Here is a 230,686-nt window from a genome sequence, read left to right as displayed (position 1 = left end):
CGTGGGATGACAATCGAAGTGAAATTAATAACTATGGATAAAGTAATGTCCTTCACCAGTTTTAGATCTGGCGAAGGACATTTTTAGGTTCTACAATATCTGTTCGCAATTAAATTCTAACCGTAACGTTTTCGGTCATTTGGCGAATAGATAGCGTTCTAAAAAAATTCTTTGAGAACGCCTGAAATAGTTTGGATGATCGTTGTCGGGACCTGCCCAACTATTTTGCCATTAGATCGTTTCTCGGGATCAATGGCCCGAACATGTTGGAGAAGTGCTGTCCCATGAACTTACTCTAAGTCAATCTTTTGAAAAAACGGTGAACGAATAAATCTTTCTTGTGTCCGGTACTTATCAGATGAACTGATAGGTATGACTAGGACGGTGTTGAGATGCCGATTATACTCATCGTTACTAACAACCATACATGGCCGCTCTTTCTTTGTTTCAGTCCCCTTGGCAGGATTAAGATTGATAAACAGTATATCTCCTTGATGTAACTCCATTAATCAAAATCCTCCGAACCGGCATCTTCTCCCCAATCCACTTCTGGGGTGACAATACTCCCATATTTTTTTTCTTGCTCATCAACCATTTTCCAGAAATCATCCTTTTCGGGAGCTGTCCGTTTTACAGTAATTTGGCCATCAGCACCTAATTCCCATTCAATCTTATCTGATGATTTTACATTTAAGGCCTCACGAATGGTTTTGGGAATGGTGACTTGGTTTTTGGCGGTGATTTTAGAAATGACCGCAATGTTATGATCATGTTTTGCCATAACACTCCCTCCTTACTTATCCTTACATATATTATAATTCAAAGAAGTTGGTAAGGCAAATGTAAGGTACACCATGTGTTGTGGTATCAGATTGTAATCAGTTTTTGAAATATATTTTAAGATGTTTGACCAAGAACCCATTTGAATTACTTGCCATTTAATTCACGAACTTGATCAATTAAGCCAAGAAAATCATTAGCCGCCTGGCGATAATCTTCAATCTGATCACCGTATTTTTCGTTAAAGCCTTCCAAGCCACCGGCAACAAAGGCATATTCATAATCATATACCTTGTCATAAGCAGCGGTGAACTTCGTCAACAGGTCGTGGTGCTTGCCATCCAGCTGCAGTGCCATTTGGACAACTCGCACATCCGTGTAGCCAAGCTCGAATTGAATCGCCCAAGCTCGGATGAAGTCGTGCTGCGCCTCGATGTGAGCAAAGTGGTGCTGGGTATTCCAAGTTAATCGATCTAATGATTTGATAACGTCTAACATGTCATTACCTCCCCTAATCAGTAATCATCATATTTAGTTCATGTTCATTGAACCGCGTTTGGCGGGGGAGGGCAAGTGATTCGACTTGGAAATATCAAAGAGAAAAACGCCTTAAAGTATGTTATAACAGATATGTGATAAAAATCACAAAATTGTTTCTTTGGGGAGATCTTATGATGCAATGCATTCGTATTTCGGCAGTCTTTCTTAGCTTTGGACTGCTAACAACTTTCTTATTACAGATTATCCAATTGGTATCGAATTTTTATACGGTGGACAGTGCAACCGATGAGCCAATCAACTATTGGGCAAGCAGCATGATTCTTGTTCCGTTAGCCTTTGGAGCTCTTTTTATTATCACGTTCGCATTGGGCTTGTACCAGATTTATCAAGAGAAAAAACAAAGTAAAAAAAGTAAAAAGTGAAGAAACACAAATAAGCACCCTTAGAGCATTGAGCCTCCGAGGGTGCTTGTTATTTTTTAAGAGATTTTATTTAATCAATTGTGGCTGAAACACACCCATAACGGTATCCTGGGCAGTGAACACAGGAACCTGGTGACTAAGGGCTTTGGCAACCAGCTGCTTTTGATCAGTGGTTTCATCCTCTGAACTCAGAGCAAAGGCGAGGTTGCTTGGCCATTGCATTCCTTCGTGGTAGGTTTGAATGCCAAAGCCGCTGCCCTTTAGTTGCTCGACTAAGCTGGCGTTGTTGGCATCAAATGCTGACAGGAGCACATCACCAGTTAGGTGATTGGTATCAATGTGGTAGCTGTCAAACAGGGCATTGTGCAAGGCTTCCTGCAGGTTGCCGCCGGCGCCGATGTCTTCGCCGGTTGACTTCATTTCTGGACTCAATGCGGTTGGGGCACCTGGTAACTTCGCGAAGGAGAAGACTGGTGCTTTGACATAAACCTTGGTTGGTTCTGGGTGTAACCCCGGCTTCAAACCAATTTCAGCCAGTGATTTGCCTAAAATAAGCTGAGTTGCCAATTGTGCCAAATGTAGTTTGACAATCTTACTCATGAACGGCACGGTTCTGGATGCACGTGGGTTGACTTCGATGATGTACACTTCGTCAGCGACGATGAATTGAATGTTCATCATGCCAACCGCATGAACCTGCTTACCAATCTTGGTAGCGATAGCAACGATCTTTTCTTTCTGATCGTCAGTCAACGTCTGTGGTGGATACATGGCAATCGAGTCGCCTGAATGAATACCGGCACCTTCAAGATGCTCCATGATCCCAGGGACAAAGACGTCATTGCCGTCGCTTAGGATATCAACTTCACACTCAGTTCCAGGGATGTACTGGTCGATTAAGATTGGTTCACCATGACTGTTCTTGAGCGCCGGGATGAGATATTCGTTTAGTTCGTCATCATTATGGACAACGGCCATCCCTTTGCCACCAAGAACGAAGCTTGGACGTACCAATACCGGGTAACCCAGGTGGTTGGCAATTTCTAATGCTTCAGGGGCATCGGTAGCGGTAGCACCCTTTGGATGAGCAATGTTTTGGTCAATTAAGAGGTCTTCAAATTGATGACGATCTTCAGTTTGCTCAATGCCGTGAAGGGAAGTGCCAAGGATGGAAACCCCATGCTTGGTCAAGCCTTCGGTCAAGTTGATGGCAGTTTGACCACCAAAATCAACGATGACCCCAATCGGCTGTTCCAAATTGATGATATTCATGACGCTGTCAATGGTTAGCGGTTCAAAGTAGAGCTTATCAGAAATGGAGAAATCAGTTGAAACTGTTTCTGGATTATTGTTAATAATAATGGCATTGTAACCCGCTGCTTGAATCGCTTTGACACAGTGGACAGTGGCGTAGTCAAATTCAACCCCTTGACCAATTCGGATTGGGCCGGCACCGATAACGACGATACTATTCCCCAGTGGCTTGCTTTCGTTTTCGTTACCAACTGTACTATAGTAGTAAGGCGTTGTGCTTTCGAATTCTGCGGCACAGGTATCAACCATCTTATAAACCAGATGTTGATCTGACATTTTGTCTAATTTGGTCAACTCATCGTCGGTTGCGTGATGAATGGCTTGAATCATGGTGTTGTTGAAGCTTAATTTACGGGCTTTTAAGACTTCATCAGCACTCAAGAGGCCATCGGTCATCTGTTGCTGCATCTTGATGATGTTTTCCAGTTTCGATAAGAAGTACATATCGATTTGAGTTGAACGATTAATCTGTTGAATGGTAGCACCCTTACCAATGGCGGCAAAGATTTCAAATAATCGATAATCGGTTGGCGTCTTAATCTTTTCCAGCAAGTCGCCCATTGACATGTTTCGGGTATAAGCCGGAATCAGGTCAGTTTGCGCTTGTTGGTCGAGTTCCAATGATTGAACGGCCTTTAACAGTGATTCTTCAATGGTACTGCCGATTGCCATGACTTCTCCGGTGGCTTTCATTTGGGTTCCCAGTTTGCGGTCTGCGTTTGTGAATTTGTCAAACGCAAAGCGTGGAATCTTAGCAACGACGTAATCGAGCGCCGGTTCGAACATCGCGAACGTGGTTTGCGTTATTGGGTTCATGATTTCGTCCAGGTTCAAACCAACTGCGATTTTGGCCGCAATTTTGGCGATTGGGTAGCCAGTTGCTTTTGAGGCCAAAGCTGAGGAACGGCTGACCCGTGGGTTGACTTCGATGACGTAGTAAGCTTCACTGTTTGGATCTTGGGCCAATTGAACATTGCAGCCGCCTTCGATCTTGAGGGCGTTCACGATGGTCAATGATGCGTCACGCAGACGTTGATATTCTTTGTCGGTCAATGTCTGAGTTGGGGCAAAGACAATTGAATCACCGGTGTGGATGCCGACTGGATCGAAGTTTTCCATTCCAGTCACGATGATTGAACTGCCGTGGTGATCGCGCATTACTTCAAATTCGATTTCTTTGAAGCCGGCGATACTCTTTTCAACTAAACATTCAGTTGAGGGTGACATGGTGAGGCCACGGTTCAAAATGGTGGTCATTTCATCGTCGTTATGGGCAATTCCGCCGCCTGTTCCACCCAAAGTATAGGCAGGACGAATAATGACGGGGTAGTCGATCTTGTGAGCGAAGTCCAATCCATCTTGGAGGTCGTAAACTGTTTTGGAATCAGGAATTGGCTGGTAAAGCTCTTCCATCAAGTCTTTGAATTTCTCACGATCTTCAGCTTCGTTGATGGTTTGCAAACTGGTTCCTAATAATTCGATTCCCAGTTCATCTAAGATACCGTCCTTGCTGAGTTCAACGGCCAGGTTCAGACCGGTTTGGCCGCCCAAAGTCGGCAAGATAGCGTCTGGATGTTCTTTGTTGATAATCTTCTTCAGGCTTGGAACGGTTAATGGTTCCAAGTAGACCTTGTCAGCAATTTCATCATCAGTCATGATCGTGGCAGGGTTGGAGTTAACCAAAATCACTGAGTAGCCTTCTTCACGGAGGCTGAGGCAAGCTTGGCTGCCGGCATAGTCAAATTCTGCGGCTTGGCCAATCACGATTGGACCTGAGCCGATAATTAATACTTTTTTAATATCTTCTCTTTTTGGCATTAATGAACCCCTCCGTTTACGTGCATTATTTCGATAAAGTCGTCAAATAATTTGGTGGCATCGTGTGGACCTGGTGCGGCTTCTGGATGGTATTGAACTGAGAATACCGGGCGGCCGGGATAGCGCAGGCCCTCACACGTTTTGTCGTTGACTTCAAGCGCAGTTACTTCCAGTGGGGTGTCTTTAACGGAGTCGACGTCCACTGCGTAACCATGGTTTTGTGAGGTGATGTAAATGTCACCAGTGATCAGGTTCTTAACCGGATGATTAATCCCACGATGACCAAACGTCATTTTGTAAGTGGTGGCGCCGTTGGCCAGTGCCAGAAGTTGATGGCCGAGACAGATTCCAAACAGCGGGAAGTTGTCCTGGAGCTTTTGAATCACCGGCACAAAGTCTGAGTAATCGGTTGGATCTCCAGGACCATTGGATAATAGGATGCCGGTTGGATGTAAGTTGGCAATATCTTCAAACGTTGATTCAGGCGTAACGACGGTCACATCAACGCCTGGGCGCTGGAGTGACTTGACGATGTTATCTTTGACACCAAAGTCAACAACGACAACATGTTCAACATCTTTGGTGTCGCCTGCGGACAATGTGGCTGATTTGATAATGGATGCCGAGCGGTCAGCTTTTGGTTGATCAACGATTGGGTGATTGGTAAGGCTGGCCTTCATTGTGCCATAGCGGCGAATAATCTTGGTTAACTGTCGGGTATCAATCCCGCTGATTGCTGGAACCTTCGACTGCTTTAGGAAAGCATCGAGGCTGATAACGCTTTGGTAATGAAATACTTGATCGGTCATTTCTTTGACAACGACTGCTGCTGCTTGAACGGTGTCCGATTGGTTGGTGCCCAGTGAGATGCCATAGTTACCAATCAACGGATAGGTGAAACTGATGATTTGATGTTTGTACGATGGATCGGTCAATGTTTCCTGGTAGCCGGTCATGCTGGTGGTAAAGACGAGTTCACCATCAATTTCGGCGCCCAAGTCACCACACGCTTCCCCGACGAAGACATCGCCGTTTTCTAGAGTTAGATACTTTTTCATGTCCGAACCTCCTCAATTTGTTCCTAACAATGCTGCGGTATTTACAGTTAACGCTTTTGAATATTTAAGATAGAAGTATTTAGGGCAAATGTCAAGTGAAAATATGCAATATTTGCCGATATTCGGATAAATATGTACAAATAAAAAACACTATGTATATTTATTAAATATGCCCCAATGCCTCGAAATCGCGTCCTTATAGATAAGTTAGTCGTCACTTTTTAATATATTCGAATTGTTGGATAAATAAACATTTTCAAAATTAATTTCACAAATAGACTTGTTTTTTCTCTCAAAATAGAATATGATTCTAAGTAATCAAACAGAACCTTTAACATTAACCCCGTGAGGTTAAGAAGGTATGGCGAATCTTGAGGAGACTCAGGGCTAACTCAAACCTCTTTACCGAACGCGGTAAAGAGGTTTTTTGTTACATATCTACTAATTCTTATTGACGATTTAACTGTTCCCGTGAGAGCAAAACGTCCTGGAATGTGGTTCCCGACACATAAGGAGCGCTTTGCGAACACGGCAAGGCGCTTTTAATTTTAGGAGGAAATCACAATGATGCAGATTACTAAACCGGTAAGTTTTGAAAATGTTGTAAGTATGGAAGATCTTTCAGCCGAAGATGTTTTATCATTTATCCATGAAGCACAGGATTTCAAAGCCGGCAAGCAGATTGAGCTAAAACGGCCGGTATACGCCGCTAACCTTTTCTTTGAAAGCAGCACAAGAACCCACACCAGTTTTGAAATGGCAGAACGCAAATTGGGCCTTCAAGTTGTCAACTTTGATCCTTCAAACAGTTCTTTGAGCAAGGGTGAATCAATGAGTGACACTGTTAAGACTTTCCAAGCAATCGGCGTAGACTTGGTTGCCATCCGTGATAAGAAGAATGAATACTACAAAGATTTAATCGCTGATCCAAATGTCCACGTTGGCATTGCCAACGGTGGTGACGGTTCAGGTCAACATCCATCACAATCATTGCTTGACATGATGACTATATATGAAGAGTTTGGTCATTTTGAAGGTTTGAAAGTTGCCATTGTTGGTGACTTAACCCACTCGCGAGTTGCCCGCTCCAATATGGAAGTCTTAACCATGCTTGGCGCCCACGTCTACTTTGGCGGACCAAAGAAGTGGTACACCGAAGAATTTGCCAAGTACGGCGAATGGATGCCAATTGATGATTTGGTTGAAGAAATGGACGTTATGATGTTCCTCCGTGTTCAACACGAACGAATCGCTGACGACGAAAATGGCGCCTTCTCCGCTGAAAAGTACCATGCCCAATATGGTTTGACTGCAGAACGTGAATCAAGAATGCCACAACATTCAATCATCATGCATCCAGCTCCCGTTAACCGCGGAGTTGAAATTGCCGACGAATTGGTTGAATGCGACAAATCCCGCATCTTTGAACAAATGCACAATGGTGTGTTTGTCAGAATGGCAATCATGACCAGCATGCTTCGCAACCGTGACCTCATTAAGGAAGAATATTAATAGCGAGGAGAATTTCGACTGATGAAACGCATCATTGCAAACGGACAAATACTGGATCGTGGCCAATTAGTTAAACGCGATATTTTAATTGAGAATGGTAGGGTAGCTAAGATTGCTGAAGACATTTCAACTGATGGAGTGGATGAAGTGATCGATGCCAAGGGGAACTTTGTCTCGGCCGGCTTAATCGACGTCCACGTCCATTATCGCCAGCCGGGTCAGGAACAAAAAGAGACCATTAAAACTGGTAGTCTGGCAGCTGCTCATGGTGGGTTCACCACTGTTTGTGCGATGCCCAATGTCACCCCGGCACCTGACTCAGTTAGTAATATGGAAGCTTTAATTAAATTGAACCACACTGACGGTGCCGTTCACATCAAGCAATATGCGACGATTACCACCAACCGTGGTGGTGATGAGTTGGTTGATTTCAAGGCGTTAAAGGATGCCGGAGCCTTTGCTTTTAGCAACGACGGCAATGGCATTCAAAAGAGCAGTACCATGTATGAAGCGATGCAGCAGGCTGCCAAGCTGGACATGGCCATTGTTGAACACGTTCAAGATGATGCCTTGACATACGGCGGTGTTTTGAACGGCGGGGCCGCTAAACGTCTGGGAATGAAAGAAATGCCTTGGGTCAGTGAGACGGCCCAAGTTGCCCGAGACGTCATTCTTGCCGAAGCAACCGGCGTTCATTACCATGTCTGCCACGCATCATCCAAACATACTGTCAACGTTATCCGGGCTGCCAAACAAGCCGGGATTAACGTTACCGCGGAAGTTTCACCGCACCATCTGCTTTTGTCGGACGCCAACATTAAAGAAGACAACGCGATGTACAAAATGAATCCACCTTTGCGAGGAGAGGATGATCGTCAGGCATTGATCGAAGGCCTGCTTGATGGCACCATTGATATGATTGCTACCGACCACGCCCCTCACACCAAGGCGGATAAGGATCAATCAATCGCCACAGCTGCCTTTGGCATTACCGGCAGTGAAACAGCATTCAGTATGCTATACACCAGATTTGTGAAGACCGGTCGGTTCACGTTGGCCCAATTGGTTAATTGGCTGACCAAGCAGCCGGCATCCGTCTTCAAAATGAGAGGCGCCGGCTCACTGGCAGTCGGCCAGCCTGCTGACATTGCCATCTTTGATTTGGAACACGAACACGAAATCAAAGAAAGCGACTATTTGTCAAAAGGCAAGAATTCACCATTTACTGGCGAAACGGTCTATGGCGATACGGTCATGACCTTGGTTGATGGTGACATTGCCTACAAGAGATCGTAAATTAATCACATAAAAACATATTGGTATCAATAAGAATAAAAAGCTGCAGTTCACCGAGACTCCTAACTCGATGAACTGCAGCTTTTGTATTATTTGAGAAACATCGTGTAATAGCCGATTGCTGAAACCGCTTGGGCGGTGTTGACTTTACCTTCGCGGATCCAATCGACGACTTGTTGAAGTGGCACTAATTGACTGTTGACGAACTCATCTTGATCAAAGTGGCGTTCCACGCGTTCGCTAGGATCAAATTTAATCAACATTAGGTCGGCAAATTGGTCCATGAAGCCTTCCGAAGAAGTGATTCGAGTCATCTTAGTGACTGATTGGGCAACGTAGCCGGTTTCTTCCCGCAATTCGCGGGCAGCAGCCTGTTCACTGGTTTCACCTGGATTCACTATGCCAGCTGGTAAGGAAACCGAATCGCTGTTAACGCCAGCCCGGTATTCGCTGCTCATCACAACTTGATCAGCCGGTGAAATTGCCAGGATGGTGATGGTCGGGTCGGTTTTAATCAGATCGCGCTCAATTTTGAGACCGTCCGGTGTCTGGATGTGTAGTTGATCGACGGCAAAGACGCGACCAGTGTAGACGTTTTTCTGGTCGAGGATCTTGCCGGGGTGGTGCCATGTTTTGAACAAACAATTATCTCCTTTTGATGACTTTTCTTTCATATCGGTCAGGAAGGCTGATGTGAAAAGCCGATTCATTACAGCAATTATTTTATCATCATTTAGACGCCCATCAAGGCTGAAGGAGCACTCAACTTGTCATCTTAATCCCAACAATGCTTACCAGCAGCAGAATCACAAAACCCCAAGTAATCGGAGAAATCTTGTCGCCAAACAGAATAATGCCGGCGATCACTGTTCCAACGGCTCCAATCCCTGTCCATACTGGATAGGCAATGCTCAGCGGTAATGTTTTCGTGGCATGTGCTAACAGGAAGAAACTGATCAGCATGCCGACAATGGTGACAATCGATGGCATCAAGTTGGTAAACCCGTGGCTATATTTCATCGCCGTTGCCCAAACCACCTCAAAGATGCCTGCTATAATCAAAAATACCCAATTCATAAAAATCCTCCTAAAGAAAAAGGGTACCCCTCACAATTCCTTCTATGACCTAACGGAATTGTAAAAAGTACCTAAAGTTGCTGCCCGGTGGCAGTCGAATATCAAGTTGTTATTAGTGTAGCACATTTGAAATCGAAAGGGAATTTACTTCTTTATGCCAAACTTCTCTTCCAATGCTTTCGTTAGTAACTGGGAAAAGTTTAGGTTTGATTCAATTCCTTTTTCATTCAAATAATTTGGAATGTTGACGGTTTTCTTGACAGGATGGGAATCATGTTGGCGACGATAAGCACTGATATTCACATCTACCAAAGTGGCCAATTCATTTGGCTTAGTGTCTGGAAGACTATAAACTGATTTTGGCACAGAACCTCCGTCTTCAATCAGATCTAATACTTTTAGACCAATAAAATCTCGGCCCATTTCAATGGAGTTTTCAATGGATGTACCTTGTGTATATCCGCCTAAATTTGGAATACTAACAATATACGGAACCGATTTATCGTTGGGATCTTTTATAATAATGATTGGATAGACTACTTTGACATCTTTCATAATGACCTCCAAATATTGATTTAACGTAATTGATGTTTCCTTATTAGATCTCGAGCAAGCCATTCATTAATATTTGGATGCCGTGGAATAACTTCCTTTTCTTTACCGTTTGTCCAAATATCATGATTTCCACCATGGCGATATAAATACCAACCATGCCGTTCGAAGAGCTGCAACAAACGCTTCCGCTTCATCGAAGATAATCCTCAACTTTCTGTATATTTTATACGTGCATTGTACGTAGATCAAGTAATTTGTATTTCCTCAAAGCACTTTTTTGAAGGTGACAAATTCGATGACTTACATAATTAATTACGTATAAATACAAGAAAGGATTTTAAAACAAAAAATGGATGACATCCGCCATCCACAAAATTCAACAATTCAACTACTTTTGCAGCACCCGGACCCTAAACACCGCGTCAATTTTCGAAAGACGGTCAACCAATTGGTGTTCTTCCTCGTTGTTCAAGTTATCCAGGTCAACAATCGTGTAGGCGACGTCTTTTCTGGCCGCGTTGCTCATACTTTCAATGTTGATGCCCGCATCTGCCAACAGGGTGGCGATTTGGCCGACCATGTTGGGGATGTTTTTATGGATCAACGTTAAGCGGTAAGGGGTGTTAAACGGCACTTGGAGGTTGGGGAGATTCACGGAATTTTCAATGTTTCCAGTCTCCAAATATGTCATGATCGTATTAGCTCCCTGAGTGGCGCCGTTGGCTTCAGCTTCGAGTGTCGATCCGCCGATATGTGGAGTGACCACCACATCGTCTCGGTTCAACAGGATATTTTCACCAAAGTCGGTATAGTATGTCCGAATTTTGCGCGCGTCCAGATAGTCCACGGCCGCCTCGTTGTCGACGATCCCGTCGCGAGAATAGTTAAATAGTTTGACGCCATCCTTCATAATGGCCATTTGTTCAGGGCCGATCAGTCCGGTCGTCTCTTCATTCTTCGGGACATGGACGGTGACATAATCGGCTTGCTGAAGGGCTTCTCCCAGCGTGGTTGCCCGAGTGATGGTTGTCGAAATGTGCCAAGCGGCATCGGCTGACAGATATGGATCGTAACCAATCACTTTCATCCCCAAAGCGCTGGCGGCATTGGCAACCAGGGAGCCGACGTGGCCAACCCCGATCACTGCCAAGGTTCGGCCGGTCAATTCGGTTCCTTTGAACTTGGTCTTGTCTTTTTCAGTTCGCAGCGAAATGTCCGCGCCACTATTGTGGGCAGCGTAATCGGCTGCAGCAAACAAGTTTCGAGATGAGGCCACCAGTAACGCGATGATCAGTTCTTTAACGGCGTTGGCGTTGCTGCCGGGGGTGTTGAAGACTGCGGTTCCGTTGGCAGTTGCCTTGTCCAATGGAATGTTGTTAAACCCAGCGCCGGCTCTGGCGATCACCTTTAATTTCTTGGGAAAGTCCTGATCATGAAGGTTAACCGATCGAATCAGATAGGCATCCGCATCATCAGTTTTGTTAATTTGGTAGTTGTCGGAGAAGCGGTCTAATCCAGCTTGTGCAATTGCATTGTAAGTTTTTACTTGATACATATGAGTTCCCCCTAATGTTGTTTTTCAAAGTTGTGTAAGAAATCAACCAGTGCCTGGACGCCTGCCAGCGGCATCGCGTTATACAGACTTGCTCGCAGACCACCAACACTTCGGTGACCCTTGAGATTCATCAAACCGGCTTCCGTGGCTGCTGTAATCGCCTGGGTATCTAGATCGGCATCACCAGTGGTAAATGGAATGTTGGTCAACGAACGGTCAGAGGCCTTGATGTGGTTGGCAAATAATTTTGAGTCGTCTAAGAAGTCGTAGAGCAGGGATGCCTTTTGCCGGTTTACCTTCTCAATTTCAGCAATTCCACCTTGATCCTTCAGCCATTTCAATACCAATCCGGTGGCATAAATGTTGAAAACCGGTGGGGTATTATACATCGAGTTCTTTTTGACGAATAAATTGTAATTGAGAATGCTTGGAATATGGTCGACTGTCTGAACCAGATCATCTCGGACGATGACCAAGGTCACCCCGGCTGGGCCGAGATTCTTTTGGACGCCGCCGAAGATTAAGCCAAAGTCATTGACGTTGTATTGTTCTGCCATGAAATTGGAAGATAAATCACCAACCAAGGTCACATCGCCGTGTTCGGGCAGCTGATGATAAGCGGTGCCTTCAATGGTGTTATTCGTCGTGATGTGTAAATAATCATAATCATTGGCGGAGATTCGCTGGTTCAGTTGTGGCAGTGCTTGATAATGCTGATCTTTGGTTGAAGCCAACACATTAACTTGGTAGCCGAGGTTAGCTGCTTCATCACCAGCCCGGGTAGCCCAATGACCACTGTCCAGTAAGGCAATCTTCTTGTGCTTGGTTGCCAGGTTCATCGGAACGGCGGCAAATTGACCCGTGCCACCTCCTTGAAAGAAGAGGATGTGATAGTTATCGGGAACGTCCATCAAGTCTCTGACATCCTGTTCTGCTGCATTGATAATGTCGTCAAACATTTTGGAACGATGGGAAATTTCCATAATACTCATTCCACTGCCGTTGATTGATGGCAGTTCAGCTTGAATCTGTTTGATAACCGGATCAGGAAGCGTTGCCGGACCCGCCGCAAAATTGTATACCGTCATGACCAAAAACTCCTTTATATGAAATTAAAAAGCTCCCACAGGTTTGCTGTGAGAGCTTCTAACTGACGTTTTTAGCGGTCTCACAGTGATGAAAAAGATTTCATCTATGCAAGGCCTTTTGTTGAATCGCACGTATCAAAAGATGGCCTACATAGATGTGACTGTAGACCAGGAGGATGATGTAGTTGTCGTTAAATCAGCTAATTGCATGTTCATGTGAACAACCTCCATTTCTTATAACTAAAATCTAACAGAACTCACAGATAAAAGCAACACCCATTTTGAAGAAAGTGTCACGGAACTGTTTGCATGTGCTTGAAGATCATGGTAAATTCAATGGATAATTAATTTATTGGGAGGAACGCGCATGACTGATTTTTACTTTGTTCGCCATGGCCAGACGGCTGCCAACGCCGCCGGATTAAAGCAGGGCACCATTAACTCTGAAATTACCTACCTATCAGAAACCGGAAAGCAACAGGTGGAAAGTTTGCGGAAAGGTTTCGATATTTCGTTTGCGGATAGAATCATTGTCAGCCAACTGCAGCGGACAAAAGACACGGCGGCCATTTTAAATCAGAGCGCGAACTTACCGGTAACCTATGACAAACGACTCCTCGAAATTTCATATGGCGACTGGGATGGTGAGAAGAACGCTGATTTGATGAGCAAATATCCCAAACTTTTTGACTTCACTCTAAATGACGTTCTTCCTGCCTACGCAGATGTGGCACATGGTGAAACTTTCGATCACGTCATCGATCGCGTCGCTGAATTGATGCAGGAAACTGCAACTAATTATCCTAATGACAAGATTATCCTGGTCACTCACGGGTTTACGATCAAAGCGGCTGTGTTGGCAGCCATCGGTCGTCCCAAGGACATGATGGTGATTGAGGAGCCGGATAACACCAGTGTGACCCGGATCACTTTACAGACCACAACCCACTCGTATTATCTGCGGTATTACAACCGGGTTGTCAATTCTCAGTTTTAAAGTGATTGACAAATGAAAGTCAATTGGTTATATTAAATGGCATCAAGTAACGAAAGAGGAGGAAGCCATTCATGCAAATGTCAGCTGCTAATATGATGTGTTGTTCAATGTGTCAAGCTCAACTTAGCGCTGATCGTGGCTTCTTTGGTAAACGATTGGATTTTTGGGACAAGCTGTGAGCTGATAGTTGACGGCCCATTTTCTCAAGAATTACCAATGCCAAGAGTGTCTCATTTCAGCGTCAAAGCTGGAGTGGGGCACTCTTTTTGTATACCAGAGGATCTCTTTTGTTGAATAAATAATCTTAAAGGTGGCGGTTGCAGTGTGTAGTCAGATGTTGATTGAAGTGAAAAGGACAAACTAAATTCTTTGGAGGAATCATTCATGCGAAAACTCAGATCACTTTTATTATTAGCCTTGAGCGCCATTCTGGTAGTGACTTTGGCGGCTTGTGGCAAAACCGCAACCAAATCCAACAGTCAAAAACAGACATTGAATCTCAGCACGACGGCCCCGTTGGATACGATCGACATTTCAAAATCCACCGGGTATGGCCAGACCGGGAACGTGTTTGAAAGCTTTTATCGCTTGGGGAAAGACGGCAAACCAACTGCTGGCTTGGCTAAGAGCGGTAAGGTTTCCAAAGATGGTAAGACGTGGACCTTTACCTTGCGCAACGCTAAATGGAGCAATGGCGACCCAATCACTGCCCAGGATTTTGTCTACTCGTGGCGCCGAACCCTGAAACCAAGCACCAAATCGACTTACGCCTATTTATTCAGCGGAATTAAAAACGCCGATCAGGTTAACGCCGGCAAGCTCTCACCAAACAAAATCGGTATCAAAGCACTGAATAACAAGACGGTTCAAATCCAACTTGAGAAACCGATTGCTTACTTCAAGGTCCTGATGGCCTATCCATTATTTGGACCGCAAAACCAGAAAATTGTTGATAAATACGGCAAAAAATATGGTACCAACTCCAAGTACATGGTGTACTCCGGACCATTCAAAATTCAAAACTGGAACGGCACCGGCAATAAGTGGCAGTTCGTTAAGAATAACCGTTACTGGGATAAACAGGCCGTTAAGCTCCACAAGATTAACTATACCGTGGTCAGCAGCCCGACGACTGGCCTTGAGTTGTATCAGCAAAACAAGCTGGATTTGACGCCGCTTTCTAATGAACAAGTGAAACATTACAAAGGCAACAAGGAATTTCAGCAGTATCCATATTCATTCATCGGTTACTTGAAGTACAACTTCAAAGACGCCAACCAAACCAAACGCAAAGCCATGAGCAACAAGGACATTCGTCTCGCAATTTCACTAGCCATTGATCGCCAACAGCTGACCAAAAAGGTTCTTGGTGATGGGTCAGACACACCAACTGGCTTTGTGGCCTCCGGATTGGCTAAGAATCCGAAGACTGGCGAAGACTTTGCCAAAGAACAGACTGTTCCAAATACGGTGGATTACAACGTCAAGTTAGCCAAGCAGCATTGGCAGAAAGGTTTGAAAGCCCTTGGTACCAAGAAGGTTACCCTGACAATCACTGCTTCCAACGATGATCCAACCAGCAACCCGATTACACAGTACATGAAGTCTGAATTGCAGCGGGACTTGCCTGGATTTAAGCTCGATATTCGAAATGTGCCGAGCCAAGTTGCCAATCAAGAAGTCTTAAAGGGTGACTTTGACCTGTCATTATCGGGTTGGGGTGCAGATTTCAACGATCCAATTTCCTTCCTGCAGATCCCGGAAACCGGCACCGCATACAACAGCGGCAAGTACAGCAACCCGGCATATGATAAGCTGATTAAACAAGCTCAAAATCAGGATGCCAATAACGCTGACAAACGCTGGGATGATTTGGTTAAGGCAGCTAAATTGTTTAATGCTGATCAGGGGATGACGCCACTGTACCAGCAAGTCACCTCGTATCTGCAAAAGCCCGACTTAAAGGGTGTTATTCATAACACTGCCGGTACTCAGTGGAGTTACAAGTACGCCTATATGAAGTAAACAGCCAAGGTCTAATGCCTGCGGCCACTCGTTGTCATCTCATTAACTTAAATTAAAATGAGAATCCATTGACCATTGAGAGCGATATCATGGTACACTTTTCTCAACTAAAACTTTTGAGGTGATTAAGGATGACAAGAAAAGTTGGTGTTATCGGAATGGGACACGTTGGCTCAACAGCAGCGCATTACATTGTCGCAAACGGCTTCGCGGATGATTTGGTATTGATCGATATCAATGAAGATAAAGTGAAGGCTGACGCAATTGATTTTGAAGATGCAATGTCCAACCTGCCCGTCCACACCAACATTACTGTAAATGATTATTCTGCACTGAAGGATGCCGATGTCATTATTTCTGCATTGGGAAATATCAAACTTCAGGACAATCCGAATGACGATCGGTTTGCCGAGCTGCCATTCACCAGCAAGGCAGTCAAATCGGTGGCACAAAAGATTAAAGACTCCGGCTTCAATGGGATCATTGTCGCCATTACCAATCCGGTGGATGTCATCACTTCGATTTACCAGCAAATTACCGGTCTACCGAAGAAACACGTGATTGGCACTGGGACTTTGCTGGATTCCTCACGAATGAAGCGGGCGGTGGCTGACGAACTTAATTTGGATCCACGGTCAGTTACCGGATTTAATTTGGGTGAACATGGGAACTCCCAATTCACTGCCTGGTCAACCGTTCGGGTACTGAGTCATCCAATTACCGAGATTGCTAAAGAACGCGGCTTGGACCTTGATGCGCTGGACAAAGCTGCCAGAGAAGGCGGGTTCAACGTCTTCCACGGTAAAAAGTACACCAACTATGGTGTCGCCACCGCGGCTGTTCGTTTAGCCAACACGGTGATGAGCGATGCCCACACTGAACTGGCAGTTTCCAACTACCGTGAAGAACTCGGCACCTACTTGTCATACCCAGCGGTTGTCGGTCGTGATGGCATCATTGAACAGGTTCAACTGAAGTTGACTGACGACGAAAAGAAGAAGCTGCAGATTTCAGCTGATTATATTAAGACGAAGTTTAAGGAATCAATGGAAAACTAGAACAGATTGGGACTAAAGGCGCTTTGATCCCGGCCATATAACGCAATCGGGCCGTCATTCCGGAATTTGGAATGACGGCCCGATTGCGTTATATGGCCGGGATCAGCCGTTTGTACCAAGTTTTATCATTATAAAATTGGTGATTGTAGTTGCAATGAAAATCACCGTAACGATTAGTGGTCCAACCTCTGTTTTGGGACAAAAAAATAACCTCCAGCAATTAAGAACTGAAGGCTTTAAGCAATTTATCTAACTCGAATTGTTAATATACTTATATTATAACGCGACGAATTCGATCTGTCAACGTTGCCTGCAAAAGATATTCGAGTTTGACTGGCTGGCAGATTCAGCCTAAAATTAAGCCAATAAATCACGATTGGAGCAATCAATTTTGGCAAACTACGAAGCAGTGTTTCATCCAGACGGTTACAATTCTCCTGAGTACCGCAGCTTAAATTATTCCTATCAGAATAAAATGGCCGAATTATTCTCCCACCGACGGATTGATTATCCGGCCAAAGAACTTCAATTTGAAATTGAAACCGTCAAAATCTCCAGTACCATGACTCAGCGGCAATACCTCAAACTTCAGAGCTTGGTGGAATCATTTCCTGAAACTCAACGCAGTGGAGCTGCCCCCGTCATTGGCAAGGACGATTACCAGAGTATTATTTTGTATCATGACTACCGATTATTTGATTCGACCCAGTATGTTGTCCGCAGTCCGGTGGGATTTGGCTATACCGTCAGCAAGTTGATCACGATTACGAGTGAGCCAGCGGGAGGTCCTCATCACCAGGTGAAGGTGACGTTGGCAATTAACCCGAATCGTTTCGTTGACGTTCCCGAAGAACCTTTGCTTCGCCTGGTCATCGAAGAGGTGTTGCCGCTGATGGTAACCCCACAGATTTCTGAAATGGATTTAACGTTAGATATGCCGCTAATCATGAACAACTTTCATGTTCAGATGGGTGGCCAAGCTGGGACAAAACAGCAGATTACCCAACGGCTTAATGATCATCAAGAATATGAATTGAGCCGAATTGCCTATGTGGATCCTCAGCAGACCCGAAAACTGATCGTGGCAGACAAGTTTCAATCCCTGTTGGACAATCAATTGCTGGTGGCGGATACTGACTACATTTCTGCGCGGGAGGCCGAATACTATCGGGACCAAGTTGGAGAACGGCAGTTTTTAACCCGGATTGAATTGGCGGTCACCACCCCTAATGCCGTCATGCGGTACATGAAGAATCACGAGTGGCTGATGCGGGACATTTCCATCGAGTATCGTGATAATAGCGGCATCTCAAGATTTGCGGGTACCGATTACGCGACCAACGGGAAGGACTTCCGCCGCTCATTTAACCGGATGCTGACGTATCGGCTGAAGGAAGTTCAGCGACGAGCACGCAAACTGCCATATCTGACTGATGCGATTTGGCGGAATACCCTGAAATAGAATTTGAATAAATCTCATTAAATGAAAATTCGCTGTTGAACTGACATCTCAAAGTGGTATGCTGTTACCATTAAAAATTTTTGAGGTGATTGAATGACAAGAAAAATTGGTGTTATTGGAATGGGAAGTGTGGGCTCTACGGTCGCTCACTATATCGTGTCCGGCGGCTTTGCAGACGACTTGGTACTGATCGATATAAATGAGAAAAAGGTTAAAGCCGACGCCTTAGACTTCGGAGATGCCATGGCCAACTTACCGAATCATACGAACATCGCCGTGAACGATTATGATGAATTGGCCGACGCCGATATCGTGATTTCTGCGATTGGCAAACTCCAGCTGCAACGCGACAATCCCAGCAATGATCGCTTCATTGAGTATCCATATACTCAAAAAGCAGCCGCATCAGTTGCCGGTAAGATCAAGGATTCAGGCTTTAATGGGATTTTAATTGTGATTACCAACCCGGTTGACGCGATCACGTCAATTTATCAGGCGGTCACTGGTTTGCCCAAGAAGCATGTCATTGGAACCGGGACGTTGTTGGATTCGTCACGGATGAAACGGGCTGTTGCCAAGAAATTACATATCGATCCGCGTTCCGTTGCCGGTTATAATTTGGGGGAACACGGGAATTCTCAGTTCACCGCTTGGTCAACCGTGCGGGTCTTAGGCAAACCAATTACTGAATTGGCTGACAAAGAAGGCCTTGACCTTGATAAAATTGATGAAGATGCCCGAATGGGTGGCTTCGTCGTTTTCCGTGGTAAAGGATACACCAACTACGCGATTGCCAGTGCTGCCGTTCGCCTGGCCAACGTTGTGTTAAATGATGCGCGAACTGAACTGCCGGTATCCAATTATCGTGAAGAACTCGGTTCATATTTGTCATACCCAGCCATTGTTGGTCGGGATGGCATTATCCAACAACTCCAACTTGACTTAACAGATGAAGAATTAGCGAAACTGCAAAATTGTGCCAATATCATTAAAGAGAAGTTCGAAGAATCAAGAGCCAAGGACTTTGCGGCTGAATAGGGACTTTTCACATAGAACAATTTTCATCCACATTCATATTTGAGGATCGTCACGCCTCATAGTAATGGCCAGGTCAAAATCAGCAACTTTTGACCTGGCTTTTTGTATCCCAGGAGGTCACTGGATTACCAATTCATGATTTTTAGCGCTCTTTTACATGTTTCTCCCACTTTTGGTATATATTAAGATTAATCGAGGGGGAAAAATGATGAAAAAAGAACGGGTGGAAGCTTTTACGGATGCCGTTTTGGCAATTATTTTGACGATTATGATTTTGGAGTTCAAGACCCCGGAATCGTTTGCGATTAGTGACATTTTAGATCAAGTGCCATACCTGATTTCCTACGCAATTGGGTATTTGTTCATCGGCGTTGCCTGGTACAATCACCATTACATGTTCGCCAAGACCAATTGGATCACGCAAAATGTGTATTGGGCGAACAACTTGTGGATGTTTACCACGTCCTTTGTCCCTGTGGCGACGGCTTGGGTCGGGCGCGGGTTAAATGAACAGGGGCCGGAAATCTTTTACTTCGTTGTCTTTTTAGCATGGTCGAGTGCTTATTATTATCTGTCCAACCGATTAATCAAGGCCAACGAAAAAGACCACCGACCGAAGGCGGCGGAGGCGATTCGATCGATGGTGATTTATCGATATATGAGTAATTGGAAACTGGTGGGCGGGCAACTCATTTTGTCAGTTATTGTTTTAAAATTCATGCCGGCGCTTCAAATGGTCATTGTCACGTTAATGATTATTTTTATCGGTGCCCGGTTTAACGCGGACAGCGATCGGCTCTTTCGCTAGTGGGCAATCAGGGTGTAGATGAAGTAGCCGAGAAAGCCGACGCACAAGCTGAGTGAGCCAAAAATCATGATCTGAACAGAACAGACAAAAGTCTTGGTTTTAATTTGTTCATGGTTGAAAATCAGGGACTGCTTGATGATCAGTGGAACTGCCAGTAGAATCGAGAACAGTGCCAATGGGAAGACGCCAACGTACATGGCGTAAAACACCAGCAGAACCGCTAAAACGTTGGCGGTATTGAACATTAGCAGGGAATTCTTCTTGCCGATGTAGTGGACGATGGTCCAACGGTGGTTGACCTCGTCTTCTTGATCATCGCAAATGTTATTGGCTAACATAATGTTGGCAATCCAGAAGAACAACGGTGACGAAGCCAGCAGAATCTGGCCAAGCAGCGAGGCATTCCAAGTGAAGAGCTGATAGGAATTAACGTAGACCGAGATCAGGGTAATCATGATCCCCATAGCGAAGCCGGATGCCACTTCACCATACGGCGTGCTGGAGATGGGATGTGGACCGGATGAATACATAATTCCGATGGCAAAACAGATCAATCCCATCCACAACAGCGGCAGGCCGACTTTGAATACCAGGAAAATACCAATCAAAGCTGATGGCACAACCATAATGACGATCATAAAACGAATGAGGTTTAAAGAGATGTGGTCCCGACCGATGATGTTGGTACCGGTTTTCCATTCCTCAGCGGTTGAATGCATGTAGTCGTTATAGTTGTCCAAGGTGTCCACGGTCATATTGAACAGAATCATGGCAATGAAAAAAAGCGTAGCGTAAAGCCCATTCACCGAGTCGAGCAGGTACCAGCTGAAAAACAGTCCGGTAAAAAACGGAAAGATGCTGGCAGCTTTGGCTCGCAACTCGACGAGCTGGGAAAAAGTTGATAAACTCATGATGACCTCCAAGATAAATTTAAAATAATTTCAAAAACATAGTCTAATTATACCAAAGGAGCGGGAAAATGACGCTGACGAACAAGACGCCGGAAACAAAAGTTGAATCATTATTTGATCAAATTGCGGACAACTATGATGGGATGAACTCGCTGATTAGTTTGGGGAATCATAAGCACTGGCGAAAGTTGGTCATGCAGCAGCTCAACGTTGAACCGGGGAGCTTTGCGATTGATGTTTGCTGCGGGACCGGGGATTGGACAATTGCTTTGGCCAAGGCAGTCGGGCCCTCCGGACAAGTTGTTGGCCTCGACTTTAGTGAAGAGATGCTGAAACTTGCTGACAAGAAGGTTCGTGCAGCCGGCCTGCAGGATCGGGTAACCTTGGTTAAAGGGGATGCGATGCAGCTGCCATATGATGACAACCACTTTGACATCGCCACGATTGGCTTCGGTCTCAGAAATGTTCCGGATGCTGACCAGGTGCTCCATGAAATGAGCCGGGTGGTGCACGCCCGGGGGCAGGTTGCCTGCCTGGAAACGTCCAAGCCAACCAATCCGGTTATCAAATTCGGCTGGCGGGTTTACTTTGATTTGGTCCCATTAATGGCAAAAGTGGCCGTCAATAAATATCAGGAGTACGCCTATTTACAAAAAACCACTGCCGAATTTGTCTCGGCGCAACAGTTGGTGGAAATGTTTCAAAACGCCGGCCTGGTTGACGTTCACTATCGTCCATTCACTTTTGGGGCCGCTGCTTTTCACTGGGGAATGAAGCCCTGACAAAATTTCCCTTGATTCACAAGATTAAAAACGTTATCATGTGTTTAACATATTCTAAGGAGTTTTTAATTATGACAGATAATTTAAACATCCAAATGAATAGTTGCCGATATTACTTTTGGTTTTTCCGAGTGTGATCTGTGGATAAGCCAAAAGCATTTCGTAATGCATACTAAAGGCCGCACAGATCACTGAGTTGACTGTGCGGGATTATACCATTGGTGGGTCCTCACAGTCAGTTCGTTGACTTTGAGGACCCACTTTTTAGGAGGAGAACACAATGAGTAAATTATCAGATAAGATGAACAAACGAGTAGCTGCGTTAACGCCTGCCGCAATTTTGACTTTCAACCAGAAGATTTCAGCGATTCCAGACATCGTCAAATTAACCTTGGGTGAGCCTGATTTCAACACTCCGGAACACGTTAAGCAGGCCGCTATTAAGGCAATTGACGATAACGAAAGTCACTACACCAACTCCCGGGGGACAGAAGGACTCCGTCAGGCAGCTGCGAACTTCTTGAACACGAAATACGGTCTGAATTACGATCCTGACAAACAAGTTATCATGACTGAAGGGGCAACTGGCGCCATCTACTCGGCATTGACTGCCATGATCAACCCTGGCGACACCGTGATCGTCCCAACACCAATTTTCCCACTCTACGTGCCGATCTTAATGCTGGCCGGTGCCAAACCAATTTTTGTGGACACCTCGGATAATGGCTTTGTGCTGTCACCGGAAAAATTGTCTGCAGCGATTGAGGCTAATAAAGATACTGTTAAAGCGGTGATCCTCAATTTCCCTAACAACCCGACCGGGGTTACCTACCACAAAGACGATTTACAGAAGTTGGCGGACGTCATTTCCAAGCACGACATTATTTGTTTAAGTGATGAAATTTACAGTGAGTTGACCTATGACGGCACCCACGTTTCGATGGGGTCGATCCTGCCGGAACAAACCCTTGTCATGAACGGTGTTTCCAAGTCTCACGCCATGACTGGCTGGAGAGTCGGGATGATCTGTGGGCCCGAAGATATCATCAATGAAATCGCCAAGGTCAGTGAATTTACGATCACGTCACTGACCACCAACGCCCAGGCTGCCGCCGAAGAAGCATTCAAGAACGGTATGGACGATGCCCTGCCAATGAAGAAGGAGTACATGAAGCGCCGCGACTTGCTAGTTGCTGGTTTGGAAAAAGCCGGCTTCAGCTGTCCTAATCCAAATGGCGCCTTCTATGTTTTCGCCAAAATTCCAGCTGGTTTAAACCAGAATAGTGAAGCATTCTGTTATGACTTGGCCAAGGAAGCCAAAGTTGCCTTAATTCCAGGTTCGTACTTCCTGCCAGGCGGCGAAGGCTACGTCCGAATCAGTTACGCAGTCAGCGAGGAAAATATTCAAGAGGCCGTTAGCCGCATTCAAAAATACGTTGAAAAACAGTCAGTCAAATAAAGGGAGCTTGAGTTATTTTGAAAATTTTAATGTACAATGTTCGACCAGACGAACAAAAACCACTGGATGGCTGGGTTAAGCAAAACGGTGTCCAGGTAGATACCAACTCGGTACCGTTAAACGCTGAAACAGTTGACCTTGCCAAAGGTTACGACGGCATTGTGATTCAGCAGCACGGACCAGTCTCAGATCCGACAATTTACGAGAAACTCCATTTATTTGGGATCAAGCAGATTACCTTGCGGATCACCGGGTATGAAATCATTGATTTGGACCAGGCTAAGCAAAACGACTTGGTCGTTACCAACGTGCCGGCCTACTCACCACGGTCTGTCAGCGAACTGGTCTTGGCCGATGTCATGAGCCTGCTTCGACACATCGGTGAAGTGGGTGAACGCGAAAAGCACGGCGACTTCAGCTGGAAGGGTGTCGAAGCACGTGAAATTCATACTTTAACGGTTGGCATTATTGGTGCCGGCAAAATCGGCAGCGCGGTTGCCCGAATTTTTAGAGCGCTGGGTGCCACGGTGATTGCCGCTGATCCGATTCATCGACCAGAACTCAACGACACGTTGACATACGTTGATCACGAAACGGTCTTCAAAACAGCTGATATCGTGACCATGCATACCCCATTGACTGACGAGACCAACCAGATGATTAACGCCGACGTCTTCAAGAAGATGAAGCCCTCCGCAATTTTTATCAATGCTTCCCGGGGCCAAGTGGTGGATACCGGCGCTTTGGTGAACGCCTTGGAGGACCAGGAAATTTCCGCCGCCGCAATTGATACCTTTGAAGGCGAGAATACGATTGTCGGCCAAGATTTAACCGGCAAACCAATTGATAACGATAATTTAAAGAAGTTACTGGCAATGCCCAACGTCAACGTGACGCCACACATTGGTTTCTATACCGAAGTGGCCGTCCAAAATATGGTTGAGATTGCTTTGAATGACGTTATGATGATTTTGAATGGGCAAAAGAGCCCTCATGAGGTAGGCGAATAGATGAATTTAACAGCAGAACCATCAGCACGGCTGAACGGTCGTGAGCTCATTATGAATACGTTAAACGGGCTGTCGGTTGGGATCATTGTTGCACTGGTCCCCGGCGCCTTGCTTAATCAATTGTTGAAGGCTTTGCTGCCAGTATTTCCACAAGCTGCTTTCTTCTTGACTTTGACTGGAATGGCGGCCGTTTTAATGGCACCGATTAGTGCGGTCTGTGTCGGGATGATGGCGGGCTTTGGCTTTGCCGGCTTGATCGGACCAATCGCTGCAGTTAATGGTTATGGCAATGCCAATCTGATGAATATTGTCTTGGTTAGCTTACTTTTCTTGGTGATTCCGGTTACGCTTGGATATGTTAGCAATTACTTATTCAACTCCAAGCTGAGTTATTTTGACGCCCAAGATTTTGAGTTGGATTATTCATAAGGAGTCGAGAATTTGGGAACTGAATTTGCCGTGCTAGTCCTATTAATCTTTGTTGGCGGTGCGATTTACTACTATTACTTCAGTAAACAAGAGCCTTCAATGATTGTGGGGTATCGGACAAAACAAAGTCGCAGCACAACGGCAAAGTGGCGGGCCTCACAGAAGTGGTTCTACCAAGGGGCAATCACTTGTGCCGCGGTTGTTGTGGTGGTTAATCTGGTAACGCCATTTTCGATTGGTGTGAATTTGGTTGTTTTGTTAGTTTATTTATTTGTGATTAGTTATTTCATCGAGCGTCGCTTGCGTGAGATGGGAGATTAGAATGAAAAAGGCCCGCTGAGTTGGCGGGCTTTTTTGTGTTTTAGTTATTTGTTTGTTGGGGTTAGTGGTTTTAGTTGGGGGGATTTGTTGTTTTGGTGATTCCCTTTTATCTAGCGGAAACGTGCTCCGATGACCCTGACCCCTAAAATGTAAAACAAGGATTGTATCGATGAACAAAGGCTCTACAATATCTGTTGTTGGTAATAGATTTTTATCTATTACTGATGACAGATTTTTTGTTTTTCATTAGAATAAAAAAAGCGGACATTTCCTGTCCGTTCATCAAAACCAACAACCACGAAGATTTTAGAGAAAGAAGGAAATGCCCTATGTCAAATGATACTACGAAAATGTTGTTAGGAATAGATGATGAACACTTAAAAATTGAGAATGGCAAAATAGGTGATGATGGGGTAATCAGATTAAATGGATCACTGAACTATTCTCCCAAGGCCTGCCGCAATTGTGGGGTTATTAATGATCACCAGATCATTGGCTATGGTTGGCGGAAGACCACCATTAGATTCGCTAAAACATTGGGCAGCACGGTTATCCTATGCCTCAATCGGCGAAACTTTCACTGTAAGGCTTGTCATACCAACTTCCTGGCGCAGACGAGTGCAGTGCCGAAGCACTGCACGATTTCAAATACAACCCGGAAACAATGTTTAGAGAAGTTAACGGAACCAGTGAGCCTCAAACACATTGCCAATGAATTGTCCACTTCGGATTCATTCGTTGGTCGGCAGCTCTTGCGCGCTGAACACGACTTTCAAACCAACTGGCACTACTTACCCAAAGTTCTCCTCATGGACGAAGTTAAAAGTACTAAGAGCGCCACCGACGCGATGAGCTTTGAATTTATGGACGCGGAAACCCACGAATTGATTGACCTGTTGCCCTTTAGAACCATCTATCAGCTTCAAAAGTACTTCCAACATTATGACCAAGCCGCGCGAGAAAATGTGAAAATTATCGTTACCGATATGAACTATACCTATCCCAAATTGGTTGGGCAGATCTTCCCGAACGCCATCGTTGTCATCGATCCCTTCCACCTGGTTAACGCTTTAAACCGGGCTTTTAATAAGACGCGAGTGCGTCTCATGAAAACCCTGGCCACTTCCTCACGCCAGTATCACGCCTTGAAACGCTATTGGAAACTATTATTAACGCCGGCCAATCACCTTAACTACGAGGCTTTCCGTAAGTGGACAAACTTCCCTTATCCGGCAACTGCCACGGATGTGGTTGATGCTTTACTGGACATTGATCCCGAGCTCAAGCAAACTTACGACGTGATGAATCGGTTACGTGAAACCATCAAAAACCGCGACTGGCCCAACTATAATCAAGCCTTTCACCACCTGCAGGGGTGCTCGGAAGAGATGTTGGCAGCCCTCCAAACCTTGGCGGCTCATCATGATGAAATTGGCAACACTTTCACCCACCACTACACCAACGGGCCATTAGAAGGTTCAAACAACAAGATTAAAGTCATTAAGCGCACTGGATTTGGTTACCGAAACTTCTTCAGATTCCGGCTAAGAGTGCTGTTCGCTTTTCGAGTTCATACAAAAAGAGCCCTAATCACCAAGTGATTAGAACTCCAATATTTTGTTCACCAACAACAGTTGACGAAGAACCTGAACAAATGCGTTCATCAATACAATCCTTGTTTTACATACCGGGGTCAACCCGGGTCTCGTCGCACTCTAAATTTGGCCCCAAGCATCCGCCGCAATCGTTGGGAACAATGTGACCAAACGTTCCAGCTGTGCCGGTTCGAACTTGAACACAATTGCTGGCAATAATGCGTTAATAGCATCTTCTGCTTGGTCGCTGATTTCAGTGGCACCAACCAAATGGTTCTGCTTGTCATAAACCAGTGTGTTATCGCCAATTTCTTCCTTGGTCACTTGACGGTACCAGTCGTCTGGTAAATGGTTCTCCTTTGTTGTGAAGCCTTCTTTTTTGGCATCCTCAACTGATACGCCGACTTTAGCAATTCTTGGTGAGGTAAAGACGACTGATGGAATTGCCGGGTAATTGATGGGATCCGTCGTGTCGCCAGCGAAAGTATGCATCAAGTAGGTCGACTCAAAGATCGCCGTTGGGGTGAGCTTTGGTTGATCCTTGTCGATGACATCGCCTGAAGCGTAGATGTTATCAACGTTGGTCTGGAGATGGTCGTTGACCTTAATACCTTTTTCGCTATAGTCAACACCAACTTTATCCAGTCCAATGTCGTCCACATTAGGCATCCGGCCAGTCGCGTCCAAGATCCAGTTGGTCTTTATTTGACCGCCCTTATAGTTGACGATGAAGTTATGGTCGTCCTGCTCGAAGTTGGCAACTTCAGTATTATTGACAAAATCGACGCCACGAGATTTCAAATCGGCAACAATTTGCTTAACGTATGGTTGATAGAATTTCCGCAAAACTTTGTCGCCGTGGGTAATCACAGTTACCTTGGCACCAGCCGCGTTGGCAATCGTTGCGAATTCCAGACTGATGTAGCCGGCACCGATAATTGTGATGTTGGCTGGCAGGTGAGTGAGGTTCATGAAGTCAGCACTATCGTGAGCCAATTCCGTTCCGGGAATGTCCAAACGATGTGGATGTTGGCCGGTTGAGATGACGATGTTTTCAGCGGTTTTGGCTTCACCGTCGACCATTACCGTATGAGCATCTTGGAATGTGCCGTGGCCCTTGATAATGTCGATGTTAACGGATTTCATCAAGCCGCCGATCATGTCCGGCAAGCCTTCGATGACTTCTTGCTTATGTTTTTCATTGGCGGTCCAGTTAATTGCCAAACTGCCATTGAGAATCCCCTGGAGTCTCTCAGTTTGACGTGTCAAAGCTACTGGTGCATCCAACGTAATCTTGGCGTTACAGCCACGATTGGGACAGGTGCCGCCAATTAAGCCGGATTCGATGACGCCGACTTTCTTGCCGCGGGCGGCCAGCGGAATCGCACCGTCAAAGGTTCCATGTCCACTACCGATGTATAAGACGTCATAATCATAATTTGCCATAAAAAATGCCTCCCATATAGTCTGCTCGGAAACGATTACATCTTGAACTACTAAAAGCGTAACCTGTAAACAAATTGCGTGCAACGAATTGGTTTAAAAATTTACGGACAGTCAAAAATGTCTATATACGACGTTGCCCAAAATGGCTATACTTGAAGCAAATAAAGGGAGCTGATGGTATGCGCAGAAAAGATCGGGAAGTTACAGATATTGACGAAATTAAGCAAATTTTGCAGGATTCCCATGTGATTCACAGCGGTTTTCGGACGGCTGATTATCCGTATGTGGTCCCCACTAATTTTGGCTACGAATTTGACGATGATGACCATTTGACGTTATATATTCACGGCGCACCGGTAGGCCGCAAACGTGAGTTGATTAAGGAAGATGGCCGGATGGGCTTTGAGATTGATGATGGCGGCCAATTAATGGTGCCCAAAGATCCCAAGCAAAACACCCCGAGCTTCGCTTATCGCAGCGTGATGGGCTATGGGGATGCCGAATTGGTTGATGATCCAGCAGTCAAAAGGCACGCCCTGCAAGTTGTCTTGGCGCATGAGACTGGGCAGCAGTTGAGTGAATTTACGGTTCCAGATAAGACGATCGCCTACGTTGGTATTATCAAGATCACTGTTAAAGAATTCACCGCCAAAGCCCACGGTGGCGATGATCCGGATTTTGAATAGGCGTGCGACGAGGCTGGTAGCAGCGGAAATAAAATAATAGCAGAACACTAAAAAGCCGGAGCACAACTAACAAGTAGTTGTGTTCCGGTCATTTATTTTTCACGGTGATCGTGTTTTTGAGCCTCATGTTTCCAAAACCATCCGGGAATCGAAATCAATATTCCCATCCCAAATGGAATCAAGCTGTAAATCAATGCCCCAGTAGAATGATCGCCACTCCACCACATGAAGTAGCATATCCCAAGGATAGAGACGATCAAACCCGCCAATGGCACTGTGACTATGAGGTATTGAATCATTCGGTCGCGAAGCTGCTGCATACTCATTTGGATTACCTCCTTTTAATTTTAGATTAACACTAACCAGTCACAAAACGGGTTACGAAGTCCGAGTCAAATAATGATTCCGGGTGACGATGTAATCAATTACGCCTGCGATCAAAAGCGTGACCAGACAACAGCCAACAAATCCCATCAGTGTAAAATCGCCGTTAATTTGAATTGGTGTAAAGGGGCTGTTTTCATGAAACAGTTTGGAATAGAGCAGCACCGCGTTTTGTTTGAAGTCAAATGATCCTAATACAGGGATGCCGGAAAAGTACCCAAACATCAAAATACCTGCCAGCCAAGGTCGCTTGAGCAATAAGGTGAGGTAGTAGCTGACGATCACGGCGATCAATGATAAGCCAAATACCGATAAGAACTGCAACGGGGCTTGTGCCAAATAAGATTGGCCGTCCGCGAGATACCTGATCAACGCCAGTTTATTTGGGATGTGGATAAAATTGTTAAAGCCTAATTGAAAGATGAAAGAGGTCAGACAAATGAAGATCAGGCTCAAAAAAGTGAGCATGCTCAAACTAATCAGTTTGGAGAGGACGACATTTTGAATGCTGTTCATGCTGGCCTTGATTCTGACCTGATTATTTTTGAGTTCCCGATAGGCAAAAGAAATTGTGTAGATCACCATGGTAATTGGAAAGACAATGAACATTGACGATCCCAGAATATGATCAAAGCTGTTTCTGGGGGCCATCTCGACCAGATCCTGCTTGACCTTTTCTCCAGCATCCTGGAGACTAGTGACCACTTCGGCTTTTTCCCCGTTGCTAAACGTGATTGGGCCACCGGCTAATATTTGATCAACGTCAACCCCAGCGCGTTTATCACGCTGCTGGATCCGAATCAGACTACTGGCGTCATTTTTGTAAGCAGTGTATTGCGCCCAAGATATGGAGAAACAGAGAATTGTCAAAACAAATAACACTAAATAGATCGCATCAGAATGGAGCTGTTGATCCAGTTCTTTTTGGGTTAGGGATCTGAGCTTTTTCAATTGCGCACGTCAATTCCCTTCGGTGAATGATGAATGTGGTAAACAATAATTTCAGCATAGGCATTTTGGCTAGTGAAGACAACGGCAAACCGGGAATGTTCAGACTTATTTCACACAAAATTCACAAAAAATTCAATAATTTACCAATGGCATATACATTCAGCAACTTTCGTTCTATCATAATGGTAACGGTTCCAGAACTAGCAATTATGAAAGAAGGATCTTGTATGTTCTTTATTGATACGTCTAGAAATGGCAAACCTGTCTATGATCCGATTGTGAACCAATCTTTGGATAACTACTTAGTAAATGATTTGAAGTTGCCGGGCCACGGCCTGATTATGTACGTTAACCAACCCGCTGTGATTGTCGGGGTTAACCAAAATGCCTATGCCGAAGTCAACATGCCCTATTTGAAAGAAAAGGGCATTAAGTTGGTTCGCCGGACATCCGGTGGTGGCGCCGTGTATCACGATTACGGCAACATTATTTTTGAAAATATTGTGATTAATGATGACCAACATTTTGGTGATTTTAAATACTTCGCCCAACCAATCATCGATGCCCTGCACGACATGGGCGCTACCGATGCTGAAATGCGTGGGAGAAATGATATGGTGATCGGAAATCAAAAGTTCTCCGGGATGACGATGTTCAAAGTTGGCAAGTCCTACGCTGCCGGCGGCACCCTGATGTTTGATTTGGATATGGATGTGGCCACTGAAGTTTTGACCCCGGAAAAGGATAAATTGGAATCCAAGGGCGTTAAGTCGGTTGAAAGCCGGGTAACCAACGTTAAGCCATTCTTGAAGCCGGAATTTCAAAAGTTGGATATTGAAGGCTTCAAGAAGGCCCTGCTGCTGAGATTGTTTAATGCCAAGTCATTGGACGATATTGAAACCTATCATTTGAACGATCACGATTGGTCAATTATTGATGAGCGTTTGAAAGGGAAATACGATACCGACGAGTGGAACTACGGGAAGAATCCCGGCTTTGATTACTATGTTTCCAAACATTATGATATCGGCACGGTCAGCTTCAACTATTCATTGAACGGCAACCAAATTTCCGATATCAAGATCTATGGTGACTTTATTACCGGCGGCGATATTTCCGTGATTGAAAAGGCACTGAAAGGCGTTGATCTCAACAAGGATGCGTTAGTCGATGCTTTGGGTCAAGTGGATATTAAGGCTAATTTGGGTGACATTTCTGCCGCGGAGTTGGCGGACTTGCTGCTGGAGAAGACGCGGATTAATTAGATATCTGCTTTGTTTTGGAGTTCTAGTTTTGAGCTAGGGCTCTTTTTTATTGATTTGATCGTTGTCGGAACGACTTGTTACCGGCATATGTCAGCTTGCAAGCTAATCCGTTGACCTTACCCGACCATTCGTGGAATAATATAACGTCATAAGTAATGCGACAAGTTACCGGGGGGTGAACACATGAATCAAGCACCAAATCAGCATGACGACAGCGGGGAACAGAACGGTGTGAGCATGATGGGGATGTTCAGATTTGTTTTTGGTACGGTTCTCAAACGGCCATGGATTTTGATTGTCAACGTTGTCGTTTTGACCATTCTGTCATTGATGGACTTTTTATTGCCACAATTCAATCAGTACATCATTGACCACGTCATTCCAAATAAGAGCACGGCACAGCTGGCCGTGGTCGTCGGTCTGCTACTGTTGACCGTTACGATTTCAGGGATTTTTACCTACGTTTCTACCTATTACATGGGCGTCATGAGCCAAGGGGCCATCACCAACCTGCGAAATCAGCTGTATCAATATTTGATCAGGTTGGATACCCACTTTTTTGAATCCAGTAAAACAGGTGATTTGATGGTGCGATTAACGTCCGATATTAACAACCTGCAAAACCTGATTTCACCAAACATGCTGTCCCTGATTGGCAGCCTGTTCACGTTTGTTGGGGTGCTAGGCTTCATTTTCTTCGTTAACTGGGAAATGGCTTTGGCAGTCAGCTTGACATTTCCAATGATTTTTATGGTGGTCCGCATTTTCAGAACCCGAATTCGAAATTCATATCAAAAGGCTCGTCAATCTCAAGCCTTGATGACCAATCAATTGCAGAACACACTGACTCAAATCCAGTTGATTAAGAGCTACACCACTGAAGATCTGGAATCCAGTCGTTTCGACAAATTAGCCAACATGAACAAAAATAACATCATTGAGGCTACTCGGAATCAGGCGATCTTTTCGCCGTTGGTGACCTTCATTGAGTATCTGGGGACCGCGATTGTCTTATTCTTGGGAACATTGTTTGTTTTTAAAAATCAGTTAACCGTTGGGCAATTGGTCGCTTATCTCAGCTATGTTGGTATCCTGCAAAGCCCAATCAGTGCCTTTTCCAGATTGTTGAACCAATTCCAGCAGTCACTGGTTTCTTATGGCCGAATTGTCAGTATCATGGGCTTGAAGCCGGCGATCGTTGACGAGGACGATGCTGTTGGATTCCCACAGATTAAGTCTGGAGTTCAATTTAAGCATGTCACTTTTTCATACGCATCTGATGAGCCCCAGTCACCGCACAAAGCCGCGATTCAGAATGTGACCTTCGATATTCCGTTTGGTAAACAAACCGCCTTGGTTGGTCACTCGGGAGCCGGCAAATCAACGATTACCGATTTGCTCGATCGATTGTACGATGTCGATAGCGGTGACATTTTGTTCGATGGCATTCCAATCAAACATATCAAGCTCAAGTCACTGCGGCAAAACATCGCGATTGTGTCACAGGATATCTTCATCATTGACGGCACGATTGCCGATAATATCCGTTATGGGACGCCTGGTGCGACTGAGGATCAACTGTGGAACGTCGCCAAATTAGCCGATATTGATGCCTTCATTAAAGGATTGCCTGAGCAAATGAAGACCCAAGTCGGTGAGCGAGGAATCCGATTATCCGGTGGTCAGAAGCAGCGGACATCACTGGTGATCGCCCATAGATTGTCGACCATCCATAACGCCGATCAGATTTTGGTGGTGGATAATGGCAAGATTGTCGAGCGGGGAACCCATGATCAGTTGATGAATGAAAATGGGTATTATAAGCAGTTGTATGAGGCGCAATTTGAATAAGAGTGCGACGAGGGCTGGGTGGCCCGGTTTCCAAGAGGACTTTGCTTGAACCCCCCGGTTTTGGGGCTTTAAGCAAAGTCCTCTTGGAAGTTAGGGTCAAGCCCGTCGGAGCGTGTTTTAAAGGCCGAAGGGAGCACAGAATAAGCTAATAAACGTGCTTTGGGTTCAGACCTGGGAGTCGCGGTTTCTAAGGGCACTTTGATTGAAGTCCCTGGTTTTGGGACTTTAATCAAAGTGCCCTTAGAAGTTAGTGCTTGGGTCGTCGGAGCATATTTTAAAGGCTGAAGGGAGCACATAAGAAGCTAACAAACGTGCTTTTGGTTCCAGACCCGGGAGTCGCAGTTTCTAAAGAAGCCCCCGACCCAGCATAGACGCTGAGTCGGGGGCTTCTTGAATACAATAGCGAAAGTATTGGACCAGTCAAAGCTTTAGCGTGTGGTTGAACCCGTCTTTCCGATTTTAACGATATCCTGAAAAGGATACGATGTCGAGAACATGCTCATTTATGCTAGACAGTTGTGAGCATAAAAAAAGAAAACCCCGCTTCAGTTTTAAAACTGACTCGGGTTTTTCGTGACTCCAATAACAAAAGCAATAGACGAGCTAAAGCCTTAGCGAACGGTCGAACCGTCCTTTCCTTGCTAATAATATATAAGAATTTCAGCCTCTTGTCAAACATTCATCAACTATTAATTAGTTTGGAAAATAGTTGATAAAACTTAATTAGTACAGGCTCATGAGTATAATAATTTGCATGCTTGCTAGCCCTTTTCAGTAATTTTTGCCCTTCTTTTCTGGTTAATTCCTGTGACCCTACACTTGAAAATCGTCTATGTAAGGAATACAAGCTAACGAGGTCATTTACTTTCATATCGGTTACTAAAGATGCATCAATTCCCATCTTCGTTGCAAACATGACAACCGTTGTATTTCGATGTTTTACTTTTTCTTCAGCGGAAAACAGATTAACCATAATGGCATTATTATGTGCTGATGCATTTCGAATATGCTTTGCATACTTCAACAATATATGTGCAAGCTTAACATCTTTGTTTCTGGAGCGGTGATAGTAAAAGTCTACAAACCTGGAAAGGACACCAAATGTTGCGACTTCCAAAAACATCCAGATGGAGGGGTGATTTCGGTGCTTTACATACATATCGTGCAAGTAATCATTTCGCTTTAAGTATTTCATAGTTTGATCATAACCTCGCTGATTAAATGTACTGAAGTCCTTCACCACTGAATAGCCATCTTCTTCTGGATCCTTGGTTATAAGATCAATTATCCGAGTTTTAATTCCATGTTCAATGTCCAATGAGATTCCAAGTAAGTATCGCCGAAGTTGCATATCGATCGACGCCAAGTCGGTTAAATATGCAAAATCTAATTTTTCATATTTACCATCAATCTGATGAAAATTCTTTCGATAGGATGTCAACTTGAAATAATAATTTTTAGTCGCCAGCATTTGGATTGCGTCAGGCTCTGATACTAATTCGAATCTAATTCCCTTGTCCTTCATGTGTTTGATCATTTGTGGATATGTGTACTTTGGTTTTATTTAGTTCACCTCCCAGTTTATTGAAATTGTCTGATCAGCCTGTCCTACTATGTATATACGATAAATTGAGCGAGGATATCTATATAGTTTGTGAAGTATTGGGGCGATTTAGTGATCAAATCCAAAACCAGTTTTGTTTTCGGACATTTTAGTTTACACTAATCATAAATACAGAAAACGGGTGACAATCAATGAAGACAATTTATGATTACAAAGAAACCGAAATGAGCGGTAAGACGATTGACTTGAGCGAATTCAAAAATAAAGTCGTTGTGATTGTGAATACTGCCAGCAAATGTGGTCTGGCACCTCAGTTGGAGGGCCTGGAAGAATTATATAAGAAATATAAGAATGAGGGCTTGGTCGTGTTAGGACTGCCTTCCAATCAATTCCACCAAGAGTTGGGAAGTGATCAAGAGGCCGATGATTATTGCCGGATTCATTATGGTGTCACCTTCCCGATGACTCGACGGGTTGCCGTTAATGGGGATGGTGAGGATCCACTGTTTACCCATCTCAAAGAAGAGTCCGGTCATGGCAAGATTAAATGGAACTACACTAAATTCCTGGTTGGCAAAGACGGCACCCTGATTCATCGATATGCGCCAATTACCAAGCCGGAGTCCATGGAAGAGGCTATTTATACGGCCCTCAATCAAAAAAATGTCTTGTAAGAAGGTGGAAAGTTGAATACGACCTATTTCAAAGCCACCATTCGAGAGATTACTTATGCGTGGGGGAAGTTTATTTCGATCGTCCTAATCATTTTGTTGGGATCACTGCTGTATGTCGGGATTCGGGCGACTGGTCCGGATTTGGACAATTCTGCGGATCAGTATTTCGCTCATCAGAATCTCGGTGACATGAGGGTGACGTCAACCTTGGGATTAAACAACCGAGATCTCAGCTTGATACGCACCGACCCCAAGGTTCAGATTGCCGAACCCAGCCATATGGTGACGGTGAAGAAATCGCCGAATCAAGTGGTCCAGGTGTATTCCTATGCCAAATCGGCAAAATTAAATCAACTCAAATTGGTATCTGGGCATTTACCCCAGAAAGCCGATCAGATTGTCTTGGACCAAAAAGCTAAGGACTACAAGATCGGCGACCGTTACCGTTTGCCGGCAACCGATGGGCTCACCACTAAAACTTTTAAAGTGGTCGGATTCGTCAACTCACCGTTATTTGTCAGTTCAACCGACCGTGGCACCACCAACGTTGGCAGCGGCCAGGTGAATTATTTTGCCTATGCGCCGGCCGCGGCCTTTAACAACACGGCTCATTTAACGGCTGGGACCAGCAAGTACAACCAGCAGGTGGATCACGATAAAGCCCGGCTGGAAAGCAAACTCAAGCAACGGCCAGCTCAACGGCGCTCAGAGATGATCGACCCGCAGCTAAAGAAGGTTGACCAGCAACTTGGCCAACTTCAGAAATAGCGCCGGAAGCTGTCGGCTGTGCCAAGTGCCTATCAAACAGCAACCACCAAAGCAGCCACTGCCAAAGTCGCTGCCGGAGTCAAACAACTGACCCGTGCCAAGCAGCAATTACAGAAGGCGCCCCAAGCGACTTACCTGTACAACGACCGAACCGCCAACGTCGGCTATCAGGATTATTTTGATGAGTCCAAAAGTATCGCAGCCATCGCCGTCATTTTTCCCGGCTTCTTCTTATTCATTGCCGTTTTGATCACCTTTACGACCATTTCAAGAATGATTGAAAAGAACCGCCGAGAAATCGGTCTCATGCGGGCGCTGGGCTACACCAAGGGCTTCATTTCCATGAAATACGTCATTTATTCAATTCTTGCGGGAATTCTGGGATCAATTGCCGGCGGCGTTTTGGGAACCTTGACCCTGCCCAAATTTATTTTCAGCATGCTCAGCAATAACAACCTGACTCACTACGTCGGCGTGATTCCCTGGGCATTTATCGTCGAAGCGCTCGTGGCCGGGTTGATCGCCACCCTTGGCAGCGCGGCAGTTGTTCTAATCATTAATTTACGTGAAAAGCCGACCGAGCTGATGCGTGAACGAGCTCCGAAAGCCGGTAAACGGATTTTGCTCGAGCGAATCAAACCGCTGTGGAACCGGATGAATTTCAACCAAAAGGTCAGTTATCGGAATCTGTTCAGATATAAGACCCGGATGATCATGACTATCGTTGGGATTGCCGGTTGTACTGGCCTGATGCTGGCTGGATTTGGCATTCGGGACAGCGTCAACGATCTGATTCCCGATCAGTTCAATCAAGTTCAGCACTACCAGGGGATTGTCACGCTATCCGATGCCGATAAACGGGTGCATGATCCAAACATTAAAGCACAGACTGCGGCGATGGTTCAATCGATTACCGTCTCACCAACCAAAGGCACCAAGCGAAATGCGACGGTCACCATGGTGGCCCCCAAGACACCGACGAAATTGAACGATTATGTCTCACTGACCAGCACTCAAACCGGTCAGTCTGAAAAATTAACTAATCAGGGTGTCATCATCACCGAAAAATTGGCTACTGATATGCACGCCAAAAAAGGCAGCCTGCTTTCAGCCAAGCTGGGCAATAAGCTGCTGAAAGTCAAGGTTGCCGGGGTTACCAAGAATTACGCGGGCCATTATCTCTACATGACCCCCAAGTATTTCAATCAAGTTTCAACGACGACCTATTCACCGACTTCACACCTGTTGAAGCTCAAGAGTGAGAGTGCCAGCCAACGACAGAAGACCTCACGGAACCTGCTGAAACAAAGCGGCGTTATGAATGTGACTTATCCAAGATACGCCAGCAGCTCGCTGGGAACCGTTGGTTTAAGCTCAGTCGTGCTGATCTTTATCGCTTTGTCGGCCGCATTAGGTCTGGTGGTGTTATACAACCTGACCAATGTCAACATCTCCGAGCGGATGCGTGAATTGTCGACGATCAAGGTGTTGGGCTTCTACGATAATGAGGTCACAGCCTACGTTGCCAGAGAAAATGTTGTGCTGACCCTGGCCGGGATCGTCTTTGGCTGGGGCATCGGGTTAATCCTCCATCATTTTATTATGATCAAGGCTCAGACCGGAGCGATTTTGTTCCCGCTGACCGTTCATTATCCAGGGTACATCTGGTCAGCGGTCTTAACGGCCTGCTTCAGCTTAGCAGTCGGCGTGATTACCCATTACAAACTCAAACATATTGATATGTTGGATTCCCTGGCAGCTTCGGAATGATGGATGCCAGTGTCTAAATAATGTCCACACTCAAACTGCCACAAAGGTTTTTGCTTTTGTGGCAGTTTTTGGTGTTCCAGTACCAACCTCAGTTTCAAATGGATGTTCAGCAGTTCACCCGGTTATGACGCACGTCCCCACAAAAACTTGACCAACAGCTTATCAACCTGCGGATTATCGTGGAGCTTGCTGTGCTGCGCCTGTGGGCCGACGATTCGCTTTTCCTGGTAGGATTTGACTTGCGGCACCAGATATCTCAAGGATTTCGAGGAGGCATTGCTGACGTCGCCGTCCGAGTGGGTGCCGTCGTTTTTATCGCCATAAATATTGAGAATTTCAAGTGTTTTCAATTGCTTGTCGTGGCGCAATCCCAGCAACTCACGGTAATGGCTGTTAATTTTAGTCGGCTCGCCATCTGCCTTCAATTTCATCCGGTTGGGGGCATCGTCCATTCCCAGGATGCCGTTGAAATGCCCCGCGATGTCGACTTGCTTCTCGAGCTTGGGCAGCTTGGTGTTGCCAGCGTTGTCCAGTAAATAAAAGACGATCGCCATGTTGCCGACAGAATGGCCGACCATGTTCATCTTCTTAATGCCGTAGCGTTGTTGCAGCTTGACGACCACATTTTTCGCCCATTTCCCCTGGGTATGATAGTTGGGGTTTCGTGAATTCAAATAGTTCACTTCAACGATCGGGTGGAAGTCGTCCGGCTTGAAAGTCCCGACAAAGGTGACTTTCCCGCTATTTGAAACGTCTGCGCGAATGACCGACTTGGTGACGCCGGCTTTGACCGCTGTGTTAGCCATGTGCGTTTCAGCGTGGTAACTGCTGCCGAAGCCGTGGAAAAATAGGGTCGGGGTTGCCTGATTGGCACCCTGAATTTTGGGTGTGCCTGTGGCTGATGTGGTGCAGGCGCTGAGCAAGCCAATTAGCAGGAATAAGCCGCTCAGTAAGGCCAAACGTCGTTTCTTCATTGTTTGCCTCCATTATTGGGAAAGATTCTTTTTGCCAATCATTATAAGCGGATTGCTGCTAATGAGAAGCAACTAGCAGTTTGTCTTTCCGCATTTTTGCGAGATTTTGACAAAAAATCCAGAATTCATTCCGAAGAATGTGAGCGATCCCCGTTATCATTACAAATGAAGCATGAAAGCCATTTACTTTTGTTAAACGGAAGGCTAATATAGGTTGTGAACTAATTTTACGAAATCTTAATATTCATTCATTTCTGAGGGGGAATTGCATGAAGTTGACTAGGACCCTGGCTTGCTGTGGGCTTTTTTTGGCGTTGACGATGATTTTCTTTGCCGCCCCAAGCACTGCACAAGCCAAGTTTCATATTTATCACCAGCGCTCGTCCGCCCTGCACAAGGGATCGCTGCGCAATCTGAATAACAAAAAGGTTCATTATGTCAAAGTGCCAAAGAAGTATTACCACGTTGCCAACACTGATGTTGAGCACACAATCAAATCCGAACGCGGCAAGAAGGTCAGCTTTCATACGCGGTACATTTTGCCGCTGCCTGGTAAGAACGGCCAGCATTGGGGAAATCCACAATCGATTGCGATGAATGGCAAGGGGGATATGTACATTGTCTACTGCCCGACTGATCTACATAACAAGGGTCGAATTGTTCGATTTAACATCAAGAAGCTGGATGCGATGGGCATTCGGTTGCATCCAAAAGAACTGCGGGATGCTTATCACAAGCGGCATGGCAAATACTCCAAGACCCAACAGAAAATTCACAAGTATATTAAGGCAGGGCCGATATTTACCACTGGTCATGGTCAATCCTTGGCATATAACTGGAAGAACCACGGCTTATATATGTGGCGGGATGTCGAAAAGGCGCCTCGGGTTCCAATCAATAATTGGGGCTATATCCAACACATCAAGGCTTCGACGTTGCGGCCGGACTTCGCGATCCGCTTTCGTCTGCACAGCCACGGAACATCGGTGCCCGGCGGCCACGATCTAACCTTTGATCGCTCCGGTAACGCCTACTTCTGGTCATTCCCAGGCTGGGGCGCCTACATTTTCAAGGGTAAAATTCACCACAAATCGGTGCACTTTCGATTGACCCATCAAGTGCTGAAACATTTACCGGGGACCCGGATTCAAAGTATGGGTTATAACCCGGTTAGAAAGCGCCTGTTGATGCTGTCCGATGCGTCGATTGCCAGTTTCCCAGCGAAACGGCTGGACGGCCACGGTCATTTAACTAACGGCAGCTTTGAGTGGACCCAGTTTGGCCCCAAGCGTGAATTTGAGGGAATCGCCTATGATGGCAGTTCCCGAGGCAATCTATTAGTGAACCATTGTCCGGAAGTTCTACAGGCCGATCGATCGTACTAGTTTTTATCTGAAATTGAAAAAATTGACTAGTATTTTCACGATTGAGCGGTACACTTATGTGGTAGATTGTAAAATTAATCCGAACGCTGTTCGGGCAAAAAAGATCAGCTTCCTTTAAAATGGTGTTTACCACAAACCCATCTTTTAGGAGCTGATCTTTTGTCTAGTATAACCTATTCCGAACGAATTAAAATCGAAACCTTTTGTGAACTAGGGCTGTCCAATATCCAAATGGGCGTTCGGCTGAACCGATCACCGTCAACAATTTCTTATGAATTATCTCGATGTCAACCTTATCAGGCTGAATTAGCACAAACAGATGCCGAATACAAGCGATCACGATGTGGTCGGAAAACTAAGCTGAGCGATGAGTTAAAGCAAAAAATTCTCAACCATTTACGTCTAAGCTGGTCACCAGGAATGATTGCTCACGAATTTAAACTAGCTACTAAATCTATTTATAATTGGCTAAATCAGGGGAGAATTGATTTCTCCTTGAATGATCTACCTGAACATGGCGTACGCCAACGGCGTAACGTTGACCAACGATCCAAATATAATCAATCTTTGGGGCGATCAATTGAACAGCGTCCCATGATGATTAATCAACGTAATCGCATCGGCGATTTTGAACTAGATACAGTCGTTGGTCCTCGTGGGCATAGTAAGGCAGTTTTATTAACTTTAATCGATCGCAAATCACGGTTCCTTTGGGCATACCGGTTAAAAGATCGGACGACAGCGACTGTTAATGAAGCACTAACTAAGTTCCTAACCACTTTTAATGGTCCGGTGCACAGCTTTACTGTGGACCGTGGCACTGAGTTTAGTGGGCTAGTATCACTTGAATCACAATATGGTATTAAGACCTATTACTGCCATGCTTATACGCCAGCTGAGCGCGGCAGTAATGAACGATTTAATCGGAACTTACGCTATTTTTATCCTAAGGGGACTTATTTTGAGCACATTAGTGCTCAAGGCTTGAAAACCACCTTACTCGAAATTAATCAGAGACCACTTAAAATACTTGACTGGCAAACACCTTATCAGGTCATGCTGACCAATTTGTCAAAAAATTCGGATTAAATTTGCAATCTACCGTAATAGGTTTGAAAACCCATCCATTACCATATTAGCACAACGGCATTCACCATAGTATACCAAATGATCATAAAAATCAGAATAATATTAAAATGTATATATTATTTTAGTACATGAAGTATTGCTCTGAGTAATGATGCTAAATCGCTGCAGCCAGATTTACGTTATAATTAACCCAACAACAAAAAAGGACGGGATCACATGAAATTCATTTCTTGGAACGTGAACGGGCTTCGGGCCGCTGTGAAGCATGACTTTGCCGAGACATTTCAGCAGTTGGATGCTGATTTCTTCTGCATTCAAGAAACCAAGATGCAGGAAGGGCAGTTGGAGCTGGATTTGCCTGGTTACCAGCAATACTTCAATTATGCTGAACGGAAGGGTTACTCCGGCACGGCCATTTTTACCAAGCACGCACCGATGCATGTGACCTATGGCATTAACGGCGACGAGTTCGATCACGAAGGGCGGGCGATCACCCTTGAATATCCCGACTTTTATCTGGTGACCAGCTACGTTCCCAACTCTGGGGCTGGACTGAAACGACTCGATTTTCGTATGGGCTGGAACAAGGCCTTTTACCAATACTTAACTGAATTGGATGCCAAAAAACCGGTCATTCTCTGCGGCGATCTGAATGTGGCCCACAAAGAAATTGATTTGAAGAACCCGCAATCTAATCACCACAACGCTGGCTTTACCGATGAGGAACGCCAAGATTTCACCAAGCTTTTAAAGGCCGGCTTCATGGATACTTTCAGGCATTTTTACCCTGACCAGACAGACATCTATTCCTGGTGGAGTTATCGGTTCCATTCCCGCGATCGGAATGCCGGCTGGCGGATTGACTACTTTGTGGCCAGCAACCGGTTGGCGGATCAGATTGAGGACTCGAAGATTTTGACGGATGTGTTCGGCTCGGATCATTGTCCGGTAGAACTGGATACAAAATTACCACGACCCATGATATAATAGAGTCGTGGTAATGTTGTAGAGCAATCCTTTCTTGGATGGATTTTTGTTGCATGCACAACACCTCGATTCAAAAAAAAGACTGCTACCGCTTTAACAACCCTACAAGCAAAAGTTATACCGTAAATTATTTCTCGGCACATTAACCACCTATTAGAACAATAACCAAATCAAAAACTCACAACTGTCGATTGGCAGTTGTGAGTTTTTTGTTATCTTCTATCATTGTCCACCAGCAAAATCCCTTTAAATACGCCTCCGGCTGACTTAACTTCTTATAATCCTGCTTGGACAACTGATAAACGATCGTATGCAGAATCGGGATCTGAGTCATTTTGACATTTCGCGAGTTGGCATAGACGTACAGATTGATGTTAACGTCGTGCGCCCGCTGGTGGAGCAAGTAGCGGTATTTGACCCGCAGACCAGTCGGTAGCTGGCCATTGACCGTGCTGCGGTCACTTTGACTGGTTAAGTTGGTGACGCGTTTGATTTTTGACTGGCTGGTGGTAGTTAAGATCTGGCGGTTATGCGCGTCGTAGACCGTGACCGAATCCTTTTTAGAAGCGGGAGTCCCTGCCGAACACGCGGAGAGCGCCATGCCTAATCCAATTGATAACATCAGCACTTTTGATCGTTGTTTCATTTGATTTACCCCAGGATTTACAGACCATTATTCAAAATGTTTCAAATCAATCTCATTGAGTTTGGACTTTCGAAAATAGAACATCGCGATCAGTACGAACAATACTAACTCACCAACGGTTGCCAGCGGTGAGAAGGTTGACGAGCCGACGTTGGCGAAGGTGCTGCCTGAAACCAAGACGATAGTAGCGTCCCAAGCCGCGTGAAACAGCATTGGAACGATAATTGATCCCGACCGCAGATAAAGGGCACTGAGTAGGAAACCGATACTTATGGCGCCGAAAATTTGAACCAGCGTTGATGAAACGGATTGGGACATAAAATTACTGCCGTGGGCGATCCCAAATAAGATGCTGGAAATGGTCACCGCGTACCAAATCGTTTTGGCTTTTGAAAAATGAGGAAAAGATTTCAAGAGGATGCCTAAAATCAATCCACGGAATAAATACTCTTCAAAAACGCCGGCACCGATTCCGGAAACGGCCGCCATCACGATGGTATGACCGCTGTGCGGGGCCAGTGAAATTAATAGCAAGTATAAAAGAACCAGAATAAATGGCACCGAAATTAATAGCGTTTTGCCAAAGTTGACAGTGGCTGCCAATCTGACGGGTTGCTTAACCCAATAATAATTTAACGCAAAAAAGATCACTAATAACAAAATTTCCTGAACAGCAATCTGTGAGATTTCGCCCATCCCAAGTGCCAATTCGGTTGAATAAATCGCGATCAACAGACCAAATACCAGCACTTCAAGAATGGCGACCTGCCAATAGCGATGTGTCACTGAATTTTCCAATCTAATCATTTCCCCTAAAAGTTAAATAAGTATTCTGACATATTTTTATTATTCACAATCTATGGCTGGTATGCAAGTATCTTGACGGCCGATTAGGGTTCAATGACCTGACTATTGACGTAGAACTTTTTACCGCCAACGTAATAGCGGATCGAAATGGTGACACTTTCATCATATTTTTTATCTTGCGCCGGATTAACGGTGGCCATGTGCTGGTCGGTTTTGGTGATCTTCAAACGGTAGCGGTGATTGCCCTTCTTGGCAACGTGCTTCATGGTCAGACCGCTGATTTTTGACTTGGTGTAGAAGTAATAGGCGTTACCCTTCTTCACCAACTTTTCCACTTTGGCAGCCGAATGCGGCTCTGGCATCTTTTTGACCCAGTAGTCGTAGCCGGTAAAATATTCCAGGTAGCCGTCATCGGTCACCCGCAGGCAGTTTTCGATTTTGTACTGCTGGCGCAGGGGGAAGGCCTTGGTGCCCTGCCAGATCAGACCACCGATCGTGCCGGTATACGGCTGCTTGAAGTAACTTTGGTAAGCCGGTGCGTGGACTTTTTTGAAGGTGCTGGACTTGGCCCAGATGCCGCTGGTGGTCGTCACGTTGTGGTAGGACTGGACGACGCCCTTTCGCAGTGACCAGTGCAGGCGGTTCAAATTGATGGTTAAGTAGGGATGCTTGGTTTTGCGGCTCTTGGTCAGGCTGCTGGATTTGAAGACCGTCCCCTTTGGAATGGTGATTTTGATGTTTTTATAGTGACTGTTGGTGGTGTGGATCGTCTTCTTGGCCATCAGGTATTGATTCTTGGAAAAATGCGATAGATAGGTGCTGGCATTTGCGGGCGCTGTTACACCGATCGTTAAGAGAACCCCCAGCGCAAACAGTCCGAATTGTAATCTGAATTTTGTCATGGTGCTTCCCCCCCTTTATTTAAACGTGGTCACGCTGTTATTTTCATACCAAGACTCCTTACCAACTTTGAAAATCCAATTGGTGAGGATCTTCTTGACCTTGGAGGTATTCGGAACGACGGTGATGGTGCCGGCCTCGGCATTGGTGATGGTCAATTGGTAATGTTGTTTTGACTTTTTAACAAAGGGAAGCTGTTTCACTCGTGATTTGGTGGTCAAAATCGTCTCGCCACTGGCCATTGGGTGGCTGGCCTTTTCGACTTTCAGGCTGGCGGTCGGTTTGGGTGAAACTTTGAAGACAAATGGCGAACTGGCATCGTATTCCAGGTAGCCGTCGGTCGTCACCCGTAGTCGAGCGGCAGCCGAAGTGGCGTAGTCAACTGGCAAACGGGTCCCTTTCCAGAGATTGCCGGTTTCGGTTCGGACCTTCCCCTGGGACTTCTTACCGTCGGACTGGGCAGCGTAGTAGCTCAGATAAGTTGGTTTGTGGATTTGCTTAAAATTGTAGCCTTTGGCGCGAATCCAGCGGCTGTAAATGGTTGGCTTTTTTACTGAGAGCAGCGGTTTTCGAATGTTATAGCTTAACCGGTCGACATAGACGTCGACATACTTATTGCCATGAAGGTGCTTGGTGCCGGCGACTTGAACCACCGTTCCTTTGGGCAAAGTGAGTTTGGCGTGCTTGTTGCTATTGTATGTACTGATGGTGCGCTGGGTTTTCAAAAAGCTGTTTTTGACCACGGTGGCGTGGGCTGGTTGAGCCTGGATAAATGTTGCCCCGAGCATGAATAACGCCCCCGCAATCAATTGAGTGGTTGGTTTCAATGTAGATTCCCCCTTGGATGGCACTTTAGATACGACCTATAAAATTATTGTAGCATTTTAGACGGCAAAAAAGCTGCCTAATCCTTTCAGATCAGGCAGCTTCAAGTTAAAAATTTAGTTATTCATCAATTTGTCAATCATCTTATCCACGGCATCAACGCAGCCGGCAAGTTTCTTATCAGCTGCGTCCTGGCTCTTGTCATCGACTTCCAAGTAGAACTTCACTTTAGGTTCAGTTCCGGAAGGCCGAACAGCCAGCCAGGTTTCATCGTCCAGCCAGTATTTCAAGACGTTGGACTTCGGCAGGTCAATGGTCGTCTGCTTGCCATCTTGATCCGTCAATTTTGATGACTGGTAATCTGCGTGACTCAAGACTTTGTGGCCGTTAAATTCAGTCAGTGGATTGTCACGGAGTTCAGACATGATGTGGGCCATCTTGTCTTTACCGTCGAGGCCGTCAAATTCCTTGGCGATGGTCTTTTCAGCATAGTAACCGTACTTCTGGAACATTTCTTGAACGCCGTCGTACAAGGTCTTGCCCTGACTCTTGTAGTAGGCAGCCACTTCAGCCAGTAACAATACGGTCTGAATGGCATCCTTGTCACGAACGAACGGCTTGATCAGATAACCAAAGCTCTCTTCAAAGCCAAACAGGAAGGTATGATCGTGTTCGGTTTCGTAGTGGTGAATGGCTTCGGCGATAAATTTGAAGCCGGTCAACACGTTGTTGGTGGCAACCCCGTACGAAGCGGCAATCTTGGGTGCCAAATCAGTTGAAACGATTGATTTAACGATCGTCCCATCGGCTGGCAGGTCGCCGGCTTTCTTCTTGGCAGCCAAAATGTAGTTCAGGAGGACACTGGCAATTTGGTTCCCACTTAAGAGGGTGTAGTCGCCATCAGGCTGACGAACGGCACAGCCTAAGCGGTCGGCGTCGGGATCAGAAGCGATCAGCACGTCGGCAGAGAGTTTCTTACCGAGTTCGCGGGCCAAATCAAAGGCTTGCGGGAACTCTGGGTTGGGAAATGGGGTGGTTGGGAATTCGGGGTCGGCGATAGTCTGTTCCAACACGACGACGTAATTCTTGAAACCAGCGGCTTCCAAGGCCCGGCGAGCGATAATTTTACCGGTTCCGTGAAGTGGTGAGTAGACGAATTTCATGTTGGCCCCAACGTTTTTGATCAGGTCGTGGTCGATGTTGACAGTTTGCACTTTTTCCAAGTAGGCTTGATCGACTGCTTCGCCGATCAGGTTCATGATTTTAGCTTCACGCAGCTCTTGTTCTGGCGTAACATTGATAGCGAACAAGTCGCTGTTCTTGCGGATATATGAAGTAATCAGATCCGATTCCTTCGGTGGCATCTGGCCGCCATCTTGGCCGTAAATCTTAAAGCCGTTGTATTGCTTCGGGTTGTGGGATGCGGTAATCATGATCCCGGCATAGGTGTTCAAATGGCGAACAGCGAATGACAACTCAGGGGTAGGGCGAATGTCGTCGAATACAAAGCTTGGGATATGGTGATAACCTAAGACTTTGGCAGATTCATGGGCAAATTCTTTTGAATAGTAACGGGAGTCAAAGCTGATGGCAACGCCGCGCTTGCGGGTGGCTTCATCCAAGGTATCCATAAATGATGCCAGGCCTTCAGCAGCTTGGCGAACGGTGTAGATGTTCATCCGGTTGGTGCCGGCACCGAGCACGCCACGCATTCCGGCAGTTCCAAATGAGAGAACCGTTCCGAATGCATCCTTTTTTTGATCTGAATCATTTTTCATTTTATTTAAATCAAGTACAAGATTTTCTGGTAAATTAGGTTGATTGGTCCATTGTTGGTAAGCGTCTTCAATTTTGTCGTCCACGACATGACCCTCCTTATATTTAAAATCAACCTAATTATAGAAATTTACCAGGCACACGTCAACAAGTTTACTAGCCAAAAACGCCAATATAACGGAATATCCTTGACATATCAAGGTAAAGAACATATATTTATTTTAGTAAATTAACTAAAAGGATTCGATACATAAATTCGCAGTATTTGTATGGAGGGGTGAGATCATGGCAACAATTAAAGACATCGCGCACAAGGCGGGGGTTTCAATCACCACTGTTTCGCGAGTGCTGAATTATGACAAATCATTATCTGTCAGTGACCTGACTCGCAAGAAGATTTTTGAGGCGGCCGAAGCGCTGGATTATACAAAAAAGAAGCGGTCGAGCTCAACTCGAGATACGATCGCGATTGTTGAATGGTACACCGAGCAGCAGGAACTCGATGATTTGTACTATTTGTCGATTCGGATGGGCGTGGAAAAGCAGGCCGAACGCGATCATTATAAGATCAAACGTTATTTTGCCGGCGATCCGCTGACTGCGATTGACGACGTGAGCGGCATCGTGGCGATTGGCAAGTTCAGTGATGCCCAGATTGAGGAGATGCAGGAAGTCAGTGACAACCTGGTCTTTGTTGACTTTGACACTTTGGCCAAGGGACATGATTGTGTGGTCACTGACTTTGACAGCTCCACTAAGTCTGTACTGAAATACTTCATTGAGAATGGCTTGAAGCGCATTGGGATGATCTCCGGTGTCGAATACAGCAGTGATCATCAGTTGAAGATTACCGACCACCGCTTCGATGTTTTCAAAAACTACCTCGAAAAGCGCTCCCTGTATGATCCAGCCAATGTATTTGTCGGTGATTACACCCTCCAGTCCAGTTATGACACCGTTGACGAAGCACTGAAACGGTCGAAGGAATCGTTCCCCAACGCGCTGTTTGTTTCCAACGACGCCATGGCAGTCGGTGCTTTGAAGGCGCTCCATGAAAATGGGGTGAAGGTGCCGGACGATGTTAGTTTAGTCAGTTTTAACGACACCGCGGTTGCCAAGTACGTGATCCCGTCACTGACGGCAGTTAAGGTTAATACTGGCAAGATGGGCGCCGTTGCGGTTCGCTTGTTGGGCTTGCTGGACAATAACCTGGACAACGATGAGCACACGCCGGAAAAAGTTGTTGTCGCCACCCGATTAGTGGAACGGGAGAGTGTCCGCAAGGGAAAGCCAATTCATGAGGCAGATTAACTTGTAAATTAACATCTAAAATGACCGCTAACGTTGAATTTGCGTTAGCGGTCATTATTGGTTACATAACATTTTTTGAACAGCAGATTATCCGAGTAAATAGGTGACGCCGGTCGACTCCCGACCAATAAAGGTGGTCATCTCCGGGTTGGTTGGCACGATGGAAATTGGTACAAATGGGAACTCATCGTTGAGCATTTCCCGCAAGAACTGGGCCCGGGCGTTGGTGCCGGAATGCAGAATCGTTAGTTTAACAATGCATTCGTCGTGCATCGCTTGCATTTGGGTCTGCCAGAATTCGTTGAGCGACTCGTCTTTGGAACCATGGGCAACCAGGTCGAAATCGTTATCGCCAAATTTGATCATGTAGGCGGTGTTGGCGTGTTTGCCCAAGAAGCCGCGAAGCTTGCCGATGATGCGATTGTTGACGATCTGCTGGTTGTTGCGGACCGAAAAGAAGATCCGGGTGCGGTTACGGATTTTGGTGAGTTGGGGCAAAATGTCCGGGATGGATTTACCTGCCGCGATGAGTTTGGCAGCTTCCAAGACCTGATAGGATAGTCCGGCGGCGGTCACCTGGCTGTTGACGACGGTGACTTGGCTGGTCGACTTGCTGGCAGCGGTCTTGGCATTGGCGTAAGTATTCGACAGCTTATCACTTAAATGAATCGAGAGAATCTGGCTGCCGTCAGCGCCCAACTCATTGTATAGTCGAGTGATTTCACCGACAGAGACGTCACCAATGATCGGCTTATTGGAACATTGATCAAATAATTGCAGGAACTTCTCGCTGCTAATTTTGTTGACATAACCAAGGAGCTTGCCATCCATAATAATTGGTGGATTCAGGACCGAAATTCCGTATGCTTGAAGGTCGATTTTTGATAAGTGGGCCGCAGAGTCGGTCACAAGTTTAATTTGATTCATCATTTTACCCCATTCCTCGAAAAATTATTATATTATTATTGTATAGCATGAATAACTATAATTGTTGCCTCGATTTAAAATTGAAGTGCAACACCTGCTCTACTAGACCAGTTCTTTATTCAGACTAGTCAAAAAGGCCATGAAGACCTATTCTTAATTCACCACAAACAAGAAAGAGGTATCTTCATGACCCGAATTAAGAATATCATATCTAATCAGTATCACCAACTCAATTTAGCTGAACGTGGTCGAATTGAATCCCTAAGGGACTTAGATTGGTCTATCCGCCGGATTGCCCAGGCCCTTCATCGTAATCCCAGCACGATTTCACGTGAATTAAAACGTGGGACAACGACACAGATTAACGCTAGTACTCATATCTTTGAACAGTCATATCTGGCAGAAACTGGTGAAGCAATTTATCGTAAGCACCGACTAAATAGCTGTTATCGTGGACTCTTTGATCATTGTCAAACCTTCTGTAATGCTTTGGTGACAGCTTTAAAAGCGCGTCCCAGGATGCATAGTGTGGATACTTTTGTCCACCAATTCAAGACTGATCACCCAAGGCTTGTCTGCCCCTCAACACCGACGGTGTACCGGTATTGATGACCAGCGTTTAGTTATCCGCAATTCAGACCTACAGCTAAACTACGTCGCCGGATAAATGCCCCGGGCAAAGCATCATCGAATCAATAAGAAAATCTGGCCATTCAATCGAAGAGCGTCCCGCCATGGTTCAAGCGCGTCAAGAGCTTGGACACTGGGAAGGTGACTTGGTCAAAGGCAAACGGGTTGAATCTGAGCCAGCATTAATGACTTTGACTGAACGTGTTAGTCGCTTAGAGATCATCGTTAAACTTCCCAATTATCATGCCGACACTTGCTTGAAAGCCCTCCAGAATACCTTATATGACTATGGAACCGAGCACTTTAAAACCATTACTTTTGATAATGGTGCTGAGTTCTCAAGCTTGAGTCAAGTCAAGGGAACTGACATCTACTTTGCCCATCCTTATTCACCATGGGAACGTGGAACCAATGAGAACACTAACGGCCTTTTGCGCGAGTTCTTCCCGAAGGGCAGATCCTTGGCTTCGGCCTCACTCATTGACATTCAGCTGGCTCAAGATACCTTAAACAACCGGCTACGGCGGTCATTGAACTATCGCTGCCCAGCCGATCTAATGCCTGAACTAGCTTAGCAACTAGACCACTTCTAAGAATAGATTCTTAGTGTTGCACTTGATTTGACAATTGAGGAACTATAATTGTTGTGTTTTGAAAAAGATTAGATTTTAATTCTAACTTTATTCACAAATTAGTCATGAAAGGGCGGAATTCCATGAAAGGCAAGTACGAAGTGAACCAATTCATCGGCGTCCCACTGGAAACCGATGACTCCGGCCAGTATCGCATCAAACGCGACGAATCCGGAGACTTTAAGCTACATAGCTGGCGGACCGGCAAACACACCAAGGGAAAGTTCAAGCAGGTCGGCCAGATCTTTATCACCGAGAATAATTTGATGGTTGGAATTATCCAAGCGATCCCAGTTGCTTTTAAGGATCGGCATCAGTACACACCACTGCAGCGGTTTACCAGTGAATATGTGTCTGATGAGGTTTTGAATGCGGGGAAAAAGAAACTCGAAAAATAGTGTTGGCGGCACTAATTGGGGGAGAATATGATTTATCTGAAACGAATCTTGAAATATATTGGCATCTTTATTGTGGGCGTTGTCGTGCTGATTGCGCTCATGTCACTGTCTCCCAAGGAATCAGTGCGAGTTAGAATTGCCTTTGCTGGGCACCCGGCACTGGCAGTTAAGTGTAATCCAAAGTTGGAAAAGGGCTATCGGGATCCTCATTATCTGATTCCATACAAGCAAGCCTACCTCTCTGATGATGGTTCATGGTAGATTGTAAAATTAATCCGAACGCTGTTCGGGCAAAAAAGATCAGCTTCCTTTAAAATGGTGTTTACCACAAACCCATCTTTTAGGAGCTGATCTTTTGTCTAGTATAACCTATTCCGAACGAATTAAAATCGAAACCTTTTGTGAACTAGGGCTGTCCAATATCCAAATGGGCGTTCGGCTGAACCGATCACCGTCAACAATTTCTTATGAATTATCTCGATGTCAACCTTATCAGGCTGAATTAGCACAAACAGATGCCGAATACAAGCGATCACGATGTGGTCGGAAAACTAAGCTGAGCGATGAGTTAAAGCAAAAAATTCTCAACCATTTACGTCTAAGCTGGTCACCAGGAATGATTGCTCACGAATTTAAACTAGCTACTAAATCTATTATAATTGGCTAAATCAGGGAGAATTGATTTCTCCTTGAATGATCTACCTGAACATGGCGTACGCCAACGGCGTAACGTTGACCAACGATCCAAATATAATCATCTTTGGGCGATCAATTGAACAGCGTCCCATGATGATTAATCAACGTAATCGCATCGGCGATTTTGAACTAGATACAGTCGTTGGTCCTCGTGGGCATAGTAAGGCAGTTTTATTAACTTTAATCGATCGCAAATCACGGTTCCTTTGGGCATACCGGTTAAAAGATCGGACGACAGCGACTGTTAATGAAGCACTAACTAAGTTCCTAACCACTTTTAATGGTCCGGTGCACAGCTTTACTGTGGACCGTGGCACTGAGTTTAGTGGGCTAGTATCACTTGAATCACAATATGGTATTAAGACCTATTACTGCCATGCTTATACGCCAGCTGAGCGCGGCAGTAATGAACGATTTAATCGGAACTTACGCTATTTTTATCCTAAGGGGACTTATTTTGAGCACATTAGTGCTCAAGGCTTGAAAACCACCTTACTCGAAATTAATCAGAGACCACTTAAAATACTTGACTGGCAAACACCTTATCAGGTCATGCTGACCAATTTGTCAAAAAATTCGGATTAAATTTGCAATCTACCTCATACATGGTGAACGAATTTGCGGTTAAGCGGGTTTTGGTGTTTCATTATGCCAAACAGGTGGTTCCGATACTGTAGTTGGGAATGACCCTATAAGTGCAGACAAACGGGAAGCTGATCATTCAGCTTCTTTTTTTGCGGGAAGGAGTGTAAGCGCTTGCTAAATTAATTTAAATCGGTTATATTATCCTCAAATGGTGTATCGATACACCTAAGTCAACAAGCATTGAAAGGACGTATGACTATGACAAATTTTGACAAAGACAGTTTTTCACTTAAAGGTAAGGTTGCCTTAATTACCGGTGGTGCAGAGGGGTTGGGCCGCAATTATTCAATTGCCCTGTCAATGTATGGGGCTGATATCTTCATCGTCAGCCGGACGCAAAATGGTTGGGACGAGATCCGCCAGATTATCACCGACAATGGTCAACAAGCCGGCTTTTTGAAAATGGATATTACGGAAGTCGGTGCGGCGGAAAAGATTGTCCAAAGTGTCATCGATCAATTTGGCCACTTGGATATTTTGGTTAATAATGCCGGGATGCAGATTCGTAATGACGTGCTGGCATTTGAGGATGCTGACTGGCAGAAGGTCATCAATTTGAATTTAAATGCCCTTTACTATCTGTCTCATGAAGCTGCTAAGGTGATGACCAAGCAAAAGAGCGGCAAGATTATCAACATTGGATCGATGCAGTCTTATCGGGCCGGCAAATTTATTTTCCCGTACACCGCCAGTAAACACGCCGTTTTAGGCTTAACCAAAGCATATGCGGATGCATTGGCACCCTACAACATTCAGGTTAATGGGCTTGCTCCAGGGTATATCAAAACCAACATGACCAAGGCCCTCCAAGACGATCCGGTTCGCGGTCCAGAAATTAAGGAACATATTCCATCAGGTGAGTGGGGCGTTCCTGAAGAATTGATGGGCCCAATGGTCTTTTTGGCCAGCCAGGCATCTGATTATGTGACCGGAGTCATGCTGCCGGTGGATGGGGGTTATTTGCTCAGATAAATTAAATTCAATAGCGTACCTAAAGAAATTAATCGATTTGAATTCAGTTGGACAGGCACTATCTGAAAGGACGCATGTATTATGCCATTATTAATTGTTGCGATTGGGGTTGCCCTGTTAGTCTTCTTAATCACAGTGGTCAAGCTCAACACATTCCTGTCGTTGGTCATTACGTCGTTTATTGTTGCCCTGATGCTGCAGATCCCCGTTGCCAAGATTCCTCTGAGTATTGAAACTGGAATTGGCGGTCAACTGGGACATTTGGCAATTATCTTTGGGTTTGGTTCGATGCTTGGTAAATTGGTTTCTGATTCCGGTGGGGGTTATCGAATTGCCCACACCTTGATTGAGAAATTTGGCAAGCGCCACATCCAGATTGCCGTTGTTCTGGCAGCTTTCATCGTTGGTTTGGCATTATTCTTTGAAGTTGGCTTGGTTGTTTTACTGCCAATTATCTTCGTGATCGCCAGAGAACTTGACTTGCCGCTGATGTATTTAGGAATTCCGATGGCTGCGACGCTGAACGTAACACACGCTTTTCTGCCGCCACATCCAGCTCCAACTGCTATTTCCGGAATTCTTCACGCACCTCTGGGGCAAGTCCTCTTGATTGGAATTGTCGTTTCAATTCCAACGATTATTGTCGCTGGGCCTTTGTTTAACATGTTTTTGCACAAAGTCTATCCAAAGGTCTACCGACGAAATATTGACATCAGCACTTTAGGAAAGTTCAAAGAATTTGAGATTGAAGACACCCCTGGGTTTGGCATCAGTGCTTTAACTTCCATGATGCCGGTCATCTTGATTGCCTTGGCAACGATTATGTCATTCATCCTCCCGGCAACCAATCCAATCAACGAAGGCATTCAATTTGTCGGTGCACCGGACGCCGCCATGCTCATTTCCCTGGTATTTGCCATTTACACGATGGGATTGGCCCGAAATAAAAAGATGCAGGAAATTAGTGAATCGATGGTCACGGCCATTAAACAGATTGCGATGATGCTGCTGATTATCGGTGGTGGTGGCGCTTTTAAACAGGTTTTGATGGATGGTGGAATTGCCAAATATATTTCTGACATCTTCACCAATATGAATATGTCACCACTGATTGCGGCGTGGATTGTTGCCGCGTTACTGCGTGTCAGCCTGGGGTCGGCAACCGTTGCCTCACTGACCGCAGCCGGACTGGTAGCGCCCTTAGTTGCTTCGTCTGGGGCCAGCCCAGTATTGATGGTGTTAGCGGTCGGTGCCGGTTCCGTGTTCGCTGACCACGTTAACGACGCTGGCTTCTGGATGATTAAGGAATACTTTGGTTTGACACTGAAAGAAACCTTCTTATCGTGGACGACTCTGACGTCGGTGTTATCTGTGACCGGCCTGTTATCAGTCTTAGCGGTTTCGATGTTTATGTAGCGAACAAAAGAGTGAGGTGTTTCGATCCCAGAACTTAAGCAAACAAACGAGTCATTCCAAAATTAGGAATGACTCGTTTGTTTGCTTAATGACTTGGCTCAGCCGATTGCCGCATGCTTAAGCACGATAGCAGTGGTCAAGAGAGACCAAGACATAACTGACAAATAGTTAAGTTCTGAACTTAAAATGAATGGCCGGCGACTCTGATTGCCGGAACTAATTTTGTTTTCAGGACCAAAGCCGGATCTTTAATTGATTGCAGAAGCATGGCGGCTGCACTACGGCCGATTTCTTTAGGATCCTGTTCCATCAAATCAATCCCGTCACCGACAAATTGCGACCAATTCCAGTCATCAAAGCTGGCCAGGCCAACTTGATCTGGGAAGGCCAACTTAAGGGATCTCAATGAAGCCAGGGTTTTGAATAATAATGGCCCCATCAATGAGACAATCACGGTTTTGCCCGAGAAATTGGCAACTTTTTCTTGAATCTGTTCAGTCAACCAGTTGTCTGGGTGGCCGGCAATGTTAATTTCTGTAACTGTCGTTTGGGTGCCGTCGATGGCAGCCTTAAACCCAACCACCCGCGGGGCCTGGGCAGAAATTGAAACGGTCGTGCTGCTGATTAGCAGGATTTGGCGATACCCCGCGGCAATCAATTCGGTGCCAAATTGCTGACTGGCGGCCAAGTTGTTGGTCATGACTTTACCGACACTGGCTGGCACATTTCCCAAGTCACGGTCGACGGTGATCAGTGGGACTTTTTCTTTCAGCAGCATCTGATAGTCATCGATCGTCGTTTGGCTTGGTTGAATGATGAAACCATCGACCCGCTGCTCCATTAGGCGGTTAATCCCCTTTTGCTCATCGTCGGCTGAGTTGTTGGCATTTAAAAGCAATACGCTGTAATCGTAGGGATGGAGGACCTCTGAGATGCCACTGAAGAGTAGTGACGAGAAGACGTTGGAAATGTCACCGACGATGACACCAATGACCTTGGACTGATTGGTCCTGAGGCGCCTGGCCGATGCTGAAGGGTGGTAATTTAACCGGTGAATGACGGTTTCAATTTTAGCTTGAGTTTTGGTGCTCATTTTGGCAAAGTTTCCATTGAGGTATCTGGAGACCGTCGTCACCGAAACACCAGCGGCCTTTGCCACATCTGAGATTGTCACAGTTTTCATCATTTACCATCCTCGTTTATTAATTAATCCCATCATAACTCAAATCGTAAATTTGATGTGGCTAAAAAAATGACCTCCAAGCCAAAAGCTTGAAGATCATTTGAATGCCTAGCACGAAACTAGTGCGGGTATTTGATTAACCACTGAAAAATTACTTCTTGAGTAATGCCTCAGCTTTGCTCTTAAGATCATCAGTTGACATGTTCATGTAAGGTTCAACATCTTTTTCAGTCTTGAGAGTGTCGTGGTCGTTTTTCTCCATGTAATAGTCCCAAATAGCATCACGGACTGGTAATTTTTGATCGCTCCAGTCGAATGCCTCAGACATCATTTTGTTCAATAATGGAGATTCTGCACCTGGTTCTTCAGCCATAAATAATTACCTCCTTCTATTTGATCTAACTTCATTATAGTTCTTTTTGAGAAAGTGGCTCAAAATTTGTTCGATTTATTTGCATGATTAAGCTGCCGGCTGAACTTTTACAATCCAATTTACCTGTGGGTCGGGCTTGTTGAGGGTTTCAATATCTTTGCCGATTTCTTTGTTCCGGGCCACAATCCGACCCGAAATTGGTGATTTCAATGTTTCCACCGATTTGTCACCTTCGATGTCCAACAGATCGTCATCGACTTCAATCGTGTCTAACTGGTTGGGAAAATCAGCGAAAGTAATCTTACCCATCAAATCATAGACCGATTTGTCGATGCCCAATAGATAGTTACCGTCAGCTTCTTTTCGATACCAGATTCCATCTTTAACCTGGGCCGGAGCCTGAGCAGACTGCTTTTTGCCAGTAAAGAAATTGATGATTTTTTGCCAAATTGAAATTTTTGCCATAACGACACCGCCTCGATATTATTTACCTCAATTATACCGTATAATTAGAGATGTACGAGAATTTGAACAAAGGGGGAATGTCAGATGTACCTAATCGATATTTCCAGGAATGGCAAGCCCAGCTATGACGCGCGGGTGAACCAATCATTGGACAATTATTTTGTGAATGATCTCAAACTTCCTGGACACGGATTTATGTTCTATATTAACAAGCCATCGGTGATTATTGGCCGAAATCAAAACGTGTGGGCTGAAGTCGATATCGACTATCTGCACGAGCACGACATTGAGTTGGTCCGGCGAACGTCTGGCGGCGGGGCTGTCTATCACGATATGGGGAACTTCATCTTTGAAAACATTTTGACGGATAACGCCGACGACTTTGGTGATTATGGGCATTTTGCAGAACCAGTTTTGAAAGCGCTTCGTAAATTAAACATCGACGTCAAAATGAGGGAGAATTCCAGTGACCTCATTTTGGACGGTAAGAAGTGGTCTGGCATGACCATGTTTAAAAGCGGCCAAGGCTTGGCGGCCGGCGGAACGATTATGTATGATTTGAACATTGAAAATGCCAGAAAAGTCCTCACTGAAGACCAGATGGAAATCCAAAAGGGCTTGGGAGTCCGCTCCAAGCGCAGCCCAATTGTTAACCTGAAGGACTTTCTTCCGGATGGGATGACGATGGCTGATTTCCGCGAATACCTGCTCAAAGAAATCTTTGAAGTCAAATCCCTGGATGACATTGAAACCTACCATATGACTGATCAGGATTGGGAAGTTGCTGACAAACGCCTGGCAGAAACCTATGGGACCGACGCCTGGAACTTTGGCCATAATCCTGGCTATTACGATTACGCTGATACTGAATTTGATCAGGGCAAGCTGGGAATCAACTGGACGATTGACGACGGCAAGCTTTCCCATCTGAAGTTCAACCCGTTCTTCAAGGTTGATGGCGATCTGAACGCCATCGAAGCCGCCTTAAGTGGGAAGAAACCTAGTCGGTGGAATGTTAAGCGTGCGGTTAAGAAGGCTGGGATTGAGACGGTTGATGAGGAGCAGTTGACTGACTTTTTGATGAGTAGTTTTGATAAGAGTGAATAGGTTCTTGTGAGTGGACATTCAATGTTTTGATCACAGGATCCGGTCCAGTTGGCTGTTGATCTTAACGGAAGTCAGAACATCATTATAAATGAGCTAACCCTGTGAATTGAAGCGTTGTAATTCAATTCACAGGGCTTTTATTATGGCTTCTTATAGGGTTGAAATGGGTCCAATTCCCTTCAAATCTGTCTCAAATATTGACTTCAATCCATTGAATTATAAAGAAGGGTGACAGAATAATGGTATACGTTTTGTGAATACCTTAACATGGGCCTACGTTAATTCGTAAAAGTCCAATTGTACAGGGGTTTGCATTCAAGATATGATTTAAGTGTCAAAGGGATATGGTACTAAAAAACTTTGAATGATATTTCCATCCAAAAATGTAAGCGCAAACATTTTAACTATCACCACATATTTAAAGAAAAGAGGAAATCATGATGAAACAACAATTTGCACGACCGGTATCGGTTATCGGGACAAGTAGTCTTCCTCAACGAAGTTTTGACGATCCTAAAATGGCTGGTCTTTCGCCTTATGAACTATGGGCAGATGCTTGTCATCAAGCAATGGATGATGCGCATGTTAAACCAAAAGATATTGACAAAGTGGTTTATTCCCAGTTCGCTAACTTCATCACCATGGGTGGTGTGATGGCTCCGGTCGGCAGCTTAGAGGAGTGGGCAGGGTTGGCAGGTAAACCAATCACGCATATCGAGCAGGCCTGTGCTGGCGGATATATTGCCTTTACTGAAGCTGTAAATAGTGTTGCATCGGGACAATATGACATTGTTTTAGTTGCCGGATTAGAGAATCCTAAACATTTCAATTCTCGAAATCAACCAGCATATAAATTAAAACCTATTAAAGAGTATGACAATGGTTGGTGGTCACCAGGTCGGGTATTGTTTGATACTGCCTACACGCGTTTTGATGGTGTCAGTGATAATTTGCTTACTGAAGAACAAGGCAAATATTACATTAAACACTATGGAATTACCGAGGATGAACTGGATGACACTTATAACTCAATGGCAATGAATCTTCGATATAATGCCTCACACAATCCTCGTGCCTTGATGCATGAAAGATATGAGGACATCGCTAAGAAGGCCGGCTACGACGATCCATTGGAATATATGAGATCAGAACATAATCCTAAAATCACTCAATATATTCGCAAGAGCGGCAGTGTTCTCCATAACATGGAAGCCGGAGCGATTGTTGTGTGCTCTGCTGACATTGCTAAGAAATATTCAGATCACCCTATTCAAGTGATTGACGATGCAACTGTCTCAAACACAACTAGGTATCCTTTTAACTTCCATCAAATGAACGTTGATGTCAGAGACAATCTTTACAAGAAGCACCCTGGAATTAAAGGGAGCGACTTTGATTTGATGATTACCACTGTTATGACCTCTGGTGAACAACTGGATAGTGCCGAAGTGTTCGGGTATCTACCTGAGGGTGAAGGCTACAAGTATGAGTTGGAAGGTAAGACGCGATTTGATGCTGAGAAACCAATTAACCCTCATGGAGGCGATATTAGCTTTGGGCATGGTTTTGGGTGTGCTGGAGTATGTATGCTCGGAGAAGCAATTTTACAGATGCGCGGTGAAGCTGGTGGCTCGCAAGTTCCCAAGCCTGTTAATAAGTGCCTTGTACGAGGTATGGGTGGCGGCCATACAACAGTTGGTATTATTTTGGAAGATCAAAATTGAGGAGTGAGTAATATGTATCTATTACGTCCAATTTTAAAAACCTATTATGACAGTCTCGAAGACGGCAAGGTGTTAGGGATGAAGTGCCAGGATTGTGGCAAAGTGGTCTGGCCTCCGCTCCCAACTTGCCAAGATTGCGGCAGCTATAACCTGGACTGGATCGAGATGGGCGATGAGGCCATAATCGATGAAATTCGCTTTGAGGACTCTAGTGTGGGTGGCGATTACACATTTAGAAAAGCCGATGAATTTTTCACTGAAAAGGATCCTTATTGTGTATCAGTCGGACATTGGCCAAATGGTTCTCATCAATTCCATGCGGCCCTATATGGTGTCACTGAAGAAAATAAAGATGATTTGATCACTAAATTGCCATTAAAGGCTAAGGTGCACCTTATTCAGTTAAACGGTGGATTCAAATCAGTTGGTTTTGAACTTGAAGACGTTGAAGCGAAGTGATTGATGCAAAAAAGCTTAAAGACTTCTCGCCTTTAAGCTTTTCTGTTAATTGCTGCCATCTTTTTGCTGGTGAACTTTCATTAATTCTCTGACAAAAATTTCCGTAATTGGATTGGTATTAGTTTCTTTGTAACCTAAAACGAAGTTCAAATCATTATCCAGACCATTAATATCAAGCAGGTTGACGCCGTAACTTTCAACTGGGTTGTTCACCTTATTCATTGAGTGTAGGAAGGTAACCCCTTGTCCAGAACCCACGTGAAGCAATGCCTGCTCAGCATCATTTACGTAATACAACGCGTGAGGTGAGAAACCATTTTTCATGCAAAGACTGATCGCGTAGTCAACAATGAATGGTGAGATCTTGCGATTGAGCATAATGAAATTATCATTTGCCAATCGCTTAATATCAACAGATTTCATGTTGGCTAGTGGATGTGTACTGGGTACCGCAATTTGCAACTTGTTTTTTTGAAGTTCAATTGTCTTGATATTTGGAATGCTATCTATGTAAGTATTTAAGCCAAAGATAGCATCACACTGATTATTGATTAACTGGCGTCTTAACTGAAGTGGCGTACCACGAAAAAGTGACAGGGTGACTCTTGGATATTTCTTAGTTACTGACTTTAAGACATCGTACATGAGCGTAGTATCAAAGAAACTTTGATATCCGATTGTGAGCTTGCCGGTTAATTCATTAGTATGTGGCTGGATGGTTTTCTTGATATTATCAAATTTCGTCACAATATCAATGGCTTGTTCCAGTAGCGCATCGCCTTCGCTAGTCAGAGTTAGCGTGTGTCTTCCACGAACAAACAACTGGACGCCAAGCTCTGCTTCAAGATCCATTATTTGTCTGCTGAGTGTGGGTTGTGTCACATAAAGATGTTCCGCTGCTTTTGTAAAATTCAAGTATTTAGCTGATTCGATAAAATATCGCAAACTGGTTAAGTTCATCGCGGATTCACCATACTTTCCGATTTAATTCACAGTCATTATATCTTACGATTTAGCAACATTTCTAGGTCATTAATCATGTTCTGAAAGGAGATTATCATTATGGGACGTTTAAGTAATAAAGTTGCAGTTATCACTGGAGGCGCGAACGGAATTGGGCTAGCCACAGCCACTCGGTTTGCTACAGAAGGGGCAAAAGTTGTTATTACTGATGTTAACGATACCAATCGGGAAACAGCCCTGAAGAAAATTGGCAATGGGGCGATCTTTATCCAACAAGATGTTTCTAAGGAAGCTGATTGGGCCATGGTATTTGAAAAGGTTATTGACGTGTTTGGAAAAGTTGATATTTTGTTTAATAATGCCGGAATTGCGGCAATGGGGGATGCGGAACATTTCACTGCTGAGCAATGGCATCAGATTATGGCCGTTGATTTAGACGGAGTTGCATTTGGAATCAAGCATGCCATTCAAAATATGAAAACTAATGGTGGTTCGATTATTAATATGTCCTCTATTGAAGGCTTAATTGGCTATCCGAATTTATTTGCCTTCACTGCAGCAAAAGGTGGGGTCCGGTTGATGACGAAATCAGCGGCATTATATTGTGCTCAGCAAAAGTACAATATTCGTGTGAATTCAGTTCATCCGGGGCCAATCCATAAGCCTGAAAAAGATAATGATCCTAAAGAGCAGAAGTTAGTTAGCGAGCATTTGCCAATGCTTCCATTGGGGCGCTTTGGTGAAACTGCAGAAGTTGCAAATTTGATTTTATATTTAGCTTCTGATGAATCATCTTATTCTACCGGCAGCGAATTTCTGGTAGATGGCGGTTATACCGCACAATAATAATGTTAAGTAGGTCTTGCTAATAAAATTGGCAGGACCTTTTTATAACATAGCTGAATTGCTTGCAGTCAATACACGACGCCAATTTCAAAAAAATGAAGCTGTTTATTCCGAAGTAACCTTCTGTCGCATCAACATCGGCATCTGCCGAGTCAAAAAGCGATTCGCAAATTCATCATCCATCAACCAAGCTCTAATCTCCGACTTCTTCAAAATCAATGGCATTCGATTATGAATGACACTGACGGAATCATTGGGTTCAGTGGTCATCAAAATACTTTGGGGTGTGCCTTCAAAGATATTGTAGAAACCGCCAATGTATAAGGGTTCGGGTTGGTCTTTGTAGTTGAACCAATACTTTTGCTTGTCTGGTGTCCATTCAAAAAAGCCACTGGTTGGATAAACGCATCGGCGGGCTTGGAAGGACTTGGCAAACATTTTCTTTTCAGTGACCGACTCTGATCGAGCATTGATAATGAGTTGCCCTTTGTGAAAGCCTGGGAATCCCCACTTCATCGCCACAACTTGAATTTTCTGCTGCTGGGCAATGACCAGCGCCGTTTGATCAGATGGGAAGACTTCACCCGTTGTTGGCTCATAGCCAGCTTGGGTTGCCAGCTCATAGATCCGCGCGATTTCACGGCTACGTTTTGGCTCAAACATGTAACGTCCACACATTGGAATTCCCCCTTAAAAACCCGTTTTAAAGTTATTTAAGCTGCTCGAATTGAAATAGAATGTGTTAAAGATTATTAATGATGCTCTCAAAACCAAGCCCATCCATAATGATTTTGGCAGTTTGCATAAAGTCTGTGCTGGCGGCTCGTTCTACAAATTCAATATGGCGTTCTTTGGCCATGAAATCAATTGTTCGCAGTTGTGATGCATTGATTTGACCGTGTAATTTGTTACCGTGTAAATTGATGAAAAATGGTAAGTCTCTAATAGTACTGGTAATAGGACAGATGGTTACAAAACCAGTCCGCGAGTTAAAAGCGTCACTGCTAACTACAATGGCTGGACGACGTTTCTTAATTTCGCGACCAATACTTGGATCAAAATTAATGTAAACCAGATCCCCTTGCTTAGGAGTGTAACCATGATAATCATAATGGGTAATTGGGTGATTTGACATCAGATTTCCTCCCGACCGACTGGTTGGTCGTTAGTATCCTTGGGGATAAATCTAAGATCAGTCGTAGCATATTTGGGATCTTGGTAAATATTTGGGGCTTTTGGTGTATAGATGAGGCTGCCATCAGCTGCCTGCATACTCATAAATTCAGTTCCCTCAGCGACTTTGAACTGCTTGGGAATACTTAAAACCAGAGTGTTACCCTGCTTACGTGCTTTCAAACTAATCCCCTCCTTTTTTATTAAATATATAGTAACACCTAGTAATTACTACTACAACAAAAATGGCTAACCACTTGTCGACATAAAAGTTCCAAAGTTAAAGCGAAAACTTTAGCTTTGGAACTTTTTATGACTAAGATTTGATCGGTAATCATTCTATTCGGATTCATTGAATAATCAATGGGAAAACAATGTCATTCTCCGGAATACTTAACGCCATGCCGTTTCACGACCATCTTCCAAATCCCACGCCTGCCACCGGATATAAAAGATACGGAATCTTCATAATTTCTTCCAAAATTACGCATATTATTCAGGTATCCTTATGATGTTGATAAGAGAGGGATGTAATCAATCATATGGAGGAAGACAACAATGAAGAAAAGGACAAGCTTTTGGATACAAGCAATTGGCGTGTTGACGCTGGTTCTGGGGAATTTCTTTACTGCCGGAACCGCTTTAGCCGACGTGATTTCGACTAAGGAAGTTGTCGTCGATAACGCGAAATTGATTGATGATAAACGTGCATTAGTAACGAAATCAAAAGTTGGCGACTCCGCCAACTTGGCATTTGATATGACAGTGGGTGGGCTATCGCAGGCCGGCACTGTGCACTTTGACTATAATGCTGATTATTTCAAAGTGAAGAAGAAACAATTCAAATTTTCAAATGGTGACACCAAAGTCGTCGTCGACATTGATGGCGAAGAGTCAACCATTTCATGGACCAACGCCATTGATAAGACCGACCTCGAGGTGATTTTGCCGGTGAAATTCAATCGGACTGTCAATGACCGCGAGTTGGACTTTGTGGTGGACGATGAAAAGATCAAGCTGCCAACTTTGACGGTGCTTGATGAAGACGAAAAAGTCAAACAAGAAGAGACAACCGATCAGCCAGACGGCGACCTGCAAGATGATGACATCTTGAAGCAAGCGCTGGCTGACGAAAAGGCATCCGATGAAGCTCAAGCTGCCCGCGAGGCGGAAGAAGCTAAGCAGGCTGAGGCTAAAAAGGAAGCTGAAGTTAAGACCGAAGACCAAGCAGAACCAAAGAAAGAAACCGAAATTAATGAGAACTCTTCTCAAGCTGATGACATTCAGCAGCCAAAGCAATCGAACAGCGATAAGGCTGAAGCTTTACTGAAGGAGAAGCGTGAGGCTGATCAGAAGAAGGCTGAGGAGAAGAGCCGTCAGGCGATTGAAGAGAATCGTAAGGCAGAAGAACAAGCAGCTGTTGGGACACAAAATGATCCGAGAACAGTCAAAGATAATGGTGAGAGCAAGGAATCTCAAACACCACAAACACCAGATGTTTCTGATCTGAAGGGTGCAAAAGAAGCCGTTGCCAGCGATGACTCAGATGCTGAGGAGCCGACAAGTAACGAATTGACTCGGCAATTACCGGGAAATGGTGTGTTCGGTGATGAAGGAAAAACTGATATTACCGATGCTATCCACGCTGCCTCAAACCCTCAATTCTTCACCTCAATCAATTTTAACTATATTGACAAGGATGGTAACCCTCAAAATCAGAAAGTGCCATCTGTACTTGAACAGGAGCTTCAACTACCGGCTATTCTTCGAGAGCATAAAAATATTGAGATTACTTATCTTTGGGATATTGATAGCATTAAGGAAAATACCGGGATTGACATTAAAGATGGCGACTACTACCAATTTGATCTTAAGGGATTGAAGTATGAATACGGTCCATCAGGTTCCTTTGACGAATACATCACCTATGGGGGCCGGACAATTGGTCGGTTTATCATGACCCGTGATGCAGAGGACCGCGACACGCAACATGCTAAGATTATTTTCCTTCCTGGAGACTTGGAAGGTGTGACTAACATTGATTACAAGGCAAAAATCAAGACCGAAATCAATGCGAACGCCGAAGAAATTAGTTTTGGTGAAAGTACTAAAGGTGAATATCCAATTAAAGTCGAAGAAGATTTGGTATCTATTCAAAAAGATGGTGTGTTCCACACATCTAATGGGGTAACGGATCTTGATATGCTTGAATGGACATCTACCTTTAAGGTGCAGGACGGTAAAGAAGCAAATAAGGTTACCCTGAGAGATAAATTCGGTGGCGGCTATGCAACCGCCAATGATAAAGTCAGCTATGAGTTTGAAGTGAAAGGTGCTGACGGGCAGACAGTGTCCATCACCAAAAATCATGATGATTATGATAAATTGGTAGCCACCGGTCCAAATTTCCAATTTAACGCTAAAGGACTTGGGCTTGAACGGGGAATAATTGAAATTAAAGTGAAAATGATAACCCCCGTAACTAATTTCAACAATCGAGATTTCAAAAATACAATTCGTGCGACGGATGTCGAAATTGTTGGTGTGAAAGACCCTGCCAAAACGTTGGATGTCACGGCGACGATCACCCGTGAAAATGGTCAGGTGAAGAAGACTGCAAAGATGGATAAAGACGGCAGCATCAAATATACCGTTGAATTCACCGTCGATCCTGGTCAAACAAATATTGTGTTGAAGGATACTTTGAATTCCAAGAGATTTACGTTTAGTGAGAATATTGATGATTACACATTAATACCATCCGTTACCGGTTGGATGAAAGGTGATCCCAAAATTGACGGTCAGACGTTGACGGTTGAGTTTGCTGATGTAATTGTTCCCAGCGAAAACGAAGGGTCAAAGGTATATAAGTTTAGTTACATCATTAAGCCAACAGCAGACGTGACTGACAAAGATTACCAGAGTATCAGCAATACGGTTGAGGTGAACGGCCAAAAGAAGGGTAATCACTTTGGTCCCCAAATCAACAGTAAGAACAACGTGAGCTTGGATTGGCAAAAGATGATGAGCTCATGGAGCATCCACGTCAACCAAATCAATCGACAAATTGATGGTTCATTCAAGATCACGGAACCAATCGAAGGGGAGACACTCAACTTCTTGGATTATAAGAAGTTTTATAACAGTTTTACAGATACAGATGGTTTGACTGAAGAAGTTAAGAAACGAATTTCATTTTCCAAGCATGAAAATGATCAAACATGGGATTACACGATCATCGATGGAGAAGCATACTGGGGCAAGAACAAGGACAACAAAGCATTCAGTGTCAAACTTTCCGGTAACCAGATTATCATCACCGTTGAGAATTTACCGGCTGGTGAAAAATCATTTAATATTTATCTAAAGGATGTTCCATTGGACAAAGAAAAAATCTTAAATGCTAATTATGCCCAACTTGAAAAAATTTGTAACTATGCTGGGTTAGAATACTCAGGGTCTGATGACGCAAGTGTAAAGACTTGCGTCAATCAGGGAGGCCTCATCCGAAACAACATTTCAAAGGATGGGCAATTGGATAAGGATTTCCTGAACAATGGCCTCATTAATTGGACGACGCGTTTCAACTACCGGCAATACCTGGGTTCAAATGAGCACGCCGCCTTGGTCACTGATGGGATTGATATCACTGATGAAGTTGGACCGGATGTGATCAAAGACGCTACTGGAAAGCTTACTAAACGTAATCTTCAAGATATTCAGCAACGTTTACAAGATACCCTCCAGATCTCCCTGGCTAGGATTAACTCTGATGGTCGCGGCGTATCTGACAGTCAAAGGTTAGTTGATGATCAATATGAAGTTCGGGTTGATGTTGATGAAAATCATAAAGTAACTTTTAACTTAAAGTTATCCGAAGATGCTTACAACAATATCTATCTGGATCATGAGAATGCCGATGGTGAGAGTGTACTCGGTAAAAAAGTGTTCGAGTTGAAATATCAATCAAAAGTCTTGAACTTTAAGGCCGATGAAGAAGCGACCTATGAACATCTCAAAACTTGGACATTTAATAACAAAGTCACTGCCGGATGGAAACTGAATGCTGACGATGAGACTCGTCATACCCTTGAAGCAAAGGCGAGTGTATCTTACGCAGATGGCGGTCATTTACTCGACAAGTCAGGGAAGTTGCTCGAACACAACCTTGAATTAGACGAGGGTGACGGGCAGACCCGATCCGTTGGAGCCGTTAAATGGAATTTGGCAATTAACGGGAATGGCTACGAACTTAGATCGCCAGTTAAACTAACCGATACGCTTAGTGGTGGGCACTACCACTTGAAGACCAACGATGATCGCTACAAGCTGAAAATCTATGAAGCAAAACGATCCTTGGTCAATAAGGAAGTTCATTACACTAAGATATCGGATAAAGCCTTAATTGAAGGCCACGATTATGATGTGGTTTACTCCGATACCTTGAATACGATGACGATTAATGTGAATAACTCATATAAGGTTAAAACACCGCTATTGGTTGAGTATCATACCGTTACTTCCAAGACGGTTGGGACAACCTATAGTAATGAGATCAAGTTGACAATTGCTTCTAAAGATTTTGAAGACAAAGAAGAAATCCAATCAAGTGCAGAAGTTGCCGGGCAGTACACAACTTTCGCTGCCAACGTTAAGAAAGTTGATGCCACGACTGGCGCTCCACTTGAAGGCGTCAAATTCCAACTTCAAATGAAAGATCTGGATAGTATTTGGAAAAATGTTGGTGAACCTAAAGCAACCGACAAAGACGGTTTCGCATCATTCGACGGCCTTTACGATAAACCGACCTACCGGATTATCGAAACTCAGGGCCTAGAGAATTATGATGATAGATGGGTTTCAAAAGAATTTACCATTAAAGATGCCCAAGAAGAAACTGAAGACGGCAATGAGAACACTTATTGCGTCACTGCTAAGAATCACCGAACTAATGCTTTGAAGATTAAAAAGACGGTTACCAATTCACTGAATACCAATAAAGACGATAAGTTTGAATTTAAGGTATATGTGATCAACGACGAGGGTGATGTCGATACCGACTTCAATGACGATTTCACCTACGATATTGATGGTGACGAAAGTGTTGTGAACTTCAAAGAAGGGGTTTCAACTAATCTTCAAGAGATCAAAGACGGTCAGGTGATCACCATTCACGGATTACCACAGGACAAAACGTACCGGGTGATCGAATCAGCCAATGGTTCATACAGCACAACCCACTCACTTGACAACTTAACGACGGTTGAACCTGATGGAAATGGCGGTAATGAAACAGATACTTTCCAAATGATGATCGGTAAGAATGCTCCAGCTGGAATCGTGCAGTTTACCAATGATGTTCAGACGACGCATTTTGGATTCTCCAAAACAATCCAAGGTCCAAATGCCAATGCTGACAAGAACAAGGAATTTGATTTCATGCTGAAGGTATTGGATGACGACAATCAGCCGGATAAGAGCTTTAACGGCACGATTGAAGGAATCAAACACTCAGGTGGAGACATTCCAGTCAAGTTTAAATTTACCGGTGGTGTTGCCAAAGAAATCATCTACACAGATGGTAGCACGGCACCGATTAAGCTGAAGACTGGTGAAAGCTATCGGAACATCCAATTGCCAGCCAATGTAAAAGTGAAGGTATATGAAAAACAAGATACCCAATATACCGAAGTTCATTACAAAGTTGGCGATGGGGATGAGAATGAAGCCGGCAATTCGGATGAAGATGGCTGGAAGGCAACTGGTTCAATTAATGCTACGAATACTATGTTGAAATTCATTAACCGACAAGTTGTGAACCAGTTTGAATTTGAAAAAACAGTTGCTGGTGACATGCCAGAGGGCGTCGTTGACTTCAAGTTTAAAGTGAAGGCAAATGATGATGCCACTCGTAATGCGATTAAGGGGCAGAAATACAAAGCAGTTGTTAAAAATTCTACTACTGACAGAATTATTAACAGTGGTGATATCACATTTGACGATGAAGGTGCCGTAACAGAAATTGAGTATGGTGTAACCGGAATTAAGGAGATCACCCTTAAGGACAATGAAAAGCTGGTGATTCTTGGATTGCCAAAAGATGCAACCAAGTTTACAGTGACTGAACTAAGCGAGGGCCACTACGACACCAACACACATGTTGATGGCGAGGAAAAGAAGAATGACAGCAAAGCAGCTGACATTGAACTGAACAGGGAAAACTTCAAGAACTCAATCCAGTTCGAAAATATTTCTCCCGACCTTGTTCCATTCACATTGCGGAAAACGGTTAGTGGCACCGTAGCAGCGGGAGACAAGGATAAAGCATTTGAGTTTGTGTTGACTATCAAGAATCCACCCGCAAATTGGGGTGACGCAAAGACTAAAGAATTTAAGGCGGACAACGCGGATGGCAAGATTACGTTCACTAAAGACAATGACGTGTACAAATCTGAAATCATCAAATTGAAAGCTGATCAGGGGATTACCATCTATATTTCAAAGGGCTTGTTGCTTGAAGCTCAAGAAACTAAAACTCACGGATTTGAAGTTAGCCACAAATTTGGTAACCATACCGAAGACGGTGATACTCATGAATTGACGACTGACAAGGATATGGCTGATTTAATCTTCAATAACCATTCGCTTAAGACTGGCATTGAAGTCAAGAAGACAGTAAAGGGCGAAACCGTTGGGGATGAAGATTTCAACAAGCAGTTTAGATTTAGAGTTGAAGGAACCAGTGAAAACGGTGGCAGATTAGACGGAACATTCACCCTTCGCAAATACGAAGTAAGTGGTAAGTACACCGACACACCTGTTTCGTTTAATGCTAACAACATCATTGCCTTCAACCTCAAGCATGACCAAAAGGCCCAACTCCTTGGCCTACCAATTGGTGCCAACATCCAAGTAACTGAAACCAAGGCAAGTAGTGAAGGCTACGATCCAAGTTACAAGGTCAACGAAAACACCGAGAAGTCAGGCAATGTCGCTCCAGAGTTTGTGACTGAGGAAGGTAAATTGGGGACCGTGATTTTCACCAACACCAAATTTGAAGCCGAAACGGCCGAGCTGAAGATCAGCAAGCACCTTGCTGGCGGCGGCATCATCGACGCTGACAAGAACAAGACCTTCCAGTTCGTGATTGAAGCTAACGCAAGTGTTGATGGCGAATACGACGCACTCGTAAACGGTCATGACAAAGTGAAAGTGACGTTTACTGATGGCAAAGCCACTGTCAATATGAAGGCTGACGAAAATATTCTGATTTATGGCTTGCCAAGTGAACACAACACCTACACTGTTACTGAAACCAACGGTTCCGGTTTCCACACGCAGTACCAACTCAACGGAACCCGGATGGAAGACGGCGTTAAGACCAAAGAATTTCAGCTGGTTGATAAGGATCGCGTCAACGTGGACTTCACCAACAGCAAGGACACCGAGAAAGTTGCCAGCTTGAAGATTAACAAGGAAATTGCCGGCGATGGTTTGACAACCAGCGACCACGACCGTGACTTCAACTTCCGCATCTACTCTGGTGTAACTGGCGAATTCAAGGCCACCAAGGTTGACCAGCACGGAGACTCACACGAAATCACTGTGAAATTCGCCGACGGTCAATCCGACGTGCTTACCTTGAAGGACAGCGAATCATTGACAGTTACCGGCTTGCCGATTGATTACACTTATGCGGTGGGCGAAGAATATGTTGATGGCTTTGCACCAACCTATCAGGTGAACGGCGCCAAGGTTCAAGAAGGGATGACCACTCAAACCTTCAAGTTAGTTGAAGATCAAAAAGGGACGGTTGAATTTACCAACACCAAGAATGGGGAAATGGAACTGGGAATCCTCTCTGTGAGCAAATTTGTGAACGAACTGGGCGACAGAGCTCGCAAGTTTGAATTCCACATTGAAGCAACCGATGGGGCTAACAACCCACTGAACGGGACGTTTAAGACCCAGGTCACAACCAATGGCCAAGTTGTTGAAGGTTCCATTCAATTCAACGGTGGTAACGGCAGCTTCACATTAATTCATGGCCAGTCCATCAAGTTCTTCATTCCGCTTGGTGCGAAATATGAAGTGTCTGAAAAGGACTACTCAGCTGATGGCTATGTAACAACTGTTACCAAGCGAACAGCGGTTGTGAACAGTCCAACGGTTACCGGAACGGCGACTAAAGAAGATGACAGCATCGTTTACCACAACGATTTGGAAGACGATGAAGGCGAATTACCATTACCCGGCGAAGACGGCGACGATGCATCCTCTGGTACGCTCGACAGCAATGACACCACCGGAACTTCCGGCAAGTCAGGCACCCTCGACAGCCCAATGGGAATCCCGTCATCCGGCTATACCGGCAAGTCCGCCTTACCGCAAACCGGCGAAGACAACAACACACTGCCGATGGTGATTGGAATGTTCATGCTGGTTGGCTTACTGGGAACAGCAACGATTTACTACGCCAAGCGCAAACAAGAGAAATGAGGAATCAATCAAAAAATAACCATAATTAAATAATCAATTAAAAGATGGCTAGACATTGCTCTAGTCGCCTTTTTGTGATGTCAGGATGTTAGCTGCTCACATTATTTTCTCAAAAAGTATTGACATATTCTAATCTGACCATCATAATACGAACTATCAATTTGAAAGAAGTTTTCTACAAGCTTCGCTAACAGAAAATCCATTCGGCGGCTGAGAGATGGTAGTGAAATTGTAGATTGTGACTTTCATGCTTTACCCATAAATCGGTGAGCGTAAGTTAGCCGGTTTCGGACTTGTCCGTTAAAGCAAGTAACGAGTGGATACGAAAAGTGTCTATGAAGGTGGTACCGCGGCCAATTGTCGTCCTTTTGTCTTAGTGACAGAAGGGCGATTTTTTTGTATCGCGGGTTGCTTTAGTGGGATTGATAAAGATTGTTGATTACATACTTTATAGTGGAGAGGAAGTTATATTTATGAAATATACAGTATTAGGTGCAGGCGCAATGGGTTTGAGATATGGGGTTCTTTTGCAGGAAGCCGGGTTCGATGTCGACTTTGTCGATACTTGGGAACCACAAGTTGAAACGGTCCGCCAACAGGGTGGCGTTTACGTTTCCCGTGACGGTCAAAATAAACATCTGGTCCCGGTCAACGTGTACTATCCAGAAGAATACAAGGGTGATCCGGATGTCTTGATTGTCTTCACCAAGCAATATCAACTCGCTGATTTCTTAAAACGCTGTTCACGATTCTTCAACGACAAACAATACGTTGTCACTTGCATGAATGGGATGGGTCACGTTGAAAAACTTAACCAGTACTTCCCCAAGGAACGTTTACTCGGCGGAACCGCTCTGATCGGAACTGTGTTGAACAAAGCCGGCGACGTCGACTTCATCGGTCCCAAGGGTGCCGGTTCAATGAACATTGCCAATGAAACCGAGAAACCTGATGAGATGACTCACAAGATTGTCGCTGAATTCCAAAAAGCAGGGCTTAATCCTAATTTGACCAAGAACTTCCTTGGAACTTTGATGGCCAAAGTCGTCTTTAACTCCGTCATCAACACCTTGTGCACGATGTTTAAGATCCGAATGGGTGAGTATATCCAATCACCAGTTGCCGAGAAGTTGGGCGTTCAATTAATCGATGAAGCTTTCGATGTCTGTGAACGCGCCGGGATCACGTTATTGAATACCCGTCAAGAAGAGTGGGAAACCGTTAAATACGTCAGCACCGTTTCCAACCCACTTCACTTCCCGTCGATGTATCAAGATATTTCTAAGAATCGTCAAACCGAAGTGGACTACATCAACGGCTACATCTACGACCTTGGCCTAAAGTATCATTACGAAGCCAAGACCCACGACTTCTTGAGAAACCTGGTTCACTTGGCCGAATTTGCCGGGACATTTGACGTCGACAGCTACATGAAGTCAGTCCTTGAACGAGATAAGCAGAATGCGGTTAAGACGCCTGAAGAACATGTTGCCCAAGCTTAAATTCACTTTGGATGGATTGGCGAAGTGATGTGAGAAAATTTGGATCGCTTGTTAAAAATTCAAGTCCACTCATTTTCACACGATAATAATATAGAAAGAATGGCACCGAAATCATCAGACAAGATGGTCCCGGTGTCATTTTTGCGGTTATCTAACCCTTGCAATCCCTAAAGCAAAATTTTAGTTAACATTAATGAAACTCACCGCAGAAAAGTTCATAATAGGCCGTATCTGTTTACCTAGTTATTTACCAACTTATACTTGTATTTTAAATGCACTAGCAGTAATATAGTTCGGTACCTAATTAAGCGCACAACAATCTTAAAACGAACCTGGAAGGAGTAGGAAAATGCTGAAAATTGCCAAAAACCGGATCTCGTACGTGGCAGTTCTCGGGGCAGTGCTGTTCATGACGATTCAAGTGATCGCGACCTTGAATCTTCCCAGCCTGACCTCGGACATTGTTAATAACGGGGTTGCCAAAGGAGACATTGGCTATATTTGGAAAGTGGGTCTGGAAATGGCCGGCTTTTCACTCATTAGTATTCTGGCGGCGGTCTGCAACGTCTTTCTGGCTGCCCGGACCTCACAAAAGTTGGGGCAAAATTTGCGGAGTGACGTTTACCGTAAAGTCATCAACTTCTCCAAAGATGAATATGATCAAATTGAGACGTCATCATTGATCACGCGGACCACTAACGATGTGGTTCAAATTCAAAACGTGGCAATTATCATGCTGCGGATGATGCTGATGGCGCCGATTATGCTGATTGGTGCCAGTTTTTTGGCCTACACCAAGGACCATCAGTTAACCACCATCTTCTTGGTGGTATTACCGATCATGATTATCTTTGTTGGCCTCCTACTCTACTTCTCAGTCCCATTATTTAGAGCAATGCAGACTAAGACGGATAAAATTAACCGAATTTTCCGTGAAGGTTTGACTGGTGTCCGGGTTATCCGGGCATTTCGGCAGGACCAATTTGAACAGGATCGCTTTGAGGATGCCAACCGGGATTATACCGATAATGCCATCAAGGTCAACACGATTGTCGCTTTGGCCTTCCCCGTGATGACTTTAATCATGAGTGGAACCAACGTCGCGATTGTCTGGTTTGGTGCCAAGTTAATCGGTGCCCAGTCAATGCAGGTTGGTAATCTGATTGCGTTCATGAGTTATGCCATGCAGATTCTGATGAGCTTTATGATGCTCTCAATGGTGTTCGTTTTCATTCCTCGTGCACAGGCCTCAGCTAAGCGAATTCAGACTGTGCTGGCATTGAAATCAACCATGAAACAGCCGGAGCATCCGGTGGTCCTTGATCCTAAAGCCACTCAGCACGACTTGAAATTCGATCATGTTGAATACCGTTATCGCCAAGCTGAATTGCCGGCGTTAAGTGATATTGACTTTGAGGCGCATAGCGGCCAAACGGTTGCTATTATTGGTGGGACCGGTTCAGGAAAGACGACTTTGGTTTCCTTGATCCCTCGATTCTATGATGTTGATAAGGGTGAGATTGAGCTGGATGGGCATAACATCAATGATTTCTCGATGAAAGACCTTAGAGATCAAGTTTCCTTTGTCCCACAAAAGGCCACTTTGTTCACGGGAACTATCCGTGACAATATGAAATATGGGAACCCAGAAGCGACTGACGATCAGATTTGGCACGCCCTGGAAATCGCCCGGGCCAAGGATTTTGTCGAAGAAGATCCCACTGGACTTGATCTCCAAGTTGAACAAGGTGGGGACAACTTCTCCGGTGGTCAAAAGCAACGATTGGCAATTGCGCGATCCTTAGTCAAGCAGGCCGCCGTTTACGTCTTTGATGATTCGTTCTCAGCACTGGATTTCAAGACTGATGCCGATTTACGAGCTGCTTTGCGGGCCGATCAACACATCCAGCAGAGTATTACTGTGATTGTGGCCCAACGAATTGCCACAGTTGCCGATGCTGATCTGATCCTGGTGCTTGATAACGGCAAACTGGTTGGCAAAGGCACCCATGACGAGTTGCGGGCTAACAACAAGGTTTACCAAGAAATTATTCACTCACAATTACGAGAGGAGGATGACAAATAATGGCTGATAAAGATAAGGCACCACAACCTACCTCCAATCGTGGCCATGGTGGCCGTGGCGGCTTCCAAGGTGTTGTTGAAAAGCCCCATAACTTTTGGGGCACCACCAGGCGGCTGCTGAATTACATGCAGGATCGACTGATTGGCCTGATTTTGGTGTTCGCCTTTGCGATCATCAGTGTTATCTTCCAAATCCGGACACCCAAGATTTTGGGTGAAGCAACCACTGAAATTTTTAAAGGATTGATGAAGGGAAATGCCCAGCAGAAAGCCGGCTTTAGCGTGGCTTCGCTGCCAATCAATTATGAAAAAATTGTTCAAATTATTCTTATCGTTATCGTGATGTACCTGGCATCGGCTGTTTTCAGTTTCTTCCAGCAGTACATCATGACCCGGATTTCTCAAAACACCGTCTACAAATTACGGCGGCAGATGAAGGGCAAGATGCGGCTGGTTCCGATCAAGTATTATGATTCTCATAGTAATGGGGATATCATGAGCCGGGCCGTGAACGATATGGATAACATCGCCAGCACCCTTCAGCAAAGTTTGACCCAGGCTGTAACCAGTTTCGTGACCTTTGTCGGAACTCTCTGGATGATGTTTACGATTAGCTGGAAGTTGACTTTAATTGCCCTGGTAACCATTCCATTGAGTTTGGTAATCGTCGGCATCGTCGCTCCCCGATCGCAGAAATATTTTGCGGCTCAACAGAAGAGCCTGGGGTTGTTAAACAACCAGGTTGAAGAAAATTATGCCGGTCAAATTGTTCTGAAGAGTTTTAACAAGGAACAAGATACGATTGACCAGTTCGAAGTTCAAAATAAGAAATACTATCAAGCTGCTTGGAAAGCGCAGTTTATTTCCGGGATTATCATGCCGTTGATGATTTTCCTCAACAACATCGGCTATGTGTTCGTGGCGGTTGTTGGTGGGATTCAGGTTGCCAACGGAACGGTAACTTTGGGAAACGTTCAGGCCTTCCTGCAGTATACCAACCAATTCTCACAGCCAATTTCTCAACTTGCCAACTTGATGAACACCATTCAGTCGACGATTGCGTCAGCTGAGCGGGTGTTTGAAGTGATTGATGAAGAGGAAATGAAGAATACCAAAGCCAACCGACCAGTGGAAACCGACACGGATAACCTGGTTGAATTGGAACACGTTCAATTTGGCTACACCGATGACGAATTGTTGATGAAAGATTACAACCTGGCCGTTAAACGCGGTCAGCAGGTCGCTATCGTCGGTCCAACCGGTGCTGGTAAAACCACCATCATCAACTTGTTGGAGCGCTTCTATGACGTTAAGGGCGGCAGCATTCGCCTCAAGGGGGTCGACACGCGTGATCTGGACCGTGAAGATCTGCGTTCACACTTTGCGATGGTTCTCCAGGATACTTGGCTGTTCACCGGCTCAATCTACGACAATATCAAATATGGCCGAGAAGACGCCAGCAAGGATGACATTATCGAAGCTGCCAAGGCTGCCCATGTGGACGAATTTGTCCGCAAACTGCCAAAGGGTTACGATACTGTTTTGAATGAATCGGCTTCCAATATTTCTCAAGGTCAGCGTCAATTAATTACGATTGCCCGAGCCTTTGTGGCGGATCCGGAAATTCTGATTTTGGATGAAGCCACCAGTGCAGTTGATACCCGGACCGAAGTTCAGATTCAGCATGCGATGAGTCAGTTGTTGGAGAATCGGACCAGCTTTGTGGTTGCCCACAGACTGTCCACGATTCAAAACGCCGACAACATTATTGTGATGAACCATGGTGCCGTGGTTGAAACCGGAACCCATAATGAGTTGTTGGCTAAAAACGGCTTCTATGCTGATCTTTATAATAGTCAATTCTCAGATGACGTTTCGTTTGATTAAGGAGGAGCTTACGATGAAAAAATTAATGAGTTTAGTAGTCGCTGCCGCTTCTCTGATGGTCATTCTGAGCGGTTGTGGTAAACCAACGTTGACGGTCTCTAATCACCATTTGAGCGCGAATGCTTTGGCAGTGACGCTGAAAGGCAAGAGTAATCAAAAGCAGGTCGATTACACTGTGAATGGCGGTACGAAGCAAACAGTTAAAACAAACAGCGGTGCATTTGTAATTAGTGTGCCAACTAAGAATTATCAACAAACTGTCAAATTGAGCACGGATGGCAAGCACCAAACCGTCACGGTCGCCAAGGCCAACGTGGTTGGCAGTTACCAGAAGATGCGGACGACTTATAACCAAGGATTAACCGGCGCCGCATTGCCAAAGAAGGACCAACAGCTGGCCCAATCAATGGCTAAGCAGGGTGCCCAACTGAAGAAGGAAGCTGCCGAGTTGAAAGCCGGCAAGGCTACCAGTATGGCAGCCATGCAGGCTAAGGCGCAAAAGGCGACGGCCCTTCAAAAGCAGGCAGCTGAATTGAAGCAAACGCAAGCTAAACTGGCCCCGGCAATGAAGAAAGCCAAGGCTAGTGTCAAAGATCAGCTTCTGCCGGCCAATCCCAAAGATGGCATCCACAATTTGATTGATACCAACAAGATGACATTGCGGGTCAATTTATCGGGTGATAAAGTCTTAGGCATCACAATGATGGTGCCGGTTAACAGCTTGAAGCATAAAAAGGACCTCAAGCCGTTTATCATGTCGTTCTCGATTTTGACAAACAGTGTCGGCGCTAACGCCAAGCACGTTTTGAACAAATTCCAGAAGGCGGCCAAGGCCAAGAAGTCCAGCTCGACAACGGCACCGAAGTTCCATTCCAATGGGCTATTGTTTAGCTTGGGGTACTCGACCAGTACCTTGTATGTATTTATCACAAAATAATGCTTAAATTAAAAATGAGATGTGATTTCCAACTCAATGGAAACCAGCATCTCATTTTTTGTTTGTCTAAATTAATAGCGCACACCCATGAACCAAGCCAGAATGTACAGCAGCCAAATGTGCAGTGGGTAAAAGGCGTAGAAGAAGCCTTTCATGCTGCGGCCAAGCTGACCGTTGTAAAGGTACATTGGGATAATGGCAAGAAACATCAACCACTGGAAGTTAGTCGTGAACATACTGCTGAAATTAAAGCCGGTGGACAAAATTGCCACTGCCACGACGGCCAGCATCTGCCAGTTGCGGTTCTTCCTTAACAGATACATCAATGGTCCCAGGTAAAGGATAAAGCCGTTTTCAGCAATCAGGGGACTTGGCAGCAGGGTCACAATTCGAAAGGCAATGCTGTTGCCGCCTTGGCCCATTGTCAGCAAGGTCAGGCCGGCAAAGATCAACGGTAGGGCAATAATGAGAATTCCTTCCCAGATCTTGGCTGCCTGATGATTCTGATGACCCTGAGAAATGGTCTGCAGGCCATACATTGTCAGCACCCCAATGAATAGGTCGCCGAAGATGTTGTTAATCAAGCCAAAACTGCCGAGTTTGAAGAAATGTTGGATAATCAGGTTCCCAATCTGCATGACCCAAAAGCCAACCAGCAGCCTGGACAAGTAGCGTTTTTGATTATGGGTATGAATGAAGCCTTCAACGCTCAGAAAGAAAAAGATCGTTGCTACCGGCCGGCCAAACCAGTCCACCCAGTTGGGCACACCGATACCGTTAAACATTTCATGCACGTGGTCGATGAACATCAGAATAATTCCAAGTACTTTGATGTCGAAGTTGGTGATGCCCCAACCACGCTTAACAGTTGATTCGATAAGATCACTCCTCAATTATTGTTGTAGGCAAAGTTTACCACTAATTAAAGTTGATTTCATAAATGAGACTGTTTTGAATCTGTAAGATTTTCTAAATGAATTTCCGGAAATGAGACGGCGTTGCTTTGTAGTATTTCTTGAACTGGTCAATGAAATGCGACGGATTATGAAAGCCGACTTTTGGTGCGATCTCGCCAATTTCCAGAGTTGGGTTGGTTAACAACAATTCCTTCGCCTTTCGCATCCGATAATCGGTCAGGTATTCCAGCGGGGTCATATCATATAGCCGCTTAAAAACCCGGTTTTGGTAGGTAACTGAATAACTGGTGGCTTTCGACAATTTGTCATTCGTAATCGGTTCGGCATAGTGGGCCGCAATGTATTGAAGAATTGGCGTGGTAATTGTGGCATCTTGATAACGGTGATTGTTCAGTAAATGGTTTTGCTTCAGCAGCATGATAAATTTATAGATTTGAACGGATTGATCCAGCAGGGCGATTGGATGATTGTTGTTAAATTCATTCAAGACTTCGGGAATAAACGATGTTAGTTCTGGTGAAACCGTGTCAATTACCAGGAAATCTGCCAGTTTCAGAAAATCAGCCAGCGAATCGCAGAGTGTCCCGTTGAAGGTTAAAAACGATACTTTCCAAGGTTCTTTTCCGGTTGGATGATATTCATGGGCGACTCTGGGACGGAGGAGAATTCCCTGGTTGGCCTGCAGGGAAATCGACTGGTGGTCAATGTTAATCACACCGGCGCCACTTTCGGTTTGCAGCCAATGGTAGGCGTAATAGCCGTTCAGTCGGTGAATTGGCGGCTGATTCCAATCATAGCCGACACTGTCACAATACAGCGGCATCGTTTCTGCAGGTTTATTAAACGCAATTCGCATCTTCGCACTCCCTTTTAGTATATTTTACTATAATTGGGTTAAATTTGGGTATTTTACGGTAAAAATATAGCATTGATGAAAACCCTTACATTATATACTCGATTGGTAAGGAAATATTTTCTACGAATTTTCATACCGAACCGCCCATTTGTAATGGCGAATCGGCACGCTGGGAGGCGTTTTATAAATTGGATGCTGTACAAAAGAAAGATCGGCGGAAAAATTTCTGGTCGATTTTCAACTTTGCGTTTGCTAACATAGGTGGATCTGCGGTCTACATGACCTTTGGAACTTACTTCATGGTCTATGTCACTTCCGCAATGTTCACAGGGGTTCCCAAAGCCCAGGCCAACAAGTTAATTGCCATGATTACCGGGTTAATTTTCATTATTCGGTTGGTCGAAATCTTTATCGATCCGATTATTGGGAACATTGTCGATAACACCAATACGCGCTGGGGTAAATTTAAGCCGTGGTTAATCGGTGCCGGAACGATTTCAAGTTTGCTGCTGGCACTGCTGTTTTCCGGAATCTTTGGCTTGTCTCGGGTGAGTGCAACTTGGTTCACCATTCTCTTTATCCCGATCTTCATTACCTTTGATATTTTCTACTCATTCAGAGATGTGTCTTATTGGGGCATGGTGCCTGCACTTACTGAAGATAGTCACGAGCGGTCACTGTTCACGGCTGCCGCCAACTTCGCCGGTTTTGGTCAAAACATTGTTACGATCATTATCGTGCCGGTGGTTACTTATGTGACCTTCTTCTTTACCGGCAAACACAACGAAGGCCAACCAGGCTGGACTGCCTTTGGAATTTTGATTGCCGTTGTGGGCATTATTTGCTCCCTGGTGGTTGCTCTTGGAACCCACGAGAAGCAAAATGCTTTGCGGGCAGTTACTAAGAAAAAGACCAGTCTGAAAGAAATGTTCTGGGCGTTGGCACATAACGACCAGATGCTGTGGACTGCCTTTCCATACCTGATTTATGGTTTTGGGAATGCGGCTACTGCCGGCTTGATGTTCTATTTATTCAAGTATGTCATGGATAAACCGGGATTATTCTGGATTACCGGACTGATTCCAACGATTGCCGGTTTCTTTACTTCGCCGCTTTACCCAATTATTAACAAGTGGGTGACCCGCAAGACAATTTATGCCGTCAGCATGTGCAGCATGATCTTGGCATACATCCTACTGATTGTTTCCACGGATAATTTAGCGATGGTTGTCACAGCGATGATTCTGTATTATGTGCCACAAGGATTCATTTTTATGGCGGTTATTTTGACCTTAACCGATACGATTGAATATGGTCAGTTGAAAAATGGCACGCGGAATGAAGCCGTTACCTTGGCAATTCGGCCGATGTTGGATAAGATGTCCGGTGCCATTTCAAATGCGATTGTTGGCTGGGTTGCCGTTGCAGCTGGGATGACTGGAACCGCCACCGCGGCTTCAATGACCCCAGGCGGCATTTCATTATTCAAACTGGTCGCATTCTGGGCCGCACTTATCTTGCATGTTTTGGCATTATTCATCTATGTCTTCAAGGTTAAGATTTCTGAAAAGAAACATGCTGAAATCGTTGACGAACTGCAGCACAAGTTAGCTGTTGAAGGGATTAGTGATAACTCGGATGAGCAAGCAACTAGTTCTGAGAATGCGACTACCAGTTCTGAAGAAGCCACGATCACTGTTGCGGCACCAGTAAGTGGTGTGAGAGTCAACTTGGCAGATGTGGTTGACGAGCATGATCATAAAGGATTGCCTGGAAACGGCATCGGCATTCAACCGACGGAAGGAAAGATTTACGCGCCGTTTGATGGCCAAGTGGTTCTGTTGTTTACCACGAAGCACGTCATTGGCTTACGTTCCGACGATGGGTTGGAAATCTTGATTCACGTCGGCCTTGGCACCGTGAATATGCGCGGTGAAGGCTTCATTAACCACGTTGATTCTGGCCAGTCATTCAAGAAGGGTGACCTGCTGCTGGAATTTAACCGAGACAAGATTCAACAGGCTGGTTACAAAGATACCGTGCTGGTCTTGCTGACGCAGGGTGACAAGGTTACTCAAAGTGATTACACCAAAGAAGATGTCGTCAGTCATGGCGATGAGCTTGTGAAAGTTCAATTGAAGAAGTGAGTGTATCAAAAAAATGGTTCTCAATCAGATGTGATCTGGTTGGGAACCATTTTGGCATGCAATTTAATTACTTCAAAACCTTGAAGCGGTCTTCGTCATTCATGAATTCTTTTTCGCCAGCTGGGGCTTCAATTGAACCAAAGTCCATTTGGGCACGTAATTTCCAGCTGTCAGGGATGCCAAATGCTTCTTTAACTTGGTCATCGATCAGTGGATTGTAATGTTGCAGGTTGGCACCGATGCCGTTTTCGGCAAGGGATGTCCAAACGGCAAATTGAGCGTTTCCTTGAGCTTGTTCTGCCCAGTCGGCAAAGTTGTCGGCGTACAGTGCAAAGTCATTCTCAAAGCGATGAACAACGTCCATGTCAGTGTAGTACATGACAGTACCAAATGCTGATTTGAAGGCGTTGATCTTTTCCAAAGTCTTTTGGTAAGCTTCTTCAGTAGGAACTTCTGACTTCAAGCGTTTGCCAACGATGTCCCACAGCTTTTCGTGGTTGGCACCAAACAAGATCACGGCACGAGTGGTTTGGTTGTTAAATGGGGTTGGGGCCCACTTGATATTCTTCTTGATTAAGTCAGCAATCTCGTCTTCGCTCTGGTTGATGTTACGGCCTAATGCGTAAATAGAGCGGCGCTTCTTGGCAAGATCTAATAATTGTTCTTTCATGGGTTAAAATTCCTCCAGTAGTGTACTTACTTTTTATTAGTTAATAATTAACATAATACAGATTGGCAAAACTGATGTCAATACATATCATCGAAACATTTTACATTTTAACTTTAGCACGTTTTGGATGGTAAAAAATTGATCTGGGTCAATTTTAATAAATCCTTTGTTAGCCAAGCTGCCCCAAACTTGATTGTTGATCAAGAAAAGCCCAGCGACTAGTTATCGCTGAGCCTTTTCCAAGGTTGATATTGAAGTGCTATGCAGCAACTTTGTTGGTTGCCGGAACATTCAGTTGATCATCAGAAGACGAACTGCTTTGATTCATTGCGGAAGCCAGAAAATCTTCAATGTTCTTCATGTAATCCTGAACGGCGTTGCTTGCTGAAGCATGACCGCCAACGTGGCCGTCAAGCACCCACAGTTTTTTATCAGTTGAGGCACTCAGGTTGTACATGGTTTCAGTTTCAGTATCAGGGATGAAAGTGTCATCTTCAGTTGAAATGAATAAAGTTGGCAATTTCGAATTCTTAACTGCTGTGATGCCGGAGACGTCATCCAGGCTAAAGCCTTGAACAAGCTTGTTAATCCCGTTCATCGCCGTTAAGAGCTGATCAAATGGAACCAGTGGAATTGAGCCGTTGAGGTTCCAGCCAATTTTAGAAGTGATGCTATTGAGACTGTTAGCTGCACCAGTGTACAAATGGTAGATCAAAGATGGGATGGTCGAAAAACCACAATCCGCAATGGTTGCTTTGACGGAAGAAGGCAAATTGCCTTGGCCGGCATATTGTAGTGCAGTGTCGGCGCCAAGTGATTGACCGTAGAGAACAATCTGGCTGTCTTGGCCATTGGTTTGGTCAATCTTGTTAATCCAATTGACCCAATCCTGTTTGTCTTTATCCCCGAAGGTTAACCATTCACCGTCACTGGAGTTTTGGCCGCGAGTGTAGGGCATCAAAACGTTGTAGCCCATGTCATAAAACATCTTGGAAATTCGCCCCATGCCCTCCGGCTCGGTTGTCCAGCCTTGACCGTAAATGATGGTCTTCTTCGAGTCACCATTTTTAAGGTAAGTTGCCCTGGCAGTACCAGCCCCGTCCGCAAAAGGAACCTCCCAAGTTTGCTTTTGGACACGGTTGTCGTACCAGTCCTGAGCGTCGGTATAGTATGTTTTGACGTAATCCGGATTATATTTCTGATCCAAATCCGCCCAATTTTGACTGACATCCCAGCGGTTTGGGGACAACAATGTTCGAAAATGCGAAATGAATTGTGCCCCTTGACGACTGGCGACTAGTGGATAAATCACTGAGGCGGCAATGCCACTGGTGATGCTGGTCAAGAAATTGATCAATGGATTGTTGCTGGATTGCTTGATGGCGGGATCAGTTGACTGATTAATGCCGTCGATGGTGATTTGATCCTTGTCAGATGGACCAGTAGTTGACGACTGATCAGTTGGATTGTTAGTTGTGGTCTGAGCACCCTCAGCTGGTGTGGCTTGACTGTCATTCGGCTGGACATCTGGCGTATCGTCCGAACTATCATCTGGGCTGTCAGTGGTGCTGGTGGCAGTATCTGCATCTGATTGATTGTCAGTTGATGAACTGGTGGTTGTCGTCTCGGCGGTTGAATGATTTGCAGGAACGGGTTGCTCGCTAGAACTGTCATCAGTCTCTGGGACGGTCGGTTGTTCATTACTTGATTCAACAGCTTGCGACTTGGCATTTTCATTTGGTTGATCAACCGTAGTCGTTTGTGAGTCACTATCACTTGATGGCACAGGTGAATCTATCGTTGATGAACTAGCGGTTGCCGTCGCAGTTGGCTCACTGCTGGTTTGAGCTTGCGATGTATCCGCATATGTAGGGTCGGCAAGCAGCAAAAAGCCGAAACAAACACCCAAGCAAGCCGTTAACTTCATCGAGTGATTGAAGTGCTTTGAAATGTTCATGTGTGAATTCTCCTTTCTTAATATTTTCAGAACCATTCTATTATATAATTCAGCACCTTATATGTATATAGGCAATTGGATGAAGGTGGGCATAAAAAAAGAACCAGCGATCGAAATCGCTGGTTCTTTCAAATTTTAAACTAATGAATTAGTCTTCAATTGGTGTAACGTTAGCAGCTTGTGGTCCACGGTCGCTGTCTTCAACGTCAAGGGTAACTTTTTGGCCTTCGTCTAATGACTTGAAGCCGTCTTTGTTGATAGCTGAGAAGTGAACAAATACGTCACCATCGTCAGTAGTAATGAAGCCATAACCTTTATCAGCGTTGAACCATTTAACAGTACCTTGTTTCATAATATATGAAACCTCCTTGCGCTTTTAGCGCATAATTATATTTTAATGTATCAAGTTGCAGTGATTCCAAGGAGTTATTTCATAATACTATAAAACAAATACCTTTGAAAATCGAACCCTTAAACACATTGACTATAATATACCAACATCACTGGTCTTTGTCAAATTAGTTTACGATCATTTCGGGGTTATGAAGCAATTGCTTGCTTGGCAGCAACTGGTTCAACCTTGATGGCATCCTTGTCAACAACGACTTTGAAGTCTTTGACATCTGGATTCTGCAGATAACTATTGGTTAATTTATCTGTAATTTCTTTGGTAATCACTCTGTGCATTGGACGAGCACCAAGTTCTTTACTGTAACCCATGTCGACCAACTTGTTCTTGGCGTCGGCAGTGACGCTGAAGTGGATCCCACGTGACTTGTCGACTAATTGGTTCAAATCGTTGAGCATCAAATCGAGAATCTTCAACAGATCAGGCTTGGTTAATGAGTTGAATTGAATAATATCATCAATTCGGTTCAAGAACTCAAGCTTGAAGTATGGCTTCAATCGGTCGATGACATTTTGTTTGTTATCGGCTTCACCTTGACCGGCATTACTGGTCATGATAATCACGGTGTTGCTGAAGTCAACTGTTCGACCTTGGGCGTCCGACAAACGACCATCGTCCAAAATTTGTAACAACAGATTCAAGACGTCTGGGTGTGCCTTTTCGATTTCATCCATCAAAATCAGGCTGTATGGATGACGACGAACTTGCTCGGTCAGACGGCCGCCTTCTTCATAGCCAACATAACCAGGGGCTGAACCGATTAACTTGCTGGCACTGATTTTGTCCATGTATTCTGACATATCATACCTGAACATGGCTTTTGTCGTGCCAAACAATTCTTTGGCCAGCGCCTTAGCGGTTTGCGTCTTACCAACTCCGGTAGGGCCGACAAACAAGAAACTGCCAATTGGTCGGTTACCTTCAGTAAAGCCAACCCGGCTACGACGAATGGCAGCGGAAATTGCATCCAGGGCTTTGTCTTGGCCGATGACTTCTTTCTTCAGGTCTTTATCCAAATTGTTCAACTGGTTGACTTCATTCTTGTTGACGTCGGTTACCGGGACTCCAGTGATCCGTTCAACAACTGATTGAATCACTTCAGGGGTAACCTTTGGTGTTGTGACTTTGGTACCGCTGTCGATGTTCTTGATTTGATCTTGAACCTTGTCCAGCTTGTCACGTAACTTGGCAGCCTGCTCGAAATCTTCTTTCTTGGAAGCTGCGTTTTTATCCTTTTCAAGCTGTTCTGCTTCTTGCTGCAGGGTGGACTTGTCTTTCGTGAGCGATGAGCCCATGGCAACTTTTGCTCCGGCTTGGTCAATTAAGTCGATGGCCTTGTCAGGATTCATTCGGTCTTGAATGTAGCGGTTACTCAAGCTGACAGCGGCCTTCAAAGCATCAGCAGTGTATTGAACGTGGTGGAACTTCTCATATTTCGGTGCCAAGCCTTTGATAATGGTTAACGTATCTTGTTCACTTGGTTCATTCACCATGATTGGCTGGAATCGACGAGCAAGGGCCTGGTCTTTTTCAATGTCCCGGTACTCATTACTGGTCGTGGCACCAATTAACTGGAAGTCGCCACGTGCCAACTTCGGCTTCAAAATGTTTCCGGCATCCATCTTGTCACCTTCACCAGTTGAGCCGGCTCCAATAATTTGATGGATTTCATCGATAAACAGAATTACATTCTTATCCTTTGAAACGTCATCGATTAACTTCTTCATCCGTTCCTCAAATTGGCCACGGATTCCAGTTCCTTGAACAAGTGAGACAACATCAATCGAGATGATCTTCTTGTTGAGGAGTTTCTCAGACACATCGCCGGCGACAATCTTTTGTGCCAAACCTTCGACAACCGCAGTCTTACCAACACCGGCATCTCCGATCAGAACTGGATTGTTCTTGGTACGACGGCTGAGAACTTCTTCCATTTGTTCAATCTCTTTATCACGGCCGATGACTGGGTCCAACTTGCCATCTTTGGCCATTTTGGTTAAATCTGTTCCATATTCATCTAACAAAGTTTTCTTCTGTTGAGGTCTGCGTTCTTGAACTTGAATGGGTTGTTGACGTGACTGTTGACGGCCGTTGGAATCTGACATTGCGTTCCTAAAGAACGGGTCGTTGAAAATATCGTCAAAACCATTAGTTCCAAAAATATCGTTATTCATAGGCAATACCCCCATATTCTAAATGATTTCCTGTATTTGTTGAAAATGTTCGAGGGCGAACATCCATTCCCCTTTCGAACAACTATATAGTATCATATATTGGTAATGAGGTCAAACAATTAACACAAAAATTTAATTGCCAGAAACGCTTGTACACCAATGTTCGCAAGACAATTTACTAAATTGTAGAAAATAAAATTAGCACTCCATAATATGAAGTGCTAACGGTATCAGTAATGTTATTCTTCAATTAAATCGAAATTAATCCGTAATCTCAAAGGTAAATTCCACGGAATCTTTCAAAGTATTGTGGACGGTGCACAGATGAATGGTATCCTCGATGAATCGATCGTTGCCTTCCTTATCCAAGTTGGTGTGGCAGGTCAATTTCACATGAATACTTTTGACCCGTGAAGACTTGTCGGCAAAACGTTCTGTTTCGCCGGTAACTTCGACTTCAAATTCTTCCACTTTAATATTGGAACCGGGGCGGTGAACCAATGATGCGGCGCTGGCACCCAGACAGGCACCCACAGCGCCCAGCAAGTATTGAACCGGGTTGGGGCCGGCATCGGTGCCACGGAATTTGGTGGGCTCGTCTGCCACAAACTGATGGACCCCCGCAGTGTTAATTGTTTGAGCTCCAATGTCTCTTAAGGTAGTATGAACGTTATAAATTGCCATAGTTTAACTCTCCTTTGATTATGATTTGGTTTACAATCTTAATATAGATGATTTTAAGTGGAAACGAAATGAAAAAGGCTTATGAAAGGCGTAGGATAACAATGAAAACATTGATCTTAATTTCCCATCCTCAATTTGAGGATTCGGGAACGCAACAATTTCTTAAAACCAGCTTTTATTCCCTGGACGACGTGAAATACCAGGTGATTGATGAATTATATACAGCAACCGGGACAATCGACATCGAGAAGGAACAAAATGCACTGCGGGATTTTGACCGGATTGTTTTTCAATTTCCAATGTACTGGTACTCATCCCCGGCGAGCTTAAAACGATTCATGGACGATGTTTTCACCAGAAACTATATCGTTGCCAAACGATCCTTAAAGACGAAAGAATTGGGAATCGTCGTCTCATTGGGGGATGCCGAGGCCGACTTCCAAGCCGGGGGCCCGGAGCAGTTTACCGTTTCCGAACTGCTGCGCCCATTTCAGGCGTTTGCTAATAAAGCAGGGATGACCTACCTAAAGCCGTTTGTTGTTAATCAATTTGGTTATTTGGATCCGGCCCAAAAAGAGAAGTTGCTGGTCGACTATCTGGAATACTTGAGTGCCGAGATGCCGTTGAGTTTGGCCAACCGCGAACAGTGGCTGGTCGCTCGGCTGCAGGATACCAAATCAGATAAGTCAGCGGACCTTCAGCAGGCCATTGATTTGGTGATCAACTCCATTGAAGACCAACAAAATAATGTTGAAAGTTTAAAACAAGACGTGAAAATGATTCGCGATCAGGAGGAATAGGGATGAGTGATACAACGGATTGGTTGGTTCAACAGCTGACCCAACTAAAGGAAGCTGACCAATCATTTGTTAATAAATCGATTTATCAAGCAGCTATTGCGTTGGCTAAGGAGCAGGAAAAGCGAGCGCAGCAATCACAAGATGAGTTGGACGGGCGGATTTGGAGCCCGGATAAGTGGTAGGTTAAATAGAAATATATCTGCCTTTCATCTGTAAGCCGTGTCCAAGTGTCGACACGGCTTTTTTTGTCCAATCAGTGATAAACTAGAATCGATATTGAAGCGGAGGGGTGAATGTAATGGACATGGTACTACTACTGACCATCATTTTGGCTGCGGTCGTATTTGCTAATATTCTCGCGCGACACGTCTCGTTTATTCCGCTGCCATTTTTCCTGATTTTGCTGGGGATTCTGCTGGCGGTTCTGCCGGTATACCGCAATTTCCATTTGGACCCGTCGACGTTTGCCTTGGCAATTATCGCGCCGATGCTGTTTAATGAGGCTCAAAACAGTTCACGGTTTTGGATTGGCCGGTCGATCACCAACATTTTGTCGCTGGCAGTTGGGCTGGTACTGGTCACCGTTTTGGTGGTCGGCTCAGGCCTACACGCCGTCATGACCATCCTGCCGCTAACGCTATGCTTTGCATTGCTGGCGATTGTCACGCCAACTGATGCTTCAGCGGTTAATTCGATTTTTGAGGCCAATCCGATTGCTGAAGAGCAGGCAGGGATCTTGCAGCACGAGTCGCTGTTTAACGACGCGGCCGGCATTGTGCTGTTTGACTTGTCGCTGACTGCCTTTGTCTCGGGGACCTTTTCGTTAAAACTGGCCGTTGCGATGTTTCTCTGGGAATTTTTAGGCGGCTTGTTATTTGGGAGCCTGATCGGAGTTGCGATTGTCAGTGCCCGGCTGTTTTTGATTCGTTATAACGACGATACGCCGATTATCATGGTGTTGATCCAATTGATGTCTCCATTTTTAGTGTATTTGCTGGCAGAAAAATTAGCATTGTCAGGCATCTTGGCGGTTGTCGCCGCCGGGCTGGTTCAGGGATCTGAACGTGACAAATTACGGTTAACTTCATCGCGGATGCAGCTGGTTACCAGCAACGTCTGGGAAGTCGTTTCCGGAGCATTATCCGGGATTGTGTTCGTGCTGCTGGGCCTGTCGTTGCCGGAAGTTATTCAGGCACTTCACCAATCTCCAAATCCTGATCTGAATATTTTGAAGTTAATTCTGATTGGGATTGGCGTTTATGCGGTAAAAGGAACCTTGAGACTGGTTTGGAGCAGATATATGCTCAAGCGTCGTGTTAAATCGAACCATGAGTGGCGTGACAGCCTCGTCATGGCACTTAGCGGAGCGAACGGGACAATTACCCTCTCACTGGCTTTCTCGATGCCTAACACGGTTAATGGCCAGCCGTTTGAGTTCCGGGGCATCATGATTTTTGTCGCTGCGGTGGTTATCTTAACCAGTCTTATTATGCCGACGATTTTTGTTCCAATCATTTTACCGAGTCAAGATCGGCAGCAGCCTCGGTATCGTTGGGTTAAACGGATGATTCAAGCCGCAATTAGTGACCTGCTGAAAGAAAAGGAGCACCCAGCCGAGGCACAGGTGGTCATTGATTCGCTTCAGCAGCAGTTGGTCTTGGACAGCACGCCGAATTTCCATTTGCGTAGGCAGTTGATGAGTGAGAGCCACCAAGTGGAGCTGAAGACCGTTCAGAAGATGTTTGATGACGGTAAAATTTCTCAGGATGAGCTGACGTATTATACAAAATTTTTGAACTTGAATAATTTTTCTGCGGATGAGAAGATTTGGAAAAATGTCTTATTGAGAATTAGGTTTAGTCTGCATGTTGGTAGACTGTATAAGGATCTGAACCGTGCTCAAGAGGCGTTTTTAACCGCTCCAGTGGCTTTGGAAGAAGTCTATTGGCGCGAGCAATTTGAAAAGCATGGTGAAAATATCCTCCCAATTGAGGAAGCCGGATTTAACGCGGTCATGGACTTTTTGAAGACCAAGCAGGGCGAAAATGGTGTCGAGACCAACATGGTCAAGCGATTCTATCGAACCAGGCATCGGCGAATTAATGGCCAGGATGTTGATATGGACATTGTCTACCAGATGTTCATGCGGGCGTTCCATAGCGAGTATGAGCTGATTCAAAACTCTTTGACGACCGGAAAAATTGATGCCGCTTTGGCAGAAAAGCTGCAAACGCGGATTTCGACTGATGAGATGACTTATTTGCAGAATATGGAGTTGTTCAGGGATTAGTGTGCGACAAGACTCGGGTTGATCGCGGTGCAAAAAACAGTGTGCGCACCAGGCCGGTTAGACTCCGAGCATTAGGTGAATAGGACCCTTTGATGCTGGTCTTGCATCAAAGGGTCCTATTTATCTAAGCGGAGGAGTCTGGCCTGCGTAGCACAATTCAACAAAGTAACAGTGAAAATCCCTAAAGATAACAGTCAAACAACCCCCGAAGTTACAGGACCAGGCCTGCCTGGGTAGCACAACTCAGCAAAGTAACAGCGCCCAAAACGATTTTTTTGACTAAATGTCCTTTACTTCAAGTACACTCGAAGCGCTAAACTCAAGATATAAACTAACAAATCAAAATGAGGAGAGGAAACAAAATGAAATACCGCAATTTAGGTAAACAAGGCCTCAAAGTCAGTGAATTGGCTTTAGGCAGCTGGATGACCGACGTGAGTGATTCAGCCAAGCAGGATTTGGCCGATCAGAGTTTGAAACTGGCTTATAGCAAAGGCATCAACTTTTTTGATTGCGCTGACGCATACAGTGGTGGGGCAGCCGAATGGTTTTTAGGCAAGGCACTCAAAGAATTTCCACGAAAAGAAATCGTTCTTTCAAGTAAGGTTTACTTTCCGACAGGTCCCGGAGTCAACGACCGTGGGCTTTCGCGCAAACATATTATGGAATCGATTGATCAGTCGTTGACGAATCTCCAGACTGATTACCTGGATCTGTACTTCTGCCACCGATTTGATCCCAACACACCATTGGCAGAAACTTTAACTGCTTTGAGTGATCTCGTCGACCAAGGCAAGATTCTCTATTACGGTGTCAGTGAGTGGCGCCCAATACAAATTTTGGAAGCACAATTAGTGATTCAAAAGTTGGGCTTGCACCCGATGTCTGTGGTTCAGCCGCAATATAACATGTTTGATCGCTACATTGAGCATGAACTGATGGATGTCTGCGAAAAACTTGGCTTGGGGATCGTCCCATTTTCGCCGCTTTCCCAAGGGTTGCTGACTGGCAAGTATCGTAAGGGCCACAAGATTCCAGCCGGATCACGAGCAACTTATCAAGATCAAATCCAAGCGCTGTTAACGGATGACAATTTAGATAAGGTTGAAGAACTGATTAAGATGGCAAATGAGTTGGACACTGATTTGGCGACCTTCGCTTTAGCTTGGACAATGCGTGATCCACGAATCAGTAGCTTGATTACTGGTGCCAGCAAGCCCAGCCAACTTGAAAATAATTTGAAGGCGGTTGATTTGGAAATCCCAGAAGAATACTTTGGCCGAATCGACAAGTTATTTGGATTCAAAAAGTTTGAAAGACATATTGGGTAACAGAACAGTGTGGTAAAACAAGTGCTTAGCTTCCCACTATTCGGCTAGGTAATATTAAGATAGTAAAAAGGCCTGAGCAAAATCGTTAGTTTTGCCCAGGCCTTTCTGCCGATCTGGTTATGATGCGACCTATCCGATAATGGAGGTCGCTATTAGGAATTGTTTGATTGTTCAGGATCGGGATATCCCGGTGCCCAGTGGTTAATCGGCCCAAATTTGTGGCCAACTTGGATCTTATTTTCAATTGCCACGTCAACAAACTTTTTAGCAATGCGAACAGCAGTTTCGACGTCGTTACCACGGGCTAATTCGGCAGCGATACATGCGGACAAACTGTCGCCGGTCCCGTTTTTACGGTCAGTATCGAAGAAGTCACCAGTCAGCCAGAAACTTTTCCCGGATTCGAGGAGGACATAATCGGACACTTCTTTTTGGCCGGGTTTGTGGTGGCTGCCTTTGATCATGATGTTGGCGGCACCCAGATCCTTTAGTTTCTGGGCTGCAGTGACCATGTCATCCTGAGTGTCGATGTCCATTTCAGCCAATTTTTGGGCTTCAAAGAAGTTGGGAGTGATGACGGTTGCCAGCGGGATCAGCTCATCGCGAAGCGTCTGGTAGGCGCTTTGTTCCAAGAGCATGTTACCATGCTTGGTGGTAATCACCGGATCAACCACCAATGGGCCGAAATCGTATTTTTGATAGTTCTTGATGACGGTGCGAATCAACTCTGTGTCGGCCAGCATCCCGGTTTTGCTTGCCCGAACATGGTAATCGTCGGCCAAATCTTTAAATTCCTGGTCAATAAAAGATGTCGGCAGGGTTACCGAATCATGAATCCCGTAACTATTTCCTGCCACCGCGGCGGTCATAACGGCCGTTCCGTAGATGTGCCGTCTAAAAAATGTATGTAAATCAGCCTGCATGCCGGCACTGCCATCGCTGTCAGAGCCCGCAATTGTCAGTGCCTGTGGATATTGTTCTGTCAAATTAATCACCTCAACTGTTCATTTAATTATTAAGAATACCACATTTCATTAGAAATCATAGAGAAACCGCAGATTGATTTGCGTTCCAACCTAAACTTGTATTATAATAATTTAGTCTATTGGAATTATGAAATCATAATACAAAATAAGGAGAGTCTAATTATGCGAATTTGTCATCCACACGGCGTACAAGGACGTCGTCCAGTTAACCGTAAAAAAGATATTAAGCGAAACAAAGAATTATCAGACTTGCAACATTTCTTGAAGCAAAAGCCTGCTAAGTAATTTTTTGTATTTGTTTAACATCATGATACACACTAAATAGGAGTCAGTCAGCTAACCAAGCTGTCTGACTCTATTTTTATGCCGTGGCCACGGCTTCAAATGCTTCGACATCTTTCTCGGTTCCAATAATCGTGACAATGTCACCGGGTTTGGTAATCGTTGATTGATTCGGGATAATTGCACCGTTCTCGTCCGCGTGGGAAAGGGCGATGACAGAAATTTTGTAGCGATTGGTTAAGTTGAGTTCCTTGAGCGTCTTGTTAAAGAGTTTTGGATTGGTCAGTTCAAATTCAATCACCGACAATTCACCCTTTAGCTTCAAATCATTGAGAATCTTAGGCTCCATGACGTGCAGGGCAATCCGCTGACCCATGTCTCGTTCCGGCTGGATGACTTCATCAGCACCTAATTTTTCCAGGACTTTTGCATGGCGGGCATTTTCAGCCTTACAGATCAGGTTCTTCACGCCTAATTCTTCACAAATCATGGTGGTCATGATACTGGCTTCCAGATCGGTTCCAATGGCGACAAAGACGTTGTCAAAGTTCCCGATGCCCAGTTGGTTTAAGGCTAACTCATTTTGCGTATCGGCTACGATTGCTTCGGTTGCCCGGTCACGAAATTCGTTGACCCGAGCTTCACTTTTATCAATGACCAGAACCTCCTGGTCGTGTTCCAGCAAGGTGTTGACGATACTGGAACCGAAGAGGCCTAGGCCGATGACTGCGTAGTTTTGTTTCATTGTTTTGCTCCTTTTGGTTGTTGGGTTAATTTTTAATAGTGTTTAGCTTGAAAATATGATTCATAACACTCATTGCACTTAGAGGTGTTAGTGCTTTTATTTTACCTAGTGGAGGCGTGCTCCCTAGGGCAGCAACCTGCGCCTAAGATACTTCCAACGAAAATCAAACTCGATTTCCGTTGGAAGTACCTTAGACTACGGTTGCTAACCGCCCTAGTCCGCACTCTTACCCAATCATCACATTCTCCTCCGGATACCGGAAAGCATCTTCCGGGCGCTTTGAGTTGAGCAGTGAATACATTACCGTAAAGATACCCACTCTGCCCATGAACATCAGCGCCGCAAAAATTAATTTACCGACGACACTCAGGTGCGCCACCAGGCCCAGGCTAAAGCCGGTGGTACCGAATGCCGAGATGACGTCAAATGTGATGTATTCCAATCCCTGAGTTTTCGGGATCGTTTCCGTAAATGTTAGAATCATCGTTGCTATCGACAAGACCACTGCCACCAAGAAGACCAGTGACAATGAACGGGTAACGTTGTCGTTACTGAACCGTCGGCCCCAAAAAGTTGCGTCCCGTTTGCCGCGTAGTGTTGACCACACTCTGATCAGCAGGATGCCGACCGTGGTTGTTTTGATACCACCGGCAGTTGATCCGGGGGTTCCGCCAATCAGCATCAAAATCATGGTAAAGAACATCCCACCCATTGTGATATGGGTGACCGGCAAGGTGTAAAAGCCGGCCGTTCGCGGAGTGACCGCCAAAAACCAGGTATTCATGATTCGCTGGAACATGGTCAAATGACTTTCCTGGCCGAAGTTGCCTTCCGTCAGCATATACACCACAAAACTGAGACCGATCAGTCCCAGATAAGTCGTCAACGCTAATTTGGTATGTAGACTTAAATGATGATCTTCTTTGTAGAAAAGGATATCCTTCCAGACTAGAAAGCCCAGTGAGCCCGAAATAATCAAAATCGTCAAGACAAAGAGCAGGTATGGATCGGTCTGAAATTGTTCCAAACTGTTATCGTACAAGTCAAACCCGGCGTTACAAAAGGCGCTGATTGAATGAAAAATGCTGTAACCCAAGCCTTTGGCAAACCCGTACCGGGGATAAAAATCGATAAAAATCAGTGCCGTTCCCAACACTTGAATCGCCAAAGAAATCCGGACCACCAAAAACACAACCGAACTGGTATTGGCAAATGACTGCAGGTTTAGCGATTGCTGGGTCAACAACCGGGTTGTCAGATCAACTTTTCGGCGCATGAAAACAAACAGGAGAACCGCAAAGGTCATGAATCCCAGACCACCGATTTCCACGAGCATCAAGATGACAATTTTGCCGAAAACGCTCCAATGAAGCGCGGTATTGACGACGGTCATCCCAGTGACGCAGGTGGCCGAAGTTGCCGTAAAGAAAGCGTTAATGTAGCCGGTCATGTGACCGGATTTGCTGGCAATTGGCAGCGATAGCAGAAAAGTTCCCACCAGAATGATGATGAGAAATCCCAATGTTAAAATCTGCGGGAGTGCCAACCTGGTTTTTAAGTTCAAAGAATCAGTACCTTTCACTTGGCAGAAATGCCAATTTCTAATAATGATGTCATCTGTATTATCGCACATTCCACCGATTGCGCCCAACTCCGGCGTTAAAATAGACTATAATGTTATTAAATACTTGATTGTGAGGGATAATCTGATGCTGATAAAAAATGTCCATATTGAAAACGCTGAAGAAACCAGAGATGTCAAAATTGAGGATGGCAAGTTCGTCAAAATTGCCGCCTCAATTCAACCCGGCGACGGTGAACAGGTGATTGACGCCACCGACAAGCTGTTGTTGCCGCCGTTTGTGGATCCCCATGTTCATTTGGATGCAACCCAAACGGCCGGTGATCCTGAATGGAATCAATCCGGCACCTTATTTGATGGCATTCGAATTTGGAGTGAGCGAAAGAAAAAGCTGACGATTGATGATGTCAAGACGCGAGCAAAAAAAGCTCTTAAGATTCAGGTTGCCAACGGGATTCAATTTGTCCGCAGCCATGTTGACGTGACCGATCCCGATTTGACGGCTTTAAAGGCTTTAATTGAGGTCCGTGACGAGGTTGCCGATCAAGTGGAACTCCAGCTGGTGGCCTTTCCCCAAGAAGGCATTTTATCCTATCCAAATGGCAAGGAATTGATGATTGCCGCTGCCGACATGGGAGCCGACGTGATTGGCGGGATTCCCCACTTTGAATTTACCCGCGACTACGGCGTTGAGTCACTCAAATTCTTGATGAAAGTTGCCGAAAGCAAGGGCAAACTGGTCGACGTTCATTGCGATGAGATTGACGACCCGGCTTCACGAAACCTGGAAGTCTTGGCCACCTTGGCACTTGAAAGCGGCATGGGTGACAAAGTTACCGCCAGCCACACCACTGCCATGGGATCGTATAACGACGCCTATACTTACAAGTTGTTTAGACTCCTGAAAATGTCTCACATCAATTTCATTGCCAATCCGTTAGTGAATACTAACCTTGGCGGCCGCTTTGATACCTACCCAAAGCGGCGGGGGATGACTCGGGTTAAAGAGTTATCTGAGGATGGCATCAACGTTGCCTTTGGTGAAGACGACATCAAGGATCCTTGGTATCCCATGGGCAATGGTAACATGCTCGACCCGGTTGAAATGGGGATTCACGTTGGCCATTTGATGGGGTACGACGATATTATGAATTCCTATCAGTTTATTACGACCAACGGTGCCAAGGCGATGCATATCACTGGCCACTACGGGATCCAGGTCGGTAAACCGGCTAATTGTATCATTATGAATAATGACAATTTCTACAACGCCTTAAATGAACGCTCAGAAATTCTTTACTCCATTCATAATGGTAAGATTCTGGTTCAAACTGAGCCCAAACAAGTCAAAAACTATTTCGAAGATTAATTTAAAAGCACTCAGCCTTTTGACACACATTGCTGCGTCGGCTGGGTGCTCTTTTTGAATTGTGGGGGATTTCCAAGGTCATTGGTTGCCATTTCTCTGGAAATATGACACACTTTGATTGATGAGACACGAATTGGGGGATGAATGCGGTTTGGATATTTTATACTGTGGAGATGACCACATGTTTTCGGGGTTGATTATTTCAATCCTCTCACTGACAAAACACGCGCAAGAACCACTCAACATCTACATTTTAACTGGACAATTGTATAATCGTCATCAGCAATTTCAAGTGCTGACTGACGATCACGCAGCCTTTTTGGATCAACTGGTGAAGCGGGAAGATGTCGATAGCGGCGTTACCAAAATTGACATTACCGCTCAGTTTGAGGCGGATTTGCCCAAGGCTAACATCAACACGTTATTCACGCCCTATAGCATGTTGCGGCTGTATAGTGATTTGGTGCCGCAATTTTCAGACCGAATTCTGTATTTGGACGCTGACGTTGTGTGTCGCCGGCCGTTTGAAGATTTTTATCATCAATCACTGGCTGGAACTGATTTTGTTGGTGTCTTGGATCATTACGGCCGTTGGTTCTTCCATCATCAACTTAGAGCATTTGATTACATCAACTCGGGGATGCTCCTGATGAATCTGGACATGATCCGCCAAGACAAATTACTGGCCCGCTGCCGGGAATGCTGCCGAAAATGGCCGATGATTATGCCGGACCAGTCCGCGATGAATAAGCTGGCCAAGCACAAGGCTTTTGCCCCTGAAAAATACAATGAGCAGCAGGATGTTCAATCTGACACCGTTTTTCAGCATTTCTCCACCCGCTGGAAATTATGGCCGATCGTCCACACGGTTTCGGTCAAGCCTTGGGAAGTTGATAAAGTTCACCAGCAACTTCATTTGCATGAATATGATGATATTTTAGCCGAGTATCAGGAGATTATGGCTGAATTGGATGCTGAAGGGGAATTGAAAACTGAGTGAGGGTGCGATGCGAGATGTGTTGCTCTTAGAATCTTAATGAACGAGCTGATTATTCCTGTTTTTGGAATGATTGGCTCTTTTTATATTTTGTCTTGATTGGATTGGTGCGCAGGGGGTGGAAGTGTTATCAATTGGTTGGCGTGGTTAGGGGATTTTGAGATTCCTGCCGCTTTTGAAATACGCTCCGACGACCCAGGACCCAGCCACATAAGCGAAAAAAAATCAACGATGAACAAAGACCGTTCATCATTGATTTTTCTCACTTATGTTCCGACGGCCGGATGAAAACGGCCTAGCCTACTTGGTGGGTCCTAACCGGGTCTTGTCGCGCAGTGGTGCGGTTATGCTCTTTTGAGCTCCCTCCGGCCTTTAAAATACGCTCCGACGCAACTGAGGCTAACTTCTAAGTGCACTTTAATTAAAGTCCCAAACCCAGGGACTTCAATCAAAGTACCCTTAGAAACCGCCTCACCCGTTGCTTGTCGCGCTGTGGTGTGATTATGCTCTTTTGAGAATCCTTCAGCTTTTAAAATACGCTCCGACGACCCAGGAACCTACTGTACAAAAAGAATCAGGCCACGATGAACAAGGAACGTTCATCATGGCCTGATTCTCTTTGTACTCCGGTCCCTAACCGGGTCTTGTCGCGCTCTGATTGTTCACATACTCCCTATACAAAGGAGTTGTTTTCACCAACTGCTGGTGGGTTCCCTGGCCCGTTACCTTACCGTTTTCTATGAAATAAATTTCGTCGGCGTTGGTAATTGTGCTTAGCCTGTGGGCGATCACCAATGTTGTTCGATTGGCCATCAATTGGTCCAGCGCTTTTTGGACCATCATTTCGGACTCGGAATCCAGGCTCGCCGTTGCTTCATCCAACATTAAGATTTTTGGATTACGCAGGAAGGCCCGGGCAATCGCCAATCGTTGACGTTGGCCACCCGATACCTTGACGCCACGCTCACCGACTTCCGTGTCCAAGCCCTGGGGCATCTTTTGGACAAATTGCGTTGCGTAAGCCATTTCCAAGACATGCCAAAGCTGATCATCGGAAAAATGTCCCGGCAAACCATAGGTTAAATTGTAACGAATCGTTCCAGACATGATCGCAGCGTCTTGGCCGACCAGGCCGATTTGCTGGCGCCAATCGGCAAGTTGAATATCAGTAATATTGGTATTGCCGATCGTGATGCTGCCCTCGTTAGGTTCATAAAAGCGTTCAATTAAGCTGAAAATGGTTGATTTGCCACCGCCGGATGGACCGGCAAAGGCAATGACCGAATTGGGTTCTGCCGTAAACGACACGTCAGATAAAATGGGGTGATGCTGATCATAAGAAAAACTGACGTGGTTCATCTGAAGTGTTTGATCGCCAATATCCAAATCCGTTCCAGTCAGATGATCTTCTTCATGGGTTTGCAATAATGCCTGGATTCGAGTGGTTGAGCCACTTGCCTTGGCAACATCAGACATGAATTGGCCGAGAACCGCAAATGGACTAATCATTTGAACCAGGTACATCAGAAATGAAAATAAGGTCCCAATATCAATGGCACCTTCCCGAACCCGGATCGCACCATAGCCCAGAATTCCCAGGACCATGGCCATCATGACCATGCCCATGACAGGTCCGGCAATCGAATCATAGATCGCTTCTTTTAGTCCGATGCGATAAAGTCGATACATCCGTTTGTCGCCGGCTGTTCGTTCTAAGTTTTCCGCCGTAGACGATTTAACCAGACGGACTTCGCCCAGCATTTCGCCAGCTTTACCATTGAGATCTGCCAGTGCGTCCTGTCTCGCTCTGGCAACTTTGTGGGATTGGCGGACAATTGGCAGCAGGCAGATCAAGACGAGTGGAACGGCGATAAACATAATGATAGTCATCCGCCAGTCCATGATGAGCATTAAGACCAATGCGCCAACCAATTGCAGAATCGAAGTTGCGGTTTTGGGAACCGAATTGGCCAGCAGTTCCTTGACCTGTGTGGAATCATTAACCAACCTGGAGGTTATTTCGCCAGATTTGGTTTGGTCAAAATAACCCACCGGCAGGGTTAAAATCTTATCCCACAGCGTCGTTCGCAGCTTATAGACGACGTCTTCACCGAAGAAGCCTAAAATACTACCGGAAAAGGCTCCGATAATGGTACTGAAAACGAATAGTAAAATGACGGCAACAATTAGGCCGACATCCATTGAATGACCGATTGAGTTGATGATCCCCTTGGCGATGCCGGGAACCATCAATTGCATCGCCGTTGCGACAACCCCTAGAAAAAAACCAAGCAGCAGTTGCCAGTAACGGGGGTGAATTCGGTTGATTAGGCCTATAAATGTTTTAAAGTTAAACTTGGTATTGTTCTTGGACTGAGCTTGCATCAAAATTATCCCCTAAATCCTTCTAATGATGTGTATACATCCATTGTTATCCCAAATATCCTAGCATAGCAAGCCTTAATTTTACACCAATTTCATCATTTAAAGGACGATTTTTAGTGAATTGCCATTTTTAAACGTCCCGTATGATAAAATAATGTCATATTTGGGGTAGAATGGTTCTGTTCATGATTTTAACTTGTTGGAAGAAAGGGTGACATTGGCAATGACTAAACGGGCATCAAAAGTGTTTACGTATCATGATTTTGATGATGACGTGGTCTTTACCAAGAATCAAAATGCCACCATTCCTGAGGGCTACATTTGGCTGCATCAAAATTGGTTTTACCGCGTAACGGCGACGGTCGTCTACTGGGTGGCGGTTGTTGTCAGCTTCGTTTATTGTCGCCTGTATTTGCGGACGTCTTTTCGGAACAAACGGTGTCTGCGCACCCAAGGCAAACGGGGCGCCTTCATTTATGCCAATCATACCCAGCCGCTGGGGGATGCGCTTTTGCCGATGCTGGTGGCAGTACCCAGGCGGGCGTATCCGATCGCGGAACCTGCCAACCTTGGTATTCCCATCGTCGGCCGTCTCTTGACGATGGGTGGGGCATTGATCCTACCCGCAAAATTATCACAAATGATTCAATTTCAGCGAGCGATGAATGCTCGATTGGACCAGCATCAACGGGTGTTTATCTATCCCGAAGCCCATGTTTGGCCGTATTACACCAAGATTCGTCCGTTTCCAGTCGGCGCTTTCCATTATCCGGTCGCTGCCGATCTGCCCAGTTACAGCATGACGATTACATATCAAAAAGGCCGACTGTTTAGCCGACCCAAGCAGGTGGTATACTTTGACGGTCCGTTTATGCCGGACAAGTCACTTCCGCGCAAGCAACGCCAACAAAAGCTCCATGATCAGATTCATGCCCAAATGGTGACCCGCAGTCACCAAAGCAACGTGTCATTTATGACCTACCAGCATCAATCACATTGATTTAAGGGGGATTCATTATGGAAAATCAAACTGTGCCAATTTTTTACGCTGTCGATGACAATTATGCACCTTATTTGGCAGTTTCACTGGCTTCACTGGTCGCGCATACATCACCGGACAGGTATTACCAGGTGATTGTGTTGTGTGATAATCTCAATAGCGATAATCAAGGGCGGCTTAAAGCCTTTGAAACGGACAACCTCAAAATTCAGTTTGTTTCAATTAACGACCGCTTGAAGCAAGAAATTACCGATAAGAATAACAAACTTCGCAGCGATTACTTTACCTTTACAATTTATTTCCGGCTGTTTATTGCTGAATTGTTCCCCAAATTGGATAAGGCACTCTATCTGGATGCAGACACGGTGGTTTTAAAGGATGTGGGTGAGTTATTTGATACCCAGCTGGGTGATAACTTGGTTGGCGCAGTGCCGGATCACTTCATCGGCCACACTCCGGAAACGATTGACTATGCTGAACAAGCCGTTGGGATTGATTCACAGAAATACGTTAATTCCGGCGTGTTGTTGATGAACCTCGCCGAAATGCGCCGTTCAAAATTCGCTGAACACTTTTTGCAGCTCTTGAACAAGTACCATTTCAAGAGTTTGGCCCCGGATCAGGACTACATGAATGCCATCGCGAGAAATCGAATTTATTATTTGAACCCGTCATGGAACATCCAAATCACTACGCCACAGGATGTTGAACCTTGGTTGATTCACTATAACTTATTCGCCAAGCCGTGGCGCTATGATGATGCCCCTCGACAAAGCTATTTTTGGACCTATGCCAAACAAACCGATTACGAGACCATGTTAAAACAGCAGCTCGCAGATATGAATCCTAAAGAAGTTGCCCGTGATCAGAAGAATCAGTCCGATTTGATTCAATTAGCCGTTGATATTATTAAGACCCCAACGACATTTTACGCAAGGGCCAAGCAAGGAGTAAAAATTGCCCTATGACTTTTACACCGGTAAAGCTTGGCGAGCGTGATAAAGTGATTCAAAACATTGCTGAAAACGTCCGTCAGGGAAAATTTAATCAAAAAGTCGAACTACATGATCCGGTGCTGACACTCACCGAGCAGCATGAGGTGTTGGACCACTTCTTGAAGCTTCACAAAACTAAACGTTACCATTGGCGGGCAGCTGAAGCCCGGTCGGTCATGAATATGGCTGCGAGGATGATGAATCCCAATTTAAAAGTTGAGGGAACTGACAATTTAAAGGCTTTAGAATGGCCGGCAATCATTACCTGTAACCACTTTAGCCCGATTGACAGCCTGCTGGTTCGATCAGCCCTGAATCAACCTGATTTGTCGATTGTCGTTGAGCTCACCAACCTTAAAATGCCCGGGATGCTGGGATTTTTGATGACATACGCTGATACGATACCTGTCAGCGACAGCGTCAATTACATGGGCAAGGGGTTTATTGCCCTTTTGCAAAGTAGCTTGGCACGCAAACAATCAATTCTAATTTATCCGGAACGGGAAATGTGGTTCAACTATCGCAAACCGCGGCCGCTTGAGCGGGGAGCATACTACTACGCCGTTAGATTGAATGTGCCAATCGTGTCCTGCTTTGTTTCGATGGTTGACGCCCCGACCAAATCGGATCCGCATGGCATCAACTATACGGTCCATGTGTTACCGCCGATTTATCCGGATGCGGTTGAAAAGTCGGCCACATCACAGCGCGAAGCTGCTGAAAAGATGCGCCAAATTGATTACCAACAAAAAGTTGCTGCCTATGAAAAGGCTTATGATCGTCAATTCACTAAGGATTTTAGTCCAGACGACATTGCTGGTCATTATCAATAACTAAATGGACAATAAAAAGGCATGACCGTGAACAAAATGATCTTTTATTCACAGTCATACCTTTTTTAGGATCGAATAACGAATTAGTTAGCTTTCTTTTTCTTAACTACTGTCGACTTTTTGACAGCTGCCGGTTTCTTTTTGGGAACCGAGGCAGCTTTTTTGGCAGCCGCCGCTTCCTTGCGTTTACGAGAACGTTCCTTCAAAATGTCTTTGAGGGCGTTAATGTCATCTTCGTGCAGATCTTTCCATGACTTATACGATGTGTTAGTGTCGGTATCGGTAGGTTTAAGACCGGTATCCAACCAAAACAAGGCTTCAGTCAAGCTTGGAAAGTTGTGCATCCAAAGCGTCTGTCCGTTCTCGGAATCAAATGCAACGTAGGAACGTGCGTGGTGCTGTAAAAATGTATGCTTTCGAATCTTGAAAGCTTCACGTTTTCTTGTTAACCGATAATCAGGTAGAATATACTTACCTTGTTTTTTTAATCGGGGAAAACGCTCGTTTATTTGATCTGACTGGTCTTTTAGAAGTGCTTTGGCTTCAATGACCGAGATCAATGTGGCTTTAGTTTGGGTCATATTAAATTTGCCCCCTTTTATTAACATTTTCGCATAGATTTATCTAATTGCAAAGTAGATAGAAACATTATAATTAATAATTAACATTTTTTCTGAAATTTTTACATTGAGGAGCCATGATTTTCATGAAATATTACGCAGTTAAAAAAGGTCGAAAGACCGGCATCTTTACCAGTTGGGACGAGGCCGAAAAGAAGGTTAAAGGATTTTCCGGTGCCCAATATAAAAGTTTTAAGACCGAAGCCGAAGCCAATGCCTATCTCAACGGGGCGAAAAAAACAACGCCGCCCACTCAGCCACACCACAAATCTCACAAAAAGGCTTCGACGGGTCGCCGCTCAGTCCAACCGGACGGTGATATTATCGTCTACACCGACGGCGGTTCTCGCAACCACGGCAACCATCGTGGCGGCCACGTAAAAGCCAGCGATAAAGCAGCCTGGGCATTTTTAGTTCAAACTGGTAGTCAAAAATATTTCGAATCCGGTGGCGAATTTGGTGCTACGAATAATCGAATGGAAATAATGGCCTTCTTGGAGGCCCTGAAGTATTTGAAACGCCAGGGTCTGCAAAATGAGCGGATTGGTGTAGTCATGGATTCCCAGTATGTTTTGGATGCGATTCAAAAAGGTTGGCTGGCTGGTTGGCGACGCCGCGGCTGGAACAAGAGCGACGGCTCGAAGCTGCATAACAAGCAGCTTTGGCAAGCAGTTGATGCCAATCTGAGAGATTTCCCGATCATTCGGTATTATTGGACCAAGGGGCACGCAGGCGATGAGGGAAATGTTTTTGTCGACCACCTGTTAAACCAAACCATGGATCAAATGGGTCAGCTGGATCCGCAGGCCAGCCCCGCCGTTACCCCGGATAAGCCGGATCCACAGCCAATTCCTAAACCTCAACCGACCAAACAACAGCCAACTCCAAGGCAGCCAAAGCCCATTCATCGAAAAGCGGCACCAACGACGCCAACTTCAGTTCAAGATATTAAAAATAGTCTCAAACAGCTCGGCTTATTCGATGAAGATGACGATTAGTGCATATGATTGGTTGAATGATAACGCCGGTCAACTTCTTTACTCCAGAAGCCACCGGATAATTGAACCGGTTCTTGAACCATGACGAAAGCGTCAGGTGAGATTTCCTTGATTTGTTCCATCAAACGACGGTCGGCTTTTCTGGGAGCCAGAATGCTGAGAACCAGGCGGGCTCCTGAGCGGCCTTCAGCACGGCTGACCGTAACACCGTAACCGAGATTCCGCAACTTTTCGGCCAACTCTTCATTGTGGGCATGAATCGGATTTGTCGGGTCAATCTGGACGGTTACCTCAAAGTTGACGTACCCCAAGGCGATCTTGTCTTCGATGACAATTCCAATGTAGATACCAACACCGAACCCAACCGCATATGCGGCGATGTTTAACGGACTGTCAATATGCTGCAAAGCGATCGCTAACGCCATCACGTAGACAAACTCTTCGCCGACGGCCACGATGGGGGCTAAAAATTGGTGGCCTTTCACAACCAGCATTGTTCTGAAGGTATTAATCGAAATGTATAACGCGTTTAATACAAAAATTGTGATTGCAAGTTTCATTAAATAGTTCCTCCCGATCCGTTTAATTTAAGTCTATCACTTTTCCAAAAATTATTACCAAAAAGGACGCCATTTCCTATCAGAATAGGCATTGGCAGACGGTTGACGTTGACAACTATTGTATTTAAAGGTATTCTAAACTTTGAATAATATTAAAATGTAAGGGTTGCTGACCTAATGAGTAATATTAATTTAATTCCATATTTGACGTTCGAAAACACCAAAGAAGCTTTGGATTATTATCAAACTGTTTTTGGTGCCACGGATGTTCAACGTGAATCCCCAACTGAAAAGCAGGCGCAAGACATGTCGCTTAATGACGATGTCAATCTCGACGACCTTACGATGCAAGCCAGTTTCAACATTTTAGGCAAGCAGATTTTTTGTGCGGACAGTTTTTTAGGTAAGCCGGTGATTTCCTCGATGATTTCGCTGATGTTTGAAGTTGATCTGCATGATTCCGATGCCCTTTCCTCGTTGCAGGATTTGTACGAGCGAGTGGTGGAATCAGAAGAAGTCAAAGTAATCGTAACTTTTGAAAAGAAAACTTCTGGCAACAAATACGGCCAGATTGTTGACAAGTATGGCATCACTTGGATCTTTAACGCTGTTAAATAATTCAAGCTGCCGCTGGGGCTGAAAACACAATCTTGTTTTCAGTCTTTTTTTGTAAGAAAGGGTGTTTGAAATGACTGATTTTACTAATATCAAAGGGGTGTTGTTTGATCTCAACGGCATCATTACCGATTCCTGGCGGTACCATAGCCAATCTTGGCGTCAGATTGCCGAAGAGATTGGTGTGCAGTGGAATCAAGACCTGGAAGAGGCGATCAAGGGCCGTGATCGGATCGATTCGTTAAACGAGATTTTACGTGTCGGCGGGTTGGTTGGCAAATATTCTGACCAGCAAAAAGAAGCACTTGCTGACAAGAAGAACGCCATTTATCAGCAAATGCTTGAGATCATGAATCCAGATGATATCTTACCGGGGATTCGCGACTTTCTAGCTGAGCTCCGGTTGAACCACTACCAGATGATTATTGCTTCGGCCTCGGCTAATGCGCCTAAAGAGATCCACAAACTTGAATTGGAAGATTACTTTCCATTGATTGTGAATTTGGCCGACATCAAGCATAACAAGCCGGCACCCGATGTGTATTTAAAGGCCGCTGAGATGCTCCACCTGAACGTTGATCAATGTATTGGCATCGATGACGGGATTGTCGGCGTCGAGTCGATTAACGCTGCTAACGTGGTCTCAATTGGTGTTGGTGATCCGGAAGTTCTAACAATGGCCGATATTAACTTTGAGTCCACTAAAGAATTGACCCTGGCCAATATTCGTCAAAGCTGGCCTAAGTGATCGGTTAAGTATTGTTTCAAGACGACTGCTTGATTGTGCTCACGATCTTTGGCACCATAAAGCAGGATCACATTGCCATTCTTGAGCTGATCACCAATTAGTTTGAGGAATTCTTTGGTCTGTGGGTTGGCGTCAAGTTCAGCGACGTATTTTTCCTTAAAATCGGGAAATTTTTCTGGGTCATGTGAAAACCAGGTGCGCAGCTCTTTGGATGGGGCGATTTCTTTTTCCCATTCATCCAGCTTGGCATTGACTTTGGAAATCCCTCGAGGCCATAGGCGGTCGACGAGGACTCGGTAGCCGGAAAGATCCTGCGGCTTATCGTAAATTCGTTCTAATTTTAATTGCATGTGATAACCTCCATTTGTTGAAAGGGATGGTTGATTTGGACCAAGACCCATTTTATTCTAACGGCACCACCGACGAAATCTCCAAGAAATTGTTGGGGATGCTTTTAACCTATGATTCCCCCAAAGGTCTGGTGGGTGGCCGAATTGTTGAAACCGAAGCCTATATGGGACAAAAGGATTCGGCTGCCCATGCTTTTAAGGGCCGGCGGACAGCTTCCAACGAACCGCTTTACGGGCCTCCGGGAACAGTGTACATCTATTCGATTCATGGGCGATACCTCTTGGATGTTGCGGCTCAAGCAAAAGATGTCCCCCAGGGGATTTTGATCCGGGCAATTGAGCCAACAATTGGGTTAGCCGTTATGGAACAGAACCGTACCCGGCATGGCGTTGAGCTCACCAATGGTCCGGGGAAATTGATGGAAGCCTTTGGGATTGCCGATAAAGATATGAATATGCAAATCTTTGGTAACAGCAAGTTAAATATTCATCAAGATGACAAAAAAATCCCCATTCAGATTGAAGAATCTAATCGAATCGGGGTTGCGAATCAAGGGACTTGGGCGACCAAGCCACTGCGGTATTTTGTTAAGGGCAATCCCTATGTTTCCGGTATTAAAAAGCGGGATTATGATCAAAAATCACATGGTTGGCGTTAGTTGTTCCGGTGGGCGATCTTCGCTGAGACCGCACTGGCAATCGCGCCGACAATATCATCAATAAACGTATTGGATGTGCCGTCTTTGGCTTCATCCAATTTTTTTGTGACGCCAGTTTTTTCCCGGTCAACAAAGCCATAATTGGTAATTCCAATCGTGCCGTAGATGTTGGCAATGTTTAAGGCAATACCTTCGTCAACGCCAAAAACGCCGGAATCATTCATGATGATGCTTTCAAGGGGTTCTTTGATTTTGCCTTCAGTTGCCAATCGATCCAGCTCCAGGCCGACCATGGCGTTATTGAGAACCTCTCGTTTGTGGAGCACGTCGATGGTGTCTTTTTTGACTTCGTCCATTTGAATGTTGGGGACAAATTTCTTTTGAAGATTATAGGCCATCTCGGCGATGTCTTCATAGGTCACCCCGCGGTCTTTGAGTGCTTGAATAACAAATTCGTAGGCAGCAGTGTCAGGAAATTTAAAGTTCTTATTGTTCATGTAATCATTCCTTCCTGTAAAAGTGAGCGGATCCAAGCGGTTAGGAGTCGGATTGTAAGTCTCCTCGGAAGTAAATTCCCGGTTTTTGGGGATTTGCTTGCGAGGTGCTTACAAGGAGACTCCTGCTTGGAGGAGCTGTCCTGTAAAAGTGAGCGGATCCAAGCGGTTAGGAGTCCGCTTGGAGGGGCGGTTCTCAAATCTAAACAAACGACCGGAACAAATGTCCCGGCCGTTTGTTGATGATTTAAATTAAAGCAGATATTTTGCGTCAATGTCTGGATCCTGGGAAGTTAAAATCTTTGGACCATCCTTGGTAATGGCCAAGGTATGCTCATATTGAGCTGAAGGAGTTCCATCGGCTGAAACGTAGTATGTCCAGTCATCCTTCTTGTCGTAACGGTCGGCAATTTCCCAAGTACCGGTGTTAACCATCGGTTCGATGGTGATCGTCATACCTTCCTTCAAACGAAGGCCTTGGCCTGGGACACCATATGCGGGAACGTTGGGTTCTTCATGAATGGAGGGCTGAATGCCGTGGCCAATCAGTTCACGGACATCGCCCATGTGGTTTTGGTCTTCCACGTAAGTTTGAATGGCATTTCCAATGTCACCAAGACGGTTACCAATAACAGCTTGGTCAATGCCAAGGTACAAGCCTTTGCGAGTAACTTCCATTAATTTTTTGATGTCATCGCTGACGTCACCGACAGCATAAGTCCAGCAAGAATCACTTTCGAAGCCATCCTTGTTGACACACATATCAACTTTGAGGATGTCGCCGTTCTTTAACTTCAAGCCTTTACGGGGAATTCCATGAGCGACTTCATCGTTAATGGAAATACATGTCGCAAATTTGTAGCCGTCAAAGCCCATTTCTGAAGGGTAGGCGTCGTGATCTTTGATATAGCGGCGGGCAAACAACTCAATGTCCCATGTGTCCAAACCGGGCTTAATCATCTTGCGAAGTTCCTTATGAACGCCGGCCAGAACAGCACCTGATTCAGCCATCTTCTCAATCTCTCGTGGTGATTTTAATGTAATCAATATTCTACTTCCTTTTTTAATCAATCTTTATTACGCACTAGTCTATTAAAACATAAAAAATGGCCAATCGGCCACATTTTAACTTATTCCATCGATGATTCCCTTTTGGAGGGCTTCCAAGATTAATTTGACTTCTGTAATCTTTGAATCTACCAGATATTGCATCGTTTCGTCTTTATCTTTCTTAGCGGAACTCATCTGGTCATTTAAAAACTTGAGCTGCGAATGAAGATATTCTGTTAAGTTCATGGTATCACCTCTCCAATTACTCTTTACATATATTATATCCTAATAATCATTAGTTTACATTAAAACCGCGTTTTTACAAATTATTTGTTCACAGATTGTAAAGATTCTAATGTAAGAGTTAAAATGGATCTGGAGGGGATCGAAATGGTTAATAATATTTGGTTACGTTGGTTCTTTGTACTGTTGTATTTGGTGATGGGCATTCTGCTTTATCTGGGCATGAATATGGTCGTCATGTATCTGATGGTGATTGGAATGTTTTTGGAAGCTTTATGCAGTCTAATCGGTTATTATCATAGTAAGTAAGCGTTTTTTGATTGAATTGATCGCTGTTGTGAGGTGGACGATATGACAAAATATTATTTGGGTGTTGATCTTGGCGGGACCAACATTAAGGCCGGACTGTTCGATGAGGATTTTCAAACGGTCCAAAAATTACATAAGCCGACTCATGAAGAGGCCGGTCCCACTGAAGTACTGAAGCGGATCTGGGCGTGCTGCCAGCAATTAATGGCTCAGGAAAAGATTACCTCAGATGATATTTTGGCTGCCGGCTTTGGCATTCCCGGGCAAATGGATGTGGAAAAGGGGATTTCGATTTTTTCACCGAATTTTACCGACTGGAAGGATGTCCCGGTCGCCGAGTGGCTGCATGAGAAGCTGGGCCAACCGGTCTTCATTGACAACGATGTCCGAGTTAATCTGTACGGCGAAATGGCGTTCGGGGCCGGAAGAGGTCATCGAAACGTTGTCCTGGTCACGATTGGTACTGGGCTGGGCGCAGCTGTTCTGATTAACGGCCAAGTGTTATATGGCGCTTCCAATAGTGTCGGTGAGATCGGCCACATGAACATGTACCGCCACGGCCGGCCATGTGCTTGCGGCAGTACCGGCTGTCTGGGACGGTATGTTTCCGCTCGCGGGATCGTCAAAACCATGCAGGAAAAACTGGCTGACGGCGAAACCAGCTTGGTTGGCGAATGGATGTCACAAGGGCAGGAACTGACCACCAAATTGATCTCGGAAGCGGTGGCAAAAGGAGATCCAACAGCTATTGAAGTCTTTAAAGAAACTGGCGAGTTGCTGGGATTTGGTTTGGGCAACGTGATTAATTTGTTTAATCCGGAAACGTTAATCCTGGGTGGCGGTGTCTCGGCTGCCGGAGAGCCATTGTTCAAATATACCCGCGAAACCTTGGCGCATCATTCACTGCCGGTGGCCCGTGAAGCCTGCAAGCTGGAGATGGCGCAGCTGGGCGATGAAGCAGGAATGGTCGGTGCGGCGGTGTATGCGGGGCAAAAAATAAGAGTGTGACGAGGGCCGGGAGATGCGGTTTCTAAGGGTACTTTGATTGAAGTTCCTGGGTTTGGAACTTTAATTAAAGTGCGCTTAGAAGTTAGCCTTTGGCCCGTCGGAGCGTATTTTAAAGGCCGAAGGGAGCACCTAAGAATCTAATAAACGTGTTTTTTGGCTGAGGGCTGGGTTTAGGGTCAGGCCCGTCGGAACACATTTGAGAGGCTGAAGGGAGCACTTAAGAACCTAAGAAGCGTGCTTTTTGCCTAAGGGCCGGCAAAGGCTACTTTTGGCTGGTTATTGATCACTTCTAATAGCAAATAGTAAAAATAAAAAATGGCACTAAACTTTTTTTGCGGTTAGGTGCCATTTTGTGTTTATTCGATTATTATTTGGATAAAAAGCGTTTCAATAGGTCTGCTTCCTACCAAATTTTCACTCTCTTATCAGGTTCAAGATACATTCCATCGCCGTCTTTAACATCAAAAGTTGTATAGAAATCATCCAAATTCTTCACTTGAACATTGGCCCGCAATTCAGCTGGGGCATGTACGTCGATATTTAACAGCAGCTGCTTGTACTGTTCCGTGGCCTTCATCCGCCATACTTTAGCCCAGTTGATGAAGAAGTCATACAAGTTGTAGTCGGCCTCATTCTTGGCCGCTTCATTGGCACAGCTCAGACCACCGGCATCGGCGATGTTTTCGGAAACCGTCAGCTTCCCATTTACCTTACCACCCGCAAATGGAATGCCATCGAATTCCTTGATCATCTTGTCGGCCAGCTTGGAGAAGTATTCATGGTCCTCTTTCGTCCACCAATTATTCAAATTACCTAATTCATCGAACAGAGAACCATTGTTATCAAATGCGTGCGAAATTTCATGCGCGATGACTGCGCCAATTCCACCATAGTTCTGGCTGGAAGTCTGCTTCAAGCTGTAGAACGGTGCTTGGAGGATTGCGGCTGGAAAGACGATGATGTTCTTAAATGGTTCGTAGTAAGCGTTGACGGTTGCGGCGCTCATTTCCCATTTTGTTCGGTCGACCGGCTTACCCAATTTCTCAAAGGTGTCTTGGACGGTAATCGCACCAAACTTGGACATGTTGTCAAATAGGGTCCCACCTTCATTTTCAGGGGTCACTTTGAATTTGTATTCCAATTCATCGATGTGGTCAGGATAACCGACTTGGAGTTCGAGTTTGTCCAGTTTCAAAATGGCTTTCTCGCGGGTGTCTTTGCCCAGCCAGGTGTTATTGCTTAAACGGTTCTTGTAGACGTTGATCATGTTTTTAACCATGTGTTCAACGTCAGCTTTGGCTTTCGGGCCAAAGTATTTCTTGGCGTAATAGTCACCAATTGTTTGGCCAAATGTTCCTTCTGCCAGATAGAAGGCTGATTTCTTCTGTGGCGTTGCTTCCTTCTTACCGGATAGCGCACGGCTGAAGACAGAACCGGTCTGACGGAATTCTTCTGATAGATAGCCGGATGCTGAACGGACCATATTGACCAGCATCCAGTTCTTCATGTCTTTGAAGGTGTCACTGTTAACCAGACCGTCAAAGCGCTCGTAAAACTTCGGTTCGGTCACGATGATCTGCTCCGGTGCCTTGCCAAACAACGCGTCGGCCAGATTGACAAAATCGAGATGAGAACTTGATTCTGAGAAGTAGGCAAACTTCTGAGGATTGTACATCTTGCTGTAATCGGCAGATTCCTCAGCCGATTTGACGTTTGGTGCAATCTTGGCATCAAACCGTTTGGCTGATTCGACAATTTCATCCGCTTCATTGCTGCTGTAGTCCGCTAATACCAGTAATTGGCTGGCCATCTTGGTGAAGACCGGCATCAATTGCTTGTAAGCTGGATTATTGTTTTCATAATAGGTCCGGTCGGGAAGAAATAGGCCGGGAACCGCTGCGAATAAAGCGTTAACCTGCGTATTCTTCATGTCAGGTTCAACCCAAAAGCCAAATGGCAGTGGGTAACCTTCCTTAACCAGCTCCGGCAAAAGTTCGTTCAAATCATCAAAATTAGTGATGTTTTCGATTTTTTCCAAATACGGTTTCAGTGGTTCGCCACCGTCTGCATCCCGCTTCTTATAGTTGCGGGCCAGTTCGTACAACTTCAAGAATTCGGAGAATGGCGCCTCGTGTGGCTGATTTTCCTTGATGATGTCATCGAGGTCACTCATTAATTGTTTGTCGATGTTGTCATTGAGATCCATGAAGCCACCCGTTGACGAATGGTCGGCCGGAATCTTGGCGGTCTTTTCCCAACGGCCGTTAACGGCTTTGTAAAGGTCGTCCTTTAATAACGACTTGTCGATTGAATCCTCGGCTGGTTGGTCGGATTGGCCACCAGCTGTTGAGTTTGCTTTTAAGATATTCAAATTAAGTCCTCCTTCAAAGAGAGTTGATAGATGTTTCAAGCGACACTAAAACAGCGTTATATGAAACTAATTCTATGTAATCTAGTATACTCAATATGAGAAATAAATGTGGAGAATAAACATTCTCTTAGTTATTTTTCCAAGGGATAAGCTATTATAAAGTTGTTACTAATGATTCCTTAGGGGGCAACACTATGGACGAAAAGAAAATTTTTGATCGTGAGAAATCTTTTCGATACAACGGGGATCGGGATCTAAAGATTGCCAAGATTCCAACTTCCGCCACCGTTGAAGATTTGAACAAGGATGACATTAAAGCACGAATTGAAAATAATATTGCGACGCTTCAAGATTTGCAGGGGAAACTGTATGCCCAAAACCATTTTGGTGTCTTGGTTATCTTTCAAGGCATGGATGGGTCTGGCAAGGACAGTATGATCAGACACATTTTGAGCGGGGTTAATCCTCAGGGAATTGAGGTCACAAGCTTTAAGTCGCCAACCTCAATTGAATTAAGCCATGATTACCTGTGGCGGATTCATCGACACATCCCGGAACATGGGATTATCGGTATTTTTAACCGTTCGTACTACGAAGATGTGCTGATCAGTCGGGTTCACCCGGAAATGATTGTCAATGCCAAGATTGGCTCGATCACCAAGCTTGATCAAGTGGATAACAAATTCTTCGATGGCCGATTCAAGGATATCAATTTCTTTGAGGACTATTTGACCCGAAACGGCTTCATGGTCTTGAAGTTCTTCCTCCACATGTCTGCCGATGAGCAGCGGGATCGCTTCAAGCGGCGAATTGAACTGCCGGATCACAATTGGAAATTTGCCTCAGCTGACATTAAGGAACGCCGTTACTTCAACGATTACCAGAAAGCCTATGAGGATGCGATTGAGCACACAGCCAACAAGACCAATCCTTGGTACATCATCCCTTCAGACGATAAATGGTACTCCAGACTTTGTGTTTCTGACATCATTGATCGCCGAATGAAAGAATTACCGCTTAAGTACCCTGACCTGCCAGAATCAGAGAAGGCCGAATTGGAAAAAGCGCTGGCTGAATTGGAAAAGGTTCCAGAAAAGTCGAAAAAGAATAAATAAAATTGGAAACGTTGCCAGAATGCAAATGTTACAAATTGCGTTCTGACAACGTTTTCATTAGCTTTTCACTTGCACAATGCGACTGACGGACTAAAATGAAAATTAGTAGATGATTCATAAAGACCATTTACAAAAATAGATGTGCGTTGTTATTTGATTAGACACAATTTTGAGAGAAAGGGAGTCTTACGATGACAGTCGCAACTCAAACACAATTTAAAGAAGCACTGAGTTTAAAAGAGAAGTTCAATGATTTTATTTCGGACTATTTTGCAACTCACAAGTTTTTGTCCGGTAGTTATGATGATGGGATCTACTTTGAGAATTACCAAGTTCATTTGGACAGCAAGAATGGTTTGGTGATCACGTTAATAACCGGTTCATACACCGGTCAGGCATTCCCAATCAAAGATACTGAAAATATCTCAGTCGAAGATTTTCGTCAGTTGATTTTGAACAAGAAGTTTGCTGACAAGACCACTTCACTTTCTGACGTATTCTACATGACTGCAGATACGATTGACCGTTAAGTTTAATCTTTTTACACGTGTTATTTTCCCCATTAAGACAACTCTTTCATAATTTGGAAGAGTTGTTTTTTTGTACCATTCACTAATGTCAGAATAAGATTTGAATTTTGACCGGATATCTCGTATCATAAAATACAACAGCGACAGGGGGGACCGCTAATTTTTATTAGGAGGTCCATTTTTTATGTATCAACAATTACTTTCCAAGTTTCGCCAGCATCAGGGGCTGGTCATCAACCTCGGCTTTTTTTGTCTATCTTTGCTTGCAGTTTTGCCGTTTTGGCTGACAATGCATGTCTATTCCGGCCCGGACTTACAGTTTCATTTGAGCCGGATTGAGGAAATGCTGGCCAATCTTCAAAACGGAGCGCCATTCAGCCACATTGCCACCCGGACATTTAATCAAATTGGGGATGCGGTGGTGGCCTGCTACCCATGGATTTGGCTGTACATATTTGCCGGGCTGCGGTTCGTACTTTCGCCGATTAGCGCGATTTATTTTGCCTATGTCCTGGTTGTGTTTGCCACACTGGTGATTGCTTATTACAGTATGAAATTGGTTTCCAAGTCCAGCCGAATTTCATTTTATTTTGCCATCTTATATGGATTGACGACTTATTTGGTCATGGAAATTATCACCACTCAGTTTGGTGAATTTCTGGCCTACCCATTCATCCCACTGGCCTTTGCCGGTCTTTACGAAGTGATGTTTGACGACAGTAATCGTTGGTACCTGCTCACCATTGGGATTACCGGGATCATGTACGGCACCGACGACGTTGATTGTGGTCATCGCCTTATTGGTGTTTTACCTGGCCTTTTTCACCAAGCAGCCGGTTAAAGAACGGGCAGCTCGCTTGATGAAGATTGGCATCGCCGCCGTCTATAGTTTAATTTTGAGCCTGATCGTTTGGGGACCGATCGCGGTGTTGGCGATGAGCCAAAAATTGATGCGACCGAATCCGCAAACACTGTATGCAGATCCGCAAAGTTTGTTTACCTGGCTGAACCAGAGTCTGGCCAACAAAGGGATCGGCCTCATTTTATTGCTGGTGTTGATCTTTGGGGGATTCTTCATCAAACGGGTGCCGCCAATTGGTCGCTATGCCTACTTTAGTAGTTTGGTAACGTTGTTTGTGTTATCCAACTTGTTCCCATGGAATTTAATTCATCACATTCCATTGCTTAATGGAATCGAGGCCATTCAAAGTGGGCACCGCATTATTCCGGTTTTAGTGATGTTCATTGCCGCTTTTGGCAGTTATCTGTTGGCAACCCAGTTCAATCGTAGAACAATTGGCGTCAGTGCACTGGTGATTGTTGCAAGCCTTTGTCTGATTAATTCATTTGATTATTCAGCGATGTATTCAATGAACGTAGCTACCGATCAGAACCCGTATGATAATCAGTTCAACCGCACCAGTCAGCCTGAGTTAACCTACAAAGCAACGCCAACGCATCAAATTCCACGTTCCAACCTGAACCTGCAAAATTACAAGGTGAACAACCAGGATTATCAGAATCAGTTCCCAACCGATAACGGTTCCGGGCGGACCGATTACTTACCGGTGACGGCTGGAAAACACATTGATGATCTCGCCAACAAGGTGACCATTTTAAATGGACAGCGGTTTGAAATCGCCACGGCCAGTCTGCACCCAGGCAACAATTCCCTTGCTTATCAGCTGACCGTGCCGATGAAAGAGGGAACCAGATTGGACTTACCATTTGTCCACTATGCCGGGATGAATTACACGGTCAAATTCAATGGCAAAACCATCCAAAAGCCGGCAACTTCAAATCGGGGGACCTTTAAACTCACTATTCCACAAACCGTCAAGCAAGCTAAAATCAGCATTCAAAGCCGTGGAGTTAAATTCAATGGCTTGTTCACCGCTTTGTCGATTGTTGGCTGGCTGGGGTTGTTAGGCCTCGGACTGGTTAGGAAGTATCGAAAACGGATTAATTTGTCATAGTTAAATCATCAAAGGCGCCTCATTTCTGATTAGAGATGGGGCGCCTTTGATGATTCTAGTGTTATAAATGTTTATTCTTATTGTCCTGATCCTTTGAATATTTCGAAAAGAAATAAAAAATCCCAATCAGTGCAATGACGACGATCAATAATTGCAGCCACCAGATGATGCTGTACTGGACCGCATTACCAAGAAATAGGGACATCAAGCCCACGGCAGCCGCACAGATGCTCAGCCAAAATGCCGGCTCCCGATAGAAGTTATTGTTATATGACATTTTGCCATCTCCCTCAAAAAAACAAACAGACAGCCCGTAAATTCAGCTTAATTATAACCTGTTTGTTATTGTTGAGGGGAAATTATCACCCATCAATTCACGATTTGTTCTGGGATTGATTGCGTTGTTTGAGCGTCTTATTAATCCGGGTGATTTTGACATGACCAGAGAGGAAGACGATCAGCCAGGCCATAAGTTGCGAAATTCGGTCAATGAAAGCTGATTGCGCTAAAATAAAGGTAGAGTTGACGTTTAGAACGTGTGTTCGTATAATAGGCATATACATATCAGTTTCATTTGTCAGGAGGTGTCTTCATGAAACAGGAATCATTATTTGCCGGCAACCAGGACGGCAATCAGCCCTTAGCCAGCCGGGTCCGGCCAAAGACACTGGACCAATTTGTCGGTCAGCATCAGCTGGTTGGCAAAGGCAAAGTTCTGAGAGAAATTATTGAAAGTGACCAGTTGCCCTCAATTATTTTCTGGGGACCGCCTGGTGTTGGCAAGACAACTTTGGCGGAGATCATTGCCAAAAAAACGCAGGCCAAGTTTGTCACTTTCAGTGCCGTCACCAGCGGCATCAAAGAAATCAGAGAGATTATGAAAGACGCCGAGGCGAACCGCGAGATGGGCGGCAAGACAATTGTTTTCGTTGATGAAATTCACCGATTCAATAAAGCCCAGCAAGATGCCTTTTTGCCATTTGTGGAGCGGGGCAGCATTACTCTGATCGGGGCAACGACGGAAAACCCATCGTTTGAGATCAATTCCGCCTTGTTATCACGGTGTAAAGTATTCGTGCTGCAACCTTTGGAGACCGATGACATCGTTCAGCTAATTCATCAGACGCTGAAAAATCCAGCAGCCTTTCCAAAAGAAACGATTGAGATTGACGATCAAGCGGTTAAAGAAGTTGCCGAATTTGCCAATGGCGATGCCAGAGTTGCCTTAAACACCTTGGAAATGGCTGTTAACAACAGTCCCAAGCAGGATGGCAAGGTGACCGTGTCGACCGACAATCTCCACCAGTTGATGAATACCAAGTCATTTCTGTACGATAAACACGGCGAGGAGCACTACAACATTATTTCTGCGCTGCATAAATCAATGCGAAATAGCGACCCGGACGCCGCCGTATATTGGCTGACGCGGATGTTAAGTGGCGGCGAAGATCCCTTGTATATCGCCCGCCGAATGGTCCGGTTTGCCAGTGAGGACATTGGTTTGGCTGATACTAACGCCTTGAACGTGGCAATTAATGTATTTCAGGCCTGCCAATTTTTGGGGATGCCGGAATGTAACGTCCATTTGACGGAGTGCGCGATTTACTTGTCCTTGGCCCCCAAGTCCAATGCGGTTTATAAGGCCACCCTGGGTGCTGAAACCGACGTCAAGCACTCGATTAACGAGCCGGTGCCGCTGCAACTGCGCAATGCGCCAACCTCGTTGATGTCCAAGCTGGGTTATGGCAAGGGCTATCAATATGCTCACGAAGCCAAAGATAAGTTGACTAATATGCAGACAATGCCGGATTCTCTGGTTGGCCACACGTATTATGAACCGACCGAGCAAGGCAATGAAGTCCGCTTCAAAAAACGTTTGGAACAAATCAAAGCATGGGAAAAAGCCCATAGAAAGTGATGTGAAACCATGGCACAATTTAAGTTGATCAAAGGAGATATTACCACGATGCAGGTTGATGCGATCGTGAATGCCGCTAATACCGCTTTGAGCGGTGGTGGCGGCGTTGATGGGGCAATCCATCGCGCAGCTGGTCCAGAGTTCGACGAGGCCTGCCGCAAGCTCAACGGCTGTCCAACAGGAGAAGCCAAAGTCACACCCGGGTTTAGATTACCGGCGAAATTTGTGATTCACACCCCCGGGCCAATTTGGCGTGGCGGACATAACAATGAACCGCAATTGCTGCGAAATTCGTATGTGAATAGCCTCAAACGGGCAGTTGAAAATCATTGCCAAACGGTCGCTTTTCCCTCGATTAGCACGGGGGTCTATGACTTTCCACTTGATAAGGCCGCTAAGATTGCCATTGACGCCATTCGAACGTTTGACGCGCCACTTGATGTCACGATGGTGTGTTTTGATACTGGGACGTATGATGCCTACCAAAGAGCACTGGCTAACTAACAAAATCCTGAAGTTCAGCTCAATAACTGAATTTCAGGATTTTCTTATCTAAATATCATTGACTTTAAATTAGAACACCATTAAAATTTTACTAATGCAATAACAGAGTGTGCCAAAAGGCGTTTTTGCTTCCGCCACGTAGGCTTGGCATTTCATGGCCGGCGTAGCATAACCTAGAATGGCTTTTTTAGCTGAAAGCTCGGAAAGTTATTCGTAGTTATGCATAGGAAGCGGCCTTTTGGCACACGTTTTCAGCTACATAAAATAAAAACAAAGAAGGAGTGTGTTAAATGAATGGTGATTTAACTGTTTCTGCCGCTTCAAAGGATACATTGCCAACGGTATTTGGATACATAGGAATTGGTGTGGCTTTCGGCATTGTCGGTAAAGCCGCGGGATTAAGCCCACTGTTGGTGACGTTGATGTCCATTATTACATATGCTGGGTCGGCACAGTTCGTCATTGTCAGCATGCTGGTGACCCACAGTCCCATTTTTTCAATTATTTTTTCCGTTTTTTTGGTCAACTCGCGGATGATTCTGATGAGCACAACTTTGGCCTCTTATTTTAAGCATGACAGCATGTTTAAGAATATTTTGGTTGGGACACTGCTGACGGATGAAAGTTTTGCTTTAGGGATGAACAAGCTGAATTATTCTGACAATCATCTGAACTTCGCTTGGTTCAATACCGCCAACGTCATTTCTTACATGACTTGGATTCTTTCTTCGTTGGTTGGCGCGGTTCTAGGGAATTTCATCAGCAATCCTGAAAAATTCGGCTTGGACTTTGCCCTGGTAGCGATGTTCATTGGTTTACTGTATCTGCAATTGATTAGTGACAAATCAATCAAATTCAACTTGCAACTGATCGTGGTTGGGTTTGTGTTGGTCGCAATTTACTTGGGCTTGATCTTCATCCCAAGCAGTTTATTAATTTTGCTGGTGACCCTTGTGGCCTGCAGCTTTGGGGTGGTGATGAAACATGCCTTCTTTTAATTTTGTGCTGCTGACAATCATTGGCACGGGCATCGTCACTTGGCTGTCTCGAATTACCCCGTTTGTCGTGCTGAAAAAGTTTCAGCTGTCTAAAGGCGTCGTGGAATTCTTGAGTTTTGTTCCAATTGCGATTATGTCAGCATTATGGTTTGAAAATTTATTTGTTCAACATATCGGCCACTTACCATCGATTGACTGGGAAAATTTCCTTGCTTCACTGCCGACAGTGCTGGCAGCAGTCATTTCCAAGAATCTGCTCGTGATTGTGGTGGTGGGGGTTATCTCGCTTGGTGTGATTCGGCTGGTTATGGGAATGTAATTCAGAGTGGGACGTGAAGCGGTTAGTTTCCAGAATATAAGCAGGCAATCCGAATATCCAGAACTTGGATATTCGGATTGCCTGTTTATATGGCCGGAAACTGCTTTACGTCCCACGTTTCCGCAATGTAATATTCAAAATGATGAAAATGAGAATAGAATTGGAGATGCTTTGGCCATACTTGCGTTAATTGTGTGGGGACTTTACTTTTTATACCCTTCCTGAAACGATTCCCATCCTTCACTGGCAATAAAATACACTAAAATCAAAGCGGCGACTGAGTCAGCCCACCACCAGTTGAGCAGCGCGGTTAACAGTGCGCCGATTAAGACTGTCGCTGCCATGTAGGCACAGGTGATGTTGCACATGCCATCTTCGACGAGGGCATCCGAGTGGAGCGCTTTGCCCAGTGACCGTTTCCGGATTGTCAAAATAGGCATTAATAAAACCGAGGCAATCCCAATGGCGATACCAGAATAACTGGTGTCTGCCGTTGCGTGAGTGAATAGGTTAAACAGTGACACGGCGGTGACATAAATAGCCAGCAACAGCAAAACGATTCCAACAATTAATGAAGAGCGCTTTTCTGCCCGTTCGATTGCTTCAGGGCCGGCACCAGTATTTTCTTTTCGTAGTCGCCAAATGAGCGTGCTTCCAGAAATAATCTCTAAAAAACTGTCCAGCCCAAATGCGATTAACAGAATTGAGCCGGCTTTGAGACCTGAATAAAACCCAACCATGAATTCGAACGCCATCCAGGCTGTTGAAAAGTATTCAGTGTGGAGGCTGCGGTCGACGAGTGTTTGTGAATCAGTGTTACTCTCCATGCTTTTTACCCCTGATAACGTGATCAGCATGCTCGAGCATCTCATTGATGACGTCGAGGATGTGGGGATCATCTAGTCGATAATAGTTGGCTTTGCCTTCGCGGTGGGATGACACCAGCTGATGTTTCCTTAATAATGCTAATTGGTGGGAAACGTAGGACTGCTCCAAACCAAGCAGATTTCCCAGTTCACTGACGTTCAGTTCCTGCTGCGCGAGGACTTTTAGCATCTGCAGCCGGTTGGGATTGCTGAGTAATTTAAAAATCCGTTCCGATTCCGACAAATGTCGGTTATCAATAAGAACGATTGAGTTGATTGAAACGGAGTCATCAGTCATATATGTCATTCCTTTCATATGAAGATTATAACATATGTTTTTGCCGATGGATTGAATATCTGTTGGTTATTTTTTAAGCCCAATGAGCAACTTCTCTAACAAAGAAAAGACCGGCAACGATGAATAAAAATGTTCATCGTTACCAGTCTTCCTACTTTCTCGTTAACTTACTTGATGCTTACAGTGATGGATCGATCATAATCTTAACTTGTGATTTATCGGTTGAGAGAGCTTTAATGCCGTCTTCCAATGCATTATCCAAGCTAACTTTCTTAGTGACAACTTTCTTGAACAGATCCTTGTGGTTATCAATAATGCCTAACACATTCGGGAATGAGTTGTTGTAGCAGAGGGTGGTGATAACGTCTTTACCTTGCATAATCAGGTCGTCAGTCATATTCATGGTAACTGGTTTTGCATAGAGGGCAACTACTTGAATAATTCCGGTTCGCTTCGTAACTTTCAATGCTGAATCAAAGGTTGCTTGAACGCCGGCACATTCGAAGGTAATGTCCACACCATTTGGTAAGTCTTGTTTGATGATCTTTTCAACGTCGTCTTGGCTTGGGTCAAGGACATGTTCAATGCCTAATTCCTTGGCTTTGTCCAAACGAACTTTAGAAACATCAACGATGTATACGTGGTTGGCACCTGCGATCTTAGCTAAAACAGCTTCCAGCAAGCCAATTGGGCCGGCTCCCATGACAGCAACGTTTTGGCCTTCACGCAAATGACTCTTCTTGATAGCTTCGTAAACAACGGCGGTTGGTTCTGCCAAAGCACCTAATTCAAAGTCCATGTCTTTTGGCATCTTGTGGGCAAAGACCCCTTGAACGTTGGCAAATTCAGCCATCCCACCATCTTCTGAGAAGCCCAGGAAGTTGCCGGCGCCATCAGTTGAAACGGCACGGTTACAGAAGTTATAGTTTCCTGCCCGACAGTTTTCACATTTGCCGCAAGCTAAAAGTGGTTCAACGGCAACGTGGTCACCGACTTGTAAGTCGTCAACGTCTTTCCCGACTTTAACAATTTCACCTGAGAATTCGTGCCCCAGCGTAATTGGCACGGTTTTACCGGTTAACGGATAAGGAACGGTTGGCAGGCCCCAGCCTTCGAGATAGGCGTGCAAATCACTTCCGCAAATTCCACAATATTTAACTTTAATTTGAACTTGATCATCCTTTGGTTCTGGAATCTCAACGTCTTCAACTCTGATATCCTTTTCACCATAAATACGTACTGCTTTCATAATTATGACCTCCTAGAATGAAAAACTTCTTACCATCAACACCCTAAGTTTACACCTATGTGAAATCGCTTACAATAAGCAGCTGAATAATTTAAAATTTCATTCACAATCCTTTCGTATAACACTTAAAAAGCTTGCTATTATAGGCATGAAAAGGTTATCATTGAATGTGTAGATTTTATTAGCAAGTGATTGAAAATCCGTTGAATTTGGAGGCGATTATCATCGAAACGATCAAGTGCTCAGACACCAGGGCGATTCATGAAAGCTATGTGTTTCCAGCCCAGTTGAATAACAATCGAATTCAATTTGGCGGCGAAACCTTACGAATTTTGGATGCCAATGCCGGATTGGCCGGGGTGAAATTTCTGCCGGGAAATCTATCATTTGTGACCGCGGGCTATGACCATGTCCAGTTCCTATCACCTGCCCGGCCCAATGAGATTTTAACGTGCATCTCCTATGTCACCGGCAGCAGTAAGCGTGCGGTGGAGGTCTTTACCAAATTTTTGACCACCGATACCAAGACCAAAGACGTTCAGGTTGCCTTTATGGCTTTTTGCACGCTGATCGTCACCAATGAAATCAGTGAGATCCATTTCCCTAAGTTGGTCGGTGAGTCTGCCGAAGAAAAATATCTGCTTGCTACCTATGATGACCGGTTAAAAGAACGGCATGCCGAGTTGGCGGATAACAAAACAATTATTTCGCATCTGAGCTTTGAGTAGATTTATCCGGACTTGATTTATGTTTATTCCATCACACAATGGTATGATTAACTTAGATAGTCAGATTCGGAGGTGTTGGAGATGTATGACACAATTTTGGTTCCAGTTGATGGTAGTGACAATGCAATGAGGGCGGTGGAAGAAGCTGCTGATTTGGCCAAGTCATTTGATGCCACCCTGCAGATTGTTTCGGTCGCCAGTGATCAACGTTATGTTCAGTACGGCGTGACGCTGGGCCAGGACGTGATGGAGTCGTTCCGTGAGCGGGCAGAAGAAATTTTGGACGATGCCCGAGAAATTGCCGAGAAGAAGGGCGCTAAAGTCGAAACCCACTTCGTTGTTGGAGTCCCAAAGATTCAAATTGCCAAAGAATTACCCGAAAAGTATGACGCTTCGTTGATCGTCATTGGAAAGTCCGGGGTTAACGGGATATCCAGAGCGATTTTGGGGTCCACAACTGCTTACGTTGTCCGACATTCAACGGTTAACGTGATGGTTGTTGATTATGAAAAATAATGAGTAACAGGGTTCGTAATAACCCGATGAATAGCTGGTGATCAAGGCGTTGTCCTTATCACCGGCTTTTTTAATCCGGTGAATCTTTCGCTTTCCTAACGATTCTAAATAAATCCACGCTTTCATTTCCACAGATGTTACAATAATTCTAAAATTAATCTGAAAAGATGTGCAATATGAACTCTAAATTAACGAGTAAAATGACGTGGCTTCAGATTGTCCTGGTCGTCGCCTTTTGTTTTTTAGCGGCCTTTTTTTGCCAGCACAATGATGGCCTGTACCAGCAGACCATTTATCGAGTAGACCGGGTGCAAAACGGCAAAGCAATCAAGATGACCGATGAGTTTCAAAATGTCGATCATTACCACAATCAGCAGCTTTTCGGCACGATTACCAACGGGAAGTATGCTGGTCAAAAATTAAGCATTAAGAATGCCTACTCAGATTCGCATGCAATGGACCATCAATATACCAAGGGACAAAAGCTCTTTATTACGTTACATACTCAGCCTAAACTACACGCGACTGTTAAAGATATTAAGCGGGATGCACCGATTGCCTTTCTATTTGCGATTGCCATCAGCCTGTTATTTGTCATTCTTAAATTGCGAGGTGTGACGGTGATTTCCAGCATCCTGATCAACACGATTCTGTTCTGGATAGCTGTTAAGCTTGACCACAATAATAACGGGGCTGCGGTTATCTGGATTTTTAGCGTTTTGGCGGTCATTTTCTGCTTTGTGACCTTACTGCTGGTTATGGGCTGGAGCAAGAAAATGCTGGTGACGCTGTCGGCGGTGCTGTGCGCGACGGCGGCAACGATCTTGATTACGCTGATCGTCTTCGGCCTCACCAACGAGCGGGGTATCTATTATGAGTCGATGCAGTACGTTACTCAGCTGCCCAAGCCGTTGTTTATCGCCGAAGTCCTGATTGGGGTGCTGGGAGCCGTCATGGATGAGGCCACCGATATTGTCGCTTCTTTGGCGACGTTGAAGCAGGAGCGCCCGGAACTGTCTCGAATGGCGATTTTTAAATCAGGCAGACAAATTGGCAAATCGATTATGGGGCCCCTGATTAACGTTTTGTTCTTCATCTTCATGGCCGAAACCCTGGCGATGACCTTACTTTACTTAAAAAATGGCAACACCTGGCACTATTCGTTTTCGATGAACATGTCATTGGGGATGACTTCCAGCCTGATTAGCGGCATTGGGATCGTTCTGACGGTAATTTTATCGAGTGCCTTTGCCGGACTCTGGATTAAAGGGGATGAACGCTAATGGGAGCTATTACAGCCTTGGGGATTGTTCTGCTGGTCTTGATGATCATTGTTGGGGGCAAACAGGGTATCACCTCATTTCTCAGCCTGGTGGTTAATTTTGGCATTCTCTTTTTCACGATTGTGCTGATTGCCTTTCACCTGCCGCCAATTATCGTCACGATTGTCGCCAGCGTGATTTTACTGTCAATCACTATTTTTTGGAGCAGTGCCAGCGACAACGCCTCAACCACGGCCTTTCAGGCTTCGGTGATTGTTTTGATATTGATTGTAGTCATTATTATTCCGATTGAATATTGGGCCCAGGTTGGCGGTTTTGGTTTGGAAGACAGCGAGGAACTTGAAGGCCTTTCAACGTATGTCGGCATTGATTTCACGAAAATTGCGATTGCAACCGCCATTCTGAGTTCATTGGGAGCGGTCGCGGAAGCCGCAATTGCGATTGCCTCTGGCTTGGATGAAATTATAACTCAACATCAAGCCATTAAAAGTGAACAGCTCTTCTTGGATGGCACCGTGATTGGCAAACAAATCATAGGAACGGCCGTTAATACTCTGTTCTTTGGCTTCTTTGGCAGTTCGTTGGCGTTATTCATTTGGTTCTATGGCTTGAATTATTCCTTCGGCGATATTCTTAACGACAAGGTGTTTGCTGCGGAATTGATCGCGATTGTGGTTTCCTTAATCGGGGTCGTTACGACGATTCCCGTTACGACTTGGCTGATGAGTTTCAAGTTGAAGCGACTCCACAAAGCACAGTTAAAGCATTGAGTTGTGTTCGATCGTCAAAATGAGTATATTTAAAACACCATGGATTTTACGAGGTGATCGACATTGATTGAGTTTACGAATGTCACAAAAAAGTTTGACGGCCAATTTGCATTGAAAGATTTGAACCTCACCATTGATGATGGTGAGCTTTTTGTGTTGGTCGGACCTTCCGGGAGTGGGAAAACGACCCTTCTGAAGACGATTAATCGTTTAGTGGTACCAACCAGCGGCACGGTCAAAATTGACGGCGAGGACGTCGCCGACAGTCACCTACAAAAATTGCGGCGACACATCGGCTACGTTCTGCAAACCGGGGCGCTGTTTCCCAATATGACCGTTGAACAAAATGCCACCATTCAACTTGATAACTTGGGTTGGCCGGCTCAAAAAAAGCATGACCGGGTGGTTGAATTGATGAGCAAAGTTAATTTGGACCCTGATCAATTTTTGAACCGGATGCCCGACGAATTATCGGGTGGGGAAGCTCAGCGGGTCGGCATTGTCCGGGCCCTGGCTGCCCGCCCCAAGTTGGTGTTGATGGATGAGCCCTTCAGTGCCCTTGATCCGGTATCCCGTAGGCAACTGCAGAAGATTATTTTGAATCTCCATCAACAAATTGACACCACGATTGTATTCGTGACTCACGATATGCACGAAGCGTTTTTACTCGCTGATAGATTGGCGGTTATTCATAATGGGGTTCTTTTACAGGAAGGTGAGCCGGATTATTTGATGGCCAATCCTGCCGATGAGTTTGTCAAACGGTTCTTTGACGTCGACAATTCCGGCACCAGACTTTTAAAACAAGTGCTTAATGCCGGCCTGGGGCGTCCAGTTGGCAAAGATGACCAGGCGATTACGCTGCAGAACAGCCAGACAGTCTATGAATGGGCGGGTCTGTTGGAAAAAAATCCCGGCCAGCTGATTTTGGTGGATGGTGCCATTCTGACGCAAAGTGACTTGATTTCTTATGTCGCCGATTTGGGAAAGGAGCCGACAAATGATTGACGAAGTCGTGGCATATGTTGATAAAAATGCCGCTGCCATCATCCAAGCCCTTTGGCAGCATATCGAAATCTCATTGATTGCGATCTTGATTACCATCGTGATTGCGATTCCTTTAGCGATTTGTTTGGTGAACCGGCCAAAAATCGGCGAAATCATTTCCCAAATTGCCGGCGTGATTCAGACGATCCCCAGCCTTGCAGTTTTAGGAATTTTAATCCCGTTTGTTGGGATTGGCACGGTACCGGCAATTATCGCCTTGGTGCTGTACGCAATTATGCCAATCTTTCAAAACACCTATGCCGGCCTGACCCACATTGATCCTGTGTTGTTGGAAGCTGCCGACGCTTTGGGCGTGACCAAACGGTTCAAATTGTTCCGGATCGAGCTGCCATTAGCGATGCCGATGATTCTTTCGGGAATCCGAATTGCGACTGTCCTGGTGATCGGGACGGCCACCCTGGCCGCTTTAATTGGCGGTGGCGGTCTTGGAACATATATCCTGTTAGGCATTCAGACTAACAACAATGCCGCCTTAATCGTTGGCGCAGTCTTATCAGCCATCTTGGCACTGGTTGCCAGTTGGTTAATCAAAGTCTTATCTCAATTTTCTTTCAAAAAGCTGGGAATCGGCGTCTTAGTAGTACTGATCCTCGGTGGCGCGGGATTAGGGTGGTCCTTGTTCAACAAGCCGGCCCAAACGGTTACGATTGCTGGAAAAATGGGCGGTGAGCCGGAAATTTTGATCAATATGTATAAAGACTTGGTCAAACAAGAGAGCCCACAGACAAAAGTTCAACTTAAACCCAACTTCGGCGGGACCAGCTTTCTCTTCAAAGCACTGCAGAGCGACCAAATTGACGTTTATCCTGAATTTACCGGCACGGTTCTCCAATCCCTGGTTCATTCCCCCAAAAAGGTGAATAGCGAGCCTCAATTGGCCTACAGGGATGCTAAAAATGCCTTGAGTCAAAAATTCCATATGCGGTATCTGAAGCCAATGGCCTACCAAAACGGCTATGCGATTACCGTCCGTCAGTCAACCGCTAAAAAGTATCACTTACGCACAATTGCGGATTTGCAACGGGTTGGCAGCCAATTAACCGGCGCCTTTGATCCCGACTTTTACCAGCAGTCCGACGGTTACCCAGGATTGCGAAAAGCCTATCATTTCCAATTAAAATCAGTTCGGACAATGGAGCCCTCTTTACGGTATGTCGCCTTGGCAGATGGCCGGGTCGACGTCACCGACGCTTACACCACCGATCCGCAAATCAGGGAGTATCATTTGGTGGTGCTCAAGGATTCCAAACAATTCTTCCCGCCGTATCAAGGCGCGCCGTTGATGACCGACCAGTTTGCCAAGACGCATCCACAAGTGGTTCGCGCACTCAGTCGATTAGCAGGCAAAATCACAACCCGTGACATGCAGGAGATGAATTACCAAGTGACCGTTAAACATCGTTCGGCCGCGGCTGTGGCTAAGCAATATCTGCAACAGCACCATTTACTGAAGTAAATTAAAATAGACAGACTAAAGGCCGAAACATCAGGATTCTCTAATGTTTCGGCCTTCTTGGTGTCCGTTGTTCAAATGAAATGCGTCCAAAATTATTGAATGGTTTCCAGTGGCAGGTTCATGCCTTTCCAGCCTTCCAGGGAACCGGCAAGTTCGAATGCGTCAAATCCGGCTTTGAGCAGGATCAAAACAGCTTGTTTACCCAAGATTGTGCCGCCATTCCAGTCATAAACCACATAGGTTTTAGCTTTGTCCAGTTCACTCAGATGAGCTGCCAAGTCTTTGGCGGGCAGGGCAACTGCGCCTTTGATCTGGTCTTTTTTAACCTGGGCAGGGGCATTTCGAACATCTAAAATCACATAGGGCGACTGACCGGTTTGACCGGCTTTCAAAACGTCCATGGGGTTAATGTACAGACTTAAATAAGTTTCCAGTAAATTAATTTTTTCTGTGTTCATGATAGTCTTCCTCCAGTTGTTGGATCTTGTCTTTGGATTTGAGTAGTTTTCGTAGTAAATGCGCGAATTGTTGTTTTTCTTCGTCAGTAAAATCTTCAAATAGTAGGGAACTTGACCGATAGTTATAGGGCAAAAAAGTTCGCAGCAGCTTTTCACCTGCAGGTGTTAACTGAATATCCCGAACCCGCTTGTCAGTTGAAGACTGGTGACTGCTGACAAGGCCTTGTTGTTCCATCCCCCGCAACAGCTTACTGATCGTTGGCTTGGTAACCCCCAATTTGTGTGCAATCTCAGAGGGCAGCAGCTGTTTGTCATCTGCATAATACAAGAACATCAGGATGATGAACCTGGATTCGCTTAGGTCAAAACTCGCCACCAGACTTTCATAGTTCTTTTCGACTTCCCGATAGGCGAGTTGAAAATCCAAGAATAAATGCACCGCATCAGGTGATACTGCCAAGTGTAATTGATCGGCCATCTCTTGAATCCGCTGCTTGCTGGGTCGATCGACAAAGTTGTAATAACTCACGGTTGGTCCCCCCCCTTTCTGTATTTAGTTAGCCGGCTAACTAAATACAGTATACGTCATCTGGTCAGAAAAGGGAAGTGAAAGACAGCGTATTTTCAATAAAAAACGGCAGCGTGGGCCAATAAGCGGTTTGCTTCCAGAGGATAAGGGGATTACCCAAATATCCAGGGCTTGGATGTTTGGGTAATCCCCTTATACGGCCGGAAGCTGCTTATTGGCGCACAGTTCTGCCAGATAACATTCGGACGCAAATAGAGGCTGGAACAGAATCTTTCATTTTGTCCCAGTCTCCCGGTCTCATCAATATGCTTATTAAACTCGTTATTTTCTAACCTGCCCATTGCCCCGAATGACATATTTGGTGGTAGTCAATTCGTTCAAGCCCATGGGTCCTCTGGCGTGGAGCTTTTGGGTGCTAATGCCAATTTCTGCACCGAAGCCAAACTCGAAGCCATCGGTAAATCGGGTGGAGGCATTGACGTAAACGCAGGCAGAGTCGATTTTATTCAAGAATTCCTGACCGCTTTGATAGTTATCGGAAATGATTACTTCAGAGTGGCCGGTGGAGTATTGATTGATGTGTTCGATTGCGGCCTGCTCGTCGTCAACGACTTTAACAGCCATAATCAAATCGTTGTATTCGGTTGACCAGTCTTCTTGAGTCGCCGGGGTAATTGAGGAGACAATTTGCCGGCTGGCTTCATCACCACGAAGTTCAACGCCGTGGTCCTCCAGCGCCTGAGCGATTGCCGGCAGCATGCTTTCAGCTACATCCCGGTGGATCAACAGCTTCTCAGCGGCGTTGCAGACAGATGGGCGTTGGACTTTGGCATTAACGACGATGTCAATGGCCATTTGTAACTCAGCATCCTTGTCAACGTAAACGTGACAGTTGCCGGCACCCGTCTCAATGACAGGGACCGTCGAGTTTTTCACAACGGCATTGATTAAGCCGGCCCCGCCTCGTGGAATCAAAACATCAACGTATTGGTTCAAATGCATCAAGTCGTTGGCCGTATCGTGGCTGGTATCATGCAGAATCTGAATGGCATTTTCGTCGAGCTGATTGTCGCTTAGAACCTGACGGAGAACCTCAGCCAGCGCCAAATTGGTGTTGATGGCTTCCTTGCCACCACGCAAGATGACGGCGTTGCCACTCTTAAATGTCAAAGCGGAGGCGTCGACAGTGACGTTGGGGCGGGCTTCAAAAATCATGGCGATGACGCCTAACGGTACCCGCTTTTTTTCAATGTTTAAGCCGGCGTCATTCTCCCAGCCCTTGTCGATATCACCGATGGGATCGGCGAGTCCAGCCACTTGGCGGAGACCCTCGGCCATGTCAGCAATCCGTTGGGAAGTCAGCTTTAATCGGTCGGTAAATTTGCTGGGCATGTCGGTGGCGTTGGCCAAGTCTTTTTGATTAGCGGTAAGAATCAGCTCAGCGTTTTGCCCCAAGGCGATCGCAAATTCGTTTAAGATTCGGTTCTTGGTCGCGGTATCCAGCAGGTTCAATTTATAAGCAGCAGCTTTGGCATTTTTGCCAATTTCGATTAATTTGTCATTCATGAGCTACACTCTCCTTTTGAAAGATCGTTCCCACATCTTTGCCGGCTAAAATTTTAAAAATAATGCGTGGATCGGCACCGTTGGCCAAAACCATGATCCGGTCTTCGTCGAGCATTCGTTTGGCGGCCAGCAGCTTAGTCTGCATGCCGCCGGTTCCAAAGCGGCTGCCGGTCCCGCCGGCAACACCAAATTCATTTTCATCAACGTGGCTCACGGTTCTGATGAGATTGGCATCAGCGACTTTATTAGGATTTTGATCATAGAACCCGTCGACATCTGACAAGACGATCAGCAAATCTGCATCCACGTGGCTGGCCACGATTGCTGAAAGTTGGTCGTTATCGCCAAAAGTGGTTTTGTGGTCCAACTCATCAGTGGCCACCGTGTCATTCTCGTTGACAATCGGGATCACATTGTCCCGCAGTAGACAATTGAAGGTGTTCATAACGAACTGGTTGCTCTTGGGATAATCAAAGATATCATGGGTCAAAAGCACCTGAGCAATGTCTGTCAGATAGTGGTCGAATCGTTGCGTAAACAGCGTCATCAACTCTGACTGACCAATAGCAGCCAAAGCCTGCTGGGCACCAATTTCGGTTGGCCGTTTCTTGAGGTGCATTTTGTTCAAGCCAACCCCAATTGCCCCGGAGGAAACCAGGACAAGTTGCTTGCCTTGGTTATTCAGCGCGCTCAAAGTGTACGCCAGCTCATCAAAAGTCTTCAAGTTGACCGCACCGTTTGGGTGGATCAGGCTGCTGGTACCAACCTTGACCACGATTCGATTTGCGTTAATAATCCGTTTGTCCATCTGCTCACCCCATATTTTTGTATAAAAAAAGCCTGCTTTGAAATTGAGACACCCACAACGGGCGGTACCATTCTCATTCAAAGCCAGGCTTCACACTTTTTGTTTTATAACGGAAAAATCCGTGCCGGATTAGGGCAATCGTCTTGAAGATAGGATTCGTGTTCTTAAATGCCTTTCAGCCGACGGCACTTTCTCTGTACGCACACTACTTGGTCTTCTAAATTGTCATAATCATATATTAATTCATAAATGATGTCAATTGATTAGGTCAAGGGCTTTTTCGTAGACCCAATATTTTTGCGCACCACTGTCGGTGGAGAAGGTAATCCGATACCAGTCGTGACCGTTTGATTTAGTCCCGATGTCATCAATATAGACCTTCTTACCAACAGAAGCGTCAACTGAGGCCCACGAATAGGATTTGACCCCTGATCGTGAATTCTTAACGTGATTGTATAATCTGTATGACTTGTAGTTGTCTCCTAATGACGCCTTTGTATCTGCTTTGGCGTATGTGACCTTGTCATACGCTGTTTTTGCTGATGAAGCGGTTAGTGACCCATGGGCCGCACCATCGTCTGCCAAATTATTGTAGGTTGTCTTAACCAATTGATAAAATTGGGCAAACGTATAGCTGGCACCGAAGTATTTCTTACCTGCTGATGCATAGTAGCCGGCTGGATCGGTGTGATTAGTACCGCCCAGATATTTGGAGACACCCCCGTGAGACCAAACAGTTCCCTTGCCATCATACGCTGCATCATTAGGCTTTAAGCCATACTTATCCAAAATGTAGGCGGTGTAGTAAGCTGCGTTGGCAATTTCGTGGGCAAACGCTGACTTGCTGTGGACTTCGACCTGTTCAAATTGGACGAAGCGGGCATTGGCCGGATAGCCGGCACCCCAAGCCAAGTAGTTGGTGTTGGCGATGTTGATAATTCGACTGGCATCAACGAAAGAATGGACAAATGCGTTATTATAATTCTTCTTCATGTACGCAATTTCGTTATAAATCGTTGAGTTGGGGTTGGCAGTTTCATGAACCACGACCCCTTCAGGCTTACCGGTTCCGTTGCGGTAGGCGTTCTTTGGAAAACCGCTCCACACCGATGAGGTAACACTGGCATGGCCGATATTGTTATTGGCAATATAATCGTTGACACTGCTAGCCCCCGCAGTGCTGCTTAGTCCAAACATGCCGATTGCCGCCAGTGTCAGCGAGCAAAGGGCTGTTACAATCGCTCTTTTTTTCAAATTAATTATTCCCTTCAGAAGTGTTTATTGCAGATTTTTTTAAGTTTCGTTTTAAATGTTTATTTTATTTTTACATAGTGGTAATTAGCTACGGTCATTAATATATACGATTTGCATGATACAATTCAACCGGACAAAAAGCCCACGGATAGCGATTTAACGCGTACCCGTGGGCTTTGCGGTACTAATTGTCAATCATATTAAGAGTTCTTGACAAAATTCTTAAATTATCGAGCTAATGACTGATATATCAACAGTTTAACGCTGTAATAATCATTTATTGGCAAGCTTGGCCAGGTGGAGTTTGCGCTGGCAATCCGGGCAAATCCCGGTGACCTCTAATTGGGTACCGGTTACCAGAAAGTCGGTTTTTTCTCTGGTGGTTTGTTGAACGTGTTTGACTAATTCGGGATAGTCATCATCAAAAATGTCGATGATTTTGCCGCAATTTTCACAGATTGCATGGTAATGGGAAACGCCAAAATAGTCATAACGGATGCCGCCATCGTTATTTGGCAGTTCAATGACCAAGCCATTGTCGACCAGCATCTTGAGGGTGTTATAGATTGTTGCCACGCTGAGGTTGGGCAACTTGTCTTCGATGCCGTCGCGAATGGTTTCGACATCCGGGTGATTATGGTGGGTAATCAAATAATCCAAGATCACTTCTCGCTGAGGAGTAATCCGGACGCCCTGTTTTTTAAGTTGACCCAGGGAACGTTTTAAAGTTGTGTTTGTCATTATTGGCACCTCCATGAGGAGCGTTCTGTTATTCTTCACTGTTATTATAATCCAATCGTTACTTTAGAACAATTCTAATATGCTTGGTCTGGATATGCAACGATTCTGAATTGGATTGTCGTTAATAATTTTGTTACTTTGAAATTAGTTTAAAGTTGGATGGTAAACCGCTGTTCGCCGTCGCCTACAAAACCAATTCCACTCAGTTCTTTTGCGGTTTGTGAAGATACATCATTAAACGTGATTGAAAGCTGATTGAATTCAAAATGATCCTGGGAAAATCGGATAGCTCTTTCAACAACTTCTGCCAGATACTCACGGTGATCCTGGTCAATGATGAATTCAATTGATCCCGATGGGGTGGCTTCTTCAAAGCCACGCAGGCTGATGATGCCAACAAACGCGTCTGAGTTGGAGTCGGTAATTCCCCAAGTCAATTCCTTGTCGTTCATTACCCGGCGCATTATGTGATTGATCTCTTTAACAGTATCGAGAATTTGGCTGGGCATTTTCTCGGCCTTTGCGGTTGTAACTGCCGGCTTGGAAAACAGATCGTCAATGGATTTTACCGGTGTTTGGGTTAGCCAATCAAGGGTTAAGTGGGCGGTGAGAACGGGATGAAATTTTTCAAAAGATGTCATAAAATTTGTTCCTTTCGTGAAAAAGCTTTCAAATGTGTTTTGGTTAGGTTTTATCTGTGGCATAATGAAGACATAAACTTTTATTGGAGGGAAAATTTTGATAGAAAAATACTTGCTAGGAACCTATACCAGAAGAATTAGTAAAGGTGTTTATCAGTTAGAATTAGATACTGAAAATCAAAAATTACAAAATTTAACGTTTGTTGGCAGCGCCATTGACCCAACCTACGTTGCGGAATCCAATCAAAAACGGATCTACGCGATCACCAAAGTCAAAGATGATAAGGGAGACGTGACCGGTGGCTTCGTTGAATGGGATGGTACCAGCGATGATTTTCCACTGAAACCAATTGCTTCGGTTCACGATCAGGAAACTTCACCGGCTTACATTGCGGTTGACGAAGATAAGCAGTTAGTCTTTACCGCCAATTATCATGCCGGAACGGTTAACACCTACCGGATTGCCGATGACGGCTCAATTTCAAAGGCCGACCGAATCATGGATAAGGGAACCCTCGGCTTTCGAAAAGAGCAACAGGACGGTCCTCATCCCCACTATATCAATTTGACACCGGAAGGTAGAGTTGTGGCCGTTGACTTGGGCGTCGACAAAGTCTTTATCTATGATTTGGAAGCCAACGGTAAATTAGTGCCGGTTAGCGAACTTCAAATGCAAGATGGCTATGGTCCACGGCATATTTACTTTGACGCCAAGAAGAAAGTCGCTTATTTAGTCGGCGAATTGAGCAGCAATGTTGCCGTACTGGACTATGATGCCGACAAAGGCGTCTTATCCTTAAGGGACATTCACTCGACTATTCCTGATGACTGGACCGAACATAATGGGGCCGCTGCCATCCGGGTTTCCAAAGATGGGCGCTTCGTGTATGTTTCCAACCGTGGGAACAATTCGATTGCGGTCTTCAGTTCAGATGAATCCGGTAATTTGTCATTGATTCAGCGGATTTCAACGGAAGGCGATTTTCCTCGCGACTTTAATTTAAGCGATGATCAATCCTTTGTGATCGCTTTGAACCAAAATTCTGACAACGCTACATTGTACACGCGTGACCCCGAGTCTGGCAAATTAACCATGATTCAAAAGGATTTCACGGTGCCCGAAGGTGTTTCAATTTTACGCAAGAAGTAACATTGACGAGTATCAGTCAGAATTAAATTGCAATTAAAACTTAAACTAACAAAGCTGGAGCCAAATCACAACGATTTAGCTCCAGCTTTTTTGATTGGAAATTCTTTAAAAATAAATGACTTGATTAGTTGACCTTTGTCTCGATGGTTCCCAGACCATCAATTTCACTGGTAAACAGGTCCCCGGACTTTAAGAAGACTTGCGGATCACGGCCAACGCCAGTTCCACTAGGCGTTCCGGTAAAGATCAGGTCGCCGGGGTATAGTTCAATAACGTTCGAGATGTAAGAGACCAGCGTTTGAATATCAAAAATCATCTTATCAATTGTCGCCTGCTGCATGATTTCGCCGTTAACCTTGGTGGTAACGGTCTTGGAGACAATATCGTCAACGTCAGCGATGGTGGTTATGTAAGGGCCAACCGGCGAATAATTTTTGTAGGATTTTCCAAGGTCAAACTGCGTACTGGGACCATCGATTGATTGAACGGTTCGATCGGAAATATCCTGGCCGACCATGTAGCCGGCAATGGCGTCTTCAGCGTCTTCACGGCTAATGTTGCGGCCACCACGGCCAATCACAACGACGAGCTCGGATTCCCAGTCGACGGTGTCGCTACTCAAATGAATCGAGTTGTGAGGGCCGGCTAAAGAGCTGACAAACTTGTTGAAGATGTTGGGCCGCTTGGGTTTGACAATGTCCATTTCCTTCATGTGATCGAGATAGTTGAAGCCAACAGCCGGCAGCTGACGGGGATGCTGAACGGGCTGCTCAAAATGTTGTGGATCAAGTTGAGTGGCATTGTCATTGTCGATGATTTTATCGTCGTTAATATTAATGAGTACGTTAGCCAAAAAGTTCTGCCAATCGTTTAAAATATCGTCGATTGAGTCGTAACCAATAATTGGAACGCCCCAGAACTGACCGTTTTGGAGCGCCACAAATGTTGGCTGATGATCATACATTGCTAATTTCAAGATTACCCCTCCTGGCTTTAATTCGATTAACGAACAGCGTTATTAGTATACACCCATTCGCTTTTTTTGGCACGAGAACACTTACTGATTACCGTGCTGCCAAAAGTTTTGCAGGACATTTCTTAGCTGATTGGGATTATTGGTGACCTTAATGTTGGTCCAATTCTGGGGGAAAATTTGCCGGTAACGGGTTTGGTTGAAGCGTTGATCCATCAAAACGATCACACCTTTGTCTTCGTCAGTGCGAATTACCCGTCCGGCGGCCTGGCTGACGTTATTAAAGCCTGGCAGCTGATAGGCAAATGAGAATCCTTGACCATTCAATGAGTCAAAGTAGTCTCTGATGAGGTCGGATTCTTTGTTCATGCCGGGAAGACCGACACTGATAATGCCGACGCCAATCAGCTGATCATTTTTCAGATCGATGCCTTCCGAAAAAATGCCACCCAGTAAAGCAAAACCAACTTTGGTTTGATGATCTTCCGTGCGAAAGGCATCCAAAAAGGCGGTCCGGGCCGCATTGTCCATTTCCGGCTGCTGGTTGATAACGTCAATATCTGGATGCAGCTCGACAAATTTACTCAATGTGGCGTTCAGGTACGCCATTGAAGGGAAGAACATCATGTAATGGCCAACCTTTTGAGTGATCATGGTGTAAATGTTCTCGCAGATCGGCTCCAGACTATTTTCCCGGTTGGCGTATAGTGTATTGATGTTGTTGGCGATAATCACCTGGCAATTTTGGGGTGGAAATGACGAGTGTGAAATCATTCCCAAACTGTCTTCCTCGTTACCCAAGACTTGTCGGTAATATGACATCGGGCTCAAAGTGGCCGAAAATAGGATTGCAGCCCGGCCAAGGTTCAAGCAGGCTTTGAGCTGCTTGCTGGGATCCATGCAGAACTGGCGAAAAATGATGGTGTGATCGCCAATGATGATCCGTGTGCGGTAGGTTTCGTCATAAAAGGTGCTGATCAGGTAATAGCGGCGGCATTGCAGATAATAGTCGACTACCGCGTCAACGGTATCACTCGGGGCTTGGGTTGCCAGCCACTGGTGAATCGTTTCGATTAGATTCTCCAAAGTGTTATTGAAATTATCCAGTGGAGCCAGTTGAGCAATCTGCTTATCAACCACTTCTGAGGCTGGTTTGCTATAACGTTTAAATGAGCGCTTCAAGGATTCAAGCCGTTTAATGACTTTTTGGTTGCTTGCCTTTTTCTTCACCAACTGTTCTAAGAGGGGATCAATCGGTGATGATTCCAACGTCGCCGAATACATTTCCCGTGATCGCTGCACCAGATTATGGACTTCATCGACCAAAAAGCAGTTGGTGGGATCGGGAAATGAGAAGAAACGCTGCAGGTGAACCTGGGGATCAAACAAGTAGTTATAGTCGCAAATGATGACATCACAAAACAGGCTGACGTCGAGTGAAAATTCGAAGGGGTCAACTTTGTGCTTCTCTGCGTATTCTTGAATGGTGGCTTTGGTGATTTGATTCTCGTGTTGAATAATATCTTTAATTGCCGGCCGGACGCGGTCATAGTAGCCGACCATGTAGGGGTTGTTCTCAGGTGGCAGTTCTTTTTCAGTTGGGAACGTAATCTTGTCCTTGGCGGTGAGGGTGATGCTTTTTAATTTCAGCCCTTGTTCAGCCATCATCGAAATGGTGTTTTCCGCCACGTGACGGGTACTCTGCTTGGCCGTAAAATAAAAAATGCGGTTGATCAGCTGTTCACCCATTGATTTAATTGCCGGAAAAAGGGTAGAAATCGTCTTGCCGGTTCCAGTTGGCGCTTCAACAAACAAGTGCTTTTCCAAAAGAATGGTCTTGTAGACATTGGTTGCTAACTTGTGCTGGCCGGGGCGGTAGTCGGAAAATGGAAATTGGAGTTTTTTCGCTGAACTGATTCGGTTTTCGTCCAGTTCATGCCGGAGTTTGATCCATTGCTCAAATTCGGTGACCAAGGCGGTGAAGAAGAGTTCCGAGTCGGTTTTGGTAATCGTCTGGGTCTTGGTGGTGATTTTTTCATCAGGTGTCTGAACGTAGGTCAACTGTAGATCAACTGATCGAATATCTGCTTGATGCATGACGATGTAAGCATAGACTTTGACTTGGCCCCAATAAAGTTGAAGGGTGGAGTCCGGCACCGAGCTGAATTCCAAGTCGGAGGTCTTAATTTCTTCGATCAACGGTTTGCCGTCACGGTCATCGATGCCGTCTGCTCGACCGCTAATGACGTATTCGTCATCCAAATACTGGATCGAGGTTTTCAGTGCCACCTCTGATTGATAAGAAGCTGGTCGGCTGCGTTGAATTTTGCGGTGGATCCGACTGCCTTCTTGTGCCGTATTCTCACTGCTGATGACGGGGCTTAAGTCACCGGTCCGCAGTAAAAATTCCACTAGTTCTCGAATACCGACTTGGTGTACGGCCATGACGACCCCTCCATTTCGTTTTGAATTATCTAATACCTATTATACAAAATTATTGAACATATGTTTGGAAAATCCCGACTTTGAAAAAATCTTCAAGTAACGTATTATGATGCTTATGAGCAACAACGAAAGGACGTGTAGAATTGACACCACAATTTGGTGAGATTTATCGAACAAAACGGGCGACTTATTTCGCGATTGGTGAAGTGGTTACCCATAACCCACAATTAATTTTAGACAACGTCAATTATATCGGCAAAAAGAATTTTGTCATTCACATCAAATTTGGCCAAGGGATTGCCCGAAAAGTCGTTTTGCTGGTTAAAATGACCGGGGAAGAATTGCCCACTTATTTGGCGCGAACGGATGGCGAATCCTTTGCTGCCGCAGTTGATGACGGTGACTTGGAACTGATTAATCCTGATGACCAGGAATTAAACCATTACCAGTTGGTTGAAGAGTTGGAGATTGAGGATCCTGACGACGAAAAGATTGCCCAGATTGCCAGTATTCGGGAAAATACCATTCAGCTGGTGGAAGACTATTTAAACAAGCTGCAGATTAAAATTGACAAGTTGTCCCAACGCAAAGCCAATCATTACTTCTCAAGCAAATCACATTATGAAGACGTCAAAGATTTCTTGCTGTTGGTGGCGCCCTATCTGGATTTACGCATCAAGCCGAACCAAGTCCGCCAAGACGAATGGCGACTAAAGCTGCGGCTGGGAGGTCAGTAAATGTTAAATGCGCAAAAATTACAGGCGATTGTTGATACTTTTGCCAAATATAACGTTGAAATTCAAACTGATCGGATGCGGATTACCGCCATTAATGGGCAGCCGGCAGACTTTGACGCGACCACTTTCATGCAGGATCAGCTGATTGAAATGATTTGCAAGGTGTTGGCCAATCAATTAATCCATGAGGTGTGGGTCAATGAGCACACTGAAAAATGAGGCTAAGACAGACTAATTTGTTGATCATGTCTGGGCCGCGATAGCTAGCTTAAACGTGGAACCATCGGCTGATCCCGGCCATTCAAGTAAAAAAGCGAGTCATTCCAAAACAGGAATAACTCGCTTTTTTACTTAAATTCTGCAATCAAGATGCCTTGTGTTCGACTCTTGTTTATTTAACCAGTTGGTTTTTAAGACTTTCCACAAATCTCAGGTATGCCGGTTGTTCATCTGTTTCTGTGACCTGTGCATGCTCTAAATCATTGGCATGGAGATCGGCTTCCGGAATTTCAATCTTGTGAGTGAAAGTCGCGTTACCGATCAAGTCAATTGAGAAGGTATCATCGCGGCTGTGAACCCTGGTCTTAACCATGCCACCAGGATTATAAACCGAGATCAGTTCGTCAAAGTCGGCCATTTCCGGATGGTTGAGGCAAAACGCCAAGCTGGTTGCCGACATACCGGTTCCACAGGCATTGGTGAAGCCGACACCACGTTCATAAGTTCGAACGAACAGCGTGTTGTGGTCGAGAATCTGGGCAAAGCTGACGTTAACACCATCTGGGAAATAAGGATTGGGGTCGTTGAGCATCTTGCCCAGTTGCCCCAAGGTCTTTGAGTGCATGGTTTCCTCGTCCACAAAACTGATTAAGTGGGGATTGGGAACGCTAATTGCGGTGAATTTAAGGCCGGGCGCAAATTCGGGAACGGCCTTGTTGATGAGTGTATCGGTGCCTAAATTGTCAAAAGGCAGGGTTTCCTTAGCGAATGTCACCGGAGAAATTTCAACGCTGAAGGTTGGCACGTTGTCAGCCAAGTCCGCTTCACGATGAACATGCAGATCACTATCCATCGTTTCGACCTTGAATTGATCTTTGCCAAATTTGTCTGACAGATAACGGGAAACGGTGCGCAGTCCGTTGCCACACATTGACGCAATTCTGCCATCGGTGTTGATGACCTGCATGCTGCCTAAAGTGTCTGGATGGTCGGAATCGTCAATGACCAACAGGCCGTCGGCACCATCGAGGAGCCCCGTTTCAGGTTCAGTAATGTGTTTAGCCAAGGCCACCAATTCGGGCTGACTTAATTTAGTTTGTAAAGCTGTTTGATCTAAGATAAAGAACTTATTTTGTGATCCATGAACTTTGAGTAATTGAACCATAACGCGCCTCCTCTACACTTCCGCCTGGTATTCAAGTTGGTTAACGGAAGGATCTTCTTTAAAAAAATGTTGGTAAATGTATTTAACTGCTGCGTCGGCGTCTGATTGACGAGTGCCCAGCATAATTGAAATTCTAGACGCCCCTTGATTAATCATATGGACGGGGATGTCGTGTTCAGCCAATGGCCGGATGATATTTTCAATCGTGCCGACTCTTGCCCGCATCCCTTCGCCGACCACCATGATAATGGCGTAATCGTCGATCCAATCCAACGTATCTGGATTCAGTTCAACCTGAATGTCGTGACACATTTTTTTAATTGTATCACTGTCCAGCTGACTGCGGTCAAATATGATCGTCAAGTCGTCAATTCCTGATGGCATGTGTTCGTAGGAAACATCGTATTTATACAGAATTTGGAGAATTTTGAGGGTAAAGCCAACTTCCTTGTTCAGCAGGTATCTGTGGAGATAAAGGGCTGAGAATCGGTTGGATGCGGCAATGCCGGTCACCGGTTTTTTTGAAGTAAAATCTTTTTCGGGGACAATCAATGTCCCTGGGAGATCGGGATTGTTGGTGTTCTTAACGTTAATTGGAACTCGACCTTGAATAGCTGGAATGATTGCTTCATCGTTGAAAACTGAAAAGCCGGCGTATGAAAGTTCACGCATTTCTCTGAAAGTCATTTTATGAATCGGTCGGGCATCCGGAACAATTTTCGGGTTGGCAGCGAAGATTGCATCGACATCGGTGAAGTTTTCGTAGAGATCCGCCTTTAGGCCGCGAGCTAAAATGGAGCCGGTAATATCGGACCCGCCCCGAGCGAAAGTGGCAATGTTGCCTTCTTGGGTGAATCCAAAGAACCCAGGGAAGACCAACGTTTCCTCACCATATGTCAAATCAGCGAGATTGTCGTAGGTTTGTTCAAGAACGGTGGCGCCATTGGGATTGTCGCTTAACAGGATGCCGGCTTCGCTAGGATCAACGAAGCGCGCTTGGGTCCCGGCCTCAGTCAGGCAGGCGGCAAATAATTCAGCGTTCAATCGCTCACCATGAGCTTTAAAGGCGGCCATCAGGTAGTCGTCGTTTGGATATGATTGATCGGGCAGGGCAGTTAATTTGGCCTTAAGATCATCAAGGACGCTTTTTGAAACATGGAAGCCATTGCCAATTTCCTGGTAACGGTCAAAAATGGTTGCAACAGTGGCTTTGGCATCCGTTCCATCGATGATCGCATTGGCATATTTGATCAAGAGATCAGTGACTTTGATATCATCGGCGAATCTTTTGCCCGGCGCCGAAGTCACGACCACCTTTCGTTCCGGATCGCTTTGAACGATTCGAATCACCTTTTGAACGTGGGCGGCGTCGGCTAACGAACTGCCCCCAAACTTAACGACTTTCATAACTTTCATTCACTCCCTGGATATTCCCATTAATTAACAATTCGGTTAGAGATTGTTAAAACGAATTTTAGCAGTTTTGAATTAATTTGCAAGAGTCATCAGTTTATCGTGATTGGTTTGCATGAATTTGCATCCGGACTCATAAAAGTGGTTGACATTTTATGAGAATCATTATAGAATTATGTGAATTAAATCATTAGAGGTTGCAACCAACATCAGTAATTAGTGGAGTTCCTACCTGAACTTTGAAGCTAATGAAAGGGGCGGTTGCCGAAGCACCATGTGAGGTAGCACTTGGCGCGCTGGGACTTAGCTTAAGAGGCTATGGACTGTCGCGGCGGATAAGTCGGCTGCGGGGCGCTAACGACAAATGATACGGAATGATATTGAACTAAAATTCTGAATCTCTTTGTTTGGCGAACGCCGAATGAGGAGATTTTTTTATTAAGAGCGCGACGAGGGCTGGTAGAGGCGGTTTCTAAGGGGACTTTGATTGAAGTTCCCGGTTTTGGAACTTTAATCAAAGGTCCCCTTAGAAGTTAGCCTCTGGCCCTCGGAGCGTATTTTGGAAGCTGCAGGGAGCTCAAAGAATCATAACAAACGTGCTTCCTGCGCGACGAGGGCTGGTAGGCTAGGCAGGGTTTCACCCGGCCGTCGGAGCGTATTTTCAAGGCCGAAGGGATTTCAAAAGAGCCTAACAAACGTGTTTCGGAGGCCGAAGGGAGCACGCAAGAATCATGACAAACGTGCTTCCTGCGCGACAAGCCTCGACAGACACAGCTTCTACCACCCACCAACACCTCACCACACCATCATTCACAAAAAGATATTTTGGAGGAGAAAACATGAGCAATCAAATCGACCAGTTATCAACCAATCAAGCGGGACACTTGGAAATCGGGGGAGTAGATTCATTGGATCTGGTTAAGCAATATAAAACCCCTCTGGTGGTCTACGATGTGAAATCCATCCGTGACCAGATTCACCATTTTCAAAAGGTGTTCCAAGATAACGGCGTCGATTTTGCGGTCAGTTATGCCAGCAAAGCCTTTGCCTGCATTGCAATGTTTCAACTGATTAACCAGGAAAAGGGCCATATCGACGTTGTTTCCGGCGGCGAATTATACACGGCCATTAAAGCGGGCTTTCCAATGGAACGGGTCAGTTTCCACGGCAACGACAAATCTCGCGAAGAACTGGAAATGGCAGTTGAACATCAAATTGGGGTCATCATTTTGGACAACTTCCATGAAATTGACCTGTTAAAAGAAGTTTTGGAAGATAAACAATCACACATCAACGTGATGCTGCGGGTAACACCGGGGGTTTCCGCCCACACCCACGAATATGATCAGACCGGTCAAGTCGACAGCAAGTTTGGCTTCGATATTCAAAGCGGTCAGGCCCGTAAAGCATTGGGCCTGGTCCTTGAAGATGAGCGGATGAACATGCTTGGGATTCACTGCCACATTGGTTCGCAAATCTTTGAAGTCAATGGATTTGAAATGGCTGCTGTTAAGCTGATCGATACTTTGGCAGACTGGAACAAAGAAATTGGTTATGTTGCCAAAGTTGTCAACGTCGGTGGTGGTTTTGGCATCAAGTACACGGAAGATGATGACCCGATTGCTCCGGAAATGTTTGTCGATGCAATCGTTAAGGCCATCAAGAAACGTACCGAAGAAGTCAACCTGCCAATGCCCGCTGTTTGGATTGAACCAGGCCGGTCAATCGCCGGTCCCGCTGGATACAATTTATATACGGTTGGCAGCCGCAAAGATGTGCCGGGGATTCGCTCATACGTCACGGTTGACGGTGGAATGGGTGACAATATCCGTCCCGCGCTGTATCAAGCCAAATACGAGGCGGTCTTGGCCAAGGACCCAAGTGCACCGATTAAAGAAACGGTCCGGATTGCCGGTAAGTACTGTGAGTCCGGTGACATCCTGATTCAAAAGCAGGATTTACCAGCCACCCAACCGGGAGATGTTTTGGCGATGCTGGACACCGGAGCGTATGGCTATGCAATGGCCTCCAACTATAACCGTAATCCCCGCCCGGCAGTGGTATTTGTGGAAAACGGCAAGTCGCAGGTTGCCATCAGAAGAGAAACTTTTGAAGATTTGGTGGCGTTGGATGAGGAATTCAACTAGAGCAGAGCGCGGAGGGAGCCGGGAGATGCGGTTTCTAAGACAATCATGATTGAAGCCCTGATTTTGGGCTTGAATCATGATTGTCTTAGAAGTTAGCATCTGGCTCCCGGAGCGTATTTTCAAAGCTTAAGCTACCTCAAAAGAATCTAACAAACGTGTTTTTAGCCACAGGCTGGTTGAGACGTTTCCAGTTCCCGATAAAAATTACATTAAAAGTTCATACAAAATAACGACATTAAGGAGAATCACAATGGAACAACTAAGCGCAAGAGAAATCATCGATTTTATTGGCAATGCCAAGAAGAAGACCCCGGTCAAGATTTATCTCAAGGGATCGATTAAGGACATCAAGTTTCCAAAATCAATCAAGGCATTTGCCGAAAAGCACACCGCAACTTTGTTTGGCGATTGGGCTGACGTCAAACGGTTCCTTAAGAAAAACAAATCGGCCATCGATGATTACCAGGTTGAAGCAGACTCCAGAAACTCTGCAGTTCCATTACTAGACATCAAGGAGATCAATGCCCGGATTGAACCGGGAGCCATCATTCGTGATCACGTTACAATAGGAAACAACGCAGTTATCATGATGGGCGCCATCATTAACATTGGTGCCGAAATCGGTGATGACACAATGATCGACATGGGCGTTGTCATGGGCGGCCGAGCAATTGTCGGCAAGCATTCCCACATTGGTGCGGGAGCCGTTTTGGCAGGCGTCGTTGAACCGGCATCTGCCAAACCGGTCCAGATTGACGATAACGTCTTAGTTGGCGCGAATGCCGTGGTTATCGAAGGCGTTCATGTTGGTGAAGGCGCCGTGGTTGCGGCCGGATCCATTGTCACCAAGGACGTTGCCCCACACACTGTGGTTGCCGGCGTCCCAGCGCGAAAGGTCAAGGACGTTGATGAAAAGACAACCTCGGAAACTGGTCTGGAAGACGATTTAAGAAAGTTGTGATTCAATGAGTCAACTAACGAAGGAAGATTTAATTGGGATTCGCAGACATTTACATGAATATCCTGAGCTGGCGATGCACGAAAGAGCCACTCATGATTACCTGTTGAAAACCATTCAATCTTTCAATCAACAATACATTGAAATAAGAGAAATCCCCAAATTACCGACGGCTCTGCTGGTGTACGTGAACGGATCCAACCCTAAACGGACGATTGGTTACCGCACCGATATCGATGCCCTGACGGTTAGCGAGAAGACCGGCTTACCATTTTCATCCAAGAACCCCGGTGTGATGCACGCTTGCGGTCATGACATTCATATGACCGTCGCACTGGGAGTCCTCAACTGGTTTTCCGAGCATCAGCCGGCTGACAACATGGTTTTCTTCTTCCAACCGGCTGAGGAAAGCGAAAACGGCGGCAAGGTTGCTTATGAATTAGGCGTCTTTGAAGGAAAGTGGCGGCCCGATGAATTTTATGGCCTGCACGACAACCCGGATTTACCGGCTGGCGCGATTGGCTGTCGAATGGGAACCTTGTTTGCCGGAACGACCGAGGTCAATGTCGATCTGATTGGTAAAAGTGGTCATGCCGCCTATCCGCAGAACGCCAACGACATGGTGGTTGCCGCAGCCGAATTCATCGGCCAAGTCCAGACGATTGTATCCAGAAGTGTCAATCCCATCGAAGGCGGTGTGATTACTTTTGGCAAGCTGGACGCCGGCACCATTCGAAACGTCATCGCCGGGCAAGCCAGAATCGAAGGTACCATTCGTGGCTTAACCCAGAAGATGATTGAACACATTGTTGACCGGCTAAAAATGGTCGCCAATGGAGTGGCAACCAGCTATGGCGCAGAAGTCAAGATTCACTTTAATCAGGGTGGCTATTTGCCGGTGGAAAATAACGACGAACTGACTCGACGATTGATTGAATTTGCCAAGCAGGATCCGGAAACCGACTTTGTTGAAACTCAACCGGCGATGACCGGCGAAGATTTTGGTTACCTATTATCTAAGATTCCCGGCACCATGTTTTGGTTGGGCGTCGACGATGATTCACAGCTTCACTCAGCTACCCTGAACCCCAAAGAATCATCGATTCCAAAGGGAATTAAGTCAATTACCAGATTTCTTGAATACAGAATGAATAATTAACCCAATAAAAGAAAGTAGGGATTTATGATGATTAGTGCAGATATTATGACAGCAATTGTGACTCCGTTTGGTGAAGACGGCAGCATCAACTTTGACGGTTTGGAAAAATTAACCAATCACTTACTGGATACCGGCAGCCGCGGATTTGTAATCGGTGGCACCACTGGCGAGACGCCAACTTTGAGTCATGACGAAAAGATTGAATTGTATACCCGATTTGCTCAAATTGTGAACGGGCGTGGGACGATTATTGCCGGAACCGGTAGTAACAATACCGCCGAGACCGTGCGTTTAACAGCTGAAGTGGGTAACATTCCCGGGATTGATTACGCCCTTGTGGTTGTGCCATATTATAACAAACCAAATCAACGTGGCATGATCGCCCACTTTACGGCAGTTGCTGAACAGTCACCAGTGCCATTGATCATTTACAACATCCCAGGTCGAACCGGCGTCACGATGGCTAACGATACGGTGGTCGAATTATCACATAACGCCAACATCGCCGGCGTTAAGCAGTGTACCTCATTGGAAGACTTGGAATATCTGGTTCAAAATACCCCGGATGATTTCAATGTCTACACCGGTGAAGATGCCCAGGCCCTGTCTGCTAAAGCAGTTGGTGCCAACGGTGTCATTTCAGTTACCAGCCATATTTACGGCCGGGAGATGCGGAAGATGTACGACGCCCTTGAATCAGGCGATGTTGAGACTGCCGGCGACATGATGCGTTTCTTGACGCCAAAAGTGCAAGCCTTATTCATGTACCCATCACCGTCATGTGTCAAAGCCATTTTGAATGTTCAAGGCTTTGGGGCCGGTGATTGCCGCTTGCCAATTCTTTCATTGAACGATGAAGAAAAAGCAACCCTGGCAAGTAAATTAGGTGTCAGCCGCCTGGAAGATATTCCAGTTGACGGCACTGAAATGGCACGCAGTTAAGCCGATTGGTTTGGAAATTATCAAACAAAGATAGACAAGGGAGTTTTTTCAATGATTAAAGTTTTAGTCGCTGGTTTCATGGGCTCAATGGGTCAAAAGACGGTTCAAATGGTCAATAAAAACGATGACTTTGAATTGGTTGGGGCTTACAATCCCGGAATCGACACCGTTCATCTCAAAGGTATGGGAATGGATGATAACGTTAAGCTGTTTGCCAGTTTGGATGAAATCGACACCGACGCCGATGTTTGGATTGACTTCACCGTTCCTGCGGCTGCATTTGACAATGCCAAATTTGCCATTGAACACGGCATCCATCCGGTTATTGGGACTTCCGGGATGAGCGATGAGCAAGTTGATCAGCTCAAAAAGTTGGCTCAACAAACCAACGTCGGTGGAATCCTGGCACCCAACTTTGGCATCTCCGCGGTTCTTTTAATGAAGTTTGCCAAAGAAGCCGCCAAATACATGCCGGGCGTTGAAATCATTGAGATGCACCACGACGATAAGCTGGACGCTCCTTCAGGCACTGCTCTGGCGACCGCTAAAATGATTGACGAAGTTCGTGGGAAGCACGATGCACCCGCAACCGAGGAAGCCTTAAAGGGTGTCCGTGGCGGCGATTACGACGGGATTAAGATCCATTCCGTTCGCCTGCCCGGTTACGTTGCTCATGAGCAAGTTCTTTTCGGCAGCAAAGGTGAAGCCTTGACGATCCGCCAAGACTCGTTTGACCGCGCCTCTTTCATGAGCGGGGTTGAACTGGCAGTGCCGGCGGCCGCCAAAGCGACCAAGTTAATCGTCGGCTTAGAAAATATTATGTAATTAAATCAGGAGGAAAACATGCCACAGTTAGACAGCAAACTTTCAGAAGTCGTTAATCAAAATGTAAATGCAGTTGGACCTTCAGGAATTCGTGAATTTGACCAGGAGATTTCTTCAATTCCCGGCACCGTCAAATTGACGATTGGCGAACCGGACTTCGATGTTCCGGAACATGCCAAACAGGCCGCTATTAAGAGTATTGAGGAAAACAAATCCCACTACTCAGCACAAAAGGGAATTCCTGAACTTCGCGACGGTATCAGCAATTATCTCAAGGACCGGACGGGTGTTTACTATGATCCGGCCACTGAAATCGTGGTAACCGTTGGCGCTACCGAAGCGATCTATTCAGCGTTGACCACTATCTTGAACCCGGGTGACAAGGTTATCGTGCCGACCCCGGCATTTGCCTTGTATTTCCCAATTATTCAAGTTGCCGGAGCTGAACTGATCACCATTGACACTTCTGATGATGGGTTTGTCTTAACTCCTGAAAAGCTGCAAAAAGTCCTTGATGAAAATGGGGACAGTGTCAAAGCAATTATTTTGAATTATCCATCCAACCCAACTGGAGTTGAATACACAGAGGCTCAATTAAAGGCGTTGGCTGATATTATTTCTCAACACAAGATGTATGTGCTGGCTGACGAGATCTATAGTGAGTTGACCTATGGCGTCAAGCATCACTCAATCGCGGCCATGATTCCCGGTCAAACCATTTTGATTAACGGTTTGTCCAAATCCCATGCTATGACTGGATATCGAATCGGCTACATTGTTGCACCAAAGGATTTTGTGACCAACGCATCCAAAATGCACGCTTTCGTGGTCACCGCTCCTTCCAATCCTGCGCAATACGCAGCTGCCGAAGCATTGACCAACGGCCTTGATGATCCGATTCCAATGCGGGCTGCCTATCACAAACGGCGTGACTATATCGCTGATCGGCTCGAAAAAATGGGGATGCAGATTGTCATGCCCCAAGGCGCATTTTACATTTTTGCCAAGATTCCTGATACAATAGACGAAACCTCGGTTGAATTTGCCACTCATTTGGCAAAGGACGCCAAAGTCGGCGTGACCCCCGGTTCCGCATTTGGCCCCGGCGGCGAAGGCTGGATTCGCATGTCATATGCGGCGTCTGATGAAGACATCACATTGGCAATGGATCGCATGAACAGTTATTTACTTGAGTTAACAAAATAGAGAAAAGGGGATTCATTAGGATGAAAGAGTTTAACGTTGCAATTTTAGGTGCTACGGGTGCTGTCGGTACCCGCATGATCCAACAATTAGAGCAGTCAACCATTCCGGTGAAGAGTGTCAAACTATTGGCCTCATCACGTTCTGCCGGGAAGGTTCTTCAATTCCGTGGTCAAGATATCACGGTTGAAGAAACCACCCCAGACTCATTTAACGGAATTGATCTGGTATTGTCATCTGCCGGCGGCTCAACATCCAAAAAATTCCTGCCGGAAGCGGTTAAGCGTGGTGCTGTCTGTGTGGACAACACCAGTGCTTTCCGAATGGAAAAAGAGGTTCCGTTGGTCATCCCTGAAGTTAACGAAAAGGCTCTTTATAATCACCGCGGCATTATTGCCAACCCCAACTGTTCAACGATTCAAATGGTGGTTTGCCTTGAACCGATTTACAAAAAGTATGGTTTGAAGCAAGTTATCGTCTCAACTTATCAAGCGGTTTCCGGTGCCGGCCAATCTGCACTGAATGAGTTAATGGAAGAATCCCAACAGGTATTGAACGGCGAACCAACTGATCCAAAGATTTTGCCTACCAAGGGTGACAAGAAGCATTATCAGATGGCATTTAATTTATTGCCACAGATTGATGTTTTCGAATCAGACGGCTACTACACTCATGAAGAGTGGAAGATGATTCACGAAACCAAGAAGATTATGTTGGACGACATGGACGCTAAAGACATCAAGGTGACTGCAACCTGTGTTCGAGTTCCGATCCGAATTGCCCATGGTGAGTCAGTTTACTTTGAAGTTGCTGATAAGAATGCGACTGCTGATCAAATCAAAGCTGCATTGGATGGTGCCGATGGCGTTGTCTTACAAGATGATACCGCCCATCAAATTTATCCGCAGTCAATCGAAGCTGAAGGCAAGCGCGAAACATTTGTCGGCCGGGTTCGTCCTGACTTTGAAAATGAAGGGGCATTTAACATGTGGGTCGTTTCCGACAACCTCTTGAAAGGTGCTGCCTGGAATGCGGTTCAGATTGCTGAACGACTGGTTGCCGATGATTTGGTACGGGTTCCGGAGAATCCTTATCTCGGCTAGAACGAAGCTGGAAGGTTTTGATAATCCTTTACCTTAAAAAAGATCCGCACCGTCCCGATGCTTGGGATGATGCGGATCTTTTATTATTTTCTGGTATCAAAGTGTCGTTTGATGCCAATCAAGTCACTAATTGCTTGTCAGCAGCTTTCTTATACTTACGAACTCCTAAAGATTCTCATTTTTTGATTTGGTCCGTTTTTCGTGCGCTACAATATAGAAAACAACCAGATTGGAGAGATAACCATGCGGATTGGTTTTGTGTCAGATTTACACATTGATTTTAACCGCCAGTATGATTTTGTGTCCGTATTGGGCCAATTGATCAGTGATGAAAATCTTGACCAGCTGGTGATCATGGGGGACTCGGCGAATGGACTTCAACGCAACTTGCGGTTCTATCAACAATTGGCAGAAGCCTTGCCAGTTCCGTTTCACACCTTGATTGGCAACCACGATCTCTACGTGGATCACCCCCGGCAAAAATCAGTTCAGCAGATTCAGTCGGCTTCCCGAACGGCTTATCGTGAACTGGACAGGCTGCCAACGTCTTTAACTCGGCATCCAATCGAGACCAGGCACTGGCTGATCACCGGGATTAATGGATGGTACGATTACACGTTTGCCAAACATTTTTGTGAAGCAGACGGTCCCCGATACGCGAATAACTTTGTTGCCAAACATGTCTGGCCCGATCAGCTATATATTAATGGCAATCAAATCAGTTATCGGCGAGATCGTAAATGGGTAGTCGAGCAGATTCTTGCTTGGCAGCATCAAATCAATCGATTGGCTGTCAGCGGCAAAAAGATCTTGGTGGCCAGCCACATGCTGCCGACGAAAAAGTTGGCTCACCAGCTGCCGATTCCGTTTTATGATCGGTTCATGTATCAGTTAGGCAGCGACCGGTATCGACAGTTGTTTGAACACAACCACGTCAGCTTGTCATTGAGTGGCCATTCCCACATGCCCAACGCAGTCACGGAAAATGGCATTCGGTATCGAAATCTTTCCCTGGGATATGATTTTCAATGGCAGAATCCAGGGGATGCACTGGGTGAATTAAAACGGGTCATGTTTGTATTGGAGGACGAATCATGAAACAAATTGAAACCTGGTATTGTGATTTGGCGTATTTCTTAGCCAAGTACTTGCACATTCATCGACAGCGTCACTATTAGTCGCAAACAGGCTGATCAGTAGGTCTGACAGGACCTATCTGGATCAAAGGGTAATTAAATCGGCTGGGACATTTGTAAAAAGTGTCCCAGCCTTATTTGTGGAAAGTGTTTCTAATCCTGATTGTCTGAATATATTTCATGAAATCTGCGCTAATCCTTATACTAAATGGAATTAGTATAAATTTCGTCTATATCAAAATAAATTATTCAAATGCTTAAACCATTGAATTATCAACCTCTGAGGCATACAATAAACTTGTAATTTGATTTGGACCGGTCCAATAATCGAATTGGTAATAACGTTACTGTTAAATTCAGGAGGTTACTAATATGACGAACTTCGATTCCGATGAATACCTGCAAAAAGTCAATCTGTACTGGAAGGCTGCTAATTATTTATCAGTCGGCCAACTGTTTCTCAGAGACAATCCGTTACTCAAACGAGATCTAGTCGCTGACGACGTTAAGATTAAGCCGATTGGTCACTGGGGCACAATTGCCTCACAGAACTTTATGTATGCCCACTTGAACCGGGTAATCAAGAAATATAATTTGAATATGTTCTATATTGAAGGTTCCGGTCATGGTGGTCAGGTGATGGTTTCCAATTCATACCTTGACGGCAGCTATAGCGAAATTTATCCAAAGATCGCTCAAAATGAAACTGGTCTGCAACGATTATTCAAACAATTCTCCTTCCCAGGCGGAGTTGCTTCCCATGCTGCCCCCGAAACACCAGGTTCAATGCATGAAGGCGGCGAGTTGGGTTATTCCATTGCCCACGGTACCGGGGCAATTTTAGACAACCCCGACGTCATTGCCGCAGTTGAAATAGGTGATGGGGAAGCTGAAACCGGCCCATTAGCCGCCTCATGGTTCTCCAACAAATTCATCAACCCAATTCATGACGGTGCCATTTTGCCAATGCTGAACCTGAACGGATTCAAGATTTCCAATCCAACCATTCTTTCCCGGATGAGTGACGCTGACTTAACCAAGTACTTTGAAGGCATGGGCTGGAAGCCATACTTCGTTGAAACGAAAGGTGACCCCGAAGACTATACCCGGGTTCACCAGACGATGGCCAAAACGATGGATGCAATCATTACTGAAATCAAGGCCATTCAAAAGCACGCCCGTGACAATAATGATGATACTTTGCCACACTGGCCAATGCTGGTACTGCGTTCACCAAAGGGCTGGACAGGTCCTAAGTTCGACTTGGATGGCAATCCAATTGCCGGATCATTCCGTGCGCACCAAGTGCCAATTCCTGTCAGTGCTGGTCAGATGGACCACAAAGATCTGTTAATTAATTGGCTGAAATCATATGAACCTGAAAAGTTGTTTAACAACAACGGCTCAATTAAAGCTGAAATCAAAGCAACCACCCCAGACGGTGACCGGCGGATGGCGATGAACCCAATCGTCAATGGTGGTATTAACCCCAAGAAGTTGGACATGCCTAACCCAGCCGATTACGCTTTGAAGATTGACAAACCAGGTGACAAAGAAGCTCAGGATACTGAAGTATTATCCAACTTCTACACCGAGATTATGAAGCGAAACGGCAAGTCATTTAGAGCCTTTGGCCCAGATGAAACCAAATCCAATAAGTTCTTCTCAATGCTGGATTATGGTAAGCGTCAATGGGAAGAACCAATCAAGACCCCGAATGACGAAAACATGGCTCCTGAAGGCCGCGTCATTGATTCACAACTTTCAGAACACCAAGCAGAAGGTTGGCTTGAAGGATACGTCTTAAGCGGCCGTCACGGATTCTTTGCCTCATATGAAGCATTTACCCGTGTCATTGATTCAATGCTCACTCAGCACTACAAGTGGCTCAGAAAGGCCTCTGAACAATCGTGGCGTCATGATTATCCGTCACTGAACATCATGAACGTTTCCCACGCTTTCCAGCAGGATCACAATGGTTATACTCATCAAGATCCCGGCATGTTGGGACATCTGGCTGAAAAAGGTCATGAGTTGGTTAACGAATATGTTCCAGCTGATGCCAACTCACTGCTGGCCGTTATGAACACTGCCTTGCAGACCCGCGAGAAGACCAATTTGATTGTGGCTTCCAAACACCCACGGCCACAATGGTTCTCAATGGATGAAGCCACTAAGCTGGTTAACGATGGTTTGGGGATTATTCCATGGGCTTCAAATGATCAAGGCGATCCGGATGTGATCTTCGCGACTGCCGGTACCGAAGCCACCATGGAGAGTTTGGCGGCCATTGATATGCTGCACGAGGCTTTCCCTCAATTGAAGGTTCGCTTCATCAACGTCGTTGACATTTTGAGACTGCGTCCAAGCAACGAAGATCAGGATAGCCGTGGCCTAACCCAAGCTGAATTTGACAAGTACTTTACCACTGACACACCGGTTATCTTTGCCTTCCATGGCTTTGAGAATACCTTCCGTGGCCTGGTATATAACCGTCATAATCACAATATTAGTTTCCATGGTTACCGTGAAAATGGGGATATCACAACCCCATTTGATATGCGGGTCCTCAATGAATTGGATCGTTACCACTTGGCTAAGGATGCTATTTCTCGGACCAAGTTCGCCGCTTCGGCAGACAATTTTGAAGCTAAGATGGACCACATGCTCCAAAAGCACCACGATTACATTCGTCAATACGGTACCGATATTCCAGAGGTTCAAAACTGGAAATGGTCCGGTAATTTAACCAACAAACTGACCACAGAATAATCTATGCATCACAAACTTCTTCTTCGATTAAAAGTAAGCTCATGATCCTTTACCACTAAAGGGTTGTGGGCTTCTTTTTTGTTATTCAATGGTATGATTAACGAGAAGAACAAATGAAATGGGGAATGCAGCATGAAATTGGCAGTTGAAATCAATGATGATTCGACCAGGATGACCTTACCGGACGGCCAAGGGACAATTGTGGTCACAAAGACAGTCGATCAGGTCAATGCCGACGTTAACCTGTACCTTAAAGACGGGAAGCTGATCAGCGTTCAGACCGAACCAACTGACAAGGCCGACGGTGTGATTCAGATCGAACCAGCCTGGGACTTGGAGGCTGGCTATTTGGCCAAGAGCTTTTCCGAGTATGCCGTTGAACGGGGAATTCTTAAGAAAGATCTGTTGGAAACGGTCAAGATTCCCAGCAATCAGCGAAAAACCGTTGAAGCCTTTCGAAATTTGGTTTTAACCGTCCTGAATGGTCTTGGATTCCAATCCGTATTTGTTTCCAAGAAGAAATTCAAGGGCAAGCCACGCCACAAATTCACCAAACAGGTGAGTGAGATTCCGTTTTATGTTGATCATGAGGGTGCCAAAGCAACCGTCTACTGGCAGAAGCGTAACGAAATGTTGATTAAGGCCGGCGCGGTGATGAAAGTCGAACCCGATTTGAATCAGGATGGGTCGCTGGGGTTTTCGGCCAAGTTTGCTCAGAAACTGAGATCTGAACATGCCGATAGTTTCCGGAATTTTGTGACCACCAAAGACATCGTTTTAAAATCGGTCAATGAAGTGGGCCTCTTCCTCTATTTTGCCGGCATCAACAGTTGGCTGGTTTTGAAAGATGAAAACGGCAAGACGATTGACGAGTGGACCAAAGTTGTCAAATAGGGATTTGGAATCGATCACATGAGTTGTGGTCGATTTTTAAGATTTTTATATACCAAAAGTAGTGAGTAATATATTACCTCGATTTAAAATTGAAGTGCAACACCTGCTCTACTAGACCAGTTCTTTATTCAGACTAGTCAAAAAGGCCATGAAGACCTATTCTTAATTCACCACAAACAAGAAAGAGGTATCTTCATGACCCGAATTAAGAATATCATATCTAATCAGTATCACCAACTCAATTTAGCTGAACGTGGTCGAATTGAATCCCTAAGGGACTTAGATTGGTCTATCCGCCGGATTGCCCAGGCCCTTCATCGTAATCCCAGCACGATTTCACGTGAATTAAAACGTGGGACAACGACACAGATTAACGCTAGTACTCATATCTTTGAACAGTCATATCTGGCAGAAACTGGTGAAGCAATTTATCGTAAGCACCGACTAAATAGCTGTTATCGTGGACTCTTTGATCATTGTCAAACCTTCTGTAATGCTTTGGTGACAGCTTTAAAAGCGCGTCCCAGGATGCATAGTGTGGATACTTTTGTCCACCAATTCAAGACTGATCACCCAAGGCTTGTCTGCCCCTCAACACCGACGGTGTACCGGTATATTGATGACCAGCGTTTAGTTATCCGCAATTCAGACCTACCAGCTAAACTACGTCGCCGGATTAAATGCCCCGGGGCAAAGCATCATCGAATCAATAAGAAAAATCTGGGCCATTCAATCGAAGAGCGTCCCGCCATGGTTCAAGCGCGTCAAGAGCTTGGACACTGGGAAGGTGACTTGGTCAAAGGCAAACGGGTTGAATCTGAGCCAGCATTAATGACTTTGACTGAACGTGTTAGTCGCTTAGAGATCATCGTTAAACTTCCCAATTATCATGCCGACACTTGCTTGAAAGCCCTCCAGAATACCTTATATGACTATGGAACCGAGCACTTTAAAACCATTACTTTTGATAATGGTGCTGAGTTCTCAAGCTTGAGTCAAGTCAAGGGAACTGACATCTACTTTGCCCATCCTTATTCACCATGGGAACGTGGAACCAATGAGAACACTAACGGCCTTTTGCGCGAGTTCTTCCCGAAGGGCAGATCCTTGGCTTCGGCCTCACTCATTGACATTCAGCTGGCTCAAGATACCTTAAACAACCGGCTACGGCGGTCATTGAACTATCGCTGCCCAGCCGATCTAATGCCTGAACTAGCTTAGCAACTAGACCACTTCTAAGAATAGATTCTTAGTGTTGCACTTGATTTGACAATTGAGGTGAGTAATATATTATAATACTCTTAACAACAATCTTATTTTTGTAAAAGGAAAGGTGATACATTTAATGGCAGACAATATGAACGAGGTTCCTCCCGATGAAAAGTTGTGGCAGAGAAGTACCGATGAGTTGGTAAAACAGTATCAGACCAACGAAGAGGACGGTATTAGCGAGCAAGAGGCGGCTAAACGCCTGGCTCGAGATGGTTACAATGAATTAACCGCCAAGAAGAAAAGCAAGCTGCTGCAGTTCTTACTGCAATTTAACAACAGCATCATCTACATTTTGATCGCTGCGGCTGTGATTACGCTGTTCATGCATCACTATTCAGACTCGGCGGTTATTGGGATCGTTATTATTGCCAACGCGTTTATTGGATTCTTCCAAGAAATGCAGGCTGACAATGCGTTAAGCAAAATCAAGGAACTGTTGGTGAGCCAGAACTATGTGATTCGTGACGGCCACAAGATTGAAGTGCCGGCCCGGGAACTGGTTGTGGGAGATCTGGTTAACCTTGAGGCTGGGGACGCGGTTCCGGCTGATTTGCGCCTGATTTCCGCAGACAATATGCGGGCTCAAGAATCGACTTTGACCGGTGAAAGTAACTCCGTTGAAAAGACCGAAGATCCGATTAACAAGGATTCGGTTCCGTTGGCAGAACGCTCCAACATGGCGTTTGCTTCAACAGCGGTGACTCAGGGATCCGGGGTCGGAATTGTGATTGCAACTGGTAAGGATACCCAAATTGGTCAGATTCAACAAAGTGTTGCCGAGGTGAAGACCCAGGTGACACCGTTGATGCGGAATTTGAACAAATTAGGGATTAACCTGTCACTCTTTATTGTGGCGATTGCCATTTTGCTGTTTGTCCTCGGTCTCTACACCAAGATTTACAGTCTGCCAACCTTGACCATAGCGATTATCACAATGGTGGTGGGCTCAATTCCTGAAGGACTGCCGGCTTCGACATCCGTTGTTTTGGCTCGAGGCGTTCAGGTGATGACCAAAAAAGGGGCGATTGTCAAAACGCTGCCCGCCGTCGAAACCTTAGGTGCTGTGGATATTGTTGACACTGATAAGACTGGAACGTTGACCAAGAACGAAATGACGGTTACCGACGTGATTACCGATCAACATCATTATCAAGTTACCGGGGTTGGATTTATTGCCGGTGATAAAGGCGTTGATGGGGACGTCTTATTGGATGGTCAAAAATATGACTGGAAACAAGACCAGCAATTCCGCGACTTGGTCGACATTGCCGGGACAACCACCGATGCCGAGTTGGTGCAAACCGATGGCGAATGGCAATTAAACGGTGAGCCGACTGATGGTGCGTTAACGACCTTATTTCACAAATTAATCGGCCGTGAGCCGGAAGTCGATGAAGTGGATACGCTGCCATTTGATTCGGCGTACCGATACAGTGCCCGCTTGATCAAGGAAAATGATCATCACGAGTTAATGGTTAAAGGCGCACCGGGAACCATTTTCGACATGGTCAAACAAAGTGACCCCAACTTTGATGACCAGACTTGGTATGAACGGGTTGCCAAATTAACTGAGCAAGGTTTGCGAGTGGTTGCCCTGGGATACAAAAATGTTTCCACAGATGTGGACGAGATTGACCAGGACAAGATTGCGGACGGCATTCAATTAAGTGGGGTCGTCGGGATTATTGACCCACCTCGTGAAGAAGTGATTCCTTCGATTCAAAGCCTTCGCCGTGCCGGCGTCAAGGTTAATATGATTACCGGAGACCACCCGGATACCGCATCAGCGATTGCCCGCAAACTGGACTTGGATGAAAGTATTCATGCCATCACCGGGCCGGAGATTGATGAAATGTCCGACGAAGATTTAATTAAGAACATCGGCCGTTACAATGTTTTTGCCCGAACCACACCAGCCAACAAACTGCGAATTGTCAAGGCCCAACAGGCCAACAGCAAAATCGTTGCCATGACCGGTGACGGGGTCAACGATGCCGCCGCTCTGAAGCAGGCCAACATTGGAATTGCGATGGGGATTAAAGGAACTGCCGTTGCCAAGGAAGCTGCCGATATGGTGCTGGTTAACGATAGCTTCACAACCATCGTTGATGCGGTTGCTGAAGGCCGGCATGTCTTTGATAATATTCAAAAGACAATCCGATTCCTGCTGCCAACCAGTTTTGCTGAAGGCCTGGTTGTCCTGATCAGTATGATTATGGGACAAGAGTTGCCGTTGTTCCCAACGCAACTGCTGTGGATTAACACGGTTTCGGCATTGACCATTCAATTTGCGTTTATCTTTGAACCGGCTGAAGAGTCGATCATGATCCGTGGCCCAAGAAATGTTGCCAAAGGGATTTTAGGAAAAATGGACGTTTTCGAAATTACCTACGTGTCGATTTTAATTTCCGCCCTTGGGATCTTCACCTTCGATCGATTTGTTGATTCGGGTGTCCTGACAGCTGTTCTGGGTAGTACCATGGCGGTCAACATCATTATCTTCGGTAAGATTTTCTATCTGTTCAATATTCGCAACTCCTATCCAATTATTTCCAAGCATTTCTTCGAGAACAAGATGGCGTTTATCATCATCGGAATTCTGTTGGCCCTTCAAGCTGCCATGTTCTACATTCCGTTTATGCAAGACGTCTTCCACACTGGTAGCATCGACTTCTTCTATGGCTGGGTTGTGCCAACCATCGCAGGGTTTATCGTGCTGGTTGTGACCGAAATTATCAAGCTGGGAAGAATTGAGTACCGGAAGCGTAAGGGACAAGCAACTAAAATTAAGTAAGCAAAAAAGTGAGATCCGGCTTAACGCCAGGTCTCACTTTTTATTTATGGACTATTTACAAAGATTGATGACGATAATCAAAACGCATCGTTACCGGCAAAATCAAGGGATCTTTCAACTGACCAAATGGTTATTTCAAATCACCAGGTTTGACGGTTCGGCCTTGCATGATTGACAGCACCCAAGCGCCAAGGATAATCACCAGTGAAACCGCAAAGGCAACGTGCATGCCGAAAATAAAGACTTCCGGCTGGTTTGGTAAATAGTTGGTGACATGGAATCCGGCTTTGACACTCATGGCGATAAATAGGGCACTGGTTGATAAGGCAGTACCAGAGATCATGCCAACATTCCGTGCCAGGGCGTTCAAACTCCCGGCACTTCCCAATGAATCCTTTGGGACCACCGACATGACGATATCGCTGTTGGGCGACTGAAACAAGCCGGTGCCAAAAGCCATAATGATCGTGATGACGACGTAGACCCACATTGGGCTGGTTAGGGTTAAGAAGAAATACATGGCTTGGGCGACAGCGACGATCAACAGACCACCGGTGGCAGTTGCGGCTGGCGAGAAGTGATCAGCCAACCAACCGCCAAACGGGCCGGCAAACACCATGACGACCGGGAAAATGATCAGCAATGCGCCGGCTTCGCCAGCTGACAAGTGCCGAGCATCTTCCAGGTAAAACGGCACGATGATTACAGTGAAGAAATTGGAAAGAAAGATCAAAACAGCGGCCCCGAGGCCATAGGTGAATGGCTTGATTTTAAACAAAGACAGCGGCATCAATGGATTCTTGGCCCGTTTTTCGGCGTGGAAAAAGCCCCACATGGTGATGAGCCCTAAGGCAAATAATGCCAGTGCAATTGGCGACCCATAGCCAATTTCTTGGCCGATGAAGACACCGAGGAACAAGCCGATAATCATCAGTGAGAAATTGATGAAACCTAGCCAATCGATGGTTCCCGGCACCGTTTGATAAGCCTTGGGCATGACAATGGCGCCCAGAATGACGGCAACAATGCCAATGGGGAGGTTAACCCAGAAAATGTAGCCCCAAGATAACCTTGAAAGAATCAGGCCACCAAGTCCGGGCCCGGCGATTGCCCCCAAAGCCACGAAGGTTCCAACAAAGCCCATTGCCCGGCCACGTTCCTTAATACCAAAGGTGGACGTGGTGATGCCGTAAGTGTTGGATAAAGTCATCGCTGCTCCGGTTCCCTGAATAAAGCGACCGACCAGCAGGAACGGAAAATTGATTTGCAGGCCAGACAGAAATGACCCAAGCAAGAAGACGACTGTTCCGATTCGAAAGACTTTGATTTTGCCATAGATATCGCCGAGTTTACCGAAAAATAGCAAGAGTGCAGTTAAGACGATCAGGTATGACGAAACCACCCATTCAATTTGATTCATCGGGACATGCAACTGTTTGGCCATGATGGGCATGGCAATGTTGACGATGCTGGAATCCAGGTTCGACATGAATGCAAACATGCCGATGGAAACCAAAATCCACCAACCATTTTTTTGTGTCGTTGATTGTGCAGGTGTGTGATTCATTTTGAGCCCTTCCCCCCAGAATTCTCATATTTTGATTAGGTCTATTATGACGCAAAGTTGGGAAGTTTTGGTGGAAAAAGCTTGTGGGCGTTCTTTTGGGGTGCAATGGGTTTCTTACTCTTTATGTTTGGGAACGTGGGGCCCGTTTGTTAGGTCATTTTGCGCTCCCTTCGGCTTTTAAAATACGTTCCGGCGACCCTGACCCCGGCCACATAAACAAAAGCATCCAACGATGAACATAAACCGTTCATCATTGGATGTTTTCGCTAATGTTCCGACGGCCGGATGAAAACGGCCTAGCCTACTTGGTGGGCCCTAACCGGGTCTTGTCGCGCTCTGTCGCGTTTGTTATGTTCTTTTGCGCTCCCTTCGGCTTTTAAAATACGCTCCGACGACCCAGGGCCCGGCCACATAAACAAAAACATCCAACGATGAACAAAGACCGTTCATCATTGGATGTTTTCGCTAATGTTCCGACGGCCGGATGAAAACGGCCTAGCCTACTTGGTGGGGTCAACCCGGGTCTTGTCGCGCTCTGTCGCGTTTGTTATGTTCTTTCGAAGTCCCTTCGGCCTTTGAAATACGCTCCGACGACCCAGGGCCCGGCCACATAAACAAAGAATACCAACGATGAACAAAGACCGTTCATCATTGGTATTCTTCGCTTATGTTCTGGGCCCTAACCGGGTCTCGTCGCGCTCTGTCGCGCTCTAGTCTGTTCTCCACTTCTCGAAAAAGTCCGTGTGCTTTCCCAAGTAATCGATGGCTTCTTGGGCTAACTGGTCGCCTTGCTTTTCCGCCTCTTCAGCGTCCAAGTTTTGGGCATCTCTTAAGTAGCCTCGGCCGATGTTGATAAATTTATTTTTGCGGCCAAATCCTTGGTCGTGGAATAAGTCGTCCCACTTTGTAATATCTTCTTTTGCTGTGTTATACACCAACTCGGAAAGGTTCTGGTTCGGATCCAAGAGGGTTGCTGCGTATGTGACGATAAATTCGTCCATATCAATGATGATTTCTTGTCGCATGTTTTTCTTTGCCATTATTATTTTCACCTCGTTATCAGTTTAATGCATTTGGCGGTCAAAGACCAATTAAGAATTTAATCCGGGTTAATGGTGCATCTTGAATTCCAAATACAAATCGTTATATTCTTGGACTTTCTGCGGACTCAAGTTACTGTAGACCTGCAGTCGGTCAATCACATTTTGGGTTGGGTAGAACTGTTTATCGTCGCGGGTGGCCTTTGGCAGCAGTTTAAAAGCCGACATGTTTGGTGTTGAATAACCGATATACTCGGCGTTTTGGGCGGCATTTTCCGGTTTGTTCATAAAGTTCAGGAAGGCGTAAATTGCCTTGAAATGTTTAGCCGTCTTTGGAATCACCAAATTGTCGAACCACATGTTACTCCCTTCGGTGGGGACGACGTAGTGCAGATGCGAATTCTGGGACATCATTTCCGATGCTTCACCGGACCAGTCAACGGCCACCGGTGCCTCACCTTCTGCCATATACATTTTAATTTCATCGGCCACCACTGCTTTGACGTTGGGTGACAAACGATTGAGTTTGTCCTTGGCCTTGATCAGTTCAGCTGAATTGGTTGTGTTGACTGATTGACCCATCGAGATGAGGGAAAAACCCAGAATATCCCGCGCTGAATCAATCAACATAATATCATTCCGGTATTTCTTACTCCAAAGCTGGTTCCAATGCTCCAAGGATCCCGGTTTGACATATTGATCGTTATAAATAATCCCCAGTGTTCCCCAAAAGTAGGGGATGGAGTATTTGTTCTGCGGGTCAAAGGATTTGTTGAGAAATGAGCGGCCATAATGATTCATGCCAACCAGACGTGATTTGTCCAGTGGAATCAGCATGTGATCGGCCTTCATTTTTTCAACCATATACTCACTTGGAACGGTGAGATCATAGCTGGTCCCACCTTGCTTGATTTTGGTGTACATCGCTTCGTTGCTGTCGAAGGTTTCGACGTTGACGTGGTAGCCGGTTTCCTTTTGAAATTTGGTCAAAAGGCTGGGATCGATGTAATCGCCCCAATTGTAGAGGTTAAGGACCTTATTGCCGGTATCCCCGGTTGATTTGGTGAGCTGATTACTGCCATAAGCCAAGCCGGCGCACAACGCCAGAATGGCAATCAATGCTGCGAGAAATTTTTTCATCGGTCAGTCACCTCCACAATTGGTTTCTTACCAGTCGAGGCAGTGTTTCTGGTCTCAATCCAATAGTACACGCCAACTAAGATGAGCGAGAAGATGAACATGATACCAGCCAACGCGTTGATTTCCAAACTGATACCTTGGCGGGCTCTTGAATAGATTTCCACAGACAGGGTGGTGAAGCCATTTCCCGTTACGAAGAAGGTGACCGCGAAGTCATCCAACGAATAGGTGATTGTCATGAAGAAGCCGGCAATAATCCCCGGTTGAATGTAAGGCAGGACGATTTTACTTAAAATTTGGGCCGGGCTGGCGCCAAGATCCATCGCGGCATTGGTCATCGACGGGCTCATTTCGTCCAACCTTGGCAAAACCAGCAGTAGGACAATTGGAATTTCAAAGGCAATGTGGCTTAGCAGCACTGACCAGAATCCCAGCGGCAGCTTGAGGGCGGTAAAGAAGATCAAGAAGCTGGCACCAATGATAACATCTGGTGATACCAACAGGATACTGTTTAGTGATAGGAGGGTTTCTCTTTCGTGGCGCCGTTTGGCATTATGGACGGCCAGTGCCCCCATGGTGCCGATAATCGTCGAGCAGACCGAAGACAGCAGAGCAATCAGGATCGTGTTCAAGAAGATTGCCAGCATCCGTTTATCGTTAAACAATTCACCATAGTGTTTCAGCGAAAAGCCCTGGAAATTGGTCATGGTAGTGCCCTTACTGAATGAGTACAGAATTAAATAGACGATTGGAATATACAATAGCAAAAAGACAATGGTGATATAAATTTTACCGGTTCTGGAAGCCTTATCGTTCACGATGTCCGCCTCCTTTTACGCTTGGTGTTGGTCAACAGCATCACGATGACCATCGAGATAATGAGGACCACGCCGATCGTGGAACCCATTCCCCAGTTCATCGTCGTCAAGAAGTGTTCCTCAACCGCCGTTCCTAAGGTGATGACCTTGTTACCACCGATTAATCGGGACAGCATGAAGAGTGACAGCGATGGAATGAAAACAATTTGGATACCGGACTTAATTCCCGGCATGGTCATAGGAATGATAACTTTGGTCAGTGTCTGCCATTTGGTGGCGCCCAAATCGCGGCTGGCGCGGATGTAGGAATCGCTGATATCGGTCAACGAGTTATAGATTGGCAGGATCATAAACGGAATTTGAATATAGGCGGCGACCAGAATGAAGCTGGCGTCAGTGAACAGCATGTGCTGGGCAGGGATGCCAAAGAATTGGAACAAATCATTCACTAAGCCATCGTGGCTGAGGAGGCCAATAAATGCATAGGCCTTCAGTAATAGGTTAATCCACGTTGGCAAAATCACCAACAGAATCCACAAGTCGCGGTGCTTTAATTTGCTGATCACCAGCGCCATTGGATAACTGATCAAGATTGCGAACAGGGTAATCAAAAAGGCATAGAGAACCGAATTGGCCGTCATCGTCAAATACGTTCCTGACGAGAAGAACTCCTGGTAGTTCGCGAAAGTGAAATGATTGTGAATATTAAAAAAGGAATAATAGATGATTAGGGCAACTGGCGCGATGACAAACATTGCCAGCCACAAAATATAAGGCGTGAAAAAAAGCCCCCGATAATTTCGCTTCATGTTCCGCCCCCCCTACTCTTCATAACTTTCAAGCCGGTGATTGAACTTGGCTTCAGTTTCGTTATAACGCATGATATGCATATCATCTGGGCCAAACGCCAAGCCGATAATCGCATCATCCGTGCTGGCATTGGTGGAATGGATCAGCCATTCGTTGCCGGCCTCATCATAGGCAAGAATTTCGTAGTAGTCACCACGGAATAACTGAGTGTCGACCTTGACCTGCAACTTGCCTTTTTCCGGCGTAGTGATGACCAGGTCTTCCGGACGGATCACGACTTCCACCGGTTCGTTGGGCCGCATGCCAGCGTCGGCACATTCAAATTGATGCCCTAAAAAGGCGACTTGGTAATCGGCCACCATTTTACCGGGAATGATATTGCTTTCGCCGATAAAGTCAGCGACAAAGTGGTTGATTGGCTCGTCGTAAATATCGACCGGTGAACCTTTCTGGAGGATTGCGCCCTTGTTCATGACAAAGATTTCATCGCTCATTGCCAGGGCTTCTTCCTGGTCGTGAGTGACAAATAAAAAGGTAATGCCAAGATTTTGCTGAAGCTCACGCAATTCATACTGCATATCCTTGCGTAATTTGGCGTCTAAGGCCGATAACGGCTCGTCGAGTAACAATACCTTTGGTCGATTAACAATCGCTCTGGCAATCGCAATTCGCTGTTGCTGGCCGCCTGATAGTTCGCTGATTTCCCGAGTGGCGTACTGTTCAAGCTGAACCATTTTGAGCGCGTCGTGCACCCGGGTTTGAATTTCGTCTTTTTTGGCGTTATGAACGACTAGGCCGAAAGCAACGTTGTCAAATACATTCATGTTTGGAAATAGGGCGTAGTCTTGAAAAACGGTATTGAGCTGGCGTTTGTTGGCAGGAATATCGTTAATTTCTTTGCCGTCAAACAGCACTTGCCCGGATGTGACTTCTGTAAAGCCGGCGATTGATTGGAGGATGGTTGTCTTCCCACAGCCGGAGGGGCCAAGAAGGGTGTAGAATTCGCCTTCCTGTAATTTGAAACTAATATTTTTGAGAGCTGTAAAGCCGTCGTCGTACTTTTTGTAGACGTTCTTTAATTCAACAATGGTTTTGCTCAACGGTCTTCCCCCTAATATGATTGATAAATTAATTATAACGATTGAGAGTGGGAAATGAAGCGGTTAGTTTCCAGAATATAAGCAAGAAAGTCGGATATCCCGGGCCGGGATATTTGGCTTTTTTGCTTATATGGCCGGAAACTGCTTCAATTCCCACGTTTCTGCAATGTAATAGTCGTGATTACAAAGAGAAACTGCTAATGTCTTGAAGAACGGTGGGTCGATCCGCCATTCATCTTGTGGACGTGGCGCTTGAACTTAGGCAGTGATTCATCACTGACAAATTTAAAGTTCTTCATCTTGCCGTTATAGGGATTGCCGGCCAAGCGGACCTTTAACCAACGCTCCATGGCGGCGATCATCGTGTTGATTGACTCAATTCGGGCGGGAACGTTTTCCTGCTTGGCAGCCGCCAGAATGTCAGTCTTTAAGCGGTTCACCAAATTCTGATGGTAGTCGACGAGTTCTTGGGTGAGTGGGGCGTCCTTATACTTGTTAAATAGTTTTTCGATCTGGCGCATCGCATCTTTCGAATTTTGCGGCGTGTAGTAGCGGTCGGAATTTGGCATATCTGAGACTTCTTTCTTGATTGATAGTTATTCATGTTCCATTTTACGGTACAATGGTATAGATTAACAGGTTGATGGAGGATGAAATTGATGAAAACAATTCTTGCGATTCATACTGGCGGCACAATTTCGATGTCTCAAAACGAAAAGGGCGAAGTTGTCCCCAATGATGAGAACCCGATTGCTGAAGAACAAGTGATCTTAAAGGGTCAGATTAACTTAATTACTGATGAAATGTTTAACCTGCCATCCCCTCACGTAACTCCTGAGGTGATGTTAAAAATTAAGCAGCGTATTATGAAGGCGATTGATGACGGTGTCGACGGCGTGGTGATTACCCACGGTACTGATACGTTGGAAGAAACCGCCTACTTCTTGGATCTGACGCTGCCCAACACAATTCCGGTTGTCGTAACAGGTGCCATGCGATCATCTAATGAAATTGGCTCGGATGGGTTGTACAATTTTAGAAATGCCATCCTGGTCGCCGCAACCGATGAATCCTACGGCAAAGGGGTCGTGGTGGTGATGAACGATGAGATTCACACGGCCAGATACGTGACCAAGACGCATACGACCAATGTGGCGACGTTTAGAACGCCGACTTTTGGACCAATTGGCATTGTAACGCAAAACAAGGCAAAATACTTCCAGGAATTAATTCAAACCGAAGTGTGTGACATCAACCAGGTGGTCGAAGGCGTCTATCTGATTAAGGCGTATGCGGGAATGGACGGCACGTTGTTTGACGCCATCAACAACGACAACACCAAGGGATTGGTGCTGGAAGGATTGGGAGCGGGAAATGTCCCACCCCAAACTTTACCGGCGATCCAACGATTATTGGATAACCATATCCCAATTGTCTTGGTCTCAAGATGTTATAACGGCGTCGCCCAGGATATCTATGATTATGAGGGCGGCGGCATCCAATTAATGAAGATGGGAACGATTCTCTGCCAAGGATTGAACGGCCAGAAAGCAAGAATCAAGCTTTTAGTTGGATTGAGTGATAATATGTCGGGTGATGAACTTAGGGAATTTATGGGGAATGCAATTTCGTAGAGTGCGCGACGAGACCTGGGTGGTCCCGGAGTGTAAGTCAAAAATTTTAATGATGAACGGTCTTTGTTCATCGTTGAAATTTTTGACTTACGCAGTAGGGACCAGGGTCGTCGGAGCACATTTCCACTAGAGAAAATTAAAGCTTGAACCTTAATCGACCACAAGCAAGCACCACAAATCAGCACCACAAACAACCAACCCAACCAAGAAAGAAGTGACACCATGAAAACCCTCTACGACAAGCTGCGCACCGCCCAAATCGACGAGCAGCTGATTAACGCTTTTCAAAATGACTCCGATATCGTTTACACCGGTGTCATTCAGTTTTTAAGCGATAAAGATTTCATCATGTTGACCTACAACGATTACGGCATTCAGGATGGTGAAGTTTATTTGAAGATTTCTTCAGTTAAATCCATTGATACCGACAGTTACGACTTGGCAAACATGCAGGATCGAATTGAGTTTGACGAGAAGCACCACCTCAATTCCCAGCCCTCTTTTGATTTACCAATCAAGATGAGCGACTCGTTGTTCGACCGGGTCATTCAGACATTGCACGATGATCAAAAAGTCGGTCTGGTGATTACCGCACAGGCAGGCAAGCTGAAATATAACGAAGGGCTCATTTCGGACCTTCAAGACGACGGAATGGTCTTTACTAACATTAATAAGTTTGATTTCTCAAAGCAGTCGGTGTTCAACATTCGATTTGATGATATTCGTGGTATTGAGTTTGGTGGGACTGAACTACAGCTGCTGCAAAATGTTTTGGATATGATTAAACCGGAAAATCATGTGGAAAATGAGATCATTGATGATCCAAGTGTCTTTCGTGATCAGATTGAACAACTGCGTAATAGCGGGGATTGGGTCGTGATTGACACCAATGATAACCGGAAGTATTTTTACGTTGGCAAGATTATTTCCAGCAACGAAAAAGAATTTGTCATGATGGTTGTCGATATGAACGGCCGATTTGGCGGTTACGTCTGGATTCGTTACGATGATATTGGTAGAATTATTACGGACTCGGATTATTTACGGGTGATCGATAAATTCGTGATTGAAAATAAACACAACAAGCATTTTGCGTTGCCGGTTTTGAATTCTGATCGGGCATTTGATAACGCGGACAACATCTTGATTCATATCATCACCCAATCGATTCAATACCAAAAAGTGATTCGTTTTGAGACTGCCGATGAGGACAATTTTGCTGGGTATCCAACCTCAATCGATCTGCAAACGGGAGTTTTGAATGTGGAATTGCTAGACGTCGATGACGATGGTGATTTGCCAACCCGACAAATTGGCATCGAGAATATTCGCGAGATGGCCTTTGATTATTTCAAGGCCTTTCTGACTGAAAATGAAATTGATTAGGGGGGATGCATGGTGGCAAAGAAAAAAGGATTTAAGATGCCCAAGTGGCTGGTCAATACCCTGCAGGTGACTTTGATGGTCGCAATATTGATGGCACTCTATAATTTTCTTGGCCCAATGGTTTTCAAAAATGGTAGTTACTTTCCATGGTGGACATTTCCGTACTCAGTGGTTGGTGCGCTGTTTTTAATCGGCGGCTGGAACTTTCTGTCGCACCGGATGAACGTAATGCACAACCAAATTATTGCCGAAGATAAAGCTAAAAAGCAACGTGAAGAACAAATTCGCCAAGCTGGAGCTGCCAAGGAACAAGCCGAAGCCGAAAAACGGCGTCAGCGCAATGCCAATCGCAACAAAGGCCAACAGCAATCGAGGTAAGCAAGATGGCAAAGCAAAAATTTTCATTTTGTCCGTATTGTGGGGCGAAGTTGAAGCCGGATGACGTTGTCTGTCCGAACTGTGGCAAGAAGTTGCCAGTCGATGAGAATCAACCGGCAAGTACCAATTCCTGGTGGACGGGATTGAGCCGGTTGTTTGGCAATCCTTATAAAGAAGGGATGAGCCGGTATCGGGCCGAGAAGAATGAGAAGCATCAAAAATAGGATCGAAGCGAGTCTGCTTCGGTCCTTTTCGTTTGTGGTTTGTTTTGTTTCTCGGGGGAACGGTTGTCGGGATTTTTGGGTCTCTCTTCCTCTTGTAAAATACACTTATGTTCAGGGCCCTAACCGGGTCTCGTCGCGCTCTGGTGCGCTTATGTTATTCTGAGGATCCTTCGGCTTTCAAAATACGCTCCGACGCAACTGAGGCTAACTTCTAAGTGCACTTTAATTAAAGTCCCAAACCCAGGGACTTCAATCAAAATACCCTTAGAAACCGCCTCACCCGTTGCTCGTCGCGCTCTATCTGACAAACTGCTCAATCGTTCTCTTCTCGTCCGGTGTGGGGTCCGATTCCATTGATTTGATATTGTGGAGGCGTTCAACGGATATGTGCAGGTTAAATGCTAACGCTGTGTCGGGCATATCGTTCTTCTTTTGATAATTAATAATTTCTTCCGCTAAGGTACTAAATTTTTCTGCCATCGTCATTCTCCTCCATCAAAATTCGTGATCCAACTTGCTCTATAAATCTATTATACCAATAATTGAAATTTTGACACATTTTAACGATGTTTCAGTCCATATTCCATTAGGGCCATGGCGATAATGGCGATGATGACTGCCACCCACCATTTGTTGGTTTGAATGTAAAAATAGTACAGTAAACCAAGGCCAACGACCAACTGGCCGGCATATCGCTCCCAGCGGTTCGGCAGGGACAAGAATGCCAGGCCGATTGCCAAAATGATTGACCCGATCAATACCACCTGGGCGCTGTCCAGCGAGCCAAATTGGGTGACCAACCCATAAATATCAACAATAATTCCAACGATTAACGCAAAAATTCCAAACGCAAATGCAAATTGATTTGCCCGCATAAAAAACGCCTTCTTCCAATATATCTTTCTCTTACATAATTATAAGTCAAAAAAGGAAATGTTGGAATATTGGCGTTTAGTATTTGATAAAGAATAGCAAAACTTGAACGGCGGCCAGCAGGACAACAAACAGTGCCCAATCAATTGCCGTGATGCGAATGACCTTGTAGTGGGTCCGTTCATAATCCTCGACAAACCCATGGGACGTCATGGCTTCTGCCAAGTTCTGTGACCATTGGATTGACGAGAGAATTGATTTAAAGTACAGCTTCGGTGACCAGAAATGCAGCGCCTCGCCGCGCATTAATGCCGAAGTCTTGATAATGCGAACTTCCTCGGCAATTTTAGGCATTAAGTTAAATGCGGCCAAAACGCCATAGGCAAATTTGGAGGGCAGATGAAAATCCTGCTCCAAGGTCAACGACAGGTCGGTGATGCTGCTGGTCAACGTGAAGGTTGCCCCCAGGAATACATAGGCATAGATCCGGGTAAACAGAATCCAGGCAAAATGGATGCCGGCACTTCCGTACAGCCATTGAGAAACGAATAGACCAACGGCAGGAAATAGTGGCCAAAAGATGATCCCAAACAAGGCCTTCATACTGACGTGTTGGGTGAGAATATATAAAAAGCTGATGGTGATCAGGATGATGTTGACAATCAAGCTTTGGGTAAACGAAATTTCCAACGCAATCAGCATCACCAATAATAATTTCATTCCAGGATTCATTTGATAACCTCCTGGTAAGTCAGATTTTGGTCTTCAAAGGCGGCGTGATAATCAATCAGGGTATCCAATCCGGACAGCTGATGCGAAATGATAATCTGGGTTTGATGGAAATCGTTTTTGGCCCGATTCAAGAAGCCAACCACGACCTCCAGGGAATGATAATCCAAGCCTTTGAATGGTTCGTCCATTAACAATACCGGCGGATTCATGATCAACATTTCAATGATTTGCAGCTTCTTCTTCTGACCTTCACTTAACGAATACACGATGCGGTCGTCTTTACCCGCCATATCAAGCTTGCTGAGCATGTCATCAACGTCAGCTTGCGTGTAGTCGGTATTCGTTCGATTGGCGAGTGACAAATCGAGCTCCTCTTTGACCGTGATGTTCAAAAATTGGTTTTCGGCATCTTGGAACAGTAGCGTCACTTTCTTCGCATACGGCAACGGCCGAATTTTTTGGATATCCTTGCCGTCAAAGACGATGGTCCCTTTATAGGGCAGCAGTTTGGTCAACGCGTTAAACAGGGTGGATTTGCCGATGCCATTGGCGCCGGTGATCAAAGTGGTTTTTTCTTTATAAAAATCAAAGTGGTTCAGGGTCAATAGCAGTGAGGCGTGCGGCTCCAATTTAAAATCGCTGAGCTTGATAATTGCATGGTCATCGCCAGTGGGAATCTCAACTCGTTTGTGCATCTGTTGAGTGGATTCGAAGTTTTTGAAGAAATGTTCAGCTTGTTGGTCATCCAAAAGGCTGATTTGATGGGTATCCGGATCCAAATAGTAGAATTCATCCACCAAGCCCCGATAACTGGTCAAATCATGGTCGGCTAAAATAATGGTTTTGCCGTGTTCTTGTTGGAGTAATTTTAATTTGTTAATCAAATCTTCCCTCGACCCCGGGTCAATGCTGGCAAACGGTTCATCCAACACGATCACCTGAGGATCCATGGCAACGATGCAGGCCAAAGCCACTCGCTGCTTTTCACCACCGGACAAGGTGTTGATCACCCGCGAACGCAGCCGCTTGATGCCACAGAATTCCAGGGCGTCATTGATGATGTTATCCATTTTATCCGGCGCAATCCGCAAGTTCTCCAAGACAAACGTCATTTCGTGAACGACAGTGTCCATCGCGAATTGCTGATTGGGATTTTGGAACATCATCGCCACTGACTGGCTGATTTTTTCCCGGGGGATATCCTTGATGTTGGTGTCGCCAAATTTGATCTCACCGACTGCATCAATCCCGATAAAATGCGGGTATAGGCCGGCAATAAAGTACAGCAGGGTGGACTTGCCGCTGCCGGATGGTCCGGACAGCAGTGAGAAATGATGACTCTTGAAGGTCAGATTAATGTCGTTTAAGACCTTGACGTCGCTTTGTGGATAGTGAAAAGTGAAATGGTTAATTGAAACATCAGTCATGATCAAATCCCCTATAATTACAAGTTAATTGCTTTACTACGATCCAATAATTTAACAATCATCTTGGTCAAGACACCGGCGAAGATAAAGGTTGAAATATAACGGGTGACGAATAGTCCCAAGAGCAGTGGCAGACTGAATTTGTCATAACCATTTCGAATCATGTCCCAGGCAAATGTCAAAACAACCGTAGTGAAGATTGACGCATTCAATCCGAACCAGTCATAGCGTTTGTAGCCGGTCAGTGTGAAACCGAGTTCAGAAGCAATTCCCTGGACCAAGCCGGAAATAAAGGCGCCTGCGCCCCATTGACCGCCAAGGAAGACTTCAACCGAAGCCCCCAGGAATTCACCCAAGAAGGCTGAACCGAACGTGCGAATAATGAATCCGGTTAATGGACCAGCCATGCACCACAGGCCCATCAACAGGTCATTGGCAAATGGGGCCATTCCAAATGGGGTCAGGGCAACAGTCAATCCGGTGTATAAAAAGCCGGCTCCCCAAAAAATAATACCAGTAAAAATAGCAATTAAGGCAATTAAAATAATGTTTCTAAGCGTCCATTGGCTTTGCTTTTTGCCGCCGGTTGCTTGACTCTTGTTATCCATAACAAGACCTCCAAATATGATTTTGATCAAATAAGTCACTGAAAGTCCAATTGCTGAGCACACAAAGAGGCCAGGCACAAAACTGGTCGTTTTGCCCTGGCCTCAGAAATTCATCTAATTGCAATTTATCCATCTAAATACAACGGAGCATGCTCCCTTCGCTGGAATTGTCCAGATCAGGTTCGATGGGTTTTTCTCAGCCAATAAGGCACCCCAGATAGTTGTATGATCAAATTCAGTATACAAGATATAAAAATAATTTACAAACCAAACTAATCCCTTAAAATGAGAGTATAACCAATTATCGAAATTTGAATGGAGGAGTCATTGTGGTGAAAGTGATTGCAAGCGACATGGACGGAACATTTTTGAATGATCAGGGAACTTTTGATGAGCAACAGTTCCAACAGCAATTGGATCAATTGGGGGATAAGGGGATGCACTTCATCTCCGCCAGCAGTAACCAATACCAGCATCTGTTGGGACTGTTCAAAAATGTCCACGGCCCGATCTCATACGTTTGTAACAACGGTGCATTAGTCATCGACGAACGAGGGGTGATCATCCACGAAGAGATCATTGACCATTTAGTCTTGAAGAAAGCCCTGGATTGGATTTTAAGTGAACCCAGTTTTGCCGGCGCCGAAGTGATCCTAGTCGGTCGAAACGGCACGTACTGCAACCTACCCGAGAATTCCGATCGCTTCCAGGCTTCCAAATATTTCTACGAAAATATGCAGTCGATGGCTGATTTGCGGCTGGTCTTCGACTCAATTTATAAGCTCGACATCACTTGGGAAGAAGGCGGCGTGCTCAAGCGGCAGGATGAATTCAATCACAAATTCAGCGGCCAGTTAAACGCCATTTCTTCTGGGATGAACGGCTTGGACGTCATGGTTGACGGTACCGACAAACTAACCGGAATTGAAATGCTCCTGCAAAGTTGGGGATTGACCTTGGACGATGTTGCAGCATTCGGAGATAACGGCAATGATTTTGAAATGGTCAACGCTGCCGGTGAGGGATACGCCATGAAGAATTCTGCTGCCGATTTGCTTCAAAAAGTTGAGCAGGTAACGGCTTATTCCAATAATGAGCAGGGTGTCCAACGAAAAATCGCTGACTACTTAAGCTAAGAAGCGGCTGGTGTTGGGATATTCCTCGACCAGGTCAGCTAACGAGAAGGACAACAGCTGTCTGGAATCGTGATACCTAAAGTAATAAGTCTGGTCGGTTGAATCCAACACAGAAATATAATGGGTATAGTTGAAATTGGGATGGTCGTCCATTGACGGCTTGTAGGGAATTGCCACTTCATCTAAAACGTTGAACAGGCGATTTCTGGCTTCGTACTGGGTCCGGCTGGGCTGGGTGCCGAGTTTGTTCACTGCAGCTACCAGAAATCTGGTGGTTGGGGTGTTGGTTGCTTTGGGCAGGTCTTGGCTCATGATGATTTGTTGTGCTTTTGCGGCCAGGGACTGTTGATTGGTCACTTTCAGCTTCTTTTCCAGTCGGGCCATATGTTCCGGATAAGTGGGCGAGTTGGTCATGACGCCGATTGAGTCCTCAATGACTTCCAGGCCGTCAACCGTTGGCTCCAGGATCAGTGTCTGACCTGATTTGTCAGTCAGAATCCAGTGAAATGAAAAGACCTCTTTGCCGGCCATCCAGTATTTGCCAATCAGGGCGATGTTCTTCAAGTCTGCTTTGACTTCTTCGAGTGAAGCGTGTTCGCCCAGCACCCAGGGTAAGAAATCCTGAGGGGTCAAATTGAGCTTGTCATCCACTTCATTGTCCAAATAATGGGCTTTCAGGGGAAACATCAACTCGGCACAGCTCAGGCCTTGGGTGTTGACGCCGTCTGCAACCAAGATGTTGTCATTTTCTTCAGTGCGGCCGCCACCAATGTAAGGATATTTGATCGGGCGGGTTCCCGATAAAGCGGTTACATAATTTGGCTGGTTAATCAGGACCGGTTTCCAAGCCGCTTTGACGGGGAAGTCCATGGTCCGTGCCAGGAGGACATGTTGATTAAGTGTTTCTAGGGTTAAGCTGGTGCACATGATTAGTCACCTCATTGATTAGTTTTGATGGAATCGCATACAAGTTAAATATAACACGATTTTGAATGGAAATTATGACAAAGCATCGCTGGCTGGGCAATAGAATGGTATTCAACTTATCTTTGCTCATACTCGCACTCACCAATAAACTAGTGTAAACTTAAATTAATTAAGAAGAAAAAGGGGAATGATTATGAAATCCGCCTGGAATTTAGTTGGGATGGCCCTTTGGCTGCTTCTCATCTGTTACTTTGCTTATATTATTCACGATATGCGGGCGCGTCGGCTTCGCTTGATCGTGACTGAAAAAAAGAGCTTTACGTGGCGTAACTTTTGGATTTCGTGTAGTGAAGTGGCAATTTTCCTGCTGTTTTTGTGGGGGATGTCGTACACGACCTTTTTCCAAGATGTCAAAAAATTGGACACGAACCGGACAACCACCAGTTATGCCTATAAACCACTGATCATCCGTTATCGCTCCGATCAATCGGACTACGTGACGGTTAGAAATGACAATGGTCGAAAGCCAATTCAAAACTATACGTATTATGTCAATGGCGGTAAATACTTGGTGAACAGCACGAATGCCACGGTGGTGTATGGCAAGAGTAATCTGAATGTCCAAGCAGAAACTTACAAGTGGAATAAGGAATACCTGGATCACCTTGATACGCGTTACCAGCACGCGTGGGTGGCAACGGTCACGACGACGTATAAGAAGAATTTCTTCAATGGAATTGGACTCCATGCTGGCCGGCAGGCCGATCGATTTAGTTTAATTAGAATTCCGGATAAGTCGTTTATGCATGTAGTGGGCGACTGACCCCCGGGAGATCCCGAGCATTAAGGAAGTAATCGGGTGTAATGCGCGTACTTTGCGCATTGCACCCGATTACTTTTTTAAGCGGAGGGATCTGGGGGTCAGTCGCCGTCCTCAAAATAGCAGGGACAACCAAAGAAAATAACAGCACCCCCGGGAGTTCCTGAGCATTAAGGAAGATATGGGGTGTAATGCGCGTTCTTTGCGCATTGCACCCCATATCTTTTTTAAGCGGAGGGAACTGGGCTTAGTCGCCGTCCTCAAAATAACAGGGACACCCAAAGAAAATAACAGCACCCCCGGGAGATCCCGAGCATTAAGAAGCTGTCCAAGATCTATGATTTTTGATATACTTCTATGTAAAAAGCGAGTTTAAGCTATGAAAAATTATCCCAGCAATATTACTCGGCAACAATTTGAATTAATTCGACCAGCTTTAGAAAATTTTCGTAAGCGAACTAAGCCTCGAAAATATGACCTCTACGAGGTCTTCTGTGCGGTCCTATATGTCTTGAAAACCGGTTGCCAATGGCGTCAAGTCCCCGGTGATTTCGGGTCTAAAATTTTTGGTGTTGAAGAGTTCGTCAACGCCGGAAGTTTTAGGCCTTTTTAGATAACAAAAAACACCTACTCCCTCCAGTGTTATGCTTTAAGCGACCAAACCAAAAGATAAACGAGGTAGGAATAGATGTCTCAATTAGATAGTACACGCAAATTGCTTGGAATTACAGATACAAATATTAATATTCAAGACGTTCGCGAAGACTTCCACGGCAAGGGGGCTGGTCGCAAGAAATACCTAGTGATCCGCGCCGAACTCACGTACACGCTCACGCACTGCCCACAGTGCAGTTTCCCTGATCTTCACAAGAACGGACACAAGCTCACCCACATCCACGTTGAGGGTCCGTCAGATCAACCTGTAGTTCTTGAACTAAACAAACAACGGTGGCGCTGTTTGAATTGTCATACAACTTGCACGGCGACGACACCCGTTGTCAAAGCGAACCATTCAATTGGAAACAAACTGGCAATAGACGCCTTAAAACTTGCCAGTAAGTCGCTCACAGTAAAAACCATTGCGCTACTTCTGGGAATCTCCACGAACTCCGTTCAAAGGGCACTTGACGACAATATCCATCCTCACGCCAGTCGTAAGCTCCCAGAGAATCTGTGCTTTGATGAGTTCCGTTCGACTAAGTCGGCGATGTCTTTCATTTGTATAGACGCCGATACCCACAAGGCCGTCAAAGTACTTGGGGGACGGCTCAATAAGGACATCAAGGAGTTCTTCATCAATCAATATAATGTCGCGCAACGCGCGGCTGTTAAGCGTGTGGTCATGGACATGAATGCCGCCTATCAGCTCATCGTTCACGAGCTTTTCCCCAACGCTGAGATTATCATCGACCGCTTCCACATCGTGCAAATGATCGGACGCGCAATGGATCAGATTCGCGTCACAACGCTCAAACAATTAGATGGGAAGTCTCGCGAATACAAGGTGTTGAAGTCGCTTTGGCGGCTATTCCATTTGGCTCATCCCGACGCCAAGAAGTCTCGCTATTTGTTCGGCCTCAATGAATACTCGCCCCAACAGAATGCCATCGATCTTGGTACTGCGGTATCGCCAATATTCAAAACTGCCTATGAGACTTACCTTGCCGTCCACGAAGCCTTGATGGATGGTCATCCTCGTGTCCTCAAGAGATTAATCACCGAATATCAGCCAACAGGTTCGGTCATGGACACTGCCATCGCCACCTTGCGCAAGAATCTCCCATGGATCATCAACGCCGCTAAGTCGCCATACTCCAACGGCCCTATTGAAGGCGTCAACCGTAAGATCAAAGAACTCAAACGGACCTGTTATGGATTCGCCAACCAAGCAAATATGTTCGTCCGGGTCTACCAGCTCATCGCTTAAGCTTTCTAAGAAGCTGTCTAAAATCTCTTAAGTAATAGTGCTAAAAACGCTAAAACGACCATTTGCAGACTGGTGGTTAATTGACGCTCACAATTTTTCCAAAGTCGCCGACAATTCTCTAGCCAACTAAAAGATCGTTCGACTACCCAACGTTGGGGCATGACTTCGAATCGATGCAACTCATTGCGCTTCGCAACCTGCACGGTTGCGTTTAAATTACTGGCTACATCGAGCTGAAAATTAACGCCTGAATAACCACCATCAACTAAGACATTTTGAACCTGGCGTAAATGCATGGCATGTAAAGCGATCATGGCACTGGCCCCGTCTCGATCAGAGACGTTCGCTCGCGTCATATGAATGGCCTGCGGAAAGCCATTGATATCAACTGCCAGATGGCGCTTAATCCCCGAGATTTTCTTACCAGCGTCGTAACCTTTGTTTTCAGCAGTAGCGGTGTTTTTGACGCTCTGAGCGTCAACGATAATAAAGGAAGTTAAAGCTGAACGTCCTTGGTAAGTTCGCCGAGCAATGACAATTTTTTTAAAACTTGTTCCAATAAAGAATCAGCCGTAGGCTCAGCTTTAGTTGACCAAATTTTGTAATAGTTGTAAACTGACCGCCATTCTGGGAAATCACCGGGGACTTGACGCCATTGGCAACCGGTTTTCAAGACATATAGGACCGCACAGAAGACCTCGTAGAGGTCATATTTTCGAGGCTTAGTTCGCTTACGAAAATTTTCTAAAGCTGGTCGAATTAATTCAAATTGTTGCCGAGTAATATTGCTGGGATAATTTTTCATAGCTTAAACTCGCTTTTTACATAGAAGTATATCAAAAATCATAGATCTTGGACAGCTTCTAAGGAAGTAATCGGGTGTAATGCGCGTACTTTGCGCATTGCACCCGATTACTTTTTTAAGCGGAGGGATCTGGGGGTCAGTCGCCGTCCTCAAAACAAATTCAGAGAATTGAAAAAAGCTGTGATAACGATCATCGTCAATTTTCACTAAAATAAAACCGACCCTTAATCCCCTGATCATGATTCCCAAATTGATTGCCAAAAATAGTACAACCACCAGCATGCTTGGCGTTATCTTTAACCCCAATCCGCAGCGTCCACGAATTCTTGGTGGTGTCTAATTCATTAATCGTCGTATCCGCAGAATGCTGGCCGTCGATAAACGAGCCGTGTTTGGAAACACGCAGGGACTTGAGCATGCCATATTGATTCATGTCGTTATACACCCAATCCGGCGTGTAGCGCCCACGAATATCAGAGAAGTCACCGGGACTGGTCCACGTGCCAATCTCTTTGCCATCCAGACTAATGGTAATATCAGACGGCCAGCGGTTGTTTGAAAATGGAAATTCAGAGCTTAACTCCATCGACAACTCGATCATTTCCAGTTCCTGGTCAGGCTTCAAGTAGTTTGGCACCTGGTACTCAACGTATCCCTTGGCAAACCAAAGCATCCCAGCTTCATAACGTTTGGGGTCCATGAAATAACTGGGGTTATCGACTTTGCCGATGAAGCCCTTTTGACCCGCCAAGCCACAAGAGGGCTGAACATCAAAATTGGTGAATTGCCCAATTGGCAGCTCAATATCCCAATTCTCATAAGGAATATAGAGTTGTTGCGGAAAGCTGACGTTGATTGTATCGATCTGGAGACTGCAAATCCGTTGGTTGCCCTTCTTTTGCGTCTTGATGATGTGGGCGTCTTCCAGCTTCTTCAAGTGCATGAGGGTAATTGGGCTGCTCAAGCGAATTGCCTTAGAAATTTGTGAGACGTTCATCTTTTTTTCTGAAAGTAAACGGATGATTTTGATTCTGACCTGACTGTCCAAAGCAGCAAAAATGGGCAGCGACTTATTTGAAATATCAAGGTCCATATGATTACCTCTAATTCTTGTTAACATTTATATTACTATCTTAAGCTCAATGAAGCTCCTTAGCAACTCGTTCTTAATCATTATACTAAATAGGAAAAAATATTCAACATTTTAGTAAAAACTTGTTTACATTGGGATTTGTAAGCGCTATATTAAAGCGTTAAAACTTTTACCGGTAAACATTAACAATTTCCACCACTTGAATATTAACATTTATGTTAATAAGAAGTAGCAAATCATGAAAGGTTGAACAATATGACAATTGAACTTCTACCTCAGAAGTCTGGTCCACAAATCAGCAAATATATTTATGGCCAATTTTCTGAGCATTTAGGAAATGGGATCTATGGCAGTCTCTATGTTGGCAAAAATTCTGATGTTGCAAACGTCAACGGTATGCGGACCGACGTCGTGGATGCCCTCAAGAAAATTCACGTTCCTGTATTGAGATGGCCAGGTGGGTTGTTTGCTGACACCTATCACTGGATGGACGGTATTGGACCTATGGATGATCGTAAAAAGATCGTCAACACCAACTGGGGTGATGTCACTGAAAATAACCACTTTGGGACTCATGAGTATTTTGAACTGCTGAACCAATTAGGTGCTGATGCCTATATCAATGCCAATATTGGCAGCGGGACGGTTCAAGAAATGGCTGAGTGGGTTGAGTATATGACCATGCCGGGTGAATCACCGATGGCCAACCTCCGCCGACAAAATGGTCAAAAGGATCCTTGGAAAGTTAAATTCTTTGGAATTGGTAATGAATCATGGGGTGGCGGCGGCAATATGCGTCCTGAATATTACTCAGACGTTTATCGTCAGTACCAAACGTTTTTGCCTCAGTATGACAAGGATCATCCAATTTACAAAGTTGCCTGCGGTCCAAATGAAGACGATTATAACTGGACGGATACGGTGATGAAGTACGCTGGTCAATATTTGGATGGCATTAGTCTTCATTATTACACTTTGCCGAAGGGGACCTGGGGTCAAAGCAAAGGTGACGCCACCGGTTTCCCAGAATCTGAATGGGATTCGACAATGACCCGTGCCAAACACATGGATGAATTGATCACCAAGCATTCCACCATCATGGATCGGTATGATCCTGATAAACGGGTCAACTTAATTGTTGATGAGTGGGGCACCTGGTTCAACGTTGAAAAGGGCACTAACCCAGGATTTCTGCATCAGCAAAACACGATTCGCGACGCAATGGTTGCAGCAATTAATTTAAATATTTTTCAAAAGCACGCGGATCGGGTTTATATGGCAAATATCGCTCAGATGGTCAATGTGTTACAAGCCATGATTTTAACCAAGGGTGATCAGATGCTGAAGACGCCGACCTATTATGTTTTTGATATGTATCAAAAGCACATGAATGCTGAATTGGTTGAAGGGGTTGGTGATGTGCCTGAAAATGTTACTTACACCGCTTCACGAAAAAACGGCGAGTTAACGATTTCCATTTGTAACTATGATGCCCATGAGAACCAGACCGTTGAGTTCACTGGTTTGGCCGACTTGAAAGAAGTGACGTCAGCCAAGATTCTAACGGCTGGTACACTGGATGCTCACAATACCTTTGAAAATCCAGATAACGTGGTTGAAGCTGATTTTAAGGCTGCTCGTTTGAATGAGCATCAATTGCAATTAGCTTTGCCGTCAAAGAGTGTGGTCACCGTCACATTGAAATAGGATTGAATGATTCTATTTTGCGCTTGAAATGAAAACGCTTCAATAAAATAAAATTTATTCCCATAGGGGGTTTAAAGATGTCAAAGAAAGATGAAAAAGATTTAAAGGCAGTTGAACCGGCGCCAGAACCAACCAACGCCAAAGTGACCAACGCTGAAGAGCCAAAGTTCCCGAAACTGTTTGGGTTGGCAATGCTGATCGGGCCGTTTGTTTGGCTGGCACCAGCTGGTAACGTTCGTAACACGTTATTACCACAATACTTTAGTCAAATTGCACCAAACGAAAAGGTTGCCTTAGTTGCACTATTAGCATCAGTCTCATCAATTGTTGCCGCGGTTGCTAACATTTTATTTGGTGGCTTATCAGATATTACCCGTACCCGTTGGGGAAAACGTAAACCTTGGATCCTTGGCGGAACGATTGTTGAATCAGGGTTGATTTGTATTGTTGCCAATATCAAGTCGATTTGGTTGATTGTTGTCCTTTGGGGGATTGTTGCTGCCGCAGAAAATGCTGTTGCTGCCGCAATGGTTGCTCAAGAAGCCGACCGAATTGCACCCCGATGGCGAGGAACAATTTCAACCCTTTATGGCATTGGCTATACTGCCATTCAATTGGTTGCCATGATCGCTGCTCAATTTCTTGGTAAGCCTAAGGAAGGTATGTACGTCATGGCCGGAATTGGTTTTGTAATGGGCATTATCCATGTTCTTTTCGCCAATGAAGGCAGCAACTTGGACGAGCCACGGGAGAAATTCTCGTGGAGTTCACCTTGGCTTCACTTCTCATTACCAACTAAAGGTGCCCGTGATTACTGGTATGCTGTTGCTGGTAAGTTAATGATGGTTATGGGTGGCACAATTGCCACGGCTTACATGCTTTACATTTTGACTGACTATATGCATTTAGGTCAGCAGACAGCCGGTAAGACATTGGCTGAAATTGCTTCTATCAACCTGATCTTTGGGGTTGTCTTCACCGCGATTTCTGGGCCAATCGCTGATAAAGTGGGTCGACTAAAGGCACCAGTTGCACTTTCAACACTGTTAATTGGTATTGCACAATTCTTCCCATTCTTTGCTGCTAAGCCATGGACCATTTTGACATACGCTGTCTTGGCTGCTATTGGTAATGGGGTTTATAATGCCGTTGATGGTGCGTTGAACCTGGCTGTTTTGCCGAATGCCGAGACTTCGGGTAAAGATATGGGCTTCATTAACTTGGCAAATACCTTGTCACAGATTTCAGGAACCGTCGTTGCTTCGTTGATTGTTACCTATCTTGGTGGTTATAAGGCAATCTTCCCGGCTTCATTCCTGATTGAATTAGTTGGTGCCATCTTAATCTTCAGAATTAAATCTGTTAAATAAGGAAAATGTGGCATTGAAAAGGATGAATATGTACGAGTGTTCATCCTTTTTCTGTATCACGCAATTGGAAGGAGAATTTCTTTGAAAGACACAAAATTAACCGTTACTAACGAACTAACGGCACCTTTGAATGATTTATTTGGTATCTTTTTTGAAGATATCAACCATGCTGCTGATGGTGGACTATATGCTGAAATGGTTCAGAATCGCTCATTTGAGTTTGCCCCCATTGATAATTCCGACTATCAGGCAACCACTGCATGGGAACTCAGTGACCCGCAAAGTTTACGAGTTGCCGATAAGGATCCTTTGAATACCAAAAATCTTCATTATCTAACTGTCGATGCTAAGCAGACAGCCACGATCACCAATGCTGGTTTTAATTCAGGCATGTTCTATCAACAAGGAGAACAATATAATTTTTCATTCTTTGTGAAAGCCTTAAACGGGACTCAAGAAGTGACTGTCCAGTTAACTGGTGACTCAGGTAAGAAAATCGCCGCCCCTCAGTCAATCACGGTTGAAAGTCACCAGTGGTTGAAATATTCCGCTCAGTTCACAGCCGAGCAGACCACAACAACTGGCCGACTGGTGCTAACATTTCCAGAGGGGACGCGGATTTTGGTTGACATGATTTCGTTATTTCCAAAAAATACGTTCAATCATCGACCAAATTATGTTCGTGCGGACTTAGGTGAAACCCTTAAGGATCTGCATCCCAAGTTTTTGAGATTTCCTGGCGGTTGTTTAGTTCACGACGGTCAACTGGATCCTGACAACCGTGGTGCGATGTATCGTTGGAAGAACTCAATCGGACCGGTTGAGCAACGCCCAGCTCGCCGGAATAACTGGGGTTATAATCAGACACTTGGCCTTGGATACTTTGAATATTTTGAGCTGAGTGAGGATATCGGGGCTGAACCGCTACCTGTTTTACCAGGCGCTCACGATCCGCATCATGATCGGGAAGCACCGATTGCTCAATTAGGTGATTGGATTGACGATGCGCTGGACTTAATCGAGTTTGCTAATGGTTCCGAAAATAGTAAATGGGGCAAAGTTCGAGTAGCGCTTGGACATCCAAAACCCTTTAACTTGAAATACTTGGCCATTGGAAATGAAGAAGTCGGCCAAGCCTTCTTTGACCGTTATCCATACTTCCATAAAGCCATTAAAGCCAAATATCCTAATATTAAATTGATTAATACTTCAGGTCCATTTGCCGCGGGTGCTGAATTTGAACGCGGCTGGAAGTCAGCTCGGGAGAATCATTCTGATTTGGTTGATGAACATTACTACACTGCGCCGACCTGGTTCTTAGCCAATCAGCATCGGTACGATTCTTATGATCCCAAGGGGCCAAAAGCATTTATTGGTGAATATGCTTCAAAGAAAAACCAGTGGTACAATGCCGTGGTTGAAGCGAGCTATATGACAGGCTTAGAACGAAATGCTGATAAGGTTGGATTAGCCTGTTATGCACCTTTGTTCTGCAATGTCGATTATAAGGACTGGACACCAGACCTTATTTTCTTTAATCAAAGCGAAGTTTCACCGTCAGTTAATTACTACGTTCAACAGCTCTTCATGAAGTATCAGGGAACAAACAATGTTGATTATCATTTAGCTAACGTTCCGGAAGCAAAAGTGATTGATGACGGCCCGCTCAACGATGGCCTAAGTCCCCAAGCAGATGGCACAGATGTTAAGTTTGAAAATATCAGACTAACAGCCAATGGTCAGACAAAGCAGTTTAAGGGTCAATCTCTAAGTGAGAAACAGACCATTAGGGTTGGCTCTACGGATGCAGATGACTATGAAGTGGCCTTTGATGTCACCAAGGTAGGAGATGAACCCAAAGGTGCCCATTTCTGTTTTGGTGAACAAGACTTGGATAACACGTTTACCTGGGTTCTTGGAGGCTGGGGCAATACCGATTCCATGATTAGAACAATGACCAATGGAATGGACACTGATTGGACCCAGACATCATGGACAATGAATAAGAATCAAACCTATCACTGTCAGATCAAGGTTTCCGGTCGTCATATCACCACATGGATTGATGGCGAAAAAATGAACGAAATTGAGATCCCACCCTTTGTCGTTCAACCAATGTACACAAATCTGACATACGATAAAAAAGCCAGTCAATATTACTTCAAGGCGGTAAATGTGACTGATAAGCAGCAAGAAATTACACTTGATACAGATCTTTTTGCTGACGGGTCTTTGTATCAGTTAACCGGCCTGCCAGATGCAGAAAATCACCTTGGAATGACTAATCAAATTGAACGGCGAAATGTACCATTTTCTGGACATCAATTCATTTTGCCGCCTTATTCGGTTAGTGTGTTAATGAGCACAAAGCAATTTAGAACCCAGTAGCAGAAAGGAAACAACACATGTTAATTAATCATCATCGTACATTCGCGCCTGTCCCACCAAAAGGCTGGAATAGTTGGGATGGTTACGGGGCCTCGGTTAGAGAAGAAGAGGTCAGAAAAAATGCTGAGTATATGAGTAAGCACCTGAAGCAATTAGGGTGGGAGTATATCGTCGTCGACATTCAGTGGTATGAACCGACCGCCAATTCGTCTCGCTATCATGATTTTTATCCTTTGATCATGGACGATTATTCCAGATTATTGCCTGATCCGGGCCGGTTTCCATCTGCATCGGGCGGTCGAGGATTCAAACCGCTGGCCGATTACGTGCACAGTCTTGGATTAAAATTCGGCATTCATATTATGCGGGGCATTCCACGTCAAGCGGTCCATCAAGCAACCGCCATCAAGGGATCCGACAAGTCAGCCAGGGAGATCGCCAGGAATAATATTTGTCCTTGGAATTCTGATATGTATGGGGTCAATATGGCTATACCCGAGGGTCAACTTTATTACAACTCATTGATGGATTTATATGCCTCTTGGGGAGTTGACTTTGTCAAATGCGATGATATTGCCAACTCACAGCTCTATGATAAAACGCACAAAGATGAGGTCGTCGCCTTAAGAAAAGCAATTGCTCAGACGGGACGCCAAATCGTTCTTTCGTTATCGCCCGGACCGGCACCAATTAAAAACGGTTCGTTCTTTCAGCGGAACGCCAATATGTGGCGCATTACAAATGATTTTTGGGATGAATGGCCGCTTTTATATAATATGTTTGACCGTGCGGAAGAGTGGGCGCCAATTTCCCGTCCTGGCAATTGGCCAGATTGCGATATGCTGCCTTTGGGACATATTGGCATCCGTTCAGTGGATGGACCGGGAGGTAATCGTCAAACCCGCTTCACTCACGCCGAACAGCGGACGATGATGAGTCTTTGGTCATTAATGCAGTCACCACTCATTATGGGTGGCGAGTTAACGGATCTGGATGATTGGACAAAGAGTTTATTGACAAATTCAACCCTTTTGAAAATGGACAATTCAATTTCCGAAAAATTTGAATTAACCAGAACCGATCAAATGATTGTTTGGTATGCTCATAGTGATCGTTATGCTTACTATGGTATTTTCAACATATCGTCCAAGCCGATTATGGTTAGCCAAGTGCAGTTGGAACAAATTGGAATTGAAAATGACGCCCGTGATGTGTGGCATGACAGACAGTTGGCAGCAGCATCGGTTCAAATTGGTAGTCACGATGTTCTATTGACTGAACAATTAAGAAACTAAGGTGGCTTGAGATATGAAACAAAGCATTGATCAAAGATTTCTTACATTAACTGATCCAGAAATTGAGCATGCCCAGCAGATGACTGTTAAGTATTTATTAGCGTTGGATCCAAAAAGATTCTTGGTAACTTTTGATGAAGTTGCTGGCATCGACTCAGGTGGCGTAACCGGCTACCAAGGTTGGGAGCGCACCGATGGTTTGAATTTTCGTGGCCATTTTTTCGGCCATTATCTGTCGGCACTTTCCCAAGCGATTCTCGCTACAGAAGAGAACGACATCCGGCAGCAATTGCTCGACAAACTTCGCCTGGGCGTAAATGGCCTCCAGTCTGCCCAAGCCGCCTATGCAAAAAGTCATCCTGATAGTGCTGGGTATGTCTCAGCGTTCAGAGAAGTGGCCCTGGATGAGGTAGAGGGCAGGGAAGTTCCCAAAGATGAGAAAGAGAATGTGTTGGTGCCATGGTACAACCTGCATAAGGTCCTGGCAGGGCTGTTGGCGGTCAAGGTCAACCTTCAAGGAATTGATCCACTTCTGTCTGAGAAGGCCCTGAAAATTGCCCATCAATTTGGCATTTATGTCTTTAAGCGCCTCAATCAACTGGCTGACCCCACTCAAATGCTCAAGATTGAGTATGGTGGGATGAACGATGCACTGTATGAATTGTTTGATTTGACTGATGATAAACGCATGCTGACGGCGGCGACTTACTTTGACGAAACCGCATTATTTAAACAGCTAGCTGAGGGTGACGATGTCCTGGCTGGAAAACACGCCAACACGACGATTCCCAAGTTGATTGGCGCTTTACACCGCTATGAATCCCTTCATGACGTGAAGCGGGCCGACCAATATTTAAGTCCTGAAGAAAAAGGGTCACTCAATATGTATCTGAAAGCAGCGGTTAACTTCTGGCAAATCGTGGTCGATGATCATACCTATGTGACTGGCGGGAATAGCCAAAGTGAGCATTTCCACGAACCCGGCCAGCTGTTTCATGATGCAGTATTGGAGGACGGAGCAACAACGTGTGAAACCTGCAATACTTATAATATGCTGAAATTGAGCCGGGAGTTATTTCGAGTCACCGGCGATAAAAAATATTTAGATTATTATGAGCAGACCTATACCAACGCCATCTTGGGTTCACAGAATCCAAACACTGGGATGATGACCTATTTCCAGCCGATGGCAGCAGGCTATACCAAGGTGTATAACCGGCCATTCGATGAATTTTGGTGCTGTACGGGTACTGGCATCGAAAACTTCACTAAGTTGGGCGACAGTTATGACTTCATGTCCGGAGATCAGCTGTATCTGAGTTTGTACTTCTCAAATGTTTTACGGCTTGATTCAAATAACCTCCAGATGACTGAACAGGTCGATCGAAAAACCGGCAAGGTTCACTTAACGGTCGCCAAATTACGCTCACAAGATAGTGCTGGGGCAATCAATTTGAAGTTGAGAAACCCTGCCTGGTTGGTCCAGTCGGCAAAATTGGCAGTCGATGGCATTTCTCAGCAGGTGGATCAAAATGCTGATTTTTGGGAAATCGATAACGCCGGCACAGGAACAACCGTTGACTTGGAGATTCCGATGAGTTTGAAAATGGTGCAGACAAAGGATAACCCGCATTATGTAGCCTTCAAGTATGGTCCTTATGTTCTTGCGGGCCAGCTGGGGAAGCATCATATCAATGATGATCGCCAAAATGGTGTGTTGGTGCGGATCAGCACCCATGATCAGGCGGTCCCATCAACATTGACCACCGGTATGGATTGGCACGACTGGCAGCAGTCATTGAACAGTCAAGCCGTTGTCGATACCGAGACGACGAATACACTATTCGAGTTGAAGCTACCGAATACGAGTGAAACAATCACTTTTGTGCCTTATTATCAAACCTTTGAAATTCGATATGGGGTTTACTTCCAGTGGCAGCAGGCCGGCTCCAAAGAGGCTCAGCGTCGCGAAGAACAATTGCAAGCGTTAAGCGAATATCGGCGAAAAACAGTCGGTCAACTGGATAATTTTGATCAGAACAATTTTGAATTTGATAAACATCTCGAGCAGCATCGTTCCGAGGCCAGCAATGCCAAAGGCCGACGCTTCAGAGTTGCTCACCAAGATGGTTGGTTCAGCTACCAATTTTCGTTAGCTAAAGCTCAACCAGGTTTGTCCTTGGAACTTACCTTGAATGTTGAAGACGCAGGGCATTCCATTGTGGTTGGCTTTAACGACGATCATAAATTCGATCAAGTCCTCACCGTTGATCAGAATCAGTCAACCGATTCAAAGGGTTTTTATCACGTCAGGATTCCGATTTCAGTTATTCTTATTAACCAGCGCCCCAACATCAAGTTGGTCTTTCGTAGTGCTGGCGGTGATACTGCTCGTTTATTTGGTATTAGACTTTTTAATCGTTAAACAAAAACGGACGCCACTGACGGCGTCCGTTTTACAATCTCATTTATTTCAATTAAGCCATTTCAACATTCCCAGCTGCCGGAAGCCCCAACACTTCTGCTGCCAAACGATCTGCCGTCTGCAAATTAGTGTCGTTGACGCCTGGTCGTGGCGCAGCGTTGGTAACATAGCGTAGGCCATCCAACGGCACGCCCCAGACGTAAATGTCGGGTTGACCGGCACCGTTGGCATCCAACAACTGGTCGGTACTTGGATCCACGTCGACCGCATTGAGGCCGACAGATTGATCATTAATCTTAACCTGGTGGGTTCTTGCCAACTTGGCGTCAACCAGGCTTTCCAGCACTGGGTTGGCGGTGATATCGAGGTCGGCTTTAGGAACCCGGGCCTCAATTAAGGTAGCTGAACGGAAAGTATCGGTGTTGCGCTTAGGGGCAGCGGTCACAAACCAACCGTCTTGTCCTTTAACCTGCATACCGGGTGCCAAAATCGTGACCACGCCACTCCGGATGAGAGCCGACAATTCCTTACTGCGAACCACAGGTGGTCCCATAATTAAGAAGTTGATGGTTGAGTCGAGTTGACCCCAGAATTTCTCAACCAAGTCTTGATTACTGAAGCAGTGATCGACGAGCATTTGGCGAAAAGCTGGCCGGAAGTCCCGTAGTAAGTCTCTGGCAGCGGCCAGCGGACCGGTTTTCGAGCCCTTCAGTGAGTCGTCAATTTCGCCGTTTAGCCAGTTAATCAATACTGACTGATAGTCTTCGGTCCCAACTGCTTGAACGTCCTTGAAGGGGTTGATGATGTAATCCCAATCAAAGGCATCTTCTTCAGCGAAACCAAATTGTTTGAGAACGGCTTGTTTATCGTCGTTGGCTAAAAATTCGGTTTCAAACTTCGAGGCACTCTTGTATGGGTATTTATCATTGATGGTCAACTTGTAGAAGACCAGCTTTAAATCTAACAGTAAAAGTTCCATGAACTTATCGAAGGGAATTTTACCATCAGTTGAATTTTTTTGGATATTTTCCTTGGTCAAAAACTTGGGTACTTCACACTCGCCGTAACCCTTTTCGTTGATTGGCTTGGGGTAGTATGGAATCCCACGGCCGGAGCCGGCAATGATTCGCGGCTCTCTGCCGGACGGTTGGTAGAACAGGCTGCCGTCTTCATTTTGCATGTAGTGGCCGCCACGCCCCAGGGTCAATTCAGAAATGTAATCGATAAAACTCAGCCCCAAGCCGCGGATAATGGCGGGTTCACCAGCTGGAATGTCACTAAGATCAGCGTCACCGGGGTGAGTGGGGGCAATATAAGTCAGGGCGTTTTGTTGGGCATAGCTGGCCAACTTTTGTTCCTCATCGCTGAGGTAGTTGTCTTGCTGGCCGAGACTCATGATGACCTTGTCAAAGGTAAAGGTGCCGTCGTTGGTCTTGATCACCGGGTGATGGTCGGCGTCATAAATGAGATCCATGACCTGTGACTTCATTAATGATGTTGAAACTTCGGTAGGCTGTTGTTTAATCAAATCTTGGTAGAACCATTTGATATAGGCACCAAATAAAACGCGAGGTGCATAGCCGTTGATCTGCAGTTGAGCGGCCGCGGCAATCACGTCTGATGAATAGCCGTTGCTATCCAAATAACGGTTGGCCTCAACGCTCTTGGCCCATTCAAACAAAGAAGGGCCGTCATACACCTTGCTGGACATCGTTACAGAAGCGTCGGTAAATAACGTGATTTGATCAGCTGAACTGTTCATGATTAATTCATCCGATTGGTCGGTTCGCCAAACGCGGCCGCCGATACCGTACGGGTCAAACAAAGTGATCGATAGCGGTGATTTCTGGTCACTATGATATTTATATTGATTAAACAATTGAGAGGTTAATAAAATTCCCCTTGGACCTGCCCCAATAATTCCAACTTTCATTTTACATACTCCTAATATTGAATTTAATAATCCTTTGGATCGACCTCAAGTGGGCCAAATTGATCCTTGTCCGAATCGCGGAAGTCCCACCACTCATTTTCGTATCCCTCAAAGCCGGCTTTCTCCATCGCTTCATTAAGGATATCGTAGTTCTTTTGGGCAGCCGGTGTCCATGATGATTTCATGCTGCGCTTGGCCAGCCCGTCAAAATCGTCAAAGCCGGTGGGCATCTCAATGTCGTTACCGTTTTCATCGGTTAAAGTTAAGTCAAATGTCACGCCCTTTTGGTGGCTGAAGTTAGGATCCGGCTCGGCTACCCAAATTGGGTCCGGATAGACCTCAAACAGACGCTTCTGGGCGTATGTTGGGCGATAAGCATCCCAAATCTTGATGCGGTAACCTTGATTCTTCAGGTCTCGACTGGCCTTTGCCAACTTCTTGACCGTATCAATTCGAGAAATTGCCTGGTCAAAGTCATAAACCACTTGGTGAGTAAAATTATCGCTGGTTGCGTACTTCAGGTCAACAATGATGTCTGGATCAACGTCGTGAACATTGATATAGCCTTGTGTTTTCTTATCAGCCATCTCGGCACCTCCACGTATTCTGAGAAGATTCTAGTTAAGTTAATATTATATTAATATTTATTCATTTTCAAATGCGTTGCCACGATAAATGCCGATATCATCGACATAGATCTTGCCAGTGTATGGTTTAGCTTGATCTTTGAGCATGCCGACCTTTGGATAAGCCACCGTTGAAGTTGAGATGGCTTTGATGGCAGTTCCCATCACGTCGCCGGTGTCGCCGTTCAAGCCGGATGGAATATCGATGGCGTGAATTTTGGCCGTTGAAGCGTTAGCCTTATCGATAATCGTGGCGAAGTCGCCGCCAACGTTGCGGGATAGGCCGCTGCCAAATAGGGCGTCAACCAAGGTGGTGAATTTGTTAAAATCGGCGTTCATGAAGACCTTGGGAATCTGATAGTAGTTACAGATCCGCGCTTGGGCCAGATGATCTTCGCTGGCATGATCCGGATTACCAACCGTTAAGATGGAAACTTGATAGCCATGAGTGGCTAAAAGCCGGGCAACAACCAAGCCGTCGCCGCCATTGTTGCCGGTTCCGGCAAGAATCAAAACGTTGCTTAAGTCGAGATCTTTGTTATCGAGCATATTTTCATAAATTTTGAGGCCAGCCCGTTCCATCAAGACGAGGGAAGGGATGCCGATTTTGTTAATCGTTTTATCATCTAATTCACGTGATTCTTCAACCGTGATCGCTTGTGTCATTATATTACCTCCCATTAGGATGATGTAAGCACTTCACACCTTATATGTTCGACTATTGGCGCATCAATTGCAAGTAGAATGTGCCGGTTGGGGATTTCTATAAACAAGATCCGTGTTTTTTCTGCTTTTGGTGCTTTATAATGGTTGTAAGAGAAAATGTGGAGGTACAATCATGTCCCTAGATTATCCAGAAAACATGCATGAATTTGAAGATAAATTTGCAATCGAAAAAGCCCGTCACCCGGAAACCACCAGGGACGGACTGATGAAGCAAGTGATTGAAGACGCTTTTCAAGGCTACTTGGATGAGGCCGAGGAAGGCCACTATGATACTGGCAAATTGGTTGGAAAAGAGATTCAAGTCATTGGGATTGGCGAAAAGTTGCTGACAACGATTCAGCCAATCGGTGAGTCGTTTGAAGCTGATTTTGAAAAGGACGGCAACCAGTTGATGTGGTACCTGGAAGATCAAGCCGATAAAGTCGCCCGCAAATTTTCATGAACATTCAGGTTGTATTAATATTCAGAAAACGCTATAATTAAATGATGTAAGGCGTCCTTAGTGTAATGGATAGCACATGAGATTTCGGTCCTCATGATCCGAGTTCGACTCTCGGGGGACGCATAAGTGAATTGAATCGAGTTTGGTAAAGAAAGTTGCTGAGGGATTGGCGGCTTTTTGTTATTGTTTATCTACATAATTGTGCGCCAGAACAATCGAAAGAATCTTATAAAAACTATAGCTTAGCAATCTGCATACAAAATAGTTAAATATATCTGTCAAAAAAGTAAAATAGATGGTTACAAAATGGTAAAACAAAAGATTTTTATGTTCTGAAGATACAAAAATGTAGGTGATGGGCTTGTACTACCCAGTTTCAGTACTAATCCCGTTAAAGTGGAAGAAGCGTGGCCAATCTGGATGCCAGAGTCCAAGACGAAGATGCTGACAGAGTTGATGAATAGGCGGTTTGGAACACATTTTTGAGATAGTATCTTGCAAGAGTCTATAAACTAAACAACAGTGATTTGTGTTGCTTTTGCCATAAGAATCACTGTTGTTGTACATAATGAAATGGCTTTAAATCCATTCAGTACTGGGATTCCAAAAATAATTGAAATTAATTAGCATCCATTTGTCACCAAGCAGCTTTTGAAACGACTATAGATGTAACAAATAAAACTCCGATTTTATCAACCAAAAAGGATCCACGACAACTACTGCCGAGGATCCTTTTTGATGGAACTATTTACTTAACAATCTGTGCGTACCTGGAATTACCAGTAATGTAACCACCAGCGACTCGGTATCTCAAGCTACCTGATTTTGTCACATTGTGTGCGTGTGAAAAATCATAGTTTTTAATCTTAATTTTGGCGCCCTTCTTAAAGTGCTTATTCTTTCCATGTAAACCAACAGTCTTATAACGGTTAATTGCTTTCTTAGTCTTGATGTAATGAGCCTGATGATGCTTGCCCATATTTACCAACTTACGATTGCCAGTGATGTACTGGCCATTACTGAGAACATACCGAGTGGTCAAGTTATGATGAACAAACTTGGTAACATGAAGAATTGTCCCTTGCTTGTAGTTCTTGACCTTGCCAGCCAAATTGGATTTCTTGTAGGCATTCACACCACGCGGATTAATAACCGTCACAGTCTTATGGTTACTTTGATAATAAACCGGACGGACATATTTCCAGTTGGCAGTAATGTAGCCAGTCTTGCCAGCCGTCTTGCTCAAATGATTGACATCACGTACCTTATACCGCAACTTACCGGCATTGGATCGAGCGTAACCCGTCACAACAAACATTGGTCGATATACTCTTGGTTTCTTGACATATTTTGCGATACGGTCATGCTTATTGAAATTGGCATGCTTGTAAAGGTAAATATGATTGATGGAGTACACGGCAGACCCTTTGGTTGCGGCGTAATTTGGCAAGTTTGGTTGTGGTTGAGGAGTAGGAGTTGGGGTGGGTGTCGGTGTCGGCGTTGGATTTATTGGAGTTACAGGGTTAATTGGATTAACAGGTGTGGCATTCTTCGAGTAAACAAAGGTGATGCTCTGTTTATCGGCACTGAAACTACCCTGTAAAGCACTATCAGCAGTTGATTTCTTAGTATCTAACGTGTATGTGTTACCACCGTAGCTGATCGTGTTCAATTTATCTGAACGTGCATCAAACTTTTCGCCAACAACACCATTCAGTGTCTTACCAGTGTGGATTACATTGCCACTTTCATCCACATACTTGATGGTGATTGGAGCTGCCTTGGTCGTATCATATCTATAAACGACCGTAATTGCGTCCTTGGACAGTGTTCCCTTCGCATTACTTGGTAGTTTGTTGGTGTCTAAACTGTAAACAACGCCATCCGAACCAGTGATTGTCTTGAGCTTATATTTGTCGGTAGTCGCATCATATTCATCGCCAACCTTGCCATCCTTACCAATAATTTGCGGATCGTGAATAGGTTTGCCATCTTGATCGAGGTATTCAACCGTTACCGTCTTGGCGTCAGGGCGAGTATAGAAGAATGTGATGGTATGTGCTTCATCATTGTACTGACCACTGGTTGTCCCACTAGTTGAATCGTATTGATAATTACCAATGGTAGCTGGCTTTAAGTCTTTGGTATCCACGCTGAATGAATCTCCATATTTACCTGCCCCTGGAAGAACCTTGTCAGGCTGAACTGGAGTCGTGGTGCCCTTTTCATAGTAGTGAATCGTAACATCTTTCGCGTCTGCCTGTTTGACATTGTAGGTAACTGTTTGAGGATCTGCAGTAAATTCACCTTTGTAGTTTGATGGCAGTGGATCTGTAATCACGTCAAATTTCTTGCCATCAGAGGTAGTAAATGGCTGAATATATTCAGGCTGCGATGCATCATATTGATAATCTGGATCATTTACTTTTTGTCCATCGGATGGGATTGTTACTTGTTTTAGAACATTATTAGGATCACTTTGCTTTACATAATTGATGGTAATTGGAGCAGGAAGAACGTCCACTGCTGGAACATAGGTCTCTTTTGGCACGCCGACATTGGTATAGTGAGAAATTAGATCGTCAGGTGTATATTTTGTGCCTTGCGGAACCGAAACAGTTCCACCTTTATCGGCTGCAACTGCTTGCCAATTTGCAGGTCCATATGCAGGACCCAACTTTGGGTTGCCGTACGAACTTTGAGGAGCAAATTGATTAAGACTGCCTAAGGTTAGAGCTGTAAGATTAGAAAGGCCCATGAGCATCCCGTCAACGGTATTATGCTGTGTTACCCCATGTACGTCTGTAAAATGGTTATTACTTATAGCTTTCCGAGTATCAAAAGTAGAAAGATTTAAACTATTCAGATTAGCGCATCCTGCAAACATATAACCCATATCAGCAACATCACTGGTCTTAAAGCTTGAGAGATTTATATTAGTCAAGGCAAGGTCATTCCAAAACATAGCTCCCATTATGATGACATTAGATGTATTGAAACTTGTTAAATTTAAGTCACTTAAAGAAGTGCAGTCTCGAAACATAGAACCCATATCTCTCACGCTAGATGTATCTATTCCATCTAGATCTACGTTTGTTAAAGACGAATCTTTCCAGAACATGGCGCCCATTGTAGTAACGTTACTAGTTTTTAAGCTGGAAATATCTAAAGTGGTTAAAGAGGAATCTTCACGAAACATAGATCCCATGTCAGTCGCATTCTGAGTATCAAGTTTTTCAAGTCCTACAATGTTTTTTAATCCACTCATACCCCAAAACAAACCTGACGTGGAATTACCATCAAGTTTAATTTCACCCATGATCTGTACCTTAGTTATACTAGAATCAAAGTTCCAGGCATAACCATTACTAGGACGTTCAGTAATAGTGCCAGTATACAAAGTTAAAACACCATTATTAATGGTATAAGATGGAAAGTCACTTTGATTGTTTACAGTTCGTAAATTATCACTATTTTCTATTTTAGATTTCTGGACTGTATTATTGGCATTTGTGGAAACAGAAAAAAGTGACATAAGACCAAATATAATACAAAATACAAAAAGCATTCTTTTATAGAGCCACTTCGTAGTTAACCCCATAGCTAGCCCCTCCTAACAGTTATCATATCCCTCATAGACCCATACCAATTTCTACTAGCATTATCACACAAAACATCTCTAATTGTAACAAATGTATGGTGGAGTGTAGTCTTTGTAGACATGTTGAATGCCTGCGTAAAGCTGAAATGTTTTTCAGGAAACATCGCTCAGCTCAATGAGATTCCTAATCTAACTGAATAACTTAGCTAGACCGCATGTGTTTTAACAATCATGATGAGTTCTTGAAAATTGCTTCAAAGTACAAAATGTTGCGTTGCCTTTTACTGCTTGGATATCAATAATTTCGGCATTTGCGATTGGTATTTGAAAGCTTAGATAAGATTTTGGCCCTCATGCTCCGAGTTCCACTCTTGGGGGACGCAATAACGACTGGCTGGGGTGTTCATCTTCAGATCTCAACTTCCATTTCAGGGAGAAGTATAGGGAGAGTCCGAAACTTAACAACTCAGTTTTAAACAGGTAGCCAAATTGGGCTACCTGTTTTTTGTGGTTACATACCCATCTGGTTCAAAAAATTAGAGAACTTCCGACTGGTTGACTTCAATCCAAGAGTCTGCAATAAACTCAGACACTAATTTCATTTGATATTAAAATTCCCCTCAGGAGTGACCTTAAGGAAGCTTGATGGAATTTAGAAGCGACCATTGTCAGGGTTAACGACTAGGATTAAAATGAGATTATTGAACTATAAATAATTTGTTGGGGGGATGTAATGAAATTAAGTAAAGTTTCAACGAACTTTGCCCCACATTTGCTATTGGGGTAAGCGTTATTCCAAGTACATATTCACAAAGCATTACGGGATTGTGAACGACTTCTTTCTGGCACAAACGAGTCATTAACGTGAACGCTTGAATGTTTATAAAGACTTGGATCGTGGTTGGCATGGCATAAATTCAAGAAAATAAAAAGGCATCAACTAAACAATCAATTTTCGGAGGGGTAAAAAATGACAAAATCAATACATTCAAAAATGACGTACGTCGGACTATTAGCCGCATCAATGGGGATTGGGATGTTTGTGTCTCCTAATGGCTCAAACGCTCAAGCGGCGAGTCACATCAAAATTGTCTCATCAAAAACGATGGATGATGCGCAACCCTACAACATTACTCACGGGTATCTTTACAGTTCGCCAAAGCTAAAAGTTCGTCTTCATAACGGCAAAAATTATGTCCACACGACTTTTTATACCAATAAGGCAACGACCGTTAAAAAATCCTATGGTGTTAAATCCGTTTACTACTACGTCTTCAACAAATCCAAAACGGTATATGGTTGGACTTGGCATGGGAATTTGGTTAAAGCCAAGACTTATGATCAAGAGAAATCGGATATTAGTGCCATGATTGGTATTATTAATACGATGAATCCCATATCTAGAGGGGAGTATTTGGAGAAACTGAATGATGTCGACGTTCGAACAGCATATAACGATCCTTCTTCCAGCTCGGATATTAGCAGCATTGTTTACCAAATTGGAAATGACCTTAAGGATGATCCTGGTTACGAAACCATAGGAGATGAGACCCTAAATGACTATCAAACCCTAGGAAAGTTTTATGACTTGTTCAAGTCCCGATTTAGCACTTTTGATCGAGAGAAGTTAGATTCGCTTTATGACAATTATCAAACTGCACTTAATAAATCGCTGGCGGATGACGGTAGTTCTGATGACGATGATCAGTATGATGGGGGATTAGAACTTAGTGAGGAAGCAACGAGTGCGGCGTCGAGTTTTGGTGATACTTTGTCAGAGGATATTGCTAAATTACAGGAGTAGGCCTTACGAAGCATGCAATACAGTGGAAGTCTTCATGGCAGGTTTGGCGGATGTGATAAAGGAAGATATTATGTGAATCAGCATCGATTTCAATTTAAAGAGCATCTGTCTTTTGAAAAAAATATGAGCCGATGACGGTTTTAGCGAGGTAGTCAGATTTGCTAGGGGCGCACGAAAACAAGATAACTTTCAATGAAAATGGAGGGTAACAATGGATTTTAAAAAGCTTTGTACACTATTATGCATTTCCACAGGAATTAGCCTAATGGGAAGTGTCGGCAAAACCATTCCTGCGGCTGCGAAAATTTACACCAATCCTAAAATATTGCGGGCTCACAATTGGTATTCAACCCACACTGGCCCATTTGGCGGTAAGTACTATTATAAATTACATTTTACGATGCATTCGGTTTACGAATACAGCCGTAGGGTTGGCAGTCGATACTGGTATCGGCAAGATTTTGTGAATGATGGTTATTTCATCCGACCGGCAAATGTGAAGGGCGCATATACTTTCGGACCACAAGGAGAAGCTGACCTGCTTAAAGTTGAGACAGTCAGGCCCCGACACTTCGTTCTAGCTAATCATAAACGGTATTGGGGATTGGAATACTTTGACCACACAAATCATCGGGGTGGCATAGACAGAATTCCACCATTTCGGACTTGGTGTTACTTTACCAAAATGAAGTACGTAACAGGGGACTGGGGCTCACAGGTTGATAAGTTTGTGTATTGAAAATGGTCACCAATTTTGATTAAGCGTCCAGGTAATCGTTAGTTAAGTGGATGTTTTGGACAGAATGGAGATGGATATGATGGCGATTGTGACTAATATGGAAGATGAAAATAAAGCTTTGGGAATAGCTAGGACACTGATGAATAAGGTCATTGCAAAGAAGAAAAACATATTGGATTATAGTAATGCTGAATTTGAAACATTTCAAAAGATTGATAATTTCTATGATCAGTACCGTGTTTTGGGAGTCTATGTAAATCAGCATCATCGGTTATTACGTGACGATACATATGTGATTACCAACTTCTTTGCGTTTTCAGCATACGAAGGCAAGCCATATGATTGGTTTAAGTATGTTGACGCCCACACTTTACTTCAAACGAATTCCAAAGAAACCTATGTTCAGGTTGACGTTACAGGACTTAAATCTGATTTAAAAATGTATGCTAATACCGCAGAAGATGTCACATTTATCACTAATGAATTCTTGCCCTTGTTGAATGAGACGATAAGTCATTATGAACAATTTTATAAATTACTGGAAGCGCACCAAGAAGAACAAGAACGACAGGCAGCCAGGGAAGAGATCGAACAGCGTATTAAGACCGCAGATGCTAAGGCCTTAAAAAAGCAGCAGCAACTTAAAGAAAGGAATGCACTATTTCAGTCGATGAATAATTCTAGTGGTGATAAACAAGGAATTGGTCAAGTGGGGATCACTAAATTGACTTATCCAGCGGGGAAAACAATTATCAGCATGAGTCCAATACCGGCGGGCTACGAATATGAAACTATGATTTATGGTTCTGGCAGTACCTGGAACGTTGTCAATCCGCTAGGTGATGTCGATAAAGCCACTGGGAAAGCAATCAATGTTTTAGCAAATAGTATCGGTGAAAACCAGGCTTTATTTAATTTGAGAATTAACACTCAAGTGGTCTCGGAGGCTCCGGGAGTTATTGTACAAGCATATGGTGACTTGTGTAATCGGCTTATCTGAGTTTTAAATTGTTGTGCCATATTACAGCAGAATATGCCTACTCCAGAAAAAAGGATTGATCCCTGTAGTAGGATTTAGAAGTTCTGTACTCAGTAGGATGTCGGCCATTTTACCAGAGGAGAACGACTTAATCTCCAGTGGATGTTTACCATTGGGGCAGTGGGATGAAGAATGCGTTCTCATACTCATTTAAAAGTTATACTTGGTTGTACAAGCATTAATTACAAAATGAAGAAAAGCATGTCCAATTGCCGGCATCCCTTTTCACTTGGTTATTCTTCTGAAGTCAAGAATTGAGTCTATCAAAGAAAGTCGCTGAGAGGCGGCTTTTTGTTGTCTTTATGTACATAGCTGAGCGTCAATACAAGCGAAAAAATCTTATAAAATCCAACACTGAAAAATTTGCTTGCAAAATAGTCAAATATATCTCTCAAAAAAGTAAAACGGATGGTTGCAAAATGGTAAAATATAAGATATGATTTTGGTAAAATATAGCGTTCAAAAAAGATAAAATATAATCCTTCTAAATGCCAAGGTGGGTGATTAGTGGTGTATGAAAAAAGAATTATTGATGAACCATTAAAGCGAAATCTGATGGAGCTTCCTGCAATTTTAGTAGAGGGAGCCAAAGCAGTTGGAAAAACTGAAACTTGTTTACAATTAGCAAAAACAATCTACAGTCTAGACAATGAAACAATGAGATTGATGTTAAAGGGAGATCCAGATGTTATATTGAGGGATGAAAAGCCAGTCTTATTAGATGAGTGGCAGCTTGCCCCAGAGCTTTGGTCCTTTGTTCGTCATCAAGTTGACAGTGGATTACCAAATGGTAGTGTTCTTTTCACAGGAAGTAGTATTCGTGTTAATTCACGAATCCATAGTGGTGCAGGCCGAATCATAAGAATGAAGTTACGGCCGTATACGATTGAAGAACGGGGGATGTCTAAACAATATATTTCCATTCAGCGTTTGTTTGAGTTGTCCAAAGAAGGCAAGATTTCTGGGCAAACTCAGAATAATATTAACGATTACTTGGATGAAATATTCAAATCAGGTTTTCCTGGTATTCGCTTGAAAGCACCACATGCCCGAGACTTATTATTACAAAGCTACATTGATAATATTGCTGAGCATGACTTTGAAGAAAATGGGTTTAAAATACAAAAACCTGAAAGTTTGCTGGCGTGGTTGAAAGCTTACTCAGCCTCAATCGGAACAACGACAAAGTTTCAGACAATTATTAACGCAGCAATGGCAAATAGTGGTGAAGCTCCGAGTAAGCCAACGGCAATGAACTATCGAGAAGCCTTGGAAATTCTATATATTATTGACGAAGTACCTCCATTTTTAGCTGTCGGTAAAATCTATTCTAATTTAGCAAAGGCGCCAAAGCACTATATGCTCGATCCTGCTATCGCTCTTAAATTGTTGGGAGTAAATCGTGAGCAGTTAGAAACTTATCAGGTTCCAAAATATGTTGGCAAATTCAATCAAACGTTACTTGGCCAATTATTGGAATCTTTGGTTTACCAAAGTTTAGTAGTATACGCGGACGCTAATGATGCTAACTTATCTCAATTTAGAAATCACCAAGGGACTCGAGAAGTTGACTTCATTTTGCAGAAAGGTAAATCCCTCATTTTATTTGAAGTTAAGGCGGATCCGGAAGCCAAAGACGACTATGTTCGTCACTTGAATTGGTTTGAAGATTTGGTCAAGAGTGAATTTGACGTGACCAAGGTTCTTTTGAATACTAGTCAGTTTGCATATACACGGCAGGATCGGGTACATGTATTACCAATTGCGATGCTTGGAGTGTAGTCTTTGTAGACATGTTGAATGTCTGCGTAAAGATGAAATGTCTTTCAAGAAGTACCTCTCAGTTCAATGAGATTTTGGTTGACTGACTTTCTTTTCCCTCTTGAGATTGCCGACTTTTACCAAGATAGGTCTCCAAATCCGAAGCCTATCAAACAAAAAATGAGTTGTGTCCTCGAATTCTTTCTGTTATCTTCGAGGACACAGCTCATTTTTGTGTTAATTATGATCAACTAACGGTTACAGCTTCTTAGGCAATACCTTCAAATGCCACCACATATTAACCGATTGGCCAATTAACAACCCCTTAACAATTGCCGAAGTGATTGCATAGGTTAATGTATATGACCAAGTCTCATAACTTTCAGGGTTTACCCAACCATGGAAATTAATCAGCAGGATCACGATGACATTCATAATCATTAAACTAATCGCGTATTTGCCGCCAATCATTTTGATTTGATTTTCTCGCCAGAAAAAAGATTGGTATTTGTAGGCCAAGTGAGCACCAAAGAAACTGGCTAACACAATAATCACTAAGAAAATTGTTAAAGTGGCGGCCAAATGTCGAAAGCGGACGATTTTCTCAATACCAAATACAATAAATAGTATAGGAGTTAAATACAATTTAGCCCAATTAACCGGGGAGCTGCTGAGGTATCGTTTCGAAACAAAAATTGTAACGAGTGTAAGCCATAGGACAACGCCAAGGGCAATGTACCACCCATGAATGATTGTTAAGATATCGTTTTTCATGATCGAATCAACCTTCCTTCAGGCGAGGCTCTTGAATACTTCACGTAGTTTGGCAACCTGCATCTGCTTATTCTTTTGATTTCATTTTGTTAGAAAGTAGTAGGGTCGGCAGAATGATCAACAGTGCTGCCAGGGAAATCATTAAAAATCCCTGTTGAAATGCGTCAAGTCGAATAGCAACTAAATGTTGGTGGATAAAAGCAGCCAATTGCCCTGATGCCGGTTTGAGGCTACCCGTTTTTAATTGATGCTGAAAGCTTTTAACGTGCGAAGCTGAAAAAGCAGTTACGACAGTTGTAACTAATGCTGAACCAAAGGCACTGCCGATGTTTTGCAAGATCCGTGAACCGATTGTGGCGCTCGAAATTTGGTCGATCCTCATTCCGGAATAAGAGTCAGCCATCAATGGCGTCAAAATACCACCGGCCCCAATTCCACGAACCAGCAGAACAACGGCAATGATCCAGTACGGTGTGCTTTGGGTGATCCAGTAAAAAGGAATCGTACCAACAAAAGCAATAAACACACTGACAAGAACGACATATTTTGCACCAATTGAATCGGTCAATCGGCCGGTGAGTGGGCGGGAAATCAACATCCCCAATCCTTGGGGGATCAACGCCAGTGAGGCCATCAAGACACTCATATGACGCACGTTCTGGAAAAAGAGTGGTAACAATAACATGGCACCATTAAGAACAGTTCCAGCAATAAACAAGCCAATAACTGATCCATTGAAGGACCCATGTCTAAACAAATTAAGCGGAATAACTGCTTTTTCGCCCCGAATGGCGCCCCAAATAACGTAGATAATTAGCAGCGAAACGCCCGTTGCCAAAAAAGTGAGTGTTGACGGGTTGCTAAAATTGGCCTTGTGGGCAGCTTTAACCATCCCATAAATGATACTGGTGCTGGATCCAATCAGAAGCAGTGTTCCGATGAGATCTAATTTTGCGGATTTATTTTGTGCAGGGTAATTAGGCATTTTCCAAATAATTAAACCGAGTGACGTCAAGGTTACGGGAACGTTAATCCAAAAAATCCATTGCCAAGACAAAAATTTAATAATAATCCCGCCGATGACAGGCCCGATCAGAGGACCCAAGATCATGGGTAAACCGACCGTTGCCATCATTTGCCCCATAACGGCGGCACCAGCAGTTTGAACTAAAAGGGTGGTTAGCAACGGCATAATTAAGCCACCAGCAAAGCCTTGAACCAGGCGGGCTCCAATTAGAAATTGAATGTTTGGTGAAACTGCGGCTAAAATGGAACCGATGCCGAATAAGATTTCACTGAGCATAAAGACATGTTTACCATCAAATTTATTTAATAACCAACTTGAAAACGGAACAGCAATTCCAGTTGCCAAGACATAACAGGTAATGGTCCATTGAACTGTTGTGACAGAACTATTAAAACTATTAACTAACTTATTAATAGCAATATTAATCATTGTTGAATCAAGTAATGGGGCCATTGCACCAAAGACGACAACCCAAGCGATGATGATTGTGGATTTTGGGATTTGTTTATTCATTACATTTTTCCTCCTAAATAAGAAACTATTAGTATCCTAAAACAATAATTGATATAATACACTATGAAGATAAAAAATGCAATAAGATACTTAAAGTATCTTAAAAAAGGAGAGTCATCATTATGGTTCAAAAACGTCGTCGGGGTGCCGAACTGGAACAAGCGATTTATCAGGCAGCTTTACAGCTTCTGAAAACTAAGGGATTTTTAAGTTTCAATTTCGCTGATGTGGCCGATTTGGCTAACACCAGTAAATCTGTTATTTATCGTCGATGGCAGACGCCATTCTCTCTGGCAGTTGCCGCAATTCAGGACAAGATAACGTCAGAAAATCACGGCCGAACGGATGATTTCACTTTGACTGGTCATTCGTTACGCGAGGATTTATTGCAGCTGCTTCAACGATTCATTATTAGTATGCAAACATTTAAGGACTTCCGTATTCCAGAACTGCTGGGGGAAGCAACTAAAGAAGAAAATACGACGATTCAACAATTAATGAGCGAAGGAAATGCGATCGATCTTAATGCTCTTGATCACATTCTTACACGGGCAAAAAAAGAGGCGAGATCATAAAAACAGATCTGCCTGAAGAGATTGCATTGCTACCATTCGATTGGCTAAGATTTCAACTTTTTACTAATCAGCCGTTAACGCAGCGCAAATTGGAATTGTTAGTTGATGATGTTTTATTGCCAATTTATCAGTCAAAAAGCAGGAGCGATTAACTTCACGAAAGTCTGGTTCGCTCATCTTTAACGCTCCCGTTAATAAATGTTTTATGCCATGTAATAATCAGAACACTACAAAATAGCCCTGAACGAACATCAGCTGTTCAGGGCTGCTGATGTTTGTTCAGGGCGTAGAAAATTGTCGGAGTAGGCTCTACCAGTTAATCTATTAATCTTTGAGAGATCATCATAATGTCTGTCAATTCAGCTTATCATCAAAATATTTTTGAATTTGATGCAGATTTTCTACAAGAGTATCTGTATTCTTGTCACCGAGAACATGCCTTAATTCTTTGTTATTTTGCTGATAAAATTGATCAATCCGAGTTGCATAGCGGTTGGCGTGTTTTGTTAACAAAATCTTTTTGTAGCGACTATCCTTTTGTGAAGCGGATCTTGTGATTAAGTGAACTGAACCCCTTGAATTGGAGAAATCTAATTCAAGGGGTTCGGTTCACTTTTTGTTTTGCAAATCGTTAAGTAACCGGCATTCCGTTATAAGTCACTTCTTGCTTTTTAATTGAGCCTTCGTCATCAATTATTACCCTGATACGCCGTCTTACTATACTGCTTAGGCGTCACCCCATAAAAGTTCCTGAAGGCATTAATGAATCTGGATGTGTCGGGGAAGCCAACTTGCTCAGACACTTCTTGGACTTGCAGATCCTTTCTGGTGACGAGTAGATAGGCAGCTTGCCGGATCCGATAGTCAAACAAATATTGAAGTGGGGTCACGCCGTATTTTTGCCGGAAAATATTCGTCTGGTAAGGAATCGACAGGCCGGTGATGTTACTGATGCTTTGATTGGTAATGTTAAATTGATAATTACTTTCCAAAAAGCTGGTGATACGGTTAACGATCGGATCGGATTTGCTTTGTTGGCCATGGACGATATCCATTTGGTGAAGCAGCAGCAAATAGCGATAGATCAGCACTGATTGGTTGGCTTGGTCGGCAATTGTATTGTTGATAAATGCCCGGTAGTTGCTTTGGATAAAATTGGTAATGTTTTCAGGTAAATCTTCAAACACCCGATAGTCCTCGACGTCCAGATAGTTCACCAGGTAGTTCGCAAGTGGACCGTAAAAGGTGATGTAGGCAGTATCCCATTCTTTGGCATCCGAGTCGGCGCTATAAGAATGCGGAACGGTGGGGCGAATGAGAATGCCGGAGTTTGGCAGTAGATGGATTTGCTGGCCATCAATTTTGACGGTTCCCGAGCTGCTTTCGGTTTGTAACCAGTGAAAAAAGCGGTAGCCATTGGGCCGGTATATTGGATACTGCCGCCAGTGATAGCCAATTGATTCGCAAGAAATGGGCATGGTGTCATTCAGGTTGCTAAATGCGATTCTCATAATAGATTCCTTTCAAGATTGAAATAGTGATCATTTACTATCAAATATGTATATTTTTTCATGCAATATCGTGCATTTATCGAGTCAGTGTTCCCTTATGATGACTGTGTTGAAACGTTTATGAACCAAGTTCTGGAAATTAGAACAGACAGGCGAAACAACGTTCAATAATACAATCAAATTTAATGATTTTTCATTAAATGTCAACTTCAAACGCCCCATTTTGAAAGTTGCGGAAGGAGAAATATCAATGCTTAAGGTCCCTGATTATGAATTTTGGTTCGTTGTTGGCAGCCAACACCTCTATGGCGAAGAAATACTAGGCGAGGTTCGGTCTGATACGGAAGATATTATCAACAAATTGAATGCTTCCGGCAAGCTTCCCTACCCAATTAAATTTAAAGCTGTCGCTACCACCGCTGATGAAATTACAGCAGTCATGAAGGAAGCCAATTATACAGATAAGGTCGCTGGTGTGATTACTTGGATGCACACTTATTCCCCAGCTAAAAACTGGATTCACGGAACTAAGTTGCTGCAAAAGCCATTGCTGCATCTTGCTACCCAATATTTGGATCATATTCCATATGACACCATCAACTTTGATTACATGAACTTGAACCAAAGTGCCCATGGCGATCGTGAGTACGGCTACATCAACGCAAGACTTCAGAAGCACAATAAGGTCATTTATGGTCACTGGGCTGACCCAGAAATTCAACAAGAAATTGCCGATTGGGAAGATGTTGCAGTTGCTTACAATGAAAGTTTCAACATCAAAGTGGCCCGTTTTGGTGACACCATGCGAAATGTTGCCGTTACAGAAGGTGACAAGATTCAGGGTCAAATTCAATTCGGCTGGACCGTTGATTACTGGCCAGTTGGCAATTTGGTTGAAGAAATCAATTCGGTTTCTGACACTGATATCGACAATAAGTACCAAGAACTCCAACAAAAGTATACCTTCGTTCAGGGTGATAATGATGCTGCAAAATACGAGCACTCCGTTCGCTACCAGATCCGGGAATACTTTGGCATCAAGCATCTTCTTGACAAGGGTGGCTATACAGCATTCTCAACCAACTTTGAAGACTTGTTCGGGATGGAACAGCTCCCAGGTCTGGCCGTGCAGTTGTTAATGGCAGAAGGATATGGATTTGCCGGCGAAGGAGATTGGAAGACCGCTGCGCTTGATCGTTTACTTAAGGTTATGACCCATAATGATCGGACTGTCTTTATGGAAGATTACACTTTGGAATTGACCAAAGGCAACGAAGCCATCTTGGGCTCGCACATGCTGGAAGTTGATCCAACGATTGCCAGTGATAAGCCACGGGTTGAAGTTCACCCACTTGGTATTGGTGGTAAGGACGATCCAGCCCGCCTCGTGTTCGACGGAATAGATGGCGATGCCATGGATGTAACCATTTCTGACTTTGGAACCGAATTTAGAATGATCGGTTATGGCGTGACTGCCCACAAACCGACTAAGAAGACACCATATCTGCCAATTGCCAAACAATATTGGACTCCAAAGATGGGTCTGAAACATGGTGCAACCGAGTGGATTCAAAATGGCGGCGGTCACCATACCGTTTTGACATTTACTGCTTCAGAACAACAAATTAAGGATTTGGCAACGTTATTTCAACTACCGTTTATTGACATTCAGTAATCGCTAATCACGATTAACTTGGTGGGCTCAAAGAGACCAGTCAGTATTACTGCGAAGTTGAGTCATCGAAGGAGGCACAATTGATGTCAATTACTTTATATTTTGTGAGACATGGGCAAACGTTCTTGAATAAATATAATCGGATTCAAGGAAATTGTGACTCTCCGCTAACTCAGCAGGGAATTGCCGCAGCAAAAAGAGCCGGCAGTCGGCTGAGCCGAATTCATTTTACCCAAGCCTATACCAGCGATACAATGCGGACAATTAATACCGGCAAGCTGATATTACAGGAAAATCAGGAAGTCTCTCCAAAACTGCAATTGAAGCCAATGCAAGCATTACGTGAATTGAACTACGGGTATTTTGAAGGCAGTGATGAAAATCAGTTGTGGCATGAATTAGGCGGAGAAGAAGGCATTGACTCGTTTGAGCAAATGATTTTAAAACACTCAATTGAAGAGGCTGAGGACCGTGTTGCCTCTGCGGATCCTTATCAGGATGCGGAAACCAGCGCTGAATTCTGGGAACGCTTCTCAAGCGGCATTCAAGAAATTATTTCTCAGGCCGCTGACCATGATCAGATTTTGGTTGCAACTCATGGAACCGCCATTCGAAACTTAGTTGCGCATTGGAGTAATCTGCCCGTTTACGTGCCAACAATCAATGGGAGTATTACTAAAGTGACGTGGAACGGTTCACAATTTTTGGTTGACTATTTTAATAATGTTTCTCAGCCGGTTTAGAAAACACATCTTTGGATAGGTTGAGTGATATGTAGCCCTGGTGATCAAGCCAGGGTTTTTTTTGCGCTTAAGGTAGGATGTGGAATCGCCAGTGAAGGGCTCCCTACGCACTATATCCGCCGCTACTTGTGTAATATACAGTGTCCCCAACTTTGTATCTGCTCATTAAGACGGCTCCTTGATCACCGTCAAACATTGAGAAAGGTCGATGCAAGTTGGTAATTGTTAATCTATACATATTTTTACCGGCTTTTGCGACCTGCTTATCAGTAACACCTGCCAAATGGTGTGCGTAGTATAAATACCTTGAATTATTTTTGAGGATCGTCTTGTTAATTTTGACATGTGAATCTGGAGTCAGATTAAATGACTTATTAGTTTCGACGTCAGGACTATTATTTTTGGTGAATTCCAGGTATCCATCAGAGGTTATTTTCAAACGATTTGTCGTTGGACTGAACGGACTGAATTTTTTCTTATTAGTGGGATAAATATAGAGTGATCCTGAAGAATAGGCAGGCATATACGCCGGGCGCTTGACTCTTGAGAAATACTTGTTGATTGATGACATCTTTTTTGCATTGACGAACGCATCATATGTGAATAAGTTCATGCTGGAACTAAGGACGGGCTTCAAGAATCGATAACTGAAGGTGTCGTAGTTGAGGCCAAACGTGTTGATGAACTTTTCTCTTGTTTCCTCAACGTGGTCCTTACTTCCCGCCAAGATGGTGTTTTTGGGTACTCTGATGCTGGCAACTTTGGTTGTTTTCTCTGTATCTCGATCAATAAACTTTACTTTGAGTCTGACAGTTTTGTTGACACGGTAATACTTTACATTGTTCCAAACATCTGAATATGATTTTTCTATTTTGGCCAACGATTTTTTGGTCAAATTAACAGGCACAGTGTCCTCATCGAGAGAATCACCGCGAACCATGACGGTTGAGATCGCGATGAATGCAAAGAATGCGATTGTGATGATAAAAAGATGCCTTATTGTTTTCATTTTTCAAACTCCTTCGAATCAATATTCTGCATCTTGAAAGCCTGATCCGATGTAGAATTCAGGCAATTAAAAGCTGTTGATCAAGTCCTTATTTAAACTCTTGTCCTTGCCGATCTCCCCAGTCTAATTCAGTATCTCTTATACCATCATCTGACCAGCCACTGAATAATTGATGAATATTATTTGGCTTTGATCTCATTGCTTCAAGCTTTTCTTTCATATTTACGCGAACCAAGCGGACGATTGCGTTAGGATTTTCAGCCTGTACTCGTTGGAGATTAGACGGTTTGGGATACTCCGCATAATCGGGTAACGCGACGGCAATTGCATCTGGGGCTTCGCGGAGTGCTTCCTCCAAGGTTCTGCCTTGTGACACTGTGTCTGGAATATCGGGGAATGTCACCGTATAATAGCTGTCGTTGTCTTGGTTACTGAAGATGGCGGGGTAGGACACGATTTCTGGATTTGTCATTTGTCATCATCTTCTTTCTGCTTTCATTGGAGTGCAGTTTTGTTTATCTCAAGTATAAAAGATTTGTGGTGATTTGACGATTCCTTAATAAGCAGATCGCAAAATGAATCTTGTTCGTAATGAAAACGGCTCCCATTTTTTTGAGAGCCGTTCCTAATGGAGGAAACATCTTTCTTTGAAACGATATTCCGGAGCATTCAAACCTTACCCGTCAGTCGCTTTCTGACAAATAATCGTCTTATTACTGGGCCAAGAACCCACCATCAATCGGCAACTCAACCCCAGTAATAAATGATGCTTTATCCGATGCCAGAAAGACAACAGTTTGGGCAACTTCGATTCGTTCACCCAAACGACCCAGCGGGAAAATCTTGCCAAGTTGATTCTCTGGTATCCCAAGGGATGCTGAGGCGTAGTCGGCCATCCCGGTTTTAATGTAGCCAGGATGAATTGAGTTGACTCTGACGTTCTTGCTGGCGTACTCCGCGGCAGCGTCCTTGGTCATCGTTCTAACGGCACCCTTGCTGGCACCATAGAGAATATGACCGGCTGAACCGGCAATTCCGGCAATTGATGATGCGTTGATGACCGACCCGTGATGGTTCTCTGCCATCACTGGGAGGACGTGCTTCAATCCCAAGAAAGTTCCCAAGACGTTGATCCGCATTAACTTATTCCAAGTATCGACTGTTAAATCAGCAATTTTACCAATAATGTAAATTCCCGCATTATTGAAAAGAATGTCGATTGTCCCAAATTGATCAAGCGTCGTCTTCACAACTTTTTCCCAAGCTGCTTCGTCACCGACGTCCTGTTGGATGAATAGGGCGTTCTGGTTATTCAATTCATCTTCCACCTGCTTACCTGCATCCGCATTAACATCCGTGAAAACAACTTTTGCGCCTTCCTGGAGAAAGAGCTTCGTTGTTTCCAGACCAATTCCATTGGCACCACCAGTGATGATGGCAACTTTTCCGTCCAACTCTGCCATGTTGATGACCTCCTTAAACTCATGAGGAACACGATTCGTGGTTAACGATAGCACCTTAGTTGGAGTCTTGAAAGCGATTACATTTATTAAATGAATCACATTTATGGAGATTGCGTTGCGCATGTTGTTTAAGCTGCATTCAGGAAAGTGGTTCGGTTCATCTTCAGATTTCAAAGATGGGCGGTGTATAATACAGTCATCCAAACTGGTGATCTTTACTTACGTGACCAATCATTCACACAAGCAGTTAACCTGAAATAGTTGACTGCTTTTCTTTCGACTATATGTCGTGTATCAAATAGTCTGATTTCATGATTTGAAGGTGGAAAACAATGCTGATTTTTATGACTATTTCCCTAGTTGCCGGGTTCCTGTTGTCTAATCAAAGTCCCATTAATGCCGATTTAAGCCGGCTAGTGAAATCGCCGTTTATTGCCGGGACGATTTCGTTCATTATCGGCACCTTGTTTTTAGCGATTCTCGCCATGTCAATGACTGGACGACTGTTTCCAAGCGGCAGATTCATCCAAGCGCAGCCAGCCTGGATTTGGTTGGGCGGTCTGCTGGGCTCGATTTATCTAACGTCAAATATCCTACTGTTTCCCAAAATTGGTGCCATTCAAACGACGATTCTACCGATTATGGGGCAGATCACGATGGGAACCGTGACCGATTGGTTGGGGTGGTTCGGTGCGGCTAAAGTTGCCATGACTGCTTGGCGGCTGGTTGGCATCCTGATTTTGATTGTCGGCGTTCTGGTGGCAGTTGCCTTACCCAGCCTCACCAATCGCGATGTCCGCCGATTTGACGCCAACGTTACTCGACAAGACGGGCCGACACGCGTGATTGGCTGGCAAACTTGGGCGGTGATTGTTGGGGTGTTGGCCGCGATGCAGCAGGCAATTAATGGTCATTTGGGAACGTTACTGCATTCCACCAGCCAAGCGGCCTTCATTTCGTTTTTCATCGGCACGCTTTTGATTGCCGCCGTTGCGCTGATGATTGATAAACGTGTCCCCACCGCCAGTCAACTCAAAACCACCCAACCTTGGAACTGGTTGGGTGGCATTCTTGGTGGCACATTTTTATTTGTGACCGTGGTGGCCGTTCCACAAATTGGCGCTGGCCTAACGATCATGATGGGTTTGATCGGCCAAATTATCGGCTCGATTCTGATTCAGCAATTCGGCTGGTGGCGGTCCACCAAACAACAGATGGTGCCTGCTCAAGCATTGGGAATGGTGCTGATGCTCATCGGCGTTGGACTGATTAAGATGGCCTAGAAATGGCGTGATCATTGAGACTGCTGATTGGGTTCTTTCATGAAGAAGGTTAACGCACCAATCACCGCCAAGACAACGCTGACGGCGATTAAAATCGGTGCCGGCTGATCACTGCCGATCAGATGGCTCAATCCCGACAAGGCGTATGGCGTTAAGAATACACCGATATTAATTCCCACAATCAGAATTGAAGAGGCCAAGGTTTCGTTGCCTTTGCCGGCGATTTCGGCAGAACTGGCAAACAAGTAGGGTCCAACCAGCGACGTACTTAATCCGGCAACCACCGTGAGGGTGTAGGTAAGCGCCAGTGATTGGGATCGCGCCAGGGCAAACAGGGCAACCGCGGCAATCAGCAAGCCAACCGGTAAAATCAATTGATGAATGAGTTTGAATATCTGGCCGTAAAGAGTCCCGCCAATCATGTTGGCGACCCCCAGGAAGGCCAGGGCAATGCTGCCATCGGCAATTTTGCCGTAGCCGCCGGTTAAAATTAGCCCGGAAATTTTAACGATCACCGTCTGGGCAATCATCATACTGAACAATACTAATAATGCATAAATCATTAACCGGCCTTTCAGTAGTTCCCCCAAGCCAACTGATGGTGTGGCCGCTTCTTGATCGGCTTGCGGTTGCTTTTCCTGGCGGTCACTTGGCGCACCCCACCAAAACAGGATGAAGACCGGGATGGCAATCAGATAGTATAAATAGACTTGGCGCCAGCCAAACCCGATCAGAATTGAGGAAAACACAAACATCAAAATGTTGCCCAGTGAGTTCACCGAGCCTTCATAGCCCATCATGGTCTGGCGTTGCGTTCCCTCGTAATAATAGCTGATTAAACTGTAGGCCATCGCGTTAAATAAGCCGATCCCGGCACCCAGTAGGAATCGCGATCCCAAAATCAGCCAGAATGAATTGGCGACAGTCGGAATCAGTCCGGCAATCAGGACGATGAAGACCCCAATTAACACGGTTGCTTTGTTGCCTAACCTTTTGGCGATCGGATTACTCAAGACCACAAAAATCAAGACGCTCAAACTGGGAATGGTGGTCAAACTTTCAATTTGGCTCAGTGGAATCGACGGGAACCGTTCCGCCATGATCGGAATGGTTCCGGCGACCGCATTGGCGCTGGTTAAGAGAATTGAAATCGATAAAAGTGCGGATGCCAACCGCCATCTTGCCCCTCGTGTCATAATACTTCCCCCTTACATACAACGATTAGTTTTTAAAGATTGCCTGAATATAATGCCGATTGGCAAGTGCGACTAGTTTGTGGACCAAACTGAGTGAGAGTTTTCCACTGGACTGTTGAGCAAGCCGAATCAGTGGCGTGTCCATGACGATGGCATCCATGAATTTGGCTTCAGAACTATTTGGATCTGAAATGCCCTTGGTCATGTTGGCTTTTAAAACTGAAACGATTTTGCGAATAATCGCCGAGTGGGTACTCAGCTCCCGCGGTGTGTTCAATGGGGTATAGTGCCCCGGTTCCGGCGTTGATGGTGGCGCAACGGTCATCCCAGTCAGTTCGGTGAAATCGGCGATCGTCGGCTTGCCCACTGGATGGGTGTACCAACTCGGGATGGAATCAGTTGGGGTGATGGCTTGGCCGATTACTTCAACTGGTGCGGTGAGTTCCTCAAGGCGCGATCCAATTTTGACGATGATGGTCTTCGAAACTGCGGGCAGCTGCCAGGCTTGCTGTTGCTCATCCCACTCGCTAAAGGCTTGAGCAGGCAAGGTAAGGGTAACCGTCTGTTTCTCGCCGGCCTTTAAAAAGATTTTTTGAAAGGCCTTCAGTTCCTTCAATGGTTTCAAGGCGCGGTCAGACGGATTGCCAACGTAAACCTCAACGACTTCGGCCCCATCACGGCTGCCGGTGTTGGCCACGTCAACGGTGACATTAATCGATTGGCCGGCGTCAATTTGGTGTTGATTTAACTGTAAACGACTCATTTCAAAGCTGGTATAGCTCAGACCGAAGCCAAACGGGAAGGCGACTGGTTGGTTGGCCTTTTCATAGTACCGGTAGCCGACATAGACGCTCTCGGCGTAAGCAGCCGAACGTGGATTGTGGTCATATAGTTCAGCCGACGGAACGTCCTGATAGGTAATCGGGTAACTTTCGGCAAGCTTCCCGGATGGATTGACTTTACCGGATAACAAATTAGCCGCTGCGTCGCCGACAAACTGGCCGCCTAAATAGAGGTTGATCAACCCCTTAACTTTAGTTCGCCACGGCAATTCTACCGGCGCTCCGGCAACCAGTAACACAATCACGTTCGGGTTCACCGCCGCCAGTTGTTCAATCAGCTCATTCTGATTATTAGGCAGCTTCATGTTAGGACGGTCAAAGCCCTCTGATTCGGCACTTTCTGGCAACCCTGCAACCACCACGACAGTTTGAGCATTCTTAGCAGCATCGGTGGCAGCAGTCGCCAATTCACGGTTGTTTTCACCGGTAAATTGGTAGCCCTGCGCATAATCGTAGGCAATCCCGGCATTGGTTAATCCTTGCAAAATGGAGGTCTGAGATGGGGGATTAATGTGGGAAGATCCGGCACCTTGATAACGGGTTTCGGCTGCCATCTGGCCGATTACCAAGAGCTTAGTGGATGGGTCAATCGGCAGAATGTGATCATCATTTTTTAATAAAACCGCGGCGTTTTCGGCAATCTTTTGGGCAAGTTGGCCATTTTTTGTCAGTAGGTCCTTGCGATCGCCAGTGAACTCTGGCCGCTGCTTCTCAGCAATTCGAACAACGTTTCCCGCTGCTCGGTCAAGAGCTGGTCGTTTGAGTCGGCCGGCATTCAAAGCTTCGAGCGCCTGCGGGTCGAACATGTTGTGACTGGATGGCATTTCCAGGTCGCCGCCGGCATTCAGACTGGCGACTTTGTCATTGAGCGCGCCCCAATCAGTAACGACGGCGCCTTTGAATCCCCATTGCTGACGCAAAACTTTGCTTAGCAAATAGGTATTATCACTGGAATAAGTGCCGTTGACCTGATTGTATGAACACATCACGCCTTCGGGCTGCGCAGATTCAACGGCAATTCGGAAGGCTTCCAGATACAATTCGTGCAAGGCAGTTGGATCAATCATGGAATTTGATAACAGCCGATCGGTTTCTTGATTGTTGCCGGCAAAGTGTTTCAAGCAGGCCGCCGCACCTTCAGACTGTAGGCCTTTAATCCAACCGGCACCAATCATGCCTGCTAAATAAGGATCTTCGCTGAAATATTCAAAGTTCCGGCCGCAAAGCGGATTTCGCTTGATGTTGATCCCCGGTCCCAACACCATATCCACCTTTAAGCTGCGGGCTTCCAAGCCGATGGCGTGGCCCATTTGAGCGACCAAATCCGGATCCCAAGTGCAGGCAACCGCACTGGCCGTTGGGAAACAGGTGCTGATAGCGCTGTCATTTATTCCTAGTGCATCGCCTTCACCCGCCTGATAGCGAAGGCCATTGGGACCATCACTCATTCGAAAACTGGGAATCTGGTGGTCTGGCAGTGTCACCGATTCCCAAAAATTGGCGCCAGACGTTAATTTAATGAGTTCTTCTGGTGATAACTGCTTTAACTGGTCATCCACAGACTGCATAATAATTCCTCCCCTGATTGACTGATGCAATAATTATGCTTGTTTGATAGAGATAATTTTGGTTTTATCGTATCATCAACGGGGACTTTGTGCTAGTTGTTAGGCGTTTGGATATTCACTTTCAAATGAATTCGATCCGATGCCCAAATAAGGATTGTGTTACCAGTTAACCGTGATATGATTACCACAGCATTAACAAAAAGTACATAGCCACTAAGGAAGCGACCCACATGAATTTCTCAATTCTGATTTCCAAAGTTTACTCTAAAATCCTTGCCGTCCACTGGTGTGTGACCATAATTACCGCAATGGCGGCCATCGTCTTTTATCCACGATTACCTCAAATTGTTCCGACTCATTTTGGCTTTGGCGTCGCAGACAGTCCAGGCACCAAAATGACCATTTTTATCTTACCTGTTACGTTAATCGTGCTGGGACTGATTTCTGCACCCAAGCGGATTGACCAGCGGTTCGCTGATTACACAATTTTTAATGCGGCCGTTAAGAGTCTCATGATTGTGATCATGGTGCTCGTGTGGGTCGGGGCTGGCACCGCATTTTTCACTTATTATGAGTTGGCTTGGTAGTATCTATCAGAACAAAACAGCAGCCGTCAAATCACAAGCAAGTGGTTTGACGGCTGCTATTTGATTGGATTCGTCTTTAGTTCAAATACTGCGTAAACAACTTCTGATAAATCTCCACAAAGTTAAGGTACATCTGTTTGTCGACAAACTCATCAACTTGGTGGACACTGTTACTTCCTGGACCAAAGATGATAAATGGAAATTCCTTCGGCTTATCCCGCAGCATGTTCGATGCGTCGGTGACAGCTGGGATGGCACCGCTCGGAATGTCTTTTTCGGCATATTGTTTGCCGATTTCCTGTGCCAAGCCGATCAGCTTTTTGTCGCCGGTCGTTTCGACTGATGGTTGAGACATGTAAGTTTCCTTGACGATTTTGGCCCCGTTGGTATTTTGCTGTTCAACGAGTTGATCCAGTAGCTTATCGACCACATCATTATCGAACTCTGGGATGGTGCGAACGTTGATATCGGCAACAGCTTTGGCTGGAATTGAGTTGACTTGATCCCCGCCCTTGAAGATCGTCGTGTTAAATGCCAGATTTCCCAACATTGCGCTCTTTTTATTTGTTGTTCTAAATTGATGATTGGCGTCGTGCAGGAGATCAATCAGTGGATCCAGCGCATTGTAGCCCTGCTCCGGCATTGAACTATGGGCAGCTTTCCCAGTTGAGGTTAGGCGAATATCCATTGCCCCTTTGTGGGCATAGGCAATTCGGTAGCCGGATGGTTCACCGATGATCAGTGCATCAACGTCGTCCATTGAGCCATCGTCAGCGAAGGTTCGTGAACCTAATTCGCCAACTTCTTCGCCCATGGTTGCCATGAGACGAATCCGACCCTTTTTCAGCAATCCTTGATCATGAATCTCAATCATGGCAATCACCATTGCAGCCAACCCGGATTTCATATCAGCAGCACCACGACCGTATAACTTGCCGTCGCGCTCGGTCAATGTAAACGGGTCGCTGGTCCACTTAGAGGTATCCCCCGGTGAAACGACATCCATGTGCCCGGAGACTCCCAGGACTGGGCTGCCAGTGCCGATTTCTGCTTTTAGATCCGTCCGATTTTCATCGACCGGGATAATTGTGGCCGAAATGCCATGTTTCTCAAAAAGATTTTTTAAATAAGCGCTGACCTTTTCTTCATCAGTGTTCACCGATTGAATCGCGACGAGCTCTTTGAAAATTTGCAGCCGTTGTTCTTCTGAAAATACCGCCATAGAAATTCCTCCTTGAGTGATTTTCTGGGCGGGAAGGTTAAAGCCAAATTGTCGGATGCGCACACAACGATCACGCCCATTACTTTGATTGTAACAGTTGATGGTGAGAGTGCGCAGACTTTCTGAAACAATTGATGCCCTTAACGGCTATGAATGACCAGCTTCTTATTGCCGGTGATAAAATGCCCATTGCTTAATTGATAACGGGTCGTCAGATTGTGTTTAACCAATTTCTTAACGGTCAGACGAGCCCCTTTCTTGTAGTGCTTGGCCTTGCCGGACAAATTAGCATTCTGGTAGACGTAAACACCCTTGGTGGCGATCACCTTGACCTGATTGGATTTTGGCATGGTCTGGTAGTAGACGTTGGTTACATACTTTGGATTAGCGGTGATGTACCCAACCTTGCCAGCAGTCTTTTTGCCGTGATTGACGTCACGCACTTTGATTCGGAGGGCACCGCCATTTGATTTGGCAAAATCGACGACGACAAACATTGGTCGGTTGATTCGCTTAGCTTTTGGATAAACGGCTATTCGCTGTGACTTTTTGAAAGTTGGATTTTGGTAGAGGTAAATTTTCTTGGTTGCGTAGACCGCATCGTTTTTCACATTGGCAAAGTTGGGCAGGCCAGTACCGTTTGGATTCTTTGGATTGGTGGGATTCCAGACGGGATTGCTGTTGCCGGAATTATTGCCATTGGGGTTTGGTGTCGGGGTCGGATTTGGTGTCACCCCAGGGACTGCGCTCACAATAACCTTCACAATGGCCTTTCGCATGTGGTAGCTGTAGGTGACGTTATAGGTTCCCGGCTTGGAGGTGTCGAGACCGCTGGTGTCAACTGCCAGTCCGCCAGGCTTTCCTTCGGCGACGGCTTGGTCATAAGTAACCGGTTGACCATTTCCATCGGCTGCGGAGACAAATCCTGCTTTGGGATCAAATGATTGGCCGACTGTCAGGTTAATTGGTGATTTAACATCCAGAGTGTCTTTGAAGTAGGGAACCCAAGTCTCAACCTTGGTTGGATGATTGGCATTCGACTGATCATAAAGGGAAGTCAATTCATCGGGGAGGAAGGCAGTCGCTCCTTTAGGGTTGTCGGCGGTACCGCCTTTATCGGCAGCGACCGCCTGCCATCGTTCAGAGCCGGCAGGGGCGCCGAGTGATGGGAGCCCAGCAGACGCGCCGTTAATGGTCTTATTTTTATCAAATTGAATATTTGGCCCCAGTGTCAGTTTGGCGAGGCTGGATGTTCCCCGGAGCATGAGTCCGAGGGTTCCGTTAGAATATCCTAGGAGCTTTTGGGTGTCAAACCCTGACAAATCGAGGCTGGTCAAACTTGAATCATCCGCAAACATTGCCCTGAAACTGGTGACGTTTGGTGTTTGAAAAGACGACACATCAACCGTCTTTAAGTTAGGATCATTCCAAAACATTGCCGTCATTTCTGTGACCTTTTGGGTATTGAAATTGGTCCCGTTGATGCTTTCAACCTCGTGCATATCGGCGAACATGTTGGGCATAATCGTCACATTATCAGTATTAAAGTTGGCAACATTGATGCTTTTCATTGAACTGTCATTAGCAAACATTGCTGCCATATCGGTGACTTCCCGGGTGTCAAAGGACGACACATCAATGGAGGTGAGTGCTTGATCTTCGGCAAACATCAACTCCATATTCGTTGCTTTTGCCGTATCCACATTCTCCATGCCGTTAATCGTGGTCACATTATTGAGGGAGGAAAACAACTCACGCGAGGCCTCGCCCTCAAGATACAGCTTACCTGTAATATTAATCACGGTTGCCGTTCCTATATTTGAAGTCAATTGATTGTCAATTCTCTCCGTCAGGACACCACCCGTTAAATTGAAATTATTGCCGTCACGGGTCCAGTCTGGACCATCTGGGCCACCCAAATGCCCACTGGCGGTCTCATCTTGAACAGCGGTATTTGTTTCGGCTGCTTCAGTCAAAACATTCGTGCTGGCAGCCGTCCCTAAAAGCAAGCCCATGGCCGCGGCCATAGCAACAGCCACTTTGATCACAATTTTTCTCTGTTTCATAGAAAACGCCCCCTCAACGTTTACAAACTGTCAAAACCTGAACCAGGTTCAATTTGCCTTCAGTATAGGGAAAAGATGGAGAGATTTGTTTGTTGGTTTGTACAAAGATTGCAGGGGCATTGTTGTGAGAAAGTCCACGATAGGTTTTCCTTGTGCTGCTGATTCTCAATAGCATCCAAAAAAGCCACCAGCACGATACTGGTGGCTAAAAATATGAACTGCTTTCAGTTAAGCTTTTCCCTGAATGACTAACTTCTTATTGGCGGATACAAAGTAACCGTTACTCAACTGGTAGCGTGTCGTGAGATTATGCTTAACGATCGCTTTAACTCGAAGATGGGTGCCTTGCTTGTAAGCCTTTGTCTTTCGGGTCAAATTCTTATTCTTGTAGGCTTGAATGCCTCGTGTTGCAATGAGCGTAATCTCTTTATTCTTAGGCAATGATTGGTAGTAGAGATTAGTGACAAACTTGGCATTGGCGGTAATGTAGCCGACTTTGCCTTCTGGTGTGGTAATTGAGTTGAAGACCTTGCTGACATCAAACTTGGTTCCGGTTGTCATACTGTATGTTGGTTGAACCGAGATAGCCGATTGATCAACAAACGGCTTTTCCGGTACGAAAGTTTCCACTTCAGTTGGGTGTTCAGGATTGGTAGGTTCATATAACCCGCGAATGCCATCGGGCGAGTATACTGGGCCTTCAGGATCCTCTGGGGTACCACTGCCGACTGCCTGCCAGTTGTCTGCGCCAGCCGGGGCAATCAGGTGTGGATCGCCGATACTCTCGGCAGGGCCAAACCCCACGTTTGGACCTAGTTTGAGAGTGGTCAAGCTGGTCAGGTATGCCAGCATATTTGACAGCCTCCGCGCTCCGTAAAGCAACGGCTTATGAGTATCAAAGTTGGATAAATCTAAGCTGGTTAAAGAAGTTTCGCCGGAAAACATGCCCGTCATTAATTCTGCTTTAGATGTATCAAACTTGGAAACATTCACAGTGGTTAAAGATTGGTCTCCCGCAAACATCTGGTTGAATCGGGTAACGTTATCTGTATTTAACGTTGACAAATCGAGCTCCAATAAATTGGTATCATCAGCGAACATGTGGCTCATGTCAGTCGCTTGGGTGGTATCTAAGTGGCCGATGCCTTCGATTGCGGTCGCATTTGGTAACGCCATAAAGAAACTACGGGCCGCATTTCCCTCCAGAATAATTGGTCCATTGATCTCAACTTTGGTGATCGTTTCATTAAAATTCCATGGATAGGTTTCTTCGGGGTGGCTTGAGATGGTCCCACCACTCAAACTTAGAATGCCATCACTAATTTGGTATGTCACTGTCCCAATTTCGCCGGTCTGATGGGGTACGGCCGCTAAAGGCTGCACGATGCCAGATGAAACTGGTGAGCTCTGAGATGGTGGGGGTGCTTGCGGCCTTAACCGAGCCGGTTGTGCCCACCAATAGCCCTAGCAAAACCACCGAACTAATGAACAATTCCTGAATAAACCTCTTTTGAGTCATCATTTTAACCCCCTCAATAACGATTAACCTGACTGCTGAACACCACTTCGTCCGCAGTATAAATCGTGACGGGGTGGAAATGTTTGGCACTTCCTACAAATTTATCCGACATTTCTTGTTGAAAAGTCCATGCCATTTCGTATTGGTGAAATGGCATGCATTGAGTCGGGACATTTGGCAGTATATAATCACTTTGTATAGGGAATTTGAATAGTTAGTTTAAAAAATAATGAAAACTGAGGTGGCTATTATCACAATCACAAAAGTAATTGAAGGCCCGACCATGACTGCTGCAACACCTGATGAGGTCGACTGCCAACAGCACCAGTTGGTCTGCATTGACGATTCCGGTTATATCGAGCGCGTGATCAATGAATCAGATGACGATTTTCCAGCGGTTAGGCGCGACGCCGAGCAAAATGATCAGTTGCTCACGTTGAAGTCAAATGAATACCTATTGCCCGGCTTCATCGACCTCCACGTCCACGCACCCCAGTGGCCCAATGCCGGGGTGGCACTGGATCGGCCGTTAAATGAATGGCTTGATACATATACATTTCCGATGGAAGCCAAGTACAAAGACGTCGGGTTCGCCAAGCGGGTTTATGACGATCTGGTCGGTGAATTGCTCGCAAATGGGACGACCACCGTCCTGTATTTTGGCAGTGTAGATAACCCCGCCAACCTGGAATTGGCGAAAGCTTGCGTCAATCACAACCAGCGGGGCTTTATCGGTAAGGTGGCGATGGATAATCCTGATCAGACGCCTGAGAACTATCGGGATGCCTCGGCTCAAAGTGCAGTCGATGACACAGAACGTTTCATTCAACAAATTGACCAGCTCAACCAGAGTGCCCCAATCAAGCAAACGGCAGTCATTACGCCAAGATTTGTCCCCAGTTGTACGCCTGAATCATTGAAGGGCCTGGGGGAATTGGCAAAGAAATATGATTTGCCGGTCCAATCCCACTGCAGCGAAAGCGATTGGGAGAACGGTTATGCACTGGAACACTACCACAAACGGGATGCCGAAGTCTTGGACGAGTATGGTCTTTTGACTGATAAATCGGTGATGGCTCATGGCACCCTGCTCAATCAAGCCGACCTGGATACCTTCAAAGCCCGCGGCGTGGCGGTTGCCCACTGTCCAATCTCCAACGTCTATTTTGGTAATGCGGTGTTGCCCGTAAGCAAGCTCCTGCAACACCACGTCAAAATTGGCCTGGGAACCGACATTTCCGGTGGTTACTCGCCAAGCATCTATCAAAATATCCGCCAAGCAGTGATGTCTTCGCGGATGTTAAATGATGGGGTGAATTCTGAACTGGCACCGGCACAGCGGGGAACCAATCAGCAGCCGATTTCTGCTAAAAATGGGTTCTATTTGGCAACCGTCGGTGGGGCCAAGAGTTTGCATCTGAAGACCGGCCAGATCAAAGTCGGCTATTTGGCTGACTTGCAAGTGGTCAAGTCACCGTTGAAGTCTTTCGAAGATGAAAGCATGGATCAAATTTTTGAAAAAATCATGTACCACGCTTCAGAGGCGGACGTGAAGCAGGTATTCGTTCAGGGAAGGCTTGCGAAGACTTCTAATAACTAATTGCCAGCTTCATTTTCTTTGAGCGGATTTGCTCAAAATCTTCTGTCGGCATGAAAGTCCGCTCACCAGTCCAGCAGTCAGTGTAATAAACCTGTTGGTCGTCAAAGCCGGTCATCACCAGCGCATGAGTGGCAAAGCCATCGAATTGGCCGACCCAGACAACGATTGGGTGTTGCTTTTCGACCAGGAATTGTTTTAATTGGGTGATTGATTTGCCGCTGAGATCCACCGCATGACCGGCGTATTTGGTGACCAGACCGACTAGTGCCGGTGGATAAATGCTGTCACCGTTCTCGGTAAATGGGTCACCGACGAAGCCCTTATTCCAATCGCTGGCATCGTAGGGCATTTCGTGAGCCAGGGTCACTTTGTCGACAGGTTGGCCGGCGTATTGGAGCATCATTGTGACTGCGGTAATTTCGCAGCCGGTGGGAAGTTCCGGCATTTGTTTGATTAAGTTGACGGCTAGTTGAGTTGGTTGCATGATTTCTCCTTGATGTTGGTGGATTTGTTAAATGAGTGTCACAGATATAGTTTGAATCATAGATGATTTATTTCAGGGATGCAATCTGAAGTGATGAGAAAGTTTGGTAATCTTCCGTGAATCTTGAAAATTTCATTAGAATATCGTACACTTTAATCGCGATAAATAGCGTTTTAACAGGTATTGTTCTAATTTCAAAACCATTCAGATTAAAATACGCCCTTGACTTTCTCATAATTTAGCTTAAACTCATTAGTTAAATTGATAAACAAAAGCAGTGAAAAGATGAGTAGTCGTGGAAGCGTCTTTAGAGAGTCCACATTTGGTGAAAGTGGATGGCGAAAAATCGGTGAAGATGGTCTTTGAGCACAATGTCGTCGAGCACCAGCAAGATGACATGGCGAACGCACCTTATCGCGTTGCGGTATTCAAGTTGGTTGAGTACCAAGTGAGTCACATGGTGTGAGCTGTGTGAAAATTAAGGTGGTAACACGATTAATATCGTCCTTGTACAGAGTTATTCTGTATGAGGACTTTTTTATTCGAAAAAATAAGGAGTGGTCAAAATGACAGTTGCAGCAAAATTAAAATTTCCATATCGATATGATGAAGTCGGGAGTTTATTACGACCGGCAAAACTCAAGCAAGCACGAGCAGATTACCATGCCCAAAAAATTACCCAAGCGGATTTAACCCAGGTTGAAAATCAAGAGATTCGTCGAATTGTGGACAAGCAGGTTGCCCTTGGACTCAAGGATGTGACTGACGGTGAGTTTCGCCGGAGCTGGTGGCATCTTGATTTCTTCGCCGGATTCAATGGCGCTGAGTTCTTTGAACCTGAGCACGGCTACAATTTTCATGGCGAGGAAACGCGAAAGGGCGGCATTCGATTTACCGGCAAGATTGCCTACAACCCGGATCACCCGTTCTTTGCTGGCTTCAAATACCTTAACAGCATTGTTCCAGCTGGCATTACAGCTAAGCAGACGATTCCCAGTCCATCCGTGTTCTTCCCAAACAAGGATGCGGAGGTATTCGACAACTATTACGATGGGGACTTTGACACCTTCTTGGATGATGAAATCAAAGCTTATCAGCAGACCGTCCAACATTTCTATGACCTTGGTTGCCGCTATCTGCAGCTTGATGATACTTCGTGGGGGATGTGGGCCAGCTTTTCCAAGCAGACTTTGCGACCGGAACTGGTGCCATTGGCCAAAGCGGCTGTGAAAGCGATTAACGCGATTGTCGATAACAAGCCGGATGATCTGACGATTACCATGCATGTCTGCAAGGGCAACTACGACTCAACATGGGCTGGGGCCGGCGCTTATGATCCAGTCGCAGATTACCTGGCTCAGCTCCACATTGATGGCTATTTCCTGGAGTACGACGATGAGCGTTCAGGTGGCTTTGAACCCCTCAAGAAGATTGCTGATAACCGTCGGGATCAACGAATTGTGATCGGAATTGTGACCAGCAAGCGCCCTCAACTGGAAAAAGAGGACTTTCTCAAAGCCAGAATTAGGGATGCCAGCCAGTACGTTCCACTGGACAATCTCTGTATCTCTCCTCAATGCGGGTTCGCCTCAACTGAAGAGGGCAATCGCTTAACGGAAGACGATCAGTGGCATAAATTGGCCCTGGTCATCAAGACGGCGAAAAGTGTTTGGAATGTTGAATAGATTTAAACAAAATGAATCGGAGAGTAGTTATCTGACAGCGTCAAGAGAGTCGACATTGGGTGGAAGTCGATCGCTGTTGGGTGGTGAAAATGGCCGATGATTGGCTGTCATGATCACAGAATGAAAATGGCAGACGGGTTCGTCTTCGTTATTAGACACGCCATTTCAAATTGAGATGGTTGAAGAGACTTCTTAGGCAACTAACGAAGTGAACTCAGAATGGTATCGCGATTAAACGCTTCTGTACTTTAGTACAGGGGCGTTTTTATTTTTTGAAAGTAGGGATGAAATATGGCGGATTTACAAAACACCATCATTGATCTGCAGGATGTTAGTGTGACTTTTCAGTCGGGCGGCAAGTCGCTGCAGGCGGTCGATCGGGTTAACTTACAGATTCAAAAGGGGGATATCTATGGCATCATCGGATATTCCGGTGCCGGTAAAAGTACCTTGTTGCGAACGATTAATCTGCTTCAACGACCAACGAGTGGCAACGTCCTTGTTGGTGGCCAACGGTTAGATCAACTTGCCAATCCGGAACTGCGAAAAGCCAGGAAAAAGATTGGCATGATTTTTCAGCACTTTAATTTATTAAATTCCAGAACGGTATTGGGCAACGTCGAGTATCCATTGTTGAGCCAACGAATCAGTAAAACAGATCGACGCTTGAAAGCCAAGAAACTGCTTGATTTGGTCGGTCTAAGTGAATATGTCCAGGCTTATCCGGAGCAGCTTTCCGGAGGTCAAAAGCAAAGAGTCGCCATCGCCAGATCATTGGCAAATGATCCCAACATTTTGGTCAGCGATGAAGCTACCAGTGCGTTGGATCCCAAGACGACCGATGATATTTTGAAATTGTTGAAGCGGTTGAATGAAAGTTTGGGGCTGACGGTTGTCTTGATCACCCATGAGATGCAGGTTATTAAATCAATTTGCCAACACGTTGCGGTCATGGACGCAGGAAAGATTATTGAGCGCGGGGATGTCGCATCTGTCTTCTCGAATCCCAAGCAGGCTTTAACCCAGACTTTTGTCGACTCCTCCGCAAATGTGACCGAAGCGTTGGCACAGATCAAAGCCGATCAAAGTTTGCAGAATTTGGCCGCCAATGAACGGCTACTCTTTCTCAAGTTTCATGGTCAAGCCACAAAGGAATCTTTGATTTCTGACCTGACAGAACTGTATAAACTGAAAGCAAACATTTTATTTGCCAACATTGAACGGATCGGTTCAACGTCAATTGGTTATTTGATCATTGTCTTGTCGGGACAATCCAAACATCTGGCCGATGGAATTAATTTTTTGAATCAACACGGCGTCAACGTTAAATTATTGGCAACGGCTAAGAGAGGAGAGCAGAAAGATGTTAAAACAAATATTTCCTAATGTGGCCCATATTTGGCCGCAATTTGTTCAGTCAATTTGGGAGACCATTTATATGACATTTTGGTCTTCTCTGATTGCCGGAATTTTGGGCCTTGGGATCGGCATTTTGCTGGTGATTACCCAAGAAGGGGGTATCGCTGAAGACGGGTATGTGTACAGCCTGGTTGACAAAGTGGTCAATTTATTGCGATCGATTCCGTTTATCATTTTGCTGGCGGTGATGTTTCCGATTACCAACTTTATCGTACACACCACGGTTGGAACGACGGCGGCTTTAGTGCCGTTAGTTGTGGGAATTTTCCCCTTCTATGCCCGCCAAGTTCAAAACGCCTTGCTGGAAATTGATCCGCAGGTGATTGAAGCCGCGCGTTCAATGGGTTCGGGAAACTTGGAAATCATCTTCCGAATCTATTTACGCGAAGGATTGCCTGATCTGATTCGAGCCTCCATTGTGACCGTCATTAGTTTGATTGGCCTGACGACTATGGCTGGGGCGATTGGTTCTGGCGGTCTGGGTGATGTTGCCATCAGTATCGGTTACGCCCGTTATCAAAATGATGTCACCGTGGCAGCAATGTTAGTCATTTTGATCATGGTCTTTATTGTCCAATTCGCTGGCGACTGGCTGGCAAAAAAGACAGTTCACTTATAAAAAAATGATTATTTGAGGAGAAAACACATGAAGAATAGTAAAGGCATTATTTATACGTTAATTGGCATTGTGGTATTGGTTGGGATTGTCTTTGGCATTCACACCCTGACTGGCAACGCATCCAATTCTAAGAGCGCCACGATTACGGTCGGATCACAAGGGTCAGATTATGATATTTGGAATCATATTGCTGACAGTAAGCAGGCTAAAAAATTGGGCCTCAAAATTAAGGTCAAACAAATTACCGATGGTGTTCAGCTTAACAATGCCACCGCTCAAGGCAGCATCGACGTCAACGCCTTTCAGTCATACTCGTACTTACAGGCATACAATCAGGAACATCAAAAGGCCCAGTTGGCCGCTTTGGGGACGACATATCTGGAACCGCTCGGAATTTATTCTGATAAATATAAGAAGGTGAATGAGCTGCCAGACGGCGCCACAATTGCGATTGCCAATAATCCGGCGAACACGGCTCGGGGGCTGCTGTTGCTGCAAAGTGCCGGCCTCATCAAGCTCGACAAAAATTTTGGTGCTTTGGGAAATACCAGTGATATTGCCTCAAATCCCAAGCATTTAAAATTCAAAGAAATTGACGATACCACGGGTCCGCGGGTTCTCCACAATTTGGACGCCGTCTTAATCTCAAACACAGTTGCACTCGAAGGCCATTTGAACGTGTTGAAAGACTCGATCTTCCATGAAAAAATTGACGTCAGCACCAGAAGCAACATTAACGTGTTGGCGACGGCCAAGAAGAACCGGCATAACAAGGATTACCAAAAGTTGGTGAAGCTGTATCATGAACCAGCGATTCAGAAGTATATTAAGGATAAGTATGATGGTACGAAGGTTGAAGTTCAAAAGCCGTTGTCGTATTTGAAGTAGGCTGTTAAACGATGATTTGAATATTGATGAATACAACAAGAGGAGTTGCTCAAGACACTGAGTAACTCCTCTTTCGTAACTATATTTTCATTGCTAATACCGATTAAATAAATGATGCCTACTTGAAAAATATGTGTGTCCATCCAGATGCATGTACATCCGATTATGGGAAATGCGTTTAATCGTGAGTCTGTGGATCTTGTGTTGATAACCATCGATAAAACGTCGAGCATGCAGCACGTAGGTGTTGTGGCTTACTTTGTGCCATTTGATATGGGTAAATAAATCGGGCATGCCACCGAAATACGTCGTTTCCAATGATTCCTTAGTAATAGAAACCTTATTGTAGTAAGCATGGTTGCCGTCGTGATTACTGGACTTTTGTTGCCATTTCCCCTGTAGCGCAGTTGGTGTTCCGGCATGCCAGGTCGCAGCACTGGTTGTACTTGTTTGATAACCGATGGCAAATAGGCAGACAAATACCATCGTAAGGATCATTTTAGTAAATTTCAATGGAATTCTTCCTTTCTTCACTGCAGATTAACGGTAGTAATGTTCTGGCAATCCACTTTTTGGCGTTTTCACTGTTAATAAGCGATGATTTTTCCATTTTATCCAACAGTGGGTTTTGAAACCGCCAGGTCCCATTCCTTTGAATTTGTACAGGTGATGACCAAGATATATGTACTTTGGTGACCAAATTGTCGGCAAACTGACATCAGCAGTACTACCGATTGCGTGAATTGTTGAAATAAGTTCATGCTTTCCAATTGCCATGGTGTTGTAATTACGGAAGCCGTATTGCCAAAAGACATTCGTTCGCCAATGCCCGCGTAAGGCAGTGGGCGTTCCGTGATGCCACTTGGCTGCTTGTACAGATTGATCCTGCAGAAACGCAGCTGAAGTACTAAACGAAAAAATTGCAAGTAATAATGCGATATGTTTTCTAATCATTTATTCTCCTTTTAGATTTAACTATAATTCTTTTATAAGAATAGTTAACAAATTAATTATATCTCTAAATTGACCTGTTGAACAAAAAAATTGATAACCATCCGGAATTATCGGCTTGGAGCTGATTGCTTCTAAAGTCTTTCAAAATGATGTTGATTTGCAAAAGCATCCCCACAGAGCTTAAGGCAACTTTGTGGGGATGTTTTTGAAATTGATTAATTAACCCAGCGAATCCACACTGGCAAGGAATTCACGTGGGGGAGGTGATCAAATCGTTTTCGGTTTAAGTAGATGACGCTTTGATCACCATTTCCGGAATGGACAACGTTCACAGGAACCTTGGCGATAGAATCCGCCACCCGAACCTCACACAAATACCGCC

Annotated in this window: 206 protein-coding genes, 1 tRNA gene, 4 pseudogenes, 2 riboswitches and 2 other annotated features (2 of these 215 only partly in view); of the genes and pseudogenes, 113 read left to right on the top strand and 98 right to left on the bottom strand. The window is 45.0% G+C overall.

Features of this window, described 5'->3' with window-relative positions:
- A protein-coding gene (gene lepB, locus KE627_RS04775; protein WP_056939187.1) for a signal peptidase I crosses the window boundary here: on the top strand, positions 1-41 show its end. It extends 553 nt beyond the left edge of the window; the window shows 41 of its 594 coding nt (coding positions 554-594); the start codon falls outside the window, past its left edge; its stop codon occupies positions 39-41.
- A gap of 117 nt (positions 42-158) precedes the next feature.
- Here the strand turns inward: lepB and KE627_RS04770 are convergent.
- The 5 genes and pseudogenes from KE627_RS04770 to KE627_RS04750 form a co-directional block, all read right to left on the bottom strand.
- Positions 159-506: pseudogene (locus KE627_RS04770) on the bottom strand (type II toxin-antitoxin system PemK/MazF family toxin).
- Entirely contained in the window at positions 506-781 is a 276-nt protein-coding gene (locus KE627_RS04765) for a type II toxin-antitoxin system PrlF family antitoxin (protein ID WP_013727106.1), read from the bottom strand. The pseudogene KE627_RS04770 and the gene KE627_RS04765 overlap by 1 nt, the downstream one beginning before the upstream one ends.
- 146 nt (positions 782-927) lie before the next feature.
- On the bottom strand, positions 928-1,278 hold the full coding sequence (locus KE627_RS04760; protein ID WP_056939185.1) for a hypothetical protein: 351 nt from the start codon (positions 1,276-1,278) through the stop codon (positions 928-930).
- 491 nt (positions 1,279-1,769) lie between these two features.
- Positions 1,770-4,835, bottom strand: a complete 3,066-nt coding sequence (gene carB, locus KE627_RS04755; RefSeq protein ID WP_056939184.1) for a carbamoyl-phosphate synthase large subunit — start codon at positions 4,833-4,835, stop codon at positions 1,770-1,772.
- Positions 4,835-5,893: a carbamoyl phosphate synthase small subunit gene (locus KE627_RS04750; protein WP_211772871.1), complete on the bottom strand. Its 1,059-nt coding sequence runs from the start codon at positions 5,891-5,893 to the stop codon at positions 4,835-4,837. Before KE627_RS04750 ends, carB begins: the two co-directional genes overlap by 1 nt.
- A gap of 564 nt (positions 5,894-6,457) precedes the next feature.
- Between KE627_RS04750 and KE627_RS04745 the strand changes: the two genes are divergently transcribed.
- Both KE627_RS04745 and KE627_RS04740 read left to right on the top strand, forming a co-directional pair.
- Positions 6,458-7,405, top strand: a complete 948-nt coding sequence (locus KE627_RS04745) for an aspartate carbamoyltransferase catalytic subunit (protein WP_013727111.1) — start codon at positions 6,458-6,460, stop codon at positions 7,403-7,405.
- Between the two features lie 21 nt (positions 7,406-7,426).
- Positions 7,427-8,701 carry a dihydroorotase gene (locus KE627_RS04740; RefSeq protein ID WP_056939183.1) on the top strand — a complete coding sequence of 425 codons (1,275 nt, stop codon included), beginning with the start codon at positions 7,427-7,429 and terminating at the stop codon, positions 8,699-8,701.
- An 89-nt stretch (positions 8,702-8,790) separates the two neighbouring features.
- On the opposite strand, the gene KE627_RS04735 is transcribed toward KE627_RS04740, so the two are convergent.
- The 6 genes from KE627_RS04735 to serC form a co-directional block, all read right to left on the bottom strand.
- Positions 8,791-9,342 (bottom strand): NUDIX hydrolase, encoded by a 552-nt coding sequence (locus KE627_RS04735; RefSeq protein ID WP_013727113.1) that lies wholly within the window; start codon positions 9,340-9,342, stop codon positions 8,791-8,793.
- Positions 9,343-9,463: 121 nt separating this feature from the next.
- Positions 9,464-9,778, bottom strand: a complete 315-nt coding sequence (locus KE627_RS04730) for a DMT family transporter (RefSeq protein ID WP_013727114.1) — start codon at positions 9,776-9,778, stop codon at positions 9,464-9,466.
- 144 nt (positions 9,779-9,922) lie between these two features.
- Positions 9,923-10,333, bottom strand: a complete 411-nt coding sequence (locus KE627_RS04725) for a type II toxin-antitoxin system HicB family antitoxin (RefSeq protein ID WP_013727115.1) — start codon at positions 10,331-10,333, stop codon at positions 9,923-9,925.
- A 20-nt stretch (positions 10,334-10,353) separates the two neighbouring features.
- The gene (locus KE627_RS12510) at positions 10,354-10,527 is read right to left on the bottom strand and encodes a type II toxin-antitoxin system HicA family toxin (protein ID WP_013727116.1); all 174 of its coding nucleotides are present in this window, start codon (positions 10,525-10,527) and stop codon (positions 10,354-10,356) included.
- Positions 10,528-10,721: 194 nt separating this feature from the next.
- Positions 10,722-11,888: a phosphoglycerate dehydrogenase gene (locus KE627_RS04715; RefSeq protein ID WP_013727117.1), complete on the bottom strand. Its 1,167-nt coding sequence runs from the start codon at positions 11,886-11,888 to the stop codon at positions 10,722-10,724.
- A gap of 11 nt (positions 11,889-11,899) precedes the next feature.
- Positions 11,900-12,976, bottom strand: a complete 1,077-nt coding sequence (serC, locus tag KE627_RS04710) for a 3-phosphoserine/phosphohydroxythreonine transaminase (RefSeq protein ID WP_056939182.1) — start codon at positions 12,974-12,976, stop codon at positions 11,900-11,902.
- A gap of 367 nt (positions 12,977-13,343) precedes the next feature.
- Between serC and KE627_RS04705 the strand changes: the two genes are divergently transcribed.
- The 6 genes from KE627_RS04705 (at position 13,344) to KE627_RS04680 (ending at position 20,364) form a co-directional block, all read left to right on the top strand.
- Entirely contained in the window at positions 13,344-13,973 is a 630-nt protein-coding gene (locus tag KE627_RS04705) for a histidine phosphatase family protein (RefSeq protein WP_056939181.1), read from the top strand.
- Positions 13,974-14,357: 384 nt separating this feature from the next.
- Positions 14,358-15,998, top strand: coding sequence for a peptide ABC transporter substrate-binding protein (locus KE627_RS04700; RefSeq protein WP_056939180.1), 1,641 nt, complete (start codon positions 14,358-14,360; stop codon positions 15,996-15,998).
- 131 nt (positions 15,999-16,129) lie between these two features.
- Positions 16,130-17,056, top strand: a complete 927-nt coding sequence (locus tag KE627_RS04695) for an L-lactate dehydrogenase (protein ID WP_056939179.1) — start codon at positions 16,130-16,132, stop codon at positions 17,054-17,056.
- Positions 17,057-17,447: 391 nt separating this feature from the next.
- On the top strand, positions 17,448-18,518 hold the full coding sequence (locus KE627_RS04690; protein WP_056939178.1) for a hypothetical protein: 1,071 nt from the start codon (positions 17,448-17,450) through the stop codon (positions 18,516-18,518).
- 93 nt (positions 18,519-18,611) lie between these two features.
- Positions 18,612-19,556, top strand: a complete 945-nt coding sequence (locus KE627_RS04685) for an L-lactate dehydrogenase (protein ID WP_056939177.1) — start codon at positions 18,612-18,614, stop codon at positions 19,554-19,556.
- 205 nt (positions 19,557-19,761) lie between these two features.
- Positions 19,762-20,364, top strand: a complete 603-nt coding sequence (locus KE627_RS04680; RefSeq protein WP_249291341.1) for a TMEM175 family protein — start codon at positions 19,762-19,764, stop codon at positions 20,362-20,364.
- Here the strand turns inward: KE627_RS04680 and KE627_RS04675 are convergent.
- Complete coding sequence (locus KE627_RS04675) at positions 20,361-21,275, bottom strand: 1,4-dihydroxy-2-naphthoate polyprenyltransferase (protein ID WP_056939175.1); 915 nt, start codon at positions 21,273-21,275, stop codon at positions 20,361-20,363. The genes KE627_RS04680 and KE627_RS04675 overlap by 4 nt on opposite strands.
- 68 nt (positions 21,276-21,343) lie before the next feature.
- Between KE627_RS04675 and KE627_RS04670 the strand changes: the two genes are divergently transcribed.
- From KE627_RS04670 to KE627_RS04645, 6 genes are all read left to right on the top strand, one after another.
- Positions 21,344-22,057 (top strand): demethylmenaquinone methyltransferase, encoded by a 714-nt coding sequence (locus KE627_RS04670; RefSeq protein ID WP_013727126.1) that lies wholly within the window; start codon positions 21,344-21,346, stop codon positions 22,055-22,057.
- A gap of 280 nt (positions 22,058-22,337) precedes the next feature.
- A complete protein-coding gene (locus tag KE627_RS04665) occupies positions 22,338-23,516 on the top strand; it encodes an aminotransferase class I/II-fold pyridoxal phosphate-dependent enzyme (RefSeq protein WP_013727127.1) in 1,179 nt (392 codons plus the stop codon).
- A gap of 14 nt (positions 23,517-23,530) precedes the next feature.
- The gene (locus tag KE627_RS04660) at positions 23,531-24,526 is read left to right on the top strand and encodes a D-2-hydroxyacid dehydrogenase (RefSeq protein ID WP_173667571.1); all 996 of its coding nucleotides are present in this window, start codon (positions 23,531-23,533) and stop codon (positions 24,524-24,526) included.
- Positions 24,527-24,955, top strand: coding sequence for a PTS sugar transporter subunit IIC (locus tag KE627_RS04655; protein ID WP_013727129.1), 429 nt, complete (start codon positions 24,527-24,529; stop codon positions 24,953-24,955).
- A gap of 12 nt (positions 24,956-24,967) precedes the next feature.
- Complete coding sequence (locus KE627_RS04650; protein WP_014939321.1) at positions 24,968-25,276, top strand: hypothetical protein; 309 nt, start codon at positions 24,968-24,970, stop codon at positions 25,274-25,276.
- A 329-nt stretch (positions 25,277-25,605) separates the two neighbouring features.
- Positions 25,606-26,877: an ISL3 family transposase gene (locus KE627_RS04645; RefSeq protein WP_013727284.1), complete on the top strand. Its 1,272-nt coding sequence runs from the start codon at positions 25,606-25,608 to the stop codon at positions 26,875-26,877.
- Positions 26,878-26,991: 114 nt separating this feature from the next.
- Here KE627_RS04645 and KE627_RS04640 read toward each other — a convergent pair whose 3' ends face one another.
- A complete protein-coding gene (locus KE627_RS04640; RefSeq protein ID WP_013727132.1) occupies positions 26,992-28,317 on the bottom strand; it encodes a dihydrolipoyl dehydrogenase family protein in 1,326 nt (441 codons plus the stop codon).
- A 179-nt stretch (positions 28,318-28,496) separates the two neighbouring features.
- Between KE627_RS04640 and KE627_RS04635 the strand changes: the two genes are divergently transcribed.
- Complete coding sequence (locus KE627_RS04635; protein ID WP_013727133.1) at positions 28,497-29,003, top strand: pyridoxamine 5'-phosphate oxidase family protein; 507 nt, start codon at positions 28,497-28,499, stop codon at positions 29,001-29,003.
- Between the two features lie 92 nt (positions 29,004-29,095).
- Here KE627_RS04635 and KE627_RS04630 read toward each other — a convergent pair whose 3' ends face one another.
- Both KE627_RS04630 and KE627_RS04625 read right to left on the bottom strand, forming a co-directional pair.
- Complete coding sequence (locus KE627_RS04630) at positions 29,096-29,329, bottom strand: hypothetical protein (protein ID WP_013727135.1); 234 nt, start codon at positions 29,327-29,329, stop codon at positions 29,096-29,098.
- 52 nt (positions 29,330-29,381) lie between these two features.
- Positions 29,382-30,338: an ABC transporter permease gene (locus KE627_RS04625; RefSeq protein ID WP_013727136.1), complete on the bottom strand. Its 957-nt coding sequence runs from the start codon at positions 30,336-30,338 to the stop codon at positions 29,382-29,384.
- Between the two features lie 227 nt (positions 30,339-30,565).
- Between KE627_RS04625 and lplA (KE627_RS04620) the strand changes: the two genes are divergently transcribed.
- A complete protein-coding gene (gene lplA / locus KE627_RS04620; RefSeq protein ID WP_056939246.1) occupies positions 30,566-31,603 on the top strand; it encodes a lipoate--protein ligase in 1,038 nt (345 codons plus the stop codon).
- Between the two features lie 183 nt (positions 31,604-31,786).
- Positions 31,787-33,454: an ABC transporter ATP-binding protein gene (locus KE627_RS04615; protein WP_056939245.1), complete on the top strand. Its 1,668-nt coding sequence runs from the start codon at positions 31,787-31,789 to the stop codon at positions 33,452-33,454.
- Between the two features lie 682 nt (positions 33,455-34,136).
- Here the strand turns inward: KE627_RS04615 and KE627_RS04610 are convergent.
- Positions 34,137-34,979 (bottom strand): Abi family protein, encoded by an 843-nt coding sequence (locus KE627_RS04610; protein ID WP_186810664.1) that lies wholly within the window; start codon positions 34,977-34,979, stop codon positions 34,137-34,139.
- Positions 34,980-35,209: 230 nt separating this feature from the next.
- Here KE627_RS04610 and KE627_RS04605 point away from each other — a divergent pair, with 230 nt between their 5' ends.
- Genes KE627_RS04605 through KE627_RS04600 form a run of 3 tightly spaced genes read left to right on the top strand, consistent with a single transcriptional unit; the run spans position 35,210 to position 38,230 of the window.
- Positions 35,210-35,692, top strand: coding sequence for a glutathione peroxidase (locus KE627_RS04605; protein ID WP_013727140.1), 483 nt, complete (start codon positions 35,210-35,212; stop codon positions 35,690-35,692).
- 12 nt (positions 35,693-35,704) lie between these two features.
- Positions 35,705-36,460, top strand: coding sequence for an ABC transporter permease (locus KE627_RS12285; RefSeq protein ID WP_225427183.1), 756 nt, complete (start codon positions 35,705-35,707; stop codon positions 36,458-36,460).
- Between the two features lie 18 nt (positions 36,461-36,478).
- Positions 36,479-38,230, top strand: a complete 1,752-nt coding sequence (locus KE627_RS04600) for an ABC transporter permease (protein WP_225424224.1) — start codon at positions 36,479-36,481, stop codon at positions 38,228-38,230.
- A gap of 122 nt (positions 38,231-38,352) precedes the next feature.
- On the opposite strand, the gene KE627_RS04595 is transcribed toward KE627_RS04600, so the two are convergent.
- Complete coding sequence (locus KE627_RS04595) at positions 38,353-39,204, bottom strand: alpha/beta hydrolase (protein ID WP_013727141.1); 852 nt, start codon at positions 39,202-39,204, stop codon at positions 38,353-38,355.
- 269 nt (positions 39,205-39,473) lie between these two features.
- On the opposite strand from KE627_RS04595, the gene KE627_RS04590 reads away from it, so the two are divergent.
- From KE627_RS04590 to KE627_RS04580, 3 genes are all read left to right on the top strand, one after another.
- A complete protein-coding gene (locus KE627_RS04590; RefSeq protein WP_013727142.1) occupies positions 39,474-40,589 on the top strand; it encodes a hypothetical protein in 1,116 nt (371 codons plus the stop codon).
- 159 nt (positions 40,590-40,748) lie between these two features.
- Positions 40,749-41,678, top strand: a complete 930-nt coding sequence (locus KE627_RS04585) for an IS30-like element ISLpl1 family transposase (RefSeq protein WP_146971951.1) — start codon at positions 40,749-40,751, stop codon at positions 41,676-41,678.
- Between the two features lie 216 nt (positions 41,679-41,894).
- Positions 41,895-42,665 (top strand): exodeoxyribonuclease III, encoded by a 771-nt coding sequence (locus tag KE627_RS04580; RefSeq protein ID WP_056939283.1) that lies wholly within the window; start codon positions 41,895-41,897, stop codon positions 42,663-42,665.
- A gap of 178 nt (positions 42,666-42,843) precedes the next feature.
- On the opposite strand, the gene KE627_RS04575 is transcribed toward KE627_RS04580, so the two are convergent.
- From KE627_RS04575 to KE627_RS04555, 5 genes are all read right to left on the bottom strand, one after another.
- Entirely contained in the window at positions 42,844-43,311 is a 468-nt protein-coding gene (locus KE627_RS04575) for a hypothetical protein (RefSeq protein WP_013728853.1), read from the bottom strand.
- 27 nt (positions 43,312-43,338) lie between these two features.
- Positions 43,339-44,118, bottom strand: coding sequence for a CPBP family intramembrane glutamic endopeptidase (locus KE627_RS04570; protein WP_056939282.1), 780 nt, complete (start codon positions 44,116-44,118; stop codon positions 43,339-43,341).
- Positions 44,119-44,201: 83 nt separating this feature from the next.
- Positions 44,202-45,020 carry a hypothetical protein gene (locus KE627_RS04565; RefSeq protein ID WP_013728851.1) on the bottom strand — a complete coding sequence of 273 codons (819 nt, stop codon included), beginning with the start codon at positions 45,018-45,020 and terminating at the stop codon, positions 44,202-44,204.
- A 15-nt stretch (positions 45,021-45,035) separates the two neighbouring features.
- On the bottom strand, positions 45,036-45,845 hold the full coding sequence (locus KE627_RS04560; RefSeq protein WP_013728850.1) for a hypothetical protein: 810 nt from the start codon (positions 45,843-45,845) through the stop codon (positions 45,036-45,038).
- 114 nt (positions 45,846-45,959) lie between these two features.
- Positions 45,960-47,705, bottom strand: coding sequence for a phospho-sugar mutase (locus tag KE627_RS04555; RefSeq protein ID WP_056939281.1), 1,746 nt, complete (start codon positions 47,703-47,705; stop codon positions 45,960-45,962).
- A 199-nt stretch (positions 47,706-47,904) separates the two neighbouring features.
- Between KE627_RS04555 and KE627_RS04550 the strand changes: the two genes are divergently transcribed.
- Positions 47,905-48,930: a LacI family DNA-binding transcriptional regulator gene (locus KE627_RS04550; RefSeq protein WP_013728848.1), complete on the top strand. Its 1,026-nt coding sequence runs from the start codon at positions 47,905-47,907 to the stop codon at positions 48,928-48,930.
- Between the two features lie 87 nt (positions 48,931-49,017).
- Here the strand turns inward: KE627_RS04550 and KE627_RS04545 are convergent, their stop codons facing one another.
- Complete coding sequence (locus KE627_RS04545; RefSeq protein WP_041805757.1) at positions 49,018-49,857, bottom strand: DegV family protein; 840 nt, start codon at positions 49,855-49,857, stop codon at positions 49,018-49,020.
- Between the two features lie 186 nt (positions 49,858-50,043).
- Here KE627_RS04545 and KE627_RS12505 point away from each other — a divergent pair.
- The 6 genes and pseudogenes from KE627_RS12505 to KE627_RS04515 all read left to right on the top strand — a co-directional run bounded on the left by KE627_RS12505 (position 50,044) and on the right by KE627_RS04515 (position 55,246).
- A pseudogene (locus KE627_RS12505) lies at positions 50,044-51,062 on the top strand (IS30 family transposase).
- A gap of 140 nt (positions 51,063-51,202) precedes the next feature.
- Entirely contained in the window at positions 51,203-51,517 is a 315-nt protein-coding gene (locus KE627_RS04535; protein WP_013728846.1) for a DUF7671 family protein, read from the top strand.
- Between the two features lie 27 nt (positions 51,518-51,544).
- Positions 51,545-51,778 (top strand): hypothetical protein, encoded by a 234-nt coding sequence (locus tag KE627_RS04530; RefSeq protein ID WP_173667686.1) that lies wholly within the window; start codon positions 51,545-51,547, stop codon positions 51,776-51,778.
- Positions 51,779-51,872: 94 nt separating this feature from the next.
- Positions 51,873-52,798, top strand: a pseudogene (locus KE627_RS04525) (IS30 family transposase).
- A 258-nt stretch (positions 52,799-53,056) separates the two neighbouring features.
- Positions 53,057-53,830 carry an SDR family NAD(P)-dependent oxidoreductase gene (locus KE627_RS04520; RefSeq protein ID WP_056938627.1) on the top strand — a complete coding sequence of 258 codons (774 nt, stop codon included), beginning with the start codon at positions 53,057-53,059 and terminating at the stop codon, positions 53,828-53,830.
- Between the two features lie 81 nt (positions 53,831-53,911).
- Positions 53,912-55,246 (top strand): gluconate:H+ symporter, encoded by a 1,335-nt coding sequence (locus KE627_RS04515; RefSeq protein WP_013728843.1) that lies wholly within the window; start codon positions 53,912-53,914, stop codon positions 55,244-55,246.
- 181 nt (positions 55,247-55,427) lie between these two features.
- On the opposite strand, the gene KE627_RS04510 is transcribed toward KE627_RS04515, so the two are convergent.
- The 3 genes from KE627_RS04510 to KE627_RS04500 all read right to left on the bottom strand — a co-directional run bounded on the left by KE627_RS04510 (position 55,428) and on the right by KE627_RS04500 (position 57,267).
- Positions 55,428-56,432, bottom strand: a complete 1,005-nt coding sequence (locus KE627_RS04510) for a LacI family DNA-binding transcriptional regulator (protein WP_082602299.1) — start codon at positions 56,430-56,432, stop codon at positions 55,428-55,430.
- Positions 56,433-56,580: 148 nt separating this feature from the next.
- Positions 56,581-56,802, bottom strand: coding sequence for a P8 family protein (locus tag KE627_RS04505; RefSeq protein ID WP_013728841.1), 222 nt, complete (start codon positions 56,800-56,802; stop codon positions 56,581-56,583).
- 87 nt (positions 56,803-56,889) lie between these two features.
- Positions 56,890-57,267, bottom strand: coding sequence for a glycine cleavage system H family protein (locus tag KE627_RS04500; RefSeq protein WP_013728840.1), 378 nt, complete (start codon positions 57,265-57,267; stop codon positions 56,890-56,892).
- Positions 57,268-57,351: 84 nt separating this feature from the next.
- On the opposite strand from KE627_RS04500, the gene lplA (KE627_RS04495) reads away from it, so the two are divergent.
- From lplA (KE627_RS04495) to KE627_RS04485, 3 genes are all read left to right on the top strand, one after another.
- A complete protein-coding gene (gene lplA / locus KE627_RS04495; RefSeq protein WP_056938628.1) occupies positions 57,352-58,374 on the top strand; it encodes a lipoate--protein ligase in 1,023 nt (340 codons plus the stop codon).
- Between the two features lie 437 nt (positions 58,375-58,811).
- Positions 58,812-60,098, top strand: coding sequence for a thiolase family protein (locus tag KE627_RS04490; protein WP_013728838.1), 1,287 nt, complete (start codon positions 58,812-58,814; stop codon positions 60,096-60,098).
- 12 nt (positions 60,099-60,110) lie between these two features.
- Complete coding sequence (locus KE627_RS04485) at positions 60,111-60,557, top strand: Zn-ribbon domain-containing OB-fold protein (RefSeq protein WP_056938629.1); 447 nt, start codon at positions 60,111-60,113, stop codon at positions 60,555-60,557.
- A 45-nt stretch (positions 60,558-60,602) separates the two neighbouring features.
- Here KE627_RS04485 and KE627_RS04480 read toward each other — a convergent pair whose 3' ends face one another.
- Positions 60,603-61,517 carry a LysR family transcriptional regulator gene (locus KE627_RS04480; RefSeq protein ID WP_013728836.1) on the bottom strand — a complete coding sequence of 305 codons (915 nt, stop codon included), beginning with the start codon at positions 61,515-61,517 and terminating at the stop codon, positions 60,603-60,605.
- 102 nt (positions 61,518-61,619) lie between these two features.
- Here KE627_RS04480 and KE627_RS04475 point away from each other — a divergent pair, with 102 nt between their 5' ends.
- Entirely contained in the window at positions 61,620-62,366 is a 747-nt protein-coding gene (locus KE627_RS04475) for an SDR family oxidoreductase (RefSeq protein ID WP_013728835.1), read from the top strand.
- Between the two features lie 105 nt (positions 62,367-62,471).
- Here the strand turns inward: KE627_RS04475 and KE627_RS04470 are convergent, their stop codons facing one another.
- The 3 genes from KE627_RS04470 to mazE all read right to left on the bottom strand — a co-directional run bounded on the left by KE627_RS04470 (position 62,472) and on the right by mazE (position 63,722).
- Positions 62,472-63,044: an SOS response-associated peptidase family protein gene (locus KE627_RS04470; protein WP_013728834.1), complete on the bottom strand. Its 573-nt coding sequence runs from the start codon at positions 63,042-63,044 to the stop codon at positions 62,472-62,474.
- Between the two features lie 64 nt (positions 63,045-63,108).
- Positions 63,109-63,501: a type II toxin-antitoxin system PemK/MazF family toxin gene (locus tag KE627_RS04465; protein ID WP_013728833.1), complete on the bottom strand. Its 393-nt coding sequence runs from the start codon at positions 63,499-63,501 to the stop codon at positions 63,109-63,111.
- Positions 63,501-63,722 (bottom strand): type II toxin-antitoxin system PemI/MazE family antitoxin, encoded by a 222-nt coding sequence (mazE, locus tag KE627_RS04460; RefSeq protein ID WP_013728832.1) that lies wholly within the window; start codon positions 63,720-63,722, stop codon positions 63,501-63,503. The genes KE627_RS04465 and mazE overlap by 1 nt, the downstream gene beginning before the upstream one ends.
- Before the next feature lie 375 nt (positions 63,723-64,097).
- Between mazE and KE627_RS04455 the strand changes: the two genes are divergently transcribed.
- The 5 genes from KE627_RS04455 to KE627_RS04435 all read left to right on the top strand — a co-directional run bounded on the left by KE627_RS04455 (position 64,098) and on the right by KE627_RS04435 (position 78,449).
- Positions 64,098-72,038: a DUF7601 domain-containing protein gene (locus tag KE627_RS04455; protein WP_225424160.1), complete on the top strand. Its 7,941-nt coding sequence runs from the start codon at positions 64,098-64,100 to the stop codon at positions 72,036-72,038.
- A gap of 473 nt (positions 72,039-72,511) precedes the next feature.
- Positions 72,512-73,540 carry a ketopantoate reductase family protein gene (locus KE627_RS04450; protein WP_056938630.1) on the top strand — a complete coding sequence of 343 codons (1,029 nt, stop codon included), beginning with the start codon at positions 72,512-72,514 and terminating at the stop codon, positions 73,538-73,540.
- Between the two features lie 349 nt (positions 73,541-73,889).
- Complete coding sequence (locus tag KE627_RS04445; protein WP_056938631.1) at positions 73,890-75,626, top strand: ABC transporter ATP-binding protein; 1,737 nt, start codon at positions 73,890-73,892, stop codon at positions 75,624-75,626.
- Positions 75,626-77,512, top strand: a complete 1,887-nt coding sequence (locus KE627_RS04440; RefSeq protein WP_056938632.1) for an ABC transporter ATP-binding protein — start codon at positions 75,626-75,628, stop codon at positions 77,510-77,512. Before KE627_RS04445 ends, KE627_RS04440 begins: the two co-directional genes overlap by 1 nt.
- A gap of 13 nt (positions 77,513-77,525) precedes the next feature.
- Positions 77,526-78,449, top strand: coding sequence for a hypothetical protein (locus tag KE627_RS04435; RefSeq protein ID WP_056938633.1), 924 nt, complete (start codon positions 77,526-77,528; stop codon positions 78,447-78,449).
- A gap of 71 nt (positions 78,450-78,520) precedes the next feature.
- Here KE627_RS04435 and KE627_RS04430 read toward each other — a convergent pair whose 3' ends face one another.
- Together KE627_RS04430 and KE627_RS04425 are read right to left on the bottom strand one after the other, a co-directional pair.
- Positions 78,521-79,342, bottom strand: coding sequence for a TraX family protein (locus KE627_RS04430; RefSeq protein ID WP_014940607.1), 822 nt, complete (start codon positions 79,340-79,342; stop codon positions 78,521-78,523).
- Positions 79,343-79,418: 76 nt separating this feature from the next.
- Positions 79,419-80,222: an AraC family transcriptional regulator gene (locus KE627_RS04425; protein ID WP_056938634.1), complete on the bottom strand. Its 804-nt coding sequence runs from the start codon at positions 80,220-80,222 to the stop codon at positions 79,419-79,421.
- Between the two features lie 188 nt (positions 80,223-80,410).
- Between KE627_RS04425 and KE627_RS04420 the strand changes: the two genes are divergently transcribed.
- On the top strand, positions 80,411-82,369 hold the full coding sequence (locus KE627_RS04420) for a sugar MFS transporter (protein WP_013728825.1): 1,959 nt from the start codon (positions 80,411-80,413) through the stop codon (positions 82,367-82,369).
- A 67-nt stretch (positions 82,370-82,436) separates the two neighbouring features.
- On the opposite strand, the gene KE627_RS04415 is transcribed toward KE627_RS04420, so the two are convergent.
- From KE627_RS04415 to KE627_RS04395, 5 genes are all read right to left on the bottom strand, one after another.
- Positions 82,437-83,039, bottom strand: a complete 603-nt coding sequence (locus tag KE627_RS04415; RefSeq protein WP_013728824.1) for a nitroreductase family protein — start codon at positions 83,037-83,039, stop codon at positions 82,437-82,439.
- Between the two features lie 259 nt (positions 83,040-83,298).
- Complete coding sequence (locus KE627_RS04410) at positions 83,299-84,996, bottom strand: alpha/beta hydrolase (RefSeq protein ID WP_056938635.1); 1,698 nt, start codon at positions 84,994-84,996, stop codon at positions 83,299-83,301.
- Positions 84,997-85,144: 148 nt separating this feature from the next.
- Positions 85,145-85,348, bottom strand: coding sequence for a cold-shock protein (locus KE627_RS04405; RefSeq protein ID WP_013728822.1), 204 nt, complete (start codon positions 85,346-85,348; stop codon positions 85,145-85,147).
- A gap of 188 nt (positions 85,349-85,536) precedes the next feature.
- On the bottom strand, positions 85,537-87,579 hold the full coding sequence (locus tag KE627_RS04400) for an ATP-dependent Clp protease ATP-binding subunit (protein WP_013728821.1): 2,043 nt from the start codon (positions 87,577-87,579) through the stop codon (positions 85,537-85,539).
- Positions 87,580-87,840: 261 nt separating this feature from the next.
- A complete protein-coding gene (locus tag KE627_RS04395; protein WP_013728820.1) occupies positions 87,841-88,263 on the bottom strand; it encodes an OsmC family protein in 423 nt (140 codons plus the stop codon).
- A gap of 101 nt (positions 88,264-88,364) precedes the next feature.
- Between KE627_RS04395 and KE627_RS04390 the strand changes: the two genes are divergently transcribed.
- The 4 genes from KE627_RS04390 to KE627_RS04375 all read left to right on the top strand — a co-directional run bounded on the left by KE627_RS04390 (position 88,365) and on the right by KE627_RS04375 (position 92,684).
- Positions 88,365-89,063, top strand: coding sequence for an NAD(P)H-dependent oxidoreductase (locus KE627_RS04390; RefSeq protein WP_013728819.1), 699 nt, complete (start codon positions 88,365-88,367; stop codon positions 89,061-89,063).
- A gap of 2 nt (positions 89,064-89,065) precedes the next feature.
- Positions 89,066-89,245, top strand: a complete 180-nt coding sequence (locus KE627_RS04385) for a hypothetical protein (protein WP_013728818.1) — start codon at positions 89,066-89,068, stop codon at positions 89,243-89,245.
- A gap of 116 nt (positions 89,246-89,361) precedes the next feature.
- Positions 89,362-91,353, top strand: a complete 1,992-nt coding sequence (locus KE627_RS04380; RefSeq protein WP_013728817.1) for a cation:proton antiporter — start codon at positions 89,362-89,364, stop codon at positions 91,351-91,353.
- A gap of 362 nt (positions 91,354-91,715) precedes the next feature.
- Complete coding sequence (locus KE627_RS04375; RefSeq protein WP_056938636.1) at positions 91,716-92,684, top strand: aldo/keto reductase family protein; 969 nt, start codon at positions 91,716-91,718, stop codon at positions 92,682-92,684.
- 152 nt (positions 92,685-92,836) lie between these two features.
- On the opposite strand, the gene thiD is transcribed toward KE627_RS04375, so the two are convergent.
- Positions 92,837-93,670 (bottom strand): bifunctional hydroxymethylpyrimidine kinase/phosphomethylpyrimidine kinase, encoded by an 834-nt coding sequence (thiD, locus tag KE627_RS04370; RefSeq protein WP_013728815.1) that lies wholly within the window; start codon positions 93,668-93,670, stop codon positions 92,837-92,839.
- Between the two features lie 162 nt (positions 93,671-93,832).
- Between thiD and KE627_RS12440 the strand changes: the two genes are divergently transcribed.
- A complete protein-coding gene (locus KE627_RS12440) occupies positions 93,833-93,955 on the top strand; it encodes a hypothetical protein (RefSeq protein WP_013728814.1) in 123 nt (40 codons plus the stop codon).
- 76 nt (positions 93,956-94,031) lie between these two features.
- Here the strand turns inward: KE627_RS12440 and KE627_RS04365 are convergent, their stop codons facing one another.
- Positions 94,032-94,697, bottom strand: coding sequence for a potassium channel family protein (locus KE627_RS04365; protein WP_013728813.1), 666 nt, complete (start codon positions 94,695-94,697; stop codon positions 94,032-94,034).
- Between the two features lie 226 nt (positions 94,698-94,923).
- Positions 94,924-96,261, bottom strand: coding sequence for a TrkH family potassium uptake protein (locus KE627_RS04360; protein ID WP_013728812.1), 1,338 nt, complete (start codon positions 96,259-96,261; stop codon positions 94,924-94,926).
- 145 nt (positions 96,262-96,406) lie between these two features.
- On the opposite strand from KE627_RS04360, the gene codA reads away from it, so the two are divergent.
- Positions 96,407-97,648, top strand: coding sequence for a cytosine deaminase (gene codA / locus KE627_RS04355; protein ID WP_014940596.1), 1,242 nt, complete (start codon positions 96,407-96,409; stop codon positions 97,646-97,648).
- 121 nt (positions 97,649-97,769) lie between these two features.
- Positions 97,770-98,648, top strand: coding sequence for a glycosyltransferase (locus KE627_RS04350; RefSeq protein WP_082602300.1), 879 nt, complete (start codon positions 97,770-97,772; stop codon positions 98,646-98,648).
- 630 nt (positions 98,649-99,278) lie between these two features.
- On the opposite strand, the gene KE627_RS04345 is transcribed toward KE627_RS04350, so the two are convergent.
- On the bottom strand, positions 99,279-101,030 hold the full coding sequence (locus tag KE627_RS04345; protein ID WP_056938638.1) for an ABC transporter ATP-binding protein: 1,752 nt from the start codon (positions 101,028-101,030) through the stop codon (positions 99,279-99,281).
- Positions 101,031-101,253: 223 nt separating this feature from the next.
- Here KE627_RS04345 and KE627_RS04340 point away from each other — a divergent pair, with 223 nt between their 5' ends.
- Genes KE627_RS04340 through KE627_RS04330 form a run of 3 tightly spaced genes read left to right on the top strand, consistent with a single transcriptional unit; the run spans position 101,254 to position 103,858 of the window.
- Positions 101,254-102,030, top strand: a complete 777-nt coding sequence (locus KE627_RS04340) for a 1-acyl-sn-glycerol-3-phosphate acyltransferase (RefSeq protein ID WP_013728808.1) — start codon at positions 101,254-101,256, stop codon at positions 102,028-102,030.
- A gap of 17 nt (positions 102,031-102,047) precedes the next feature.
- A complete protein-coding gene (locus KE627_RS04335; RefSeq protein ID WP_056938639.1) occupies positions 102,048-102,998 on the top strand; it encodes a glycosyltransferase family 8 protein in 951 nt (316 codons plus the stop codon).
- Positions 102,995-103,858, top strand: a complete 864-nt coding sequence (locus tag KE627_RS04330; protein ID WP_013728806.1) for a lysophospholipid acyltransferase family protein — start codon at positions 102,995-102,997, stop codon at positions 103,856-103,858. Before KE627_RS04335 ends, KE627_RS04330 begins: the two co-directional genes overlap by 4 nt.
- An 83-nt stretch (positions 103,859-103,941) precedes the next feature.
- Here KE627_RS04330 and KE627_RS04325 read toward each other — a convergent pair whose 3' ends face one another.
- Positions 103,942-104,439 (bottom strand): hypothetical protein, encoded by a 498-nt coding sequence (locus KE627_RS04325; RefSeq protein ID WP_014940590.1) that lies wholly within the window; start codon positions 104,437-104,439, stop codon positions 103,942-103,944.
- A 125-nt stretch (positions 104,440-104,564) separates the two neighbouring features.
- Here KE627_RS04325 and KE627_RS04320 point away from each other — a divergent pair, with 125 nt between their 5' ends.
- A complete protein-coding gene (locus KE627_RS04320) occupies positions 104,565-105,476 on the top strand; it encodes a ribonuclease H family protein (RefSeq protein WP_013728804.1) in 912 nt (303 codons plus the stop codon).
- Here the strand turns inward: KE627_RS04320 and KE627_RS04315 are convergent.
- Positions 105,473-106,036 carry a DUF2179 domain-containing protein gene (locus KE627_RS04315; RefSeq protein ID WP_013728803.1) on the bottom strand — a complete coding sequence of 188 codons (564 nt, stop codon included), beginning with the start codon at positions 106,034-106,036 and terminating at the stop codon, positions 105,473-105,475. The genes KE627_RS04320 and KE627_RS04315 overlap by 4 nt on opposite strands.
- 177 nt (positions 106,037-106,213) lie before the next feature.
- Between KE627_RS04315 and KE627_RS04310 the strand changes: the two genes are divergently transcribed.
- Both KE627_RS04310 and pgmB read left to right on the top strand, forming a co-directional pair.
- Complete coding sequence (locus KE627_RS04310) at positions 106,214-106,654, top strand: VOC family protein (protein WP_013728802.1); 441 nt, start codon at positions 106,214-106,216, stop codon at positions 106,652-106,654.
- A 70-nt stretch (positions 106,655-106,724) separates the two neighbouring features.
- Positions 106,725-107,399: a beta-phosphoglucomutase gene (pgmB, locus tag KE627_RS04305; protein WP_013728801.1), complete on the top strand. Its 675-nt coding sequence runs from the start codon at positions 106,725-106,727 to the stop codon at positions 107,397-107,399.
- Here pgmB and KE627_RS04300 read toward each other — a convergent pair.
- Complete coding sequence (locus tag KE627_RS04300; RefSeq protein ID WP_013728800.1) at positions 107,381-107,749, bottom strand: DUF488 domain-containing protein; 369 nt, start codon at positions 107,747-107,749, stop codon at positions 107,381-107,383. The two genes, pgmB and KE627_RS04300, sit on opposite strands and share 19 nt — an antisense overlap.
- A gap of 26 nt (positions 107,750-107,775) precedes the next feature.
- Here KE627_RS04300 and KE627_RS04295 point away from each other — a divergent pair, with 26 nt between their 5' ends.
- Positions 107,776-108,408: a DNA-3-methyladenine glycosylase gene (locus KE627_RS04295; RefSeq protein ID WP_041805979.1), complete on the top strand. Its 633-nt coding sequence runs from the start codon at positions 107,776-107,778 to the stop codon at positions 108,406-108,408.
- On the opposite strand, the gene KE627_RS04290 is transcribed toward KE627_RS04295, so the two are convergent.
- The 3 genes from KE627_RS04290 to KE627_RS04280 all read right to left on the bottom strand — a co-directional run bounded on the left by KE627_RS04290 (position 108,405) and on the right by KE627_RS04280 (position 110,198).
- Complete coding sequence (locus tag KE627_RS04290; RefSeq protein WP_013728798.1) at positions 108,405-108,905, bottom strand: phosphatidylglycerophosphatase A family protein; 501 nt, start codon at positions 108,903-108,905, stop codon at positions 108,405-108,407. The two genes, KE627_RS04295 and KE627_RS04290, sit on opposite strands and share 4 nt — an antisense overlap.
- Before the next feature lie 249 nt (positions 108,906-109,154).
- Positions 109,155-109,949 (bottom strand): type I methionyl aminopeptidase, encoded by a 795-nt coding sequence (gene map, locus KE627_RS04285; RefSeq protein ID WP_013728797.1) that lies wholly within the window; start codon positions 109,947-109,949, stop codon positions 109,155-109,157.
- A gap of 78 nt (positions 109,950-110,027) precedes the next feature.
- Positions 110,028-110,198: a hypothetical protein gene (locus KE627_RS04280; RefSeq protein WP_013728796.1), complete on the bottom strand. Its 171-nt coding sequence runs from the start codon at positions 110,196-110,198 to the stop codon at positions 110,028-110,030.
- A 144-nt stretch (positions 110,199-110,342) separates the two neighbouring features.
- Here KE627_RS04280 and KE627_RS04275 point away from each other — a divergent pair, with 144 nt between their 5' ends.
- Positions 110,343-110,504, top strand: coding sequence for a hypothetical protein (locus KE627_RS04275; RefSeq protein ID WP_013728795.1), 162 nt, complete (start codon positions 110,343-110,345; stop codon positions 110,502-110,504).
- A gap of 42 nt (positions 110,505-110,546) precedes the next feature.
- On the top strand, positions 110,547-111,512 hold the full coding sequence (locus KE627_RS04270; RefSeq protein WP_056938640.1) for an ROK family protein: 966 nt from the start codon (positions 110,547-110,549) through the stop codon (positions 111,510-111,512).
- 403 nt (positions 111,513-111,915) lie between these two features.
- On the opposite strand, the gene KE627_RS04265 is transcribed toward KE627_RS04270, so the two are convergent.
- Positions 111,916-113,883: a M13 family metallopeptidase gene (locus KE627_RS04265; protein ID WP_013728793.1), complete on the bottom strand. Its 1,968-nt coding sequence runs from the start codon at positions 113,881-113,883 to the stop codon at positions 111,916-111,918.
- Positions 113,884-114,077: 194 nt separating this feature from the next.
- On the opposite strand from KE627_RS04265, the gene KE627_RS04260 reads away from it, so the two are divergent.
- The 3 genes from KE627_RS04260 to KE627_RS04250 all read left to right on the top strand — a co-directional run bounded on the left by KE627_RS04260 (position 114,078) and on the right by KE627_RS04250 (position 117,504).
- Positions 114,078-114,998, top strand: a complete 921-nt coding sequence (locus KE627_RS04260; protein WP_013728792.1) for a PPK2 family polyphosphate kinase — start codon at positions 114,078-114,080, stop codon at positions 114,996-114,998.
- A 191-nt stretch (positions 114,999-115,189) separates the two neighbouring features.
- Positions 115,190-115,528, top strand: coding sequence for a hypothetical protein (locus KE627_RS04255; protein WP_056938641.1), 339 nt, complete (start codon positions 115,190-115,192; stop codon positions 115,526-115,528).
- 710 nt (positions 115,529-116,238) lie between these two features.
- Complete coding sequence (locus KE627_RS04250) at positions 116,239-117,504, top strand: hypothetical protein (RefSeq protein ID WP_225424161.1); 1,266 nt, start codon at positions 116,239-116,241, stop codon at positions 117,502-117,504.
- 61 nt (positions 117,505-117,565) lie between these two features.
- Here the strand turns inward: KE627_RS04250 and KE627_RS04245 are convergent, their stop codons facing one another.
- Positions 117,566-117,781, bottom strand: coding sequence for an NfeD family protein (locus KE627_RS04245; protein ID WP_013728790.1), 216 nt, complete (start codon positions 117,779-117,781; stop codon positions 117,566-117,568).
- Positions 117,782-118,096: 315 nt separating this feature from the next.
- Here KE627_RS04245 and KE627_RS04240 point away from each other — a divergent pair, with 315 nt between their 5' ends.
- From KE627_RS04240 to KE627_RS04225, 4 genes are all read left to right on the top strand, one after another.
- Positions 118,097-119,422: a replication-associated recombination protein A gene (locus KE627_RS04240; RefSeq protein ID WP_013728789.1), complete on the top strand. Its 1,326-nt coding sequence runs from the start codon at positions 118,097-118,099 to the stop codon at positions 119,420-119,422.
- 9 nt (positions 119,423-119,431) lie between these two features.
- Positions 119,432-119,926 (top strand): O-acetyl-ADP-ribose deacetylase, encoded by a 495-nt coding sequence (locus tag KE627_RS04235; RefSeq protein ID WP_013728788.1) that lies wholly within the window; start codon positions 119,432-119,434, stop codon positions 119,924-119,926.
- A 290-nt stretch (positions 119,927-120,216) separates the two neighbouring features.
- A complete protein-coding gene (locus KE627_RS04230) occupies positions 120,217-120,924 on the top strand; it encodes an AzlC family ABC transporter permease (protein ID WP_013728787.1) in 708 nt (235 codons plus the stop codon).
- A complete protein-coding gene (locus KE627_RS04225) occupies positions 120,911-121,243 on the top strand; it encodes an AzlD domain-containing protein (RefSeq protein ID WP_013728786.1) in 333 nt (110 codons plus the stop codon). Before KE627_RS04230 ends, KE627_RS04225 begins: the two co-directional genes overlap by 14 nt.
- 203 nt (positions 121,244-121,446) lie before the next feature.
- Here the strand turns inward: KE627_RS04225 and KE627_RS04220 are convergent, their stop codons facing one another.
- The 3 genes from KE627_RS04220 to KE627_RS04210 form a co-directional block, all read right to left on the bottom strand.
- Positions 121,447-122,070, bottom strand: coding sequence for a cation efflux transmembrane domain-containing protein (locus KE627_RS04220; RefSeq protein ID WP_056938642.1), 624 nt, complete (start codon positions 122,068-122,070; stop codon positions 121,447-121,449).
- Positions 122,060-122,407, bottom strand: coding sequence for an ArsR/SmtB family transcription factor (locus tag KE627_RS04215; RefSeq protein WP_013728784.1), 348 nt, complete (start codon positions 122,405-122,407; stop codon positions 122,060-122,062). Before KE627_RS04215 ends, KE627_RS04220 begins: the two co-directional genes overlap by 11 nt.
- 178 nt (positions 122,408-122,585) lie before the next feature.
- Positions 122,586-123,656 (bottom strand): 2,3-butanediol dehydrogenase, encoded by a 1,071-nt coding sequence (locus KE627_RS04210; RefSeq protein ID WP_056938644.1) that lies wholly within the window; start codon positions 123,654-123,656, stop codon positions 122,586-122,588.
- A gap of 203 nt (positions 123,657-123,859) precedes the next feature.
- On the opposite strand from KE627_RS04210, the gene KE627_RS04205 reads away from it, so the two are divergent.
- The 6 genes from KE627_RS04205 (at position 123,860) to KE627_RS04180 (ending at position 129,477) form a co-directional block, all read left to right on the top strand.
- On the top strand, positions 123,860-124,384 hold the full coding sequence (locus KE627_RS04205) for an acyl-CoA thioester hydrolase (RefSeq protein ID WP_013728782.1): 525 nt from the start codon (positions 123,860-123,862) through the stop codon (positions 124,382-124,384).
- A gap of 81 nt (positions 124,385-124,465) precedes the next feature.
- Complete coding sequence (locus KE627_RS04200) at positions 124,466-124,900, top strand: universal stress protein (protein WP_056938645.1); 435 nt, start codon at positions 124,466-124,468, stop codon at positions 124,898-124,900.
- Between the two features lie 167 nt (positions 124,901-125,067).
- Complete coding sequence (locus KE627_RS04195) at positions 125,068-126,183, top strand: YibE/F family protein (RefSeq protein WP_014940570.1); 1,116 nt, start codon at positions 125,068-125,070, stop codon at positions 126,181-126,183.
- Positions 126,183-126,953: a YibE/F family protein gene (locus KE627_RS04190; protein ID WP_013728779.1), complete on the top strand. Its 771-nt coding sequence runs from the start codon at positions 126,183-126,185 to the stop codon at positions 126,951-126,953. The genes KE627_RS04195 and KE627_RS04190 overlap by 1 nt, the downstream gene beginning before the upstream one ends.
- Positions 126,954-127,016: 63 nt before the next feature.
- Entirely contained in the window at positions 127,017-127,961 is a 945-nt protein-coding gene (locus tag KE627_RS04185; protein WP_013728778.1) for an ABC transporter ATP-binding protein, read from the top strand.
- Positions 127,954-129,477 carry an ABC transporter permease/substrate-binding protein gene (locus KE627_RS04180; RefSeq protein ID WP_013728777.1) on the top strand — a complete coding sequence of 508 codons (1,524 nt, stop codon included), beginning with the start codon at positions 127,954-127,956 and terminating at the stop codon, positions 129,475-129,477. The genes KE627_RS04185 and KE627_RS04180 overlap by 8 nt, the downstream gene beginning before the upstream one ends.
- 92 nt (positions 129,478-129,569) lie before the next feature.
- On the opposite strand, the gene KE627_RS04175 is transcribed toward KE627_RS04180, so the two are convergent.
- From KE627_RS04175 to KE627_RS04145, 7 genes are all read right to left on the bottom strand, one after another.
- On the bottom strand, positions 129,570-129,935 hold the full coding sequence (locus tag KE627_RS04175; protein WP_013728776.1) for a rhodanese-like domain-containing protein: 366 nt from the start codon (positions 129,933-129,935) through the stop codon (positions 129,570-129,572).
- Positions 129,916-130,464, bottom strand: a complete 549-nt coding sequence (locus KE627_RS04170; protein WP_013728775.1) for a MarR family winged helix-turn-helix transcriptional regulator — start codon at positions 130,462-130,464, stop codon at positions 129,916-129,918. The genes KE627_RS04175 and KE627_RS04170 overlap by 20 nt, the downstream gene beginning before the upstream one ends.
- A 321-nt stretch (positions 130,465-130,785) precedes the next feature.
- A complete protein-coding gene (locus KE627_RS04165) occupies positions 130,786-132,030 on the bottom strand; it encodes a glutamate-5-semialdehyde dehydrogenase (protein WP_056938647.1) in 1,245 nt (414 codons plus the stop codon).
- Positions 132,023-132,838, bottom strand: coding sequence for a glutamate 5-kinase (gene proB, locus KE627_RS04160; RefSeq protein ID WP_013728773.1), 816 nt, complete (start codon positions 132,836-132,838; stop codon positions 132,023-132,025). Before proB ends, KE627_RS04165 begins: the two co-directional genes overlap by 8 nt.
- Before the next feature lie 255 nt (positions 132,839-133,093).
- Positions 133,094-134,092: a peptidoglycan recognition protein family protein gene (locus tag KE627_RS04155; RefSeq protein ID WP_013728772.1), complete on the bottom strand. Its 999-nt coding sequence runs from the start codon at positions 134,090-134,092 to the stop codon at positions 133,094-133,096.
- 273 nt (positions 134,093-134,365) lie between these two features.
- Positions 134,366-134,833: a Fur family transcriptional regulator gene (locus tag KE627_RS04150; RefSeq protein ID WP_013728771.1), complete on the bottom strand. Its 468-nt coding sequence runs from the start codon at positions 134,831-134,833 to the stop codon at positions 134,366-134,368.
- Between the two features lie 149 nt (positions 134,834-134,982).
- Positions 134,983-135,474 (bottom strand): GNAT family N-acetyltransferase, encoded by a 492-nt coding sequence (locus KE627_RS04145; protein ID WP_056938648.1) that lies wholly within the window; start codon positions 135,472-135,474, stop codon positions 134,983-134,985.
- Positions 135,475-135,571: 97 nt separating this feature from the next.
- Here KE627_RS04145 and KE627_RS04140 point away from each other — a divergent pair, with 97 nt between their 5' ends.
- A complete protein-coding gene (locus KE627_RS04140; protein ID WP_056938649.1) occupies positions 135,572-136,624 on the top strand; it encodes a lactonase family protein in 1,053 nt (350 codons plus the stop codon).
- Between the two features lie 124 nt (positions 136,625-136,748).
- Here KE627_RS04140 and KE627_RS04135 read toward each other — a convergent pair whose 3' ends face one another.
- Both KE627_RS04135 and KE627_RS04130 read right to left on the bottom strand, forming a co-directional pair.
- Positions 136,749-137,600 carry a fumarylacetoacetate hydrolase family protein gene (locus KE627_RS04135; RefSeq protein WP_013728768.1) on the bottom strand — a complete coding sequence of 284 codons (852 nt, stop codon included), beginning with the start codon at positions 137,598-137,600 and terminating at the stop codon, positions 136,749-136,751.
- Between the two features lie 81 nt (positions 137,601-137,681).
- On the bottom strand, positions 137,682-140,042 hold the full coding sequence (locus KE627_RS04130; RefSeq protein ID WP_056938650.1) for an ATP-dependent DNA helicase: 2,361 nt from the start codon (positions 140,040-140,042) through the stop codon (positions 137,682-137,684).
- A gap of 143 nt (positions 140,043-140,185) precedes the next feature.
- Between KE627_RS04130 and KE627_RS04125 the strand changes: the two genes are divergently transcribed.
- Both KE627_RS04125 and KE627_RS04120 read left to right on the top strand, forming a co-directional pair.
- Entirely contained in the window at positions 140,186-140,779 is a 594-nt protein-coding gene (locus tag KE627_RS04125; protein ID WP_013728766.1) for a hypothetical protein, read from the top strand.
- A complete protein-coding gene (locus tag KE627_RS04120; protein WP_013728765.1) occupies positions 140,780-140,998 on the top strand; it encodes a hypothetical protein in 219 nt (72 codons plus the stop codon).
- A 172-nt stretch (positions 140,999-141,170) separates the two neighbouring features.
- On the opposite strand, the gene dapF is transcribed toward KE627_RS04120, so the two are convergent.
- Together dapF and KE627_RS04110 are read right to left on the bottom strand one after the other, a co-directional pair.
- Positions 141,171-142,163, bottom strand: a complete 993-nt coding sequence (gene dapF / locus KE627_RS04115; protein WP_056938651.1) for a diaminopimelate epimerase — start codon at positions 142,161-142,163, stop codon at positions 141,171-141,173.
- A gap of 12 nt (positions 142,164-142,175) precedes the next feature.
- Positions 142,176-143,570, bottom strand: coding sequence for an aspartate kinase (locus KE627_RS04110; protein WP_056938652.1), 1,395 nt, complete (start codon positions 143,568-143,570; stop codon positions 142,176-142,178).
- Positions 143,571-143,759: 189 nt separating this feature from the next.
- Positions 143,760-143,941, top strand: a riboswitch (Lysine riboswitch).
- A 474-nt stretch (positions 143,942-144,415) separates the two neighbouring features.
- On the opposite strand from KE627_RS04110, the gene lysA reads away from it, so the two are divergent.
- The 12 genes from lysA to KE627_RS04050 all read left to right on the top strand — a co-directional run bounded on the left by lysA (position 144,416) and on the right by KE627_RS04050 (position 160,781).
- A complete protein-coding gene (gene lysA / locus KE627_RS04105; protein ID WP_056938653.1) occupies positions 144,416-145,723 on the top strand; it encodes a diaminopimelate decarboxylase in 1,308 nt (435 codons plus the stop codon).
- 250 nt (positions 145,724-145,973) lie between these two features.
- Entirely contained in the window at positions 145,974-146,684 is a 711-nt protein-coding gene (dapD, locus tag KE627_RS04100) for a 2,3,4,5-tetrahydropyridine-2,6-dicarboxylate N-acetyltransferase (RefSeq protein ID WP_013728761.1), read from the top strand.
- A 4-nt stretch (positions 146,685-146,688) separates the two neighbouring features.
- Positions 146,689-147,840 carry an N-acetyldiaminopimelate deacetylase gene (locus KE627_RS04095; protein WP_013728760.1) on the top strand — a complete coding sequence of 384 codons (1,152 nt, stop codon included), beginning with the start codon at positions 146,689-146,691 and terminating at the stop codon, positions 147,838-147,840.
- Positions 147,841-147,867: 27 nt separating this feature from the next.
- Complete coding sequence (gene dapA / locus KE627_RS04090; RefSeq protein ID WP_014940553.1) at positions 147,868-148,782, top strand: 4-hydroxy-tetrahydrodipicolinate synthase; 915 nt, start codon at positions 147,868-147,870, stop codon at positions 148,780-148,782.
- A gap of 51 nt (positions 148,783-148,833) precedes the next feature.
- Complete coding sequence (dapB, locus tag KE627_RS04085) at positions 148,834-149,607, top strand: 4-hydroxy-tetrahydrodipicolinate reductase (protein WP_013728758.1); 774 nt, start codon at positions 148,834-148,836, stop codon at positions 149,605-149,607.
- Positions 149,608-149,625: 18 nt separating this feature from the next.
- Positions 149,626-150,813, top strand: a complete 1,188-nt coding sequence (locus tag KE627_RS04080) for an aminotransferase class I/II-fold pyridoxal phosphate-dependent enzyme (protein WP_056938654.1) — start codon at positions 149,626-149,628, stop codon at positions 150,811-150,813.
- 20 nt (positions 150,814-150,833) lie between these two features.
- Positions 150,834-151,913: an aspartate-semialdehyde dehydrogenase gene (locus tag KE627_RS04075; RefSeq protein WP_013728756.1), complete on the top strand. Its 1,080-nt coding sequence runs from the start codon at positions 150,834-150,836 to the stop codon at positions 151,911-151,913.
- A gap of 243 nt (positions 151,914-152,156) precedes the next feature.
- A complete protein-coding gene (locus KE627_RS04070; protein ID WP_013728755.1) occupies positions 152,157-153,011 on the top strand; it encodes a metallophosphoesterase in 855 nt (284 codons plus the stop codon).
- 410 nt (positions 153,012-153,421) lie between these two features.
- Entirely contained in the window at positions 153,422-155,821 is a 2,400-nt protein-coding gene (locus KE627_RS04065; protein WP_056938655.1) for a phosphoketolase family protein, read from the top strand.
- A gap of 132 nt (positions 155,822-155,953) precedes the next feature.
- On the top strand, positions 155,954-156,715 hold the full coding sequence (locus KE627_RS04060; protein ID WP_013728753.1) for a hypothetical protein: 762 nt from the start codon (positions 155,954-155,956) through the stop codon (positions 156,713-156,715).
- Positions 156,716-156,910: 195 nt separating this feature from the next.
- Positions 156,911-157,936: an IS30 family transposase gene (locus KE627_RS04055; protein ID WP_035181582.1), complete on the top strand. Its 1,026-nt coding sequence runs from the start codon at positions 156,911-156,913 to the stop codon at positions 157,934-157,936.
- Between the two features lie 124 nt (positions 157,937-158,060).
- Positions 158,061-160,781, top strand: a complete 2,721-nt coding sequence (locus KE627_RS04050; RefSeq protein ID WP_013728752.1) for an HAD-IC family P-type ATPase — start codon at positions 158,061-158,063, stop codon at positions 160,779-160,781.
- Positions 160,782-160,911: 130 nt separating this feature from the next.
- Here KE627_RS04050 and KE627_RS04045 read toward each other — a convergent pair whose 3' ends face one another.
- The 7 genes from KE627_RS04045 to KE627_RS04015 form a co-directional block, all read right to left on the bottom strand.
- Positions 160,912-162,348 (bottom strand): MFS transporter, encoded by a 1,437-nt coding sequence (locus KE627_RS04045; RefSeq protein WP_056939146.1) that lies wholly within the window; start codon positions 162,346-162,348, stop codon positions 160,912-160,914.
- Positions 162,349-163,058: 710 nt separating this feature from the next.
- Positions 163,059-163,388: a hypothetical protein gene (locus KE627_RS04040; RefSeq protein WP_013728750.1), complete on the bottom strand. Its 330-nt coding sequence runs from the start codon at positions 163,386-163,388 to the stop codon at positions 163,059-163,061.
- 69 nt (positions 163,389-163,457) lie between these two features.
- Positions 163,458-164,528: an ABC transporter substrate-binding protein gene (locus KE627_RS04035; RefSeq protein ID WP_013728749.1), complete on the bottom strand. Its 1,071-nt coding sequence runs from the start codon at positions 164,526-164,528 to the stop codon at positions 163,458-163,460.
- Complete coding sequence (locus tag KE627_RS04030; protein WP_013728748.1) at positions 164,525-165,346, bottom strand: ABC transporter permease; 822 nt, start codon at positions 165,344-165,346, stop codon at positions 164,525-164,527. The genes KE627_RS04035 and KE627_RS04030 overlap by 4 nt, the downstream gene beginning before the upstream one ends.
- Positions 165,343-166,155: an ABC transporter permease gene (locus KE627_RS04025; RefSeq protein WP_013728747.1), complete on the bottom strand. Its 813-nt coding sequence runs from the start codon at positions 166,153-166,155 to the stop codon at positions 165,343-165,345. The genes KE627_RS04030 and KE627_RS04025 overlap by 4 nt, the downstream gene beginning before the upstream one ends.
- 12 nt (positions 166,156-166,167) lie before the next feature.
- A complete protein-coding gene (locus KE627_RS04020; protein ID WP_013728746.1) occupies positions 166,168-167,256 on the bottom strand; it encodes an ABC transporter ATP-binding protein in 1,089 nt (362 codons plus the stop codon).
- A gap of 197 nt (positions 167,257-167,453) precedes the next feature.
- The gene (locus KE627_RS04015) at positions 167,454-167,825 is read right to left on the bottom strand and encodes a hypothetical protein (protein ID WP_013728745.1); all 372 of its coding nucleotides are present in this window, start codon (positions 167,823-167,825) and stop codon (positions 167,454-167,456) included.
- An 81-nt stretch (positions 167,826-167,906) separates the two neighbouring features.
- Between KE627_RS04015 and KE627_RS04010 the strand changes: the two genes are divergently transcribed.
- The 4 genes from KE627_RS04010 (at position 167,907) to KE627_RS03995 (ending at position 170,878) form a co-directional block, all read left to right on the top strand.
- Complete coding sequence (locus KE627_RS04010) at positions 167,907-168,890, top strand: asparaginase (protein WP_275452918.1); 984 nt, start codon at positions 167,907-167,909, stop codon at positions 168,888-168,890.
- 222 nt (positions 168,891-169,112) lie between these two features.
- The gene (locus KE627_RS04005) at positions 169,113-170,276 is read left to right on the top strand and encodes a hypothetical protein (protein WP_056939147.1); all 1,164 of its coding nucleotides are present in this window, start codon (positions 169,113-169,115) and stop codon (positions 170,274-170,276) included.
- Between the two features lie 9 nt (positions 170,277-170,285).
- Positions 170,286-170,654, top strand: coding sequence for a cell envelope integrity protein TolA (locus KE627_RS04000; RefSeq protein WP_013728742.1), 369 nt, complete (start codon positions 170,286-170,288; stop codon positions 170,652-170,654).
- A gap of 5 nt (positions 170,655-170,659) precedes the next feature.
- Complete coding sequence (locus tag KE627_RS03995) at positions 170,660-170,878, top strand: zinc ribbon domain-containing protein (RefSeq protein WP_013728741.1); 219 nt, start codon at positions 170,660-170,662, stop codon at positions 170,876-170,878.
- A gap of 297 nt (positions 170,879-171,175) precedes the next feature.
- Here the strand turns inward: KE627_RS03995 and KE627_RS03990 are convergent, their stop codons facing one another.
- The 5 genes from KE627_RS03990 to KE627_RS03970 form a co-directional block, all read right to left on the bottom strand.
- Positions 171,176-171,358 carry an LBP_cg2779 family protein gene (locus tag KE627_RS03990; RefSeq protein ID WP_013728740.1) on the bottom strand — a complete coding sequence of 61 codons (183 nt, stop codon included), beginning with the start codon at positions 171,356-171,358 and terminating at the stop codon, positions 171,176-171,178.
- Between the two features lie 80 nt (positions 171,359-171,438).
- A complete protein-coding gene (locus KE627_RS03985) occupies positions 171,439-171,753 on the bottom strand; it encodes a hypothetical protein (protein WP_013728739.1) in 315 nt (104 codons plus the stop codon).
- Between the two features lie 76 nt (positions 171,754-171,829).
- Entirely contained in the window at positions 171,830-172,483 is a 654-nt protein-coding gene (locus tag KE627_RS03980) for an energy-coupling factor transporter transmembrane component T family protein (protein WP_013728738.1), read from the bottom strand.
- Complete coding sequence (locus tag KE627_RS03975) at positions 172,480-173,910, bottom strand: ABC transporter ATP-binding protein (RefSeq protein ID WP_013728737.1); 1,431 nt, start codon at positions 173,908-173,910, stop codon at positions 172,480-172,482. Before KE627_RS03975 ends, KE627_RS03980 begins: the two co-directional genes overlap by 4 nt.
- A gap of 17 nt (positions 173,911-173,927) precedes the next feature.
- On the bottom strand, positions 173,928-174,518 hold the full coding sequence (locus KE627_RS03970; protein ID WP_013728736.1) for an ECF transporter S component: 591 nt from the start codon (positions 174,516-174,518) through the stop codon (positions 173,928-173,930).
- 136 nt (positions 174,519-174,654) lie between these two features.
- Positions 174,655-174,744, bottom strand: a riboswitch (TPP riboswitch).
- 103 nt (positions 174,745-174,847) lie between these two features.
- Here KE627_RS03970 and KE627_RS03965 point away from each other — a divergent pair.
- Complete coding sequence (locus KE627_RS03965; protein ID WP_013728735.1) at positions 174,848-175,654, top strand: Cof-type HAD-IIB family hydrolase; 807 nt, start codon at positions 174,848-174,850, stop codon at positions 175,652-175,654.
- On the opposite strand, the gene KE627_RS03960 is transcribed toward KE627_RS03965, so the two are convergent.
- Complete coding sequence (locus tag KE627_RS03960; protein ID WP_013728734.1) at positions 175,646-176,581, bottom strand: linear amide C-N hydrolase; 936 nt, start codon at positions 176,579-176,581, stop codon at positions 175,646-175,648. The genes KE627_RS03965 and KE627_RS03960 overlap by 9 nt on opposite strands.
- Before the next feature lie 193 nt (positions 176,582-176,774).
- On the opposite strand from KE627_RS03960, the gene KE627_RS03955 reads away from it, so the two are divergent.
- The 3 genes and pseudogenes from KE627_RS03955 (at position 176,775) to KE627_RS03945 (ending at position 179,328) form a co-directional block, all read left to right on the top strand.
- A complete protein-coding gene (locus KE627_RS03955; protein ID WP_013728733.1) occupies positions 176,775-177,404 on the top strand; it encodes an LVIS_2131 family protein in 630 nt (209 codons plus the stop codon).
- A gap of 376 nt (positions 177,405-177,780) precedes the next feature.
- Positions 177,781-177,954, top strand: a pseudogene (locus tag KE627_RS03950) (transposase); the annotation flags it as partial.
- A gap of 135 nt (positions 177,955-178,089) precedes the next feature.
- Complete coding sequence (locus KE627_RS03945) at positions 178,090-179,328, top strand: ISL3 family transposase (protein ID WP_056939305.1); 1,239 nt, start codon at positions 178,090-178,092, stop codon at positions 179,326-179,328.
- 17 nt (positions 179,329-179,345) lie between these two features.
- Here KE627_RS03945 and KE627_RS03940 read toward each other — a convergent pair.
- Together KE627_RS03940 and KE627_RS03935 are read right to left on the bottom strand one after the other, a co-directional pair.
- Positions 179,346-180,133 (bottom strand): IS5 family transposase gene (locus KE627_RS03940; protein ID WP_080487858.1). Its coding sequence is split into 2 segments (ribosomal slippage): positions 179,346-179,875 and positions 179,875-180,133, totalling 789 coding nucleotides; the frame shifts between segments, so codons are not numbered across the junction.
- A 196-nt stretch (positions 180,134-180,329) separates the two neighbouring features.
- Entirely contained in the window at positions 180,330-181,226 is an 897-nt protein-coding gene (locus KE627_RS03935) for an ArsR/SmtB family transcription factor (RefSeq protein WP_013728732.1), read from the bottom strand.
- Between the two features lie 255 nt (positions 181,227-181,481).
- On the opposite strand from KE627_RS03935, the gene KE627_RS03930 reads away from it, so the two are divergent.
- The 5 genes from KE627_RS03930 to KE627_RS03910 all read left to right on the top strand — a co-directional run bounded on the left by KE627_RS03930 (position 181,482) and on the right by KE627_RS03910 (position 190,411).
- Complete coding sequence (locus KE627_RS03930; RefSeq protein WP_013728731.1) at positions 181,482-182,933, top strand: alpha-N-arabinofuranosidase; 1,452 nt, start codon at positions 181,482-181,484, stop codon at positions 182,931-182,933.
- 77 nt (positions 182,934-183,010) lie between these two features.
- Positions 183,011-184,303 carry an MFS transporter gene (locus KE627_RS03925; protein WP_056939148.1) on the top strand — a complete coding sequence of 431 codons (1,293 nt, stop codon included), beginning with the start codon at positions 183,011-183,013 and terminating at the stop codon, positions 184,301-184,303.
- Positions 184,304-184,384: 81 nt separating this feature from the next.
- Positions 184,385-186,691, top strand: a complete 2,307-nt coding sequence (locus tag KE627_RS03920) for an alpha-L-arabinofuranosidase C-terminal domain-containing protein (protein ID WP_146971952.1) — start codon at positions 184,385-184,387, stop codon at positions 186,689-186,691.
- A gap of 17 nt (positions 186,692-186,708) precedes the next feature.
- Positions 186,709-187,986, top strand: coding sequence for a glycoside hydrolase family 27 protein (locus KE627_RS03915; RefSeq protein ID WP_056939150.1), 1,278 nt, complete (start codon positions 186,709-186,711; stop codon positions 187,984-187,986).
- A 13-nt stretch (positions 187,987-187,999) separates the two neighbouring features.
- Positions 188,000-190,411 carry a beta-L-arabinofuranosidase domain-containing protein gene (locus KE627_RS03910; RefSeq protein WP_056939151.1) on the top strand — a complete coding sequence of 804 codons (2,412 nt, stop codon included), beginning with the start codon at positions 188,000-188,002 and terminating at the stop codon, positions 190,409-190,411.
- A 52-nt stretch (positions 190,412-190,463) separates the two neighbouring features.
- Here KE627_RS03910 and KE627_RS03905 read toward each other — a convergent pair whose 3' ends face one another.
- From KE627_RS03905 to KE627_RS03895, 3 genes are read right to left on the bottom strand one after another with little or no spacing between them, the layout of a single operon-like run.
- Positions 190,464-192,344 (bottom strand): FAD/NAD(P)-binding protein, encoded by a 1,881-nt coding sequence (locus KE627_RS03905; protein ID WP_013728726.1) that lies wholly within the window; start codon positions 192,342-192,344, stop codon positions 190,464-190,466.
- 23 nt (positions 192,345-192,367) lie between these two features.
- Entirely contained in the window at positions 192,368-192,931 is a 564-nt protein-coding gene (locus tag KE627_RS03900; protein WP_013728725.1) for a M15 family metallopeptidase, read from the bottom strand.
- Between the two features lie 57 nt (positions 192,932-192,988).
- Positions 192,989-193,636: an NAD(P)H-hydrate epimerase gene (locus KE627_RS03895; protein ID WP_013728724.1), complete on the bottom strand. Its 648-nt coding sequence runs from the start codon at positions 193,634-193,636 to the stop codon at positions 192,989-192,991.
- A 172-nt stretch (positions 193,637-193,808) separates the two neighbouring features.
- Between KE627_RS03895 and KE627_RS03890 the strand changes: the two genes are divergently transcribed.
- Together KE627_RS03890 and KE627_RS03885 are read left to right on the top strand one after the other, a co-directional pair.
- Complete coding sequence (locus tag KE627_RS03890; RefSeq protein WP_013728723.1) at positions 193,809-194,138, top strand: hypothetical protein; 330 nt, start codon at positions 193,809-193,811, stop codon at positions 194,136-194,138.
- A 51-nt stretch (positions 194,139-194,189) separates the two neighbouring features.
- Positions 194,190-194,261: transfer RNA gene (locus tag KE627_RS03885), tRNA-Arg, on the top strand.
- Between the two features lie 625 nt (positions 194,262-194,886).
- Here KE627_RS03885 and KE627_RS03880 read toward each other — a convergent pair.
- Complete coding sequence (locus tag KE627_RS03880; protein WP_013728722.1) at positions 194,887-197,739, bottom strand: MucBP domain-containing protein; 2,853 nt, start codon at positions 197,737-197,739, stop codon at positions 194,887-194,889.
- 970 nt (positions 197,740-198,709) lie between these two features.
- Between KE627_RS03880 and KE627_RS03875 the strand changes: the two genes are divergently transcribed.
- The 3 genes from KE627_RS03875 (at position 198,710) to KE627_RS03865 (ending at position 203,103) form a co-directional block, all read left to right on the top strand.
- Positions 198,710-199,543, top strand: a complete 834-nt coding sequence (locus KE627_RS03875; RefSeq protein ID WP_013728721.1) for a hypothetical protein — start codon at positions 198,710-198,712, stop codon at positions 199,541-199,543.
- 803 nt (positions 199,544-200,346) lie between these two features.
- Positions 200,347-201,282, top strand: coding sequence for a hypothetical protein (locus KE627_RS03870; protein ID WP_153152624.1), 936 nt, complete (start codon positions 200,347-200,349; stop codon positions 201,280-201,282).
- 546 nt (positions 201,283-201,828) lie between these two features.
- The gene (locus KE627_RS03865) at positions 201,829-203,103 is read left to right on the top strand and encodes an ATP-binding protein (protein WP_013728718.1); all 1,275 of its coding nucleotides are present in this window, start codon (positions 201,829-201,831) and stop codon (positions 203,101-203,103) included.
- 237 nt (positions 203,104-203,340) lie between these two features.
- Here KE627_RS03865 and KE627_RS12270 read toward each other — a convergent pair whose 3' ends face one another.
- Positions 203,341-203,664, bottom strand: coding sequence for a hypothetical protein (locus tag KE627_RS12270; protein WP_249291339.1), 324 nt, complete (start codon positions 203,662-203,664; stop codon positions 203,341-203,343).
- Between the two features lie 259 nt (positions 203,665-203,923).
- Positions 203,924-205,396 (bottom strand): DHA2 family efflux MFS transporter permease subunit, encoded by a 1,473-nt coding sequence (locus KE627_RS03855; RefSeq protein ID WP_013728716.1) that lies wholly within the window; start codon positions 205,394-205,396, stop codon positions 203,924-203,926.
- A 122-nt stretch (positions 205,397-205,518) separates the two neighbouring features.
- On the opposite strand from KE627_RS03855, the gene KE627_RS03850 reads away from it, so the two are divergent.
- Complete coding sequence (locus KE627_RS03850) at positions 205,519-205,971, top strand: TetR/AcrR family transcriptional regulator (RefSeq protein ID WP_249291338.1); 453 nt, start codon at positions 205,519-205,521, stop codon at positions 205,969-205,971.
- 689 nt (positions 205,972-206,660) lie between these two features.
- Here KE627_RS03850 and KE627_RS03845 read toward each other — a convergent pair.
- A complete protein-coding gene (locus tag KE627_RS03845; RefSeq protein ID WP_056938968.1) occupies positions 206,661-207,482 on the bottom strand; it encodes an AraC family transcriptional regulator in 822 nt (273 codons plus the stop codon).
- 250 nt (positions 207,483-207,732) lie between these two features.
- Between KE627_RS03845 and araA the strand changes: the two genes are divergently transcribed.
- Positions 207,733-209,157: an L-arabinose isomerase gene (gene araA / locus KE627_RS03840; RefSeq protein WP_056938969.1), complete on the top strand. Its 1,425-nt coding sequence runs from the start codon at positions 207,733-207,735 to the stop codon at positions 209,155-209,157.
- An 83-nt stretch (positions 209,158-209,240) separates the two neighbouring features.
- Positions 209,241-209,900 (top strand): histidine phosphatase family protein, encoded by a 660-nt coding sequence (locus tag KE627_RS03835; RefSeq protein WP_056938970.1) that lies wholly within the window; start codon positions 209,241-209,243, stop codon positions 209,898-209,900.
- Positions 209,901-210,003: 103 nt separating this feature from the next.
- Here the strand turns inward: KE627_RS03835 and KE627_RS03830 are convergent, their stop codons facing one another.
- The 3 genes from KE627_RS03830 to KE627_RS03820 all read right to left on the bottom strand — a co-directional run bounded on the left by KE627_RS03830 (position 210,004) and on the right by KE627_RS03820 (position 212,372).
- Entirely contained in the window at positions 210,004-210,909 is a 906-nt protein-coding gene (locus KE627_RS03830) for a hypothetical protein (RefSeq protein ID WP_136861184.1), read from the bottom strand.
- Between the two features lie 88 nt (positions 210,910-210,997).
- Positions 210,998-211,381 carry a type II toxin-antitoxin system HicB family antitoxin gene (locus KE627_RS03825; protein ID WP_013728709.1) on the bottom strand — a complete coding sequence of 128 codons (384 nt, stop codon included), beginning with the start codon at positions 211,379-211,381 and terminating at the stop codon, positions 210,998-211,000.
- Between the two features lie 241 nt (positions 211,382-211,622).
- Positions 211,623-212,372, bottom strand: coding sequence for an SDR family NAD(P)-dependent oxidoreductase (locus KE627_RS03820; protein ID WP_013728708.1), 750 nt, complete (start codon positions 212,370-212,372; stop codon positions 211,623-211,625).
- 332 nt (positions 212,373-212,704) lie between these two features.
- Between KE627_RS03820 and KE627_RS03815 the strand changes: the two genes are divergently transcribed.
- Positions 212,705-213,655: a DMT family transporter gene (locus KE627_RS03815; protein WP_013728707.1), complete on the top strand. Its 951-nt coding sequence runs from the start codon at positions 212,705-212,707 to the stop codon at positions 213,653-213,655.
- A gap of 11 nt (positions 213,656-213,666) precedes the next feature.
- On the opposite strand, the gene KE627_RS03810 is transcribed toward KE627_RS03815, so the two are convergent.
- Positions 213,667-214,851: an MFS transporter gene (locus tag KE627_RS03810; RefSeq protein WP_056938971.1), complete on the bottom strand. Its 1,185-nt coding sequence runs from the start codon at positions 214,849-214,851 to the stop codon at positions 213,667-213,669.
- A gap of 25 nt (positions 214,852-214,876) precedes the next feature.
- Positions 214,877-217,261 (bottom strand): glycoside hydrolase family 3 C-terminal domain-containing protein, encoded by a 2,385-nt coding sequence (locus tag KE627_RS03805; RefSeq protein WP_056938972.1) that lies wholly within the window; start codon positions 217,259-217,261, stop codon positions 214,877-214,879.
- Between the two features lie 230 nt (positions 217,262-217,491).
- Between KE627_RS03805 and KE627_RS03800 the strand changes: the two genes are divergently transcribed.
- Positions 217,492-217,848, top strand: a complete 357-nt coding sequence (locus tag KE627_RS03800; RefSeq protein WP_013728704.1) for a DUF1648 domain-containing protein — start codon at positions 217,492-217,494, stop codon at positions 217,846-217,848.
- Between the two features lie 76 nt (positions 217,849-217,924).
- Here the strand turns inward: KE627_RS03800 and KE627_RS03795 are convergent, their stop codons facing one another.
- From KE627_RS03795 to KE627_RS03780, 4 genes are all read right to left on the bottom strand, one after another.
- A complete protein-coding gene (locus tag KE627_RS03795; protein ID WP_056938973.1) occupies positions 217,925-219,070 on the bottom strand; it encodes an ArgE/DapE family deacylase in 1,146 nt (381 codons plus the stop codon).
- Between the two features lie 140 nt (positions 219,071-219,210).
- Positions 219,211-221,136 carry a BspA family leucine-rich repeat surface protein gene (locus KE627_RS03790; protein ID WP_013728702.1) on the bottom strand — a complete coding sequence of 642 codons (1,926 nt, stop codon included), beginning with the start codon at positions 221,134-221,136 and terminating at the stop codon, positions 219,211-219,213.
- 228 nt (positions 221,137-221,364) lie between these two features.
- Positions 221,365-222,519 carry a DUF5776 domain-containing protein gene (locus KE627_RS03785; protein WP_211772870.1) on the bottom strand — a complete coding sequence of 385 codons (1,155 nt, stop codon included), beginning with the start codon at positions 222,517-222,519 and terminating at the stop codon, positions 221,365-221,367.
- A 149-nt stretch (positions 222,520-222,668) separates the two neighbouring features.
- Positions 222,669-222,812: a hypothetical protein gene (locus KE627_RS03780; RefSeq protein WP_170174833.1), complete on the bottom strand. Its 144-nt coding sequence runs from the start codon at positions 222,810-222,812 to the stop codon at positions 222,669-222,671.
- 126 nt (positions 222,813-222,938) lie between these two features.
- Here KE627_RS03780 and guaD point away from each other — a divergent pair, with 126 nt between their 5' ends.
- Positions 222,939-224,255: a guanine deaminase gene (gene guaD / locus KE627_RS03775; protein ID WP_013728699.1), complete on the top strand. Its 1,317-nt coding sequence runs from the start codon at positions 222,939-222,941 to the stop codon at positions 224,253-224,255.
- On the opposite strand, the gene KE627_RS03770 is transcribed toward guaD, so the two are convergent.
- The gene (locus KE627_RS03770) at positions 224,245-224,739 is read right to left on the bottom strand and encodes a C39 family peptidase (RefSeq protein ID WP_013728698.1); all 495 of its coding nucleotides are present in this window, start codon (positions 224,737-224,739) and stop codon (positions 224,245-224,247) included. The two genes, guaD and KE627_RS03770, sit on opposite strands and share 11 nt — an antisense overlap.
- A gap of 268 nt (positions 224,740-225,007) precedes the next feature.
- Positions 225,008-225,251, top strand: a binding site (T-box leader).
- A gap of 54 nt (positions 225,252-225,305) precedes the next feature.
- Here KE627_RS03770 and KE627_RS03765 point away from each other — a divergent pair.
- The 4 genes from KE627_RS03765 (at position 225,306) to KE627_RS03750 (ending at position 229,350) form a co-directional block, all read left to right on the top strand.
- Entirely contained in the window at positions 225,306-226,424 is a 1,119-nt protein-coding gene (locus tag KE627_RS03765; RefSeq protein WP_056938974.1) for a 5-methyltetrahydropteroyltriglutamate--homocysteine S-methyltransferase, read from the top strand.
- Between the two features lie 2 nt (positions 226,425-226,426).
- Positions 226,427-226,670: a binding site (T-box leader), on the top strand.
- A gap of 45 nt (positions 226,671-226,715) precedes the next feature.
- Positions 226,716-227,810, top strand: a complete 1,095-nt coding sequence (locus KE627_RS03760; protein WP_013728696.1) for a methionine ABC transporter ATP-binding protein — start codon at positions 226,716-226,718, stop codon at positions 227,808-227,810.
- The gene (locus KE627_RS03755; RefSeq protein ID WP_013728695.1) at positions 227,788-228,462 is read left to right on the top strand and encodes a methionine ABC transporter permease; all 675 of its coding nucleotides are present in this window, start codon (positions 227,788-227,790) and stop codon (positions 228,460-228,462) included. The genes KE627_RS03760 and KE627_RS03755 overlap by 23 nt, the downstream gene beginning before the upstream one ends.
- Before the next feature lie 27 nt (positions 228,463-228,489).
- On the top strand, positions 228,490-229,350 hold the full coding sequence (locus KE627_RS03750; protein WP_013728694.1) for a MetQ/NlpA family ABC transporter substrate-binding protein: 861 nt from the start codon (positions 228,490-228,492) through the stop codon (positions 229,348-229,350).
- Positions 229,351-229,443: 93 nt separating this feature from the next.
- Here the strand turns inward: KE627_RS03750 and KE627_RS03745 are convergent, their stop codons facing one another.
- The 3 genes from KE627_RS03745 to KE627_RS03735 all read right to left on the bottom strand — a co-directional run.
- Positions 229,444-229,863 (bottom strand): hypothetical protein, encoded by a 420-nt coding sequence (locus KE627_RS03745; protein ID WP_013728693.1) that lies wholly within the window; start codon positions 229,861-229,863, stop codon positions 229,444-229,446.
- Positions 229,864-229,890: 27 nt separating this feature from the next.
- The gene (locus KE627_RS03740) at positions 229,891-230,304 is read right to left on the bottom strand and encodes a hypothetical protein (RefSeq protein ID WP_013728692.1); all 414 of its coding nucleotides are present in this window, start codon (positions 230,302-230,304) and stop codon (positions 229,891-229,893) included.
- A 215-nt stretch (positions 230,305-230,519) separates the two neighbouring features.
- A protein-coding gene (locus KE627_RS03735) for an FAD synthetase family protein (RefSeq protein WP_056938975.1) crosses the window boundary here: on the bottom strand, positions 230,520-230,686 show its 3' portion. It continues 664 nt past the right edge of the window; 167 of the gene's 831 nt are visible here — the last part of the coding sequence; the start codon falls outside the window, past its right edge — the gene reads right to left on this strand; its stop codon occupies positions 230,520-230,522.

Origin of the sequence: Lentilactobacillus buchneri, from assembly GCF_018314255.1 — a bacterium.
GTDB classification, from domain to species: Bacteria; Bacillota; Bacilli; order Lactobacillales; family Lactobacillaceae; genus Lentilactobacillus; species Lentilactobacillus buchneri.
The sequence above is the reverse complement of the archived record's forward strand: the minus strand, read 5'-3'. Positions and strand labels throughout refer to the sequence as shown.

Coding starts and splice junctions, on each gene's coding strand:
- KE627_RS04450 (WP_056938630.1), top strand. CDS start 72,512: ATGAAATATACAGTATTAGGTGCAGGCGCAATGGGTTTGAGATATGGG.
- KE627_RS03810 (WP_056938971.1), bottom strand. CDS start 214,851: ATGACACGAGGGGCAAGATGGCGGTTGGCATCCGCACTTTTATCGATT.
- KE627_RS04255 (WP_056938641.1), top strand. CDS start 115,190: ATGACAGTCGCAACTCAAACACAATTTAAAGAAGCACTGAGTTTAAAA.
- KE627_RS04120 (WP_013728765.1), top strand. CDS start 140,780: ATGTTAAATGCGCAAAAATTACAGGCGATTGTTGATACTTTTGCCAAA.
- KE627_RS04000 (WP_013728742.1), top strand. CDS start 170,286: ATGGTGGCAAAGAAAAAAGGATTTAAGATGCCCAAGTGGCTGGTCAAT.
- KE627_RS03750 (WP_013728694.1), top strand. CDS start 228,490: ATGAAGAATAGTAAAGGCATTATTTATACGTTAATTGGCATTGTGGTA.
- KE627_RS04545 (WP_041805757.1), bottom strand. CDS start 49,857: ATGAATCAAATTAAACTTGTGACCGACTCTGCGGCCCACTTATCAAAA.
- KE627_RS04595 (WP_013727141.1), bottom strand. CDS start 39,204: ATGAAGAAACGACGTTTGGCCTTACTGAGCGGCTTATTCCTGCTAATT.
- KE627_RS03970 (WP_013728736.1), bottom strand. CDS start 174,518: ATGGATAACAAGAGTCAAGCAACCGGCGGCAAAAAGCAAAGCCAATGG.
- KE627_RS03790 (WP_013728702.1), bottom strand. CDS start 221,136: ATGAAACAGAGAAAAATTGTGATCAAAGTGGCTGTTGCTATGGCCGCG.
- KE627_RS04615 (WP_056939245.1), top strand. CDS start 31,787: ATGAATCAAGCACCAAATCAGCATGACGACAGCGGGGAACAGAACGGT.
- KE627_RS04640 (WP_013727132.1), bottom strand. CDS start 28,317: ATGGCAAATTATGATTATGACGTCTTATACATCGGTAGTGGACATGGA.
- KE627_RS04510 (WP_082602299.1), bottom strand. CDS start 56,432: ATGATGAAAACTGTGACAATCTCAGATGTGGCAAAGGCCGCTGGTGTT.
- KE627_RS04325 (WP_014940590.1), bottom strand. CDS start 104,439: ATGACCCAAACTAAAGCCACATTGATCTCGGTCATTGAAGCCAAAGCA.
- KE627_RS04040 (WP_013728750.1), bottom strand. CDS start 163,388: ATGGCAAAGAAAAACATGCGACAAGAAATCATCATTGATATGGACGAA.
- KE627_RS04745 (WP_013727111.1), top strand. CDS start 6,458: ATGATGCAGATTACTAAACCGGTAAGTTTTGAAAATGTTGTAAGTATG.
- KE627_RS04415 (WP_013728824.1), bottom strand. CDS start 83,039: ATGAAAGAACAATTATTAGATCTTGCCAAGAAGCGCCGCTCTATTTAC.
- KE627_RS04700 (WP_056939180.1), top strand. CDS start 14,358: ATGCGAAAACTCAGATCACTTTTATTATTAGCCTTGAGCGCCATTCTG.
- araA (WP_056938969.1), top strand. CDS start 207,733: ATGCTTAAGGTCCCTGATTATGAATTTTGGTTCGTTGTTGGCAGCCAA.
- KE627_RS12510 (WP_013727116.1), bottom strand. CDS start 10,527: ATGAAGCGGAAGCGTTTGTTGCAGCTCTTCGAACGGCATGGTTGGTAT.
- KE627_RS04295 (WP_041805979.1), top strand. CDS start 107,776: ATGGTTGATTTGGACCAAGACCCATTTTATTCTAACGGCACCACCGAC.
- KE627_RS03740 (WP_013728692.1), bottom strand. CDS start 230,304: ATGATTAGAAAACATATCGCATTATTACTTGCAATTTTTTCGTTTAGT.
- KE627_RS04685 (WP_056939177.1), top strand. CDS start 18,612: ATGACAAGAAAAATTGGTGTTATTGGAATGGGAAGTGTGGGCTCTACG.
- KE627_RS04365 (WP_013728813.1), bottom strand. CDS start 94,697: ATGAAACAAAACTACGCAGTCATCGGCCTAGGCCTCTTCGGTTCCAGT.
- KE627_RS04225 (WP_013728786.1), top strand. CDS start 120,911: ATGCCTTCTTTTAATTTTGTGCTGCTGACAATCATTGGCACGGGCATC.
- KE627_RS04065 (WP_056938655.1), top strand. CDS start 153,422: ATGACGAACTTCGATTCCGATGAATACCTGCAAAAAGTCAATCTGTAC.
- guaD (WP_013728699.1), top strand. CDS start 222,939: ATGACTGCTGCAACACCTGATGAGGTCGACTGCCAACAGCACCAGTTG.
- KE627_RS04015 (WP_013728745.1), bottom strand. CDS start 167,825: ATGCCAAATTCCGACCGCTACTACACGCCGCAAAATTCGAAAGATGCG.
- KE627_RS04375 (WP_056938636.1), top strand. CDS start 91,716: ATGAAATACCGCAATTTAGGTAAACAAGGCCTCAAAGTCAGTGAATTG.
- KE627_RS04245 (WP_013728790.1), bottom strand. CDS start 117,781: ATGTCATATAACAATAACTTCTATCGGGAGCCGGCATTTTGGCTGAGC.
- KE627_RS03895 (WP_013728724.1), bottom strand. CDS start 193,636: ATGACACAAGCGATCACGGTTGAAGAATCACGTGAATTAGATGATAAA.
- KE627_RS03915 (WP_056939150.1), top strand. CDS start 186,709: ATGTTAATTAATCATCATCGTACATTCGCGCCTGTCCCACCAAAAGGC.
- KE627_RS04275 (WP_013728795.1), top strand. CDS start 110,343: ATGGTTAATAATATTTGGTTACGTTGGTTCTTTGTACTGTTGTATTTG.
- KE627_RS04195 (WP_014940570.1), top strand. CDS start 125,068: ATGTGCAATATGAACTCTAAATTAACGAGTAAAATGACGTGGCTTCAG.
- KE627_RS04330 (WP_013728806.1), top strand. CDS start 102,995: ATGACTTTTACACCGGTAAAGCTTGGCGAGCGTGATAAAGTGATTCAA.
- KE627_RS03835 (WP_056938970.1), top strand. CDS start 209,241: ATGTCAATTACTTTATATTTTGTGAGACATGGGCAAACGTTCTTGAAT.
- KE627_RS04230 (WP_013728787.1), top strand. CDS start 120,217: ATGAATGGTGATTTAACTGTTTCTGCCGCTTCAAAGGATACATTGCCA.
- dapF (WP_056938651.1), bottom strand. CDS start 142,163: ATGGTTCAATTACTCAAAGTTCATGGATCACAAAATAAGTTCTTTATC.
- KE627_RS04180 (WP_013728777.1), top strand. CDS start 127,954: ATGATTGACGAAGTCGTGGCATATGTTGATAAAAATGCCGCTGCCATC.
- KE627_RS03880 (WP_013728722.1), bottom strand. CDS start 197,739: ATGGGGTTAACTACGAAGTGGCTCTATAAAAGAATGCTTTTTGTATTT.
- KE627_RS04095 (WP_013728760.1), top strand. CDS start 146,689: ATGAGTCAACTAACGAAGGAAGATTTAATTGGGATTCGCAGACATTTA.
- KE627_RS12440 (WP_013728814.1), top strand. CDS start 93,833: ATGCGAATTTGTCATCCACACGGCGTACAAGGACGTCGTCCAGTTAAC.
- KE627_RS03760 (WP_013728696.1), top strand. CDS start 226,716: ATGGCGGATTTACAAAACACCATCATTGATCTGCAGGATGTTAGTGTG.
- KE627_RS04465 (WP_013728833.1), bottom strand. CDS start 63,501: ATGTCAAATCACCCAATTACCCATTATGATTATCATGGTTACACTCCT.
- KE627_RS04300 (WP_013728800.1), bottom strand. CDS start 107,749: ATGCAATTAAAATTAGAACGAATTTACGATAAGCCGCAGGATCTTTCC.
- KE627_RS04165 (WP_056938647.1), bottom strand. CDS start 132,030: ATGAATGACAAATTAATCGAAATTGGCAAAAATGCCAAAGCTGCTGCT.
- KE627_RS04010 (WP_275452918.1), top strand. CDS start 167,907: ATGAAATTGATGAAAACAATTCTTGCGATTCATACTGGCGGCACAATT.
- KE627_RS03985 (WP_013728739.1), bottom strand. CDS start 171,753: ATGCGGGCAAATCAATTTGCATTTGCGTTTGGAATTTTTGCGTTAATC.
- KE627_RS03930 (WP_013728731.1), top strand. CDS start 181,482: ATGACAATTGAACTTCTACCTCAGAAGTCTGGTCCACAAATCAGCAAA.
- KE627_RS04445 (WP_056938631.1), top strand. CDS start 73,890: ATGCTGAAAATTGCCAAAAACCGGATCTCGTACGTGGCAGTTCTCGGG.
- KE627_RS04635 (WP_013727133.1), top strand. CDS start 28,497: ATGCGCAGAAAAGATCGGGAAGTTACAGATATTGACGAAATTAAGCAA.
- KE627_RS04350 (WP_082602300.1), top strand. CDS start 97,770: ATGAGACACGAATTGGGGGATGAATGCGGTTTGGATATTTTATACTGT.
- dapB (WP_013728758.1), top strand. CDS start 148,834: ATGATTAAAGTTTTAGTCGCTGGTTTCATGGGCTCAATGGGTCAAAAG.
- KE627_RS03910 (WP_056939151.1), top strand. CDS start 188,000: ATGAAACAAAGCATTGATCAAAGATTTCTTACATTAACTGATCCAGAA.
- KE627_RS04565 (WP_013728851.1), bottom strand. CDS start 45,020: ATGACAAAATTCAGATTACAATTCGGACTGTTTGCGCTGGGGGTTCTC.
- KE627_RS03815 (WP_013728707.1), top strand. CDS start 212,705: ATGCTGATTTTTATGACTATTTCCCTAGTTGCCGGGTTCCTGTTGTCT.
- KE627_RS04605 (WP_013727140.1), top strand. CDS start 35,210: ATGAAGACAATTTATGATTACAAAGAAACCGAAATGAGCGGTAAGACG.
- KE627_RS04610 (WP_186810664.1), bottom strand. CDS start 34,979: ATGAAGGACAAGGGAATTAGATTCGAATTAGTATCAGAGCCTGACGCA.
- KE627_RS04470 (WP_013728834.1), bottom strand. CDS start 63,044: ATGTGTGGACGTTACATGTTTGAGCCAAAACGTAGCCGTGAAATCGCG.
- KE627_RS03875 (WP_013728721.1), top strand. CDS start 198,710: ATGACAAAATCAATACATTCAAAAATGACGTACGTCGGACTATTAGCC.
- KE627_RS04505 (WP_013728841.1), bottom strand. CDS start 56,802: ATGGCTGAAGAACCAGGTGCAGAATCTCCATTATTGAACAAAATGATG.
- KE627_RS03955 (WP_013728733.1), top strand. CDS start 176,775: ATGAAATCCGCCTGGAATTTAGTTGGGATGGCCCTTTGGCTGCTTCTC.
- KE627_RS03830 (WP_136861184.1), bottom strand. CDS start 210,909: ATGAAAACAATAAGGCATCTTTTTATCATCACAATCGCATTCTTTGCA.
- KE627_RS03975 (WP_013728737.1), bottom strand. CDS start 173,910: ATGACTGATGTTTCAATTAACCATTTCACTTTTCACTATCCACAAAGC.
- KE627_RS03900 (WP_013728725.1), bottom strand. CDS start 192,931: ATGGCTGATAAGAAAACACAAGGCTATATCAATGTTCACGACGTTGAT.
- KE627_RS04580 (WP_056939283.1), top strand. CDS start 41,895: ATGAAATTCATTTCTTGGAACGTGAACGGGCTTCGGGCCGCTGTGAAG.
- KE627_RS03805 (WP_056938972.1), bottom strand. CDS start 217,261: ATGCAGTCTGTGGATGACCAGTTAAAGCAGTTATCACCAGAAGAACTC.
- KE627_RS04515 (WP_013728843.1), top strand. CDS start 53,912: ATGCCATTATTAATTGTTGCGATTGGGGTTGCCCTGTTAGTCTTCTTA.
- KE627_RS04695 (WP_056939179.1), top strand. CDS start 16,130: ATGACAAGAAAAGTTGGTGTTATCGGAATGGGACACGTTGGCTCAACA.
- KE627_RS04130 (WP_056938650.1), bottom strand. CDS start 140,042: ATGGCCGTACACCAAGTCGGTATTCGAGAACTAGTGGAATTTTTACTG.
- KE627_RS04210 (WP_056938644.1), bottom strand. CDS start 123,656: ATGAAAGCAGTACGTATTTATGGTGAAAAGGATATCAGAGTTGAAGAC.
- KE627_RS04725 (WP_013727115.1), bottom strand. CDS start 10,333: ATGAAAGATGTCAAAGTAGTCTATCCAATCATTATTATAAAAGATCCC.
- KE627_RS04385 (WP_013728818.1), top strand. CDS start 89,066: ATGAGTGATACAACGGATTGGTTGGTTCAACAGCTGACCCAACTAAAG.
- KE627_RS03755 (WP_013728695.1), top strand. CDS start 227,788: ATGTTAAAACAAATATTTCCTAATGTGGCCCATATTTGGCCGCAATTT.
- KE627_RS04480 (WP_013728836.1), bottom strand. CDS start 61,517: ATGAACTTAACCAGTTTGCGATATTTTATCGAATCAGCTAAATACTTG.
- KE627_RS04705 (WP_056939181.1), top strand. CDS start 13,344: ATGACTGATTTTTACTTTGTTCGCCATGGCCAGACGGCTGCCAACGCC.
- KE627_RS04740 (WP_056939183.1), top strand. CDS start 7,427: ATGAAACGCATCATTGCAAACGGACAAATACTGGATCGTGGCCAATTA.
- lplA (WP_056938628.1), top strand. CDS start 57,352: ATGTACCTAATCGATATTTCCAGGAATGGCAAGCCCAGCTATGACGCG.
- KE627_RS04310 (WP_013728802.1), top strand. CDS start 106,214: ATGAGTAATATTAATTTAATTCCATATTTGACGTTCGAAAACACCAAA.
- KE627_RS04150 (WP_013728771.1), bottom strand. CDS start 134,833: ATGACAAACACAACTTTAAAACGTTCCCTGGGTCAACTTAAAAAACAG.
- KE627_RS03795 (WP_056938973.1), bottom strand. CDS start 219,070: ATGGCGGTATTTTCAGAAGAACAACGGCTGCAAATTTTCAAAGAGCTC.
- KE627_RS04455 (WP_225424160.1), top strand. CDS start 64,098: ATGAAGAAAAGGACAAGCTTTTGGATACAAGCAATTGGCGTGTTGACG.
- KE627_RS04315 (WP_013728803.1), bottom strand. CDS start 106,036: ATGAAACTTGCAATCACAATTTTTGTATTAAACGCGTTATACATTTCG.
- KE627_RS03870 (WP_153152624.1), top strand. CDS start 200,347: ATGGAGATGGATATGATGGCGATTGTGACTAATATGGAAGATGAAAAT.
- pgmB (WP_013728801.1), top strand. CDS start 106,725: ATGACTGATTTTACTAATATCAAAGGGGTGTTGTTTGATCTCAACGGC.
- KE627_RS04345 (WP_056938638.1), bottom strand. CDS start 101,030: ATGCAAGCTCAGTCCAAGAACAATACCAAGTTTAACTTTAAAACATTT.
- dapA (WP_014940553.1), top strand. CDS start 147,868: ATGATTAGTGCAGATATTATGACAGCAATTGTGACTCCGTTTGGTGAA.
- KE627_RS04380 (WP_013728817.1), top strand. CDS start 89,362: ATGGACATGGTACTACTACTGACCATCATTTTGGCTGCGGTCGTATTT.
- KE627_RS03845 (WP_056938968.1), bottom strand. CDS start 207,482: ATGAGAATCGCATTTAGCAACCTGAATGACACCATGCCCATTTCTTGC.
- KE627_RS04110 (WP_056938652.1), bottom strand. CDS start 143,570: ATGAAAGTCGTTAAGTTTGGGGGCAGTTCGTTAGCCGACGCCGCCCAC.
- serC (WP_056939182.1), bottom strand. CDS start 12,976: ATGACGGTATACAATTTTGCGGCGGGTCCGGCAACGCTTCCTGATCCG.
- KE627_RS04485 (WP_056938629.1), top strand. CDS start 60,111: ATGTATCTATTACGTCCAATTTTAAAAACCTATTATGACAGTCTCGAA.
- dapD (WP_013728761.1), top strand. CDS start 145,974: ATGGAACAACTAAGCGCAAGAGAAATCATCGATTTTATTGGCAATGCC.
- KE627_RS04670 (WP_013727126.1), top strand. CDS start 21,344: ATGACGCTGACGAACAAGACGCCGGAAACAAAAGTTGAATCATTATTT.
- KE627_RS04070 (WP_013728755.1), top strand. CDS start 152,157: ATGCGGATTGGTTTTGTGTCAGATTTACACATTGATTTTAACCGCCAG.
- KE627_RS03765 (WP_056938974.1), top strand. CDS start 225,306: ATGACAGTTGCAGCAAAATTAAAATTTCCATATCGATATGATGAAGTC.
- KE627_RS04270 (WP_056938640.1), top strand. CDS start 110,547: ATGACAAAATATTATTTGGGTGTTGATCTTGGCGGGACCAACATTAAG.
- KE627_RS04290 (WP_013728798.1), bottom strand. CDS start 108,905: ATGAACAATAAGAACTTTAAATTTCCTGACACTGCTGCCTACGAATTT.
- KE627_RS04500 (WP_013728840.1), bottom strand. CDS start 57,267: ATGGCAAAAATTTCAATTTGGCAAAAAATCATCAATTTCTTTACTGGC.
- KE627_RS04680 (WP_249291341.1), top strand. CDS start 19,762: ATGATGAAAAAAGAACGGGTGGAAGCTTTTACGGATGCCGTTTTGGCA.
- KE627_RS04530 (WP_173667686.1), top strand. CDS start 51,545: ATGATTTATCTGAAACGAATCTTGAAATATATTGGCATCTTTATTGTG.
- KE627_RS04035 (WP_013728749.1), bottom strand. CDS start 164,528: ATGAAAAAATTTCTCGCAGCATTGATTGCCATTCTGGCGTTGTGCGCC.
- lysA (WP_056938653.1), top strand. CDS start 144,416: ATGAGCAATCAAATCGACCAGTTATCAACCAATCAAGCGGGACACTTG.
- KE627_RS04425 (WP_056938634.1), bottom strand. CDS start 80,222: ATGCGAATTGCGTTTAATAAACCTGCAGAAACGATGCCGCTGTATTGT.
- KE627_RS04400 (WP_013728821.1), bottom strand. CDS start 87,579: ATGAATAACGATATTTTTGGAACTAATGGTTTTGACGATATTTTCAAC.
- KE627_RS04520 (WP_056938627.1), top strand. CDS start 53,057: ATGACAAATTTTGACAAAGACAGTTTTTCACTTAAAGGTAAGGTTGCC.
- KE627_RS04215 (WP_013728784.1), bottom strand. CDS start 122,407: ATGACTGATGACTCCGTTTCAATCAACTCAATCGTTCTTATTGATAAC.
- KE627_RS04715 (WP_013727117.1), bottom strand. CDS start 11,888: ATGTATCAAGTAAAAACTTACAATGCAATTGCACAAGCTGGATTAGAC.
- KE627_RS04440 (WP_056938632.1), top strand. CDS start 75,626: ATGGCTGATAAAGATAAGGCACCACAACCTACCTCCAATCGTGGCCAT.
- KE627_RS03980 (WP_013728738.1), bottom strand. CDS start 172,483: ATGAATCCTGGAATGAAATTATTATTGGTGATGCTGATTGCGTTGGAA.
- KE627_RS03990 (WP_013728740.1), bottom strand. CDS start 171,358: ATGGCAGAAAAATTTAGTACCTTAGCGGAAGAAATTATTAATTATCAA.
- KE627_RS04750 (WP_211772871.1), bottom strand. CDS start 5,893: ATGAAAAAGTATCTAACTCTAGAAAACGGCGATGTCTTCGTCGGGGAA.
- KE627_RS04025 (WP_013728747.1), bottom strand. CDS start 166,155: ATGAAGCGAAATTATCGGGGGCTTTTTTTCACGCCTTATATTTTGTGG.
- KE627_RS03890 (WP_013728723.1), top strand. CDS start 193,809: ATGTCCCTAGATTATCCAGAAAACATGCATGAATTTGAAGATAAATTT.
- KE627_RS04765 (WP_013727106.1), bottom strand. CDS start 781: ATGGCAAAACATGATCATAACATTGCGGTCATTTCTAAAATCACCGCC.
- KE627_RS04340 (WP_013728808.1), top strand. CDS start 101,254: ATGACTAAACGGGCATCAAAAGTGTTTACGTATCATGATTTTGATGAT.
- lplA (WP_056939246.1), top strand. CDS start 30,566: ATGTTCTTTATTGATACGTCTAGAAATGGCAAACCTGTCTATGATCCG.
- KE627_RS03960 (WP_013728734.1), bottom strand. CDS start 176,581: ATGTGCACCAGCTTAACCCTAGAAACACTTAATCAACATGTCCTCCTG.
- KE627_RS04005 (WP_056939147.1), top strand. CDS start 169,113: ATGAAAACCCTCTACGACAAGCTGCGCACCGCCCAAATCGACGAGCAG.
- KE627_RS04675 (WP_056939175.1), bottom strand. CDS start 21,275: ATGAGTTTATCAACTTTTTCCCAGCTCGTCGAGTTGCGAGCCAAAGCT.
- KE627_RS04730 (WP_013727114.1), bottom strand. CDS start 9,778: ATGAATTGGGTATTTTTGATTATAGCAGGCATCTTTGAGGTGGTTTGG.
- KE627_RS04280 (WP_013728796.1), bottom strand. CDS start 110,198: ATGAACTTAACAGAATATCTTCATTCGCAGCTCAAGTTTTTAAATGAC.
- KE627_RS04240 (WP_013728789.1), top strand. CDS start 118,097: ATGAAACAGGAATCATTATTTGCCGGCAACCAGGACGGCAATCAGCCC.
- KE627_RS04395 (WP_013728820.1), bottom strand. CDS start 88,263: ATGGCAATTTATAACGTTCATACTACCTTAAGAGACATTGGAGCTCAA.
- KE627_RS04045 (WP_056939146.1), bottom strand. CDS start 162,348: ATGAATCACACACCTGCACAATCAACGACACAAAAAAATGGTTGGTGG.
- KE627_RS04175 (WP_013728776.1), bottom strand. CDS start 129,935: ATGAACACAGAAAAAATTAATTTACTGGAAACTTATTTAAGTCTGTAC.
- KE627_RS04390 (WP_013728819.1), top strand. CDS start 88,365: ATGAAAACATTGATCTTAATTTCCCATCCTCAATTTGAGGATTCGGGA.
- KE627_RS03935 (WP_013728732.1), bottom strand. CDS start 181,226: ATGGACCTTGATATTTCAAATAAGTCGCTGCCCATTTTTGCTGCTTTG.
- KE627_RS03855 (WP_013728716.1), bottom strand. CDS start 205,396: ATGAATAAACAAATCCCAAAATCCACAATCATCATCGCTTGGGTTGTC.
- KE627_RS04475 (WP_013728835.1), top strand. CDS start 61,620: ATGGGACGTTTAAGTAATAAAGTTGCAGTTATCACTGGAGGCGCGAAC.
- KE627_RS03925 (WP_056939148.1), top strand. CDS start 183,011: ATGTCAAAGAAAGATGAAAAAGATTTAAAGGCAGTTGAACCGGCGCCA.
- carB (WP_056939184.1), bottom strand. CDS start 4,835: ATGCCAAAAAGAGAAGATATTAAAAAAGTATTAATTATCGGCTCAGGT.
- KE627_RS03995 (WP_013728741.1), top strand. CDS start 170,660: ATGGCAAAGCAAAAATTTTCATTTTGTCCGTATTGTGGGGCGAAGTTG.
- KE627_RS04645 (WP_013727284.1), top strand. CDS start 25,606: ATGTCAAATGATACTACGAAAATGTTGTTAGGAATAGATGATGAACAC.
- KE627_RS03825 (WP_013728709.1), bottom strand. CDS start 211,381: ATGACAAATCCAGAAATCGTGTCCTACCCCGCCATCTTCAGTAACCAA.
- KE627_RS04535 (WP_013728846.1), top strand. CDS start 51,203: ATGAAAGGCAAGTACGAAGTGAACCAATTCATCGGCGTCCCACTGGAA.
- KE627_RS03820 (WP_013728708.1), bottom strand. CDS start 212,372: ATGGCAGAGTTGGACGGAAAAGTTGCCATCATCACTGGTGGTGCCAAT.
- KE627_RS04410 (WP_056938635.1), bottom strand. CDS start 84,996: ATGAACATTTCAAAGCACTTCAATCACTCGATGAAGTTAACGGCTTGC.
- proB (WP_013728773.1), bottom strand. CDS start 132,838: ATGGACAAACGGATTATTAACGCAAATCGAATCGTGGTCAAGGTTGGT.
- KE627_RS04220 (WP_056938642.1), bottom strand. CDS start 122,070: ATGGAGAGTAACACTGATTCACAAACACTCGTCGACCGCAGCCTCCAC.
- KE627_RS04590 (WP_013727142.1), top strand. CDS start 39,474: ATGAAGTTGACTAGGACCCTGGCTTGCTGTGGGCTTTTTTTGGCGTTG.
- KE627_RS04320 (WP_013728804.1), top strand. CDS start 104,565: ATGAAATATTACGCAGTTAAAAAAGGTCGAAAGACCGGCATCTTTACC.
- KE627_RS04145 (WP_056938648.1), bottom strand. CDS start 135,474: ATGACATCTTTTGAAAAATTTCATCCCGTTCTCACCGCCCACTTAACC.
- KE627_RS04075 (WP_013728756.1), top strand. CDS start 150,834: ATGAAAGAGTTTAACGTTGCAATTTTAGGTGCTACGGGTGCTGTCGGT.
- KE627_RS04260 (WP_013728792.1), top strand. CDS start 114,078: ATGGACGAAAAGAAAATTTTTGATCGTGAGAAATCTTTTCGATACAAC.
- KE627_RS04655 (WP_013727129.1), top strand. CDS start 24,527: ATGAATTTAACAGCAGAACCATCAGCACGGCTGAACGGTCGTGAGCTC.
- KE627_RS03905 (WP_013728726.1), bottom strand. CDS start 192,344: ATGAAAGTTGGAATTATTGGGGCAGGTCCAAGGGGAATTTTATTAACC.
- KE627_RS03945 (WP_056939305.1), top strand. CDS start 178,090: ATGTCTCAATTAGATAGTACACGCAAATTGCTTGGAATTACAGATACA.
- KE627_RS04575 (WP_013728853.1), bottom strand. CDS start 43,311: ATGAAACAACGATCAAAAGTGCTGATGTTATCAATTGGATTAGGCATG.
- KE627_RS04550 (WP_013728848.1), top strand. CDS start 47,905: ATGGCAACAATTAAAGACATCGCGCACAAGGCGGGGGTTTCAATCACC.
- KE627_RS04060 (WP_013728753.1), top strand. CDS start 155,954: ATGAAATTGGCAGTTGAAATCAATGATGATTCGACCAGGATGACCTTA.
- codA (WP_014940596.1), top strand. CDS start 96,407: ATGCTGATAAAAAATGTCCATATTGAAAACGCTGAAGAAACCAGAGAT.
- KE627_RS04080 (WP_056938654.1), top strand. CDS start 149,626: ATGCCACAGTTAGACAGCAAACTTTCAGAAGTCGTTAATCAAAATGTA.
- KE627_RS04055 (WP_035181582.1), top strand. CDS start 156,911: ATGACCCGAATTAAGAATATCATATCTAATCAGTATCACCAACTCAAT.
- KE627_RS04200 (WP_056938645.1), top strand. CDS start 124,466: ATGTATGACACAATTTTGGTTCCAGTTGATGGTAGTGACAATGCAATG.
- KE627_RS04665 (WP_013727127.1), top strand. CDS start 22,338: ATGAGTAAATTATCAGATAAGATGAACAAACGAGTAGCTGCGTTAACG.
- KE627_RS04235 (WP_013728788.1), top strand. CDS start 119,432: ATGGCACAATTTAAGTTGATCAAAGGAGATATTACCACGATGCAGGTT.
- KE627_RS04405 (WP_013728822.1), bottom strand. CDS start 85,348: ATGAAACAAGGTACTGTTAAATGGTTCAACGCTGATAAAGGTTATGGC.
- KE627_RS04335 (WP_056938639.1), top strand. CDS start 102,048: ATGGAAAATCAAACTGTGCCAATTTTTTACGCTGTCGATGACAATTAT.
- KE627_RS04190 (WP_013728779.1), top strand. CDS start 126,183: ATGGGAGCTATTACAGCCTTGGGGATTGTTCTGCTGGTCTTGATGATC.
- KE627_RS03800 (WP_013728704.1), top strand. CDS start 217,492: ATGAATTTCTCAATTCTGATTTCCAAAGTTTACTCTAAAATCCTTGCC.
- KE627_RS04760 (WP_056939185.1), bottom strand. CDS start 1,278: ATGTTAGACGTTATCAAATCATTAGATCGATTAACTTGGAATACCCAG.
- KE627_RS03770 (WP_013728698.1), bottom strand. CDS start 224,739: ATGCAACCAACTCAACTAGCCGTCAACTTAATCAAACAAATGCCGGAA.
- KE627_RS04435 (WP_056938633.1), top strand. CDS start 77,526: ATGAAAAAATTAATGAGTTTAGTAGTCGCTGCCGCTTCTCTGATGGTC.
- KE627_RS04630 (WP_013727135.1), bottom strand. CDS start 29,329: ATGAGTATGCAGCAGCTTCGCGACCGAATGATTCAATACCTCATAGTC.
- KE627_RS03850 (WP_249291338.1), top strand. CDS start 205,519: ATGGTTCAAAAACGTCGTCGGGGTGCCGAACTGGAACAAGCGATTTAT.
- KE627_RS03780 (WP_170174833.1), bottom strand. CDS start 222,812: ATGCCATTTCACCAATACGAAATGGCATGGACTTTTCAACAAGAAATG.
- KE627_RS04490 (WP_013728838.1), top strand. CDS start 58,812: ATGATGAAACAACAATTTGCACGACCGGTATCGGTTATCGGGACAAGT.
- KE627_RS04570 (WP_056939282.1), bottom strand. CDS start 44,118: ATGATTAGATTGGAAAATTCAGTGACACATCGCTATTGGCAGGTCGCC.
- KE627_RS04050 (WP_013728752.1), top strand. CDS start 158,061: ATGGCAGACAATATGAACGAGGTTCCTCCCGATGAAAAGTTGTGGCAG.